Raw genomic sequence first — 224,843 nt, forward strand, 5'->3', positions numbered from 1 at the left:
CATCGCGTTCATGGTGTCCCTGGCCTTCGCGATCGCGGCCTCGGCCAACTTCCCGGTGCTGTTCATGTCGGTGCTGTGGAAGGACTGCACGACGCGCGGTGCGACGATCGGCGGTTTCCTCGGCCTGATCACTGCGGTCGCGCTGACGGTCGTGTCGCCGTCGGTGTGGGAAGCGACGCTCGGCAACCCGAAGGGCTCGGCGCTGTTCCCCTACACGTCGCCGGCGCTGTTCTCGATGGCGGCGGGTTTCATCGGCATCTGGCTGTTCTCGATCCTCGACAACAGCGCGCGGGCGAAGGAAGACCGCGCGGGGTACCTCGCGCAGAAAGTGCGCTCCGAAACGGGTATCGGCGCTGCCGGCGCCTCCGGCCACTGAGCCGGGTCCGCACAAGCCGCTGCCCGTCGCCGTGACGGGTAGGGGTGAACGGCAAAACGGCGACGACCTTCCGGTCGTCGCCGTTTTGCTTTTGCACTGCGCCGTGGCGCAGCGCTTCTTCAAACGTTCCCCTGTTCGACCGCCGCATGCACCGCGAGCCACACCGCGTCAGCGCCGGTCGACGCGACGCGGTGACGACAACGTGCCGGAATCGTCACCCAGTCGCCGGCCCGCATCGCGAGCTGCCGGCCATCGGCGAATTCGAGCACTGCGTCGCCGCGCACCAGCATCCCACTCGTCGTCGGGCTGGTCGTACCAGCAGCTTTCCGCGCTCGCCGCCGCGTTCGATACGATGCGCTCGATGCGTACCCGCGCGTTGGCGAACAGCGGGTCGAAAAGCTCGGTGCCGCGTGCGGGCGGCGGCACGTCGAACAGGTTGCCGTGGTCGGGCATCGTCGGTCAGTTGCCCCGCTTCAGGTCGACGAGCGGCACGATGCCCGGCGGCAGGTCGAATTTCGGGCGGTTCGCTTCGGGCTCGGCCAGCGGCAGGCACGGTTTGAGCGTCGCGAGGCTGCGCACGGTCAGCTCGTGGTAGCAGCGCGTGCCGTCGATTTTCCAGTCCATTTCCTGCGCGGTGAGTTCGCGGACCACCTTGGCCGGAATGCCCGCGGCGAGCATGCGCGGCGGGACCACCATGTCGGCCTTGACGAACGCGCACGCGGCGACGACCGCCGAATCGCCGACGACTGCGTTGTCCATGACGACCGCGTTCATGCCGACGAGCGCATTGCGGCCGATGCGACAACCGTGCAGCACTGCCGCGTGGCCGATGTGGCCGTCTTCCTCGACGATCGTGTCGAGGTTCGGAAAGCCGTGCATCACGCAGTTGTCCTGCAGGTTCGAGCCCGGTTCGAGGATGATCCGGCCGAAATCGCCGCGCAGGCTCGCGAGCGGCGCGACGTAGCAGCGTGCGCCGACGATGACGTCGCCGATCAGCACTGCGTCGGGGTGGACGAAGGCGCTCGGGTGGACGACCGGACGCAGGCCGTCGATTTCGTAGCAGGGCATCGTTTGAATCTCCCGGATTCGAAAAGGGGACAAGACGCCGGAAGACGACGCCCGGAGCGCGGCGTGCTTCCGACGCCGGGTGCGCGGTTTTTGCACGGCGCTGACCGGGCTCGTGCAGCGTCGGGACGCGCACACACCCGGGGCGATGCAAACGGGGCGCCGCAGCGCCCCGTTTTGCCCGGCGGGCGTTACGTCATTCGACGTGATAGCGCCGCTGCACGACGCGGAAGCGGTTCGCGACGAAGGCGCTGTCGGCGTAGCTCGCATTGGCCGCCGGGTTCATGCCGACTCCATGATAGTCGGAGAACGCCGCCGACTGATTGACGAACACCCCGCCGGTCAGGTTGATCGATAGCGCCGCCCCGGCATGCATCGTCGCCGCGGTCATCGCGTCGAGCACCTGCGGCTTCGTCGAGTACACGCCGACCGTCAGCGCGCCGTGCTCGCGTACGATGCGCTCGGACAGCGCCACCGCGGCGTCGGCATCGGCCACGCGGACGACGAACGAGATTGGGCCGAAACGCTCGACCAGGTAGCTTTTCTCGTCGCTCGCGTCGCAGCTCAGCAGCACCGGCGTGCGTACTTCGGCGTTCGGGAACTCGGGGTGTTCGAGCTTGCGCGACGCGAGCACGACCTGGCCGTATTCGCCGGCTTCGTCGATGCGGCGCAGCGTGTCCGCGGACTGGATCGCCCCGAGCACTGCGGTCGCGACCGCCGGGTCCGCGAGCGTCTTGTCGATCGCGGCGGCGAGGTCGGCAGCGAACTCGTCGAAGCTCTTGTGCCCCTGATCGGTATCGATCCCGTCCGCCGGCACGAGGATCGCCTGCGTCGTCGTGCACATCTGCCCCGAATACAGGCACAGCGTGAACGCGAGGTTGCGCAGCATCGCCTTGTACGCATCGGTCGACTCGACGACGACGTTATTGACGCCGGCCAGTTCCGCATACACCTGCGCCTGCCGCGCGTTGTCGATGAGCCACTCGCCGAACAGGTTGCCGCCGGTGAAGTCGATCGATTTGACCGCCGGGTGGGTCGCGAGCGCCTGCGTGTCTTCACGTTTCGTGACGACCGCGAGGCTGACGACGTTCGGGTCGAGGCCCTGCTCGGCGAGCACTTCGCGAGCGATGCGCACGGTGATCGCCGCGGGCAGGATCGCGTGCTCGTGCGGCTTGACGATAACCGGATTGCCGGTCGCGAGCGCGGCGAAGAAGCCCGGATACGTGTTCCACGTCGGGAACGTGCCGCAGCCGATCACCAGCGCGACGCCGCGGCCGACGATCTCGAAGTGTTTCTTCATCCGCAGCGGCGGATTCTTGCCCTGCGGCTTCTCCCACACCGCTTCAGCCGGAATGCGGCTCATCTCGTCCCACGCATAGGCGACCGCTTCGAGGCCGCGGTCCTGCGCGTGCGGACCGCCGGCCTGGAAAGCCATCATCCAGCCCTGGCCACTGGTCAGCATCACCGCGTGCGCGATCTCGAAGCTGCGCTTGTTGAGGCGCTCGAGGATCTCGAGGCAGACGCCGACGCGCCCTTCCGCGCCGAGGCGCTGCCAGCCGTCCTGCGCCGCCTGCGCCGCCTCGACGAGCGCTGCCGGCGAGCACACCGGATAGCGCACGCCGAGGTCGAGGCCGTAAGGCGAGCGTTCCGGCGCGAGCCGGCCGGTTTCGCCCGCCTGCTCGAGCGGGAAATCCTGGCCGAAGCAGGCTTCGACTGCGCGCTGGCCGTCTTCATTGGCCGTTTCGCCATAAACCTTCGGACTTGGCATTTCGGGATACGGCGTCCAGAAGCCGCGCGTACGGGTTGCCTGGACGGCGGCGTCGAGCGTCGCGCGGTGCTTTTCGAACAGCGGATGGGTCATGGAACTCTCCTCTCGTCGGGTGGGATGCCGCCGCGCAGGGCTCTGCGTTCTGGAGTGCGCCGATGTTGCAGCGCGGCAAACTTGTCAAGCAAAAAACAGTTGTCTTTTGATCTGGGTCAAGATTACTATTGATTGACCGGTCGGTCAAACAACGCCAGCCCCCCAATTCGACGCTGGCACAACGCGACCAGGACGCCGACAGGGTGCCACGCCGCACCCGGGCAAACAATCAGGAGACCTGAATGAGCAACGAGTTTGACATGCAGGGAGAAACGATCCGCATGGAAGTCGTCGGCGGCGTCGCGACGCTGACGTTGAACCGGCCTGACCGGCTCAACAGCTTCACGAACCGCATGCACGAGGAAGTGCGCGAAGCGCTTGCCGCGGTGAAGGCCGGGCGCGACCGAGGCATCGTCCGCGTCCTAGTCATCACCGGCGCCGGGCGCGGCTTCTGCGCCGGGCAGGATCTCGCCGACCGCGCCGTCGCCCCGGGCGAAGCGCCGGTCGATCTCGGCGCCTCGGTCGAGAAGAACTACAAGCCTTTGGCGATGGCGCTGCGCAACCTCGATCTGCCGGTCATCGCCGCAGTCAATGGCGTCGCGGCCGGGGCCGGGGCGAGCATCGCGCTGGCGTGCGACCTCGTGTTCGCGGCGCGTTCGGCGAGCTTCATCCAGTCGTTCAGCAAGCTCGGCGTCGTGCCGGACACCGGCGGCAGCTGGATCCTGCCGCGCCTCGTCGGCCCGGCGCGCGCGCTCGGGCTCGCGCTGCTCGGCGAGAAGCTCGGCGCCGAACAGGCCGAACAGTGGGGCCTGATCTGGAAATGCGTCGACGACGACGCGCTGATGCCGACCGTGCAGCAAGTCGCGGCGAGCCTCGCGCAGGGACCGACTTTCGGCTACGCGCAGACGAAGAAGGCGATCTGGGCAAGTTCGACGAACGACTTCGAAACCCAGCTCGACCTCGAGCGCAACATGATGACGGTGTGCGGCCAGTCGAACGACTATCGCGAAGGGGTCGCTGCGTTCATCGAAAAGCGCGCGCCGCGCTTCAAGGGGGACTAGGACAATGAAATCCTCGCCATGCGCTGCAAAGGACGTCAAATGAAGGCGCTGAACAAGAACGTGAAAGTGCTCGTGATCGGCGCCGGCGCGATGGGCAGCGGCATCGCCCACGTCGCCGCACGTGCCGGCCACGCAGTGTATCTGTACGACGGCCGCCCGGAAGCGGTGCAGTCGGGGTGTGCAGGCATCGACAAGGACTTGCGCTATCTCGTCGCGAAGGGGCGGCTGCCTGAAGCCGAGGCGCAAGCGATCCGGGCGCGCGTGCTGCCGGTCGCGGCGCTTGCCGACGCGCGCGACGCCGGGCTCGCGATCGAGGCGATCGTCGAGAACCTCGACGTCAAGCAGGCGTTGTTCAGGGAGCTCGAAGCGTTGCTCGGCGAAGACGCGATCCTCGCGAGCAACACGTCGTCGCTGTCGATCACGGCGATGGCCGCCGGGCTCGCGCGCCCGGGGCGCTTTGCCGGGCTGCATTTCTTCAACCCGGCGCCGCGCATGGCGCTCGTCGAAGTCGTCTCGGGCCTCGCGACCGAGCGCGCGATCGCCGACACCCTGCACGCGACGGCGCGGGCGTGGGGCAAGATTCCGGTGCATGCGAAATCGACGCCGGGCTTCATCGTCAACCGCGTCGCCCGCCCGTACTACGCCGAAGCGCTGCGCGTGCTCGCCGAGAAAGCTGCGGAGCCTCAGACGCTCGACGCGATCCTGCGCGAAGGCTGCGGTTTCGCGATGGGGCCGTTCGAACTGATGGACCTGATCGGGCACGACGTGAACTTCGCCGTCACGCGCTCGGTGTTCGAAGCGTATTTCAACGATCGCCGCTTCGCTCCGAGCCTGATCCAGCAGGAGCTCGTGTTTGCCGGCCGGCTCGGGCGCAAGAGCGGGCGCGGCTTCTACGACTACGCTGAAGGCGCGGTCAGGCCGCCGGCGCGCAGCGAACCGGTGCGCAATGCCGAGGCGAAGATCGCCGTGGTGGGCGACATCGGCGCCGCGGCGCCGCTGATCGCACGGCTCGAAGCGGGCGGCGTCGAGGTGCGGCGCGAAGCGGGCAAGGGCGGGCGCGGCTGGATGAAGATCGGCGCGGCGTGCGTCGCGCTGTCCGACGGACGCACCGCGACCCGCCGTGCGGTCGAGGAAGAGTGCCCGAACCTGGTGCTGCTCGACCTGTGCCTCGACTTTGCCGCGACCGGGCGCATCACCGTCGCGCGCGCCGACCAGTGCGGCCTCGGCGCGTTTCGCGCGGTCGTCGGCACGCTGCAGAAAGCCGGCGTCAATGTGAGCGTCATCGACGACGTGGCCGGCCTGCTGTCGCTGCGCGTCGTCGCGATGCTCGCGAACGAGGCCGCCGACGCGGTGCTGTACGGCGTCGCCAGTGCCGCCGACGTCGACACCGCGATGTGTCACGGCACGAACTACCCGAAAGGCGGGCCGCTCGCGTGGGCCGACCAGCTCGGCGCGGCGTTCATCGCCGAAGTGATCGCGAACCTCGCCGCGCATTACGGCGAAGAACGCTATCGCGTGTCGCCGTTCCTGCAGCGCAAGGCGTTCAAGGGAGAGCTGGTGCATGACTGAGGCGGGTTTCAGGGACCTCGCGAACGGACTCGAGCCGCAGATGCTGGCCGAACGAGTGCGCGACGGCATGTCGGAGAAGGACCCGACGCTGAAGGGTTACGGCATCGGCGTCGAAGCGATCGGACCCGGCTACGCGAAGATGACGATGACGGTGCGCAAGGACATGCTGAACGGTTTCGGCATCTGCCACGGCGGCTTCATCACGCTGCTCGCCGACGCGGCGTTCGCGTATTCGTGCAACAGCCACAACGAAATGACGGTCGCGTCCGGCATCAGCCTCGACTTCATGGCGCCGGGCCGCCCGGGCGACGTGCTCATCGCGGAAGCGAAAGAGCTTTTCGTCGCCGGGCGTACCGGAGTCTATGACGTCACCGTGGTCAATCAGAAAGGCGAGCTGCTGGCGATGATGCGCGGCAAGTCGTACCGCCTGAAAGGCCGGGCGGTCGTGGATTTGTGAACAACTTTTGACGTGGATCGGAGCGCGCGAGGTCCGGTGGTGGCAACAATCGCGCTTCAACATGAAATCCACGCAGCCGAAACCTTTGGAGGAGAGAACCATGCCAGTGAAGACGCCGTCGCCCGGTGATCTGGAGCCGATCGAGACCGCCAGCCGGGACGAACTGCGCGCGTTGCAGCTCGAGCGGCTGAAGTGGAGCGTGCGCCACGCGTATGAAAACGTGCCGCATTACCGCAAGAGCTTCGAGGCGAAAGGCGTTCATCCCGACGACCTGAATACGCTCGAGGACCTCGCCCGCTTTCCGTTCACCGCGAAAGCCGACCTGCGCGACAACTACCCGTTCGGGATGTTCGCGGTGCCGCGCGGCAAGCTCGCCCGAGTCCATGCGTCGTCGGGCACGACCGGCAAGCCGACCGTCGTCGGCTACACGCTGAAGGACATCGACACCTGGGCCAATGTCGTCGCGCGCTCGATCCGGGCCGCCGGCGGGCGGGCCGGCGACATGGTGCATGTGTCCTACGGCTACGGTCTGTTCACCGGCGGTCTCGGCGCGCACTACGGCGCCGAGCGGCTCGGCTGTGCGGTGGTGCCGATGTCCGGCGGGCAGACCGAGAAGCAGATCCAGGTGATCCAGGACTTCAAGCCCGACATCATCATGGTGACGCCGTCGTACATGCTGACGATCCTCGACGAGATGGAGCGCATGGGCATCGACCCGAAGTCGACTTCGCTGAAAGTCGGCATATTCGGCGCCGAGCCCTGGACGCAGGGGATGCGCGAGGCGATGGAGGCGCATTCCGGCCTCGATGCGGTGGACATCTACGGCCTGTCCGAAGTGATGGGGCCGGGCGTCGCCAGCGAATGCATCGAGTCGAAGGACGGTCCGGTCGTCTGGGAAGACCACTTCTACCCGGAGATCATCGATCCGCACACCGGCGAAGTGCTGCCCGACGGCGAGGAAGGCGAGCTCGTCTTCACGACGCTGACGAAGGAGGCGATGCCGGTGATCCGCTATCGCACGCGCGACCTGACGCGGCTGCTGCCGCCGACTTCGCGCAGCATGCGGCGCATGGCGAAGATCACCGGGCGTTCCGACGACATGCTGATCATCCGCGGCGTGAATCTCTTCCCGACGCAGATCGAGGAGCTGATCTGCCACATGCCTCAGCTCGCCCCGCAATACCTGCTCGAGGTCGACAAGAAAGGCCACATGGACACGCTGACCGTGAAAGTCGAGCTGGACCCGGAGGCGGTCGTCGGCCGGCATCCGGAGCAGAAGGAAGCGCTCGGCGAGGAGCTCGCGCATCGCATCAAGACCCTTGTCGGCGTCTCGGCGAACGTGCAGGTCGGCGAGCCGTTCTCGATCGAGCGCGTGACGATCGGCAAAGCCAAGCGCGTCATCGACCGCCGGCCGAAGGAATGAGTAGTACGGCAGCACCCGTCACGGAACTTGAATTTCCCGGCAGCGCGATCCGACGTCGCCGGACATGAAGAAGGAGCATATTCGATGTACACACAAGCTCTGGATATTCCCCAGCAGAACACCGAGGCGAAAGGTCCGCGGACGATCGAGAACCCCGCGTACCAGGCCGAATTCGACGCGAAGATCGACGCCGGCGGCTATATCGAGGCGAAGGACTGGATGCCCGAGTCGTACCGCAAGACGCTGGTGCGGCAGATCAGCCAGCACGCGCATTCCGAGATCGTCGGCATGCTGCCCGAAGGCAACTGGATCACGCGCGCGCCGACGTTGAAGAGGAAGGCGATCCTGCTCGCCAAAGTGCAGGACGAAGGCGGCCATGGGCTGTATCTGTACGCGGCGGCCGAGACGCTCGGCGTGTCGCGCGACGAACTGCTCGACGCGCTGCACTCGGGCCGTGCGAAGTACAGCTCGATCTTCAACTACCCGACCTTGACGTGGGCGGACATCGGCGTCGTCGGCTGGCTCGTCGACGGCGCGGCGATCATGAACCAGATCCCGCTGTGCAAGTGCAGCTACGGGCCGTATGCGCGTGCGATGGTGCGCATCTGCAAGGAAGAATCGTTCCACCAGCGCCAGGGCTACGACCTGCTGCTGACGATGATGAAAGGCACCCAAGAACAGCGCGACATGGTTCAGGACGCGGTGAACCGCTGGTGGTGGCCGTCGATCATGATGTTCGGCCCGCACGACAAGGATTCGACGCACTCCGCACAGAGCGCGCGCTGGGGCATCAAGCGCATCTCGAACGACGACCTGCGGCAGAAGTTCGTCGATGCGACGGTCGAGCAGGCCAAAGTGCTCGGCGTGACGATGCCGGACCCCGCGCTGAAATGGAACGAGGCGCGCGGCCATTACGACTTCGGCGCGATCGACTGGGACGAGTTCTGGAACGTCGTCAACGGCCACGGCCAGGGCAATGTCGACCGGCTCGCAGCGCGCGTCAAGGCCTGGGACGACGGCGCGTGGGTGCGCGAAGCGGCGCTCGAATATGCACGCAAGCACGACGCCCGCGACAGCCGCGCCGCCTGAATCCCGCTAACTATTCAGGGGGCAATCGAATACAACCGTTCGCCCTGAGCTTGTCGAAGGGCGCTGCCAAGGCTTCGACAAGCTCAGCCCGAACGGTATTGCCGGGTTGATAACCGACCGAAGAGCGGGCTGAGCCGCTCTCGACAGAGGAGATAGACATGGAACGCAAGGAATGGCCGCTGTGGGAAGTTTTCGTCCGCAGCCGTAACGGACTCGACCACAAACACTGCGGCAGCGTGCATGCGCCGGATGCGAAGCTCGCGCTGCAGGTCGCGCGCGACGTCTATACGCGCCGCCAGGAAGGCGTGAGCCTGTGGGTCGTGCAGGCCGACCACATCGTCGCTTCCGACCCCGACGCGAAGCCGGAGCTGTTCGACCCGGCCGAAGACAAGATCTACCGGCACCCGACGTTCTACCAGCTGCCGGACGAAGTGAACCACATGTAAGAGGGCGATGACGATGACCCAACAGATGACCAGCCCCGAACATGTCGAATACGTGCTGCGCCTCGGCGACAACGCGCTGATCCTCGGCCAGCGCCTGTCCGAGTGGTGCGGCCACGCGCCGGTGCTCGAGGAGGACATGGCGCTCGCGAACATGTCGCTCGACCTGATCGGCCAGGCGCGCATGCTGCTCACGCACGCCGGCCGGCTCGAAGGGCGCGGCCGCGACGAGGATCAGCTCGCGTTCCTGCGCACCGAGCCGAACTACCGCAACCTGACCCTGTGCGAGCTGCCGAACCAGGACTTCGCCCGCACGATGGTGCGCAACTTCCTCTACAGCAGCTTGCAGAAGCTGCTGTGGGAACGCCTGATGACGTCGAGCGATGCCGAGCTCGCCGCGATCGCCGCGAAAAGCATCAAGGAAGCACGCTACCACGCGCAGCACGCCGGCGACTGGGTGATCCGCCTCGGCGACGGCACGGCCGAATCGCACGCTCGCGCGCAAGGGGCGCTCGACTATCTGTGGCCCTACACGGCCGAGTTCTTCGCCACGACGCCGGTCGACGACGCGGTCGCGGCGGCCGGCGTCGGTCCGGCGTGGAGCGAACTGGAAGCGGCGTGGGAAGCGCTGGTGATGCCGGTGCTGGCCGAGGCGACGCTGACCGTGCCGGCGCGCACGCCGTTCCGTTCGTATGGCAAGTTCGGCCGCCACAGCGAGCACATGGGGCACCTGCTCGCCGAGATGCAGATCATGCAGCGCACCTACCCCGGCGCGCAGTGGTGAGCGGGGCGACGGCCGCCATGCTGACCGAAGCCCGCGCCTGGGAGGTGCTCGAAGCGGTGCCGGACCCCGAGATCCCGGTGATCTCGGTGACTGAGCTCGGTATCGTGCGCGAAGTCGTCGCGACAGCGACCGGCCTGCGCGTCGTCGTCACGCCGACATACTCCGGCTGCCCGGCGACCGAAGTCATCGCGCAGAGCATCCGCGACGCGCTGGTGGCCGCGGGCGGCGGGGAGGTGACGGTCGAGACGCGTCTGGCTCCGGCCTGGACGACCGACTGGATCACCGAGCCGGCGAAGGAAAAACTGCGCGCCTACGGCATCGCGCCGCCCGGAGGCGACGCGCCGGTCGGCCCGCAGCCGCTCCGCTTCGTGCCGAAGAAGCTCGCGTGTCCGCGCTGCGGCTCGACCGATTCGGTGCGCCTGTCCGAATTCGGCTCGACCGCGTGCAAGGCGCTGTACCGCTGCCGCTCGTGCCTCGAACCGTTCGAATATTTCAAACCGATCTAAGTCGCCCGAGAGCGGCCACGGAGACCCCTGATGACCCCCAGAACGCCGAAATTCCATCCCCTGAAAGTCACCGAAGTGCGGCGCGAGACGCCTGAAGCGATAAGCCTGCGCTTCGAGGTGCCGGCCGAGCTCGCCGACGACTACCGCTTCGTGCAGGGCCAGCACCTGAACCTGAAAGTGCGGGTCGGCGACGAGGAGATGCGTCGCTCGTATTCCATCTGCGCCGGTGTCGATGACGACGAATTGCGTGTCGCGATCAAGAAGATCGCCGGCGGCGCGTTCTCGACGTGGGTCAACGACAACGGCATCAAGGTCGGCGACGTGCTCGACGTGATGACGCCCGAAGGCCGCTTCCACACGCCGCTCGACCCGTCGCACGCGAAGCACTACGTCGCGTTCGCCGCCGGCAGCGGCATCACGCCGATCCTGTCGCTGATCAAGACGACGCTGCGCGCCGAGCCGAAGAGCCGCTTCACGCTCGTGTATGGCAACCGCCGCCAGGGCAGCGTGATGTTCGCCGAGGCGCTCGAGGACCTGAAGAACCGCTATCTGTCGCGCTTCACGCTGTACAACCTGTTCTCGCGCGAGGAGCAGGAAGTGCCGCTGTTCAACGGCCGGCTCGATGCCGCGCGCGTCGCCGCGTTCCTCGACACGCTGATCCCGGTCGACACCATCGACGAAGCGTTCATCTGCGGCCCCGGCGGCATGATCGACGAAGTGGAGGCGGCGCTGCACAAAGGCGGCGTCGCGCCCGAGCACATCCATCTCGAGCGCTTCGGCGTGCCGGCTTCCGCGCCCGAACATCATGTCGAGCCGGGTGATGCGGCGCAGGCGAAAGTCACCGTGATCGCCGACGGTCTCAAGCGCGAGATGGAGTTCCGCGCCGAGGATCCGTCGATCCTCGACGTCGCGCTGCGTGCCGGCATGGACCTGCCGTATTCGTGCAAGGGCGGCGTGTGCTGCACCTGCCGGGCGAAAGTCATCGAAGGCAAAGTGCGCATGGACAAGAACTTCACGCTCGAGCAGCCCGACATCGATGCCGGCTACATCCTCACCTGCCAGGCGCATCCGCTGACCGAGCGGGTCGTGATCACGTTCGACGAGCGCTGAGCGCTGCGGCCCGCAAACGGACGAAACGGAAAAACAGCGCATGGCTCGAGGCAAGGCACCCACATTCGAACTGCAGCGCGCGGCGATCCTCGACGCGGCAGCTGCGCTGTTCGCGCAGAAAGGCTTCCACAACGCGTCGATGTCGGCGCTTGCGGAAGCCTGTGGCGTGTCGAAGCCGCTGCTGTACCACTACTACCGCGACAAGGAACACATCCTCTTCGACATCGCGGACAGCTACATCGACCGCCTGCTGGCGATCATCGACGGCGTCGTCGCGCGCGGCCTCGACGACGACGCGCATTTCGCCGAGCTCGTCACCCGCTTCATGGAGGAATACGAGCATGCGCACGACCAGCACATCGTGATCGTGCAGGACGTGAAATTCCTGCAGCAGGAGCAGGCGGCGAAGATCGCCCAGAAGCAGCGCAGGGTGGTTTCGGCGTTTGCCGACGCGATCGTGCGGATCGAGCCGGGCCTGAAGGGGCGCAAGCTCGAACGCCCGGTCGCGATGATCCTGTTCGGCATGATCAACTGGACTTTCACGTGGATGCGGACCGATGGGCGGCTCACGTTCCGCGACATGGCTCCGGTCGTGACCGGGATTTTCCTCAACGGCGTCAAGGGTTTCGTCGAACAGAGCGGCAGGGTCATGGCATGAGCGGCGAGCCTCGCGGGCTCGCTGCCCCTGCCTTTCGGGCTGCGCTGTGCGACATCGGGGGAGCAGCGCGCCCCAAGGTCCATGTACGATGAGCGGCGGCGGTTTTCCGCGGGACGCCTCGGCCGCCGGGTCAATTCGACCGAGATGAGGAATTTTTGCTCGTCGACCAGCGATTTGATACACAATAATCAGCCTGAGCAACAAAAAGTGTTGCACGTGGCCAAAACCCTGTCCGGGGTCGGCCGCTTATAAACCGAAGAGGAGGAGACACACATGAAGCTACGCACTTCAGTAATCGCGGTTCTCGGCATGGCTTTCGCGGCAGGTGCCGCTCACGCCGACATCAATGTCGGCGTTACCGTTTCTGCGACCGGTCCGGCCGCCTCGCTCGGCATCCCGGAAAAGAACACCATCGCGCTGATGCCGACGACGATCGGCGGCGAGAAAGTCAATTACATCGTGCTCGACGACGCTTCGGACACCACCGCGGCAGTGAAGAACACGCGCAAGCTGATCTCCGAAGACAAGGTCGATATCGTGCTCGGCTCGACGGTGTCGCCGAACTCGCTGGCGATGATCGACGTCGTCGCCGAATCCGGCACGCCGATGATCTCGATGGCCGCTTCGGCGCGCATCGTCGAGCCGGTCGACGACAAGAAGCGCTGGGTGTTCAAGACGCCGCAGAACGACGCGCAGATGTCGACCGCGATCGTCGAGCACATGACGAACAGCGGCGTGAAGACGGTCGCCTTCATCGGCTTCGCCGACGCCTACGGCGAAGGCTGGTACGAGCAGTTCTCGAGCGTTGCGGATGCCCGCAAGCTCAAGATGGTCGCCAACGAGCGCTTCAACCGCAACGACACTTCGGTGACCGGCCAGGTGCTGAAGCTGATGGCCGCGCGCCCCGACGCGATCCTCATCGCCGGTTCGGGCACGCCGGCAGCGTTGCCGCAGAAAGCGCTGAAGGAGCGCGGCTACACCGGCAAGATCTACCAGACCCACGGCGTCGCGAACAACGACTTCCTGCGCGTCTGTGGCAAGGATTGCGAAGGCACTTTCCTGCCGGCCGGCCCGGTGCTCGTCGCGAGCCAGCTCGACGACAGCAACCCGGTCAAGAAAAGCGCGACCGAGTACATCACGAAGTACGAGGCGGCGCATGGCAAGGGCAGCGTGTCGACGTTCGGCGCGCACGCGTGGGATGCCGGCGTGCTCCTCGCCGCGGCGGCGCCGGAAGCGCTGAAGAAGGCGAAGCCGGGCACCGCGGAGTTCCGCACCGCGCTGCGTGACGCACTCGAGAACCTGAAGGAAGTGCCGGCTGCCCACGGCATCTTCACGATGAGCCCGACCGACCACCTCGGTCTGGACCAGCGTTCGCGCGTGATGGTGCAGATCCAGAACGGGACCTGGAAGCTCGTCAAGTAATCGGTCGGAAACACGCTGAAGCAGACCGGTTCGGCGGCGTCGTCGGGCGCCGCCGGACCCGCTTTCGATGCATCGGAGACAGACCGGGTCCCGCCTTGGCAGGTTCTGGTCCGGTAACGAGGTTTGTCCATGGATTTCCAGATAGCTCTGCTGCTCGGGCAGGACGGCATCACCAACGGGGCGATCTATGCGCTGCTCGCGCTCGCGCTCGTGTTGGTGTTCGCGGTCACTCGGGTGATTTTCATTCCACAGGGTGAGTTCGTGTCGTACGGCGCGCTCACGCTCGTCATGATCCAGGCCGGTGCGATTCCCGCGACCGTATGGCTGCTGCTCGGTGCCGGGCTGATCGCGGCGGGGCTCGATGCGCGGCTCGCGCTGCGCGCCGGCCAGCCCGGACGGCTCGTGCGGCTACTCGGCTGGTACGTCGCTTATCCGCTCGTCCTCGTCGCGCTGCTGTACACGCTGCCGATCAAGGACTTCCCGATGGCGGCGCAGATCCTCTTCGCGCTGGCCGTGGTCGTGCCGATGGGGCCGCTGATGTACCGGCTCATCTACCAGCCGATCGCCGCCGCGCCGGTGCTGATCCTGCTGATCGTGTCGGTCGCGGTGCACGTCGCAATGGTGGGCCTGGGGCTGCTGTTCTTCGGCGCCGAAGGCTCGCGCACGCCGCCGTTCTCCGATGCGCGCTTCGAAATGGGCCCGGTCATGGTTTCCGGTCAGACGATCTGGGTCGTGGTCTCGTCGCTCGTGCTGATCGTCGCGCTCTACCAGTTCTTCGAGCGCACGCTCTACGGCAAGGCGTTGCGGGCGACTGCGATCAACCGGGTCGGCGCACGCCTGATGGGCATTTCGCCGGCGCTCGCGGGGCGGCTCACGTTCTTCCTCGCCGCGCTGATCGGAGCGTTGTCCGGCGTGCTGATCGCGCCGATCACGACGATCTATTACGACACCGGCTTCCTGATCGGCCTGAAAGGCTTCGTCGCGGCAATCGTCGGCGGGCTCGGGAGTTATCCGGTGGCCGCCGCCGGCGCATTGCTGGTCGGACTGCTCGAAGCGTTCAGCTCGTTCTGGGCAAGCGCACACAAGGAAGTGATCGTGTTCACGTTGATCATCCCGGTTCTGTTGTGGCGTTCGCTCAGAGGCCGCCACGTGGAGGAGGAGGAATGAAACCGATGTTCTCCCCGCGCCTGATTCTCGGCGTCTTTCTCGCGGTGCTGGCGGTGGCCCCGCTGGTGCTGTCTCCGTTCTACGTCACGCTCTTGAACTACATCGGCCTGTACGCGCTCGTCGCGCTCGGTCTCGTGCTGCTGACCGGCGTCGGCGGCCTGACGAGCTTCGGCCAGGCGGCTTTCGTCGGCCTCGGCGCCTACACCACCGCGGTGCTCACGACCGCGACCGAACTGCCGGGCTGGCTCGCGTGGGCGGGCGGGTCGCCGTGGCTCGCGCTCGTCGTCGGCCTGGTATTCACCGCAGTCGTCGCGCTGGTGCTCGGGTCGCTGACGCTCAGGCTGTCCGGGCACTACCTGCCGCTCGGGACGATCGCCTGGGGCATCAGCCTGTATTTCCTGTTCGGCACGCTCGACACGCTCGGCGGCCACACGGGTCTTACCGGCGTGCCGCCGATCACGGTGTTCGGTTTCGAACTCGACCGCGGCGAAGAGCTGTTCTACCTGATCTGGCTGTTCCTGCTGTCGGCGGTGTTCACGACCCAGAACCTTCTCGATTCGCGTGAAGGGCGGGCGATCCGCGCACTCAAAGGCGGCATGGTGATGGCCGAGGCGATGGGCGTGAACACCGCGCGCTCGCGCATGATCATCTTCATCATCGCTGCGCTGCACGCCTGTGCGTCGGGCTGGCTGTACGCACACCTGCAGCGCTTCGTGAACCCGACGCCGTTCGGCCTGCACATCGGCATCGAGTACCTGTTCATGGCGGTCGTCGGCGGGGCGGGCCAGGTGTGGGGCGCGCTCGTCGGCGCCGGCGTGATCACGATCGCCAAGCAGTGGCTGCAGGACGTGCTGCCGAGAATTTTCGGCCAGAGCGGCAACTTCGAAGTGATCTTCTTCGGCCTGATGATGGTCATCGTGCTGCAGCGTGCGCGCGACGGCCTGTGGCCGATGCTGGCGCGGCTCGTGCCGGTGCGCGCGACGCGCCGCGAACTCGACGCCGCCGCCGAGGCGCTGCCGAGAAAGCCTTTGCCGGCCAAGGGCGAAGTGATCCTCGAGGCCAAGGAGGTGACGCGCCGCTTCGGCGGCCTCGTCGCCAACAACAACATGAGCCTGTCGGTGCGCGCCGGCGAGATCCTCGCGCTGATCGGTCCGAACGGTGCGGGCAAGAGCACGATGTTCAACCAGATCTCGGGCGTCGATACACCGACGTCGGGCGAAGTGCTGTTCCTCGGCCGCGCGGTGGCCGGGCGCGACTCGCGCGAGATCGCACGCATGGGCATGAGCCGCACGTTCCAGCACGTGAAGCTGCTGCCGACGATGACGGTGCTGGAGAACGTCGCAATCGGCGCCCACCTGCGCGGCGACAAGGGCGTGCTGTCGTCGGCATGGCGGCTCGACCGCAACCAGGAAGCGCGGCTGCTCAACGAAGCCGCGCGCCAGATCGAGCGGGTCGGACTGGCCGAGCACATGTTCGATGCGGCCGGCAGCCTCGCGCTCGGGCAGCAGCGCATTCTCGAGATCGCCCGCGCGCTCGCCGCCGACCCCTGTCTGCTGCTGCTCGACGAGCCGGCCGCGGGCCTGCGCTTCAAGGAAAAGCAGGCGCTCGCGGAGCTGCTGAAGAAGCTGCGCGGGGAAGGGATCGGCATCCTGCTTGTCGAACACGACATGGACTTCGTGATGGGCCTCGTCGATCGCGTCGTCGTCATGGAATTCGGCGAGAAAATCGCCGAGGGCCTGCCGGAAGACGTGCAGCGCAATCCGGCGGTGCTCGAAGCCTATCTCGGAGGCGTCGAATGAACGCGAACATCCACGGCAGCAACCTGATCCTGAAAACGGTGCTGGAAGTGCGCGACCTGACCGTGTCGTACGGCAAGGTCGAAGCGCTGTCGAACGCCAACATCAAGGTCGGCGAAGGGCAGATCGTCACCGTCATCGGCCCCAACGGCGCGGGCAAGACGACGATGCTGTCGGCGATCATGGGATTGCTCGAATCGCGCGGCAAGGTCGACTTCGACGGCACGATCGAAGGCGTGCCGGTCGTCGAGCGCATGGTGGCGCGCGGCATGAACCTGGTGCCGGAAAAGCGCGAGCTGTTCGGCGAGATGACCGTCGAGGACAACCTCGTCCTCGGCGCGTTCCAGCGCCATCGGTCGGGTCACCGCGACCACGCCCAGACGATGGAAGAGGTCTACCAGCTGTTCCCGCGCCTGCGCGAGCGGCGCACCCAGCTCGCCGGCACGCTGTCCGGCGGCGAGCGCCAGATGCTCGCGGTCGGCCGTGCGCTGATGGCCAAGCCGAAGCTCCTGATGCTCGACGAGCCGAGCCTGGGCTTGGCGCCGCTGATTGTGCGCGAGATCTTCCGCATCATCGGCGAGTTGCGCCGCCGCGGCGTGTCGATCCTGCTCGTCGAGCAGAACGCGCGCGCCGCGCTGCAGGTCGCCGACTACGCCTATGTGCTCGAGACCGGCGAGATCGCGATGGAAGGCCCGGCACGCCAGCTCGCCGACGACCCGCGCGTCATCGAGGCGTATCTCGGCCTCGGCGGCAAGCATCAGGAAATGCTGTCGACCTGAGTGCGGGAAGTGCGACGGCGCGGCGAGGCCCCGTCCGTCGCACCCGTTGCCCGGCAGTCATGCGCCCACTCTCCCGATCGGAATGCGCTCCTGGCCGCGCCTGCGCAGTGGCGCATACTCGGTGAATGCTGGCAGAATGATCGCGGTTCGAATTTTCGATTCCTGACCGAGGAGGCACCGTGAATTCCCGTCTGCTCCAACCCGTTCGCCTCGGCGCGCTGGAATTGCCGAACCGTGTCGTGATGGCGCCCCTGACGCGCTGCCGCGCCGACAACCCCGAATTTGCCCCGACCGATTCGACGGCGCGCTATTACGCCCAACGCGCGAGCGCCGGCCTGATCGTGTCGGAGGCGACGATCGTCTCGGCACAGGGGCGCGGCTACCCCTATACGCCCGGCATCTGGTCCGACGCGCAGGTCGATGGCTGGCGGCGCGTGACCGACGCCGTCCATGCCGCGGGCGGGCGCATCGTGTGCCAGTTGTGGCATTGCGGCCGTCTGTCGCTGACCGAATTCCACGACGGCGAACTGCCGGTCGCGCCGTCCGCGATCAATGCCGACTGGAAGATGTTCGCGGCCGACGGGCTGAAGACCACGCCGACGCCGCATGCGCTGAGCCGCGACGAGATCGCCGCGATCGTCGCCGACTTCGGGCAGGCGGCGCGCAACGCGGCGCTGGCGGGCTTCGACGGCGTCGAGATCCATTCGTCGAACGGCTACCTGATCCACCAGTTCTTTTCGCCGCTCGCGAACCGGCGCGACGACGAATACGGCGGCAGCCACGCGAACCGCGCGCGCTTCTTCTTCGAAGTGCTCGACGCGGTGGCTGCCGAGTGGTCGCCGTCGCGCATCGGCTTCCGGCTCAATCCGATGATGAACCGCTTCCATGGCATGCGCGTCGATGAGGATACGCTGCCGATGTTCGAGTACGTCGTGCGTCGTGCCAATGCCCATGAGCTGGCCTATCTGCACCTGACCGAGCCGTATCTGCCGAACCAGCTCGACGGGGCGGTCGGCGCGATCGACGAAGTGGCACGCCATTTTCGCGACATCGCGACGATGGCGATCGTGACGAACGGCGGCTTCGACCAGGCGCGCGCGGAAGCTGCGCTCGCCGCGGGAATTTGCGATGCGGTCGCGTTCGGCCGCCCGTACATCTCGAACCCGGACCTCGTCGAACGCTTCCGCGCGGGCGCGCCGCTGAACGAGTGGGATGCCGATACCTTCTATCAGGGAGGCGACCGCGGGTATATCGACTATCCTACGCTCGGTGGATGACGAGTTTATGGCGATGAAATCGCTGTTTTTCGTGTTGTATCCACGTTCCGGGCAAATCCCCGGCGACCGCGACGGTGCTAGAATCCGCGCGGTAAAGCTGCAACTCTGTACCACACACACACCAATCGAGGATAAGCATGAACAAAGGTGAATTCGTCGAGGCCCTGGCCGACCGTCTGGATGTTTCCCGTGCGCAGGCCGACCGGGCCCTGTCGACCGTGCTGGATATCATCGTCGAGCGCATGGCTGCCGGCGAAAAAGTTGCCTTCACAGGCTTCGGCTCTTTCGAAGTGTCCGAGCGGGCGGCGCGTACCGGGCGGAATCCGCAGACCGGTGCCTCGATCAAGATCGCCGCGTCGCGCGTGCCGAAATTCTCGGCCGGCGCCACGTTGAAGACCGCCATCAACAGCAAGTAAGAACCGGCTTTTTCACGCCGAAACAGGACCCGGCGCCTTCTGGCCTCGGGTCCTCCGTTTTTCGTTCGTCGTTTTTCCCTTTCGCGAACACGGAAAATCGGGTACCATTCGCGTCGTTGTGCAATGCAGCAGTCGGCCTTTTTCCAGGTCTATCTCGCGGGATCAGGATTCCGCGGACCCAGCCGAGGGACTGTATCCACAGCCCCATCGCCTCCGACCCTCCCGTCGAACTCCATTCGTTCTTCTGATCGTATGGCATCGCGAATGCCGGTTGGTGCCGATGCGCGGTCGATTTTTCGCCTGTTTTCCCGGCGGAATCCGACCGGCCCAAGCCCATCGCGCGCTTGCCGCCACCGCGTCCCCTGTGGGACGGTGCGATGCTTTTTCATTTGCCCGTTCACCCGGGCAGCGATTCGGCACGACCATCCGTCGTGCCGGACATACAAGGAAGAATTCATGACGTTCCAGGAACTCGGCCTCCACGAAGCGCTGCTTCAAGCCATTGCAACCACCGGTTACACGGTCCCGACGTCGGTGCAGGAGCAGGCGATTCCCGCCGCGCTGGCCGGCGCCGACCTGATGGTGTCGTCGCATACCGGCAGCGGCAAGACCGCCGCGTTCACGCTTCCGAGCCTGCACCGCCTGATCGATCGCAAGCCCGCGCCCGGCGCCGGTCCGCGCGTGCTGGTGCTGACGCCGACGCGCGAGCTCGCGCAGCAGGTTGAAAAAGCGGTCAAGACTTACGCGCGCAACCTGCGTTATCTGAACACCGCGTGCCTCGTCGGCGGTGCGCCGTTCTTCGCCCAGGCGAAGCTGCTGTCGCGCCCCGTCGACGTCGTCGTCGCGACTCCGGGCCGCCTCATCGATCACCTCAACCGTCGCAAGCTCAAGCTGTCGGACATCGAAGTGCTGGTGCTCGACGAAGCTGATCGCATGCTCGACATGGGCTTCGTCGAGGACATCGAGACGATCGTCGCCGCGACGCCGGCGAGCCGCCAGACGCTGCTGTTCTCGGCAACGCTCGACGGCGTCGTCGGCAACCTCGCGCGCAAGATGACGCGCAATCCGCAGCGCATCGAGATCGCCGCGACGGTCGAGAACCGCGCGAACATCGAGCAGCGCCTGCTGATGGCCGACAACATCGTGCACAAGAACCGCTTGCTCGAATCGCTGCTCGGCGGCGACGACCTGCAGCAGGCCGTCGTCTTCACGGCGACCAAGCGCGGGGCCGAGGAAGTGTCGCTGAATCTGCAGGAAAAAGGCTTCTCGGCCGCTGCATTGCATGGCGACATGCACCAGACCGCGCGTAACCGCACGCTGGACAAGCTGCGTCAGGGCCGCATCGGCGTGCTCGTCGCGACCGACGTCGCGGCGCGCGGCATCGACGTCGCCGGCATCAGCCATGTGATCAACTTCGACGCGCCCCGCCAGGTCGAGGACTACGTGCACCGCATCGGCCGTACCGGTCGCGCCGGCCGCGACGGCATCGCGATCACGTTCTCGGGACCGCGCGAGATGGGCATCATCCGCGCGATCGAGCGCTTCACCGGCAAACCGCTCGCGGTGCACGTCATCGAAGGCCTCGAGCCGACGCAGCGCCCGTCGTCGCCGCGCCGTGCGCCGGGCGGTGGCAAGCCGGGTTTCGGCGGTCGTCCGGGCGGGTCGTCGTACGGCCGTGAAAGCCGCGACAGCCGTCCGGGCGCCGGCAAAGGCTGGTCGTCGGAGTCGCCGTCCGGAAACCGCGGCGGCTACGGTCGTGACGGGGGCGCCGGCCGCAGCGAAGGCAGCCGCTTCGGCGGCGACCGTCCGGACGGCGCGCGCCGTCCGCGTCCGGCGGCGCGCGGCTGAACGGCCGAGCGGGACGGCCAGCGGAGCCGTCCTTGGAGTGAAGGCGCGTCGCGGGCGAACTGCTCGCGCACCTCGGCGGGCGGCGGGCCGCTCGCTCGAGTGGTAGGCCGGAATGAAAAAAAAGCGCGGCACCGCGACAATGCGGTTCCGCGCTTTTTGCTTTTTTTGGTACCGCGCCGCGTCGGGTTCCCCGATTGCAGCGGTGTGCGTCGCGGCGGCGCCGGACCCCTGCTGCCGGGCGTCCGGCGCCGCCGGCTTCAGCTGCGGCCGGCGCTGACTTCGGTTGCGCGCAGCTGCGCCGCGAGCTTGTCGAGGACGCCGTTGACGAAACGGTGGCCGTCCGTGCCGCCGTAGCCTTTCGCCAGCTCGATCGCCTCGTTGATGATGACGCGATAGGGCGTGTCGAGATTGTGCTTGAGTTCGTGCGTCGCGAGCAGCAGGATGGCGCGCTCGACCGGCGACAGTTCATGCACGGCGCGATGGATGAATGGCGCGAACTCGGCCTGCAGGTCGTCGACGTTGTTCAGCGTGCCGCGCAGCAGGCTGATGAAGAGCTCGCGGTCGGCCTTGTCGAAGCCCGAGACCTGGCTGACATGCTCCTCGATGAGCGACATCGAGTTGGCCGAAAGCAGCCACTGGTAAATCCCCTGCAGCGCGAATTCGCGCGCCCGGCGACGGGCAGCCTTGCCGCTCATTGGAGCTGCTTCAGCAGCTTGGCCATCTCGATCGCGGTGCGGGCGCAGTCGGCGCCTTTTTCCTGCATCCGCGCGAGCGCCTGGTCGTCGTCTTCGGTCGTCAGCACGCCGTTGGCGATCGGCAGGCCGGTGTCGAGCCCGACCCGGTTGATGCCGCTGCCCATTTCGTTCGACACCAGCTCGAAGTGGTAAGTCTCGCCGCGGATCACCGCGCCGAGTGCGATCAGCGCGTCGAAGCGGTCGCTGCGCGCCATCGTCTGCAGCGTCAGCGGGATTTCCAATGCCCCCGGAACGGTGGCGATGCGCACCAGGTCCGGCGACACGTTCAGGCGCAGCAGCTCGGCCGTGCACGCCGACAGCAGGCCTTCACAGACGTCCTGGTTGAAGCGGCTCATGACGATGCCGACGCGCAAGCCGCGGCCGTCGAGGTCGGTTTCGAATTCGGGGATGTTGTCGTAACGGGCCATGTTCGATTCTTCAAAGACAAAAAAGCCGGCAGCACGGTCGCGATCGGCGACGGCTCCCGGCGGGGAGGCTCAGGGTAACACCGTCAGGGGCGCTCGACGAAGCCGGTGATCTCGAGGCCGAAGCCGGCCATGCTCGGGATCTTGCGCGGGCTGGCGAGAAGCCGCATCTTGCCGACTTTCAGGTCGCGCAGGATCTGCGCACCGACGCCGAAGAGGCGCGCGTCCCACTTCGCCGCGAGCGAGGTGTCGCCACGCAGGCCGGCGAGCAGCTCGCTGCCCGACTGCGGCCGATAGAGCAGCACGATGACGCCTTGTTCGGCTTCGGCCACGCTCGCCATCGCCTGATTGACCGGGAACGTGTGGCGGCCGCTTTCGGGATCGATGAAATCGACGACCGAGATCGGCTCATGCACGCGCACCAGGGTTTCGCGCTCGGGGCGGATTTCGCCGTGCGAGAGCGCGAAATGCACTTCGCCGGTCGTCTTGTCTTCGAACGCGGCGAGCCGGAAGCGGCCGTACGGCGTCTCGACGTCCTTCTCGGCGACGCGCTCGACCAGGTGCTCGTTCGCCGAGCGGTATTCGATCAGGTCGCGGATCGCGCCGATCTTCAGCCCGTGCTCTTTCGCGAATTCGACGAGATCCGGCAGCCGCGCCATCGTGCCGTCGTCCTTGAGGATCTCGCAGATCACCGACGCCGCTTCGAGCCCGGCCAGCGCGGCGAGATCGCAACCCGCTTCAGTGTGGCCGGCGCGGATCAGCACGCCGCCTTTCTGTGCCATCAGCGGGAAGATGTGGCCGGGCTGCACGATGTCGGCCGGCTTCGCATGGCGCGCGACGGCCGCCTGCACCGTGCGCGAGCGGTCGTGCGCGGAAATGCCGGTCGTGACGCCTTCGGCCGCCTCGATCGAAGTCGTGAACGCGGTGCCGTGCGGCGAACGGTTGTCACGCACCATCAGCTGCAGGTCGAGCTGGCGGCAGCGCGCTTCGGTCAGCGTCAGGCAGATCAGCCCGCGGCCGAATTTCGCCATGAAGTTGATCGCTTCCGGCGTCACGTGCTCGGCGGCGAGCACGAGGTCGCCTTCGTTCTCGCGGTCTTCCTCGTCGACGAGCACGACCATGCGGCCGGCGCGGATGTCCTCGATGATCTCGGTGATCGGGGCGAGCGCGCTCATTGGGCGGACTCCTCGCGCCACGCGAGCATGCGTTCGACGTAACGGGCGATGAGGTCGATTTCGAGATTGACGCGGCTGCCGGCGGCGAGCTGCTTGAGATTGGTCACGGCGACGGTGTGCGGGATCAGGTTGATCGAGAATTCGCGGCTTTCGACGCGATTCACCGTCAGGCTCACGCCGTTGACGGTGACCGAACCTTTCTTCGCGATGTAGCCGGCGAGCGCCGCGGGCGCCCGGATCACGAGGTCGTGGCTCTCGCCGACCGGCGTGAAGCTCACGACTTCACCGACGCCATCGACGTGGCCGGTGACCAGATGGCCGCCGAGCCGGTCCGCGAGGCACAGCGCCTTCTCGAGATTGACTTCGTTGCCGACCGTATCGAGGCCGGTCGTGCAGTTCAGCGTTTCACGCGACACGTCGAACTGCACGCGGCTGCCGTCGAGCGCGACGACGGTCAGGCAGACGCCGCTGTTCGCGATGCTGTCGCCGATCTGCACGTCGGCAAGGTCCAGCCCGTCGGCATCCACGGTCAGGCGCACGCCGTCCTGGAGAGGTTCGATACGTTCGATTCGGCCGCAGGCGGCCACGATTCCGGAAAACATGATGGAAGGACGGGCAAGTGGGGAAGCAGCGATTGTAGGCGAAAGTGGGCGAAAAACGGTGGATTGCCCATCGCTTCCCGCCGCGGCCTTCGCGCGCCGGGTTCAGCGCAGGGCGCGGTCGAGCAATTCGCCGAACGGTTCCGCCGCCATGAATCCGACGACGCGCAGGCCATCGCGCTCCTTGCCGTCGCGATCGAAGAAGATCGTTCCGGGCGGCCCGAACAGCGTGAAACGCTTCAGCAGCGCCTTGTCGTCGGCGCTGTTCGCGGTGACGTCGGCCTTCAGCAGCAGCATGCGCTCCATGCGCGCCTGCACCGCGCCGTCGCTGAACGTGAAGCGCTCCATCTCCTTGCACGACACGCACCAGTCGGCGTAGAAGTCGAGCATCACCGGCCGGTCGGCGGCCGCGAGGCGTGCGTCGAGCTCGGCGATGGAGGCGACTTTCTCGAAACGCGGCGCAGTCGCGACAGGCGCCGACGCTTGCGCCCGCAGGACCGCGAGCGGCTGCAGCGGGTCGCGCGAGCCCGCCAGCGCGCCGACGAACATCGCCGCCCCGGCGATCAGCATGATGACGCCGGTGCCTTTCCAGAAGCGCGCCCAGCCTTTCGCGTGCGCCGGCAGCGGGTCGATCGCGTGCAGGAAGATGCCCGAGAACAGCAGCAGCGCCGCCCACGCGAGCATCGTCACGAGCGCCGGGACGACCGGCGTCAGCAGCCACACCGCGACGCCCAGCAGCATCACGCCGAACGCTTTCCTGACGCCTTCCATCCACGGGCCGACTTTCGGCAGCACCGAGCGCGCGGCGACGCCGACTGCGATCAGCGGCGCGCCCATGCCGAGCGCCATGACGAACAGCGCGACGCCGCCGAGCGTCGCGTTGCCGGTCTGCGCGATGTAGAGCAGCGCCCCGGCGAGCGGCGCGGCGACGCACGGCCCGACGATCAGCGCCGACAGCACGCCCATGATTGCGACGCCGCCGAGACTGCCGCTTTTCTGGTGGTTCGCGGTCGAGCTCAGGCGGCTTTGCAGCGCGCTCGGCAGTTGCAGCTCGTAGAAGCCGAACATCGACAGCGACAGCAGCACGAACACCAGCGCGAAGGTGCCGAGCACCCACGCGTTCTGCAGCGCCGCCGACAGCAGCGTGCCGGAGATGCCCGCCGCGACGCCGGCCGCCGCATAGGCCGCCGCCATGCCGAGCACGTACACGAGCGACAGCGCGAAAGCGCGTCGGCGCGAGATGTGATGGCCGTGGCCGACGATGACGCCCGAGATGATCGGGATCATCGGAAACGTGCAGGGCGTGAACGCGAGCAGCAGGCCGAAGCCGAAGAAGCTCAGCAGGATCAGCGGTACGCTCGCGTCGCGCAGCAGGCCGGCGATGCGCCCGCTTTCGTCGCCGCTCGGCGCTGTGCCGGAGCCTGCGCCGACGGCGTTGCCGGGCGACAGGAAGCGGTCGATGAGGCTGCCGCCGGCCGCGACCGGCGTCGCGGTCAGATCGATGTCGGTGCTCTGCTGCAGCGGCGGGTAGCAGATGCCGCCGTCCCAGCAGCCCTGGCTCGTCGCGGTCAGGCGGAACGCGGTGACGCCGTCGGCGGCGGTGACCGGCAGCAGGATGCGGATCCTGTCGCGGTACGTTTCGACATCGCCGAAGAATTCGTCGTGCCTGATCTTGCCCGGCGCGCGCTCCGGCGTGCCCAGCTGAACGGTCGGCGGGTCGGCGGTGAACTTGAACTTGTCGCCGTAAAGGTAGTAGTCGCCGGCGATGTCGAAGGTGATCTCGACGGTTGCGGGATCGAGCGCGCGGGCGGCGAAGCGGAAAGCTTTTTCGGGTTCGATCGGGCTGCCTTGCGCGAACGTCGGCGGGAGCAGGGCCAGCAGGCTGGCCAGGGCGGCCAGCAGTAACAGGAGACGGCGCATCGGTTCGGAAAAGGTGTCGGAATTAGTCGGATTCTGGGGCATGGCCGGCTGCGGCGCCTGAACCGGGATCAAGCCGTCCGAAGATGACGCGCTGCGCGGTCACGGGGCCGGTCTGCGTCCGGTGGGTGCCAGAGCCGTCTCTGCGGCCACCCAGTCGAGATAAGCAGGCAGGCCCCGCACAACAGGGACCGCGATGATCTCCGGAAGTTCGTACGGATGCGCGGCGCGCACCGCGGCTTCGAGCGCCGCGTAGCGGTCCGCGCTCGTCTTGATGAGCAACGGAACTTCGGCCGCCTCTTCGATCGCGTCGTGCCAGCGATAAACGGACCGGCACGGCGCAAGCAGGTTCACGCACGCGGCAAGCCGGTTTTCGACGAGATGCGAGGCGAGCGCACGCGCACTCGCCTCGTCGGGAAGATTCGTCAGGACGACCAGCACGTCGTTCATCCGCGGTTCCACTCCGGTCAACTTTCGGCAGCCGGCTTGACCAGCGTCACCGGGATCGCGGAACGCTTCAGCACCTCGTGGGCGACCGAGCCGAGCACCATCTGCAGCAGCGCGGTACGCCCGTGCGAGCCCATGACGATCTTGTCGAAGCCGTGTTCCTGCGCGTAGCGGATGACCGTGTCGGCGACATGGCCGACCGCGATGTGATGAGTGTAGGGAACGCCGGCTTCGTCGAGGAGGCGGCGTGCGGGCGCGAGCGCCACGAGCCCTTCGTCGCGATGGTAATCCTCGAGTTCCTCGGGGCTGACGAACAGGCGCGCATGGCCCGAATCGATCGGAATCTGCACGTTGAGGAGGTGGATGTCGAGCTGCGCGTCGCTGCGATAGAGCGCCAGCACGTGCGCCACGGCGCGGTTCGCGTTGTCCGATCCATCCACGGGTACGAGCACTTTCATCATCGCCATCGCAATCTCTCCTTCACTTGGCGCCCGGGCGCCCGGCGTGCGGGTCGTCGACGGGCAGTTCGACCAGCGGCGGCGGTGCCGCGCCGCGCCGGGCGAGCCAGCTGCCGAGCACGACGACGAACCCGGCGGCAAACGCCGACGTCGCATAGTGCAGCCACGACGGCATCTTTTCCACCCACGGCCTCACCGTCACGTCTCCAACCAGCATGCCGCCGGCGATCCAGCCGAGCAGCGCCGCGCCGAGCGTGATGACGGCCGGGAAGCGATCCATCAGCTTCAGCACGAACTTGCTGCCCCAGACGATGATCGGGATGCTGACGACGATGCCGAACACCACCAGCCCGAGATCGCCTTTCGCCGCGCCGGCCACCGCGATGACGTTGTCGATGCTCATGACCGCATCGGCGATGACGATCGTGCGGATCGCGCCGAGCAGGTGCGGCGCGCCTTCGACGCCGGCGTGGCTGTCGCCTTCCTCGGGCTGCATCAGCTTGACGCCGATCCACAGCAAGAGCAGCGCGCCGACGATCTTCAGGAACGGCAGTTCGAGCAGCTGCAGCGCGAAGAAGATCAGCACGATGCGCAGCCCGATCGCGCCGATGACGCCCCACGCGATGCCCTGGTTGCGCTGGTGCTCGGGCAGCTTGCGGCACGCGAGCGCGATGACCACCGCGTTGTCGCCGCCGAGCAGGATGTCGATCGCGATGATCTGCAGCACCGACACCCAGAATGCGCCGTCGGTCATGAATTCGAACACGTAGGAACTCCTTGCTGATGGGGTCGGTCGGCGTCGCCTGCCGCTCCGTGGCCGCTATGTTCCGCACGCTTCCCGCGCTTGGCAAGCCGTATATGCCGCAACAGTGCGCTGCGAAGGCGCGCGGAACTTCGGCGCGGCCCGCCGTTCAGACGGTGCGGCGCTGCCGCGCGTTGCACGGGTCCGAGGCTACGAAGCGCCGCACTTTCCGATGCCGCCATCCGTTTTCGACATCCTCGCCGAACAGCGGATCGCCGAAGCGATCCGGCGCGGCGAATTCGACAACCTGCCCGGCGCGGGACGCCCCCTTCACCTCGACGACGAACCGCTGGTGTCGCCGGAACAGCGGATGGCGAACCGGATACTGAAGAATGCCGGCTTCGCGCCGGCCGAAATCATGCTACGCCGCGAGATCGCGGCGCTGCGCGGGCAACTGGCCGACAGCGACGGCAGCGAGCGTGACGACATCCAGCCGCGCCTCGCCCGGCTGGTCGCGGCGCTCGGCATGATGACGCGTCGGTGACCGGCGCCGTTGCGGCGATCCGGGAGCCGGAAAGTCAGGGCAGCTTGACCGCCTCGATGTTCGCCTTCGCGCCGATCCCCAACGTTGTCGGCAGCGACACGTAATGGGCGCGGCTCGTGACGTTGTCGTCGTGGACCGCGAAGCCGACGTTATACACGCCGCCTTCGGCCAGCGCCTTGTCGTCGCTGTTCGCGAGGCCGAGCGGGCGGACGATGACGACGGTCCAGACGCCGTCCTGCCAGCTGCCCGAAGCCTTGTTGTCGGCCGCCGAACCGCTCGCCTGCGCCGCGCTGACGACATACTGCGGCAGCATGTCGCCTTCCTTCCAGCCGGCGCCGGCGTCGAACGGCACGGCGTTGCCGCCTTGGACGAGGATGTGTTCCTTTTTGGACAGCTGCTCGGCGGTGACGGCCTTGTCACCGGCTTTCGCCGCGTCGAACATGAACTTCGGCTGCTTGGTTTCCTTGTCGAGGTTCGACGCGAACGGATTCTTGCCGGCGTCGAAATTGCGGTATTCGAGGACGTAGCCGTCGTCGGCCATGCCGACCGGATTGCTGCGGTGCGCGCGCCACTGGATCAAATCAACGAAGCTGCCGGCGGCCTTGAGGCGCTCGATCTCGGCGAGCGGCTTGCCGGTCTTCCAGTCGGACGGGTCGGTGCGCGTGGCCGGCAGGTATTTGCGCACGTCGGTTTTCCCGATCGCCGTCAGCAGCGGGTTGGCCGCCACTTCGTCGCTGCTCGCCTGCCCGCGCGTGTCGCGCTCGCCATCGTGGCACGTCAGCCAGCACCCCTGCTCGGCGAACAGCGGCACCTTGCCGTCGTCGAGCATGACCGACACGCGGTCTTCGTAGATCGCCGGCTGCTTGCCGTCGCGGACGTCCTGCTTCAGGCGCGGGCCGCCGTACGCTTTCCACTCCTTGCCGTCGAAACGGTAATACGGGTATTCGACGCCGGGGCCCGCACCTTGCGTTTTCCACTGCAGGCGAAGGTACGCGTTTCGCGTATCGTAAGCGGCCTGGACGGTCAAGTCGACGTGTCCTTTCTTGCCCTCGATCGCCGCGGGCTCGAGCGGGCCGCTCTTCACCAGCTTGGCGCCGAACTGCTCTTCCTCGTTCTCGTGGCAGTCGATGCAGCTCTGGCCCTTTTTGATCCCCGTCTTGCCTTTGTGCGCGGTCTGCATCCACCCGTACGTCGTCAGTCCCGGGTAGAACAGCGTGATCTCTTCGGCCGGAACTTTCGACCAGTCGATCGTCGCCGGATCGGCGGCGCTCGAAGGCCCGGCGGTAAGAGCGGCGCAGATCGCAGTCAGTGCCAGCTTGTTCATGGCGTTTCCTGTTCGTGAGGGCGGTTCGGGCGCCCGGCTGTGCGTGCGGCTGCCGGAATATGCCGAGCAGCATAATACCGATCCTGCCGGGGCGACAGATTGATGACGACTGCGTTGGTCCAGGGCAGCCGGCGCGGTGTCAACGAGCTGCGTCAGCGCTACTTGAGAAGCCGCCGCCGCGTCAGCGCAAGCGCCAGCCAGAAGGCTGCGGCGCCGTAGCCGGCGATGACCGACAGATGCAGGGCGACGTTCTCCGGCAGCCGTCCGAGCAGCAGCGGGCGCGCGAGTTCGATCGCGTGCGTCAGCGGCAGCAGCGTCGCGGCGGCACGCAGCGCGGCGGGGAGCTGTTCGATCGGGAAGAACACCCCCGACACCAATGTCATCGGCGTGATGAACAGCGTGAAGTAATACATGAAGAAGTCGTAGCTCGGCGCGAGCGCCGTCATCACCAGGCCGAGCGCGGCGAACGCGAGGCCGACGAGGAAGATCAGCGGCAGCAGCCACAGCACGTAACGGGTGTCGACGAGCGCGAAGGCCGAGATCACGAGCAGGATCGCGGCGCCCGACAGCAGCGCTTTCGACGCCGCCCACACCAGCTCCGCGAACACGACGTCGTCGAGGTCGATCGGCGCGTTCATGATCGCTTCCCAGGTCTTCTGCACGTGCATGCGCGAGAAGCCGGAATACAGCACTTCGAACGACGCCGCGTTCATCGTCGAATAGCACACCATGCCCGCGGCGAGAAAGCTGATGTAGCGTACGCCGCCGACTTCCGGCACCAGCATGCCGATGCCGAAGCCGAGGCCGAACAGGTAGATCACCGGATCGGCGAGGTTGCCGAGCACCGACGGCAGCGCGAGCTTGCGCCAGACGAGGAAGTTGCGCCGCCATACCGGGATGAAGCGGGGCGACAGCTGCGGCGCGCGCCAGGGATTCGCTGAAGTCGGCATCGATTGCGCTCCGCTCAGTCCCTGAGCTCGCGCCCGGTGAGCTTGAGGAACACGTCTTCGAGGTTCGCCGGGCGGTGCAGGTAACGCAGGCCGGTCTGCGCGGACAGGTGCGCGAGCAGCGGCGTCGCGTCCTCGACGTAGCAGAAGGCGGTCTCGCCGCTGACTTCGAAGCGCTCGGCGAACGCTGCCGCGTGGCGTGCGGCCCACGCTTCGGCGCCGCCCGCGCCGCCGCCATTCCAGTCGCCATAGACCTCGACGACCTGCGGCTCGATCTGCGCGGCGATGACATCGCGCGGGCTGCCTTCGGTCAGCAGGCGTCCGGCGTCGAGAATCGCGAGGCGGTCGGCGAGGCGCTCGGCCTCGTCCATGAAATGGGTCGTCAGCAGGATCGTCGTGCCGGCGCGGATCAGGTGCTTGAGCCGCTCCCAGATCAGGTGCCGCGCCTGCGGGTCGAGACCGGTCGTCGGCTCGTCGAGGATCAGCAGGTCGGGGCGGTTGACGAGCGCGCGCGCGAGCGTCAGGCGCCGCTTCATGCCGCCCGACAGCGCCTGGATGCGCGCGTCGCGCTTGCCTTCGAGGCCCGCGAACGCGAGCAGCTCCGGGATGCGCGCGCGGATCGCCGCTTCGTCGAGGCCGAAATAGCGGCCATAGACGATCAGGTTCTCGGCGCACGTGAAATCGGGGTCGAGGCTGTCTTGCTGCGGCACGATGCCGACGCGCATGCGCGCTTCGCGTGCGCGCGCCGGCACGGGCAGGCCGGCGAGGCGGATCTCGCCGGCGGACGGCGCGGTGAGGCCGAGCGCGCAGCGCAGCGTCGTCGTCTTGCCCGCGCCATTCGGGCCGAGCAGCGTGAAGCATTCGCCGCGTCGCAACTCGAGGTCGATGCCGGCGACGACTTCGGTGGCGCCGTAGCGCTTGCGCAGGCCGCGGATCGACAGCGGCGAAGCCGGCGAGCGGCTCGCGAGCGTCACGGGACGATCCGCCTGCATCGGCGCTCCGCAGAAGTCCGTTGTCGCAAAACGCCCTAGATCCTCACCCCACCGGGGGCTTGGTGTCGGCGAAACTCGAGCGGTCGAACAGGCGTTCGGCGAGCGCCGTCAGTGCGGGGTGGGCGGTGCGCCAGTCGTAGTCCGGATGGCGCAAGTCGAGATAGGCCAGCGCCGCGCCGACCGCGATGTCGCCGAGCGTCAGGCTGTCGCCGTGCAGCCAGTGGCGCCCGCTCGCGCGCCGCTCGAGCTCGTCGAGCGACCGGCCGATCTTGCCCGTCTGGTGCGCGATCTCGTCGTCGCTGCGCTTCGCCTCGGGACGGCGCGATTCGAGCACCATCGCGACGGCCGCATCGGTGATGCCGTCGGCGAGCGCCTCGATCTGCCGCACCCGCACCGCCGCGATCGGTTCGCGCGGCAGCAGGTGCGGCGCGACGTTGAGGGTTTCGAGGTAGCCGGCGATGACCGGCGAATCGAAGAACACTTCGCCGCCGTCGGTGAGCAGCGCCGGTACTTTGCCGAGCGGATTGACGGAAGGGATGCGCGTGTTGACTTCCCACGGTGAATCGACGACGAGCTCGAACGGCAGCCCTTTTTCGGCGAGGATGATGCGGATCTTGCGCGCGTACGGGCTGGTCAGCGAGGCGAAAAGCTTCATGAGGTCGATCTCCTTGATAGCGGGTGCGCGGCCACCGGTCAGCGCGGCGCCCACGCGCGCGCGATGATGTCGCGGATCAGATGCAGCTTGCCGTGGAAGAAATGGTCGGCACCGGGGACGACGACGATCGGCAGTTCCTGCGGTCGCGCCCAGTCGAGCACGTTCGCCAGCGCGACGTTCTCGTCCTCGGCGCCGTGGATCACCAGCGTGTCTTTCGGCACCGCTTCGGTCGTGTAGCTGCGCGCACCGTGCACTTTGCCGGTCGCCGTGCCGACGAGCACGATGCGCTCGGCCGGCGTCATGCTGTCGGCGAGCCGCTTCGCGACCCGTGTCTGGACGAAGGCGCCGAACGAGAACCCGCCCAGCGCGATCGGCAGGCTGCCCCAGCGCGACTGCGCCCACGCGATCACCGCCAGCATGTCCTCGGTCTCGGCGTCGCCATGATCGTGCGCGCCTTCGCTCTTGCCGACGCCGCGGAAGTTCGGCCGGACCGTCGCGTAGCCGAGCTCGCGCAGGCTGCGCGCGAGCGTGTGGGCGATCTTGTTCGTGTTCGCGCCGCCGAACAGCGGGTGCGGATGGCACACCAGCGCGAGGCCGCGGATTTTTTCGGGGACGTCGATCAGCGCCTCGATCGCGCCGTCCGGGCCGCGCAGCAGCGCGCTTTCGCTCGCGTGCGCCCGGGTCATGCGGCGTCCGGCAGGCGCAGGCGCGTTACGATGCGTCCATGGACGAGATGCTCGTCGATGATCTCGTCGATGTCTTCCTTGTCGATGTACGTGTACCAGACGTTGTCGGGGTACACGACGAGCACCGGGCCTTCGTCGCAGCGGTCGAGACAGCCCGCCTTGTTGATGCGGATCTTGCCGCGGCCCTTGAGGCCGAGCGCTGCGATGCGGTCCTTCGCATACGTCTGCATCCCGGTCGCGTTGTGGTTGTTGCAGCAGGTGTCGCCGGGTTCGCGCTGGTTGCAGCAGAAGAAAACGTGGTGCTTGAAGTAGCTCATCGACGGTCTCCGGTCGGGGAAAGTGGCCGGCGCCGCATCGCCGGACCGACTTCGGGCCGATTATAGCTGCGTGACAATCATCCCCGCGCGGTTCAGCGTCCGGCCAGGTGTTCGCCGCGCCACAGGCCGATCGCGGACAGGTAGGACAGCGCGAGAAACGGCCACAGGTTCGCGGTGAGCCGCGTCAGACCGTGGAAGTTGAGGAAATTTCCGTGCTGCAGCGACGCCAGCCCGAGCGTGAAATACGGGTTGTCGGGGAGCAGGTTCGTCAGCGTCGTCGCCGCGAGCATCGTCACGCCCGCGAGCGCGTGCTGGTGCAGGCGCGGCAGCATCAGCGCTGTGGCGAGCAGCGGCACGCCGTACAGCAGCCCGCGCGTGGTGCCGGGAGTGAGCCACACCAGCGCCGCGTCGTGAGCGAAGAACGACGCGGTCGCGACGGCTTTCGCGGCGAGCCCGAGCAGCAACAGCAGCGCGATCGGCAGCGGGCCGGCCCCCTGCATCATGCAGCGGCCGAAGAGGCCGACCGCGACGAGGCTCACGGCGACGACGACCGATTCGAGCAGGATGAAGCGTTCCGGGTCGAAATGCAGCGGCGTCGGCAGGCCGAGCAGCTGGCGCAGGTCGCCGCTGCCGAACAGCAGGCTGTCGGGCACGAGCTGCGCGAGCAGCCACAGGCCCAGCAGCATCAGGCCGAGGTCGCCCGAGTGGCCGGGAATGATGCGTTCGGAGCGCCAGCGGTGCAGCCAGCCGCGCTCGTCGAACAGCGCATGGCCCCAGCGCACGCCGGCGAGCGCGCCGATCAGGCCGCCGAGCACATTGAAGCCGAAGTCGATGTTCGACGACACGCGGGTCGGCAGGAAATTCTGCGTGACTTCCATCGACAAGCTCAGCGCGCCGGCGATCAGCGTCGCGACGACGACCGCGCCCGCGCGCCCGAGGCGCTCGGGCAGCGCCGGCGCGAGCACGAAGCCGAACGGCACGAAGCCGAGCAGGTTGAGCGCGAGATCGGCAAAGCGGAAATATTTCGGCCACGGCGCGAACAGGAAGTCCAGGGGTGGCAGCCCCGTCGGCTTCCACCCGGCGAGCGGGTGCAGACAGGCGTAGACGATCAGCAGTGCGTACGCGAAAGCGAGGTGGCGCGGCAGAGCGGGGACGGCGCGCGCGGCGGGCATCGGCAGGTCCGGGCGAAGAATCTGGGAAGTCGATTCTAGCCCGGACGCGGGGGCGGGGAGTTTGCCCCGCGGCAGCGGATCAAACGATGGGCGTCAGGCGGCTGTCCGCACCGCGGTGGCGCGTCAGCGGATTGAGCCGGCGCAGCACGCTCGCCGGCGCATATTCTTTCTGCAGCGCGTCCCAGTCCACCGCATCGAGCGTGTTCTTCACCAGCAGGCCGAGGTCGGTGTCGCCTTCGGTCAGCAGCCGCCGGCCGAAGAACAGCGTATCGGCATCTTCCTCGCGCAGCGCGAGCGCAAGGTAGTCGCGGACGTTCGCGGTCAGCGTCAGGTCGGGCGTGGCGCGCCCGGACAGCGGACGAAAGCCGCGCGCGTCGAGCGTGAAGTCGAGCGTCAGCCCGGCGTCGCGGACCTTGATGCGCAGGTGCCGGCCGGTCAGCGGTTCGAGGTTCTCGCGCGGCAGGATGCGCCCGAGCGCGAGGTTCAGCGCGGTCGTCAGGGCGAACGTCGGCGGGCGCTGCGGCAGGCGGGCGGCAAGGCGCGCGAGCGGCGCGGGCAGCGTGAAGGCCGGGAGGCGAAGCGTGGTCATCGGGAGGGGCTCCAGGAAAGCGGATTCAGGATGGCACGTATTGTTCCACACCCGGGCGGCCGTGCCAGAAACCGTTGCATGGCGCTTCGACCATCCATTCGGCGCTGCGACGGAACGCTTCGTGCGGGTCGAGCTGCCCGTCGGCCGATTCGCGGAACAGTTCCAGCACCCGGATCGTATGCTCGCCCTGCGGACTCACGCGCACGACCTGCGCCGAATGCCGCACCGACGCGAGGTCGGCGAGCAGGTTATGCACGCGCGCCGATTGCGTCTGCACGCCGTTGAGCGTCAGGAACGGTTCGCCTTCGCGCGTGCGCAGCACCAGGCCGTCGCTCATGCCGAGGCAGCGGAATTCGCAGGTGTCCTTCTGCAGGTTGAAGTGGCGCGCGGTGAAGCAGCGCGCCGAATGCGCGAGCGGCAGGCGGCCCCACGCGAGCACTTCGGTCTCGATCTGCGGCGCGTCCGAAGCGAGCAGCTCGGCGAGCACCGCGCCGGACATTTCGGGCGGCGCGACCCAGCGCGTCGCGCCCGAGTCGGCCAGCAGGCCGAGCGTCGGCGGGTTGAAGATGTTCAGCGTCGGCCCGGCGATCCAGTCACGCCGGCCGGCACCGGCCAGCAGGTGCACCGCCGACATGTCGTTCGCCTCGACACGGAAATCGGCTTCGGCGACGATGCGGCGCAACGCCTTCAGGTCGGATTCCGATTCGATCAGCGACTGCGACGACAGCACGACTTCCTTGCCGGCCGCTCGCAGCATCGCGGCGACTTCGAACCAGTCGTCGAGGCGCAGCTCGTGGCGGCGCGAGCACACGGTCTCGCCGACATAGACGACGTCGGCCGGACTGTCGGCGACCTGCGCATAGAAGTCGAGCGTCGCCTGGCGCGACCAGTAATAAAGCAGAGGTCCGAGAGCGAGTTTCAGCGGGTTCATCGCGTTCATTTCCATGGCCGGTAGTACGCGCCGAGCGTATGGCTGCGGCCTTCGGAGACTTTGTCGAGCTCGGCGATCCACGCCGGCTGGACGCGGAAGCTGTCCGCGTCGCGCATCACGCGGTCGAGCGCTTCGCGCCACACGCGCGTGACCTGCGCGACGTAGGCGGGGCTTCGCTGGCGGCCTTCGATCTTGATCGCGCGAATGCCGGCGCGCGCGAGGTCGGGGAGCAGCTCGAGCGTGTTGAGGCTGGTCGGTTCCTCGATCGCGTAGTAGGTCTCGCCGTTCACGTCGAAGCGGCCTTTGCACAGCGTCGGGTAGCCGGCGCGTTCGCCGTCGTCGAAGCGGTCGATGAGAATGCCGTTGAGCCGCGTTTCCATCCCTTTCGGGGTCTGTTCCCAGCGCACGTGCTTGCCCGGCGAGCATGCGCCGTTGCAGTTCGGCGATTCGCCCGTCGCATACGCGGACAGCGCGCAGCGCCCTTCGACCATCACGCACAGCCCGCCGAAGCCGAACACTTCGATCTCGACGCCGGTATGCGCGATGACCTGCTCGACCTGCGCCAGCGACAGCACCCGCGGCAGCACTGCGCGCTGGATGCCGAAGCGTTCGGCGTAGAAGTTGACCGCTTCGTAGCTCGTCGCGGAACCCTGCACCGACAGGTGCAGGCGCAGCTGCGGATGGGTTTTCTGCGCATACGCCATCAGCCCCGGGTCGGCGAGGATCACCGCGTCGATGCCCAGGTCGGCGGCGCGGTCGATCGCCGCAGTCCACGCCGCCCAGTTGCTCGCCTGCGGATAGGTATTGAGCGCGAGCAGCACTTTGCGCCGGCGGTCGTGCGCGTAGCGCACGCCTTCGCGCATCGCGTTGGCGTCGAAATTGAGCCCCGTGAAGTTGCGCGCGTTGGTCGCGTCCTTGAAGCCGAGATAGACGCAATCGGCGCCGTGGTCGACGGCCGTCTTCAGCGCCGGCAGGCTTCCTGCCGGGCAGACGAGTTCTATTCTGGAATTGGAGGTCATGGAGGGGGCTGGGGAAAAAAGCCTCGCAACCATAGTGCGACTCGCCCCGCACCGCGTTGACCGGGGTCAAGGGCGCGGCCGGCTGGCCGGCTATAAATCCGGCGATCAAATAGAGCCGTTCGCCCGGAGCTTGTCGAAGGGCGATAGCGGGGCTTCGACACGCCTGTCCTGAGCTTGTCGAAGGGCTCAGCCCGAACGGTATCTGGCTGCCGGTTCAATAAAGCTGCCGGGAAGGGGCGCCGGGGCCCGCGGTGCCCGTCGCCCCGCGAGGATCACTTCGCGGCGTTCGGGAAGAACAGCTGCTCGCCGTCGATCTTGTACGCGGCGATCGCCTGCTGGCCGGCCGGCGAGACGATCCAGTCGATGAACTGCTGGCCGAGCTCGCGCTTGACGTGCGGGTGCTTCGCCGGATTCACGAGCATCACGCCGTACTGGTTGAAGAGGCGCTGGTCGCCTTCGACGGCGATCGCGAGATCCTGGCGGTTCCTGAACGACAGCCACGTGCCGCGGTCGGCGAGGAGGTACGCGCCGAGCGACGCCGCCATGTTCAGCGCCGGCCCCATCCCCGAGCCCGAGTCGCGGTACCACGGCCCTTTCGCCTGCTCGAGGTCGATGCCGGCGAGCTTCCACAGTCGCAGTTCGGCCGCGTGCGTGCCGCTCTTGTCGCCGCGCGACACGAACGGCGCCTGCGCGGTCTCGATCTTCTTCAGCGCGGCGACGATGTCGTGCGCGCCGGCGACCTGCGCCGGATCGCTTTTCGGCCCGACGAGGACGAAGTCGTTGTACATGACGTCGTGGCGCCCGATGCCGTGGCCTTCGGCGACGAATTTCTCCTCGGCGGCGCGGTCATGCACGAACACGACGTCCGCATCGCCGCGCCGCGCCGTGTCGAGCGCCTGCCCGGTGCCGAGCGCGACGACGCGCACCTCGATGCCCGACTGCTGCTCGAACGCCGGCAGGATATGGCCGAACAGGCCCGACTGCTCGGTCGAGGTCGTCGACGCGACGATGATGAACCGGTCGCCGGCGTGCGCGGCGAGGCCGAGCATGCAGGCGAAAGCGGCCAGCAGGAAGCGAAACAGAGCTGCCATGAAGAATCTCCGTGAAAAGAAATGCCGGTCAAAGCCCGAAATCGCGCGCCAAACAGCGCGCATCTGCACGGTGTTGTACCAAAGCTGCAGCGAGCCGGCCAGCGCGATGCGAAGGTGCGCACTGCCACTTCGGCAAATTCATGCATAAGTACAACGGCATCGCCGGCGCGATTTCTCGCTGCATTTCGCCGGCCTGGCGGCGGCCTCCGGTTGCGGCCCGGTAACGGATTCTCCGCTCTGGCAAAAATGACTGTTGCTTCTTGTCGGGGGTGAAAGTGTTGACCCGGCGAGCACGGCCTTTGCGCGGGCGCGGCGTGAAAGTCGCCGCAGCGTTTTCGGGTAAGCTTTTCCGATGAGCGTGAAACTCGAATACCGTTTCGTCGCCGGCGTGGCCGCGGCGCCGGACGTCGTCCTGCAGCTGCAGAATCCGCTGCTGGCGATGCTCGACGCGATCCGCGTGCAAGGATCGATCGGCAAGGCGGCGACGCAGCTCGGGCTGTCATACCGTCACCTGTGGGGCGAGCTGAAGAAGCACGAGGGGATTTTCGGCCAGGCGCTGCTCGCCAGCGGCCAGGGCCGGGCGGCGCGCCTGTCGGCGTTCGGCGAACGCCTGCTGTGGGCGGAAAAGCGCATCCTCGCGCGCCTGCTGCCGCAGGCCGAGAGCCTCGCCGGCCAGCTCGACCGCGAACTGTTGCTGGCCGTCGATCCGGGGCTGGCGCTGCTGCCGGCCTGCGCGAGCCACGACCTGCTGTTCGGCGTGCTGCGGGAGTCGCTGCTGCGCGGCGCGCGCGTGCTGCTCGATGTCGAATATGTCGGCAGCACGCGCGCGCTCGAACGCCTCAATGCCGGTCTGTGCACCGTCGCAGGGATCCACCTGCCGCTCGATGACGAGCGGCTGTGCCGACGCGGCTCGCGGATCCACCTCGCCCTCGGGCGCGAACTGCGGCTCGGCACGCACAAGATGATCCGCTTCGCCCGCCGCGAACAGGGGCTGATCGTCGCGCCCGGCAACCCGCTCGGGCTGATTTCGCTGAACGACCTCGCCAGAGCCGGCGTGGTGTTCGTCAATCGCCTGCAGGGGTGCGGCACGCGGCTGATGTTCGACGAACTGCTCGCACGCGCCAACGTGTCACCGACGGCAGTCGCCGGCTACGACACCGAGGAGCCGACCCATCTGTCGGTCGCGGCGAACGTCGCAGCTGGCCGCGCGAGCTGCGGCTTCGGTCTGCGCGCCGCGGCCGCGCGCTTCGGCCTCGATTTCGTGCCGCTCGCGCACGAACAGTATTTCCTCGTATGCCTCAAGGACGCGCTCGACACGACGGCAATGGAGGCGGTCATCGGCGTGTTGCGCAGCGCGGATTTTCGGCAGCTGGCCGGGACGGTGCCCGGTTATGACGCCGAAGCCGCGGGCGAGATCGTGTCGCTGCGGCGTACGCTGCCCTGGTACAAGTAGCGCGGCAGGCGCGGCCCGTGCCGCATCGCGGCCGCGCCGATGCCCGCCGCTCCCCGCGGGGCTACGCCGGCGGGCAGCTCGTCCGCCTTGCCGCGACGATTTCGCCGCGAGTCGTCAGCGTTGCGTCGCTTCGTGCCACAGCCTGCCCACGAGCCGCTTCGCGAGCACCGGTGTTGCGCGGCGGCGGTACGGCACGCTGACCGTCGTCGTTTCCATCGGCTGGATCGTGCGCTTGAGCTGGCGTTCGATCGTCGCGAGCGCGGCGTCGTCGAGCGGTTGCCCGGCGAGCGCGTCGAGGCCGCCGACGAGTTCGGGCCGTGACGACACGCCGGTGCAGGCGAGGCGCAGCTCGCCGATCGCGTCGCCGTCGCGGCGCAGCGCCACCGCGACGCCCGCGAGCGGGAAGTCGATCGCGCCGCGCACGCGCAGCTTTTCGTAGCCGCTGAGCCGGCCGGCGACGAGCGGCACCGTGACGGCGAACAGCAGCTCGTCGGCTCCCAGCGCGAGCCAGCGCATGCCGTCATCGACGTAGAGTTCGGCGAGCGGCAGGCGCCGGATCCCGTGCGGGCCGAGGAGCTCGACTTCGGCGGCGAGCGCGAGCAGCGCCGGCGCGATATCGCCACTGAAAGCGGCGTAGCAGCGGCTCGACTTCGGCGCGACGCGGCAAGTGTCGCCGGCGAGCTTCATGCAGTAGTCGTTGCCCTGGCGCCAGCTCTCGCTCTGGTTGAAGTACTGACAGCGCGTTTCGAGGCACAGGTTGCCGCCGAGCGTCGCCGCGGTGCGGTGCGTCGGTCCGGCGACGCCGAGCGCCGCCTGTGCGAGGGCCGGCAGACTCGCGCGTACCGTCGGGTCGGCGGCGAGCGCCGCGAGCGTAACGCCGGCGCCGATGCGCAGCGCTTCGCCCTGCTGCTGCAGCGCGCGCATCTCCCCGACGTTGCCGAGGTCGATGACGACATCGGCACTGACGAGGCCGCGCCGCATGTTCGGCACCAGGTCGGTGCCGCCGGCGATGAAGCGGCTCGCCGGATGTTCGCCGCGCAGGCGAACTGCGTCGGCGGCGCTCGCCGGACGCAATACACTGAAATCGGACAGGGCGCCCATCATGCTTCTCCTTTTGCAGCGGCCGGCGCGTGGGCGCCGGGGCGGGGTTTCCGGTGGAGCGCGTCGAACACGCGGTCCGGCGTGAAGGGCGTCGCGCGCAGGCGGCTGCCGGTTGCATCCTCGATCGCGGCGGCGATCGCGGACATCACGCCGGCGAGCGGACCTTCGCTCGCTTCCTTCGCGCCGAACGGGCCGTTCGGGTCGAGGCTCTCGACGATATGCACTTCGATGTCCGGCGATTCGATGATCGTCGGCACGCGATAATCGAGCAGGCTGACCGCCTTGTGGCGACCGTTCTCGTAGACGGTTTCCTCGGAGATCGCCTGTCCCATGCCCATCCAGATCGCGCCCTGGACCTGTCCTTCGACCGACATCGGGTTGATCGCGAAGCCGCAGTCGATCGCCGACCAGACCTTGTCCACGGTCACCGTGCCGAGGTCGGTGTCGACGCTGACTTCGACGGCCTGCGCCGCGTACGAGAAACCCATCGTCGAACCGACCGCGCCGCCGCGCTGCTTGCCGCCCTGGAACTCGGGCGGGCACGTGAACGTGCCTTTGACGGTCAGCATGCCGACCTCGACGAGCGCTTCCTCGACGACGTCGTGGAACGCGATGTGGCGCGACGCATCGCCGACGACTGCGGCCGCTTCGCCGAGCCAGTCGACGTGGGCTTCGGCAACCTGCAGGCGCTTCGCCGCCGCGGCGACGAGCACGCGCTTGAGATTGCGCGCCGCGTCCGCTGCAGCGTTGCCGACCATGAAAGTCACGCGCGACGAATACGAGCCGTTGTCCTTCGGCGTCAGCGCCGAGTCGGTCGCGATGAGACGCAGGCGGCGGTATTCGACGCCGAGGATTTCGGCGACGACCTGAGTGATGATCGTCGACGAGCCTTGCCCGATGTCGGATGCGCCGGTCAGGATCGTGATGCCGGCGTCGAAATCGACGCGCAGCGCGATCGTCGCGTGCGGCTGGCCGGTGAAATGCACCGGCTTGGCTGAGCCGCTGACGAAGTGCGAGCAGGCGATGCCGATGCCGCGCTTGATCGGTCCGTCGCTGTCGGCTTTGAGCCGCGCTGCGCGCTCGCGCCAGCCGCTTGCCTGCTCGACCCAGTCGAGGCATTCGGGCAGGCCATAGCTCATCACTTTCAGCCCGTTGATCGTGTCGGTCGGCGCTTTCAGCAGGTTCTTGCGGCGCACCGCGAACGCGTCGAGGCCGAGTTCGGCCGCCATCATGTCGAGCAGCGATTCGAACGCGAAACGGATGTTGACCGTGCCGTGGCCGCGCATCGCGCCGCATGGCGGGGTGTTCGTATAGACGCGATAGCCGTCGTACTTGACCGCACGAAGATCGTAGAGGCCGTTCAGCAATGCGCCGGCGTACAGGATCGTCACCAGCCCGTAGCCGCCATACGCGCCACCGCGCTGCACGACTTCCGCCGCGCACGCGGTCATGCGCCCGTCGCGCGTGAGGCCGAGCTTCATGCGGACGTGCGTCTGCGGCCGACCGCGGTGCGTCAGGAACGCTTCCTCGCGCGTCTGCAGCAGGCGCACGGTGCCGTGCGCTGCGCGCGCGAGCAGCCCGGCGATGATCTCGAAGTTCAGCGTCTCGACGCGGTGGCCGAAGCCGCCGCCGACGAACGGCTTGATGACGCGGATATAGGCCGCGTCGAGCTTCATGCAGCGCGCGAGCGATTCATGCACGTAGTACGGCACCTGCGTGACTGACCACAGCGTCAGGTGCCCGCGCTCGTTGTCCCACGCTGCGAGCGCGGCATTCGGCTCCATCATCGCGTGGTGGATTTCGGCGCACTCGAAGACTTCCTCGCGGATCAGGTCGGCCGTCGCGAAACCGGCGGCAGTGTCGCCGAACTCGTTATGCACTTCGCGCTCGATGTTGCCTTTCTTGTTGTCGTGCAGCAGCACCGCATCGGCCTCGCGCGCATCAGCCGCGGCGAAATACGCCGGCAGCTCGCGCACTTTCAGCCGGATCAGCGCGAGCGCGGCGTCGGTGGTCGCCTCGTCGACCGCGGCGACCGCGGCGAGCGGCTCGCCGACATAGCGGATGCGCCCGCGTGCGAGCGGGAATTCGTTCTGCGCGATCGGGATCACGCCGTAAGGCGTGTCGCAGTCGTCACCGGTGACGATGCCGCGCACGCCAGGCAGCTTCAGCGCTTCGCTGATGTCGACTTCGAGCAGCTCGGCATGCGCGTACGGGCTGCGCAGGATCTTGCCGACCAGCGCGCCCTGGGCCGGCAGATCGGCCGTGTAACGTGCCGTGCCGGTGACTTTCTCGATGCCGTCGATGAGCGGCAGGCGGGCGCCGACGCCGCGCGGCGCCCCGTTGGCCGCGCCGAGCTTGCGCAGTTCGCGGTCGGGCGCGTTCATGCCGGCACCTCGCTGGCGCAGGCGGCCGCTTCGACCGAATCGATGATCTTCACGTAGCCGGTGCAGCGGCACAGGTTGCCGGCGAGCGCCGCGCGGATCGCGTCGCGCGACGGCTGCGGAGTACGGCGCAACAGTGCTTCGGCCGCCATGATCATGCCCGGCGTGCAAAAGCCGCACTGGCTGCCGAGGTGCTCGTGGAACGCGCGCTGCAGGCGCGACAGCTTGCCTTCGTGGCTGAGCCCTTCGATCGTCTCGATCGAGCGCCCGGCCACAGAGTGCGCGAGCGTGCAGCACGCAAGCCGCGGCTCGCCGTCGATGAGCACCGTACACGCGCCGCACTCGCCGCCGTCGCAGCCTTGCTTCGTGCCGGTCAGGCCGAGCGTGTCGCGCAGATAATCGATCAGCAACGCATTCCCGGCCACTGCGTCCTCGCGCGGCCGGCCATTCACCGAAAGTATCAGCAGAGTCTTCATGTCGCCTCCTTGGGCGAACCGTCGCGAGCGCAGGTGCGATTCTCGCCGGTCCGGCATCAATGTTTGATATCAAACAATTTAACGTGAAGCGATGCTAGCACCGTTGGAGGCGACCGAAAATATGAAGCGCAAAGCAGCGGTCGGTCGCGAAGCAGGCAACGAAATCCCATGATTTTCAAGGGATTCGACGCGCGGAGACGAACGTTCGGCGTGCTCGGGCTGCAACCGACAGGCGGAGTTTGTGCGCTCGCCTGAAAGGCGCGCTGCAACTGGCGCAACTTTTTTGCAGGCATCTTGCCCGACTGGTCGGGACGCGCGTGCAGTCAGGGGACGGGCGCGATTTGACCTCGCCCAAGCCGGCGTCAACAATGGCCGGCATCGAAACCCGGAGAGCCCGTGCGATGAATTCCGGCAACACCGCTGGTGCAGCGGAACACAGGTCGCGCGCGCCGAAGGCCGAACGGCAGCAGGGCCTGCCGCGCATCGTGCTGCTCGGCACCGGCGGCACGATCGCGGCGGCGGCGGGCGATGCGACGCAGCTCCACGACTACACCGTCGGCGCGACCACCGACGAACTGCTCGCCGCGGTGCCGCAGCTGCACGCGCTCGCCGAGGTGCGCGGCGAACAGCTCGCGAATGTCGACAGCCGCGACATCGACAATGCGCTGCTGCTGAAGATCGCCCGCCGCGTCGACGCGCTGCTCGGCCGGCCCGATGTCGACGGCATCGTCCTCACGCACGGCACCGACACGCTCGAGGAGACGGCGTATTTCCTCAACCTCGTGCTGAAGAGCGCGAAGCCGGTCGTGCTCGCCGGCGCGATGCGGCCGGCGACCGCGCTGAGCGCCGACGGGCCGCTGAACCTGTACAACGCTTTTCTCGTCGCCACGTGCACGGCGGCGCACGGCAAAGGCGTGCTGGTGATGATGAACGACCGCATCGGCGCCGCGCGCTTCGTCACCAAGGCGGCGACGACCGTGCCGGACGCGTTTCGCGCGTTCGAGCAGGGCAACCTCGGCGAAGTCGCTGCAGGCAAAGTGCATTTCTTCACCGCGCCGTTATGCCGGCATACGGTCGACAGCGAGTTCTCGCTCGCCGCAATCGATGAGCTGGCGCACGTCGACATCCTCTACGACCATCAGGGCGCGGGGCTGCATCATTACCGCGCCGCGATTTCGGCCGGGGCGCGCGGCATCGTCATCGCCGGCTCCGGCAACGGCAGCCTGTCGCCCGCGGCGCGCGCCGGCGCCGAAGAGGCGGCACGGCACGGCGTTGCGGTCGTGCGCTCGAGCCGCGTCGGACAGGGCGTCGTCACGGCGTCGGCCGACGACGCGCGGCTCGGCACGGTCGCGGCGAACTCGCTGAATCCGCAAAAGGCCCGCATCCTGCTGATGCTCGCGCTCGGGCGCTCGCGCGACGCCGGCGAGCTGCAGCGCTGCTTCGACGAGTACTGAAGCGGGCGCGCGGCGGGGCTCAGCGCCCGGCGTGCGGCTGGTGTCGAGTCTGCAGGTGCGCGGCGACGTGGCCGTGCCCGGGCTTGACCAGCGTCTGCGGCAGCAGCGAGCCGGCGATCATGCCGACGATGCTCGCGAGCATGCCGGCGAAATGCGGCGGGACGTCGGCGTCGGGGGCGGCGATCTCGAGCAGCACCCACACGACGAGGCCGGCCAGGATCGCCCCGAGCGCCCCTTGCGTGCTGGCGCGCTTCCAGTACAGGCCGAACGCGAGCGGCACGAAAGCGGTCGCGAGCGTGACTTTGTACGCGTTCTCGACCATGCCGTGGATCGTCTCCTCGGTGTGCGTCGCGTACCACGTGATCAGCAGCGCGAACGCGACGACGACGATCCGTGTGAGCAGCAGGAACTGGCGATCGTCGAGGCGGCCGAACGTGCCGCGCAGGATGTTCTCGGAGAAAGTCACCGCAGGCGCGAGCAGCGTCCCCGACGCGGTGCTCATGATCGCCGACAGCAGCGCGCCGAAGAACATCACCTGCGCGAACAGCGGCGTGTGCGCGAGGATCAACTGCGGCAGGACGTGCTGGCTGTCGCTTTCCTGGTAGCGGGCGACCAGTTCGGGGTCGATCAGCGTCGCCGAGTACGCGATGAACAGCGGCACGAACGCGAAGAGGAAGTAGCCGGAGCCGCCGAGCAGCGTGCCGCGCACCGCGGTCTTCTCGTCGCGCGCCGAATTGAGCCGCTGGAACACGTCCTGCTGCGGGATCGAGCCGAACCCCATCGTCAGGATGCCGGCGAGGAAGGCGACGATGTCGCGGGCGTCCAAAGCCGGCATGAAGTTGAGCTTGCCGGCGGCGCTCGCGTGGCCGACGACGGTGCCGACGCCGCCCGCCATGTCGCCGACCAGCCACGCGATGTAGCACAGCCCGGCGATGATGACGATCATCTGCATGAAGTCGGTCAGCGCGACCGACCACATGCCGCCGAACAGCGTATACACCAGCACCACCGTGGCGCCGATCATCATGCCGGCCTCGTTCGTGATCGCGCCGTCGGACAGGATGTTGAACACCAGGCCGAGCGCGGTGATCTGCGCCGCGACCCAGCCGAGGTAGGAGACGACGATCGCGATCGAACACAGCACTTCGACGGTGCGCCCGTAGCGCAGGCGGTAGTAGTCGCCGAGCGTCAGCAGGTTCATGCGGTACAGCGGGCGCGCGAAGAACAGGCCGACGAGGATCAGGCACAGCGACGCGCCGAACGGGTCGGACCACAGCCCGCGCAGCCCTTCGTCAATGAACGTCGCGGAAATGCCGAGCACGGTCTCCGAGCCGAACCACGTCGCGAACACCGTCGCGGTGACGATGTACAGCGGCAGGTGGCGCCCGGCGGCGACGTAGTCGGTCGTGTTCCTGACGCGCGTCGCCGCGTACAGCCCGACGCCGATCGAAACCAGCAGGTAAGCGATGACGAAGCCGATCAGCATGGGCGGGGTCTTCCGGGAACGTGAATTGAGCGGGCCGAAGTTTAGCAACGAATTTCGTCGCGGGGGCCGCCCGAATCGCTCCGGATTCGCAGCCGATCGGGCCGACGAACGGATCGACGAACACGAACGGGCGACGACCGTGTCGGACTTCGTCGTCCCGTCCCGCCGGGTGCGAGCGCGCTGCGCTCAGCCGTGCAACGGCTCGTGCTCGCGGCGACGACGTGCAGTCGCGAGCGTCTCGAGGATCACGTCGATGCCGCCGTCGAGCACGGCGTCGTCGATGACCAGCGGCGGCGCGAAGCGCAGCACGGTGTGGTGCGTGTCCTTCGTCGCGATGCCGCGCGCGAGCAGCAACTCGGCACCGGTTGCGGCGTCGAGGAGGCGCGGGTCGAGCTCGATGCCGACCAGCAGGCCGCGGCCGCGCACCGCCTTCACGCACGCGGGCGCGGCGTCGGCGAGCCGCCGCATCAGGTGTTCGCCGAGCCGCGCGGCGTTTTCCCACGGGCGCGTTTCCTCGAGCAGATCGAGGACTTCGAGCGCGACCGCCGCGCCGAGCGGATTGCCGCCGAACGTCGAGCCGTGGTCGCCGGGGTGGAGCACGTCCATGACGGCCGCGTCGGCCAGGAACGCCGACACCGGCAGCAGGCCGCCGCCGAGCGCCTTGCCAAGGATCAACCCGTCCGGATGCACGCCTTCGTGTTCGCACGCGAGCAGTCGGCCGGTGCGCCCGAGCCCGGTCTGCACTTCGTCGACGATCAGCAGCACGTTGTGGCGGCGGCAGATCTCGGCGCAGCGCGCCAGATACCCGTCCGGCGGCACGATGATGCCGCCTTCGCCCTGGACCGCCTCGACGAGGAACGCTGCGGTGTCCGGCGTGATCGCCGCTTCGAGCGCGTCGGCGTCGGCGTACGGGATCAGCGTGAAGCCGGGCGGGAACGGGCCGAAGCCGTCGCGGTACTGCGCTTCCGACGACATGCCGACGATCGCGATCGAACGGCCGTGGAAGTTGCCTTCGCAGGCGATGATCCCGGCACGGTCGGTCGCGACGCCCTTGACCTTGTACGCCCACTTGCGCACCGTCTTGAGCGCGGTTTCGACCGCTTCGAGGCCGGTGTTGACCGGCAGCGCCCGCTCGAAGCCGAACATCGCGCACAGCCGCTCGAGCAGCAGCGGCAGGCGGTCGTTCGAATACGCGCGCGACGTCAGCGCGAGGCGCTGCGCCTGGTCGTTGAGCGCGCGCAGCAGGCGCGGGTGGCTGTGGCCGAAGCTCACCGCCGAATACGCGCTCATCATGTCGAGGTAGCGTCGCCCTTCGACGTCCCACAGCCACACGCCTTCGCCACGGTGGAACACCACCGGCAGCGGCGCGTAGTTGTGCGCGCCGAAATGCTGTTCCTGGGCACGCAGCCGCGCAGTGCCCCGGCCGAGCGCGGCGCCGGCGAATTCGGCAATCCAGCCGGCGCCTGCGCCGAGCGGATCGAGTTCGGGCACGTATTCGACGATCTCGAGCGCCGCGAAGTCGGGGCACGCGCGCAGCGCGAGCAGCGCATTGGAAAGCTCGTCCGCGGCGAGGCCGCCGCTTTCGAGGCACGTCACTGCCGGGAAAATCGCCGGATCGAGTGCGTCGAGATCGAGCGTGACGCCGAACGCCGCGGTGTTGCGTCGCACGACGCCGAGCGCGTCGCAGAACACTGCCGACAGCCCCCGTTCGCGGATCGTCGTCATGTCGAAGATCGTCACGCCGAGCCGCTGCAGGCGCTCGAACTCTTCCGGTTCCCAGGAGCGCGCGCCGATGATGCAGACGTTGTGCGGGTCGAGGCGCGGGCCGGGGATGCCGGTCAGCAGCGCATGGCCTTCGCCGAGCACTGCCGCGAGCGGCATGCCGTGGATGTTGCCGGACTGCGTGCTCGCGCTGGTGTGGCTGTCGAGGTGGGCGTCGATCCAGATCAGCCCGAGCGTGCCGCGCGCCGCGACGCGGCTGGCGATCGCCGGCCAGGTGCCGATCGCGATCGCATGGTCGCCGCCGAGGATCAGCGGGAAGCGCGCCGGGTCGAGCGCGACGAGCTGGTCGGCGACGCTGCGCGCGAGGTCGGCGACGCTCTTCAGGCGTTCCTCCATCGACGCGCCCGGCGCGGCCGAGTCGTGCGGCAGCAGCGTCTGCTCCCAGGTCGCCGTGATGCCGAGGCCGCGCAGCCGCGCGACGAGGCCGGACGCCTGCAGCGCCGCCGGGCCCGCGTCGGGGCCGCTTGCGGGCGCGCCGAGCGCCGACGCGACGCCGAGGATGCTGACAGCGGCATGCGCCGCGGAATCGTTCGAGATATGAAGCGGGGCTGAATGCGTCATGACATCCTCCCATACCGCAGCTGCGGACGAACAAGTCGAAATGCCTGACGGTTCGACGGGGGCGGCAGGGATTCGTTCAGCTGCTGCAGGGCGCGGCGCCGCGTCGCGGGGGCCGCGGCTCGCCTCGGAGGCGCTCAGGTGACGCCGCGGTACAGCTCGATCGTGACGATCGCCGCGAGCAGCAGCGCGACGACGGCGAGCAGGCGTCCCTGGAAGCGCTGCGCCGCGGTGAGGCGCTCGAGCTGCTCGCGCTGGACCGCGTGGTGCAGCGTCGGCTCGACGAGCGCCTGGTGCATCAGGCGCGGCAGCTGCGGCAGCGTGCCGGCCCACGTCGGCGCCTCGTTGCGCACGCCGTGCAGCAGCGCGCGCCAGCCCATGCGCTCGTCCATCCAGCGCTCGAGGAACGGCTTCGCGGTCTTCCACAGATCGAGGTCCGGGTCGAGCTGGCGGCCGAGGCCTTCGATGTTCAGCAACGTCTTCTGCAGCAGCACGAGCTGCGGCTGCACTTCCATCTCGAAACGGCGCGCGGTCTGGAACAGGCGCAGCAAAGTCTTGCCGAACGAGATGTCCTTCAGCGGGCGGTCGAAGATCGGCTCGCAGACCGCGCGGATCGCCCCTTCGAACTCGTCGACGCGGGTGTGCGCAGGCACCCAGCCGGCTTCGATGTGCGCGCGCGCGACGCGGTTGTAGTCGCGCTTGAAGAACGCGAGGAAGTTCTGCGCGAGGTAGTTCTTGTCGACTTCGGTCAGCGTGCCGACGATGCCGAAGTCGAGCGCGATGTAGCGCCCGTCGGCATGCACGAAGATGTTGCCGGGATGCATGTCGGCATGGAAGAAGCCGTCGCGGAACACCTGCGTGAAGAAGATCTCGACGCCGGCGCGCGACAGCCGCGACAGGTCCGTGCCCTGCGCGCGCAGCGTCGCGAGCTGCGAGATCGGCACACCATGCATGCGCTCCATGACCATCACCGACTTGCCGCACCAGTCCCAATAGACTTCCGGCACGACGAGGAGCAGCGAGTCCTTGAAGTTGCGCCGCAGCTGCGAGCAGTTGGCCGCTTCGCGCATCAGGTCGAGTTCGTCGTGCAGGTACTTGCTGAACTCGGCGACCACTTCGCGCGGCTTGAGCCGCCGGCCTTCGATCCACAGCCGGTCGAGCAGCATCGCCGCGGTTTCGAGCAGTGCGAGGTCGTGCGCGATGACGCGCTCGATGCCGGGACGCAGGATCTTGACGGCGACTTCGGTGCCGTCGGGCAACCGGGCGAAATGCACCTGCGCGACCGAGGCGGACGCGACCGGGGTGCGCGCGAACTCGACGAAGACGTCGTCGACCGGCCGGCCGTAGAAGTCCTCGAGGACTTTCAGCGCCTGCTCGGTCGGGAACGGCGGCACGCGGTCCTGCAGCAGCGCGAGCTCGTCGGCGAGGTCGGTCGGCAAGAGGTCGCGGCGCGTCGACAGCATCTGGCCGAACTTGACGAAAATCGGACCGAGCGACTCGAGCGCCTGGCGCAGCCGCACGCCGCGCGGCGCGGACGGCTGGCGCCAGAAAAACACGACGTGCCACAGCCGCAGCAGCCGGCCGCTCGGATCGGCGTCGAGCACCATCTGGTCGAGGCCGAAACGCAGGCCCACGGTGACGATCTTGGCGAGGCGGAACAGGCGCACGTTGGGAAGCCGGCTGCGGGAAAGGCCGGACTGTAGCCGGAAAGGTGGGACGAGGAAAGGCCGCGAACACGCCGCGGCGCCGGACCGCGCGGCGCGTCGCGAACGTTTTCGCCGGCCATGCCCGGCGGGTCGCGTCAGAACGGCACGCGCACTCGGACCGTGACGTTGCGTCCGCTCAGCGGCGCCGCGTTCTTGATGAACGACGTGTGGCTGAAGGCGAGCTCGTCGGTGAGATTGTTCGCCTTGACATAGAGCTGGTAGGCGAGCGCATCGAAGCGCCCGTTGTAGCGGACGGCGAGGTTCGCCATGTGGTAGCCGGACGTGCTGCGCTCGAATTCGGCGACGTCGTTCTGCCGGCCGACGCGATACCACTCGAGCTCGCCTTCCCAGCCGCGCCAGTGCGCGTCGAGACGGACCCCGGCGCGGCGGGCCGGAATGCGCGGCAGGTCACGGTCGCCGTCGCCGCCGGCGAAGCGGGCGCGCACGTAGTCGCCGAACAGCGTGACGCCGAGCATCGTGCCGAGCCGCTGGCGGATCTGCCCTTCGAGACCGGTGAAGTTGACGTCGCGCTGCGCGTATTCGACGAGCTGCAGGCCGTCCCGTTCGTCGATCGTGCGCGCGAAGATGAAGTCCGAGACGCGGTTGCGGAACACGCTGAGCGAGAAAGTCGTGTCGCCGCCGAGCTTGCGCAGGCTGACGTCGAGGTTGTGCGAGGTTTCGGCGTCGAGGTCCGCGTTACCGCGCTCGAACGTCGCGGTCGCCAGATGCAGGCCTTCGGCATACAGCTCCTCCGCGCTCGGCAGGCGCTGCGCGCGCGACAGCGACGCCCCCAGCGCATACTGCGGGGCGAAGTTCCATACCGTGCCGACGGACGCGGAGTTGCCGCGGTGGCGGCGGTCGGGCGCCGCGGCATCGACGTCGATGTCCTGCCATTCGTGGCGCAGCCCGGCGTCGAAGCGCCAGTCGCCGGCCGTGAACTCCTCGATGACGAACGCCGCGTGCCTGCGCGTCAGCGTCGGCGGTACGTACGCCTCTTCGCCGAGCGCACGGAAGTCGCGCCGGGTCGTCTGCAGCCCGACGAGGCCCCGCCAGCCGCCGAGGGGATCGTGTTCGAACTCGACACGCCCGTCGTGTGCCTGGTTGCGGAAGCGCGTCGCGACGGCGCCGTCCTCGATCTCGTCGTGACGATAGTCGGTGCGGCTCGCGCGCACGCGCACTTTCGCGAAGCCGGTGAACGGTTCGAGGTATTCGCCGCGCAGGTCCCAGCGCGCACTGTCGAGCTCGACGAACGGGGCGTCTTCGCCCGCTTCGCCGGGTTCGTCCTCTCCATGGGCGCCGCATTCGAGGAGGTTCCCGACCGCCTCGCATTCCTCGATGCCGTGATTGTGGCCGGGCAGGCCGTATTCGTTCGATTGCTGCGTGTAGGCGAGCCCGACAAAGCCGCGCGTGTCGATCCACGACAGGCCGATGCTGCCGGTGTGCGTGTCGTTGAAGCTGCCATCGACGCGCGAGCCGCCGGACCAGCCGCTGCCGACGCGGTAGTCGCGGGCGTCGCGCTCGAGGCCTTCGGCGTGAATCGCGACTTTTCCGGCGCCGGCCGTCACTTCGAACGCACCGGCCGCTTCGCTCGCCGCGGTGTTGCCGCGAACTTCGACGCTGCCTTCGACGCTGCCGTCGGGGATCGCGATGGGAACCCGGCGGTCGAGCACGTTGACGACGCCGCCGATCGCGCCTCCGCCGTAGGCGAGCGCCGCCGGGCCGCGCAGCACTTCGATCTGTTCGCTGAGCATCGGCTCGACTGCGACGGCGTGGTCGGGGCTGATCGTCGAGGCGTCCATGACTTCCGCGCCGTCGGTCAGCACCTTGACGCGCGCGCCGTCCATGCCGCGAATGATCGGGCGGCTCGCGCCGGCGCCGAAGTGCGTCGAAGTGATGCCGGGTTCGCGGGCGAGCGTCTCGCCGAGCGAGGCTTCGCGGCGCTGGACGAGCGCGTCGCCGGCGAGGACGCTGACCGGGACGCTCATGTCGTCACTGCCGAGCGACAGCGCGCTCGCCGAGACGGTGACGGTTTCGAGTTCGGTTTCGCCGCCGGCCTCGACGCCCGGCGTGGTCGAGAGCTGCGGCGGCCGGTCTTCGGCGGCGGCAGGGGCGGCCGATCCGCCGGCAAGCACGACGACGAGTGCAAGGGTCAAGCGAGGGATCTTTATCGACATCGGGTTTTTCCTGAATTCCGGTGGAGCGAGCAGCGGCTCCGGCGGGCGCGAGGTCGCGTCCTGCGCGGCGGAGCCTACATGGGCGTGGACAAGGGGTGGCGCGGCTGGCACGCGCCGTCCGAATGCGAAGCGAATTGAATGGGGAAACGGCCGGGGCGCATCCCGGGAAGGCTTGCGCCGCTGCGATTGCGATGCAGCGTGGGGGGTGATCCGGCCTCAGGCCGTTCGCGGCGGTGCGCGACAGCGTGGCGGAAGCCGATCGCTGCGGATGGTGATGGCGTTCCCGCCGTCAGGCGGGGAACAGGCCGCGCCGGCGTCGCCGCTCGGACCGGCGCTGGAAGCGAGGGAGAGGTCGATGCCACCGAGCGCCAAACAGTCGTGGCAGAACGGGGCCCGCTCGCTGTCGTCGCCGTCGCCCGCTGCCAGCGTCGTTCCGCCGGTCGCGGCAGTGCCTGCATGTCCGATCACATGCATCAGCGCCCCGGTCTGCACGAGGGCGAGCGCGAGGATCAGCAGCATGCGCAGTGCGAGCGCTCGCGGCAGGTCGCGCCGCAGACGACGGACGAAGCCGGGCTGGGCGCTCACGCAGGACGGAAAAGCGCGCTGCACGTCGGGAAGCCGGTGCCGGCGCCGGTTCCACCCCGTCAGTTGTGGCAGGACGAATGGGGCTGGCATCGGCGCATTCTAGTGGGGGGGTTGCGACAAATGCAACCGTGTTGCAGTGGCCGCATTCGGAGTCGTTGCGACTCGCGCCCGGGAGCACCGCGGCGAGCGGGCGTGGATGCGAGGCGGGAATGGCGGGTCGATCCGCTATAATTCCGCGTTTTACGATTTCCCGAGTGCCATGAGCGCCGATCCGAAAGCCCAACTCGCCGACCTGCTGCGTACCGCGCTCAAGAGCGTGGCGCCGGAACTTGCCGACACCGCCATCCATCTCGAGCGGCCGAAACAGGCCGGACACGGCGACTTCGCGACCAACCTCGCGCTGCAGCTGGCGAAGCCGCTGCGCCGCAGTCCGCGCGATCTGGCGGCGATGCTGCTCGACGAGCTGCCTGCCTCGCCGCTCGTCGCGGCGACCGAAATCGCCGGCGCCGGCTTCATCAACTTCACGCTCGCGTCCGCGGCGAAGACCTCGGTCGTGAACCAGGTGCTCACGCAGGGTGCCGCGTTCGGGCGCGGCACGCGCAGCGGCGTCACGGTGCAGCTCGAATTCGTTTCCGCGAACCCGACCGGGCCGCTGCACGTCGGCCACGGTCGCGGCGCCGCGTACGGCGCGTCGCTCGCGTCGGTGCTCGATTTTGCCGGTTGCAACGTTACCCGCGAGTACTACATCAACGACGCCGGCCGCCAGATGGACATCCTCGCGCTGTCGACGTGGCTGCGCTACCTCGCGCTGTACGGCGTCGATATCCCGTTCCCGCCGAACGCGTACCAGGGCGACTACGTCGTCGAGATGGCGCGCGCGATGCGCGAAGGGCACCAGGACCGCTTCGCCCGCGTCAGCGCCGAACAGGTGCTCGACGGGGCGCCGGGGCTGCCGATTGCCGAGCGCAAGGACAACGAGGCGAAGACGCAGCGCGAAGACCATCTCGACACGCTGATCGCCAACGCGAAGCGGCTGCTCGGCGAGGACTATCACTTCGTGCATGGCTTCGCGCTCAACGAGCAGCTCGGCGACGGGCGCGATGATCTCGAAGAGTTCGGCGTGCATTTCGACAAGTGGTTCTCGGAGAAAAGCCTGTTCGACACCGGGCTCGTCGACCGCGCGGTCGCCGAGCTCGAAAAGCGCGGCCACGTCTATCTGCAGGACGGCGCGAAGTGGTTCCGCTCGACCGCGTTCGGCGACGAGAAGGATCGCGTCGTGCAGCGCGAAAACGGCCTGTACACGTATTTCGCGTCCGACATCGCGTACCACCTGAACAAGTACGAGCGCGGCTACGACCGCATCATCGACATCTGGGGCGCCGATCACCACGGCTACATTCCGCGCGTCAAGGGCGCGATCGCGGCGCTCGGCCTGCCGCCGGAAAAGCTCGAAGTGACGCTGGTGCAGTTCGCGGTGCTGTATCGCAACGGGCAGAAGGCGTCGATGTCGACGCGCTCGGGCGAGTTCGTCACGCTGCGCGAGCTGCGCCGCGAAGTCGGCAACGACGCATGCCGCTTCTTCTACGTGCTGAGAAAGAGCGACCAGCACCTCGATTTCGACCTCGACCTGGCGAAAAGCCAGAGCAACGAGAACCCGGTGTATTACGTGCAGTACGCGCATGCGCGCGTCTGCTCGGTGCTCGAGCAGTGGGGCGGCGACGCAGCCGAGCTGCGGGCCGCGCAGCTCGATCTGCTCGGCAACGAGCGCGAGCTCGCGCTGTGCGCGCGCCTCGGCAGCTTCCCCGAGCTGATCCAGAACGCCGCCGCGGATTACGCGCCGCACCAGCTCGCGTTCTACCTGAAGGACCTCGCCGCGGAGTTCCACAGCTGGTACAACGCCGAGCGCATGCTCGTCGACGATCCCGCGCTGCGTCTGGCGCGGCTCGCGCTGGCAGCAGCGGTGCGACAGGTGCTGGCGACCGCGCTGGCGCTGCTCGGCGTGTCCGCGCCGCAGTCGATGTAACGTCCCAACGTCCGGAGAAGCTCGTGAGCCGCGCCCCCAAGTCCCGGCCGACCACCCGCCGCCCGCCCGCCAAAAGCGGCGGCGGGGTGATCGTCGGCATCTTCATCGGCCTGATCCTCGGTGCGCTGTTCGCGGCCGGCGCAGCGTGGTGGTTCACCCGCTCGTCACCGTTCCAGGCGCCGCAAGGCAGCGGCAGCGTGCCGAGCCGCGTGCCGTCGGCGCCGGATCAGCCGCCGCTGTCGTTGCCCGGCAAGCCGGGCGATCGCCCGGTCGTCAAGCCCGACTTCGAGTTCTACAAGATCCTGCCGCAGGGCAACGTCGCGCCGGCCGAAGTCGCGCCCGCTGCGCCGCCTGCGCCGCCGGTCGCCGAGCGGCTGTATCTGCAGATCGGCGCTTTCGAGAATCCCGCCGAAGCCGACAACCTCAAGGCGAGGCTCGCGCTCGCCGGCATCGAGGCGAGCGCGCAGCGCGCGCAACTGCCCGACGGGCGAACGATGCACCGCGTGCGCATCGGCCCGTTCGCCAAGCCGGAAGACATGAATCCGGTGCGCACACGGCTTGCCGACGCCGGCTTCACCGGCACCGTCGTGAAAGCCACCCCCTGATTCGCGTTTCGATGCCGCCGGCAGCGACGTTCGCGGGAACGTCCGCGCGCGGTGGCCGTCCGAGACATTGTCATCAACACGGGAGCAATGCATGAATCGTCGTCTCGCCCTCAAGCAACTCGCCGCGCTCGGCGCGCTGTCCACGCTGGGCGCCTCCGCCTCCGTTTTCGCCCAGCGGCAGGCTTTCCAGACGCTCGGCACGAAAGTGCCGACCGAAGTCGCAGGCAAGGTCGAAGTGATCGAGTTCTTTTCCTACGGCTGCCCGCACTGCCACGACTTCGAACCGCTGCTCAACGGCTGGGCGAAGAAGCTGCAGGGCGACGTGAACTTCGTCAAGGTGCCGATCACGTTCAACCGTCCCGAATGGACGGCGCTGGCGCGGCTCTACTACACGCTCGAAGCGATGGGCCAGGCCGAAGAGAAAGGGCCGGCAGTGTTTGCCGCGATTCACGACCAGCGGCAGCCGCTGTACCGGGAGGACGCGCTGATGCAGTGGGTCGCCGGTTCGGGCCTCGACAGCAAGCGCTTCAGCGACATCTACAAGTCGTTCGGCGTGCAGTCGAAAGTGCAGCGCTCGAACCAGATCGCCGCGGCCTACAAGGTCAGCGGCGTGCCGATGATGGCCGTCGACGGCCGCTACACCGTTTCGGCGAGCTCGGCGGGCGGCTTCGAGCAGATGCTCAAGGAAGTCGATCAGCTGATCGCGCGCTCGCGCAGCGAGCAGAAAAAAAGCTGAATTTCGTCACCACCCGCAGCCCCGGCCGACGCGCGCGGCCGGATAACCCTACGGCGTAAAAGCTTCTTTCGCCTCGCGCCTGATCCGGGTATCGTTTTCGACGGAAGCGGGGCGGCGCCCGTATGACGCCGCGTTGCACAGCCCGTCTTCGACAAACGGAGGCAGCGATGCAGGCACTTCACGCGGACGTCGATGCCGCGCGATTCGACGCGGTTCTGGAACAGATCGCGAACAAGTTGCCGGCCCACCAGGCGGTGCTGATCGAGCCGTTCGCGCGGCGCTGGTTCGGCCAGGTCGCGCCGGAAGATCTCGCCGACCGCTCGGTCGACGACCTGTACGGCGCGGTCGTCAGCCACTGGCAGTTCGTGCGCAAGCATCGCGGCGGCACGCGCTTGCGCGTGTACAACCCGAAGCTCGAAGAGCACGGCTGGGAATCCACGCACACTGTCGTCGAGATCGTCAATGACGACATGCCGTTCCTCGTCGATTCGATCACGATGGAAGTCAATCGGCAGGGGCTGACGCTGCACCTGATCATCCATCCGGTGATGCGGGTCGTGCGCGATGAAGCGGGCCAGTACCTCGGCATCGCCGAAGACGGCGACACGCGCGGGCATTACGAATCGATCATCCACGTCGAAGTCGACCGCCGCACCGAGGCGCACGACGTCGAGGCGCTGCGCAACGGGCTCGAGCGCGTGCTCGCCGACGTGCGCGCAGCCGTCACTGACTGGCCGGCGATGCAGCAGCGCGTCGTCGAGATCATCGAGGGCATCGAGCAGAACCCGCCGCCCGTCCCGCCGGAAGAGACCGCCGAGACGGTGGCTTTCCTGAAGTGGCTGCTCGACGAGAACATCGTGCTGCTCGGCTGTCGCGACTACGAGCTGGTCGCTGCCGACGGCGACAGCGAACTGCATATCCGGCCCGGCTCCGGGCTCGGTCTGCTGCGGGAGCGTCCGGGAGAGAACGTGTCGCGCTCGTTCGCCGCGCTGCCGATGAACCTCAAGGCGACGCTGCCGAATCTGCCTGTGCTGCTGACCGTGACCAAGTCGAACACGCGCTCGACGGTGCATCGGCCGGGGTTCATCGACCGTTTCAGCGTCAAGGTGTTCGACGAGAACGGCCGCGCGCGCGCCGAGCGCCGCGTCATCGGGCTGCTCGCGTCGACCGCGTACAGCACCAGCCCGAGGCTGATCCCGTTCCTGCGCCGCAAGGTCGACGCGGTCGTCGAGCAGGCCGGCCTGCTGCCGAAAAGCCATGCCGCTAAAGCGTTGCTGACGATCCTCGAGCGCTACCCGCGCGACGAGCTGTTCCAGATCTCGACCGAGGATCTGTACCACCAGGCGATGGGCATCCTGCGGCTCGGCGAGCGTCAGCGCACGCGCCTTTTCGTCCGCACCGACCCGTTCGCGCGCTTCGTCTCGTGCCTGATCTACGTGCCGCGCGAGCACTACAACACCGACCAGCGGCTGCGCATGCAGGCGGTGCTGATGGAAGCGTTCAACGGCAGCAGTGCCGAGTTCGACGTGCAGTTCTCCGAATCGGCGCTGGCGCGCGTGCTGATCATCGTGCGCACGCGCGACTCGACGATTCCGCCGTTCGACGTGCACGAGCTCGAGCAGCGCCTGGTGCGGGCGACGCGGCGCTGGGAGGACGAACTGCAGCGCGCGGTCCTCGAACACTGCGGCGAGGAGCGCGGCATGGCGCTGCTGCGCCGCTACGCCGACGGTTTTCCGGCCGGCTACCGCGAGGAATACGCGCCGCGCGTCGCGGTGTTCGACATCGAGCAGATGGAAGCGCTCGCCGATGACCGCGACCTCGGCATGAGCCTCTACATCCCGCTCGAAGCGCCGCCGGGGCGGCTGAATTTCAAGATGTACCGCGTCGGCGCGCCGGTGCCGCTGTCGCAGAGCCTGCCGATGCTCGAACGCATGGGGGTGCGCGTCATCGACGAGAAACCGTCCGAGATCGAGCGCCAGGACGGGCGCTGTGTATGGATCCACGACTTCGGGCTGTCGTACGCGGGCGCCGAGGAGCTCAACCTGGACCAGCTGCGGGCGCTGTTTCACGACGCGTTCCTGCACGCGTGGCGCGGCGACATCGAGAGCGACGACTTCAACCGCCTGACGCTGCTCGCCGGGCTGACGTGGCGCGAAATCGTCGTGCTCCGCGCTTACGCGAAGCACATGCGTCAGGCGGCTTTCACGTTCAGCCAGGCGTACATGGAGCAGACGCTTGCCGCCCACCCGAAGCTCGCGCGGCAGCTGATCGACCTGTTCGCGCTGCGTTTCGACCCGGTGCTCGGCGGCGCGCGCGACGCACAGGCGGCAGCGCTCGTCGCGAGCATCGAGGAGGCACTGAACACCGTCGCCAACCTCGACGAAGACCGCATCCTGCGCCAGTTCCTCGCGATGGTGCTGGCGACGCTGCGCACCAACTACTACCAGCGCGCCGCCGGCGGCGGGCCGAAGCCGTACCTGTCGCTGAAGCTCGATCCGCGCCGCATCCCGAACCTGCCGCAGCCGCTGCCGATGTTCGAGATTTCGGTCTATTCGCCGCGCTTCGAAGGCGTGCATCTGCGCGGCGGGCGCGTCGCGCGCGGCGGCCTGCGCTGGTCCGACCGCATGGAGGACTTCCGCACCGAAGTGCTCGGCCTAGTGAAGGCGCAGATCGTCAAGAACGCCGTCATCGTGCCGGTCGGCTCGAAAGGCGGCTTCGTCGTCAAGAACCCGCCCGCCGGCGACCGCGAGGCGCTGCTCGCCGAAGGTGTCGAGTGCTACCGCACGTACCTGCGCGGCCTGCTCGACGTGACCGACAACCTCGTGCAGGGCGAGGTCGTGCCGCCGGTCGATGTGCTGCGCCACGACGACGACGACCCTTACCTCGTCGTCGCCGCGGACAAGGGAACGGCGACGTTCTCCGATCATGCGAACGCGGTGGCCGCCGAATACGGCTTCTGGCTCGGCGACGCGTTCGCGTCCGGCGGCTCGGCGGGCTACGACCACAAGAAAATGGGCATCACCGCGCGCGGCGCGTGGGAGTCGGTCAAGCGCCACTTCCGCGAACTCGGGCTGAACACGCAGGAACAACCATTCACCGTCGTCGGCATCGGCGACATGTCCGGCGACGTGTTCGGCAACGGCATGCTGCGCTCGCGCACGATCCGGCTCGTCGCCGCGTTCGACCACCGCCACATTTTCATCGACCCGACTCCGGACGCCGAAAGCTCGTTCGCCGAACGCGAGCGCCTGTTCGCGTTGCCGCGCTCGTCGTGGGACGACTACGACAAGGCGCTGATCTCGACCGGCGGCGGCGTATGGTCGCGCCACGCGAAATCGGTCCCGCTGTCGCCGCAGCTGCGCGAGGCGCTCGACATCGAAGCCGAGATCCTGTCGCCGGCCGAGCTGATCCGCGCGATCCTCACCGCGCCGGTCGATCTGCTCTACAACGGCGGCATCGGGACGTATGTCAAGGCGACGAGCGAGACCGACGCCGCGGTCGGCGACCGGGCGAACGACGCGGTGCGCGTCAATGGCGCGGCGCTGCGCTGCCGCGTCGTCGCCGAAGGCGGCAACCTCGGCGTCACGCAACTCGGACGCATCGAATACGCGCTGCGCGGCGGCAAGATCAACACCGACGCGATCGACAACTCCGGCGGCGTCGACTGCTCGGATCACGAAGTGAACATCAAGATCCTGCTCGACAGCGTCGTCGATGAAGGCGACCTGACCGACAAGCAGCGCAACGTACTGCTCGTCGAGATGACCGACGAAGTCGCCGGCCTCGTGCTGCGCGACAACTACGGCCAGACGCAGGTGCTGTCGGTGACGCGCTCACGAGGTGTCGCGCTGCTCGGCGAGCAGGCCGAATTCATCCGCCGCCTCGGCCATGCGGGGCGCCTGAATCGCAAGCTCGAGTTCCTGCCGATGGACGAGGAGATCGCCGAGCGGGCGCTCAAGCAGGTCGGCCTCGTCACGCCCGAGCTCGCGGTGCTGCTCGCATACAGCAAGATCGAGCTGTTCGACGAAGTCATCGCCTCCGACGTGCCGGAGGACCCGTACATCTCGGCTGCGCTGAAGAACTATTTTCCGCAGCCGCTGCGCGAACGCTATGCGGCGCAGATCGAGCGCCATCCGCTGCGCCGCGAGATCATCGCCACGCATGTCGTCAACAGCATGATCAACCGCGTCGGGCCGACTTTCGTCAGCCGGCTGCACGGCGAACTCGGCGCGACGCCTGCCGAAGTCGTCCGGGCGTACATGGCGAGCCGCGAAGTGTATGGCCTCGTTCCGACGTGGCGCGACATCGAGTCGCTCGACAACGTCGTCGCCGACGCGGTGCAGACCGAGATGATCATCGAGTCGGTTCGGCTGATCGAGCGCGGCGCGGTGTGGTTCCTGCGCCACCGCGACTGGATCGCCGACCTGCGGGCGACACTCGACTATTTCTCCGCAGGAGCGGCCGAGCTGTCGGCCGGGCTGCGCGACTTCGTCCAGCCGGCGTATCGCGAAGTCCTCGACATCGTCGCCGCGGGTTTCATCGAGAAAGGCGTGCCGGCACCCCTCGCGCAGCGCATCGCGTCGCTCGACGAGCTGTATTCGGCGCTCGATCTCGTCGAAGTCGCGGCGGAAACCGGACGGCCGGAAGCGACGGTCGCGCGCGTGTATTACGCGCTCGGCGACCAGCTCGACCTGTACTGGCTCGGACTGCAGATTTCCGCGTTGCCGGCCGAATCGCGCTGGCAAGGGCTCGCGCGCAGCGCGCTGCGCAGCGAGTTGTCGAACCAGGCGCGCATCCTCGCGGCCGAAGCGCTCCGGCATTGTCCGGGCGTCGAACAGCCCGAAGTGGTGATTGCCGCGTGGGAAGCACGCAACCGCAGCACCGTCGAGCGTTACCGGCATCTGCTCGCGGACGTGAAGACCGCCGCGCAGACCGACATGCCGATGCTGTCGGTGCTGCTGCGCGAGCTGCGCAACATGAGCTGAAAAGCGCCGGGCCGGCGCCGCAGGGCTACAGCTCGACCTGCGTGCCGAGCTCGACGACGCGGTTCGGCGGGATGTGGAAGTAGTCGGCCGCACTGCCGGCGTTGCGGAACATGACGATGAAGAGCTTTTCGCGCCAGCGCGGCATGCCCGAACCGACGCGCGACACGAGGGTTTCGCGGCCAAGGAAGAACGATGTCTCCATCATGTCGAATTTCAATCCGAAATCTGCGCACTGCATGAGCGCCGCCGGCAGGTTGGGGTCGTCCTTGAAGCCGTAGTTCACGCGCACGCGGTAAAAGCCGTAGTCGAGTTCCTCTACGACGACGCGCTCGCTGTCTGGAACGTGCGGTACGTCGGCGGTTTCGACCGTCAGCAGCACGACCCGGCGGTGCAGCACCTTGTTATGCACGAGGTTGTGCAGCAGTGCGCGCGGCACGCCTTCGAGCCAAGTCGTCATGAATACCGCGGTGCCGTCAACGCGCGGCGAAGGGTTGTTGAACATCGACCGGATGAAGCTGTCGAGCGGCATCGTGTCGGTGCGGATGCGGCTGTTGAGCAGTTCGCGGCCGCGCTTCCAAGTCGTCAGCAGCGTGAAGATCAGTGCCCCGATCAGTAGCGGGAACCAGCCGCCGGCGAGAATCTTCACGGTGGTCGCGGAGAAGAACGCGACGTCGACCGCGAGGAACACGCCGAGGAAGAGTCCGGCCTGCAGCCTGCCCCAGCCCCACAGCGCGCGGACGACGACGAACGCGAGCAGGGTGTCGATCATCATCGTCAGCGTGACTGCGATGCCGTACGCCGACGCGAGCGCGCTCGACGAGCGGAAGCCGACGACCAGCGCGATCACCGCGCCGAGCAGCATCCAGTTGATGCTCGGCACGTAGATCTGGCCCATCTCGCGTTCCGACGTGAAGATCGTGCGCATGCGCGGCGCGTAACCGAGCTGCATCGCCTGGCGGGTCAGCGAGTAGGCTCCGGAGATCACCGCCTGGCTGGCGATGATCGTCGCCAGCGTCGCCATCGCGACCATCGGGTACACCAGCGCGTCGGGCACCAGCAGGTAAAACGGATTGCGCACGTTGTCGGGGTGATCGAGGATCAGCGCGCCCTGGCCGAGGTAGTTCAGGTACAGCGACGGAAACACGATGAGGAACCACGCGAACTTGATCGGCCGGCGGCCGAAGTGGCCCATGTCCGCATACAGCGCCTCGCCGCCGGTGATCGCGAGCACGACCGCGCCGAGCGACAGCCAGCCGACCAGCGGCATATCGGCAAAGAAGCGCAGCGCCCAGCGCGGGTCGAGCGCGCCGAGGATTTCAGGATGCAGCGTTATGCCCAGGATGCCCAGCACCGCGAGCAGGGCGAACCACACCAGCATCACCGGGCCGAAGATCCTGCCGACACTGCCGGTGCCGTGGCGCTGCATCAGGAACAGTGCCAACAGCACGACGAGCGCGGCCGGCAGCACATACGGGCGGAAAGCCGGCGTCGCGACCTCGAGGCCTTCGACCGCCGACAGCACCGAAATCGCCGGCGTGATCATGCCGTCGCCATAGAACAGCGCGGCCCCGAACACTCCCAGCGCCGACAGCACCCAAGCCTTGCGGCCGGGCGGCACCGCGTGCAGCACGAGCGAGGTCAGCGCCATGATGCCGCCTTCGCCGCGGTTGTCGGCGCGCGTGATGAAAACGACGTATTTCGCCGATACCACGAGCACCAGCGCCCAGAACACCAACGACAGGATGCCGTAGACATTCTGGGGCGTCACCGGCACCGCATGCGGGCCGTTGAAGACTTCCTTCAGCGTGTAGAGCGGGCTTGTGCCGATGTCGCCATACACGACGCCGATCGCGGCGACCGCGAGTCCGGTCGGGCCCTGGCGCGGACCGGGAGCCTCGGCAGCTGCGGCGGCGGAAGTATTCACACGGTCGAGTGCCTGCATGAATACTCCCGGGGGACTTTGCGCGAGGCGTGTAGATTAGCGCAGCGCACCATCACGGACGAGCAGATTTTCACGCTCCGGGAAATGAATCCGGAGCGCTCACGGCGTCGCCGTGGAGGCAGCCGCGAGGTCGCGCCCGTCGCCGGGCTCGACGCCCAATGCCGCGGCGACGCCGGGATGCATGACGCGCCCGTCCCAGATGTTCAGCCCCCGCGCCAGATAGGGATCGTCGCGCAGCGCCTCGCGCCAGCCCTGGTCGGCGAGCGCGAGCACGCAGGGCAGCGTCGCGGCGTTCAGCGCGAGCGTCGAAGTTCGCGCGACTGCGCCCGGCATGTTCGCGACGCAGTAATGCACGACTTCGTCGACGACGAAAGTCGGATCGGCATGAGTCGTCGGGCGGGAAGTCTCGAAACAGCCGCCCTGGTCGATCGCGACGTCGACGACCACGGTGCCCGCGCGCATCCTGCGCACGATGTCGCGCGTGACGAGCTTCGGCGCCGCGGCACCGGGCACCAGCACCGCGCCGATCACGAGATCGGCGTCGAGCACTGCCGCTTCGATCGCGTCGGCGCTCGCGTGCAGCGTGTGCAGCTGCGTGCCGAAGCGCTCGCCGAGACGGCGCAGGACGGCCACCGACCGGTCGACGATCGTCACTGCGGCGCCCATGCCGAGCGCGATCAGCGCGGCATTGCTGCCGACGACGCCGCCGCCGAGGATCACGACGCGCGCCGGCTCGACGCCCGGCACGCCGCCGAGCAGCAGCCCGCGCCCGCCGGCTGCTTTCTCGAGACAGTGCGCGCCGGCCTGCACGCTCATCCGCCCGGCGACTTCCGACATCGGCGCGAGCAGCGGCAGCCCGCCGTCGGCGTCACCGACCGTCTCGTACGCGATCGCGGTGACGCCGCTCGCGAGCAGGTCGTTCGCCTGTTGCGGGTCCGGCGCGAGATGGAGGTAGGTGAACAGCACCTGGCCGGCGTTAAGGCGCATGCGCTCGGCGGGCTGGGGCTCCTTGACCTTGACGATCAGTTCGGCTGCGGCATACAGCGCCGCGGCGTCGTCCTCGATGCGGGCGCCGGCGTGCCGGTAGTCGTCGTCGCTCGCGCCGATGCCGCGCCCCGCATCGCGCTCGACGATCACTTCGTGGCCGTGCGCGACGACTTCGCGGACGCTCGCCGGCGTGAGCCCGACGCGATACTCATGGACCTTGATTTCCCTCGGTACGCCGACAAGCATGTTGAACCTCCCGGGCAGGTGGCCGCACGCCGGCGGGCGCGACTCGGGCAGCGGCGCGCTTGCCGCATCGCCTACAATCGCAGTCTTCGCCGACGACCGCACATCGAAATGCAAGTATCCACGATCCCGCCCGAATCCGCCGCCCTCGAAGACGCCGCCGGCGTCGTGCACCGCCGTGCCGAAGGGCCGGTACGCATCGTGTCGCTGGTGCCGTCGCTGACCGAACTGGTATGTGAGCTCGGTCTCGCCGACCAGCTCGTCGGGCGCACCGGCTTCTGCATTCATCCGCGCGATATCGTCAGGAAGGTGGCGAAAGTCGGTGGCACGAAAGACGTCAGGATCGACGCCGTGCGCGCCCTCGAAGCCACGCACCTGATCGTGAATATCGACGAGAACCGGCGTGAGACGGTCGACCGGCTCGCGGCGTTCATCCCGAACGTCATCGTCACCCACCCGTGCGCGCCGGAGGACAATTTCGGGCTGTACCGGCTTTTCGGCCGGATCTTCGATCGCGACGCCGAAGCGGGCCGGCTGGCCGCGGATCTTGCCGGCGCGCTCGACGCGGCGCGCGCCGTGGCCGCGTCGCTGCCGCCGGAGCGGGTGCTGTACCTGATCTGGCGCGAGCCGTGGATGAGCGTGTCGCGCGACACCTATATCTCGGCGACGCTGCGTGCGGTCGGTTGGGAAACGCTGCCGGACGAGACCTCGAGCCGTTATCCCGAAATCGCCTGGCAGGCGTCGGCGGTCGTGCAGGCGCAGCGGGTGCTGCTGTCGTCCGAACCCTACCGTTTCCGCGCGTTGCATCTGGACGAGGTCGCGCGCCTGTCCGACCGGCCCGCGGCGCTGATCGACGGCACAATGACGTCCTGGTACGGCAGCCGCGCCGCGGCCGGCTTGCGCTATCTCGCGCGGCTGCGGGAGCGGCTCGCCGCTGGGTAGGGAAGTTCGCGAGGTGCTCGGACGCCGGCAGCCGCCTCAGCGCGACGCGAACGCCTGCGCGAAGTTTTCCGGCGTCAGGACCGCGAACAGCGGCCGCAGCAGGCGGTGGCGGTTGAGCTTCAGCAACGCCTTGTCGCGGCTGACGAGATGGCTCGCTTGGCCGTCGCGCGCGATCTCGAGAAACTTCTGGTCGTCGCGGTCGCGACACAGCGGCAGTGCCGGCAGCGCTTGCGCCGGTCCGTCGACCCCGACGGGAGCGTCGCGGTCGGGGAGGAGCGTGACGCGAGCGGCGTAGCCGGCGAGGATCGCCGCCTGACGTTCGGCGGCGACGCCGAACTGGCGGTACGCGAGAACGTGGCGCAATTCGTCGAGCGCGTCGCCGCGCGTGACGAGGGCGAAATCGCAGCCCTCGATCGCATCTCGCAAGCGCCTCAGCGCCGGGTCTTCGAAAAGCCACAGCGCCATGACGGTGTTCGTGTCGAGGACGATGCGCGGGCAGGGCAAGTCGGGCATCGCGTCTTCCGGAGGCAGCGGTCGAGATCAGCGGGTCGACGACAGCGGGTCGACGACAGCGAGGGGGCCGCAGCCCCCTCGTGACGTGCGACCGGCGATTCGCGTCAGGCCGCCTGGTTTGCGTCGAGGCGGACTTTGACGAAGGAGCCGGGCGCGTCCTCGATCGCCTTGAGCTTGCCTTTCGCCGGGTCGCGCGCGTCGACCTGTTCGGGATCCTGCGGCACGACCCAGCCCTGCCAGTCGGTCCACCACGAGCCTTGCTGGTGCTGCGCGCCTTCGAACCACGCGTCGGCGTCCTGCGGCAGCTTTGCCGACGGATTCAGCCAGTAGCCGTACTTGTTCGACGCCGGCGGGTTGACGATGCCGGCGATGTGGCCGGAGCCGCCGAGCACGAAGCGCACCGCACCGCCAAGCGCCTGCGCGCCGGTGTAGGTGCTTTTCCACGGCGCAATATGGTCTTCGAGCGTCGAGATGAAGTAGCACGGAATCTTGATCTTCGACAGATCGATCGGCACGCCGTCGATGACGATGCCGCCCGGCTCGACAAGCCGGTTTTCCATGTACATCGTGCGCAGGTAGTAGCTGTGCATCTTCGCCGGCATGCGCGTCGAGTCGGAGTTCCAGTACAGCAGGTCGAACGGGAACGGGTCCTTGCCCATCAGGTAGTTGTTCACGACGAAGGACCAGATCAGGTCGTTCGCCCGCATCATGTTGAACGTGCCGGCCATCTCGGAACCTTCGAGGTAGCCGCGCTCGAACATTTTCTTCTCGAGGCTCGATACCTGGCCTTCGTCGATGAACACGCCCAGTTCGCCGGGCTCCGAAAAGTCGATCATCGTCGTGAAGAACGTCGCCGAAGCGATACGTTTGTCCTTCTTGCCGGCAAGGTACGCGAGCGTCGTCGCCAGCAGCGTGCCGCCGAGGCAGTAGCCGCAGACGTTCACTTCCTTCTCGCCGGTCTGCTTCTCGATCGCGTCGAGCGCCGCGACGATGCCTTCGTGCACGTAGGACTCGAACGTCTTCTCGGCGAGGCGCTCGTCGGGGTTCACCCACGACACGACGAACACCGTGTGGCCCTGGTCGACGCACCACTTGATGTACGAATTCTTCTCGCGCAGGTCGAGGATGTAGAACTTGTTGATCCACGGCGGCACGATCAGCAGCGGGCGCTTGAGCACTTTGTCGGTGCGCGGCGTGTACTGGATCAGCTGCATCATGTCGGTCTGGAACACGACTTTGCCGGGCGTCGTCGCGACGTTGCGGCCGAGTTCGAACGCGGTCGTGTCGGTCATCTTGACGCGCAGCTGGCCGCCGCCGTCTTCCATGTCGCGCAGCAGGTTGTTCAGGCCCTTGATGAGGTTCTGGCCGTTGTTCTTGACTGTCTCGCGGAACACTTCGGGATTCGTCAGCGCGAAATTCGACGGCGACAGCGCGTCGATGTACTGGCGCGTGAAGAAGTTCACCTTCTTCTGCGAGTGCTCGTCGAGCCCTTCGACGCAGCACACCGTGTCATGCACGTGGCGCGCGGTGATCAGGTACGACTGCTTGATGAAGTCGAACAGGAAATGCTCTTCCCACTGCTCGTCCTTGAAGCGCTTGTCGGTCTTCTCCGGCTGCGCGATCGGCGCGCCGTGCATGCCCATGACGCGCAGCATCGAATGCTGCCACAGCGAGAAGTAGTCCCACACCAGGTTCATCTGCGACTGCGCGAGCTTGTAGGGATTGGCCAGCAGCTTGGCCATCATGTCCATGAACGCCTGCGCGATGCCCAGCTCGTCGCTGGGCGTGGAGACGCCTTTCTTGAGCTGGCGCTGGACGTGCTCGCTGATCAGGTGCGAAGCGCGCTGTGCGACTTCGGCGTAGGTCTTGGCGACCTCCTTCGGATCCGGCAGCTCGGCAAATACGTTCTCGGGGGTGGGTGCAGCCATCTCTCTATTGCTCCTGTTTTTTCATGCAATGCGTTCGAATCGGGTCGTGCCGTCGTCGCTGGCCAGTCTGCGAGCCTCGTTTCTATTGACGAGGTAGTTGAGGTGGGCGATCGCTTCTCCCATCGCGAACATGACCTGGTGCGTGTCCAGTTCGCGGGGAAACAGTGTCGAAAGGACGTCCGCGGCGCTGCCGGGCGTTACGAGCGCGCCGAGCAGTTCGTCGCAGCGTTCACGGTGGTGCGTTTCGAGCTGTGCGATTCTCGCCCTGATGCCGCGGAATGGTCGACCATGCGATGGTAGCACGAGCGTATCGTCGGGCAAGTCCTTGAAGCGATTCAGCGAATCGAGGAACCAGCCGAGCGGATCGTCATTCGGCGTCGCCGCATAAACGCTGACGTTCGTCGAAATGCGCGGCAGCAGCATGTCACCCGAAATGAGTATCCCGAGCTGCGCGCAGTACAGGCTGGCGTGCTCGGGCGCATGACCATATCCTACGATGACGTGCCACTCGTGGGCGCTGATCGTCACGACATCGCCGTCGAACAGGCGGTGATAGGCCGTGGGGAGCGTTGGCACGCCGCGGCGATAACCGTTGCCGCGGTCGACGAGGGCGGCCTGGCGCGCGTCGTCGAGTCCGTGGCTGCGGAATTGCGCGACCATGTCGGTGACCGAGTATCCGGGCAGCTGGTTCCAGATCGCGTGGCCATACAGGAGCTCGCCCTGCGTCATCCACACCGGCGCGCCGTCGCGCGCGGCGAGCCAGGTCGCCAGGCCAAGATGGTCGGGATGGTGGTGGGTGACGAGGACACGCCCGACCGGGCGCCCGTCGTTCGCGAGGATCGTGCTCCAGTGCTCGCGCACTTCGTCGAGGCTGAAGCCGGTGTCGATCACGGCGAGCGTTTCGCCGTCGTCGAGCAGCCACAGGTTGATGTGGTCGAGGGCGAATGGCAGCGGCATCCGCACCCAGCTCACCCCCTTCGCCACGGCGAGCGTCTCGCCGCCGGCAGGGGTCTCGCTGAACGGGTACTGCAGTTCGGTAAGACGGGTCATCGAGTTCTCTCCGTTGGACGGGGCAAGCAATCGCCGATTGCTCAAACCCCTCAATTCTGATTAACTTTTCTGCTCTTTCAGCGCGGCTGCTTGCGCGCGACGCAATCGACCAGGCCGTTTTACTTCGGGCACCGATCAATGGCAAGCGAACAAACCTACACCATTACCGAACTCGCGCGCGACTTCGACGTCACGCCTCGGGCGATCCGCTTCTACGAGGACCAGGGGCTGCTGAAGCCGTCCCGGGCCGGGCGCACGCGCATCTATTCCAAGTCCGACCGTACCCGCCTCAAGCTCACGCTGCGCGGCAAGCGCCTCGGCCTGTCGCTCGCCGAAATCAAGGAATTGCTCGAGATGCACGGTGGCGTGCGCAATCCCGCGGCGCAGCTGGTGCGTTTCCTCGTCGTGCTCGCCGACCGCCGTGAAGCGCTCGAACAGCAGCGCGAGGACATCGAAGCGGTGCTCGGCGAGATCGCGATGCTCGAAAAACAGTGCTCCGATCTGCTCGGCCACGATCCCGGCGGCGCGGCGGCGGCACGTGCCGAAATCGTGCGCCGCATGCGGAGCGGGGCTTGATTTTTTTCGCCGTTAGTTTACGTTGACGTAAACGTAATAACAACTGGAAATTCTACAATCCAGACGAGGAGACCGGATGAGATACGAGCTGCCGATTTTCCAGCCCAAAGACCCCGGGTATGCAGATCGCGTCCGTGAAAGTTTCCGCCTGCAGCAGGCGATGGCGCTGATCGGCGCGCAGTTGCCCGTCGTCGAGCCGGGCCATGTCGAGATCCACCTGCCGTTCAAGCCGGAAATCACGCAGCAGCATGGCTTCATCCATGGCGGCGTCGTCGGGATGATCGCGGATTCCGCGGCCGGCTACGCGGCGAACACGTTGACGCCCGCCGGCACCAGCGTGCTGACCGTCGAATACAAGTTGAACCTGCTTGCGCCGGCCGACGGCGAACGGCTCGTCGCGCGCGGCGAAGTCATCAAGCCCGGACGCACGCTGCTGATCACGCGCGCGGAAGTGTTCGCGATCAGGCGCGAGCAATGGACGTTGTGCGCGGTGATGCAGCAGACGATCATGGCGATGCATGGCAGGAAGGAAGGGGTCGAGTGATTTCAGCTGCCGCGGCGCGGTCGCGGTGTTACAGACAAAACTGAAGGAAATTTTCTGTGCCAGTCGAACTTCGCGTGTTGGGCGCCGATGACGGAGTCTACCTCGACCACGTCCGCCAGTTCTTCCGCAACTATGCCGCTTCGATCGGCGTCGACTTGTGTTTCCAGGGTTTCGGCGACGAGATGGCGTCGTTGCCGGGAGCGTACGGGGCGCCGCAGGGCCGGCTTTTCTACGCCGAACTCGACCGGCAGCCCGCGGGCTGCGTTGGCATCCGCCCGTTCTCCGACGGCATCTGCGAAATGAAGCGGCTGTACGTCGAGCCGACGCTGCGCGGGCTGGGCGTCGGTCGCGAACTGGTCCTCGCGGCGATCCGCGCGGCGAAGGACATCGGGTACCGCCGCATCCTGCTCGACACGCTGCCGACGATGCGCATCGCCGTGAAGCTGTATCGCGAACTCGGCTTCACCGAAGTGCCGGCTTACTACCCGACGCCGGTCGAAGGGACGCTTTTCCTCGCGCTGGACCTCGAAAACTGGTCCGAGGAAGAAGTGGCGAACGAAAACCTGTTCCACCTCTTCGATTACAACCGCGCCTGGGCGAGGCAGATGCAGCACATCGACCCCGGTTTCTTCGAGAAACTGTCGAAGCTGCAGGCGCCCGAATACCTGTGGATCGGCTGCTCGGATTCGCGCGTGCCGGCGAACCAGATCGTCGGTCTGCTGCCGGGCGAAGTGTTCGTGCATCGCAACGTCGCGAATGTCGTCGTGCATACCGACCTGAACTGCCTGTCGGTGATCCAGTTCGCCGTCGACGTGCTGAAAGTCAAGCACATCATGGTCGTCGGCCACTACGGTTGCGGCGGCGTGAAGGCGGCGCTCGGGCGCGAGCGGGTCGGCCTCGTCGACCTGTGGCTGCGCCACGTGCAGGACGTGCACGTCAAGCACCGCCAGGCGGTCGATCGGCTACCGCCGGAGCTCGCGCACGACCGGCTGTGCGAGCTGAACGTGCTCGAACAGGTCGTCAATGTGGCCCAGACTGTGGTCGTGCAGGACGCGTGGAAACGCGGCCAGCCGCTCGCGGTGCATGCCTGGATCTACGGGCTGAAGAACGGCCTGGTGCGTGACCTGGGCCTCAACGTGACGCGCCCCGAAGACCTGCTGCCGCGCTATGTCGCGGCGCTCGAAACGCTGGCCTGAGAGCCGGTGATCCCCATAAGCCGTACAGGAGAGAAAGCATGAATGATCCCGTTGTCATCGTTTCCGCCGCCCGCACGCCGATGGGCGGCTTCCAGGGCGATTTGTCGGCGCTGAGCGGCCCGCAGCTGGGCGCGGTCGCGATCCGGGCCGCCGTCGAACGCGCCGGGCTGAGCCCCGAAGCGGTGCAGGAAGTGCTGATGGGCTGCGTGCTGCCGGCGGGTGTCGGGCAAGCGCCGGCGCGCCAGGCTGCGCTCGGCGCCGGCCTGCCGCTGTCGGCCGGCTGCACGACGGTCAGCAAGGTGTGCGGCTCCGGCATGAAGTCGGTGATGCTCGCGCACGACCTGCTGGTCGCCGGCACGAACGACGTGATGGTCGCCGGCGGCATGGAGTCGATGTCGAACGCGCCGTATCTGCTGCCGAAGGCGCGCGGCGGCTACCGCCTCGGCCATGGCCAGGTGCTCGACCACATGTTCCTCGACGGCCTCGAGGACAGCTACTCGAAAGAGAACAAAGGTCGCCTGATGGGCACTTTCGCCGAAGACTGCGCGCGCCACTTCGACTTCAGCCGCGCTGCGCAGGACGAGTTCGCAATCGCCTCGACGATGCGCGCGCAGAACGCGATCCAGGACGGCAGCTTTGCCTGGGAAGTCGCGCCGGTGACGGTCCCGGGGCGCAAGGGCGACGTCGTCGTCGACCGCGATGAGCAGCCGCCGAAAGCGCAGATCGACAAGATCGCCGGCCTGAAGCCCGCGTTCAAGAAGGACGGCACCGTCACGGCCGCGAATTCGAGCTCGATCTCCGACGGCGCCGCGGCACTCGTGCTGATGCGCCGCTCGACCGCCGACAAGCTCGGCCTCGCGCCGCTCGCGACCGTTCAAGGGCACGCGACGCACGCGCAGGAGCCGCAGTGGTTCACGACCGCTCCGGTCGGTGCGGTGCAGAAAGTGCTCGCGAAGGCCGGCTGGAACGTCGGCGACGTCGATCTGTGGGAAATTAACGAAGCGTTCGCGGTCGTCACGATGGCAGCGATGAAGGAACTCGACCTGCCGCACGACCGCGTCAACGTGCATGGCGGCGCGTGCGCGCTCGGCCACCCGATCGGCGCGTCCGGCGCCCGGATCATCGTCACGCTGCTCGGTGCGCTGAAGAAATACGGCAAGAAGCGCGGCGTCGCGAGCCTGTGCATCGGCGGCGGCGAAGCGACCGCGGTGGCGGTGGAGCTCGTCTAAATGATCCTCACGCAAGAGCAGGAAATGATCCGCGACTCGCTCCACGCGTTCGCGCAGGAGCGCCTCGCGCCGTTCGCCGCCGAATGGGATCGCAACCACACTTTTCCGCGCGAAGCGCTCAAGGAGCTTGCCGAGCTCGGCGCGCTCGGCATGGTCGTGCCCGAGCAGTGGGGCGGCGCGGGGATGGACTACGTGAGCCTCGTGCTCGCGCTCGAGGAAATCGCGGCCGGCGACGGCGCGACCTCGACGATCGTCAGCGTGCAGAACTCGCTCGCGTGCGGCATTCCGAACCGCTACGGCTCCGACGCGCAGAAGGAAAAGTGGCTGAAGCCGCTCGCGAGCGGCCGGATGCTCGGCTGCTTCTGCCTCACCGAGCCGCACGTCGGCTCGGACGCTTCGGCGCTGAAGACCACCGCCGTGCGAGTGAACGACAATGACGGAGACGGCTGGGTCATCAACGGCGTCAAGCAGTTCATCACCACCGGCCGCGAGGCGGACGTCGCGATCGTGTTCGCGGTGACCGACAAGTCGGCCGGCAAGAAAGGCATTTCGTGCTTCCTCGTGCCGACTGCCACCCCGGGCTACAGCGTCGCGCGCATCGAGGAGAAGATGGGGCAGAAAGCGTCCGACACCGCGCAGATCCTGTTCGAGAACTGCCGCGTGCCGGCGGATGCGCTGCTCGGTGCCGAAGGCGAGGGCTACCGGATCGCGCTGTCGAACCTCGAAGCGGGGCGCATCGGCATCGCCGCGCAGTGCCTCGGCATGGCGCGCGCGGCGCTCGACGCAGCGGTGAAATACGCGCACGAGCGCGAGACGTTCGGCAAGCCGATTTTCGAGCATCAGGCGGTGAACTTCCGCCTCGCCGACATGGCGACGCAACTGGAAGCCGCGAGGCAGCTCGTGTGGCACGCGGCCAGCCTCAAGGATGCCGGCCGGCCGTGCCTCAAGGAAGCGTCGATGGCGAAGCTTTTCGCGTCCGAGATGGCCGAGAAAGTGTGTTCGGATGCGATCCAGGTCCATGGTGGCTACGGCTACGTGACCGACTTCCCGGTCGAGCGCATTTATCGCGACGTGCGCGTATGCCAGATTTACGAAGGCGCAAGCGACATTCAGCGCCTCGTGATCGGGCGCGCGCTGGAGGCGTGATCGACGGGCGCGGGCGCAGGGATCCGTCGCGTCACCAAACGGAGACAGGAATGCACTACGACACTCTCGAAATCGGCATCCAGGACGGCGTCGCGACCATATGGATGAACCGTCCCGACGTGCATAACGCGTTCAATGCGCAGCTGATCGCGGACCTGACCGCGTCGTGCCGCGAACTCGACGCCGACGACACGGTGCGCGTCGTCGTGCTCGCCGGACGCGGCAAGAGTTTCTCCGCGGGCGCGGACCTGAACTGGATGAAGGCGGCCGCCGCAGCCAGCGTCGAGGACAACCTCGACGACGCTCGCCGGCTCGCCGCCATGTTGCGCACGATCGCCGAAATGGGCAAGCCGACGATCGCGCGCGTGCAGGGTGCGGCGCTCGGCGGAGGCATGGGGCTCGCAGCGGCGTGCGACATCTGCGTCGCCGCCGAACCGGCAGTGTTCGCGACTTCCGAAGTCAAGTTCGGCATCATCCCGGCGGCGATCAGCCCTTACGTGATCCGGGCGATCGGCGAGCGCCAGGCGTATCGCTACTTCCAGACCGCGGAGCGGATCACCGCCGCGCGCGCCGCGGAGATCGGCCTCGCGCACGAAGTCGTCGCGGCCGCAGCGCTCGACGCGAAAGTCGCGGAGATCGTCGCGGCGCTGCTGCAGGGTGGGCCGAAAGCGCAGGCCGCGGCAAAGGATCTGATCCGCAACGTCGCGAACCGGCCGGTCGGCGACGCAGTCGTCGAAGACACTGCGCGCCGCATCTCCAGGCTGCGCGCGACGCCGGAAGCGCAGGAAGGTCTCGACGCTTTCCTGTCGAAGCGCCCGGCCGCCTGGGTGGCGCAGGGCTGAACACTGCCGCGCCGAGCGCGAGATGGATGACTTGGCCGGCTGGAGCACCGCGCTGCAGGGGCTGACGCCGCTGCTCGACTGGCGTGACGTTCCGCTCGATCTGGCGTCGCTCGCCGCGCTCGCTGCCGGCCTCGGCTGGGCGAGCGGGCTGCGGCTCTACGCGCTCGTCTTCGCGCTCGGCGCGCTCGAGCGCTTCGGCGGCGTGCAGTTGCCCGGCGGCCTCGAAGTGCTCGCGCACCCGGTCGTGCTCGGGCTGTCCGGTTTCATGCTCGTCACGGAGTTCTTCGCCGACAAGCTGCCGTGGCTCGACTCGGCGTGGGATGCGGTGCATACCTTCATCCGCATTCCCGCCGGCGCAGCGCTCGCCGCGGCAGTGATGGGCGACCAGAGCGGCGCGATGCAGGTCGCGGCAGGGCTCGCCGGCGGCACCCTCGCTGCCGGCACGCATTTCGCGAAGGCGGGCGCGCGAGCGGCGATCAACACGTCGCCCGAGCCGCTCAGCAACGTCACGACTTCGCTCGGCGAGGACGCGATGTTCGCCGGCGGGCTGTGGATGCTGCTGCAGCATCCTTTGTGGTTCCTCGTCGCGCTCGTCGTGTTCGTCCTGCTCGCCGGCGTGCTGATCGTGCTGCTGTGGCGCTTCATCGGCAAGCTGTTCCGGCCGCGCCCGCGACCGGGGGTTCCGTAAGTGCGACCACAGGGCGACTGACGCGAACCGAACCGGCCCGCAGCGGACCAAAGGCAACAACACCGCAACAAACGACACCCACACGACAACGACTCGCCCGACTCCGACGACACGATGAATATCGCTTCCCCCTGCATCAACATCTGCCGCATGAATGCGGCCACTGGCCTGTGCGAAGGCTGCTTCCGCTCGCTCGACGAGATCGCCGGCTGGAGCCGCCAGGCCGACGCGGAGAAACGCCGCATTCTCGACGCGATCGACCGGCGCCGCGCGCAGGCCCTCGCCGCGGCGAGCGCAGCGCGCGCGGAGGCGGCCCGATGAGCGATGCATTGTGCGTCGGCGTGTGCATGATCGACTGGGATAGCGGCGTGTGTCTCGGTTGCGGTCGCACGCCCGAGGAGATCGACGGCGTGCCGGTCGCGCCCGCCCCCGCGCAGACGCCGGCGAAAGTGCCGCTGCCGGCAAACGTCGCGGCACAGGTCGGCGAAGGGTCGCAATGAGCACGGCGCCGCAGCTTCCGGCGACGATCGCCGTGCTCGAGCGCGGCTGGCTTTCGTCGAACAACGTCGTGCTGTTCGACGGCGACGAAGCGACGCTGGTCGACAGTGGCTACGTCAGCCATGCCGCGCAGACGGTCGCGCTGCTGCACCGCACGCTCGACGGCCGGCGCCTCGCTCGGCTGATCAACACGCACTCGCATTCCGACCACATCGGCGGCAACGCCGCGGTGCAGCGGGCGTTCGGCTGCGCGATCACGGTGCCTGCCGGGATGGCGGGCGCCGTGGCCGAGTGGGACGAGGCAGCGCTGCTGCTCAGCACGGCCGAGCAGGCCGGCGAGCGTTTCCAGGCCGACGAGGTGCTGCGCGCAGGCGAGAGCGTCGCGATGGGGGGGCTGACCTGGCAGGCGCTCGAAGCGCCGGGGCACGACATGGACGCCCTGGTGTTCCACAACGCCGACCGCCGCATCCTGATTTCCGGCGACGCGCTGTGGCGCGACGGCTTCGGCATCCTGTTCGCGGACGTGCTCGGCACCGGCGACGGCATCGGCGCGGCGCGGCGCACGTTGGAGGCGATCGCGCGCCTGCCGGTCGATGTCGTCATTCCGGGGCATGGCGCACCGTTCGTCGAGTTCGACGATGCACTGGCGCGGGCGTTTGCCCGCCTGAAGGCGTTCGAGGACGACGGCGCGCGCATCGCGCGCAACGCGATCCGTGCGTGCATGACGTTCTCGCTGCTCGATCTGGGCTCGATCGCGCTCGATGAATTGCCCGAACATCTCGCGCGCGTGCCACTCTACCGCGAAGCCAACGCGCGTTTCCTCGGCCAGGCGCCGGAGGCGCTCGCCGACTGGCTCGTCGCGGAACTGTCGCGCGCCGGGGTCGCGCGCTGTGAAGCAGGGCGGCTGGTCGCGGCCTGAATGCTGTTTGCATTGGCGCGAGTGTTCGCCGCTGGCCTGCCTCTACGACTTTTGCCATAATCCCCGCGATAGGGGGAGTGTCCGGTCATGCAGATCGTGCTGATTAGCGGGTTGTCGGGTTCCGGCAAGAGCATCGCGCTGAAAGTGCTCGAAGACGTCGGTTATTACGCGGTCGATAACCTGCCCGCGACGCTGCTGCCCGAACTGGTGACCGAACTGCACGGCGCCGGCCACGAGCGTGTCGCGATCGCCGTCGACGTGCGCTCGGGCGCAAGCCTTTTGGCGCTGCCGCAGCAGGTCGAATACCTGCGCGGCATCGCCTCGGATCTGCGCGTGATCTTTCTCGATGCGCGCGACGACACGCTGATCGCGCGTTTTTCGGAAACCCGTCGCCGCCATCCGCTCGCCAGCGAAGGCGTGTCGCTCGCCGAAGCGATCCAGAACGAGCGCGACGCGCTCGCGAGCATCGCCGAACTCGGCCACCGCATCGACACCAGCGAACTGCAGGCGAACACGCTGCGCGCCTGGATCAAGGACTTTCTTGCGATCGAGGCGACCGAAGGGCTGACGCTGATGTTCCAGTCGTTCGGTTTCAAGTACGGCATTCCGCTCGACGCGGACCTCGTCTTCGACGTGCGCTGCCTGCCGAACCCGCATTACGATCTGCGCCTGCGCCCGTTCACCGGCAAGGACCAGCCGGTCATCGAGTTTCTCGACAGCTTCCCCGAAGTCGCGCGCATGTGCGAGGACATCCGCCGCTTCGTCGCGACCTGGCTGCCCAGCTACGCGCGCGACAATCGCAGCTACCTCACCGTCGCGATCGGCTGCACCGGCGGGCAGCACCGCTCAGTGTATATCGCCGAATGGCTCGGCCGCCAGTTCAGCGACACGCTGCGCGTGCTCGTGCGCCACCGTTCCGCGGCGCGCCGTATCGTCGACCACGGCGCCGACATGGCAGGCAAGTGAATCCGCGCCTCGCGGACTGGCTGGCGCTGCTGCGGCCGGGCGATTTCGCGACGCTCGCGGGCGCGCTCGCGGTATGCGTCGTGTCGGCGCTGCTGCTGTGGCGCGGCGGCGCCCCGGACAAGGCGATCGTGCGCGCCGGCGGCGCAGTGTTCGCCGAACTGAGCCTCGCGCAGCCGCAGCGCGTCGACGTCCCCGGGCCGCTCGGGATCACGCGCATCGAAGTCCAGCCCGGCCGCGCGCGCGTCCTCTCCGATCCCGGGCCGCGCCAGTATTGCGTTCGCCAGGGCTGGCTGAGCCGCGCCGGCGCGGTCGCGATCTGCGCGCCGAACGAAGTCAGCCTGAGCCTTTCCGGCGGCGCAACGGACTATGACACGCTCAACTATTGAGATTCATCCGAGCGCGGACGACCGGCGCATCGCGCGGCTGGCGACCGCGGCGATCGTGCTGACGGTGGCCGAAGCGGCGATTCCGCTGCCGCTGCCCGGAGTCAAGCCGGGGCTCGGGAACATCGTGATCCTGATCGTGCTGCTGCGCTGGGGCTGGCGCGATGCGGTATGGGTCGGGCTGCTGCGCGTGTTCGCGAGCAGCCTGCTGCTCGGGCAGCTGTTCGCGCCGGGATTTTTCCTCAGCCTCGCCGGCTCGCTGACGAGCCTCGCGACGCTGGGCGTCGCGAAGCACCTGCCGCGGCCCTGGTTCGGCGCGGTGAGCCTCAGCGTGTTCGCCGCGTTCGCGCACATCGGCGGGCAGCTCGTGCTCGCGCGCGCGTGGCTGGTGCCGCACGACGGCGTGTTCTATCTCGTACCGGTGTTTGCCGCGGCGGCGACGCTGTTCGGCGTCATCAACGGATTGGTCGCGGCGCGCCTGCTGCGGGACCGCATTGCCGTAGCGGCATGCGCAAGCAAGCGGTAGGGGAGAGGGGCTGGCAGCAATTTTGCTCGCTCGGGAAAACACCGGGACGCGCCAGATTTTGTTGTGCCGCTCAGGAGGCGAAACAGCCAGACCGTTTCCCCGGGCAGTTTCCGGGCGGATTTCCATCGAGAGGAGGCATCATGTTCAAGGCGGTACTGATCGAGAAGGACGACGCCGGCTACCGGGCGACGCTGACTGACGTCGATGACGCGCGGCTGCCCGATGGCGACGTCACGGTGCGGGTCGCGTATTCGACGCTGAACTACAAGGATGCGCTCGCGATCACCGGCAAGGGGCCGGTCGTGCGGCAGTTCCCGATGGTTCCCGGCATCGACCTCGCCGGCACTGTCGAGCACAGCTCGCACCCGGAGTACCGGGCCGGTGATCTGGTCGTGCTCAACGGCTGGGGCGTCGGCGAAGGACACTGGGGCGGGCTCGCGGAGAAGGCGCGGCTTGCCGGCGACTGGCTGGTGCCGCTGCCGGCGGCGTTCTCGCCGAAGCAGGCGATGGCGATCGGCACCGCCGGCTATACCGCGATGCTGTGCGTGATGGCGCTCGAACGGCACGGCGTGACGCCCGAAAACGGTGAAGTGCTCGTCACCGGCGCGAACGGCGGCGTCGGCAGCATCGCAGTGTCGCTGCTCGCAAAACTTGGTTACCGCGTCGTCGCCTCGACCGGCCGGCCGAACGAAGTCGAGTACCTGAAGGGGCTCGGCGCGGCGGAAATCATCGACCGGGTCCAGTTCTCGATGCCCGGCAAGCCGCTGGCGAAGGAGCGCTGGGCCGGCGCCGTCGACACGGTCGGCAGCCACACGCTCGCGAACGTCTGCGCGAGCATGAAGTACCGCGGTGTCGTCGCCGCGTGCGGCCTCGCGCAGGGCATGGACTTTCCGGCGACGGTCGCGCCGTTCATCCTGCGCGGCGTCACGCTCGCCGGTGTCGACAGCGTCTATTGTCCGCGGCCGGAACGCCTCGAAGCGTGGCAGCGGCTCGCGCGCGATCTCGATCCGGCCCATCTCGACCTGATCTCGCACGAAGTCGGCCTTGCCGACGTGATCCGCCTCTCCGGCGAGTTGCTTGCCGGAGAGGTGCGCGGGCGGCTGATCGTCGACGTCAACCGTTGAGCTTGCCGCCCCCCTGGCGTCAGCCCAGCTCCGGCGCGACGAGGATGCGCCCGGCGCGGCGCCTCCCGGCGAATGCGCCCGGCGTGCCTTGGCCACCGTGCGCGTGGCAGATCGCGCACGCGAGCGCGTCAGCCGCGTCCGCGCTCGGGCAGCCGTCGAGCGCGAGCAGCCGCTGCACCATGTGCTGGACCTGCTCCTTCGTGGCCTTGCCGTAGCCGACGACCGCCTGCTTGACCTGCAGCGCGGTGTATTCATGCACCGGCAGGTCGCACGACACGGCGCCGCAGATCACCGCGCCGCGCGCTTGCCCGAGCAGCAGCGTCGATTGCGGATTGACGTTGACGAACACTTTCTCGACCGCGACCTGGTCGGGCGTGTAGGCCGCGACGACTTCGCGCACGCCATCGAGCAGCGTCTTCAGCCGTCCGGGCAGTTCGCCGTCGCGGGTCCGGATGCAGCCGCTCGCGACGTAGCGCAGCTGGTTGCCGAGCTTGTCGATGACGCCGAAGCCGGTGATGCGCAGCCCCGGATCGAGTCCGAGAATGCGCGTGGCAACGACGGTGGAAGCGCTTTTCATGCCGCGCATTCTACGGGCCCTCGGGCAGCGGCGGGCGAATCGCGGCGGCACGACGTGGCATTCGTCGTACCGGCAGCGCGGTGCGCGCGAACGGTCAAGAACTCGCCGGTCGGGCGGCGGTCATGCACGATGAGGAACGAGCGACGATGACTCCGCAACCGGATCGGGTATATGTGGTCGAGCTGTGCAGCGGCGAGCTGCGGCACTGGCGTTTTCTCGGGGTGGACCGTCGCGAATCGGCGTGGTGGCGCGACGAGGAAACCGGGCGCACGTTCTCCGAAGCGAGCCTGATGTACGTCTGGGAGATCGTTGCGGAGGCGTGAACCGGTCCGAAGCGCCGCACGCGCTTTTTCAGATTCGCCCGGCCTGCCGCCCGGCGTCCGGTGTCCTTCATGAGCCCGCACGCGGCGCGGTGGCCGCCGCTCAGCTCCGGTTGAGCCGCTTCCACAAGGTCGTGCGCGACATTCCCAGGCGGCGTGCGGCTTCGGCGCGGTTGCCGCCGCACTGCTCGAGCATGCGCTGGATCTGCGCCTGCTCTTCGTCCGGCGTCACGTGCGTCGCGTAGTAGCGCGTCAGCGGCAGTGGCAGCAGCACTTCGTGGGTCGCCTCGACGGGCGCGACGACTTCGGGCAGCAGGTGCTGCGGCAGGATCGTCGCGCCGTCTGAATTGACCACTGCGTATTCGAGCGCGTTGAACAGCTGTCGCACGTTGCCTGGCCAGTGGTAGGACTCCATCGCGACGATCGCTTCCGGCGACAGCCGCAGGTCGGTGCGGCGGTAGCGTTCGCCGAGCTCGCCGAGCAGGCGGCTCGCGAGCAGCGCGATGTCCTCGCGCCGCTCGCGCAGCGCCGGCACGTGCAGCGGCAGCACGTGCAGGCGGTAATACAGATCCTCGCGGAACTCGCCGCGGCCGACCATCGCCGCGAGGTCGCGGTGGGTCGCGGCGACGACACGCACATCGACTTTGCGCGGGTGGTTCTCGCCGACGCGCACGATCTCGCGCTCCTGCAGCACGCGCAGCAACCGCGTCTGCGTCGCCGCGGAGATCTCGCCGATCTCGTCGAGCAGCAGCGTGCCGCCGTTGGCCGCTTCGAAGCGGCCCAGGCGAGCTCCGGTTGCGCCGGAAAACGAGCCTTTGGCGTGGCCGAAAAGTTCCGATTCCTCGAGGTTGTCGGGCAGCGAAGCGCAATGCACCGCGACGTAAGGGCCTTTCGCGCGCGCCGAATTGTCGTGCAGCGCGCGTGCTACCAGTTCCTTGCCGACGCCGCTTTCGCCGGTGATCAGCACGTTGGCTTCACTCGCCGCGACGCGCAGCACTTTCTGGTAGAGGTCCTGCATCGCGCGGCTGCGCCCGGTCAGCCCGCCGAGCTGCCAGCGGTCGCGCACTTCGGCTTCAAGTTCGAGTTCGCGCGAGCGGTCGCGCAGCACGATCGCGCAATACAGCCCCGAATCGTTCGGCGGCAGCAGCATCGCCCACATGCGCAGCGGAATGTCGGCGCCGGTCGGCGAGCGCACGACGATGTCCTGGACCTTGTCGTCCTCGCCTTTCGCCGGGGTCAGCGAACATTCGCCGCGCGCTTCGCAGGCCCGCGCGCACTCGGTGCCGCGGAACAGCGTCGGGCACAGTTCGTCGACGAGGCGCCGGTTGTCGTGTCCGATCATCCGCGCGGCGGCGCTGTTCATCTCGAGGACGCGGCGCGCCGGGTCGAGAAACAATACGCCTTCTTCGAGGCTGTCGAGAAATACTCGCAAGGTTGCCAGGCTCGGCATCTGAATCCTCCTTTTTGTTCAGACTGAACGTCCAGAGCGAACGTTCAGTTTCTCCTCGACGACATTCCAGCAGCTAAGCGCCAGGCGAAAAATGATTGTGATCAATGCTTTGCCGGATGTGGCACAGTGCTGGCTAAGAGAATGCAAGGGGGACGGCTTGTCCCGAAGACGATCGCATGACAGGAGAATTCACCGTGCAACCAATCGCTTGGCAAATATCGCTGGTGCTGATGGCGCTCGTCGCGTTCGGCTTTGCCTTTGTCGCCATCAATTCCGGGCGGCGCCAGGAAGACTATTCGCCCCTGCAAAAAAGTGCTTATCGCCTGCGCACGCGCCTTTTCTGGGGCCTCGTGCTGGTGTTCGGCCCGGCGATGATCTACACGCTGCTCGAGCTGCCGTACGACGCGGCGCGCGCGAACACCGGGGCGGGGCCGGTACAGGTCGTCGAGGCGACAGGTTACCAGTGGCGCTGGGAACTCAGTCAGGATCACGTCGCTGTCGGCCAGCCGGTCGAGTTCCGTATCACGAGCGCTGATGTCAATCACGGCTTCGGCATCTACGACGCGAACCTGCATCTGGTCGCGCAGACGCAGGCGATGCCCGGCTACACGAACACGCTGCGCCACACCTTCAGCGAGGAAGGGACGTACAAGATCCTGTGCATGGAGTACTGCGGCCTCGCGCACCACAACATGTTGACCGAAATCCGGGTCGGCGCTCAGTAACGGAGGAGACGAACGTGGCGACCTACACTTACGAACATATTCCCGACCAGGGCGCGAAAGCCGGCGTGCTGGCCTATCTCGCGACCTCGGCGGTCGTGCTGCTGCTGATGATGGTCTTCGGCCTGCTGATGCGGCTCGAGCAGGCGCAGTGGATCTCGCTCGGCGCGATCCGCTTCTACGAACTGATGACCTTGCACGGCGCGGGCATGGTCGGCATCGCGGCGATCGCCGGCGCGTCGATCATGTGGCACTTCCTGCGCCAGTACGTCGATCTGTCGGCGCGCATCTTCGTCGCGAACCTCGTTTTGTTCCTCGGCGGCGTCGTGATGATCCTCGGCAGCGTGCTGCTCGGGCATTTCCATGGCGCGTGGACGTTCCTCTACCCGCTGCCGGGCAAGTCGATGGGCTTGTGGAGCCCGGGCGCCGCAGCGCTCTTCATGAGCGGGCTGCTCGTCATCGGCGTCGGCTTCCTGCTGCTGCACCTCGACGTCGCACGCGCGCTCGTCGCACGCTACGGGAACTTCTCGCGCGCGCTCGGCTGGCCGCAGCTCTTCGGCCACGACGACGGCAAGGCTCCGCCCCCGACCATCGTCGCGAGCGCGATGGTCACCATCGTCAATGTCATCGGCCTGGTCGTCGGCGCGAGCATCCTGGCGATGATGCTGGTGAACCTCTACGTGCCCGAGTTCGACATCGATCCGCTTCTTGCGAAAGGCATGATCTACTTCTTCGGCCACATCTTCATCAACGCGACGATCTACATGGCGGTGATCGGCGTCTATGAGATCCTGCCGCGCTACACGCAGCGGCCGTGGAAGTCGAACAAGGTGTTCCTCGCGTCGTGGACCGCATCGACGCTGATGGTGATGTTCATCTTCCCGCACCATCTGCTGATGGACTTCGCGTTCCCGAAGTGGATGCTGATCATGGGCCACATCATCGGCTACCTGAACACCGTGCCGATCCTCGTCGTCACCGGCTACGGCGCGCTGATGATCGTGTATCGCTCGGGGATCCGCTGGGACATGGCGTCGAAGCTGCTGTTCCTGTCGCTGTTCGGCTGGGCGGCGGGCGCGATGCCGGCGTTCATCGACGGCACGATCACGGTCAACTACGTGATGCACAACACGCTGTGGGTGCCCGGCCATTTCCACACCTACCTGCTGCTCGGCATGGTGACGATGGTGTTCGGCTTCATGTACTACCTCGGCAAGCCGAGCGACGAGCACGACGATCATCTGGTCGACCGCATCGCGTTCTGGCTCTTCACGTCGTCGGTGCTCGGCTTCACGATGAGCTTCCTGTATTCCGGCAAGGAAAGCGTCGCGCGCCGCTACGCTGCCCACTTGCCCGAATGGGTGCCGTACGACCGCATCGCGTCGGTGTTTGCGGTGCTCGTGATCGCGTCGTCGCTGGTGTTCATCGTGCGCTTCTTCTCCCGCATCGGGCTCGCGCGCCACGACTACCAGCGTGCGCCGGTTGCGCGCAGCGCCCCCGCATGAGTCCGGGTCGATGAGTACGGCCGCGCGCAGCGTCGTCCTGACGGTGCTGGTGAGCGTTCTCGGCACCGGCGCGTTCTGGTGGGGGACTGACGGTTTCAGCGCATTCACCGCTGAAACCGCCCGCCGGGCGGACATCCTGCGCGCGCCGCGCCCGCTGCCCGCGGCGGTCCTCGAAGACCAGGACGGCCGCGTCTTCGGCCTCGACGACTACCGCGGGCGCTTGCTCGCGGTCGAATTCATCTACACGCGCTGCACGACGATCTGCCGCAGCCTCGGCATGGCATTCAAACAGATCCGCGACCGCGTGCCCGCCGACGCCCTCGGGCGGGACGTCGCATTGCTGAGCATCAGCTTCGACCCCGAGCGCGATGATTCGGCGAGTCTCAAGCTCTACGGCAGCAGTCACGGCGCCGATGGCGAGCACTGGCGCATCGCGCGAGTGCGGGACGCGGCGCAGCTGCAGGCGCTTCTCGAGGCGTTCGGCGTCGTCGTGATCCCGGACCGCTTTGGCGGGTTCGAGCACAACGCCGCGATCCACCTCGTCGACCGCGACGGGCGCCTCGTCGAAATCAGCGATCTCGAGGCGCCGCTGCAGTTTGCCGAGAAGCTCGCGGAGGCGCTGTGATCGCCGCGCTCGCCCGTCCGCAACTGGGTTTTCGCGTGCTCGGCGCGCTGTATCTGCTGCTCGCGGCGCCGCCGCTGCGCACAGCGCTCGAAGCGACGATGAGCGGCCACATGCTGGTGCAGATTCCGCTGCTCGCCGCGATCGGCTTCGTCGCGTGCCGCCTGCTGCCGGTAGCGTGGCAGGAGCGCCTGCTCGACGCGGGCGGCGGTGCGGTGCCGTATGTCGTGGTGGCGATCTTCGCGTCGAGCTGGTGGATGCTGCCGCGTGCGCTCGACGACGCGCTCGCGAGCCCGCTCGTCGAAGCGGTGAAGTTCATCAGCCTGCCCGGGCTCGTCGGGCTGCCGCTCGCGCTGGCGTGGCGCCGGCTCGGGCCGATCGGGCGCGGCTTCGTCTGGACCAACTTCATCAGCATGCTCGCGGTGCTCGGCTGGCTGTACATCGCCGCGCCGGTGCGCGTATGCAACAGCTACCTCGTCGACCAGCAGGAGAGTGCCGGCTGGCTGATGGTGAAGCTCGCGCTGCTGCTGTTCGCCGGCTGGCTCGGCAGTCTGTTCGTCGGCGGCGGGGGAAGTCCTGCGCTGTCGGCCGCGGAGCAGGCGGCCCCCCGGCGGGCGCCGAGCGGCGACGGTGGCCCGGAGCGCAACTGAACGGGCTTCAGACTTTGCGCGCGAGCCACACGCCGGACACGGCGATCACCATTCCGGCGAGCGCGAACCCGGTGAGCGTCTCGCCGAACAGCAGCCACGCCATCAGCGCCGTCGTCGGCGGCGTGAGATAGAACAGGCTCGCGACGTTGACCGCGCTGCCGCTGCGGATCAGCAGGTTCAGCAGGCTGATCGCGCCGAGCGACAGCACCAGCACCAGCCACATTATCGCGAACACGAACTCGCCGCTCCAGTCGATCTGCATCGTCTCGGTGCGGCTCGCGAAAAACGCGGTGACGAGCAGGCACGGCACGAACTGGATGACCGAGCCGGTGCGCAGGTCGAAGGACGGGCAGAAGCGCTTCTGGTACAGCGTCCCGGCGGTAATCCCGGCGAGCGCCGCGAGCGCCGGCGCGAGCATCCAGCCGAGCTGGGCGGACGATCCGTTGCCGAACGCGACCTTGTTGCTGACGACCAGCGTCACGCCGATGAAACCGAGCGCGAGCCCGGCCCATTGCCGCGCGGTGACGCGTTCGCCGAGCAGCCAGCCGGCGCCGAGCGCGGTGAGCAGCGGCTGCATGCCGACGACGAGCGCCGCGACGCCGGTCGGCAGGCCGCGGTGCAGCGTCATGAAGACGCCGCCGAGATAGGTCGCGTGCACGAGCAGGCCGGCGACGCCGATATGCGCCGCCTGGCGCCAGTCGTTCGGCCAGCGCGCGCGGGTCGCGAGCGCCAGCACGGCCATCAGCGCGATCACCAGCACATAGCGCGTCGAAAGAAAGGTCAGGGGCTCGGCGTAGGGCAGGCCGAACTTCGCGCCGATGAAGCCGGTGCTCCACAGAAGCACGAACAGCAGCGGGGCGGCGGCGGTGAGGGAAGGCGGCAGGGTCGGCATCGGTCAGCGGGCGGCTCGCGCGGAATGGAAAATGGCGGAACCACGCAATCTTACCGTTCATCAATTTGTTTGAGTTCAAACATTGACGAAAAAAACCGCCCGGTGGGCGGTTCGTTGCGGGGGTGCGGCGCCTTATTCGTCGATCACGGCCGACGTATATACGTCCTGGACGTCGTCGAGCGATTCGAGCGCATCGAGCAGCTTCTGCATCCGCTCGGCATCGCCGCCGGAGAGTTCGGTCTCGTTCTGCGGCTTCATCGTGACTTCGCCGAACTCGGCCCTGAAGCCGGCCTTCTCGAGCGCATCCTTGACGTTCGTGTACTCGTACGGCGCCGTGAGGACTTCGATCGAGCCGTCGTCGTTCGTCACGACGTCTTCGGCCCCGGCCTCGAGCGCGGCTTCCATCAGCGCGTCCTCGCTCGTGCCCGGGGCGAACATCAGCTGGCCGCAGTGCTTGAACTGGAACGCGACGCAGCCGTCGGTGCCCATGTTGCCGCCGTATTTCGAGAACGCGTGGCGCACGTCGGCGACGGTGCGCGTTTTGTTGTCAGTGAGGCAATCGACCATCACGGCCGCGCCGCCGATGCCGTAACCCTCGTAACGGGCTTCCTCGTAGCTGACGCCGTCGAGTTCCCCGGTGCCGCGTTTGATCGCGCGGTCGATGTTCTCGCCGGGCATGTTCTCGGCCTTCGCCTTGTCCACCGCCAGGCGCAGGCGCGGATTGAAGTTCGGATCGCCGCCGCCCATGCGCGCGGCGACGGTGATCTCCTTGATCAGCTTGGTGAATACCTTGCCCCGCTTGGCGTCCTGACGACCCTTGCGGTGCTGGATGTTGGCCCACTTGGAATGACCCGCCATAAAATCCCCGATACTGCCGATTGCGATTGAAAATGGCGGCCATTATACAGGCGCGCGCCGGCCGTGCCCCGGCAGCGCTCGTTCGCGAGGTCTGGTAGAGTGGCGCCGCGCGGTCGGCGCGCTCGCTCCCGATAACCGGTTTGCATTGTCGGCCGGTGCTGCACGGATTTCGACGGAAGCTGCAGCACCGGGCGGGGGCGGGGGTTTTTTGCGCCGCCCGCGCGACGCTCGGCTCTCTTGCTCATGAATGCCATATCCGCTCCGTGATCTGCGGATTTCACGGGGCTTCGAAAACCGACGCCCGAGGAAATTGAAGTGACGGCCAGTTCTTCCCTTGCGCTGCCCTTTGTGCCGCGTCGGGTTTTTTTGTTCAGCGGCCACCGCATCGACGCGCCCGACCGGCGTACGCCACGTTTCCCGGCCGCCCGGGAAGCTGTCGCGGCACGCGGCATCGCAGAGGCCCTCGACGCATGGGAAGCCGGCGCCGGCGATCTGGCGCTCGCGCAGGGCGCGAGCGGCGGCGACATCCTGTTTCTGGAAGCGTGCCGCGCCCGCGGCGTGCACCTGCAGATGCTGCTGCCGTTCGACGAAGCGCAGTTCATCGAATGCAAGATCCTGCCGTCGCTCGACGGCGAACGCTGGCGGGAGCGCTACCTTGCGTTGAAAGGTAGCCTCGCGTCGCCGCCGCTGGTCATGCCGGCGCGGCCGATCACGCTTGCGCACCTCGCGGTTCCCGAAAACGCCGCCCCCTGCGAGCGCTGCAATCTGTGGTCGCTCGACATCGCCCTCCGCTGGGGCGCGGACAGGCTGCGCTTCCTGTGCCTGTGGAACGGCGGCGGGGCGGACGGCGCCGGCGGCACTGCGCACCTGTACCGTGAAACCCGGCGCCGCGGCGCGCAAGTGGTGTGGCTCGACACGCGCTCGTTGTGGTGAGCGCGGCGCGTTTCGGCAACGCGCGCCCGCTGCGCCGCTGAACGGCCGGCGGCGTCGGAAGCCGCCGGTCGAATGCGGGAAAACTATTTCGACTTCGCGACCTGCTTTTTCGCGCCGCTTACGGTGAGCTGCTCGCGCAGCTGGGCGACCGATTTATCCCCGATTCCGGGCACTTTCGTCAGATCGTCGACGCTCGCGAAAGCACCGTTCACCTTGCGGTATTCGACGATCGCCTTGGCTTTCGCCGGCCCGATTCCCTTGACCGTTTCGAGTGCGGCGGCGTCCGCGGTATTGACGTCGACCGGCCCCTCAGCGAGCGCCGCAAGTGGCGACAGGGCGAGGGCGAAGAGCAGCGAACGAAGCAGTTTGTTCACGTGAGTACCTCCAGGCGGGTTCATGCCATATGGCAAATGCAATTTACGAGCCGCCACGGAAGATGTCAATGGTATTTAATCTGGGTCGCAAGGCTTGCGGCAGCAGCGACTTTGCTGCACCGAGCAGCGGGTGCGGCACGCGGCCTGCGTGTCTCGAGGATTTTCGGCACCGTCATCGAGTCGCGCTCGGCGCGCTCGACCGGCTGCGAATGGACAAAGACCACCTGCTTCGGTGGTCTTTGTCAAAAGCTCGTCGGCACGCAGCGAGGCTGAGCCCCGTGCGCTGCCCAGCGCGGCGTTCAGCGGTTGCGATCGTCCGTCTTGGCGTTGAAGAGGGCCGGACGCGGTTGCGCGCGACGGGTGCCGTCGGGTCGCGGCGCCGGCCGTGCGCTGTCGCTGCGCGGCGTGCCGTTCGGCCCGGCGTTACGCGGTGCCCGGTTGCCGTCTGCGTCGGGACGTGCGCGCTTGGCTTCGATTTCGCTGCGCGGAGCGCGATTGCCGAAATTGTCGGCGTCGCGTGATCGGGCGGGAGCCCGGGCCGGCGACGTCGGCGCCGCCTGCCGGCCGGCGGGGCGGTCGGTGCGGGCCTGGCGCGGCGCGTTCGCGTTGTTGTGGCGCGACGGCTGACGCGGCTGGGGCCGCGGAGGCCGGGCGTCGCTCTCGTTCGGGTCGACCGGCGCGATCGCGAAAGCCGGCAGCGCTTCGCGGTCGATCGTGCGCTTGATCAGCCGCTCGATGGCCGTCAGGTGCTGGCGCTCTTCCGAGTCGACGAAGGACACTGCGGCGCCGCTCGAACCTGCGCGGCCGGTGCGGCCGATGCGGTGGACGTAGTCTTCGGGAACGTTCGGCAGTTCGAAGTTCACGACGTGCGGCAACTGGTCGATGTCGAGTCCGCGCGCGGCGATGTCGGTCGCGACCAGCACCGGCAGCGAGCCGTCCTTGAACTCGGCCAGCGCGCGCGTGCGCGCCGACTGGCTCTTGTTGCCGTGGATCGCCGCCGACGGGATGCCGTGCTTGGCGAGGTATTCGGCGAGCTTGTTGGCGCCGTGCTTGGTGCGGGTGAACACCAGCACCTGATGCCAGTCGTTTTCCTTGACCAGATGCACGAGCAGGTCGCGCTTCTGCTTCTGCGCGACCGAATAGACCGACTGCTCCACGAGTTCGGACGCAGTGTTGCGTCGCGCGACTTCGACGCAGCCCGGATTGTGCAGCAGGCCGTTCGCGAGGCTGCGGATCTCGTCCGAGAAAGTCGCCGAGAACAGCAGGTTCTGGCGCTGCTTCGGCAGCAGCGCGAGGATCTTGCGGATGTCGCGGATGAAGCCCATGTCGAGCATGCGGTCGGCTTCGTCGAGGATCAGGATCTCGACGCCCGACAGGTCGAGCGTCTTCTGGCCGACGTGGTCGAGCAGCCGGCCCGGAGTCGCGACGAGGATGTCGACGCGTTTTTTCAGCGCCTGGATCTGCGGGTTGATGCCGACGCCACCGAACATCACCATCGATGTCATCGGCAGGTGCTTGCCGTAGGTCTGCACCGACTCTTCGACCTGCGCCGCGAGTTCGCGCGTCGGCGTCAGGATCAGGCAGCGCGGGCGGCCGGCTTTCGGGTTCGCCGCCGGCGCGGCGGACAGGCGGTGCAGCACCGGCAGCGTGAAACCGGCAGTCTTGCCGGTGCCGGTCTGCGCGGCGGCGAGCAGGTCGCCGCCGGCGAGCACCAGCGGGATCGCCTGGGCCTGGATCGGCGTCGGCGTCGTGTAGCCGGATTCGGAAATTGCGCGCAGCAGCGGTTCGGCCAGTCCGAGACCGGCAAAGTTTGCTTCTGATGTCATCGAGAAAATTGCTCCAGCGACGGCCTGTCGCTCAAGCTGAGTGACACCAATCGAGGCGGGCGGGGAAATGAGACCGGAAAAGGTCGTTGGGGACGAGCGTCGCCGATTGGCTGGGCGCACGCAAGAGATGGATTGTACGGGCTTTTGCGGCAGTGCAGAGGAATTCTTGCGCAAAGTGTGGGCGACGCGCCACGCTACTCCTTACGGACAATGTTTCGGCAGCCGATTGGCGGTTATAGTCCTCGTTCTGTCCATGGCTACAGGTGCCGCTCAATGCAAGCTTCCTGTCCGCGTTTGTCACGCCTTCGGTCGCGTCTCGCGCGGCGACTCGGCCTGAAAGCGCTGGCCGGCCTGGTGCTGGTCGCCTGCATGATTCTCGCGTTCGGCGCGATCGCCGGCCGTGTCGCGTTCGCGACGTGGAGTTTTCTCGTCGAAGGCAAAGTCGCGGTGGCAACGACTTCCGCGGCCGCGTCGATGCTCGCGTTCGCGCTCGCGTGGCGCGGCCTCGGGTGGTTGCTCGCGCCGGCGGCCTGCCCCGCCGGTGTTCGCCTGCCGCGCGACGCGGCCCGCTCCCTCCATGCGATGATCGACCAGATGAGCCAGCGCTTCGGCGGGATTCCCGTCGACGCGGTGTGGATCGGGGGCGACATGAACGCGGCGATCCTGCAACGGCCGCGCTGGGGCTGGATCGGCCCGATCGAGACGCATCTGATCATCGGTCTGCCGCTTGCCCACAGCGTGTCGCGGCGGCAGTTCTGCGCGATCCTCGCTCACGAATTCGCCCATCTGGCGTGCCAGCGGCAGCGGCTCGACGCGTGGTGGGGGCACTTGCGCGCGTGGTGGTTTCGCGTGCTGGACCGCTGCATCGACGGCATTCCGCTGCTCGGGCGCGGCTTCGAATGGGGGTTCGCGGGCGATCTGCGCGAGGCGCTGCGCCTCGCGCGCCTCGAAGAGTTCGAAGCCGATGCGGTCGCCGCGCGCGTCGTCGGCGCGCAACTGGTCGGCGAAGCGCTCGTCGAAGTCGCGCTGAAAGAGCGTTTTCTCAGCGAGGATTACTGGCGCAAAGTCATGGCGCAGAGCCGGCTGCAGCCGGAACCGTCGATCCGCCCGTACCGCGACATGGGGCTGGGGATGATGGCGGGTTTCAGGCGGCCGATGCCGGGACTGCTCGATCTGCGGCGCTGGATGGCGGGCGACGAAGAGCAGGCGCAAGGCGCCAATTTTCACCCGACGGTCGCCGAGCGCTTGCGGGCGCTGCGCGTGCGCCCGGCGGTGTCGCACGGCGCGCGCAAGTCGGTCGCGGACGCCTGCCTCGCGCCGCTGCTGCCGACGCTGGCATGGGTCTTCGATCGCGCGTGGTGGGAGGACTCGCGCCTCGCGTGGCGGGGCTGTTACCAGCTGTCGCACCCGCGCTGAAGGGCGATCGTCAGCGCACGCCGCGTTTCGCGCGCGCCGCGTCGAGAAATTCGCACAGCTGCGCGGCGCCGTCGAGAATCCGCGGCGTGTGGCGCTGGATGAGTTCGGGCGGCACGAAATAGAGATTCCCGGCGCGGCTCGCCGCGAGCCCCGGCCAGCGTTTCCACCGATCGAGCCATTCCGGGCGCGCGTCGCCCATGCCGCTGGCGACGATCACTTCCGGATCGGCCGCGAGCACGCTTTCGACGCCGATCGCCGGCGCAAGCTGCGCCAGCGCGCCGAACACGTTCCTGCCGCCGCACAAGCGTATGACGTCCGAAATCAGGTGCTCGTCGTTGATCGTCATCAGCGGATCGTCCCAGATCTGGTAGAACAGCGGCACCGCTGGCAGCTTGCCGTAACGCCGTGCGAGCGCCGTCCTGCGCGCGCGAAACGACTCGGCCGCGGCGTGGCCGGCCGGTTCGCTGCCGGCGAGGCGGCCGAACGTCTCGAGGCTGTGCGCGACGTCGTCGAGACTGCGCGGTTCGTTGAGGAACACCGGGATCCCGAGCGCGGCGAGCTTGTCGAGATGCGCGTTGCGATTGCCGCTGCGCCACGCGATGACGAGGTCCGGCCGCAATGCCGCGACCGCCTCCATATCGACGTTGCTGTAGCCGCCGACGCGCGGCAGCGCCTTAGCCGCCTCCGGGAAGTCGCTGTACTCGACGGCGCCGACGATTCGCGCTCCCGCGCCCGCGGCGAACAGCAACTCGGTGACGTGCGGCGCGAGGCTGACGATGCGACGTGCCGGCTGCGCGAGCTGCACGCGGCGTCCGGTGTCGTCCTCGACGACGAGTTCCGCGCGCAGCGGAGCGGCGAGCAGGAGGCAAAGGCAGAGGGTCGCGGCGATACGAAGCGGGGTCATCGGAGGTACCGTGAAGCCGGCGCCAGGCCCGATCAGCCTGGAAATCGTCGGCGAAGCTTATCTAATCGGCGATAATCCGCCGCTTTCAACGAAGCGGGATTTTACGCGATGCCACATGCCGTTGCGCTGATGGTTCAGGGAACGACGTCGGACGCCGGGAAAAGCACGCTCGTCGCCGGCCTCGCCCGGGTGCTGTTTCGCCGCGGCGTGCGCATCGCGCCGTTCAAGCCGCAGAACATGGCGTTGAATTCCGCCGTGACCGTCGACGGCGGCGAGATCGGCCGTGCGCAGGCACTGCAGGCGCTCGCCGCAGGGCTCGCGCCGCACAGCGATTTCAATCCGGTGCTGCTGAAGCCGTCGACCGACGTCGGCGCGCAAGTCATCATCCACGGCCGCGTCGCGCTGAGCCTGTCGGCGCGCGATTACCATGCGTACAAGCCGACCGCGATGGCGGCGGTGATGGCGTCGTGGGATCGCCTCGTCACCGCGTACGAGTGCGTGCTCGTCGAAGGCGCGGGCAGTCCCGCGGAAATCAATCTGCGCGACCGCGACATCGCGAACATGGGGTTCGCCGAAGCCGCCGACGTGCCGGTGATCCTTGTCGCCGACATCGACCGCGGCGGAGTGTTCGCGCATCTGGTCGGCACGCTGGAACTGCTGTCGCCGTCCGAGCAGGCGCGCGTCAAGGGCTTCGTCATCAACCGCTTTCGCGGCGACCTCGCGCTGCTGCAGCCCGGGCTCGACTGGCTCGAAGCGCGCACCGGGCGGCCGGTGCTCGGCGTGCTGCCGTACCTGCACGGGCTGTTCCTCGACGCCGAGGACGGCCTCGCCGATGCCCGCGCCGACAAGGGCGAAGCGCGCGTCACGGTGGTCGCGCCGGTCTATCCGCGCATCTCGAACCACACCGACCTCGACGCGCTGCGCCTGCACCCGCAAGTCGATTTCCGCTGGGTCGGCCCCGGCCAGGCGCTGCCGGCGGCGGACCTGATCGTGCTGCCCGGTTCGAAGAGCGTGCAGGCGGACCTCGCGTGGCTGCGCGCGCAGGGCTGGGACGCCGCGATCCTGCGGCACCTGCGCTACGGCGGCAAGCTCGCCGGCATCTGCGGCGGCTTCCAGATGCTCGGTCGGTGGCTGCACGATCCGCTCGGCCTCGAAGGCGGCGCCGGCAGCACCGCCGGGCTGGGCCTGCTCGACATGGAAACGACGCTCGCCGCCGAAAAGCGCCTCGAGAACGTGTGCGCGACGCTGAACCTTCCCGGCTCGCCCGCAGCGGCAGGCTACGAGATCCACATGGGGGTGAGCCGCGGCGCGGCGCTCGAGCGGCCGGCGCTGCAGTTCGGGCCTGGACGCGGCGACGGCGCGCTGTCGGCGGACGGCCAGATCCTCGGCACGTATCTCCACGGGCTCTTCGACACGCCCGGCGCGCTGTCGGCGCTGCTCGCGTGGGCGGGCGCCGGGGACGTCGAAAGCGTCGATCTCGCCGCGCGGCGCGAAGCCGACCTCGACCGGCTGGCCGACGCGATCGAGCGCCACCTCGACCTCGGCCGGCTGTTTCCGGAGGCATGGGTCGGGAGGTAACGCCTCCCGCAATCTTTACGACTTCTTTACCCGGCCGCGCCTACGATGCGGCCGCTATGGACCTCTACCACCGCGTGGCGCGCGGGCGCAGGCTTCTGGCCGGCGCGCGCCTTGCGCCCGGCGCGCTGCGCACCTATGTCCTGAACACCCTCGGCGTGGTCGTGATGATCTTCGGCCTGCTGATGGGCTTTCCGCTCGCGGTGTCGTGGTTGCTGGACGACACCGCGACAGTGGCTTACGACGAGGCGATCCTGATCACGTTCGGCGCCGGCCTCGTGCTATGGGCGACGACGCGCGGAACGCGGCGCGACTTGCGCCCGCGCGACGGCTTCCTGCTGGTCGCGGCCACCTGGGCCGTGATGCCGGTATTCGGCAGCCTGCCGCTGATCTTCTACCTGCCCGAACTCTCGTTCACCGACGCCTATTTCGAAGCCGCGTCCGGGTTGTCGACGACGGGCGCGACGGTGCTCACCGGGCTCGACAAGCTGCCGATTTCGATCAACCTGTGGCGGACTTTCCTGCACTGGGTCGGCGGCATGGGCGTGATCGTGCTGATGGTTGCGATCCTGCCGCTGCTCGGCATCGGCGGCCGCGAGGTGTTCAAGGCGGAGGCGCCGGGGCCGATGAAGGAATCGAGCCTGACGCCGCGCATTGCCGAGACCGCGAAAGGCCTATGGACCGTGTATACGCTGATCACCGTCGCATGTGGGCTCAGCCTGTGGGCAGCCGGCATGGCGCCGTGGGAGTCCCTGATCCACGCGTTTTCGATCGTCGGTCTGGGCGGGTTTTCGAGCAAGGACGCGTCGCTCGGCCACTTCGACAGCGTGCCGATCGAGCTCGTCACGATCGCTTTCGCGCTGCTCGCCGCCTGCAACTACGGCACGCATTATCTTGCGCTGGCGCGCCGAAGCTTCGGCCCCTACGCCGAGGATCCGGAGATCCGCTGGTTTTTCGCTGTACAGATCATCGCGATCCTGTTCCTGACTGCGTACCTGACGTACTTCGGCGCGCACGAAGACCTGTGGGCGACGCTGCGCTACGTCGCGTTCCATGTCGTCTCGATATCGACCTCGCTCGGCCTCGCGAGCTACGATTACACGCTGTGGCCGATGTTCGCGCAGCTGCTGATCCTCTTTCTCGGCAGTTTCGCCCCGTGCTCGGGCTCGACCGGCGGCGGCATCAAGATGATCCGCGCGATCATTCTGTACCAGCAGGTTTTCCGCGAAGTCGTGCGCTCGCTGCATCCGGCCGCGGTAAGGCCGGTGCGCATCGGCAACGCGCTGGTGTCGGATCAGGTGTTGCATGCCGTGCTCGGTTTCAGCTTCATGTACATGGTCAGCATCGTGGCGCTGACGCTGGTGCTGTCGGCGGCCGGGCTCGAGATCATCACCGCGTTCTCCGCCGTCGTCGCCTGCATCAACAACACCGGCCCGGGGCTCGGTGCGGTCGGCCCGGCGTCGAATTACCAGGCGCTCACCGACGCCCAGACGTGGGTGCTGTCGTTCACGATGATTCTCGGCCGCCTGGAAATCTTCACGCTGCTCGTCGTGCTGACGCCGACGTTCTGGCGCCGCTGAAGGGCGCGCCTACAGCGCCAGCCGGTAGCCGACGCCCGGCACGGTGAGGATGTGCGACGGGAAAGCCGGGTTCGGTTCGAGCTTGCGGCGCAGACCGGCCATGTACACGCGCAGGTAATGCGTGTGTTCGACGTGGGCCGGACCCCAGATCTGCGCGAGCAGCTGGCGGTGCGTCAGCACGCGGCCGGCGTTCGCGATCAGATGACCGAGCAGCTTGTATTCGATCGGGGTCAGATGGACCGGCTCGCCGGCCCGGGTCACGGTGCGCCGCGTCGGGTCGACGACGATGTCGCCGAAGCTCACGACGGCCGGCCCGTCCGACTGCGGCCGCAGCGCGCGGCGCAGCAGCGCGCGCACGCGGGCAAGCAGCTCGGCGACGCCAAAAGGCTTGGTCAGGTAATCGTCGGCGCCGGCATCGAGTGCCGCGACCTTGTCGGCTTCGTCGTCGCGCGCGGACAGCACGAGGACCGGCACGGCTGACCAGGCGCGCAGCTGCGCGATCAGTTCGCCGCCGTCGCCGTCGGGCAGGCCGAGATCGACGATCAGCAGGTCCGCCTTGCGCGAACCTGCTTCGATCAGGCCGCGTGCCGCAGTCGCGGCTTCGACGACCTGACAGTGCTCGGATTCGAGCGCGGCGCGCAAGAAGCGCCGGATGTGGGGTTCGTCCTCGATGATGACGACAACCGGAGCAGGGCTGCGCGGCGCGCTCATGAGTCGGCCTGCGGCAACGCCGGCGGCTCGCCGCGCGGGAGTTCGACGACGAAGCGCGCGCCGCCGGCGGCCGCGTTTTCCGCGCGCACGGTGCCGCCATGGGCGTGGACGATCGCCTCGACGATCGCGAGCCCGAGGCCGATGCCCGGTCTCGCCGATTCGGTCTGGCCGCGGCTGAACTTCGCGAACAGCTCCTGCGCGCGTCCGGGCGGCAGTCCCGGGCCGTCGTCGGCGACGACGATCTCGATTGCTTCGTCGAGCGCTCGTGCGCGGATTTCGATGCAGCCGCCTGCCGGCGTGTACTTCGCGGCATTTTCCAGCAGATTGCAGAACACCCGGTCCATCAGCACCGCGTCGATCTGCACCAGCGGCAGGTCGGCCGGCAGATCGAGCCGCAGGCGGTGACCGGCGAGCTGGCGTGCGCGCGCCTGCAGACTCGCACCGACAACGTCCTCGAGCGGCTGCCATTCACGTTGCAGCCGGACTTTGCCGGACTGCAGCCGCGCCATGTCGAGCAGGTTTCCGACGAGCGCACTGGTGCGCAGTGCTTCTTCGCGAATCCCCTGGGCGAGTTCGGCCTGCGCAGCCGGCAGCGGCGGCCCGGCGAGCGGCAGCGCGTCCGCGAGCCCTGCCAGCGCGGTCAGCGGTGTGCGCAAGTCGTGCGACAAGGCGCCGAGCAGCGAATTGCGCAGCCGCTCGGACGCCATCTCGACCTGCGCTGCCTGCGCCACGGCGATGTAATGGACGCGTTCGAGCGCGATCGCGATCAGCGCGGCGAAAGTCTCGAGCAACGGAAGCTGGCCGGCGGACCACGCGCCTCGTCTGTCGCCGGCTTCGACCGCCATGACGCCGCGCACCTGCATCGGTCCGCGAAGCGGAACCAGCACGATGCCGTCCGATTCGGCAGCAGGGGGATGGGGGCCATGCGGGTCGGCAATCACCCGGCGCGCGCGTTCGACCAGCGCGGCGTCGCACGGCGTGTCGTCGGCCGCCGCGATCCGTCCGTCGCCTTGCGGCAGAAGCAGCCTTGCACGGGCCCCGAAGCCGTCGCGCAGATAGCGTGCGGTGATGTCGGCGATCTGCGCCGCGGTCAGCGCGGCCGACAGCTCGCCGCCCATTTCGCAAAGGGCGTGCGTGTGCCGTTCGCGAAGCTGCGCGGCGTCACGCTGCAGCTTCAGCTTCGCCGCGAGCTCGGCGGTGATCAGCGCCACCGCGAGCAGCACTGCGAAAGTCAGCAGGTACTGCAGATCGCCGACCGCGAACGTGAGATGCGGGGCGACGAAGAAGAAGTCGAACAGCGCGACGGACAGGAATGCAGCGAAAACCGCCGGCCCGCGGCCGAAGCGTGCCGCGGAGAACAGCACCGCGAGCGGGAACAGCATGACGATGTTGACCGGATCGAGATGGTGGCCGAGCGCCGCGCTGCTGAACAGGGCGACCGCACCGACTGCGAAGCCCGCCATTGCATACATCTGCCAATCGGGCCGGAGCCGGGGCGGCGTGAACTTGTTCTGGACGGAATCGGTCATCGGTGGACTTTAACCCGGCTTGCCGCGCTTGCTGCCGGACCCAGCTGACGTCCGGCAGGGTCAGCGGCCGGTGAAGCGCGGCGGGCGCTTGGCGAAGAACGCGTCGAGCCCTTCGCGGTAGTCCGCGGTGTCGAGGAACGCGAACGCGGCGCGCTTCTCGTCCGCGCCGAGCGGCTCGTTCCGCATCAGCCGGTGCACCCATTGCTTGTGCCAGCGCGCGACGAGCGGCGCGCCGGCGGCGATGCGGGCGGCGCTCGCCTGCGCTTCGTCGATGACTTTCTCGTCATCGACGATCCGCGTCAGCAGGCCTTTCTGCAGCGCTTCACGCGCGGTCAGGATGCGGCCTTCGAGCAGGATCTCGAGCAGCACTGCCGGGCCGACGAGGTCGAGCAGCCCGGCCATCTCGCCCGGGTACATCGAGAAGCCGAGGCGGTTGATCGGGGCGCCGAAGCGCGCGGATTCACCGGCGATGCGCAGGTCGCAGCAGCCTGCGATCTCGAGGCCGCCGCCGACGCACGCGCCCTGGATCGCCGCAACGGTCGGAACCGGACTCGCACGGACCGCGTCGAGCGCGGCCGCGACGAGTCCGTCATGGTAGTGCAGCGCGTCCTCGACGGTCGCGCGCACGGTGAGGAATTCCTCGATGTCGCCGCCTGCGGCGAACGCCTTGTCGCCGTCGCCGCGCAGGATCACGCAGCGCAGCCCGTCGTCGGCCGCGATCCGTTCGAACGTTTCGCGCAGCGCGATCCACATCGCCGAGTCGATCGCGTTGAGCTTGCCGGGGTTCGACAAGACGAGGGTCGCGATCCCGTCACCGGACGAAAAAACGATCCGGCCTTTCATGGCGCGTTGCCGTGTGTAGTCTTCAACATGCTGTTTTCGCTTGTATTTTCTGCAATCAAAAATTCTTTTATGCGTTACAAAAAAACTTCCATACCCAACGGTATGGAGTCATTTAGATGATATATCATCCGCCCAGCCACGACTGCGTCAGACGGTCGGGCGGAAAAATGAAGGCGAAGGTGGAGGCAGTCGTGTTTTCGTTGCTTTCTTACTTTGGGAGAGGTGAAAGTGTCCAGTTCCATGTATGCGCATATCAGGCGCAATCCGCGTTTTGCGGAACTCGTTTCGAAGCGCACCCGCTTCGCGACGATCCTGTCGGCGATCGTGCTGACGATCTTCTACGGCTTCGTGCTGCTCGTGGCGTTCGCGCCCGATCTGATCGGCTCGCGCCTGTCCGGCACCAGCAACCTCACGTTCGGCGTCGCCGCCGGTCTGTTCCAGTTCATCTTCTTCTGGGTGCTGACCTTCGTCTACGTGCGCCGCGCGAACGGCGAGTTCGACGACATCAACAATGAAATCGTGCGTGCCGCATGGAAGGACGAAAAATGAGGAAATCATCCTTCCTGTCGCGTCTCGCGGGCGGTCTGCTGCCGCTGGGATTCGCCGCCTCGGCCCTCGCCGGTGACGCGATCGAGGCCACCGAGAAGCAGGGCCTCAATCTCACCGCGATCGGCATGTTCTTCGTCTTCGTGTTGTTGACGCTCGGCATCACCTACTGGGCGGCGAGCCGCACCAAGTCGACCGCCGACTTCTACACCGCCGGCGGCGGCATCACCGGCTGGCAGAACGGGCTGGCGATCGCCGGCGACTACATGTCGGCGGCGACGCTGCTCGGCCTGACCGCGATGATGTACACGCAGGGCGTCGATGCGTACATCTACATGATCGCGTTCTTCGTCGGCTGGCCGATCATCCTGTTCCTGATGGCCGAGCGCCTGCGCAACCTCGGCAAGTTCACGTTCGCCGACATCACGTCGTACCGCCTCGACCAGGGCAAGGTGCGCACGATGGCAGCGGTCAGCTCGCTGACGGTCGTGTGCTTCTACCTCGTCGCGCAGATGGTCGGCGCCGGTCAGCTGATCAAGCTGCTGTTCGGCCTCGACTACGTCTATGCGCTGTTCGTCGTCGGCGCGCTGATGATGGTGTACGTGACGTTCGGCGGCATGGTCGCGACGACCTGGGTGCAGATCATCAAGGCGTGCATGCTGCTGATCGGCGGCACGACGGTGATGCTGCTCGCATTCAGCCAGTTCGGTTTCAGCTTCGATGAGCTGACGACGCGCGCGATGGAAGTGCACAAGCTCGGCGACAAGCTGCTCGCGCCGGGGAGCCTGCTCGCCGATCCGGTCACCGCGATCTCGCTCGGCCTCGGTCTGATGTTCGGTACCGCCGGGCTGCCGCACATCCTGATGCGCTTTTTCACCGTCACCGACGCGAAGGAAGCGCGCAAGTCGGTGCTCTACGCTTCGGGCATCGTCGCGTACTTTTTCAACGTCATCGCGATCATGGGCCTGTGCGCGATGCTGATCGTCGGCACGAACCCGGCGTTCTTCGAAGGCGGCGAGCTCGGCGGCAAAGTCATCGGTGGCGGCAACATGATCGCGATGCACCTCGCGAGCGCCGTCGGCGGCAACCTGCTGCTCGGCTTCCTGTCGGCAGTCGCGTTCGCGACGATCCTCGCGGTCGTCGCCGGTCTCGCGCTCGCCGGCGCGTCGGCGATCTCGCACGACATCTACTCGCGCGTCATCATGAAGGGCAAGGCGTCCGAAACCACCGAGCTGAAAGTGTCGAAGTTCGCGACGATCGGCCTCGGGATCGTCGCCGTGCTGCTCGGCATCGCGTTCGAGAAGATGAACATCGCGTTCATGGTCGCGCTCGCGTTCGGCGTCGCGGCCTCGGCCAACTTCCCGGTGCTGATCCTGTCGATGTACTGGAAGGGCCTGACGACCCGCGGCGCGTTGTGGGGCGGCTACTCCGGCCTCGTCAGCGCGGTGATGTTCGTCGTGCTGTCGAAGTCGGTGTGGGTGGACGTGCTCGGCAATGCGTCGGCGATCTTCCCCTACACGCAGCCGGCGCTGTTCTCGATGCCGATCGCGTTCCTGCTGACGTTCATCGTGTCGAAGCTCGACATGAGCGCGCGGGCGAAGCGCGAGATCGAAGCTTTCGAGGATCAGTACGTGCGTGCTCAGACCGGGGTCGGAGCAGCGACCGCATCGAGCCACTGAGTCCGGTTAAAGAAGATACTGTCGCGCTTCGGCGCGGCAGCACGACCCCCGCCAGGCATCGCTTGGCGGGGGTCGTTTTTTGTGCGCGGCGAAACCCGCGTCACTCGGCGGAAGCGGCAGCAGTCCCCAGCGCTGCAAGCTGTCCGGCGGGATCGCGGGCGAGCCGGGAGCACAGGCCCAATACGGCGCAAGCGTCGCTTCTGGTGAGGTCGTGACCCAGCATCAGCCGCACGTCGACGGCGAGATCGTTCGATGCCGTGGCTCGGATGGCCGGCCGGAACGGCAGCCGGGCGGCGAAAGCGCTCGCCGCATCGCGGTAGCCGTCGCGATATTCGACGAAGGACGCGGCCTGGTCGAACGGGCGGCTGTTCGTCAATCGCGGGCGCGCCATCCCCTGCTGTTCGAGCAATCCGGCGAGCCGCCGAGCGAGGCCTTCGCCGCCATGACCGTTCGAGATCTCGTAGCGCGGCCGCGATGCCGACGGAAGAGGCGCAGGCGCCGCGCCCAGGCTCTCGGCGCGGCTCGGGGCGGCGGTGCGAACGGCAAGCGGCTCGGCGGCCCGGGCGAGGGCAGGGGGCGCGCGGCGGCCGTGATGATCGCGGCCGCCTCGGCGACCGCCGTTTCACGCCTTGTCGGCCCGTTGAGCAGTTCGAAGACGTTTTCAGCGACTTTCACGAGCCTTGCGCGTGGAGTCGTGCTGACCGTAGCTGCGGCAACCGCCTCCGCCTGCGAGCCCGCCGCTGTCGCGGATGCTGGCGCGGCGACTTGCGCCAGCGCGGGGATCGGCGTGGCTGCGGCCGGCAGATCGGCAGCAATCGTGCCGACCGTGACTCGTGAACCTGCTGCAGGGGTCGCGGGCGCGGTCGCGGCCATCGCCGGGATCGGCTGCGCGGCATTCAGGACTGGGTCGGCCGCCGCAAGTGCCCGTGGTGTGGCAGGTGAGGCGCCACTTGCCCGCGCGTCGGCGAACTCCGCTTTGTCCTGCACGCCGAGGCGCCGGTAAACCGTCGCCAGATTGGTCCATGCGCGACGGTTGTTGCCGTCGAGTTCGACGGCCCGGCGCAGCGACGCCGCGGCAGCTTCGTGCCGTCCCGCGAGCAGCAGCGCGTAGCCGAGATTGTTGTACAGGTGACTTGCCGCCGGGGCGAGACTCACCGCCCGTTCGAGCGCCTGCAGACCGTCATCGAAGCGGCCGAGCGCGGCCTGCAGCGAGCCGAGCGCGTTCCACGCCGCAGCGTGCTCCGGGTCGGCGTCGAGGGCTTCACGGTACGCGGCGATCGCTTCTTCATCGGCGCCCCGCCTCTCCTTGTAACGCCCGAGCGCGAAATAACCCGCCGCGTCGTTTGTGGCGCCATGGTGCACGGTTTGCACCGGCGCGATCTTCCACGCGTTTTCCGGCATCGTCGGGCTCGTGCTGCATGCGCCGAGCACGAGCGCGGCGAGCAGCGGGTTCAACGCGAGTACGCGCTTTTTCATCATGTTTCTCCTCGCGTCAGCCGCCGCTGGTTCCCGCCATCGTCGGCAGCAGGATGCGGTACACCTGGATCATCGCCGGCCCGAGCAGCACGAGCATCAGCGACGGGAAGATGAAGAAGATCAGCGGAAACAGCAGCTTCAGCGCGATCTTCGCCGCGGCTTCCTCGGCGCGCTGGCGCCGGCGCGTGCGCAGCATGTCCGAGTGGATGCGCAAGGAGGCGGCGATGCTCGTGCCGAAGCGCTCGGCCTGGATCACCATCGCGACGAAACCTTCGACTTCCTCGACGCCGGTCCGGGCGGCGAGGTTGCGCAGCGCCCGCGCGCGCTCGAGGCCGGCGCGCAGTTCCAGCGTCACGAGATGCAGTTCCTCGGCGAGGGCTTCGCTCTTGTGCTGCATTTCGTCGGCGACGCGCACGAGCGCCGCCTCGACGCCGAGGCCGGCTTCGACGCACACCGTCATCAGGTCGAGCGCGTCGGGGAAAGTCTCGAAAATCTCTCGCTGGCGCACGAAGATCAGCCGGTTCAGGATGAGGTTCGGCACGTAGTAGCCGATCGCCGCGGCGAGCAGCACGACGAGCAGCGTGCCCTGGAACTGCAGCGACGGCGTCGACACCAGCACCGTGAAATACGCGAGCAGCGGCAGCCCGAGCGCGAGGACGGTCTTGACGCCGAAGAACGCGAGCGACGCGGCGGCGTGGCGGATGCCGGCGTGCATGAAGCGCGCGCGCAGCGCCGACATGTCCTCGCTGTCTTCCGGCGTCGACAGCTTCGCGAACGGTTTCGTCAGCTTGACGGTGCGCTCGATCCACGCGTCCGCACCCGGCCCGACGCTCGCCTTGCCGCCGCCGAGCGCCTGCAGCCGGTCGGCGGTCGGCGAGCGCGAGAACAGGCTCAAGACGAAGAACGCGCCTGCCGTCACCGCGACGAACAGCAGCCCGAGAAATCCAATCTGCGTGTAGTCCATGTCTTGTCTCCCGCCGCTACACGCGGATGCGGATGATCTTGCGCATCCACACCACGCCCAGCACCATCATCCCGATGGCGCCGTAGATGAAGTTGATGCCTGCCGGGTCTTCCCACAGCACTTTCATGAAGCCCGGATTGACGATGTTGATCAGCGCCGCGGTCGCGAACGGCAGGCAGCCGAGGATCCACGCCGAGAGCTTCCCTTCGGCCGACAGCGTGCGGATCTCGCCGTACAGCTTCAGCCGCGCGCGCACGATCTTGCTGATGTTGTCGAGCAGCTCCGCGAGGTTGCCGCCCGAGTCGCGCTGGATCAGCACCGCGATGACGAAGTAGCTGAGATCGGTGCTGTCGGTGCGCGACGCGAGGTTCAGCATCGCGGTCTGCTGCGGTACGCCGTAGTTCATCTCGTCGAACAGGATGCGAAACTCGCCGCCGATCGGGTCCTTCATCTCCTCGGCGACCATCTTGATTGCGGTCGGGAACGCATGGCCGGCGCGCAACGCCCGGCCCATCAGGTCGAGCGCTTCCGGCAACTGCAGCTCGAAACGCTGCAGGTGCTGGGTGCGCGCGCGCATCACATACAGCGTCGGCAGCATGCCGAGCACTGCGGCAAACCCGAGGCCGAGGAACAGCGGCCGGTTCAGCAGCAGCGGCAGCGTGAAGCCGAGCGCCGCGAGCGCGACCGTCCAGCCGGCGAACTGCGCGAGCGTCAGCTGCAGGCGCGACTGCACGATCAGCCGGTTGATGCCGTGAAGATGCGGCACGGCCGCGAGCAACCGGTCGCCGGCCGCCGAGCCCGCGGCGTTCTGCTCCTTGTACAGCGACGCCGGCCGCGCGCTGCGCACGCCGCTCGCGACTTCGTCGAGGCGGCGGTTGAGGCGCTTCGCGTCGGCGCTGTGGCTCGACGCCCACCACAGGTAGGCGCCTTCGAGGAACAGCACGACCGCGATGAAGGTCGCGAGGGCGAAGAGCAGCGTCAGGATGTCCATCTCAGGCCTCCTGCTGGGCCGCCCCAAGGGAGGCCTGCGCCCCCTTGGGGGGGTGAGGCAGGGGTTTCGCGGCGCAATGCGCCATGCCTGCCGAACGGGTCGGCTGTGCAAAGCCGACCCTCCTCGAACAAAGTGAGCGTGGGGGTAGTTTCATCTCAACCTCACTCGAAGCGTCGCCCGGGGTTGAACATGTCTTCGGGCAGGCGGATGCCGAACGAGCGCAGGCGCTCGGCGAAATGCGGGCGCACGCCGGTCGCGGTGAAGTAGCCTTGCACTTCGCCGGTCTCCGAAATGCCCGTCTGGCGGAACGCGAAGATCTCCTGCATCGTGATCATCTCGCCTTCCATCCCGGTGATCTCCTGGATGCTGATGACCTTGCGCTTGCCGTCGGTCAGCCGGCTCGCCTGCACGATCAGGCCGATCGCGCTGGCGATCTGCGCGCGCGCGACTTTCGGCGGCAGGTTCGCGTCGGACATGCCGATCATGTTTTCCATGCGGCCGAGCGCGTCACGCGGCGTGTTCGCATGCACCGTCGTCATCGACCCTTCGTGGCCGGTGTTCATCGCCTGCAGCACGTCGAACGCTTCGGCGCCGCGCGTCTCGCCGAGGATGATGCGGTCCGGACGCATGCGCAGCGCGTTGCGCACCAGCGCGCGCTGCGACACTTCGCCTTTGCCTTCGATGTTCGGCGGCCGCGTCTCGAGCCGCACGACGTGCGGCTGCTGCAGCTGCAGCTCCGCCGCGTCCTCGATCGTGACGATGCGCTCGTCGGCCGGGATGTTCGCGGTGAGGATGTTCAGCAGTGTCGTCTTGCCGCTGCCGGTGCCGCCCGAGATCAGGATGTTCACCTTCGCGCGCGCGAGGCCCGCGAGGAGTTCGCCCATCTCCGGCGTCAGCGCCTTGAAACCGATCAGCTTCTCCATCGTCAGCGGCACTGCGGCGAAGCGGCGGATCGACACGACGGGGCCGTCGAGCGCGAGCGGCGGGATGATCGCGTTCACGCGCGAACCGTCCGGCAGGCGCGCATCGACCATCGGGCTCGACTCGTCGACGCGCCGCCCGACCCGCGACACGATCTTGTCGATGATCTTCATCAGGTGCGCGTCGTCGCTGAAAGTGACGTGGGTCAGCTCGATCTTGCCGTGCCGCTCGACGTAGATCTGCTGCGAGCCGTTGATCAGGATGTCCGACACCGTGGGGTCGGCGAGCAGCGGCTCGATCGGCCCGAGCCCGAGCATCTCGTACTGGATGTCGCGCACGAGGTCGCGCCGCTCGTTCGTGTTGATGACGACGTTCTCTTCGGCGAGCAGGCGCTCGACCATCAGCCGCAATTCGTCACGCAGCTGCTCGGGAGCGAGGTTCTCCATCGCCTCGAGGTCGATGCGCGACAGCAGCAGCTGGTGGATGCGCATCTTCAGCGTCTGATACGCCTTGTTCGCGCGGGGGTCGGACACCGCGGCCGGACGCATCACGGTGTCGGTCGGGACTGATTCGAGGCGCTGTCGCAAGCTCATTTCACGTTCCTTTCAATCCGGCAATCAAATACAACCGTTCGCCCCGAGTCCGTCGAAGGGCGGTAGCACAACAACCGTTCGCCCTGAGCCTGTCGAAGGGCGGTGGCTGAACGGTATCTGGTGGCCGCATCAATAATCATTCGGGCGCGGCTCAATGCGTCGCGAACAGGCGCGACAGCCAGCCTTTGCTCGCTTTTTCCGGGTCGTCGACGAGCGACTCCGCGATCTCGCGCAGTGCTTTCGTTACCGGGCTGTTCTTCGCCAGCCGCCCGATGGGCTCGCCCTGGTTCACCGACGCGGCGACCGTGTCGTAGCTGTTCGGCACCGTCTTGAACAGCTTCGCCTTCACCGTGCGCTCGACGTCCTGCAGGCTGATGTCGCTGTTCTTGTGGTGGCGATTGACGACCAGCCCGACTTTCGACGTCGGGTAGCCGAGCGACACGAACACCTCGACGAGCCGCTTCGCCTCGCGGATGAACGGCAACGTCAGCTGCACCACCGGAAAAATCATGTCGGCCATGTCGAACGGCTTGAGGCTCACCGCATCGAGCGAGCGGCCGACATCGACGATGACGAAGTCGTAATTCGCCCGCGCGACCTTGAGGATCGCCTCGACGTGCTCGGCCCGCACGTCGATCGAGTGCGCCGGGTCATCCGGGGCCGCGAGCAGGTGAAAGCCGGGCGCGACTTCGATCATCGCCGACTGCAGGAACGCCGCATCGAGCCGGTGGATCTGCTGGCACACCAGCGCCAGGTTGCTCGCCGGTTTCTGGTCGGTCACGTACATCGCCGCATCGCCGAACTGCAGGTTCAGGTCGATCAGCGCGACGCGCTTGCCGTGCACCGCCGCGAGGACCCACGCGAGGTTCGTCGCGAGGAAAGTCGCGCCGCTGCCGCCTTTGCAGGAGGTCAGGGCGAGGATCTTGCCGTCGGCAGCCGCGCTGCCGCCGCGTTTGCGCGTGATGCGCGCGAGCGCCGCGTGCAGCGCCTCGGGCGACGGCGAAGTCGGCAGCACTTCGCGCACCCCGGCACGGAACGCCTGCAGCAGAAAATCCGACGAGGTGTCGGCAGTGATGACGATCGGATCGATCTGCGGGTAGCGCAGCGTCAGTTGTTCGAGCGCACTGAGGTTCGCCGGACGGAAGGCGTCGAGCACGACGATGTCGGGCACTGTGCCGTTGACTGCGCCGAGCGGTTCGCTCGACGTCGCGTGACCGACGGCGACGTCCATCGACTTGCCCGCCTGCGCGAGCGTTGCCCGCAGGCGCTCGGCGCTGTCGGGGTTGTCGGAAAGAATTCTGATTTTCATGTCGACATCCTCTGTTGCATCCGTTCACTCGTCAGAGACACACCGGGTTGGCGACGTCATCGATCGAGCTTGCGAGGCTTTCGCGCGGGAGCGTGGTCGCGAATGCCGGCAGGCTCAGGCTGAGTGGCACGAGCGGGATATAAGTGGCGATGGGGACGGGTTCGATCCGGACCGTTATCTCGTCGCAGGTCTCTGGGCCGCAGCCCGTGGGCGTATACAAGATCGTGATCTTGTCGCTCGGAACAGTCGGAAACAGGCTCGTCATTTTCGCCTTGATCGCCGAGTCGGCTACATCACAGACAACGGCGATACGTGCACCGAGGCGCGTTGCTTCCGTCGCTGTATTCCAGTAAAAGAAGACGCGGCCCATTTCCATTACGCCGATCAGCAGGGTGAAGAAAAGCGCCGCGACCAGCGCAAACTCAATGGCGGCCACACCCCGCTGTGCGCGCTTTCCAGTTTCTTCAGCAAAACCCCGCTTCATCACAGCACCTGTCTCATGGTTACGCTGATGTCGCCGAAAGTCATGTTGGGCGCGACGAAAGGCACCAGCGAGACGAACTGATATCCGGCGATCGTCACGCTTACCAGGTTGATCACCCCGCTTCCCGTCGCCTGGTTCTGATGAGTCGTCGGATTGCTGATCTGGTCATGGACCTGAATGTGATCAGTTGTCAGACCGGGAGCGAGAGGGCTTCCGCTGCACGTGCGATTGCCATATACCGCGAGGCATTTGGCGGTGCCCGATCCCTCCCCGGGGCCTTTTTGCGTCAAATAGCGGGCGGCATCGCGAGCCGATTTGGCGAGCGTGTTGTACTGGTACATTGCCCGACCGAATTCGGTGATGCCGAACGCCATCAACAAGAGCGGGATCATTACGAGAGCAAGTTCGACAGCTACCGCGCCACGCTGTCTATGTCGCGTTCTCATCGTCGTGCCCTATTGGACAAGTGATGGTACAAGCGGCCCGATGCTGCCCGGGCCCCCCACTGAGCCGGACGTGGCGCACGGACTCGATGGATCGGTCGCGCTGCCGCGGTATTCCAGCCAGACCTCTTCCCCTGAAGCAGGACCGTTGTCATTGGTCAGGGGATGGAGCATCAGTACACAGGCATAGCCGAGAATCGGAACCGTCTGCGGATTCGAGGTTTTCCAACTCTCGCAGTCGACGACCGGCACCACTACGGTTCGGCGATCTGCACCGAAACTCCGGTGCTCCGCCTGCCCAAGCGGCCGATAACCGCCTGTCAGATCGGGCCCTTGATAGGGGCTGTATTGCGACCGCGCAGTGCGATAGTTCGAAATGCCGCCGGCGCCTGCGTAGGCGTTGAACTTCGCGGGCCACGACGCGGCGGTGTAGCTCATTCCGGTCCAGTCGGGCGGCGCGGAACTGAACGAATCGCTGCCTTTGTAAAGACCGAAACGTGTGTTCCACGCTTTGCCGAGCGACGCGATATTGCCCTGTTGCCCGACTTGCGTTCCCGTGCCTGCAGGCGGAAGGGCGCATTGCCCCGAACCTTTCAGGATATCGGCGAGTTCACTCGCGCCTCCGCCGTCGTTCGGACTGAAGTCGATCCAGTCGAAACTCCCCGTTGCCGATTCGGTCAGCTTGCTCGTTACCCATTGGCCGACTTGAAGACCGTCGAGCGGAGAACTGACGGGTGCCGCAGGCGGCTTGCACAGACCAATCGGAATTGCACAACTAGTCTGAGCATTGCGCAAAGTGGCAACCGCATAGGCCGAAACATCCTTCGGGCCTTGCCCCAGGACTTGCATGAACCAGGGAGGAATGTCCTCGGCGCGGGCGATGCACATGACGAACCGGGAGTTCACGTCGGCGCTTCCGCTTGGCTGATAGGCCGAGTTGGGCGCGAGCGCGGTGTAGAACCGGATGTCCCCGGGAGCAATCGAAATTGCAGTGTCCTGGAAGTCGTGTGAATTCCGCGCTGCGACCGCAGTTCCGGCGGCGACCGCGTTATCCAGATAGCTTGCAGAGCAGGTCCCGGCAGAAGGATCGCACGTGAGTTCGCGCGAGGCGGCCAGCGCGCAGGCATCGGCTGCGTTCTGCAGCTCTGTCTTATTCACGTAGAGGTGGCTGAGGTCGAGCGCGAGGCCCGCGAAGCCGACTAGCGCCACGAGTGAAAGGGCCGTGATGATCGCGACCACCCCGCGCTGTGAGCGTGGGGAGGCGATTCGATTCCGCATGGCAATGGTCCTCCGCCGCCGTTTGCTCAACGGCCGATGCTGATGTTGTTCTGGACTTGTGGGGCGGGCGCCTGGTCCGCCTGGGTAAAGCTCTTGGCATATTCGCCCATCGCACCCTGCGCCGCCTTGCCGTCGATACCAGCGACGGGATCGGCGTTTTTTGACGCGTCAGGGGAGATGATTTGCTGCGCCGCGGCCACGCGTGCGGCTTCACCGAAGCGCGAATCCCAGTTCGGCGAGGTCGCGACACAGCCCGTAAGGGCGAGCGCTGCGAGGGGAACAGCCAGTCTTAAGAATGTGTTCATGGTTGGCTCCTCATTTCGGCTCAAAGCCGCCACCGGCGGAATTTTCCGCGCCGGGCAAGAGATCAGGATGGTCTGCCGGAGCGCGCCCCTCGCCTTCGAGCTTCCCGCGCCAGATCACATCGCTGCGGCTCGGCTCGACGTAGTTGTCGGTCGGCAGCACATAGTTGTCCGGCAGCGGCTTGACCAGGCGCGGGGTGATGACGAATACGAGTTCCGAGCGGTCGGTCTGGAACTCGGTGCTGCGGAACAGCGCGCCGATCACGGGCAGCTCGCCGAGGAACGGGAAGGCCTTGATGTTCGTCGTCGCGTTGTTCTTGATCAGCCCGCCGATCGCGAAACTCTGGCCGTCCTTGAGCTGAACCGTCGTGAAGGCGCGACGCGTCGTGAAGGACGGCAGGATTGCGATACCGCTGACGCCCGGTGCGCTGAGGCCGACGCCTTCGCGGTTCAATTCGGACACCTCCGGCCGCACTTCGAGATTGATGCGCCCGCCGTCAAGCACGGTCGGCGTGAATTTCACCGAAACGCCGAATTCCTTCTCTTCCAGCGTGACGCTGCGTCCGCCATCGCTCCCCGATTGTTCCACCGGAATGAAGATCTTGCCGCCGGCGAGGAAGCTGCCTTCCTGCCCGCTGATCGCCATGACCGTCGGTTCGGCGAGAATCTTGACGAGACCGTCGGTCTTTTGCATGTCGAGGCCGTAATTCGTGACGGCTTTGCCCGGCACCGTTCCAAATTCGGTCGTGTATTTCACGAGACCGTCGGGAGTCACCTCACTGGTGATGTTTCCGGCGGCGCCGATAGCGGACGGAACCGTTCCGCCAACGACAGTGCCGACCGAGCTGAGAGGAACGCCGTTCGGACCCGCCCCGGTGATCTGTCCGAGCGATCCCGCTCCGCCGCCGAAGATCCCGGCGAGGAAGCGGATCATCGATCCGTCGGTATAGGCGCGCGAGAAGTCGATGCCGAAGCGATCGAGCACCGCTTTCGAAATCTCTGCGACCTTGACTTCGAGCATCACCTGCTGCGGAGCGCCGACGTTGAGCATGTTCAGGACCCGGGCATTGCGTCCGTTCTCGCTGCCGCCCACGTATGCCGAAGCGATTTCGACCGCGCGACTCACCTTCGTCGCGTCGCTGACCATGCCGGTGAGCACCAGCGAGTCGTACGCCGAACTCACTTTAATGTCCTTCTCGTCGGGCAGCAGCGTCGCGAGCACGCCCTGCACCGAAGTCACATCCATTGCAACCGTCACGTCGAGCGCGGTGCAGCCGCCCGAGCGGTCGACGAGCACGACGTTCGTCGAGCCGACGCTCTTGCCGAGCAGATAGATCTCGTTCGGGCTCAACAGCAGCACGTCGACCTGCGCGACGCCGGGCCGGCCGTCGCTCTGCTTCGCCGCCTGTCCGCCTTTGTCGTCCTTTACCGGTTCCGTCGTCGGGCGCGCGGCCTGCGCGTTGTCGGGATTACCGAGCAGGATGCGGGTCACCGGGACTTCGGGCCGGATCACCGACGACTTGCCGACCGGGATCGTGACCATCGGGGCGATTTCGACGCGTCCGCAAGGCGAACCGTTGGTCGCCGCGACGCTGACCCTCGACGCCGCGGGCGACGAGCCGATCGCGGCCTGCGTCGAGACCGGCAGCATCAGCGCCAGCGCGACGGCAGCGCCGGCCCGTATCGAGCGATGACGTATGTATAGGTTGTTCGTGCTCATGATGTTCCCTGCGCTCGGCAATCGGTTGGAAGCGATTAGAAGCATTCGTTGACCTTGGAGACGCCGCGGATCACCTCGACGCAGACCTGCTGCGGCGGGGGGGCAGGGGGTTTGGCAGCAACCCGGCGTGGGGCAGCACGCTTGGCTGGCGGTGCTGCGGGAGGCTCTTCCGGCGTGCGCAGCAGCATCGCTTTCGTGATGCCCGCAGTGTCCGTCGGGTTCGAGTCGATCTGGTTGCGCAGCACCAGCGACAGGTTGCCGACGCTGCGCGCGAGGTCGAGCCGCTCGGCCTGTTCGGGAGTGACTTCGAGCGTCACCGCGTTGACGACTTTCGGCTTCGTCTCGTCGCGGTTCGCTTCCTGCGCGACGGCGAGCACGAGGATGCGTTCGAGGACGATCTTCGAGATCATCTGGTCCGCGTTGTTGCGGTTCGCACCGGTGTTCTCGGTGTTGACCATGATGTCGACGTAGTTGCCGGGAAGCGTGAAGCCGGCGACGCCGATGACGTCATTGACGCGCACCGTGATCGCGCGCTTGCCTTCGGGCACGACCGCGGACAGGCCGCCTTTCGTGCCTTCGGGGGCGAGGCGTGATTCGAGCACCGGCTCGCCGGGCTGAATGCCGGTGATCGCGACGCGGCCATCGAGCTGCGCGACATCGTTGAATGCGCCGGCCGGGATGCTGCCCGACGGCCATTCGACGAGGCGGATCGCCTCGGGCGCGATGCGGCTGCCGAGCTGCAGCTCGACTGCCGCGACGGCGATGCGATTGCCGTCGCCGGCGGACTTCGCCTGCAGCCAGCGCGTGCCGAGCACGACCGCCGCAAGGCCGGCGAGCATCGCGACCAGAAGAAAGCCCATCCCTTTTGCCTTCATGTGCATCCCCTTGTTTCATGTCGCGGCGCACGCCCGGCGACCGGGCAAAGCCCACGGTGCTGCTCCGGTGAAACCGGCGACCGCCACTGCGGCCGCCGGCCCCCCCTCCCCCGGTTCGCGCCCTATCGGGTGGCGAAGTAGTTATGCCACGCCCAGTCCAGCGCTTCCGGCGTCAGGCGCGCCGGTTCGCCGAGGTAGCGGGCGAGATCGGCGATCTGATTCACCAGGTCGCGCGGGTAGCACGCGAGCAACGGCTGCCCGTGCGCCTTGTGGTAATCGTTCAACAGCATCCGGAACGCGGCCTCGTCGAACGGCACGCCGCGCACGTCGCAGACTCGCGTGAAAATCTCCCGGTATTCGTGCTCGTCCATCGGCCCGATGTGGATCTTGTAGCCGAGCCGGCGCAGGAAAGCCGGATCGGCGACGTCCGCCGGCATCAGGTTCGTCGAGAACACCAGCACGACGTCGAACGGGAGCGCGAACTTCGTGCCGCTGTGCAGCGCGAGGTAGTCGTGATGCCGGTCCATCGGCACGATCCAGCGGTTCATCAGCTGTTCGGGCGTGACGATCTGGCGGCCGAGGTCGTCGACGACGAACAGCCCGTTGTTCGCCTTCACGTGCGGCGGCGCCTGGTAGAAGCCGCTGCTCGCGTCGTAGTCGAGGTCGAGCATGCGCAGCGTCAGCTCGCCCCCGGTAATCGCGACCGGCCGCTTGCAGCGCACCCAGCGCAGGTCCGGCCGCATCAGGTTGTCGAGCGCGGCAGGGCGGCAGTCGTCCTCGACCGGCGTGTGGATCAGCGGGTCGAACACTTGGATGATCTCGCCATCGACGAGGATCGCGTGCGGCACGGCGATGTCGCCGTCGAGCAGCAGCGCGAGCCGCTCGGCGAGATATGTCTTGCCGGCGCCGGCCGGGCCGTACAGGAACAGCGCGCGGCCGGAACCCATCGCCGCGCCGAGCTGGTCGCGCACGTCCGGCTTGATGATCAGGCCGCGGAACGCTTCGTTCACGCCGTCGCGCGTCACCCGCATCTTCGTCACCGACTGCCGCTCGACCTGCGCGACATAGGCGGCGAGGCCGACCGGTGCGGCGCCGGCGTATTTGCAGCGGCCGAGGTATTCGACCGCGCGGGCGCGACCGGCGTCGGTCAGTTCATACAGGATGTCGCCGTCCGTCTCGCCGCGGCGCAGCACTTCGCACAGCCGCTCCGCGCGCATGAACGCGAGCAGGCTTTCGAGCACCGTCGCCGGCAGGCGCATCTGCTGCGACAGCTCGGTCAGGCGCAGCTGGCCGCGCACGAACAGCAGCTTCGCCGCGAGCTCGACGAGGAACAGCAGCGGCAGGCCGGTCTCTTCGAGCGTGCGCGGCGCGCGCGGGAACGCGGCGGCTTCGTCGAGGGGAATCACGCGGGCGGAGGACGGTGCGTTCATGACGAGTTCCGACAAAGTTCGATTCAGCTCAACGCCCAACCGCCGGAGCGCACGAGGATCAGTTGCAGCACGACGCCGGCGGCGATTGCGACCGCGTACGGCATGCGCCCCGCCGTCTGCGCGAGCGGTTCGAAGCGTGGGCTCTCGCCGCCGGCGGCGCGGACCGCGCTCGTCGTCAGCATGAAGCGCAGGTTCGCCGCGAGCTGCCGGAACGAGCGCTGCCACAGCGCCATGCCGATCGCGAGCACGCCGCCAGCGAGGAATGTCAGCACGACGACACCGAATGTCTGGTGGGGGCCGAGAAACGCGCCAACCATCATCATCAGCTTGACGTCGCCGGCTCCCATCGCGCGCAGCGCGTAGAGGGGAAACAGCGCTGCGAAGCCGACGGCGATTCCGGCGAGGCCGGACGCCAAGCCGATTTCGCTAGTTTCCTGTGCCAGCGCATAACTGCCGGGCCGCACAGTTAATTGAAGTAGAAGTCCTACGCAAAGGCCCAGCAGCACTAGATGGTTCGGTATCCGGCGCGTACTGAGATCGTGCGCAACCGCGAGACCCAGTAGGACGATAAGCGCTGAAAAAAGCATGAGTCTGCTTCCGAGAAATGGACTACTTGTGACGGATAATGTTCGCGGGGAAGTACTTGCCCGGAAGGCGAGTACTTCCGAAGGTAGACTTTGCGTGGAGCCTCAAGTAGCAGCAGGCTTATTCAGCTTGGTCGCGATGTATTGAAAGATTTCATCAAGTTTCACGCCGATTTGAGTTGCACCGATGATGATCATTACGGCGATCAAGGAAGCAATTAGTCCATATTCAATCGCCGTCACACCTTCCTCATCGCGAACAAACCGCTTCATCATTTCCAGCATGGTCATCTCCTTCATCAAGTAAACGCCGGACCTCCCGGCAACCAACCGGAGCGGGAGGCCCGTTCCGGGAAAATGCTGCGAGGTTTTCGCCCCGCAGTGAAACCGTCGCTTCATCACGCGATTGCGGCTGTAACCTTCGCCGCGACGCCGTCATAGAGCGTTTTTACGTTGCCGCCGAGCAGGCCGACCGAACCCACGATCGCCCCGAAGATCAGCGCCGCGAGCAGCGCGTATTCGATCGATGTGACGCCGCCCTGGTCTTCGATGAATCCTTTCAGCAGTCTGGCAATTCGCTTGGTTTTCATCGCTTTTGTCCTGTCCTGCGGCTTGACTTCAGATTAGGCGCCGGCCGGTTCGGCAACATCGGCAATTGCGCCCATTTTCAGTAGTCATATGCGCCGCAGGTGCTTGTGACATTTGTCATGGCTTGGGAGCCTGCTGCGGGGCGGCGGCCGGAATGACGATCGACGCTGGCTTCAGTTCTTTCTCGGTGAAATCCGTGAATGTCCGCTGCCGACGTCACGGAAGCGTTCGCGCCAAGCGCCTCCGAATCGAACGCCGCCGCTTCGTCTCGGTTTTCATGCATCGGCATCCGCAGCAGAACCAGCACCGCGATGACGCTTTCGGCGACGCTGAACAGCAGCTTGCTCGTCATGCCGGTTTCGGCGAACGCGCCGAGGTGCGAGATTGCGAACAGCAGCAGCAGCGCCGAGAAAATCGCGCCGATCGTGGACTGGGTTTGCGGCGACAAGCTGTTTTTCTGCGTGTGGGTCACGGTCTGTCTCCTGAAGCCGGGCGGGAATGACGGGCAAATGCGGCCGTTGATGCTCCTTCGGGGGCCGTGGCTGCGAGTCCGGGTGAGGATGCCGGTTACCGCCCGTCCGCGGCCCGTTTGGCATTTTCTCCATGTTCGCCCGAGGTTCCGGATTCGGCATCGGCTGATGCGACCAATCGGCGTGGCCGCGTTCGACCGGTTGCACCCATGACAATTGTCACGGGCTCCGGCGGTTCAGACGGCGGCCAGGCGGATCGCGGCGATCAGTTCATCGCCCGGCGCGGTTTTCGAAACGAAGCCGGCAGCGCCAAGGCGCTGCGCGCGCAGACGCGCGCGCGGCTCGCCGAGGCACGTGAAGACGACGACGGCGGCATTGCAGCAAATGCGGAACAGCGGGATCAGCACGAGGCCGTCCTCGCCGCCCAGGTCGGCATCGAGGACGATGATGTGCGGGCGAACGGTTCGCGCGAGTTCGAGCGCCTGCCGGGCGGAGCGGGCCTGGCCGGTCACGCGCATCCGCGGGGCTTCGCTCTCGATCAGCGCCGTCACCCCCGAAAGGATCACGCGCTGATCGTCGACGAGCAGGATTTCGATCGGCGGAGCCAAAGCGCTCGACAAGGTGACGTGCTCCACGCGTGCGGCGACGGCCGCGAGGATTCAACGATACCGGCGGGCTTGCAAGCTGCGCATGGGAGAACTCGACTGCACGGGGCATGACAACGCGACCGGGGAGCGCAGCTCTGGAGGCCGGGAATCGGAGTGTCGGAGCCCGGTAACCCAAGCGTCGGACGCCGGACAGCGCAGGTCGGGCGGCGCTTTGCTTATCCCGACATGCGGCGATCGCGGCGGGGAGCAGGTCGAGCAGGAAGTGCCGGCGGCGTGCCCGTAGGGGCACGCGCCGGGTCAGGAGGCAGCGAAGACTTCGTCGAGGCTCGCGGCGTCGATCACCCGGTCGGCCCAGGTTTCGAGTTGCGCGGAGTCGGCGCGGGCGAGGCGGTCGAGCACGTCCTGCGGAAGAGGGCCGAAGCGGCGGGTGAGCTGGCGGCGCAGAATGGTGCCTTCGCCTTCGATACGGCCTTTCTCCATGCCTTGCTCGATGCCCTTTTCCAAGCCTTTTTGCATGCCCTGTTGCATGCCCTGTTGCATGCCGCGCTCGATTGCGAGCCGTTCGACGCTGGTCACGTATCGCACTTTCCGTTCTCCTTCAATGTCTTCGATATCCTGCCACAGTTTGGCTTCGAGAGCTTTCGGCAGCCGCATCATCCAGTCGAGTACCGCGAACAGGCGCAGAATGCGGCGCGTGTTCCAGTCACGTTCGTAGAGCAGCCGGACGAGCCGGCGTTTGGCCTGGAAGCGGGTGGCGGGATCGTGGCGGGTCTGGCGGGTCAGCAGGTGGGCCGCCGTGACCAGCGCGAACGGGTTCGGATCCGCGAGCAGGGCGTCTAGCCGCTCGGCGTGGTCCGTGAGTTTGGCGACCGGGAAGCGGATGCCGGTCTTGCAGCCGAAGGCTTCGACGTGGAAGTGATCAGGTCGCCACCCGGCCTCTTCGTCCGCGAGCACGGCGAGGCTCGCCACCGGGCGGTCGTAGCGGTCGAAGAGGCGGTAGTTGTAGACGAACATGCGCCTGGCAAAGTCCGCTTCGCGGCTGCCCTGCACCTCGACGTGGACGTACACCCATCCTTCGCCGCCGCCGAGGCGAGTGACCCGCACCAGCTTATCGACGAAGCGCCGGCCGAGCTCGGCATCGCGCACGACCTGGCGAAGTTCCTGATCGAGGAAGACGTGCTCGCAACTCCAGTCGATTTGACGGTCGGCGTCCGGAAAGTAGAACGCGACGAATTCGGGGAAGGCTTCCTCGAGCGCTTCCTTCCACGGACTGTCGTATTGCTCCGCTTCTGCGGTGACCGTCATCGTTCAATACTCATCAAGACGAGGGTGTGAATGATATAGACATATTCCGGATGGCGTCCATTTCGCTCCGGTACAGGCATTTCCGGCGCCCTGCGCGCAAAACGGCGGAAAACTTTTCGTCGAGCGCCGTAGCGGGGCTTGTCCACCATGACGAATGTCACATGGCGTTCTCGCGCTTTTGACCATGGCATGAACCGCCGCGGGGCGGTACGTTCTCTCCTGTCATTTTCTACGCGCCCGCGCCCTCCCGCCGCGTTTCCCGCTTCCAGACACGGAGAACAATAATGAAAAGGGTTTTCGTCCTCCTGATACCGGCGGCACTGACCGTCGTCGGCTGTGCGTCGCCGGTCCCCGTTGCGGAGAATTTTCCGCTTTCGTATCAAAAGGTCGCGCGCACTGCGCAGCACTGGGACGTTGTTGCCGACGATGTCGTGGAGCAGACGATGAATGCGATCGAGGACAACGAGAGCCTCCAGAACAGGCCGCTGCACGTGGCGGCCTCGGAGCGGCGTTCGGCTTTCAATCGCGCCTTCCGAGAATTCCTCATCACCCGGCTCGTGGACAGCGGAGCGGACGTCGATGTCTGCAAGGCCGAGCCGTCGAAGGAGGGTTTTGCTGCGGACGGAGCGCAGATCGAAGTCACCTACGACACCCAGGTGGTGAACCACGGCTTGAACTTCCCGGACTACGAGCCGCGACGGTACACATGGCTTGCCGCCGGCGTCGCGGTGATTCACCGGCTCTCGGAGCTGCACCTCAATTCGGCTGAATCGGTTGGCGCCGGGCTCGCGGGAGGCGCGTTCGCGGACTGGTGGCTGGGGCGTGACGCGAAACCTACGCGCACCGAAATTCTCGTCACGACGACGATCGCCGAGAACAACCGCTTCGTGATGCGTCGAAACGACATCTACTACGTGCCTGATGCGGATGCGGATTTGTTCGTACGCTGGGGCGGGAAACGGAAAACGGAATGCCCCGAACAGTCGCAGATTGCGGCTTCAGATGCGGTGGCGACGGGTGCGCCTGATGAGGCGGAAGTCGAGAATAGCCGCCGGGAACTGGTTGCGCGGGGAATGCGGCGCATCAACCCGGAGTGGCGAAAGTCGGCCTTCTCTTACTGAACCCCGCTTACCGACGCTGCCCCAGGATGCCCGAGGTTCACGAATGCGCCGGCCCGATCCCGTGTTCCTTCGCGTACACGTACAGCTCGAGCCGGCCGCGCAGTTCGAGCTTGTGGTAGATCACGGTGAGGTGATTGCGCAGCGTGTGCTCGCTGATGCCGAGGTCCTCGGCGAGGACCAGGCTCTTGGCGCCCTTGTGGCGGACCACAGCGGCGATGACTTCGAGTTCCTTGGGCGTCAGGCTCGAAATCTTCGCGTTGTGCTCGTCGGGCGCCGGCTGTTGCCCGCCTTTGAGCATGTCCATGATGTCGCCGATCAAGGCGCGATTGACCCACACGTCGCCTTCGTGGACTTTCTCGATCGCGCGCAGCAACACGTCGACCGGCTCTTCCTTCCGCACGACGCCGCGGGCGCCGGCCATGACGACGCGGCGATGCGAGTCGGCGTCGCGCGCGCCGGTCAGTACCAGCACGCGGGCGCTGAGGGACTGCTGCAGTTCGGCGAGCGCCGCGGCCGAATCGACGCCACCCAGATCGAGGTCGAGCACGATGACGTCGGCGTTGCGGCTGTCGGGGTCGGCGAGCAGCTCCGCGATGCTTGTCGCGCTGCCGGCCAGTTGCATGCGCTCGGCCCCTTCGATCAGGCGCTCGAGCCCCCACAGGGTCGTGCGGTGATCGTCGACGAGGAAGACCCGGATGGCACTTTCGGTGGTGATTATCATGGTTGGCCGTGCTCGCGAGGTGCTGGGATGGAGATGATTAGATCAGTCAGGCCGGGCCGCTGTCGCTCGACGACTGCACGGCCGTGGAGCGATTCGGCGCGTTCGACGATCGAGCGCGGGATGAACGGCGGGGGAGGGTCGTGCGGGTCGTGCGCGTTCGTGATGCGCAGCGAACAGGCGCCGGCGTGTGCTGAGACGGTGATTTCGGCACGGCTCGCATCGGTATGCCGGCGGATGTTCGTCAGCGCTTCGCCGACCATCGGGAAAATCGCTGCGGCAAGACTGCGGCGCACCGGCAGTTCGCCTTCGCAATACACCGCCACTTCGATCCCGAACAGTTCGGAGAACCGCTTGGCCTGCCGCCGCAGCGCCGGAGCGAGCGCATCGTCGGCGCCACATGCGCCCGCCCGCATGTCCGTCACGAGCTCGCGCAAATTGTGCAGCTCGCTGATCGCGACGTCCTTCAGCGCGTGGATGTCGCGGTGCAGCGGGTTGTCGGCGGCGGCCTTGCGCGCGAGCGCTTCGATGCCGTATTTCAGGCCGAGGTAGGGCTGGATCGCGGTGTCATGGAGATCGCGGCCGATGCGCGCGCGTTCGGTCGCCATCGCGGCTTCGGTGAGCCGCTCCAGCAGGCCGGCGTTTTCGATGACTGGCGCGAGCTGCTCCATCACTCCGTACAGCAGCTCGGCGTCGCGCGCGCGGTAGCGCCGGCGCCGCGACTCGAGCAGCAGCCGGCACGGGTGCGGCGCACGGCGACAAATCGGCGTCGCGATCATCGAGTTCGCGTCAAGGAGTGCGGCGAGCTGTTCGGCCGCGGGCCGCGCAGCGCTGCTCGACACTCTGCTTTCGACGTCGAAGCCGCTGTGATGACGCAGCGGGAGGCGTCCGAACAGATGGCCGAGATGATGCACGGCCGCGACGTCGGACGGCAGGCCGCCGAGCGCCTCGACGAAGCTCGCATGCAGCTCGCCCGACCGCTCGTTCACGTTGCCGCTGGCGTCGCAATCGAACAGGCGCGGCTCGCTGTCCGGGAGCCACAGCAGAATCAGCCCCCGATCGGCCGCGAAATGGTGCGTGAGCGTGCGCAGCGTCGTCTCCGCGACGCGCCGGACGCCGAGGCGCGGGTCCACCTGCCCGAGCAGGCGGTCAGCGATCGTCAGCTGCTCGTTCATCTGCACGCCGGCTCGCGCGAGACCGGCCACGAGAGGGCCGAGAACGAGAAGCGACAGCGGCTGCAGCATCGCGCCCTGCCACGGAATGGCACCATGACCGCTGTGGAGGATCAACTGGGTTGCGGCGACTGCGGCGGCGAACAGCGAAACCAGCAGGCCGGAGACGAAGCCGAAGCTCAGCGACGCGAACAGGACCGGAAAGAGCAGCAGCAGGATGAACAGGCTGCTTTGCGCCTCGGCGAGCCACGCGAAAAGCAGGATCCACGCCGCATCGACCCACGGCGTGACGCGCGGCAGAACCGGACGATTGCCGCTGGTTTCCACCCAGCACAGCCAAGCTGCATAGGCGGCGTAGCCCGAGGCCGCGAGCGCGGCGGGCGTGCGTCCCGCGCCCGACAGCGAGAGGGCTTGCGTTGCGGCGACGATCGCGACAATGACGCGGATGTTCGCAAGAATCCGTCGCAGTTCCGGGTTCAGGTTCAGTCCGGCGTTTGCGACGCGAGGCGGGCGCACCGCCGGGATGGCGTTGCTGAGGTCCATCGTTGGCGTTCTCCGTTCGGTCGGCGCGCTTTCCGCGCGTCGGTCAGGAGCCACTGCTCCGTCGGCCGAATGCCAGAATATTAAGGCATTCGGCCGTTGCATATCTTTACAAATATCACAATCGGGAAATGGTCCTGCTGTTGGGGAATCCCTGCCGGCGGTGCGCGTCCAACCGCGCGAGGCCGGGAAGCGGCGGGAGACGATGATGAACACACGTACCGAAACCGATTCGATGGGGCCGGTCGAAGTCGCGGCGGACCGTTACTGGGGCGCCCAGACTGAACGCTCGGTCGCGCATTTCCCGATCGGCACCGAGCGCTTTCGCTGGGGGCGCGCGATGATCCGCGCGCTGGGGGTCCTGAAGAAAGCGGCGGCGCGGGCAAATGCGGAACTCGGCGAATTGCCCGCCGACGTCGCGGCGCTAATCGAGCGCGCCGCCGACGAAGTCATCGACGGCACGCTCGACGCGCACTTTCCGCTCGTCGTGTTCCAGACGGGCTCCGGCACGCAGTCGAACATGAACGCGAACGAGGTCATCGCGAACCGGGCGATCGAACTCGCCGGGGGCGAGCTCGGTTCGAAGCGTCCGGTGCATCCGAACGACCACGTGAACCGCGGCCAGTCGTCGAACGACACGTTCCCCACTGCGATGCACATCGCGACGGTCGAACAGCTGCACGACCGCCTGCTGCCGGCGGTGGGACGGCTGCGCGGCACGCTCGCCGACAAGGCGAAGGAATTCAGCGACGTCGTCAAGACCGGACGCACGCATCTGCAGGATGCGACGCCGGTCACGCTCGGGCAGGAGATCGGCGCGTGGGTCGCACAGATCGATTTCGGCCTCGCCGCGGTCGAAAGCACGCTGCCGGGACTGTACGACTTGGCGATCGGCGGCACCGCGGTCGGCACCGGGCTCAACGCGCATCCGCGCTTCGGCGACCGCGCCGCCGCCGAGATCGCCGCGCTGACCGGACGCCCGTTCCGCAGCGCGCCGGACCGCTTCTTCGCCCTGGCCGCGCACGACGCGCTGGTGCAGGCGTCGGCGGCGCTGCGCACGCTCGCCGGCGGCCTGATGAAGATGGCGAACGACGTGCGCTGGCTCGCGAGCGGGCCGCGCTGCGGCATCGGCGAACTGACGATTCCCGAGAACGAGCCGGGGTCGTCGATCATGCCGGGGAAAGTCAACCCGACGCAGTGCGAAGCGCTGACGATGGTGTGCGTGCAGGTGTTCGGCAACGACGCGGCCGTCGCGCTCGCCGGCACGCAGGGGAATTTCCAGCTGAATGTCTACAAGCCGGTGATGGCGCACAACGTGCTGGAGAGCATCGCGCTGCTCGCCGACAGCTGCGACGCGTTCGACGCGCACTGCGCGCGCGGCCTGCTGCCGAACCTGCCGCGCATCCGCGAGAATCTCGAAAAGAACCTGATGCTCGTGACCGCGCTGAACCGCCAGATCGGCTACGACCGCGCCGCCGAGATCGCAAAAAAGGCGCATCAGGAAGGCCTGTCGCTGCGCGACGCGGCGCTCGCGTCGGGCTACGTCCGCGCCGAGGAGTTCGATCTGTGGGTCGACGCGGAGGCGATGACGCGTCCCGGCGGGTAGTAACCGGAAGTTTAATTACAACCGTTCGTCCTGAGCCCTTCGACTTCGCTCAGGACAGGCTTGTCGAAGGGCGCTGCCCGGGCTTCGACAGGCTCGGCCCGAACCGGATTTGCGTGCCGGGCGGGTGTAATGCGGCGAACGCAATGACGGGGAAGCGTGTCGCTCAAGCGACCTTGTTTTTCGCCTTCGCGATCCGCGCGAGGGCGGCGCGTCCGCTGTCGATATGGGTGCGCATCAGCAACTCGGCCCGCTCCGCATCGCGTTCGGCGAGTGCGGCGAGGATGTCGCGGTGCTCGGCGAGCGACTGTTCGAGCCGCCCTTCGCTGAACAGCGAGTGGTGGCGCGACAGCTTGATGACTTTGCGCAGGTCCTCGATGACCTGCAGCAGCCAGCGGTTGTCGGTGATTTTCTGCAGCGCCTGGTGGAACGCCTGGTTCGCTTCGAAATAGCCGTCGATGTCGCCGCCGCCGGCGGCTTTTTCCAGTTTTTCGTGGATTTTCCGCAGCCGGTCGAGATCGGCGTCGGTCGCCTTGCGCGCGGAGATATGCGCGCACTGGCCTTCGAGGAGCGCCATGACGGTGAAAATCTCGTCGAGATCGCGCTCCGAGATTTCGGTCACGTAGCAGCCGCGGCGCGGCTTGAGCGTGACGAGCCCTTCCGACGCGAGCACTTTCAGCGCTTCGCGCAACGGCGTGCGGGAGATGCCGTAGTCGTCGGCCAGCGCCTGCTCGTCCACCCACGTGCCGGGGGCGAGATCGTGCGAATAGATGCGCTGGCGAAGCCGCTCGGCGACCTCCTGGTAGAGGGCGAGCGGAGCGATGCGGGAGGCGGTCATAAGCGGTTCATTGCAGAGGTGGGGGCGCTTCCGGCAGCCGCGGCATGCGGAAGTTGCATTCATAATTATGGATAAAGTATTATTCGCTGGTCGGCACAAGTCAACTTCCGGCGCGCGACCTGGCATGGGAGTGCCAAGGGTTCAGGAATGGGCTGAACCTGCGGCAAGGGAAGGGAGAGCGCTACGTCGCAGCGCCGGAGCGTCGGCGGCCGCCCGCGGGTCCGTTCCGCGGGCGGTCTCGTCGCCGCCAGCTATTAAGGCAAGGCGGCAATCAAATTCAACCGTTCGCCCTGAGCTTGGCGCAGGGCGTTGCCCGAACGGTATTTGGTTGCCGGTAAATATCGTTGTGGGCGCGGTTCTGGTTTTCATCGGGTTTCGACCCGGTTCGCGTTTTACCGAATATCGCACGGCCGCTTTTCGCGGCTCTGAACAGAGAGGGTTTGTCATGTCGAACGCCAAAATGCCGGCGTACCCGCAGCCGGATATGGATGCCTGGAAGAAGGCCGCGGCGAAGCACGCGCCCGACGGCGACATCGAGAAGCTGAACTGGATCACCCCCGAGGGGATCGCGGTGAAGCCGCTGTATACGAAGGCGGATACTGCCAAGTTGCTGCACACCGACACGCTGCCCGGTTTCGAGCCTTTCCTGCGCGGGCCGCAGCCGACGATGTACGCGGTCAAGCCGTGGACGATCCGCCAGTACGCGGGCTTCTCGACGGCCGAGGAATCCAACGCGTTCTACCGCAAGGCGCTCGCTGCCGGCGGGCAAGGCGTGTCGGTCGCGTTCGATCTCGCGACGCACCGCGGCTACGACTCGGATCATCCGCGCGTCACCGGCGACGTCGGCAAGGCCGGGGTCGCGATCGACTCGGTCGAAGACATGAAAATCCTCTTCGACAGCATTCCGCTCGACAAGGTGTCGGTGTCGATGACGATGAACGGCGCGGTGCTGCCGATCCTCGCCGGCTACATCGTCGCCGCCGAAGAGCAGGGCGTTTCGCAGGACAAGCTCTCCGGGACCATCCAGAACGACATCCTCAAGGAGTTCATGGTCCGCAATACCTATATCTATCCGCCGACGCCGTCGATGAAGATCATCGCCGACATTTTCGGCTACACCGCGCAGCACATGCCGAAGTTCAACTCGATCTCGATCTCCGGCTATCACATCCAGGAAGCGGGCGCGAACCAGGCGATCGAGCTCGCATTCACGCTCGCTGACGGTCTGGAATACGTGCGCACCGGCATCGCGAGCGGCATGGACGTCGATGCGTTCGCCGGCCGGCTGTCGTTCTTCTGGGCGGTCGGGATGAACTTCTATCTCGAAGTCGCGAAGATGCGCGCCGCGCGCCTGTTGTGGTGGCGGATCATGAAAGGCTTCAACCCCAAGAGCGCGAAATCGATGATGCTGCGCACGCACTCGCAGACGTCGGGCTGGTCGCTGACCGAGCAGGATCCGTACAACAACGTCGTGCGCACGACGATCGAGGCGATGGCGGCGGTGTTCGGCGGCACGCAGTCGCTGCACACGAATGCGCTCGACGAAGCGATCGCGCTGCCGACCGAGTTCTCGGCTCGGATCGCGCGCAACACGCAGATCATCATCCAGGAAGAGACGCACATCTGTAACGTCGTCGATCCGTGGGCAGGCTCCTACATGATGGAGAAGCTCACGCAGGACATGGCCGACAGCGCGTGGAGCCTGATCGAGGAAATCGAGGCGATGGGCGGCATGACGAAAGCGGTCGAGTCGGGCTGGGCGAAGATGAAAGTCGAGGAATGCGCCGCCGAGAAGCAGGCGCGCATCGACTCCGGCAAGGACGTCATCGTCGGCGTGAACAAGTACAAGCTCGCGAAAGAAGACCCGATCGAGATCCTCGACATCGACAACCATGCGGTGCGCGATTCGCAGATCGCGCGGCTGAAGAGAATCCGCGCGACGCGCGACGCGGCGGCGGTGCAGGCGGCGCTCGACGCGCTGACCGCGTGCGCCGAAGCCGGCCAGAACGGCAGCCGCGAAGGCAACCTGCTCGACCTCGCGGTGAAGGCGATGCGCGTGCGCGCGACCGTCGGCGAAGTGTCGGACGCGCTCGAGAAAGTGTTCGGCCGCTACCGCGCGAACCCGCAGGCGGTGTCCGGCGTGTATGGCGCCGTCGTCGAGAACGATGCCGACTGGCAGGCGCTGAAAGCCGACATCGAAGCGTTCGTCGCCGAGGAAGGTCGGCGTCCGCGCATCATGATCGCGAAGCTCGGCCAGGACGGCCACGACCGCGGCGCGAAAGTCGTCGCGTCGGCGTTCGCCGACCTCGGCTTCGACATCGACATCGGCCCGCTTTTCCAGACGCCGGAAGAAGCTGCGCGCCACGCGGTCGAGAACGACGTCCACGCCATCGGCTGCTCGAGCCTCGCCGCCGGCCACAAGACCCTCGTGCCGGAAATCATCAACGGGCTGAAGCAGCTCGGCGCCGACGACATCGTCGTCTTCGTCGGCGGCGTGATTCCGGCGCAGGACTACGACGGGCTGTACGCCGCCGGCGCGAAAGGCATTTTCGGCCCGGGCACGCCGATCCAGACCGCGGCGCGCGAAGTGCTGAAGCAGATCCGCGCCGCGCGCGCCACCACGTGATTGCGGGCGAGAGCGGCTGCTCCGGCGGAACCCTGGCGCGAAGCGCGGCAGCCGACGTATCGATGCCGATGAACAAATCCGAACGCCTGGCGGAATCCAGGGCCGATTTCGTGTCCGAGCTCGCCGACCGGGCGCTCGTCGACGGCGTGCTCGCCGGACAGCTGCGCCCGCTGGCGAAGACGATCACGCTGATCGAGTCGTCGCGCGAGGACCACCAGGCGCGCGCGCACCAGGTAATGGAGGCGCTGCTGCCGGCGAGCGGGCGCGCGCTGCGCGTCGGCATCTCCGGCGTGCCGGGCGTCGGCAAGTCGACGTTCATCGAGGCGCTCGGCCTGTACCTGATCGAACAGGGGCATCGCGTCGCAGTGCTCGCGGTCGATCCGTCGTCGTCGGTGACCGGCGGCTCGATCCTCGGCGACAAGACGCGCATGGAACTACTGTCGCAGCGCACTGAAGCGTATATCCGGCCCAGTCCGTCAGCCGGTTCGCTCGGCGGCGTGGCCGCGAAGACGCGCGAGACGATGCTCGTGTGCGAAGCGGCGGGCTTCGACGTGATCATCGTCGAGACGGTCGGCGTCGGCCAGTCGGAGACTGCGGTCGCCGGCATGACCGACATTTTCTGCCTGCTGCAGCTGCCGAATGCCGGCGACGACCTGCAGGCGATCAAGAAAGGGATCATGGAGATCGCCGATCTCATCGTCATCAACAAGGCCGACATCGACGCGCGCGCGGCGCAGCTCGCGAAATCCCAGATGAAGAGCGCGTTGATGATGTTCCGCCACGCGTCGCCGAACTGGACGCCGCCGGTGCTGACGCTGTCGGCGCTGCAGAAGGACAGCGTCGCCGGGTTCTGGGATGAAGTGAAGCGCTACCGGGAGATGCTGACGCCGACCGGAGAGTTCGACGCGAAGCGCCGCCATCAGGCGCTCGCGTGGATGTGGGAAATGATCGACAGCGGGCTGCGCAGCCGTTTTCGCAGCCACCCGCAGGTGCAGCACGAATTGCCCGGGCTTGCCCGCGCGGTGGAAGAGGGCGCGACGACGCCGTCGGCCGCCGCGATGCGCCTGCTCGGCTACTTGGAAAAACCGTCACAGTAGGCGGATAACGCCTTCGGCTCATCGGCCCAACGAGCGCCAGCGGGCAGTTTCGAGCAGGATTCGGAATTGAACGCCTGGACGTCGGAACGGCGGGGAGCGCTGAAAAATCAAGGAGGTTTCAATGCACGACATCATCCGCCAGCTGCGGGAAAAACGGGAGGCAGCCCGTCTCGGCGGGGGCCAGCGGCGCATCGACGCGCAGCATGCGAAAGGCAAGCTCACCGCGCGCGAGCGCATCGAACTGCTGCTCGACGAGGACAGCTTCGAAGAGTGGGACATGTACAAGGAGCACCGCTGCACCGACTTCGGCATGGCCGAGGAGACGGTGCCGGGCGACGGCGTCGTGACCGGCTACGGCACGGTCAATGGCCGGCTGGTGTTCGTGTTCTCGCAGGACTTCACGGTGTTCGGCGGGTCGCTGTCCGAGACGCACGCGCAGAAGATCTGCAAGATCATGGATCACGCGATGAAAGTCGGCGCGCCGGTGATCGGGCTCAACGACTCGGGCGGGGCGCGCATCCAGGAAGGCGTCGATTCGCTCGGCGGCTACGCGGATGTCTTTCAACGCAACGTCATGGCGTCGGGCGTCGTGCCGCAGATCTCGCTGATCATGGGTCCGTGCGCGGGCGGCGCGGTGTATTCGCCGTCGATGACCGACTTCATCTTCATGGTCAAGGACTCGTCGTACATGTTCGTGACCGGACCGGAAGTCGTGAAGACCGTCACGCACGAGGAAGTCACGGCCGAGGAGCTTGGCGGCGCGGTGACGCACACGACGAAGTCGGGCGTCGCCGACCTCGCGTTCGAGGACGACGTCGAGGCGCTCGCCGGCTTGCGTCGCTTCATCGATTTCCTGCCGCTGTCGAACCGCGAGAAGCCGCCGGTCAAGCCGACCGCCGACCCGGCCGACCGCCTCGACGAGTCGCTCGACACGCTCGTGCCGGCGAACGCGAACCAGCCGTACGACATGAAGGAGCTGATCGCGAAGATCGTCGATGAAGGCGACTTCTTCGAGCTGCAGCCGGACTACGCGAAGAACATCCTGATCGGCTTCGGCCGCATGGAAGGCCAGACCGTCGGCATCGTCGCGAACCAGCCGCTGGTGCTCGCCGGCTGCCTCGACATCAAGAGCTCGATCAAGGCGGCGCGCTTCGTGCGCTTTTGCGACGCGTTCAACATCCCGGTCGTGACCTTCGTCGATGTCCCCGGCTTCATGCCCGGCACCAGCCAGGAATACGGCGGAATCATCAAGCACGGCGCGAAGCTCTTGTATGCGTACGCCGAATGCACCGTGCCGAAGATCACCGTGATCACGCGCAAGGCGTACGGCGGCGCTTACGACGTCATGAGCTCGAAGCACCTGCGCGGCGACGTGAATCTCGCGTGGCCGACTGCCGAGATCGCGGTGATGGGGCCGAAAGGCGCGGTCGAGATCATTTTCCGCGAGGAAAAGAACGACCCGGCGAAAATCTCCGCGCGTGAAGCCGAATACAAGGAAAAGTTCGCGAACCCGTTCGTCGCGGCCCATCGTGGCTTCATCGACGACGTGATCATGCCGCACAACACGCGCAAGCGCATCTGCCGCTCGCTGGCGATGCTGCGCGACAAGCAACTCGACAATCCGTGGCGCAAGCACGGCAACATCCCGCTCTGAGCGCCGGGGAGGACGAAATATGTTCAAGAAGATCCTGATCGCAAACCGCGGTGACCAGCCGCGCAGCGGCGCAGCGACGAAGTCACATTGCCTTGCGCGCGAAGCGTGCGGCGATTTCACCGCGGAGACGATGCATGTTTAAGAAGATCCTGATCGCGAACCGCGGAGAAATCGCCTGCCGCGTCATCAAGACTGCCCACAGGATGGGCATCAGGACGGTTGCGGTGTATTCCGAAGCCGACCGCGAATCGCTGTTCGTCGACATGGCCGACGAAGGCGTCTGCATCGGGCCGGCTGCATCGAAAGAGTCGTATCTGGTGATGGACAAGATCATCGCCGCGTGCAAGCAGACCGGCGCCGAAGCGGTGCATCCGGGTTACGGCTTCCTGTCCGAGAACGCCGAGTTTTCGCGCCGGCTCGAGGAAGAAGGCATCGTCTTCATCGGTCCGAAGCATTACTCGGTCGGCCAGATGGGCGACAAGATCGCGTCGAAGAAGCTGGCGAAGGAAGCGAAGGTCAACACGATTCCGGGCTACGCCGACGCGATCGACACCGCCGAGCAGGCGGTCGAGATCGCCAAGGGCATCGGCTACCCGGTGATGATCAAGGCTTCGGCCGGCGGCGGCGGCAAAGGGCTGCGCGTCGCCTTCAACGACCAGGAGTGCTTTGAAGGCTTCACGTCGTGCCGCAACGAAGCGAGGACGGCGTTTGGCGACGACCGCATCCTGATCGAGAAATACGTGCTCGAGCCGCGCCACATCGAGATCCAGGTGTTGGGCGACGCGCACGGCAACGTCGTGTACCTGCACGAGCGCGAATGCTCGATCCAGCGCCGTCACCAGAAAGTCATCGAAGAGGCGCCGAGCCCGTTCCTCGACCCGGCGACGCGCAAGGCGATGGGCGAGCAGGCGGTTGCGCTCGCGAAGGCGGTGAACTACCAGTCGGCCGGCACGGTGGAATTCGTCGTCGGCGCCGACAAGTCGTTCTACTTCCTCGAGATGAACACCCGGCTGCAGGTCGAGCACCCGGTCACCGAGATGATCACCGGGCTCGATCTCGTCGAGCAGATGATCCGCGTCGCCGCCGGCGAGAAGCTCGCGTTCCGCCAGGAAGACATCGCGCTGAATGGCTGGGCGATGGAGTGCCGCATCAACGCCGAAGACCCGTTCCGCGGCTTCCTGCCGTCGACCGGGCGGCTCGTCAAGTTCCAGCCGCCGGCTGCAGCCGACGGCCAGGTGCGGGTCGATACCGGCGTCTACGAAGGCGGCGAGATCTCGATGTTCTACGACTCGATGATCGCGAAGCTCATCACGCACGGCGCGAACCGCGACCAGGCGATCGAGCGCATGCGTGACGCGCTCAACGCGTTCGTGATTCGCGGCATCAGTTCGAACATCCCGTTCCAGGCCGCGCTGATGCAGCATCCGCGCTTCGTCTCGGGCCACTTCAACACCGGCTTCATCGCCGAGGAATACCCCAAAGGCTTCGACGCGTCGATGGTGCCGCACGACGACCCGACGCTGTTCATCGCGGCCGCTGCCGCGCTGCACCGCCGCTTTGAAGACCGGGACGCGCAGATTTCCGGGCAGATGCCCGGCCACGAGCGCGTCGTCAGCGACAAATACACGGTGATGCGCGGCGACGAACGCAGCCTCGTGACCGTCGTGCCGGCCGCCGGGGGCTACGACGTGGAACTCGGCGGCGAGACGTTCGCGGTGCGCACCGACTGGAAGTTCGGCGAGGCGCTGATGAACGGCACGCTCAACGGCAAGCCGTTCACGATCCAGGTCGCCCGCACCGGGCTGCGCTATCGTCTGTCGCACAACGGCACGCAGGCGGTGCTGCTGGTGATGAGCGCGCGGTGGGCCGAGCTGCAGGCGCTGATGCCGACCAAAGTGCCGCCCGATCTGTCGCGCTTCCTGCTGTCGCCGATGCCGGGCCTGCTGCGCGAGATCGCGGTGTCGGTCGGGCAGGAAGTCAAGGCGGGCGAGAAGCTTGCGGTCATCGAGGCGATGAAGATGGAGAACGTCCTCAAGGCCGAGCAGGACGGCAAGGTGAAGAAGATCGTCGCGACCGCTGGCGCCAGCCTCGCCGTGGACGAGGTGATCGTCGAGTTCGAGTAACGGCAGTTCGCTGCGACAACCCGGCCGCGCGCTGATCGTGCGCTGCCGGTCCGGCAAAAGGGCTCACCTTGGTGAGCCCTTTTGCTTTCTCCTTTGTCTTTTCTCCGGCTTCCGCGGCCCGGCCACGTCCCTCTCGCGGGCGCGGTCAGGGTCGCTGCGGCCGCAGAAGTGATTCGCGGGGCGATTCCTTGCGGCACCGGTGAAGCGTCGAGGCGCTCAGGGCAGGTTCTCGATGTACCATCTCAACATTTGCACAAATATAAATTGTGAGATAGTATGGCTGCGCTTCACGAACGCCTGCTGCGTGCCGGCGTTCGTTCCTGAACGGCAGCGGGTCGCTCACTTCTTCGCGACGTCCTGTACCGCCGCCACAAGACCAACGTTCGACGGACCGTGCATCACCCTCAATCGCCTTCGCGCGGGGGCTGCGCGTGCCGATCCGGAACGAGATCAGGAGACATCCATGACGGCCCAAGTCCAGTCCCTTACCCGCCCGATCACTTTCAACACCGCGCGTTTCGACCCGGTGCCGTTCAAGGTCTACACGCAGCGCGACCTCGACCAGATTGCGCCGCTGGCGAAGCTGTCGGAAGCGCAGCGCTTCGAAATGAAAGTCGTGTCGTCGGTACTGCCGTTTCGCGTCAACCAGTACGTCATCGACGAACTGATCGACTGGGACAACATTCCCGCCGATCCGATGTTCCAGTTGACGTTCCCGCAGCGCGGCATGCTCGCGCCGGAACATTTCGACCGCATCGCGACGTTACTCAGGTACGGCGCGGACAAGAAGGATGTCGAGGCGGCGATCGACGCGGTGCGCCACGAGCTGAACCCGCATCCGGCCGACCAGATGGAAATGAACATGCCGCGCGACGAGCACGGCAACCGCCTCGAGGGCATTCAGCACAAGTACCGCGAGACCGTGCTGTTCTTTCCGAGCCAGGGCCAGACCTGCCACAGCTATTGCACGTTCTGCTTCCGCTGGGCGCAGTTCGTCGGCGACAAGGAGCTGCGCATCGCGTCGTCCGAAGCCGACACGCTGCACGCCTATCTGCGCCAGCATCGCGAAGTCACCGATCTGTTGTTCACCGGCGGCGACCCGATGGTGATGAAAACGCGCCACCTGCGCGACTACCTCGAGCCGCTGCTCGAGCCCGAGTTCGACCACATCCAGACGATCCGCGTCGGCACGAAGGCGCTGACGTTCTGGCCGCACCGCTTCCTCGGCGCCGATGACGCCGACGAGCTGATCGCGCTGCTCGAACGCCTCACGGAGGCGGGCAAGCACGTCGCATTGATGACGCATTTCAACCACTGGAAGGAACTTGACACCGAGGCGACGCAGGCCGCAGTGCGGCGGCTGCGCAAGGCCGGCGTCGTGATCCGCGGGCAAGGGCCGCTGATCGCCCACATCAACGACGATCCCGACGTGTGGGCGCGGATGTGGAAGACGCAGGTGCGGCTCGGCATCGTGCCGTACTACATGTTCGTCGAGCGCGACACCGGCGCGCGCAACTACTTCGAAGTGCCGCTCGTGCGCGCGTGGGAAATTTACCGCGACGCGATGCAGCAGGTATCGGGCTTGGGCCGCACGGCACGCGGCCCGAGCATGAGCGCGAGCCCCGGCAAAGTCGAGGTCCAGGGGGTGACGGAAGTCGCCGGCGAGAAAGTCTTCGTGCTGCGCTTCATCCAGGGACGCAACCCCGACTGGGTGCAGCGGCCGTTCTTCGCGAAGTTCGACGCGCAGGCGACGTGGTTCGACCACCTGAAGCCGGCGTTCGGCGACGAAAAATGGTTCTGGGAAGACGAGTACGAAGCGATCCGCGAGGATAAGCTGTCGATCGAAAGCTGAACAACGCGCGTGCGCCGTCGGGGCGTTCCGGACGCGGCTCCTGCGGGAGCCGCAATTGCTCCATTGTGACGAGCCAGCGTTTCGGCACGGCCCGCGTGTCGGCAAGCCGCCGTTCGCCGGCGTGTAATATCCGCAGCGGACGTCCACACATGGAGGCGGATCATGCGTATCGGCGGTCGTCGGGAAAGCGAGAACGTCGAGGATCGGCGCGGCTCGCACTTCAGGGTCGGGAGCGGTGGCAAGATCGGCATCGGCACGATCCTGCTCGCGCTCGTCGCGATGTATTTCGGCATCGACCCGAGCGTCGTGCTCGACACCGCGAGCGTCCAGTCACCCTCGCCGGCCACGCCGCCCACGTCGCCGCGCTCCGCCGCGGAAGATGAACTCGCCCGCTTCGCCTCCCAGGTGCTCGCCGATACCGAGGACACGTGGGGGCCGATTTTCGCGTCCGCCGGCAGCCAGTACCGGGAGCCGCGGATGGTGCTGTTCACCGGCGCAACGCGCAGCGCGTGCGGTGTCGGGCAGGCCGAGATGGGACCGTTCTACTGTCCGGCCGACGAGAAAGTCTACCTCGACCTTTCGTTCTTCGACGACTTGCACAACCGCTTCCGCGCGCCCGGTGATTTTGCCCAGGCGTACGTGATCGCCCACGAAGTCGGCCACCACGTGCAGAACCTGCTCGGGATTTCCGAAAAAGTCCAGCAGGCGCGCGAGCGGCTGCCGCCACGCGAAGCGAACGCGCTGTCGGTCCGCGTCGAGCTGCAGGCCGACTGCCTCGCGGGGGTGTGGGGCCATCATGCCGAGCGTACGCGCCAGTTGCTCGAAGCAGGCGATGTCGAAGAGGCGCTCGGCGCGGCGTCCGCGATCGGCGACGACCGGCTGCAGAAACAGGTGCAGGGCCAGGTCGTGCCGGACAGCTTCACGCACGGCAGCTCGGCCCAGCGCGCGCGCTGGTTCCGCCTCGGCCTCGAGCGCGGTGACTTGAGGGCGTGTGACACGTTCAGTCCGGGCGCGCTCTGAGCTCCCTCCTTGGCGGCTGTCGGTAGCGGCCGCTCACGCGGCGAGGCGCGCGAACGCCTCGACGACTTCCGGCGGCGCCTGCACCAGTTCGACGAGGACGCCTTCGCCGCCGATCGGGAATTCGTGGTTGCCTTTCGGATGCAGGAAGGTGATGTCGAAGCCGGCCGCGCCGCGGCGGATGCCACCGGGCGCGAAGCGCACGCCCTGAGCGCTCAGCCACTCGACCGCGACCGGCAGGTCGTCGACCCACAGCCCGACGTGGTTCAGCGGCGTCGCGTGCACGGCAGGCTTCTTTTCGGCGTCGAGCGGCTGCATCAGGTCGACTTCGACCTTGAACGGCCCTTTGCCCATCGCGCAGATGTCCTCGTCGACGTTCTCGCGCTCGCTGACGAAGTTGCCGGTGACTTCGAGTCCCAGCATGTCCACCCACAGCATCTTGAGCCGCTCCTTGCTCGGGCCGCCGATGGCGATCTGCTGGATGCCGAGGATTTTGAACGGACGGTGGGACATCGGGGGAATCTCCTGAATTCGGGCGTGGGAAAGGAAACCAAGGGCGGAATTGTAGCGAACGGACGCGCGCGGTGCATGAGCCTCCCGCACTGCTGTCCGGCTTTCGATGTCACGCCGGTGGCTCGTTCGCTGCGCGGCGCAGCCGCAGCGACTCCCCGCGTTCGACGAGATAGCGCGCCGGCGGCTTGCCGAGCACTTTCTTGAACATCGTGATGAACGCGCTGACGGATTCGTAGCCGAGATCCTGCGCGACCACCTGCACCGTCATTCCTGCCGACAGGCGCTGCAGCGCGATGACGATGTGCAGCTGCTGGCGCCAGCGGCCGAAAGTCATGCCGGTCTCGCCGACGATCAGGCGCGCCAGCGTGCGCTCGCCGATCGACACGCGCCGTGCCCATTCGGCCATCGTGCTGCGGTCGGACGGATCGTTCATCAGCGCGTCGGCGATGCGGCGCAGGCGCGGCTCGGCAGTGATCGGCAGATGGAGCCGCTCGGCCGGCATCTGCACGAGCTCGTCGAGCAGCACCGCGACGAGGCGCCCGGTCGGCCCGTCGATGGAATAGCTCTGCGGCAGCTCGACGAGGCGCAGGATCAGCTCGCGCAGCAGCGGGCTCACCGACAGTGTGCAGCAGCTCGCGGGCAACGCTGCCGCATCGGGCTCGACGAACAGCAGGCAGATGCGGCCATTCAGCGACACCCGGTTGGTGTGCGGCATGCCGCCCGGGATCCACACCGCGCCGTGCGGCGGCACGATCCACAAGCCGGAAGGCACTTCGCACGTCACCGAGCCGCGCGCCGCCAGGACGAGCTGCCCTTTGCGGTGGCGGTGCACCGGCAGCTCGCGGCTGTTGTCGCGGATGTCGACGGTCAGTGCCACGGCCGGACTGTACAGCTCGTCCGGATCGAAACGCGCCAGGCTGTCAAGAAGGTCGGACATGAACGGAATGCTCGAGTGCAGGCAGAATCAAGATATTAACCGTCAAGATATCGAGATTCAGATAAGCGCCCACCCTCTAGAATCGAATCCATCTCCCTTTCTGCCACGGTGGATTCGCATGAAGCCGCACGTCTCCGTCACGCCGCCTGCCGCCCAGGGCCTCCTCATCGTCGGCATCCTGCTGATCGCCGCGAACCTGCGCGCCCCGGTCACCGGCGTCGGCCCGGTGCTCGCCGACATCCAGTCCAGCTTCGGCTTCAACGCCACGCAGGCCGGCGTGCTGGCGACGCTGCCGCTGCTCGCGTTCGCGCTCGTCTCGCCGCTCGCCGCCGGCCTCGCGCGCCGGCACGGGCTCGAACGCACGCTGTTCGCGGCGCTGCTGCTGCTGACGACCGGCATCCTCGTGCGCTCGTCGGGCGCCGCGTGGGGGCTGTTTGGCGGCACGGTGATTCTCGGTAGCGCGATCGCGGTCTGCAATGTCCTGTTGCCGAGCCTCCTGAAACGGGACTTCGCCGCGAAAGTCTCGACGATGACGTCGCTCTACGCGGTGACGATGAGCGTGACTGCCGCGTTGTGTTCGGCGGTGATGATTCCGCTGACCGCGATGTCGTCGTACGGATGGACTTTCGCGCTCGGGATCTGGGCCGTCCTCGCGGCATTCAGCGCAGTGGTGTGGCTGCCGCAGCTGCGCAACGCGCCGCGCCCGACGCAGCAGGCCGCCACGACTCCAGCGATCCCGATCTGGCGCTCGCCGCTCGCGTGGCAGGTGACCGCTTTCATGGGGCTCAATTCGTTCGTCTACTACGTCGTCATCAGCTGGCTTCCGGCGATCCTGCAGCAAAACGGCTATTCTGCGGCGTCCGCCGGCTCGCTGCACGGGCTGCTGCAGCTCGCGACGGTCGTCCCCGGCGTGCTCGCGGTACCGCTGATCCATCGCCTGACCGATCAGCGCGCCGCCGCGTTCCTGAGTGCAACCCTCGCCCTGGTCGGCCTCGCCGGCTTCATCGCGCTGCCGGGCTGGAGCGTCGTGTGGTGCATCGCCTATGGCTTCGGCAGCAGCGCCTGCTTGATCCTCGCGCTGACTTTCATGAGCCTGCGCGCCGGCAGCGTGCATCAGGCGGCAGCGCTGTCGGGCATGGCGCAGGCGGTGGGCTACCTGCTCGCCGCCATCGGCCCGACCCTCGTCGGCGCGCTCCACGACACGTTCGGCGGCTGGTCCGCCGCGCTGCTGCTGTGCGCGGCGGTATCGGTGATCCAGGCGGTGTGCGGGCTGTACGCCGGCCGCCCGACGCAGATCGGCGCGCTGTCACCGCTGCCGGTAGCCGCCGTGCCGGAGATGGCGGCGAGGCGGCGCTGAAAGGCACGCTTCGCGTGCGATGCGGAAGGTGACGCGGTAGCGGGCGAAGGGGAAGGTTGCGTGCGCCCTCGTCGGGCCGTCATTCCCATCGCACCTGCGCCGAGAAGAGATACCCGGCGCCATACACCGTCTTGATCAGCTTCGGCTGCTGCGGGTCGTCGTCGAGTTTGCGGCGCAGGCGCGAGATGCGCACGTCGATGCTGCGGTCGAACGGGTCGACGTCGCGCTCGCCGAGCAGCTGTTCGCGGCTCAGGATCTTGTTCGGCCGGCGCAGCAGCGCGAGCAGCAGCGCCGCCTCGGCTGCCGAAACGCTGACGTCAGGTGCGCCCGGCCGCGACAGCGCGAGCCGTCCGGTGTCGAAGCGCCAGTTTGCGAAGACCGCGACACTGCGTTCGTCCGCGCCCGCGTCGGTCGACGCGGCGCGCTGGTAGCGGCGCAGGATCGAGCGCACGCGGGCGACGAGCTCGCGCGGTTCGAACGGCTTGACGAGATAGTCGTCGGCGCCGAGCTCGAGGCCGAGGACGCGGTCGGTGACGTCGTTGCGGCCGGTCAGGATCAGCACTGCGCACGGGCTGCCGTCCTGCAGTTCGCGCACGACCTGCATGCCGTCCATGTCCGGCAGACCGAGGTCGACGATCACCAGGTCGGGGGAAGCTTTTCGCGCGCGCGCGAGCAGTTCGCGACCGGTCGTGACGTGTTCGCTGCGGAAGCCGTAGTCGGCGAGCGCGCCGCAGATCAGGCGGGCGATGTCCGCTTCGTCCTCGAGAACCAGGATAAGCGGGGACACAGACGCGTTGTCGGTCATTGGCGGGGCAGGTCCTCGGGGGTTGCCGGAACATCCAGGATCGCGGCGAGGCTCGTCGCGAGCGTGTCCTGGTCGAAAGGCTTGCGCAGCACCGGCACGTCGAGCTGCGCGGTGTCTGCGAGCGCGTTGTCGCTGGCATAGCCGGTGATCATCAGGATCGGCAGCCGCGGGCGCAGCGCGCGGGTGCGTGCGACCAGTTCGCGGCCGCCGATCGCGCCGGGCATCACGGTGTCGGTGACGAGGATCGCAATCTCCGGGACCGACTCGATCAGGCTCCACGCTTCGACGCCATCGGCGGCCTCGATGACGGAGTGGCCGAGCGCGGTCAGTTGCAGGCGGATGACGCGGCGCACCTCCGGTTCGTCCTCGACGAGCAGCACTGGCCCGGCCGCCTTGCGCTCGCGCTGCACCGCAGCCGGCGGTTTGGCCGTCGTCGCCGGCGTCGCGGCGGCGGCGCGCGGCAACACGAACGTCACCGTCGTTCCCGAGCCCGGCGTGCTGCGGATGCGGATGTTGCCGCCTGACTGGCGCACGAAGCCATAGACCATCGCCAGCCCGAGACCGCTGCCCTGGCCGAACGGCTTCGTCGTGAAGAATGGCTCGAACAGGCGGGGCAGAAGTTTCGCGTCGATGCCGCTGCCGGTGTCGGTGACATCGATCTGCACGTAGTTGCCGGCGGGCAGCTCGACGAGCACCGCGAGGCTCTCGGGGATGTGGCGCTCGCCGATCGCGATCGTCAGCGAGCCGCCGTCCGGCATTGCGTCGCGCGCGTTGAGCGCGAGGTTCAGCAGCGCGTTCTCGAGCTGGTGCGGGTCGACAAACGCGTGCAGCGGCGCCGGCGGCAGGCGCGTCTGCAGGCGGATGTTTTCGGTCAGCGAGCGCGACAGCAGCTGCGCCATGTTCAGCACCAGCGCACCGACCTCGACCGCGATCGGTTCGAGTCCCTGGCCGCGCGAGAACGTCAGCAGCCGCTTGATCAGTTCGGCGCCGCGCTGCGCCGCGTGCAGAGCCGGATCGAGGTGCTCGACGGCATGGCCGCCCGGCGGCAGCTTCGACTTGAGCTCCGACAGGTTGCCGATGATGATCGTCAGGAGGTTGTTGAAGTCGTGCGCGAGACCGCCGGTGAGCTGGCCGACGGCTTCCATCTTCTGCGCCTGCACGAGCGCCGCCTGACTCGCCTTCTGTTCGGTGATGTCGGTCGATAGCACGAAATAGCCGACCACCTCGCCGTGTGCCGACACTTCGGGCACGACGATGCTTTTGGCATGGACGGTGCGGCCGTTGTCGAGCTTGCGCGAATATTCGTAGCTGACGCGCTCGCCGGCCGCGGCGATCTTCAGCTGTTCGACGACCAACGGATACAGCTCGGCGCCGAGCACGCTCTCGATACTGCGCCCGACGATCGCGTCCTTGCTCACGCCGAACCACTCAGCGTAGCCGCGGTTCGCGAACTGATAGGTTTCGCCGCGATCGACGTACGCAATCAGCGCCGGGATCGAATCGATGATCAGCTTCAGCCGCTCCTCGGAGCGCCGCAGCGCGCCGGCGATCTCGTCGACTTCGGCGTGCGCCTGTGCGAGCCGCGCGTTCGCGTTCTCGAGCTCCGCGGTGCGCGCCTTGACGCGCGCCTCGAGTTCGGCGTTCTGCCGCTGGATGACGTCCTCGTAGCGGCGCTGCTCGGTGATGTCGGTCCACAGCGAGACGAAGCCGAGATTCGGGATCGGCACGCCGCGGATCGCGAGAATCTTGCCGTTGGGCCGCGCGCGCTCCGCGTAGTGCGGCAGGAACGCGCGCGCGGCGGCCATGCGTTCGGCGACGAGCTGGTCGACGTCGCCTTCGCCATATTCGCCGCGTTCGGCATTGAAGCGCGCGAACTCCTCGAACGGCGTGCCGACGTGGACCATCTTCTCGGGAAAGTCGAGCAGCCGCAGCATCGCCTTGTTCCACGTCACGAGCTTCGGCGTCGCGTCGAAGACGGCGATCGCCTGGTCGAGCAGGTCGAGGCCGGCGAGCAGCAGGTCGTAGCGGCGCAGCTCCTGCGACGACAGCTTCGGCGGCGGAGTCGGCGTGTTGCGCAACATCAGACGTGCATCCTCCGGGAGCGGGTTGGGCGCTCGCCCATTCTAGTCATGTCCGCTGCGCGCACGCGCCGATTACCTCACAGAACGCGCCGCAGGGCGCGGCGTTGCCGAGGCCGGCAAGTCCGCGCCCGCGACCTGATTCAGCAACTGCTTGCGAAACCGCTCCGGCGACGTCCCGGTCCAGGCGACCACGGCACGATAGAACGCCGAGGGGTCGGCGTACCCGAGTTCGGCACCGATCTGCGCGACCGGCTGCGCCGTTTTCGTCAGTCGGGCGAGCGCGATGTCACGACGCAGCGCATCCTTGATGGTGCGAAAGCTCGAGCCTTCCTCTTCGAGCCGGCGGTGCAGCGTGCGCGCCGACAGGTGTAGCCGGCCGGCGACGCTCTCGAGCGGCAGGTTCTCGGGCAGCGCGTCGCGCAGCAGGTCGCGCACGCGATACACCATGTCGCGGTCGCGCCGGTACAGCATCGTGATCTTGCCGGGCGCGCCGTCAAGGAAGGTGGCGAGCGCGGCATCGTCGCGGCGCACCGGCAGGTCGAGCAGGTTGTCGCGCAGGCGCGCGACGAGCGTGCCGGCATCGAAGAACGAATGCTCCGTATAGACCAGCGCGTAGTCGTCGGCGTGCGGCGGGCGAGGGTAGGGGAAATGCACCGAGTCGAGCGCGAGCTCGCGGCTGACGAGCCAGCACGATACCGCGTGGATCAGGCGCAGCAGCCACTCGAATGCGAACACGCGCGCGGGGTCGCCGCGGCGGTCGGCGAGTCGGCGCGTCTCGGTGATGCGCAGTTCGGCGCGCTCGTCGCCGTCGCCGCGCCGCACGCTCACCGCGAGATCGGGCAGCACGATGCGCAGGAAGCGCGCGGCGCGGTCGAGCGCGTCGCCGAGCGTCGCGGCGCCGAGCATGCCGCGGCACAGGAACTCGAAGCTGCCCGAGCGCATCGGCTGCGCGAACAGGCCGAAGCCTTCGTCGTCCATCTCGCGCCCGATCAGGTTGTACAGCGCCGCGTAGCGATCGATCGGGATACGGTTGGCAGCGTCTGCAAGGTCGACTCCCGCCGCGGCGAGCAACGGTGTGGGGTCACGGCCCTGTCCGACCATTCCGGAGATCATGCCGGTAACGAAGCCCCGCGCTACTGTCGCGCGGCGGCTGCGGGCGGGGCGCGAAGGGGCGGCGGCAGAGGTGTCGCCCGGGGAAGGCAAGGGCATGTTCGGACTCGTGCGGCGCGAGGCACGCGGTTGATCGGAAGGTTGGCGGATTCTGCACGATGGACGGCCGGCCGAGCAATGGCAATCGGTCGGTCGGCCTCCTAAGATGCAGGGCATCATCGGACATCACGTGGAAAACGACATGACCAACCTCAGCGAAGCCAAGAAGCTCGTCAACTACAAGCCGAAGAACAAGGTCCGCTTCGTGACCGCGGCGGCGCTGTTCGACGGCCACGACGCGTCGATCAACATCATGCGCCGGATCCTCCAGTCGACCGGCGCCGAAGTGATCCACCTCGGCCACAACCGCTCGGTCGGCGAGATCGTCAACGCCGCGCTGCAGGAAGACGTGCAGGGCATCGCGATCACCAGTTACCAGGGCGGCCACGTCGAGTTCTTCAAGTACATGATCGATCTCCTGAAGGCCAACGGCGGCGAGAACATCAAGGTGTTCGGCGGCGGCGGCGGCGTCATCGTGCCCTCCGAGATCCGCGAGCTGCACGACTATGGCGTCACGCGCGTGTATTCGCCTGAAGACGGCGCGATGATGGGGCTGCAGGGCATGATCAACGACCTCGTCGAGAAGTCGGACTTCGACCTCACCGCGGTCGCGCCGCAGTCGGCCGACGACCTCGTCAAGCAGCTGACGACCGGCGAGCGTGCCGGGCGCCAGCGCGCCCTGTCGCGCATCATCACCGCGCTCGAGAACGGCGCGTATGGCGACGACGTCAGGAAGGCGATCCTCGACGCGGCCGCGAAAGTCAAAACGCCGACGCTGGGGATTACCGGCACCGGCGGCGCCGGCAAGAGCTCGCTGACCGACGAGCTCGTGCGCCGCTTCCGGCTCGACCAGAACGACAAGCTGAAGCTCGCGATCGTGTCGATCGACCCGTCGCGCAAGCGCACCGGCGGCGCGCTGCTCGGCGATCGCATCCGCATGAACGCGATCGAGCACGACAACATCTTCATGCGCTCGCTCGCGACGCGCGACACCGGCTCCGAGATCTCCGCGGCGCTGCCCGAAGTCATCGCCGCGACGAAGCTCGTCGGCTTCGACCTCGTCGTCGTCGAGACCTCGGGCATCGGCCAGGGCAACGCCGCGATCGTGCCGTTCGTCGATTTGTCGCTGTACGTGATGACGCCGGAATTCGGCGCGGCGAGCCAGCTCGAAAAGATCGACATGCTCGACTTCGCCGACTTCGTCGCGATCAACAAGTTCGACCGCAAGGGCGCCGACGACGCGCTGCGCGACGTCAGGAAGCAGTACCAGCGCAACCGCGAGCTGTTCAGCCAGCCGACCGACGCGATGCCGGTGTTCGGCACGATGGCCGCGCGCTTCAACGACGACGGCGTCACCGCGCTGTACCAGGCGATGTTCCCGAAGCTCGTCGAGAAGGGCTTGAAGGCCTCATTTGCCAACACTCCGGGCCGGCTGCCGGTCGTCACGACGAAAGCGTCGTCCCACGGCCGCGCGATCGTCCCGGCCGAGCGCACGCGCTACCTCGCCGAGATCGCCGACACCGTTCGCGATTATCACAAGCACATCGAGCAGCAGGCCAAGGTCGCGCGCGAGCGCCAGTCGCTGAAGATTGCGAAGGCGCTGTTCGAGCAGTGCGGCAAGGAGGCCGGCTCGTTCGCCGAAATGATCGACTGGAAGGACGGCGAACTGACGGCGACGGCGAAGAAGCTGCTCGAAATGTGGCCGAAGACGAAGGAGCTGTACGCCGCCGACGAGTACGTCGTGAAGATCCGCGACAAGGAGATCCGCACGAAACTGACGACCGAATCGCTGTCCGGTTCGAAGATCCGCAAAGTCGCGCTGCCGAACTTCGACGACGACGGCGAGTCGCTGCGCTTCCTGATGAAGGAGAACGTGCCGGGTTCGTTCCCCTACACCGCCGGCGTGTTCGCGTTCAAGCGCGAAGGCGAGGACCCGACGCGGATGTTCGCCGGCGAAGGCGACGCGTTCCGCACGAACCGCCGCTTCAAGAAAGTCTCCGAAGGCATGCCGGCGCACCGGCTGTCGACCGCGTTCGACTCGGTGACGCTGTACGGCTGCGACCCGGACGTGCGCCCGGATATCTACGGCAAGATCGGCAATTCGGGCGTGTCGATCGCGACGCTCGACGACATGAAAGTGCTGTACGACGGCTTCGACCTGTGCGCGCCGACGACCTCGGTGTCGATGACGATCAACGGTCCGGCGCCGATCATCCTCGCGTTCTTCTTCAACACCGCGATGGACCAGCAGGTCGCGAAGTTCCGCGCGGACAACGGCCGCGAGCCGACCGAGACCGAGTTCCAGAAGATCCGCGAATGGACGCTGTCGTCGGTGCGCGGCACGGTGCAGGCCGACATCCTGAAGGAAGACCAGGGCCAGAACACCTGCATCTTCTCGACCGAGTTCGCGCTGAAGATGATGGGCGACATCCAGGAGTACTTCGTCCATCACAAGGTGCAGAACTTCTACTCGGTGTCGATCTCCGGCTACCACATCGCCGAAGCCGGCGCGAACCCGATCTCGCAGCTCGCCTTCACGCTGTCGAACGGCTTCACGTACGTCGAGTCGTATCTCGCGCGCGGCATGCACATCGACGACTTCGCGCCCAACCTGTCGTTCTTCTTCTCGAACGGCATGGACCCGGAATACTCGGTGATCGGCCGCGTCGCGCGCCGCATCTGGGCCGTCGCGATGAAGAACAGGTACGGCGCGAACGAGCGCAGCCAGAAGCTGAAGTACCACGTGCAGACCTCGGGGCGCTCGCTGCACGCGCAGGAGATGGACTTCAACGACATCCGCACGACGCTGCAGGCGCTGATCGCGATCTACGACAACTGCAACTCGCTGCACACCAACGCTTTTGATGAGGCGATCACGACGCCGACCGAGGAATCGGTGCGGCGCGCGATGGCGATCCAGCTGATCATCAACCGCGAATGGGGCCTCGCGAAAAACGAGAACCCGAACCAGGGCAGCTTCATCATCGACGAGCTCACCGACCTCGTCGAGGAAGCGGTGCTGCAGGAGTTCGAGGCGATCGCGTCGCGCGGCGGCGTGCTCGGCGCGATGGAGACCGGCTACCAGCGCGGCAAAATCCAGGAGGAGTCGCTGTACTACGAGCACAAGAAGCACGATGGCTCGTACCCTATCATCGGCGTCAACACCTTCCTGAACCCGAAGGGCAGTGCGCAGCCGGAAATCGAACTCGCACGCTCGACCGAGGAAGAGAAGCAGGGGCAGCTGAAGCGCCTCGCCGACTTCCAGGCACGCAACGCCGCGGAAGCGCCGAAGTGGCTCGCGAAACTGCGCCAAGCGGTCATCGACAACGGCAACGTGTTCGAAGTGCTCGTCGACGCGGTGCGCTACTGCTCGCTCGGCCAGATCACGTCGGCGCTGTATGAAGTCGGCGGGCAGTACCGGCGCAGCATGTAAGCGCGCGCGAGAAAGTCCTGAAAACGGCGCGCAAAGCGCCGTTTTTTTCGTCCGTTTCGGACCGTCAGTGAGTCGTCGTCGGCGTCGGGTCTCCGGCCGTGGGGCGGTGCCTCCACTGGCAATGCGCCTCCCAGTCGACGAACTGTTCGGTCGGAATCGGGAAGCCGACGAAATGGCCTTGCGCGGTGTCGCAGCCGAGCGCCCGCAGGCCGTCCCACTGCGCCTCGCTTTCGACCCCTTCGGCGACGACGCCGAGCCCGAGGTTGTGGCCGAGTTCGACGGTCGAGCGCACGATGACTGCGGAGCCGGGGTTCGTCAGCATGCTGGCGACGAACGACTGGTCGATCTTCAGCGAGTCGACGGGCAGCTTCTGCAGGTAGCTCAGGCTCGAGTAGCCGGTGCCGAAATCGTCGATGAAAAGCTCGACGCCGAGCGCTTTCAGGCGCTGGAGCGTCTTCAGTGCGCCGGCCGGGTCTTCCATTAGGGCGCTTTCGGTCAGTTCGAACTGGATCATCTCGGGCGGCATCGCCCACGTGGCGAACAGGCTCGAGATACGGTCGACGAGGCGCGGGTCGCGCAGGTCCTGCGCCGACAGGTTCACCGACAGCGGCTGGCGGATGCCCTGTTCGAACCAGGTATGGCTCTGGCGGAACGCGGTTTCGAGCACCCAGCGCGTCAGCGGCATGATCAGGCCGGCACGTTCGGCGAGCGCGATGAATTCGCCGGTCGCGACCATACCGTGCTGCGCGTGCTGCCAGCGCACCAGCGCTTCCGCGCCGCATACTTCGCCGGACGAGATCGACACTTTCGGCTGGCAGTACAGCAGCAGCTCGTTCTTGTCGATCGCGCTGCGCAGGTCGCTCATCAGCGCGAGGCGGCGCGTGCATTCCTGATCGGCAGTGCCTTGGTACAGGGCGAATTTCGCGGCGGTGCGCTTTGCCTGGACGGCGGCGATCTTCGCGCGGCGCAGGATCGCGTCGGCCGTGTTGCCATGGCCGGGAAACATCGCGACGCCGATGTAAGCATGCGGATCGACGGTCAGCGCACCGAGCGGCACCGGGTCGCAGACTTCGCGCATGATCCGCTGCGCGAGCCGGATCGCGACTTCGGCGCTGGTGTTCGGCAAGGCGAGCGCGAATTCGTCTTCACCGACGCGTGCGACCGACCGTCCTTCGCCGGCGAGCTGCGACAGGCGCTTCGCCATTTCCTGCACCAGCAGGTCCGCCTCTTCGTAGCCGAGCGTGTCGCTGATCTCCTGGAAGTGCCCGATCTTGATGATCAGCAGCGCGAGCGGATTGTGCGCGGCATGCACCGCCTCGATCGCGCCCGTGAGCTCCTCGTGCAGCGACGTGCGGTTCGGCAGGCCGGTGAGCGTATCGAAATAGGCCATGTGGCGGATCGTTTCTTCCGCCTCGCGGTGGCGCGCACGCATGCGCAACATGCCGATGCCGAAGCCGAGGTCGTCGGCCATCTCGCCGAGCAGCGTGCATTCCTGTTCGTTGAAGGCATCCGGCTCGGCAGCGAAGATCGTCAGGTTGCCGACCACCCGGCCTTCGACGAACAGCGGAAAGGCCGCGACCGAACCATAGCCGCGCTCGATGGCTTCAGTGATCGGGATCGGCAAGTGGGGCGCGACGACCGTCTTGATGTCCTGCACGACAACCGGTTTGCCGGTTCGCACCGCCTCTGCGGTCGGGCCGCCTTCCCCTTCGGCCCAAGTGAAATGCGCAATGTCGAAAAAACCCTCTTCGAATCCGCGATGAGCGACCGGCCGCAAGGTCTTCCCTTCATCCTGCTCGGCGAAGCCGACCCATGCCATGCGGTAGCGGCCGAGTTCGACGATGACCCGGCACATCTCCTGCAGCAGGCTCGGTTCGTCCTCGGCCCGCAGCAGCGTCCGGTTTCCGGCGCTCAACGTGCGCAATGCACGTTCGGCATAGTTCATGATCTTCCTTTTGTGCCTCGCGCCCCGGGGGCGCGGTCTCGCTGGATTCGATCGTGGCTGTCCGGCACGATTTTGCGATGGTTTGCCGGCGCGTCGCCCGATCGACAATAAGACCGGAGCGCTTGCAGATCGTGCCCCCCTCCTGCCTTCAGGGTAGTGCCCGGAATGTCCTGGCGCAACGACGGTAGATTGCCGTGCAGACGGCGGCGCCGGAAGGCTGCGCGACCGTGAACCGCAGGCTCGCCGGCCCCGTCTTACGCCGCCGAGCGTGATTTCCACGCTCCGATCGCGACCGGCACGAGCGACAGCACGATGATCGCGACGATGACGAGGGTGAGGTTCTGCTTGATCCACGGCATGTTGCCGAACCAGTAGCCGGCGAACGTCAGCGACACCACCCAGGCCACTGCGCCGATGACGTTGAACAGCGTGAAGCGTGCATACGTCATGCTGCCGACGCCGGCGACGAACGGCGCGAAGGTGCGGAACAGCGGCAGAAAACGCGAGATCACGAGCGTCTTGCCGCCGTGCTTCTCGTAGAAAAGGTGCGTCTTCAACAGCGCCGCCTTGTTGAAGAGGCGCGAGTTTTCCCACTGGAACACTTTGGGCCCGAAGTAGCGGCCGATTGTGTAGTTGACGGTGTTGCCGAGCACTGCGGCGATCGTCAGCGTGGCGATCAAAAGGCCGATGTCCATGCCGCCCACTGCCGCGAGCGCGCCGGCGACGAACAGCAGCGAGTCGCCGGGCAGGAACGGCGTGACGACGAAACCCGTCTCGCTGAAGATCACCGCGAACAGGATCGCGTAGATCCATGTTCCGTAAGCCTGGACGAGCGCTTCGAGGTGCTTGTCGAGGTGCATCACGATGTCGATGAGGAAGTTGATGATTTCCATGGGCGGGGGCGCGTGCGCCGGTCGGCGAAGGTGGGGATTTTACCCGACCGCGTCTGCTCCGCCACGGCGTTTCACCGCAGTCGCTCGGCGCGCCGGCACTCGAAAAACTCGCGCTCCGACAGCTTTTCCGCAGCCTCTTTTTCGCGGCGCGCGTGGTCCGGGTGCCGCAGCGTCTTCGCCAGGCGCTGCGCCCTCGTCCGCGCTTCGCCGATCTGCACGCAGCGTTCCGATTCGATTTTCCGCCGCGCTGCGTTCTCGACCGCGGCCTCGTGGCGCCGAGCCGCGCGCTCGTCGTCGATGCGCTTCAGTTCGACCCGGCCGCTCTCGGTTCGCAAGCGCGCGCGCACATCGTCGAGCCGGTTGTAGTCGCCCGCCGCCGGCTTCACTTCGAGCGGCGTCGAATCGGCGTCGCAGGGGGTGCCGGAAAACACGCTCTTGGCGCCTTCCCGGCATTCGTAGACCTGCCCGTGCGCGAGGGGATGGAGCACCAGCACAGCGGCGCCGAAGCATAGCGAAACGAAGGGGAGGGTGAATGGACGTGCCGGCACGGTTGCTCCGTTCGAGGGGATGCGTTCCGCCGGCCTCGTTGTTCGCCTGAGGCGGAGCTCCTTTGCGAGGCCGATTCTAGCGAATCTGAAAACCATCATGGTTATTCCAAATGGTTTTATTTTCAGTTGCTGTGGCGTGGTGCGGTGCCGGCGGCGCCATTGCAATAATTGACTACATTTCCCAAACAGTTGCGCAAACATCGCTTGCGACACTAGCCATCAACCCGTTCCGTCCCGGTCTGCCGGCCGGCTCGGGACTCCGGCGCCAGCGCTGCGCCATCCCGCCGCCCCGCAGCGAACAGCAGGGTTCGGGCACATAAGCGAAAGGAATCGAACCGAAGGAGGAGGTGGGTATGTCCGAATCGACCGGGCAAGCCGTGCACCTGGCCGCGCTGGACACGTTCCCGCGGTTGCTGATGCACCACGCGAGCGTGCGGCCGAACCGGCCGGCGATGCGCGAGAAGGAATACGGCATCTGGCAGACTCACAGCTGGGCGGCGGTCGCGCAGAACGTCCGCGCGATCGCGTGCGGGCTCGCCGAACTGGGCTTCAGGCGCGGCGACCGCCTCGCGATCATCGGCGACAACCGCCCGCGCCTGTACTGGTCGGTCGCGGCGTGCCAGTGCCTCGGCGGCATTCCGGTGATGCTGTACCAGGACGCGGTCGCGCAGGAGATGATCTACGTGCTGCAGGATGCCGAGATCCAGTTCGCCGTCGTCGAGGACCAGGAGCAGGTCGACAAGATGCTCGAGATCCACGCGGAAGTGCCGCTGCTGCGCCATGTCATCTACGACGATGCGCGCGGGCTTCGGCATTACACGCAGACGCTGTTGATGGGGCTCGACGCGCTGCAGGAGAGGGGGCGCATCCACGACCGCGACCACCCGGACTTTCTCGATGCCGAGATCGACAAGGGCGCGTCCGACGACATCTCGGTGATGCTGTACACGTCGGGCACGACCGGCAAGCCGAAAGGCGTGTGCCAGACGCATGGCGCGTTCATCGCTGCCGCGACCGGCGGCATGGAGTTCGACCGGCTCACCGAGCGGGAGGACATCCTGTCGTACCTGCCGATGGCGTGGGTCGGCGACCACCTGTTCTCGTTCGCGCAGGCGATGGTCGCGGGCTTCACGATCAACTGCCCGGAGTCGGGCGACACCGTCATGACCGACCTGCGCGAGATCGGCCCGACCTACTATTTCGCCCCGCCGCGCGTGTTCGAGAACCTGCTCACCCAGGTGATGATCCGCATGGAGGACGCGGGGGCGCTGAAGCGCAAGCTCTTCCACCACTTCATGGACGTCGCGCGCCGCTGCGGCGCCGACATCCTCGACGGCAAGCCGGTGTCGGCCAGTGACCGCATGCAGTACGCGCTCGGCGACTTCCTCGTGTACGGGCCGCTGAAGAATGTTCTCGGCGTGAGCCGCATCCGCGTCGCCTACACGGCCGGTGCGGCGATCGGGCCCGATCTGTTCCGCTTCTACCGCTCGATCGGCGTGAACCTGAAGCAGCTCTATGGCCAGACCGAGACCTGCGCGTACGTGTGCCTGCAGCCCGACGGCCAGATCAAGCTCGATTCGGTCGGCAAGCCGGCGCCGTTCGTCGAAGTCAGGCTCGACGACAAAGGCGAGATCCTGGTCAAGGGGCCGATGCTGCTGAAAGCCTACTACAAGCGCCCGGACGCGACTGCCGAATCGATCAACGCCGACGGCTACTTCATGACCGGCGACGCCGGCTTCTTCGACGAGGACGGCCACCTGAAAATCATCGACCGCGCCAAGGATGTCGGCAAGCTCAACGACGGGTCGATGTTCGCGCCGAACTACATCGAGAACAAGGTGAAGTTCTTCCCGTACGTGAAGGAAGCGGTCACGTTCGGCAACGCCCGCGACTGCGTCACCGCGTTCATCAACATCGACCTCGAGGCGGTCGGCAACTGGGCCGAGAGGAAGGGCATGGCGTATTCGGGCTACACCGACCTCGCGTCGCAGCCGGCAGTGTATGAGCTGATCCGCGACTGCATCGAGAAAGTCAATGCCGACCTCGCCGCCGATCCGAAGATGAGCGGCTCGCAGATCCGCCGCTTCCTGATCCTGCACAAGGAGCTCGACGCCGACGACGGCGAGCTGACGCGCACGCGCAAGGTCCGCCGCAACTTCATCGCCGAACGCTACGGCGTACTGATCGAGGCACTGTTCGAAGGGCGGAAGAGCCAGTACATCGAGACGCTGGTGAAATACGAGGATGGTCGCGAGGGCCGCATCAGCGCCGACTTGCGCATCGAGGAAACGAAGACTTTCGCGCCGCACGCCGCGACCCGGGCCGCGTGAGGAGAGGAGCGATGATGATGAACGACCTGATTCACGTGGCTCCCGATGCACAGCCGGCGGTGGCCGAGCGGCGCATCGGCGGGGTGATCCTCGACCTGCAGAACATCTCGCTGTCGTTCGGCGGCGTCAAGGCGCTGACGAACATCAGCTTCGACGTGCGCGAGCACGAGATCCGCTCGATCATCGGCCCGAACGGCGCGGGCAAGAGCTCGATGCTGAACGTCATCAACGGCGTCTATCACCCGCAGGAAGGCCGCATCATGTTCCGCGGCGAGCTGCGCCAGAAGATGGAGCCGCACGTCGCCGCCGCCCAGGGCATCGCGCGCACGTTCCAGAACATCGCGCTGTTCAAGGGCATGAGCGTGCTCGACAACATCATGACCGGGCGCAACCTGAAGATGAAATGCAACCTTTTCCAGCACGCGCTGTACTGGGGCCGCGCGCAGCAGGAGGAGATCGAGCACCGTCTGAAAGTCGAGGAAGTCATCGATTTCCTCGAGATCCAGAGCATCCGCAAGACCCCGGTCGGGCGCCTGCCGTACGGGCTGCAAAAGCGCGTCGAGCTCGGCCGCGCGCTCGCCGCCGAGCCGAGCCTGCTGCTGCTCGATGAGCCGATGGCCGGCATGAACGTCGAGGAGAAACAGGACATGTGCCGCTTCATCCTCGACGTCAATGACCAGTTCGGCACGACGATCGTGCTCATCGAGCATGACATGGGGGTCGTCATGGACATCTCGGACCGCGTCGTCGTGCTCGACTACGGCAAGAAGATCGGCGACGGCGCGCCCGACGAGGTGAAGAACAATCCGGAAGTGATCGCCGCCTACCTCGGCACGTCGCACTGAGCACCGACCAGAAAGAGAGCGGGAGACAAGGATGGGATTCTTTTTCGAAGTGCTGATCGGCGGCCTGCTGTCAGGCGTGCTGTACGCGCTGGTCGCGCTCGGTTTCGTGCTGATCTACAAGGCGTCAGGCGTGTTCAACTTCGCGCAGGGCGCGATGGTGTTCTTCGCCGCGCTGACGTTCGTCGGCTTCCAGGAAGTGCTGCCGGGCTGGACCGGGCTCGACGCGGACAGCAACGTCGTGTTCTGGCTCGCGTTCGTGCTCGCGCTCGCGGCGATGATCGTGCTCGGCATCCTGACCGAGAAAGTCGTGCTGCGTCCGCTCGTGAACCAGCCGCACATCACGCTGTTCATGGCGACGATCGGCCTGACTTTCCTCATCGAGGGGATCGCGCAGGCCTTGTGGGGCGCGAACGTGCGCGGCTTGAGCCTCGGCATCGCCGACGAGCCGGTCGAATGGATCATGGAGAGCGCCGACATCCTGGTGTCGAAGTTCGATCTCTTCGCCGCGACGCTCGCCGGTGCGCTCGTCGCGTCGCTCGCGCTGTTCTTCCAATACACGAAAGTCGGTCGCGCGCTGCGCGCGGTCGCCGACGACCATCAGGCGGCGCTGTCGATCGGCATCCCGCTGCAGCACATCTGGGCGATCGTCTGGGCGGTCGCCGGTTTCGTCGCGCTCGTCGCCGGGCTGATCTGGGGCGCGCGCAGCGGCGTGCAGTTCGCGCTGACCTTCACTGCGCTGAAAGCGCTGCCGGTGCTGATCCTCGGCGGCTTCACGTCGGTGCCCGGGGCGATCGTCGGCGGGCTGATCATCGGCGCGTCGGAGAAGCTTGCCGAAGTCTATATCGGCCCGTTCGTCGGCGGCGGCATCGAAGGCTGGTTCCCGTACGTGCTCGCGCTCGGCTTCCTGCTGATCCGCCCGGAAGGGCTGTTCGGCGAGCGGCACATCGACCGGGTCTGAAGCGGCTCGCAAGCGCGATGACACATCTACCAAACCGGCCATCGAATACGACCGTTCGGCCTGAGCCCGTCGAAGGGCGGTGGCAGGGCTTCGACAAGCCTGTCCTGAGCTTGCCGAAGGGCTCAGCCCGAACGGTATCTGGTTGCCGCGTTAACAAAAGAAAGACGGAGACAATGCATGCTTTATCGTGAAGCGGGCCAGTTCAAGGTCAGTTACCGGGAGGATCAGCAGATCTTCCCGATCCGCCAAGACCGGATCGGGTTCATCGCGATCCTCGGTTTCTTCTTCGTCGTCCTGCCGTTTCTCGCCAGCGAATACTGGCTGCAGGCGATCCTCATCCCGGTGCTGATCTTCTCGCTCGCCGCGATCGGCCTGAACATCCTCACCGGCTACGCCGGCCAGCTGTCGCTCGGCTCGGCGGCGTTCATGGCGGTCGGCGCGTTCGGTGCATACAACTTCATGCTGCGCGTCGACGGCATGCCGTTCCTCGTCGCGCTGGCGATCGGCGGGCTGTGCGCGGCGGCAGTCGGCGTCGCGTTCGGCCTGCCGAGCCTGCGCATCAAGGGTTTCTACCTCGCGGTGGCCACACTCGCGGCGCAGTTCTTCATCGTCTGGGCGCTGGTCAAGTTCCCGTGGTTCTCGAACAACTCGTCCTCGGGCGTGATTTCCGCTCAGCCGATCGAGATTCTCGGCTTCGCATTCGACACGCCGGTGTCGAAATACCTGCTGACGCTCGGCATCGTCGCGGTGCTCGCGCTCGCGGCGAAGAACCTCGTGCGCAGCACGACCGGACGCGCGTGGATGGCGGTGCGCGACATGGACGTCGCGGCCGAAGTCATCGGCATCCGGCCGATGTTCGCGAAGCTGTCGGCGTTCGCGGTGTCGTCGTTCTATTGCGGCGTCGCCGGCGCGCTGTACGCGTACGCGTACCTCGGCACGGTCGAGCCGGAAGGTTTCAACCTCGACCTGTCGTTCAAGATCCTGTTCATGATCATCATCGGCGGGGTCGGCTCGATCATGGGGTCGTTTCTCGGCGCGGCGTTCATCGTGCTGCTGCCGATCTTCCTGAACGTCGCGATGCACGCGCTGTTTGCCGGCTCGATGCCGGCGGGGCTCGGCTCGAACCTTGAACTGATCATCTTTGGCGGCCTGATCATCTTTTTCCTCATCGTCGAGCCGCACGGGCTCGCGCGGCTGTGGCAGATCGGCAAGGAAAAGCTGCGGCTGTGGCCATTCCCGCACTGAGCATCGAACCTTCGAAGCCGGCACCCGCGGGGGGTGCTGGCCGGCGGTCCAGGTAGAACGCAGCACCATTACATAAAAAGAGGAGGCAACATGAAACTGAAGCACACCGCACTGATCGGCGCCCTCGTCGCCGGACTGCTCGTCACCGGCCATGCCGCCGCCCAGGAGCAGTTCATCGGCCTGCCGAGCTACCGCGTCGGCCCATTCGGCGCGAACGGCGCGTCGCTGTATGGCGGCTGGATCGACTACATGGCGATGATCAACGCGCGCGACGGCGGCATCAACGGCGTCAAGCTGACGTGGGAAGAGTGCGAAACCGAATATAACAACGCGCGCGGCGTCGAATGCTACGAGCGGCTGAAGACGAAGGGCGCGACCGGCAACACCGTGTTCCAGCCGCTGTCGACGGGCATCACGTATTCAGTGCTCGAGAAAGTCGCGCAGGACAAGATCCCGATGGTGACGATCGGCTACGGCCGCACCGATGCCGCCGACGGGCGCGTCTTCCCGTGGGTCTTCCCGATGATCTCGACGTACTGGACGCAGGCGTCCGCGATCATCAACTACCTCGGCACGCGGGAAGGCGGCATCGACAAGCTCAAGGGCAAGAAAATCGGCCTGCTGTACCACGACTCCGCGTATGGCAAGGAGTCGCACGCGATCCTCGACAAGCTCGCGGCGAAACACGGCTTCACGGTCGAGAAGATCGCAGTGGCGAACCCCGGCAACGAGCAGCAGGCGCAGTGGCTGCAGATCCGCCAGATGAAACCGGACTACGTAATCCTGTGGGGCTGGGGCGTGATGAACCCGACCGCGCTGCGCACCGCGGCGAAAACCGGCTATTCGCGCGACAAGATCGTCGGCGTGTGGTGGTCCGGCTCCGAAGAGGACACGATCCCGGCCGGCGACGCGGCAAAAGGCTACACCGCGGCCGGCTTCAACGTCGCCGGGACGAACTATCCGGTCGTGCAGGAGATCCAGAAGCACGTCTATGCGAAGAACGCCGGCAACATGGCCGACAAGGCCCGCATCGGCTCGGTGCTCTACAACCGCGGCGTCGTGCATGGAATCATCACCGTCGAAGCGATCCGCAAGGCGCAGGAAAAATACGGCAAAGGCAAGCCGGTGACCGGCGAGCAGGCGCGCTGGGGGTTCGAGAATCTCGACATCGACAACGCGCGGCTGACCGAGCTCGGCGCTGCCGGGTTCATGCCGGACCTGAAGATCACCTGCGCCGATCATGAGGGTGCGGGAAAAGTGAAGTTCCAGCAGTGGGACGGCACGCAATGGAAAGTCGTCACCGACTGGATCCAGGGCGATCAGTCCGTCGTGCGCCCGATGATCGAAGAGTCCGCTGCGGCCTACGCGAAGGAAAAAGGCATCACGCCGCGCGACTGCTCGAAAGAGAGCTGAGCACGGCGAACGGCGGCGGGTGAAACCGTCCGCCGTTCAGGCTTTCCCGTCCCGCGAGGCGCTGTGCCAAGGCATCGACGATGCGGCGGCACGACAGCCTGCGGCGTTCGGGGGACAGGGACGCAGACAACAGGCGAAGACACAGCATGCAGACGAATACAGCCGCGACTCCTGCCGCGCCGGCAGCAGCGCCGTACCTCAGCATCAACAACGTCGAGGTCATCTACGACCACGTGATTCTCGTGCTCAAGGGCGTGTCGCTCGACGTGCCGAAAGGCCGCATCGTCGCGCTGCTCGGCGCGAACGGCGCGGGCAAGTCGACGACGCTGAAGTCGATCTCGAACCTGCTCGGCGCCGAGCGCGGCGACGTGACGAAAGGCAGCATCGAATTCAAGGGCGCACGCATCGACCGGATGACGCCGAACGATCTCGTGCGACGCGGCGTGATCCAGGTCATGGAAGGGCGCCACTGCTTCGGCCACCTGACGATCGAGGAGAACCTGCTGACCGGGGCCTACACGCGCTCGATCTCGCGCGCGGAACTCAAGGACAGCCTCGAGAAGGTCTACCACTACTTTCCGCGCCTCAAGCAGCGGCGCACGTCGCAGGCCGGCTACACGTCGGGCGGCGAGCAGCAGATGTGCGCGATCGGCCGCGCGCTGATGGCCAAACCCGAGATGATCCTGCTCGACGAGCCGTCGATGGGCTTGGCGCCGCAGATCGTCGAGGAGATCTTCGAAATCGTCAAAGACCTGAACGCGAAGGAGCAGGTCAGCTTCCTGCTCGCCGAGCAGAACACGATGGTCGCGCTGCGCTACGCGGACTACGGCTACATCATGGAAAACGGCCGCATCGTCATGGAAGGCGAAGCGAAAGGGCTCGCGGACAACGAGGACGTCAAGGAGTTCTACCTCGGCCTGTCGGGCGAAGGGCGCAAGAGCTTTCGCGACGTCAAGCATTACCGCCGGCGCAAGCGCTGGCTTTCCTGATCGTGGGCGATCGCGGCGCGATGCGGCGTTGCTCGGAAACTTGCGTGCAGCAGCACGCGGCCTCCCTTCGCGCCTTGCCTCGCACCACGCTTGCCCACGATCGGCGTGCCTTCGGTTTGTCGCGCCGAATTCCACTTCGGGCGAAGAGCGCCCGGCATCAGCATCGAGGACTGTGAGATGAGCTTCTACGAAGACCGCGAAACCCGCGCTCCGGCCGAGCGCGAGCGCGAACTGATGGCGCGGCTGCCGGCGCAGATCACGCATGCGAAGGCGCAGGCGCCGGCGTTCGCGACCTCGCTTGCGGACGTCGATGCGTCGGCGGTGACGAGCCGCGACGCGCTCGCGAAGCTGCCGGTGACGCGCAAGTCCGCGCTGCTCGAACGCCAGAAAGCGGCGCGCCCGTTCGGCGGCTTCGCGACGACGCGCTGGGGCGCCGGCTGTCGTCGCGTGTTCGCGTCGCCCGGTCCGCTGTACGAGCCGGAAGGCGCCCGCCCGGACTATTACCGCATCGCGCGGGCGTTGTTCGCAGCCGGTTTCCGCGAAGGCGATCTCGTGCACAACACGTTCTCGTACCATTTCACGCCGGCCGGCTCGATGATGGAAACGGCCGCGCACGCGCTCGGCTGCACGGTGTTCCCGGCCGGCACCGGCCAGACCGAGCAGCAGGTCGCGGCGCTCGCGGACCTGCGGCCGAACGCGTACGTCGGCACGCCGTCGTTCCTGCGCATCGTCCTCGAGCGCGCCGCTGAACTCGGCGTCGCCCACAGCTTCACGAAAGCTTTCGTCTCCGGCGAGGCTTTTCCGCCGAGTCTGCAAGAGGCGTTCGCGGTGCGCGGCATTCCGGCATTCCAGGGCTACGCGACGGCCGACGTCGGGCTGATCGCATATGAAACCTCGGCGCGCGAAGGCCTGGTCGTCGACGAGGACGTCGTGCTCGAAATCGTTCGCCCCGGCACGGGCGACCCGGTCGCGCCCGGCGAAGTCGGCGAAGTCGTCGTCACGACTTTCAACCCGGACTATCCGCTGATCCGGTTCGGCACCGGCGACCTCTCCGCACTATGGCCGGGAACGTCGCCGTGCGGACGCACGAACGTGCGGATCTGCGGCTGGATGGGGCGCGCCGACCAGACGACCAAAGTGAAGGGCATGTTCGTGCATCCGGGCCAGATCGCCGACGTCGTGCGGCGCCATCGCGAAGTCAGGCGTGCGCGCCTCGTCGTCGACAACCCGGGTCTGAACGACCGCATGACGTTGCATTGCGAGGTCGAGCAGGTCCCGGCGGGTCTCGACGCGGCGCTTGCGGCGAGCCTTCGCGAGCTGACGAAGCTGCGCAGTGAAGTGAGCTTCTGCGCGCCCGGCAGCCTCGCCAACGACGGCAAGGTCATCGACGACGTGCGCACGTATGAGTGAGCGTCATCGTGCGGGACGCGCGCCGCGGCCGGCTAGAATGACGCTTCCGATCCCTCTCCGGTAATCCGCAAAGCATGCGACCGAAACCGCTGCACGGCCTGCGCGTCCTCGACCTCACGCGCCTTCTGCCCGGCCCGCTCGCGACCCAGCACCTGGCCGATTACGGCGCCGAAGTCATCAAGATCGAGGACACCGGCGCCGGTGACTATGCGCGCACGATGGGCGCGATGAACGGCGCGACGAGCTATTTCTACCAGGTCGTCAATCGCGGCAAGAAAAGCCTGCGCCTCGACCTCAAGAACGACGCGGGGCGCGCGCTGTTCCTGCGCCTCGTCGCGACTGCGGACGTCGTCGTCGAAGGCTTCCGCCCCGGCGTCATGGACAAGCTCGGCCTCGGCTACGCGACGCTCGCTGGAGCGAAACCGGCGATCGTCTACTGCAGCATCTCCGGCTACGGCCAGACCGGCCCGTACGCGCAGCGCGCGGGCCACGACATCAACTATCTCGGCTACTCCGGCGTGCTCGACCAGATCGGTGCGGCCGGAGGGCCGCCGGCGATCCCGAACCTGCAGATCGGCGACCTGCTCGGCGGCAGCCTGTCCGCGCTGCTCGGCCTGCTCGTCGCGGTCATCGACGCGAAGGCGAGCGGCCGCGGCCGCCATGTGGACGTCGCGATGACCGACGCGGCGCTCGCGCACGCGATCTTTCCGCTCGTCGAAGTGCTCGCGCATGGCGGCGTGCGCCCGCGCGGCGAAGACCTGCTGACTGGCGGCGTGCCGTGCTACGGCGTGTACGAGACTGCCGACGGGCGCCACATGGCGGTCGGCGCGCTCGAGGAGAAGTTCTGGCTGCTGGTGTGCGACACGCTCGGCCGGCCGGACCTCAAAGCCGCGCACCTGGCGACAGGCGCGGACGGGGCGCGTGCGCGCAACGAGGTCGCGGCGATTTTTCGCGGACGCACGCAGGCCGAATGGGTGGCGATCTTCGATGCCGTCGACTGCTGCGTGACGCCGGTGCTGCGACTCGAGGAGAGCCTCGCGAACGCCCAGATCGCGGCGCGCGGCATGGTCGTCGAAGTCGGCGGCGTGCGCCAGTTCGCCGCGCCGGTGCGCCTGTCGGAGTTCGAGCCGGGGGCGGTGACGGCAGCGCCCGAGGCGGGCGGCAACAGCGACGAAATCCTTGCCGGACTCGGGCTCGATGCGGCGCAGATTGCGCGACTGCGGGACGATGGGGTGATCTGACGCGGCTCGCCGTGCCGATCGGGTAAGCTCGGGGCATGCAAAGCCTGCTCCTGCTCCTGCCCGATTTCTCGCTGATTCTCCTCGGCGCGGGCCTGCGCCGGAGCCTGGTCCCCGACGGCGCGTTCTGGGCGGGCGTCGAGCGACTCGTCTATTTCATCCTGTTCCCGGCGCTGCTCTTCAATGCGATGGCGGCGGCCGACATCGATCCCGGCAAGACGCTGCCGCTGTTTCTCGCCGGGCTGGGCGTGATGGTCGCGGGTTTCGTGCTCGGCTGGCTCGGGCGCCCGCTGATGGGCCTGGACGCGATCGGCTTCGCGTCGCGGCTGCAGTGTGCGTATCGCTTCAACACCTATATCGGCATCGCCGTCGCGGGGAAGCTCCATGGCGCCGCCGGCGTGGCGATGATGGGCGCGCTGTGCGGCGCGATGGTGCCGTTCGCGAACATCATGGCGGTCGGCATGCTCGCGCGGCACGGCCACGGCGGCCTGTTGCGCGAGCTGACGCGCAATCCGCTGGTGCTCGCGACCCTCGCCGGCCTGGCCGTGAACCTGTCCGGCGCTGCGCTCGCCGAGCCGTTTCAGTTCTTCCTCAAGCGCCTCGGTGACGCGGCCGTCGCGCTCGGCCTGCTCGCGGTCGGGTCGGCGCTGCGCTGGGGCGAAGCGGGCGGGCGGTGGGGCGGGTCGGCATGGCTCGTCAGCGTCAAACTGCTGCTGCTGCCTGCGCTCGCGTGGGCGCTCGGGCGCCAGCTCGGGCTCGACGGCATCGCGTTCGACACGCTGGTGATGTTTGCGGCGCTGCCGTCGGCGAGTTCGGCGTACATCCTCGCGATGCGGATGGGCGGCGATGGGCCGGGCGTCGCGTGGCTGATCTCCGCGACGACGCTGCTCGCGGTCGCGTCGCTGACCTTCTGGCTGCAGCTGCTCTAGTCGCAGCCGCCGCGCGCGCCGGCGCTTACTTCGGCGGCGGCGTCGACTTGGCCGCCGCACCGCCCGAAGGTTTCGGTTCGGTCTTCTTCTGGTCGGACGTCGGCGACGGCGCGTCGGCCGCAGGCGGCGCCCCGCTCATCAGGTTCCAGGGCCACATCGCTGCGGCGGCGAACGGGTTGTCCCCCTGCTGGGCGGGATTTTCGGTGGCTTCGCGCGCCTGCTGCGTCATCGCCTGCATCGTCGCGATCGCGACGCGCTGCATCTCCAGCCCCTGGATCGTCATCTGCAGCATGTTCAGGTTCATCTTCAGCCAGTTCTCGACCGCTTTCAGATCGGCGATCCGCTTGTCGAGTTCATCGACGTCGAGCGTCGGCGTGACCATCCCGGGCAGCGAAAACCCCATGCTGCTCCACATGCCGCGCACGAACTCGAGCGGATCCTTGGCTGACGTTTCTTTCGACACGGGAGTCTCCTGCGACGGATCGACAAGCGCCGATCTTACCCTACTCCGTGCGCAGCGCGCGGCGTCAGAAGTCCTGCTCCGGGTGGGACAGGCGGTTGAGCAGCGCCCGCAGACGCGCCGGGCGGACCGGCTTGTGGAGCAGCGCCAGGCCTTCGGCCTGCGCCAGGCGCAGCGTTTCGGGGGCGGTGTCGCCGCTGATCAACGCGGCCGGGAGGTGTTTGCCGTATCGTGCCCGCATAATGCGGATCGCATCTATGCCGTTCGCGTTGCGGTGCAGGCGGTAGTCGCTGATGATCAGCTGAGGTTCGTCGCCGGATCGCCGGAACGCCGCCAGCACGCTGTCGATGTCGCTGCCCGCGCTGACTTCGCACCCCCACGATGTCAGCAGGCCACGCATGCTCGCTTGTGCGAGCGGCTCGTCATCGACGAGCGCGACGCGCACGCCGGCCAAGTCTCCGGGCTGGCGGCGGGTCTCGCCGGGCTCGGCGTATTCGACCGGTTGCGCGACCGGCACTTCGATCGCGAACACCGATCCCCGGCCCGGACGGGAGCGGACCGCGAGGTGATGGCCGAGCAGGTCGGTGAGGCGCCGCACGATCGCGAGCCCGAGCCCGAGCCCCTTGTCGCGTGAGCGCGCCGGATTGTCGAGCTGGATGAACTCCTGGAAGATGATTTCCTGCGCCTCGGCGGCAATGCCGACGCCGCTGTCGCGCACTTCGATCCGCACCCGCTCGCCGCGCCGGCGGCATGCGATCAGGATGCGGCCCTTGCGCGTGTAGCGCACCGCGTTGCTGACGAGGTTGCCGATGATCCGCTCGAACAGCACTGGGTCGCTATCGACCCACAGCGACGTCGGCCGGGTCCTGAGCAGCAGGTCGTGCGTGTCGGCGCGCGGACGCTGCTCGGCGGCGATGCGGTCGAGGACCGGTTGCAGCGGAAAACTGCTGATGTGCGGCTCCAGCACGCCGGCATCGAGTTTGGAGATGTCGAGCAGGCTGTCGAGCAGATTCTCCATCGCTTCGGCCGAGGCCGCGATGCGCTCGACGAGGCGACGCGACGCCGGCGCATGCGTGTGTTGCGACAGCTCGGCGATGAACAGGCCCAGCGCATGCATCGGTTGACGCAGGTCGTGGCTGGCGGCGGCGAGGAAGCGCGACTGCGACAAGGTCGCGCGCTCGGCTTCATCCTTGCGTGCCCGCAGCTCGGCGGTCGCGTCCGCGATCTGGCGGCTCATGTCCTCGTGCGCACTCGCGAGCTTCGCCGCCATCTGGTTGACGCCTTCGGCGAGCGTGCGCAGGCTGCCGCCGCCGATGCCGGACAGCCGCGCGGAAAACTGGCCCCGCCCGATGCGCTCGACGGCCGACGCGACGCGCCGGATCGGCCCGGTGACGCCGCGGCTCATGTAGTGCGCGAGCACGAGGCTGCCGATCAGCACCAGCAGGATGGCGGTGCTTCCGGTGATCAACAGTTCGCTCTGCCGCGCGTTGAGCTGCGCGCGCGAGAGGTCGACGACGACCGTGCCGAGCGCCGGTGGAGTCTTCGCGCCGGACAGCGGCTCGAGGGCCACTCCGTCGAAACCGTCGTCGAGCTCGAGCGACGTCGGCAGTACCGGCTCGATGACCCGCAGCGTCCCGCTCGCGGTGACGAGGCCCGGCGTCCACGCCGCGCGCGGCGGCAGCGGCAGCGGCAGCGTCACGTCGAGCCGTCCGCTTTGCGCGAGCGCATCCCCGTTGCGGTCGATGATCATCACGCCGAGGACGTCGGTCTCCGCGAGCATCGCGCCGGCGAGACGCCGCAACGATTCCCGATTGCCGGAGAACACTGCATATTCGCTCGCCGCGGCGAGTTGCCGCGCAAACGCTTGGCCTCGCGCAACATGGGCTTCGCGGTGATCGGTGACGCGCGAGCCGGTGTAGAACGCGGTGAGCACGATTGCCAGCACGAGGGTCGGCAGCACCGCGACCAGCATCACGCGCGACCGGATGCCCCAGTTCCTGATCATGGCCTGGCGCTCCGGCGGATCATCCGTGCGGCGATGTCCTGCGCCGGTTCGAGCGTGATGCCGAGCGCGCGCGCAACGTTCTGATTGATGCCGACTTCGAACTGTCGTGGCGGCTGTGGCGGCGGCAGCCCTCCGCCGTCGAGCACGGCTCGGATCGCCTCCGCGGCCTGTTCGCTGATTTGCGCCGGTGTCGAAAACAGGCCGAGCAGCGCGCCCGCCCGAACATAGGCCGGCGAAAAGCCGATCAGCGGGGAGCGGTGGCGGTAGCTCGTGAGCAGGATGTTCTGGATCGTGTAGCTGTTGAACACGATGCGATCGGGCAGCGCCAGCAGGATCGCGCGTTCGGCGAGCAGACGCTCGAGCGCCGGATAGATTTCGCGGTCGGTGGCAACGTTCTCGATCGTCACGACCATCTGCTGCTCGCGCGCGGCCGCGGCGAGCCGGGCGGCGAGATGCTGGCTGCGCGGCCCGGCGAGCAGCGCGAGCTGCCGCCATTCGGGAAGCGCTTCGACAAGCAGCGCGATCTGCCGCTGCACCGGCTGATCGAGGAATACCGCGGAGCGTCGGCCGGCCCCCGGCGGGGCAGGCAGGTTGTCGAAGCTCTCGCGCGGCAACAGCGTGTGCAGTACCGGCTGGCGCGGCGCGTGTTCGGCCACTGCCCGGGCCGCTTCGGCCCCGACTGTGACAATGATCCGGCTGCCGGCGAGCGCGCCGGGGCTCACCTGGCGCGTCTCCACGACCGCGATGTCGGCAGCGGCGACGCGCGGGGCGAGCGCTGTGCTGATCGCCGCGATCGTCTCTTCGTATGCTCCGCTGCGTTCGCTGCTCACGAACAGCACGTCCACTGCCGCGACGGCTTCCCCCCGGCCGAGCGTGGCGGCGAGGAAAAGCAGGGTGGCAAGAAAAACGCGGCAGCCGTGGAGCATGATCGGTATCGGGTCGAGACTCAGGTGCGCCGCCAGCGGGACGCGGTCGAGTGGCTGAAGCAAGGGGCTGCCCGGCGCCGGGTTCCGGATGGAGACGCCGATATCGACGGCTGCATCCGGACGGAGAACGGGAGCGGGGCGAGATGGTGCCCGAAAAATCCTCTCGTGGCTGCCTCGCAGGGCATGCGGGCCGGATTTTTGTTACCGCCGGGAGGCTCGGTGGATTTCGCTGCAGGATGCATCTTATGCATGAGGAATCACTCGCGCCGGGTCTTTGCGGATCGTCATAGCATGCCGCGGCCCGTGACGCCATGCCTCGAGTCTTGAGGGACCGGGGCCTACCGTCGCGGTTTCCCCGTGCCGGCGGGGGCGATACGATGACGCGGCCGGCGGCGATCGTGCGGTAAACCGCCGTTCCCGCGGCCCGCAGGGCTGCGGCCCGTGGTCGTCCCGAGCTAGGTCGTGCAAAACCTTTCGTTACATCTGTGCGTGCTATGCTTTCCGCCTATCGCCGCCGCCTCCGGAGCAAGCAGTGACCCGAATACTCATCGTCGAAGATCATGCGCTCGTGCGCGAGGCGCTGGCGCAGACTCTCGCCCGACTGGGCGAAGGCGTGGAATGCGTCGAGGCGAAAGGTTCGGAAGAGGCGCTGGCCCGACTCGAGGAGAGTGCGGACTGGGATCTCGCGGTGATCGACCTGATGCTGCCCGATCTCAACGGCTTCGGTCTGCTTGCGGTGCTTGCGCGGCGTTTCCCCGACGTTCCGGCAATCGTCGTGTCGGCGCTCGACGATTCGGCGACGATCCGGCGCGCGATGAGAGGCGGAGCTTCGGGCTTCGTGTCGAAGGCGAGTTCGGGCGAAGTGCTCAGAAGTGCGGTCAGATGCGTGCTCGAAGGCGGCATCTATGCGCCCAGTGAGCCGGAGGGCGGCGCAAAGCGCTCCGGTGCGCCGGCCAGCGAGCGTTTCGGGCTCACCGCCGGGCAGACGCGAGTCATGGAACTGCTGGCGCAAGGAAAATCGAACCGCGAGATTGCCGATCTGCTCGGGTTGTCGGAAGGCACCGTCAAGGTGCATATGTCGGCGATTTTCCGCGCCTTGAACGTCAGCAGCCGGGCGCAGGCGCTGATCGTGATCGCCCGCCACGGGCCGCGGCTGTAGCCCGCGCGATCGATCCGTCGTCAGTACGGACGGCGGCTCGCCTGCGCCAGGCGCATCGGCATTTCGGCGGGCGAGAGCCGGTCGCCCATCTGATCGGTGTCGCGGCACGCGGCTTCGGCCGGTTCTGCGCCGTCGATCTCCATGATCTCGAGCACCTGCCGAGCGAACGAGCGGCAGGCGTTGGCGAGCGGAGTCGGCAATTGTTCCGGCACTTTCTTGTGCACCAGCAGCTTGGATGCGGAAAGGGCACCGACGGGATTCAGAATGCGCTCGCGATACGCTCCCATCAGCTGCGAGACGCTGCGGTCCGCGGCGTCACGCTGCCACGCGTTCGTCGGCCACTGCGCCGGCACCGCGTAGGCGCGCGGGAACATCTCGAGGTCGCGCAGCACGGTGCGGATGTCTTCATGGGATTCGCGGAACGGCAGCAGCACGATGTCCGAAAGCGCGTACAGATGGCGATCCATTTCGGTGCGGTTGCCGCCGCCGTCGATGATGCCGATCCATTCGTCGAGGGCGCGCAGCTTGTCCACGACTTTGGTCAGCGCGTCACGGGTGCGGGCGTCGGCGGTGATGTAGCGCCGCCCTTCCGGGCTCAGCGGCTCGCGCGTGGTGTCGGTCAGTACGCACGCCGAACGATGGCCGAGCAAGCCTAGGCCTTGCGAAAGCATGTGGGAAAGCGTCGTCTTGCCGGTTCCGCCCTTGTTGCCGATGACGCAGATGATTTCAGCCATTGCGGTGTTCCTCGTTCGCGGCCCTTTTGCCGCCCTGCCATTATCGGGGCCGGGTTCGGCTGCCGAGCGGGAAAAAGGATGGGGAATCGGCCGCTATTCCCCTTGGGGCGTGGCCGGTGCGAAGCGGTAGACGTAGAGGACGGTCGCACGCGCGTCCGGGACCTGGATGATCCGCTCAGGGGCCTCGCCGGGCACCGGAAAGCTGTTGCTGATCAGCAGTCCGTCGTGCAATTCCCGGCGTGCCTTGGCCCACACTTCGGCCATCGGGACCGGCGACAGAAAAGCGTAGATGATGTCGAACCCGGACCAGGAACTGGAGAAGAAATCCCCCCGTTCGAAGCGCACATTGGGCGGATTCCCTGTCCACAACCGGCTCGTCAGCCACGGCCCGGGTGCGGCCTCGATTCCCTTGAAGCTGCAGTCCGGCCGCAGTCGCGCGAGGGGGCGCAGCAGCGAACCGGTGCCGCTGCCGAGGTCGAGCAGCCGTGAGCGTCGGCCGGGCGCCAGCAGGTCGGCGACCGCGGCGACCGTTCGCCGATTCGTCGGATACAGCGGCACTTGGGTGCGGAAGCTCGTCCAATACACTGCGAGCAGCAGCCCGAACGCTGCGAGATACCAGCCCGGCGCGACCTCGAGCCGCCCGGCGAGCACCAGCAGCGGAACGAAGCCCAGATGGATCGGCAACCACCACCGGGCACTGTGAAGAAGCGTTCCGATCGCCGCGGCGCTGAGGGCCTGCACAGCGACGAGCGGCCAGATGCCACCCAGCGGGGTGCTGCGCACGACAGTGGCGGCGATGACGCAGCCGGCCAGCTGGGCAAGCAGGGCTTTCAGGGCAGGAGGCATGAGTTGGCGGGCATGACGGAGCCGCCGATGATAACCGGGTGGCCGCCCCCCATCACCGTGCCCGCCCCGGCGGCTTTATCCGGCCGGCACGATTTTCCCTGGGTTCAGCAGGCCGTCCGGGTCGAAGGCCCGCTTGACTGCGCGCATCGCCTCGACCGCGTCGGCGCCGTGTTCGGCGACGAGGAAATCCTGCTTGCCGAAGCCGATGCCGTGCTCGCCGGTGCACGTGCCGCCCATCGCCAGCGCGCGCTCGACGATCCTGCGGTTGAGCCCCTCGGCGCGCAGGATCTCCGCGGCGTCGTTGGGGTCGACGAGGACGACGGTATGAAAGTTGCCGTCCCCGACGTGGCCGACGATCGGCGCGATCAGGCCGCTCGCGGCGATATCCGCGCGCGCCCCGGCGATGCAGTCGGCGAGCCGCGAGATCGGCACGCACACGTCGGTCGTCAGTCCGCGGCAGCCCGGGCGCAGCGCGATGCACGAGAAATAGACGTCATGGCGCGCTGCCCACAGCCGCGTACGGTCCTCCGGATGCGTCGCCCATTCGAAATCCTGGCCGCCGTTGTCGCGGGCGAGTTCCTGGACCGTCTGCGCCTGCTCCTCGACGCTCGCCTTTGATCCATGGAACTCGAAGAACAGCATCGGCGACTCGCGAAGCGTCGTCTTGCTGTAGCGGTTGATCGCCTGCACCGTCAGTTCGTCGAGCAGCTCGATGCGTGCGACCGGCACGCCGAGCTGGATCGTCTCGATCACGGTGCGCACCGCGCTCGCGACGTCCGGAAACGCGCACACCGCCGCGGACACCGCTTCGGGCAGCGGATGCAGCCGCACGATCAGTTCGGTGATCAGCCCGAGCGTGCCTTCGGAGCCGATCATCAGGCGCGTCAGGTCGTAGCCCGACGACGATTTCCGCGCCCGCCCGCCGGTGCGTATCACGCGCCCGTCGGCAAGCGCCACCTCCATGCCGAGCACGTTGTCGCGCATCGTCCCGTAGCGCACCGCGTTGGTTCCCGACGCGCGCGTCGCGGCCATCCCGCCGAGGCTCGCGTCCGCCCCCGGATCGACCGGAAAGAAAAGTCCGCTGCCGTGCAGTGCCGCGTTGAGCTGCTTGCGCGTGATCCCCGGCTGCACGACGGCGTCCATGTCTTCACCATGCACCGCGAGCACCTTGTTCATCTCGGAGAAGTCGACGCTGATGCCGCCCTGCAGCGGCAGGATGTGTCCTTCGAGCGAACTGCCCGCGCCGAATGGAACGATCGGCACGTGGTGCGCGCGGCAGGCCTCGACGATCGCGACGACTTCGGCGGTGTCATGGGGCCAGACGACCGCGTCGGGCAGCATGTCCGGAAAATGCGACTCGTCGTGGCCGTGATGCGCGCGCACCGCCTCGGCGGTCGAAAAACGCGGGCCGAAGCGCGCGCCGAGCGCGTCGGCGAATGCGGCGGGCAATGGCCGGCGGGCCGCAGCGGGGGGCAGGGTCATGCAGGTCTCCTCGTGATCGGGCGGCTCGTGCCGCACGCGATTATTGCTCCGGTGACGGATCTGTCCAATTTGCGCGATCATTCGCTCCCTTTCAGAGCCGGCGCGGCGCGGAGCAGTCATGAACGAATCGATCGACCGGACCGACCTGCGCATCCTCGAGCTGCTGCAGCGCGACGGCCGCCTTTCCAATGCCGACCTCGCGCAACAGGTCGCGCTGTCGCCGTCGCCGTGCCTGCGGCGGGTGCGCCAGCTCGAGCAGTCGGGAGTGATCCGCGGCTACGCCGCGCTGCTCGAGCCGCGGCGCCTCGGGCTGGGCCTGCAGGCCTTCGTCACGGTGACGCTCGAGAAGCGGCGCGACACGCCGATGCATGCGTTTCACGCCGCGGTGCAGTCCGCGCCCGAAGTGCTGTCGTGCTTCGCGCTGACCGGCGAGATGGACTACCTGCTGCACGTCGTCGCCGAGGATCTGGAGCATTTTTCGCGTTTTCTGATGGATCGGCTGCTCAAGCTCGATGGCATCGCGAACGTCAAATCGTCGTTCGTGCTCCAGTCGGTCAAGAATACGACCGAGCTGCCGCTCGCGCAGATCGCACGTTGAACGAATTTTCGGAAAAAGATTTGACAGGGGCGGTTTGGTCCTCTATAGTCCAGCGCTTCGCTTGGAGGGGTTCCCGAGCGGTCAAAGGGATCAGACTGTAAATCTGACGGCACTGCCTTCGAAGGTTCGAATCCTTCCCCCTCCACCAGCAAGTTTTGTTGCCGGCTTCAGTTCGGTCTGATGACTGGCATCGGGTGTAATGCGGTTCGTCTGCGTTGTATGCGGGTGTAGCTCAATGGTAGAGCAGAAGCCTTCCAAGCTTATGACGAGGGTTCGATTCCCTTCACCCGCTCCAGGTTCGGCGGTTGGTTGTTTCGGAGCCCATGTAGCTCAGTGGTAGAGCACTCCCTTGGTAAGGGAGAGGCCACGTGTTCAATCCACGTCATGGGCACCACAGCTTTTCTGCCGGTCTGGCGTAGCAGTCGATCGGTCCGGTTTTCTGATTCTGAATATGAGGTGGCGGCATGGCGAAAGGCAAGTTTGAGCGGACGAAACCGCACGTAAACGTCGGGACGATCGGTCACGTCGACCACGGCAAGACCACCCTGACGGCGGCGATCACGACGATCCTGTCGAAGAAGTTCGGCGGCGAGGCGAAAGCCTACGACCAGATCGACGCGGCGCCCGAAGAGAAAGCGCGCGGCATCACGATCAACACCGCTCACGTCGAGTACGAGACGGCCAACCGTCACTACGCGCATGTCGACTGCCCGGGTCACGCCGACTACGTCAAGAACATGATCACCGGTGCGGCGCAGATGGACGGTGCGATCCTGGTGTGCTCGGCCGCGGACGGCCCGATGCCGCAGACGCGCGAGCACATCCTGCTCGCCCGCCAGGTCGGCGTGCCGTACATCATCGTGTTCCTCAACAAGTGCGACATGGTCGATGACGAGGAGCTCTTGGAGCTCGTCGAGATGGAAGTGCGCGAGCTGCTGTCGAAGTACGACTTCCCGGGCGACGACGTGCCGATCGTCAAGGGCTCGGCGCTGAAAGCGCTCGAAGGCGACCAGAGCGACATCGGCGAGCCGGCGATCTTCCGCCTGGCCGACGCGCTCGACAGCTACATCCCGACCCCGGAGCGCGCGATCGACCGCCCGTTCCTGCTGCCGATCGAAGACGTGTTCTCGATCTCGGGGCGCGGCACCGTCGTCACCGGCCGCGTCGAGCGCGGCATCGTCAAGGTCGGCGAGGAAGTCGAGATCGTCGGCATCAAGCCGACCGTCAAGACCACCTGCACCGGCGTCGAGATGTTCCGCAAGCTGCTCGACCAGGGCCAGGCGGGCGACAACGTCGGCGTGCTGCTGCGCGGCACCAAGCGCGAGGACGTCGAGCGCGGCCAGGTGCTGTGCAAGCCCGGTTCGATCAAGCCGCACACCCACTTCACCGGTGAAGTGTATGTGCTGTCGAAGGAAGAAGGCGGTCGCCACACGCCGTTCTTCAACAACTATCGTCCGCAGTTCTACTTCCGCACGACCGACGTGACCGGCTCGATCGAGCTGCCCGAAGGCACCGAGATGGTGATGCCGGGCGACAACGTGTCGATCACCGTCAAGCTGATGGCGCCGATCGCGATGGAAGAAGGTCTGCGCTTCGCGATCCGCGAAGGCGGTCGTACCGTCGGCGCCGGCGTCGTCGCCAAGATCATCGAGTAATTGCGTATTGTCCTCATAGCGATTGCTTGATCGGAAGGCGTCTCGGAAGCGGGACGCCTCGTAGTCTCTGCTGCAGGGGCATAGCTCAATTGGCAGAGCGTCGGTCTCCAAAACCGAAGGTTGGGGGTTCGATTCCCTCTGCCCCTGCCACTCCTTTCCGGGTATTCATATTTCGATGGCCGATAAGTTCAAGGTTGCGCTGGCTCTCGCGCTGATTGCGGCCGGTGTGGTCGGCTTTTACCTGCTTTCCGAGCAGGCGCTGGTTCTGCGCGTGCTGTCGGTTCTCGCCGGCGTCGCCGCCGGCGTCGCCGTCGCCTGGCAGTCGGAGCCGGGCCGGCGTTTCGTCGCGTTCGCGCGCGAGTCGATCACCGAAACCAAGAAAGTCGTCTGGCCGTCGCGCAAGGAAACGGTGCAGACCACGGGTCTGGTGTTCGCCTTCGTTGTCGTGATGGCGGTTTTTTTGTGGGTCACGGATAAGAGTCTGGAATGGGTCCTGTACGACCTGATCCTGGGGTGGAAGTAATCATGACGAAGCGCTGGTACGTGGTACATGCCTATTCGGGCTTCGAGAAGTCTGTCCAACGCGCCTTGGTGGATCGGATCAATCGCTCCGGAATGCAGGATTTTTTCGGCCAGATTCTGGTGCCGGTCGAGGAAGTCGTCGAAATGAAGAGCGGCCAGAAGAGCATTTCCGAGCGGAAATTCTTCCCCGGCTACGTCCTCGTCGAGATGGAAATGAACGACGAGAGCTGGCACCTCGTGAAGTCGACGCCGAAGGTCACCGGTTTCGTCGGCGGCACGGCAAACAAGCCTTCCCCGATTTCCGAAAAGGAAGTCGAGAAAATCATGCAGCAGATGCAAGAAGGCGTGGAGAAGCCGCGCCCGAAAGTGCTGTGGGAGCTGGGCGAAGTCGTGCGCGTCAAGGAAGGCCCGTTCACCGATTTCCACGGTGCGGTGGAAGACGTCAATTACGACAAGAGCAAGCTGCGGGTGTCCGTGACGATTTTCGGTCGCGCGACGCCGGTGGAGCTGGATTTCAGTCAGGTCGAAAAGACCTGACGCAGGCGGGCCTTCGGGCCCGAACGTGCCCGATGAACCGGGCGTAGCGAGGAGCACCGGCCGCGGCCGGTGCGTTTGCACTCAAGACAGGAGCTAGCCGCAATGGCGAAGAAAATCACCGGCTATATCAAGCTGCAGGTGCCAGCTGGTAAAGCCAACCCGAGCCCCCCGATCGGTCCCGCACTCGGTCAGCGCGGCCTGAACATCATGGAATTCTGCAAGGCGTTCAACGCCCGGACCCAGGGCCTCGAGCCCGGTCTGCCGATTCCGGTGGTGATCACGGCGTTCGCCGACAAGAGTTTCACCTTCATCATGAAGACGCCGCCGGCGACGATCCTGATCAAGAAGGCGGCGAAGATCACGAAGGGTTCGCCGAAGCCGCACACCGACAAGGTCGGTTCGATCACGCGTGCCCAGGTCGAGGAAATCGCCAAGACCAAAATGGCCGATCTGACTGCTGCCGACATGGAAGCCGCGGTGCGCACCATCGCCGGTTCCGCCCGCAGCATGGGCATCACCGTGGAGGGGCTGTAATCATGGCGAAGCTTTCCAAGCGTGTTCAGGCGCTGCGCACCAAAGTTGACCGCAATCGCACCTATCCCGTGACCGAAGCGCTGGCGCTGGTCAAGGAATGCGCGACGGCGAAGTTCGACGAGTCGATCGACATCGCCGTGAACCTCGGCGTCGATGCACGCAAGTCGGACCAGCTCGTGCGCGGTTCGGTCGTGCTGCCTGCCGGTACCGGCAAGAGCGTGCGCGTCGCGGTCTTCGCCCAGGGGGACAAGGCCGAAGCGGCGCGTGCCGCGGGCGCCGACGTGGTTGGCTTCGAAGATCTCGCCGAGCAGGTCAAGGCCGGCAACATCGATTTCGATCTGTGCATCGCCACGCCCGACGCAATGCGCGTCGTCGGCCAGCTGGGCCAGATCCTCGGTCCGCGCGGCCTGATGCCGAACCCGAAAGTGGGTACCGTGACGATGGACGTGACGACCGCTGTGAAGAATGCGAAGGCCGGTCAGGTGCAGTACCGCACCGACAAGGGCGGCATCATCCACGCGACGATCGGCCGGGCCTCGTTCAGCACCGAAGCCCTGCAGCAGAACCTCGGCGCGCTGATCGATGCGCTCGTGAAGGCCAAGCCGGCCGCGTCGAAAGGCATCTATCTGCGTCGCGTCGCGCTGTCGAGCACGATGGGTTCGGGTGTTCGCGTCGAGCCGTCCAGCATCAACGCTGCCTGACAAGGCTGAAACTAGAACTTTGGGTCGCCCCGGCGCTGCGGTGCCGGGTCGAATCGTCAAAGACCGCAGGTGCGGTCGCTCCGGCGACCGCTTAAGCATTCGACAATGGCCTGCGCAGACGGTGTGCCCAGAACAGGATTCTGGCTGATTCTTCAGCCGCGCTCCTGATCCAGGTCGCCGTGGGTGCGAATCGCAGTTTTGCGGTTCGCGTGTGGACTTGAAAGGAGGAAAGGCCTGTGGGTCTCAATCTCGATGACAAGAAAGCCGTAGTGGCAGAGGTGTCGGCACAAGTGGCCAACGCACAGACCATCGCGGTGGCCGAGTATCGCGGCATAGCGGTGGGCGATCTCACCGGGCTGCGTGCCAAGGCCCGCGAATCTGGCGTTTACCTGCGTGTGCTGAAAAACACCCTGGTGCGCCGCGCGATCGCCGAAACGCCGTTTGCCGGGCTGTCCGACCAGCTGGTCGGTCCGCTGATCTATGGCATCTCGGAAGATCCGGTCGCTGCAGCCAAGGTGCTCAACGACTTTGCGAAAGGTAACGACAAGCTGGTGCTCAAGGCCGGTTCCTATGCGGGCAATACGCTCGACAAGGCCGGCGTGCAGGCACTCGCGTCGATCCCGAGCCGCGAAGAGTTGCTCGCCAGGCTGCTGGGCGTGATGCAGGCGCCGGTGACCGGTTTCGCTTGCACGCTGGCTGCCCTCGCGAAGAAGCGCGAGGAAGAAGTGGCTGCCTGAGCGTTTTCCGAATAGTTTTCGATTTAGGAGTGTTTTGAAATGGCAATCAGCAAAGATGACATCCTCGAAGCCGTCGGCTCGATGACGGTGATGGAACTGAACGACCTGGTCAAGGCGTTCGAAGAGAAGTTCGGCGTTTCCGCCGCCTCGATGGCCGTGGCCGCTCCGGGTGCCGGCGCTGCCGCTGCGCCGGTCGAGGAAAAGACCGAGTTCGACGTGATCCTGCTGGCCGCGGGCGAGAAGAAGGTCGAGGCGATCAAGGTCGTCCGTGCCGCCACCGGCCTGGGTCTGAAGGAAGCGAAGGATCTCGTCGACGGCGCACCGAAGGCCGTCAAGGAAGGCATCTCGAAGGCCGACGCCGAAGCGATCAAGAAGCAGCTCGAAGACGCCGGCGCCAAGGTCGAGATCAAGTAATACCCGTTTGTTCATCGGGGCTGGCGCTCTCCGGAGCGCCAGCCCTTTCGTGCTTTGTAACGCCAAGAAGCCAGAACCCAGTGCGAGCGCAGGTGTCTACACGCCTCCCGCCCGGTCCGCATCCCACGGGGCGCTGCGTTCTGTCTCTTTGACGTCCGACCTCTACCCGGAGCATCCATGGCGTATTCCTACACCGAAAAGAAACGTATCCGCAAGAGCTTCGCCAAACGCGCGGCAGTGTTGAACGTACCTTTCCTGCTCGCAACCCAGATCGAATCGTTCGCCTCTTTCCTGCAGGCCGATACGCCTCCTCCGTCGCGCCTGAACCATGGTCTGCAGGCCGCGTTCACGTCGATCTTTCCGATTTCCAGCCACAGCGGCAACGCGCGGCTCGAATTCGTTCAGTACATGCTCGGCGAACCTGCTTTCGACGTCAAGGAGTGCCAGCAGCGCGGACTGACTTTTGCGTCGCCGTTGCGCGCGCGCGTGCGGCTGGTGATTCTCGATCGCGATGCGCCGAAGGAGACGGTCAAGGAGGTCAAGGAGCAGGAAGTGTACATGGGCGAGATCCCGCTCATGACCACCACCGGGTCGTTCGTCATCAACGGGACCGAGCGTGTCATCGTCTCGCAGCTGCACCGCTCGCCCGGCGTGTTCTTCGAGCACGACCGCGGCAAGACGCACTCGTCGGGCAAGCTGCTGTTCTCGGCGCGCATCATCCCGTATCGCGGTTCGTGGCTCGATTTCGAGTTCGATCCGAAGGATGCGCTGTACTTCCGCGTCGACCGCCGCCGCAAGATGCCCGCGACGATCCTGCTGCGCGCGATCGGCATGGGGCCGGAGGAAATCCTCGCGACTTTCCATGACTTCGACGCGTTCCACCTCAAGGGCAACGAGGCGGCGTTCGAACTCGTGCCCGATCGCCTGCGCGGCGATGTCGCGAAGTTCGACATCACCGACGGCGCCGGCAACGTGATCGTCGCGCGCGACAAGCGCATCACCGCCAAGCACATCCGCGAGCTCGACCAGGCGGGCGTGAAGATGATTTCGGTTCCCGACGAGTTCCTGCTCGGGCGCATCATCGCGCGCAATATCGTCGACGCGGAAACCGGCGAGATCGTCGCGCGGGCGAACGACGAGATCACCGAAGACTTGCTCGACAAGCTGCGCGACGCAGGCGTCAAGGACATCGAGACGCTCTACGTCAACGATCTCGACCGCGGGGCGTACATCTCGCAGACGCTGCGCATCGACGAGACCGCCGACCAGTGGGCGGCGCGCGTCGCGATCTACCGCATGATGCGCCCGGGCGAGCCGCCGACCGAAGACGCCGTCGAAGCGCTGTTCCAGGGTCTGTTCTATTCCGAGGAACGCTACGACCTGTCGTCCGTGGGCCGCATGAAGTTCAATCGCCGCGCCTATCCCGAGAAGATCGAGGACAAGGCCCCGGGCTGGCTGAAGCGCTTCTACGAGACCGTCGGTCCGCGTGGCGAGGAAGGGCCGGCGACGCTGTCGAACGAAGACATTCTCGCCGTCATCGGCGTGCTCGTCGAACTGCGCAACGGCCGCGGCGAGATCGACGACATCGATCACCTCGGCAACCGTCGCGTGCGTTCGGTCGGCGAACTTGCGGAGAACCAGTTCCGCGCCGGTCTGGTGCGCGTCGAGCGCGCCGTCAAGGAGCGGCTGTCCCAGGCCGAGTCCGACAACCTGATGCCGCACGACCTGATCAACGCGAAGCCGATTTCGGCCGCGATCAAGGAGTTCTTCGGCTCGAGCCAGTTGTCGCAGTTCATGGACCAGACCAATCCGCTGTCCGAGATCACGCACAAGCGCCGCGTCTCGGCACTCGGCCCGGGCGGCCTGACGCGCGAGCGCGCCGGTTTCGAAGTCCGCGACGTGCATCCGACGCACTACGGCCGCGTGTGCCCGATCGAGACGCCGGAAGGTCCGAACATCGGCCTGATCAACTCGCTCGCCGTGTATGCGCAGACGAACCGCCACGGTTTCCTCGAGACGCCGTACCGCAAGGTCGTCGATAGCAAAGTCACCGACCAGATCGACTTCCTGTCGGCGATCGAGGAAGGCCAGTACGTGATCGCGCAGGCGAACGCCGAGATCGGCGCCGACGGCATGCTGGAAGGCGACCTCGTGTCGTGCCGTCACAAAGGTGAGTTCGCGCTGTCGACGGCCGACCAGGTGCAGTACATGGACGTGGCTCCCGGCCAGATCGTCTCGGTCGCGGCGTCGCTGATCCCGTTCCTCGAGCACGACGACGCGAACCGCGCGCTGATGGGCGCGAACATGCAGCGCCAGGCCGTGCCTTGCCTGCGCCCCGAGAAGCCGCTCGTCGGCACCGGCATCGAGCGCACCGTCGCGGTCGACTCCGGCACCGCAGTGCAGGCGATGCGCGGCGGCATCGTCGACTATGTCGACGCGAACCGCATCGTGGTGCGGGTCAACGACGACGAAACCCTCGCGGGCGAAGTCGGCGTCGACATCTACAACATGATCAAGTACACGCGCTCGAACCAGAACACCAACATCAACCAGCGTCCGGTCGTGAAGGTCGGCGATCACATCGGCAAGGGCGACGTCATCGCCGACGGCGCGTCGACCGACCTCGGCGAGCTCGCGCTCGGCCAGAACATGCTGGTCGCGTTCATGCCGTGGAACGGCTACAACTTCGAGGACTCGATCCTGATCTCGGAGCGCGTCGTCGCCGAAGACCGCTTCACGTCGATCCACATCGAGGAGCTCACGGTCGTCGCACGCGACACCAAGCTCGGCCCCGAGGAAATCACGCGCGACATCGCGTCGCTCGGCGAGGCGCAGCTGTCGCGCCTCGACGAGTCGGGCATCGTCTATATCGGCGCTGAAGTCGACGCCGGCGACGTGCTCGTCGGCAAGGTCACGCCGAAGGGCGAAACCCAGCTGACGCCGGAAGAAAAACTGCTGCGCGCGATCTTCGGCGAGAAGGCGTCCGACGTGAAGGACACGTCGCTGCGCGTGTCGTCCGGCATGAACGGCACGGTCATCGACGTGCAGGTGTTCACGCGCGAAGGGATCGAGCGCGACAAGCGCGCGCAGAGCATCATCGACGACATGCTGCGCAGCTTCAAGACCGATCTCGCCGACCAGATGCGCATCGTCGAGCGCGACGCGTTCGCGCGGATCCGCCGCCTGATCGTCGGCCAGAAAGCCAACGGCGGGCCGAAGAAGCTCGCCAAGGGGACGGCGATCACCGGCGAGTATCTCGATTCGCTCGAGTTCTACCACTGGTTCGACATCCGCATGGCCGACGAGGAACTCGCGGCGCAGCTCGAAGCGATCCGCGAAGGTCTGGAGAAGACGCGCAAGGACTTCGACCAGGCTTTCGAGATCAAGAAGAAGAAGCTCACGCAGGGCGACGAACTGCCGCCGGGCGTGCAGAAGATGGTCAAGGTCTATCTCGCGGTCAAGCGCCGCCTGCAGCCCGGCGACAAGATGGCCGGCCGCCACGGGAACAAGGGCGTGGTGTCGCGGATCGTACCGGTCGAGGACATGCCGCACATGGCGGACGGCACGCCGGTCGACATCGTGCTCAACCCGCTCGGCGTGCCGTCGCGGATGAACATCGGCCAGATCCTCGAAACGCACTTGGGCTGGGCGGCGAAGGCGCTCGGCAACAAGATCGGCGCGATGCTGCGCGCGAACGCTGCCGCCACGGAAGTGCGAGAGCTGCTCGAGCATATCTACAACGACAACGGTCGCCCGGAAGACATGGCGTCGCTGAAGGACGACGAAGTCATCGAGCTGGCGTCGAACCTTTCGAAAGGCGTGCCGTTCGCGACGCCGGTGTTCGACGGCGCGAAGGAAGAAGAGATCGAGGCGATGTTCGAGCTCGCCGGGCTCGCTCCCGGCGGGCAGGTGACCCTGTACGACGGGCGCACCGGCGAAGCATTCGATCGCCAGGTGACGGTCGGCTACAAGCACGTGCTGAAGCTGCATCACCTCGTCGATGACAAGATGCACGCCCGTTCGACCGGACCGTACTCGCTCGTCACCCAGCAGCCGCTCGGCGGCAAGGCGCAGTTCGGCGGCCAGCGGTTCGGGGAAATGGAAGTGTGGGCGCTCGAAGCGTACGGCGCGGCCTACACGCTGCAGGAAATGCTGACCGTGAAGTCCGACGACGTCACCGGCCGGACGAAGGTGTACGAAAGCATCGTCAAGGGCGAACACAAGATCGATGCGGGCATGCCCGAATCCTTCAACGTGCTGGTGAAGGAAATCCGCTCGCTCGCGATCGACATCGATCTGGACACGTACTGAACCGGGCGCTCTCCAGCCCCGGACGGAGTGATATATGAAAAGCCTGCTCGCTGACCTGTTCAAGCAAACCCTGCCGAATGAAGACCAGTTCGACGCGATCACGATCGGCCTCGCGTCGCCGGACAAGATCCGCTCGTGGTCGTACGGCGAAGTCAAGAAGCCCGAGACGATCAACTACCGCACGTTCAAGCCCGAGCGCGACGGGCTGTTCTGCGCGAAGATCTTCGGGCCGGTCAAGGACTACGAGTGCCTGTGCGGCAAGTACAAGCGCCTCAAGCACCGTGGCGTGATCTGCGAGAAGTGCGGCGTCGAGGTGACGCTGTCGAAAGTGCGCCGCGAGCGCATGGCGCACATCGAGCTCGCGAGCCCGACGGCGCACATCTGGTTCCTGAAGAGCCTGCCGAGCCGTCTCGGCATGGTGCTCGACATGACGCTGCGCGACATCGAGCGCGTGCTGTATTTCGAAGCTTTCGTCGTCGTCGAGCCGGGCATGACGCCGCTGAACCGCGGCCAGCTGCTGACCGAGGACGACTACCTCGCGAAAGTCGAGGAGTACGGTGACGACTTCGACGCGCTGATGGGCGCCGAAGGCATCCGCGGCCTGCTGCGCACGCTCGACGTCAAGCTCGAGATCGAGAAGCTGCGCGGCGACCTCGAGACGACCGGCTCCGAAGCGAAGATCAAGAAGTTCTCGAAGCGCCTGAAAGTGCTCGAGGCGTTCATGCAGTCGGGCATCAAGCCGGAGTGGATGATCCTCGAAGTGCTGCCGGTGCTGCCGCCGGACCTGCGTCCGCTGGTGCCGCTCGACGGCGGCCGCTTCGCGACCTCGGACCTCAACGACCTGTATCGCCGCGTCATCAACCGCAACAACCGCCTGAAGCGCCTGCTCGAGCTGAAAGCGCCCGAGATCATCGTGCGCAACGAGAAGCGCATGCTGCAGGAGTCGGTTGATTCGCTGCTCGACAACGGCCGTCGCGGCAAGGCAATGACTGGCGCGAACAAGCGTCCGCTCAAGTCGCTCGCCGACATGATCAAGGGCAAGGGCGGCCGCTTCCGCCAGAACCTGCTCGGCAAGCGGGTGGACTACTCGGGCCGTTCGGTCATCGTCGTCGGCCCGCAGCTCAAGTTGCACCAGTGCGGCCTGCCGAAGCTGATGGCGCTCGAGCTCTTCAAGCCGTTCATCTTCAACAAGCTCGAGCTGATGGGCCTGGCGACGACGATCAAGCAGGCGAAGAAGATGGTCGAGAGCCAGGAGCCGGTCGTCTGGGACATCCTGGAAGAAGTCATCCGCGAACATCCGGTAATGCTGAACCGCGCGCCGACGCTGCACCGCCTCGGCATCCAGGCGTTCGAGCCGGTGCTGATCGAAGGCAAGGCGATCCAGCTGCACCCGCTCGTCTGCGTCGCGTTCAACGCCGACTTCGACGGCGACCAGATGGCCGTCCACGTGCCGCTGTCGCTCGAAGCGCAGATGGAAGCGCGCACGCTGATGCTCGCGTCGAACAACGTGCTGTCGCCGGCCAACGGCGAGCCGATCATCGTGCCCTCGCAGGACATCGTGCTCGGCCTGTACTACGCGACGCGCGAAGGCGTGAACGTCGCGGGCGAAGGCATGGCGTTCTCGGACGTCGGCGAGCTCAAGCGCGCCTATGAATCGAAGCAGCTGTCGCTGCACGCCCGTGTGTCGGTGCGCCTGAAGGAAGTCGAAGTGTCGGCCGACGGCGAGCGGCGCGAGAAGATCACCCGCTACAACACGACTGCAGGTCGCGCGATGCTGTCGGAAATCCTGCCGCCCGGACTGCCGTTCAGCGTGCTCGACAAGCCGATGAAGAAGAAGGAGATCTCGAAGCTCATCAACGCCTCCTTCCGCCGCTGCGGGCTGAAGGAAACGGTCGTGTTCGCCGACAAGCTGATGCAGTTCGGCTTCCGTCTGGCGACGCGCGCCGGCATCTCGATCGCGGTCAAGGACATGCTCGTGCCGCGGCAAAAGGACGTGCTGATCCATGCCGCCGAGCAGGAAGTGAAGGAAATCGCGCGTCAATACACGTCGGGTCTGGTGACCGACGGCGAGCGCTACAACAAGGTCGTCGATATCTGGGGTCGCGCCGGTGACCAGGTCGCGAAGGCGATGATGGACCAGCTCGGCCAGGAAGACGTCGTCGATCGTCACGGCGACAACGTGAAGCAGGAGTCCTTCAACTCGATCTACATGATGGCGGACTCGGGCGCGCGCGGTTCGGCCGCGCAGATCCGTCAGCTCGCCGGCATGCGCGGCCTGATGGCGAAGCCGGACGGCTCGATCATCGAGACGCCGATCACGACGAACTTCCGCGAAGGCCTGAACGTCCTGCAGTACTTCATCTCGACGCACGGCGCGCGCAAAGGCCTGGCCGACACCGCGCTGAAGACCGCAAACTCGGGTTACCTGACGCGCCGCCTCGTCGACGTGACGCAGGATCTGGTCGTCACCGAGGACGATTGCGGCACGCGTGACGGTTTCGTGATGAAAGCGCTGATCGAAGGCGGCGAAGTCATCGAGCCGCTGCGCGACCGCATCCTCGGCCGCGTCTGCGCCGAGGACGTCGTCAATCCGGAGTCCCAGGAGACGGTCATCGAAGCCGGTTCGCTGCTCGGCGAGGATGCGGTCGACCTGATCGAGAGCCTCGGCATCGACGAAGTCAAAGTGCGCACCGCGCTGACGTGCGAAACGCGTTACGGCCTGTGCGGCAAGTGCTACGGCCGCGACCTCGGCCGCGGCTCGCAGGTGAACGTCGGCGAAGCGGTCGGGGTCATCGCCGCGCAGTCGATCGGCGAACCGGGCACGCAGCTGACGATGCGCACCTTCCACGTCGGCGGCGCGGCGTCGCGCGCGGCCGCCGCGAGCGGCGTCGAATCGAAGTCGGCCGGTACGGTGCGCTTTGCCGGCAACATGCGCTACGTGTCGAATGCGAAGGGCGAGAAAGTCATCATCGCGCGCTCGGCCGAGATCGTCGTCGCCGACGACATGGGCCGCGAGCGCGAGCGCCACAAGCTGCCGTACGGCGCGACGCTGCTCGTCGATGACGGCGCAGCGGTCAAGGCCGGCGTGATGCTCGCGACGTGGGATCCGCACACCCGCCCGATCGTCACCGAATATTCCGGCACCGTGAAGTTCGAGAACGTCGAAGAAGGCGCGACCGTCGCGAAGCAGATCGACGAAGTGACCGGTCTGTCGACGCTGGTCGTCATCGACGGCAAGCGGCGCACGAGCGGCGCGTCGTCGAAAGGCGTGCGCCCGCAGGTCAAGCTGCTGGACGAGCGGGGCGAGGAAGTCAAGATCGCCGGCACCGACCATTCGGTGGCGATCACCTTCCAGGTCGGTTCGCTGATCACCGTCAAGGACGGCCAGGAAGTGAGCGTCGGCGACGTCCTCGCGCGGATTCCGCAGGAATCGGCGAAGACCCGCGACATCACCGGCGGTCTGCCGCGCGTCGCCGAGCTCTTCGAAGCGCGTCCGCCGAAGGACGCCGGCGTGCTCGCCGAATACACCGGCACGGTGTCGTTCGGCAAGGACACGAAGGGTAAGCAGCGCCTCGTGATCACCGAAGCCGACGGCACGGCGCACGAATTCCTGATCCCGAAGGACAAGCACGTCATGGTCCATGACGGGCAGGTCGTCAATAAGGGCGAGCTGATCGTCGACGGACCGGCCGACCCGCACGACATCCTGCGCCTGCAGGGAATCGAGGCGCTGGCGCGCTACATCATCGACGAGGTGCAGGACGTCTATCGCCTGCAGGGTGTGAAGATCAACGACAAGCACATCGAAGTGATCGTTCGCCAGATGCTGCGCCGCGTGGTCATCAACGACGCGGGCAACTCGCGCTTCATCCGCGAGGAGCAGGTCGAGCGTTCGGAAGTGCTCGACGAGAACGACCGCATCGAGGCCGAAGGCAAGCTGCCGGCGCAGTACCAGAACGTGCTGCTGGGTATCACGAAAGCGTCGCTGTCCACCGATTCGTTCATCTCGGCGGCCTCGTTCCAGGAAACGACGCGTGTTCTGACCGAAGCGGCAATCATGGGCAAACGCGACGATCTGCGCGGATTGAAGGAAAACGTCATCGTCGGCCGCCTGATTCCCGCAGGCACCGGCATGGCGTATCACCGCAACCGCAAGGCGCAGAACGCCGGGGAGGATCTGGGCCCCGAACATGCATGGGCGGAAATGCAGGAAGTGCCGCCGGAGGTGCCGGCCGACGTCTCGCAGGACGTGCAGGCCGGTTGACGCAGAGCCCTGTTTCAGGATAACATCCGGCCTCTTTTTGTGGGCTGACCAATCGTAGTCAGTCGCAGCCGGAATCAACCGCCCGAGGCGGCCCGTGGGGGCGCCTCGGTATAATGGAAAATTCTCAAGCTATGCCAACAATTAATCAGCTCGTCCGCAAGCCGCGGCAACTGGCCGTCATCAAAAGCAAGGTGCCGGCACTCGATGCATGCCCGCAAAAACGCGGCGTATGCACGCGGGTCTATACGACCACGCCGAAGAAGCCGAACTCCGCGCTGCGGAAAGTCGCCAAGGTGCGCCTGACCAACGGTTTCGAGGTCATCTCGTACATCGGCGGTGAAGGCCACAACCTGCAGGAACACTCCGTGGTCCTGATTCGTGGTGGCCGGGTCAAGGACTTGCCGGGTGTGCGTTACCACATCGTGCGCGGTTCGCTTGACCTGCAGGGCGTCAAGGATCGTAAGCAGTCCCGCTCGAAGTACGGCGCGAAGCGCCCGAAGAAAGCCTAATTGTCGGCATTCAGAAATAGCTAGAGGTTGTCATGCCCCGTCGTCGCGAAGTACCGAAGCGTGAAATCCTGCCCGATCCGAAATTCGGCTCGCAGGACGTATCCAAGTTCATCAATGTGATCATGCAGGCCGGCAAGAAGTCCGTTGCCGAGCGTATCGTCTATGGCGCGTTTGCGCAGATTTCCGGCAAGGCCGGCAAGGATCCGCTCGAGGTGTTCTCGTCGGCAGTTGCCAACGTCAAGCCGGTTGTCGAAGTCAAGAGCCGCCGCGTCGGCGGTGCGAACTATCAGGTGCCGGTGGAAGTGCGTCCGTCGCGCCGCATGGCGCTGTCGATGCGCTGGCTGCGTGAAGCTGCCCGCAAGCGCGCCGAGAAGTCGATGGCCCAGCGTCTTGCCGGCGAGCTGCTCGAAGCCGCCGAAGGGCGCGGCTCGGCAATGAAGAAGCGCGAGGAAGTGCACCGCATGGCCGAGGCCAACAAGGCATTCTCTCACTACCGCTTCTGAGGTTCCGAAACGGTGGTTAATCGGGCCCTGGCAAGGGCTCGATTGTTTTGTGACAACACAATTGGATTTTCGCGCAGCGCGCGAATTCTCGAAGGCAGGGTAGACCGTGGCTCGCAAGACTCCCATTGAGCGTTACCGCAACATCGGTATTTCGGCTCACATTGACGCCGGCAAGACAACGACGACCGAGCGCATCCTTTTTTACACTGGCGTGAACCACAAGATTGGTGAAGTTCACGACGGCGCCGCGACGATGGACTGGATGGAGCAGGAGCAGGAGCGGGGGATCACGATCACCTCGGCTGCGACGACCTGCTTCTGGAAAGGCATGGAAATGTCCTTCCCCGAGCACCGCTTCAACATCATCGATACGCCGGGACACGTCGATTTCACGATCGAAGTCGAGCGCTCGATGCGCGTTCTCGATGGCGCCTGCATGGTCTACTGCGCGGTCGGCGGGGTCCAGCCGCAGTCCGAAACCGTGTGGCGGCAGGCGACGAAGTACAAGGTTCCGCGGCTCGCATTCGTCAATAAGATGGACCGTCAGGGAGCGAACTTCTTCAAGGTCGTCGACCAGATGAAGTTGCGCCTCAAGGCCAATCCGGTGCCGATCGTGATTCCGATTGGGGCGGAGGAGAATTTCGTCGGCGTCGTCGATCTGGTCCGCATGAAGGCCATCTATTGGGATGAGGCCTCCCAGGGCATGAAGTTCGACTACCGCGAGATTCCCGGCGAGCTTCTGGCGACGGCCGAGGAATGGCGCGAGAAGATGCTCGAGGCCGCTGCCGAAGCCAGCGAAGAGCTGATGAACGAATATCTCGAGAATGGCGATCTGTCGCACGAGAAGATCGTTGCCGGCCTGCGTCAGCGCACGATCGCCTGCGAAATCCAGCCGATGCTGTGCGGCACGGCATTCAAGAACAAGGGCGTGCAGCGCATGCTCGACGCCGTCATCGAACTGCTTCCGTCACCGGTCGATATCCCGCCGGTTGCCGGCGTCGATGACGATGAAAAACCCGTCGAGCGGCGCGCGGACGATTCCGAGAAGTTCGCGGCGCTCGCGTTCAAGCTGATGACCGACCCGTTCGTCGGCCAGCTGACGTTCGTGCGCGTGTATTCGGGAGTGCTCAAGTCGGGCGAGACGGTGCTGAACTCGGTCAAGGGCAAGAAGGAGCGCATCGGCCGGATCCTGCAGATGCACGCGAACGAACGCGCCGAAATCAAGGAAGTGCTGGCCGGCGACATCGCGGCGTGTGTCGGCCTGAAGGAAGTGACCACGGGCGAGACGCTGTGCGATCCGTCGGCACCGATCATCCTCGAGCGCATGGTTTTCCCGGAGCCGGTGATCCACGTCGCCGTCGAGCCGAAGACCAAGGCCGACCAGGAAAAAATGGGCATCGCGCTCGGCCGCCTCGCAGCGGAAGATCCGTCGTTCCGTGTCCGCACCGACGAGGAGTCCGGTCAGACGATCATCTCCGGCATGGGCGAACTGCACCTCGAAATTCTCGTTGACCGCATGAAGCGCGAGTTCAACGTCGAAGCGACGGTCGGCGCGCCGCAAGTGGCGTACCGCGAAGCGATCCGCAAGCCGGTCGAGCAGGAAGGCAAGTTCGTCAAGCAGTCCGGCGGTCGCGGCCAGTTCGGCCACGTGTGGATCAAGCTCGAGCCGAACGAAACCGGCAAGGGCTACGAGTTCATCGACGCGATCAAGGGCGGCGTCGTCCCGCGCGAGTACATCCCGGCCGTCGACAAGGGCCTGCAGGAGACGCTGCCGAACGGCGTGCTGGCCGGCTTCCCGGTCGTCGATGTCAAGGTCACGCTGTTCGACGGTTCGTACCACGACGTCGATTCGAACGAAAACGCGTTCAAGATGGCCGCTTCGATGGCGTTCAAGGACGCGATGCGCAAGGCGAGCCCGGTGCTGCTCGAGCCGATGATGGCGGTGGTCGTCGAGACCCCCGAGGACTACATGGGCAACGTCATGGGTGACCTTTCCGGTCGTCGCGGCATCGTCCAGGGTATGGACGACCTGCCCGGGGGCATGAAAGAGGTCAAGGCCGAAGTGCCGCTCGCCGAGATGTTCGGCTACGCGACGCAGCTGCGGTCGTTGACGCAGGGTCGCGCGACGTACTCGATGGAATTCAAGCACTATTCCGAGGCGCCGAAGAGCGTGGCGGAAGCGGTGATCAACAATCGCAAGTAATCAACGAACCGAAGCGAGGAATTGAGCAATGGCGAAAGGCAAGTTTGAGCGGACGAAACCGCACGTAAACGTCGGGACGATCGGTCACGTCGACCACGGCAAGACCACCCTGACGGCGGCGATCACGACGATCCTGTCGAAGAAGTTCGGCGGCGAGGCGAAAGCCTACGACCAGATCGACGCGGCGCCCGAAGAGAAAGCGCGCGGCATCACGATCAACACCGCTCACGTCGAGTACGAGACGGCCAACCGTCACTACGCGCATGTCGACTGCCCGGGTCACGCCGACTACGTCAAGAACATGATCACCGGTGCGGCGCAGATGGACGGTGCGATCCTGGTGTGCTCGGCCGCGGACGGCCCGATGCCGCAGACGCGCGAGCACATCCTGCTCGCCCGCCAGGTCGGCGTGCCGTACATCATCGTGTTCCTCAACAAGTGCGACATGGTCGATGACGAGGAGCTCTTGGAGCTCGTCGAGATGGAAGTGCGCGAGCTGCTGTCGAAGTACGACTTCCCGGGCGACGACGTGCCGATCGTCAAGGGCTCGGCGCTGAAAGCGCTCGAAGGCGACCAGAGCGACATCGGCGAGCCGGCGATCTTCCGCCTGGCCGACGCGCTCGACAGCTACATCCCGACCCCGGAGCGCGCGATCGACCGCCCGTTCCTGCTGCCGATCGAAGACGTGTTCTCGATCTCGGGGCGCGGCACCGTCGTCACCGGCCGCGTCGAGCGCGGCATCGTCAAGGTCGGCGAGGAAGTCGAGATCGTCGGCATCAAGCCGACCGTCAAGACCACCTGCACCGGCGTCGAGATGTTCCGCAAGCTGCTCGACCAGGGCCAGGCGGGCGACAACGTCGGCGTGCTGCTGCGCGGCACCAAGCGCGAGGACGTCGAGCGCGGCCAGGTGCTGTGCAAGCCCGGTTCGATCAAGCCGCACACCCACTTCACCGGTGAAGTGTATGTGCTGTCGAAGGAAGAAGGCGGTCGCCACACGCCGTTCTTCAACAACTATCGTCCGCAGTTCTACTTCCGCACGACCGACGTGACCGGCTCGATCGAGCTGCCCGAAGGCACCGAGATGGTGATGCCGGGCGACAACGTGTCGATCACCGTCAAGCTGATGGCGCCGATCGCGATGGAAGAAGGTCTGCGCTTCGCGATCCGCGAAGGCGGTCGTACCGTCGGCGCCGGCGTCGTCGCCAAGATCATCGAGTAATTGCTCGTCTCCGCCCGGGGCTCATTGCCCCGGGTTTTCGCTCTTTCAGGATTTCATCCATGCAAAACCAGAAGATTCGCATCCGTTTGAAGGCGTTCGATTACCGGCTGATCGACCAGTCCGCCCTCGAGATCGTCGATACCGCCAAGCGCACGGGTGCGGTGGTCCGCGGCCCGGTGCCGCTGCCGACCCGTATCGAGCGTTTCGACCTGCTGCGTTCGCCGCACGTCAACAAGGCGTCGCGCGACCAGTTCGAGATCCGCACTCACCAGCGCCTGATGGACATCATCGATCCGACCGACAAGACGGTCGATGCGCTGATGAAGCTGGATCTCCCCGCCGGGGTTGATGTCGAGATCAAGTTGCAGTAAGCCGCTCTAGTTGCGGAGCTTTGCGAAAGGCCGGTATAATCCGGCCTTTGCGCCTTTGGGCGCAATTTACGTGATAGGGCCCGGTCAATCGTAACCGGGGACAGGAGAAGAAGATGAGTCTAGGCCTTGTGGGACGCAAGGTTGGCATGACTCGCATCTTCGCCGAGGACGGCAGGAGTGTCCCGGTGACGGTGCTTGACGTGTCCAACAATCGTGTGACCCAAATCAAGACGCCTGAAAACGACGGTTACGCCGCCGTGCAGGTGACTTTCGGCAAACGCCGCGCAAGTCGGGTTGGAAAGCCCCTTGCCGGACACCTTGCCAAGGCCGGCGTCGAAGCCGGTCACATGCTCAAGGAATTCCGTATCGAAACCGAGCAGGTCGCTGGCTTCAAGGCCGGGGATGTCGTCGGGGTCGATCTCTTTGCGGTCGGGCAGAAGGTGGATGTCACCGGCACGTCGATCGGCAAGGGTTTTTCCGGGGTGATCAAGCGGCACAACTTCTCGTCGAACCGCGCGTCGCACGGCAACTCCGTGTCGCACAACGCGCCGGGCTCGATCGGCATGGCTCAGGATCCGGGTCGGGTTTTCCCCGGCAAGCGGATGGCCGGACAGTACGGCAACACCACGTGCACCACCCAGAGTCTCGAAGTGGTCCGTGTCGATGTCGAGCGTCAGTTGCTCCTGGTGAAGGGGGCTGTACCCGGTTCGAAGGGCGGCGACGTGATCGTCCGTCCGGCGGTCAAGGCCCGTGGCTGAGCGAGGGCGTAATGGAACTTAAATTATTGAATGATCAGGGCGGGCAAGCGGCAACGCTGCAGGCCTCTGATGCGCTGTTCGGGCGCGACTACAACGAAGCCCTGATCCATCAGGTCGTCGTCGCGTACATGGCCAACGCGCGCTCGGGCAACCGCGCGCAGAAAGGTCGCGCGGAAGTCTCCAAGTCGACGCGCAAGCCGTGGCGCCAGAAAGGCACCGGCCGCGCGCGTGCCGGTATGGCGTCGAGCCCCCTGTGGCGCGGAGGCGGCCGGATTTTCCCGAATTCGCCTGAAGACAACTTCTCGCAGAAGCTGAACCGCAAGATGTATCGCGCCGGTGTCGCGTCGATTCTTTCGCAACTTGCGCGCGAAGACCGCCTCGCGGTCGTCGAGAATTTCAGCGTCGAGGCGCCGAAGACGCGCCTGCTGTCGCAGAAGCTCAAAGGCATGGGACTCGACTCGGTGCTGGTCATTACCGACGAGTTCGATGAAAACCTGTTCCTGTCGTCACGGAACCTGCACAAGGTGCTGGTTCTCGAGGTCAGCGAGACGGATCCGGTGTCGCTGGTGCACTACGACCGGGTCATCGTGACCAAGGGTGCGCTGGCCAAGATGGAGGAGGCCTGGCAATGAGCGGATTTAGCCAAGAGCGTCTGATGCAGGTGCTGCTCGCGCCCCAGATCTCCGAAAAGGCGACGTATGTCGCCGACAAGAACGAGCAGGTTGTGTTCAAGGTCGCGTCGACCGCGACCAAGCCCGAAGTCAAGGCGGCTGTCGAATTGCTCTTCAAGGTTGAAGTGAAGTCGGTGCAGATTGCGAACGTGAAAGGCAAGGTCAAGCGTTTCGGCAAGATGACCGGCCGCCGCAAGGACTGGAAGAAGGCGTTCGTTTGCCTCAAGCCGGGCCAGGAAATCAATTTCGCGGCCGGGGAGTGAGGAATCATGGCACTGGTAAAACTTAAGCCTACGTCTGCCGGCCGTCGCGCGATGGTCAAGGTCGTCAATGCGGATCTCTACAAGGGACGTCCGCATGCCGCGCTGGTCGAGAAGCAGTCGAAGAACGCCGGCCGCAACAACAGCGGTCGCATCACCGTCCGTCACCAGGGCGGTGGGCACAAGCAGCACTACCGTCTGGTGGATTTTCGTCGCAACAAGGACGGCATCGCCGCCCGCGTCGAGCGCGTCGAGTACGACCCGAACCGTTCCGCGAACATTGCGCTGATCTGCTACGCCGACGGCGAACGCGCCTACATCATCGCGCCGAAAGGGCTCGAAGTGGGACAGACGGTCCTCAGCGGGCCGGAAGCGCCGATCAAGGCGGGCAACGTGCTGCCGATCCGGAATATTCCGGTCGGTTCGACGATTCACTGCGTCGAACTGATGCCGGGCAAGGGGGCGCAGATCGCGCGTGCCGCCGGTACTTCGGTGCAGCTGCTCGCCCGCGAAGGCGCATATGCCCAGCTGCGGCTGCGCTCCGGCGAAGTCCGTCGGGTGCACGTCGAGTGCCGTGCCGCCATCGGCGTGGTCGGCAACGAAGAGCACGGCTTGCGCAAGATCGGCAAGGCGGGTGCGAACCGCTGGCGCGGTATTCGTCCGACCGTGCGCGGCGTGGCGATGAACCCGGTCGATCACCCGCACGGCGGCGGTGAAGGCCGCACCGGCGAAGGTGGTGTGCCGCGCAGCCCGTGGGGACAGCCGGCCAAGGGCTACCGCACGCGCAGCAACAAGCGCACCGACACGATGATCGTGCAGCGTCGTCACAAGCGTTAAGGGGTAACAAATGGCACGTTCTATTAAAAAAGGCCCGTTTGTCGACGCGCACCTGCTCAAGAAGGTCGACGCCGTGCGGGCGAGCAACGACAAGCGTCCGATCAAGACCTGGTCCCGTCGCTCGACGGTGTTGCCGGACTTCGTCGGCCTGACGATTGCGGTCCATAACGGCCGCCAGCATGTTCCGGTCTTCGTGTCGGAAAACATGGTTGGCCACAAGCTCGGCGAGTTTGCCCTGACCCGTACGTTCAAGGGTCATGCGGCGAGCAAGAAGGCGAAGAGGTAAGGAGTCATCATGGAAACCAGAGCAATTCTCCGCGGCGTTCGCCTGTCTGCCCAGAAGGGGCGGCTGGTGGCGGACCAGGTGCGGGGCAGGCCGGTTGATCAGGCGCTCAACATCCTCGCCTTCTCGCCGAAAAAGGGCGCGCAGATCATCCGCAAAGTGGTGGAGTCGGCGATTGCCAACGCAGAACACAACGATGGCGCAGATATCGACACCCTCAAGGTCAAGACGATCTACGTCGAGGAAGGCACGTCGCTGAAGCGCTTCGCGGCGCGGGCAAAAGGACGCGGGGCCCGCATTCTCAAGCCGACCTGCCACATCTACGTGACCGTCGGGGAATAAGGGGTACATATGGGTCAGAAAATTCATCCGACCGGGTTCCGCCTTGCGGTCACTCGCGACTGGAGTTCCCGTTGGTTCGCCTCGAGCGGCGATTACTCGAGAATGTTGCACGAGGATCTGAAGGTCCGCGATTTTCTCAAGAAGCGTCTTGCTCACGCATCGGTGGGGCGCATCGTCATCGAGCGCCCGGCGAAGAACGCACGGATCACCCTTTTCAGCGCGCGTCCTGGCGTCGTCATCGGCAAGAAGGGCGAGGACATCGAGCTGCTCAAGCGCGAGCTTCAGAAGATCATGGGCGTGCCGGTGCACGTCAATATCGAAGAAGTGCGCAAGCCGGAAATCGATGCCAAGCTGATCGCCGATTCGATCGCCCAGCAGCTCGAAAAGCGAATCATGTTCCGCCGCGCGATGAAGCGCGCGATGCAAAACGCGATGCGCCTCGGGGCGCAGGGCATCAAGATCATGAGCGCGGGACGACTGAACGGCGCGGAGATCGCGCGCACCGAGTGGTACCGCGAAGGGCGCGTGCCGCTGCACACGCTGCGTGCCGATATCGACTACGGCGTATCCGAAGCGAAGACCACGTACGGCATCATCGGTATCAAGGTGTGGGTGTACAAGGGTGAGATGCTCGGGCGCAACGAGCGGCCTGCGGTCGTCGAGAACGAGAACGAGGCTCGTCGCGGTCGCCGCGCGCCTCGCAATGATGCCGGTGACAACCGCGGCGCGAAGCGCCCCGCACGTCGCACCGGTGCCGAACAAGCGGGAGCTGGCGACAAGGCCGGCACCCGGACCAGGAAAGCGGGAGTAGACGATGCTGCAGCCGTCGAGAAGGAAGTATCGTAAGGAGCAGAAGGGCCGGAACACCGGGGTCGCGACGCGCGGCGCCAAGGTCAGCTTCGGCGAGTTCGGGCTCAAGGCGATCGGCCGCGGTCGTCTGACCGCCCGTCAGATCGAGTCCGCACGGCGGGCAATGACCCGGCACATCAAGCGGGGCGGGCGCATCTGGATCCGGATTTTCCCGGACAAGCCGATTTCGAAGAAGCCGGCTGAGGTGCGGATGGGTAACGGCAAGGGGAACCCGGAATACTGGGTCGCCGAGATTCAGCCCGGCAAGGTGTTGTATGAGATGGACGGTGTCGACGAGACGCTCGCCCGCGAAGCGTTCCGGCTCGCCGCCGCGAAGCTTCCGCTCGAGACCGTCTTTGTTCATCGTCAGATGGGGTGAGCATGAAAGCGAGTGAACTCCGCGCGAAAAGCGCCGGTGAATTGAATCAAGAATTGCTCGAACTGCTGAAAGCGCAGTTTTCGTTGCGCATGCAACTTGCGACTCAGCAGCTCGGCAATACGAGCCAACTCGGGAAAGTGCGCCGCGACATCGCGCGCGTGCGTACGCTCCTGCGGGAAAAGGCGGTGCAGAAATGACCGAGCAAGTCGAAAAAGTCAGGCGCGCGCTTGTCGGACGGGTGGTCAGCGACAAGATGCAGAACACGGTGACCGTTCTCGTCGAGCGCCGCGTGAAGCACGAGCTCTACGGCAAGGTGATCACGCGGTCCGCGAAATACCACGCGCATGTAGAAGACGGCGGCGCTGCGGCGGGCGATCTGGTCGAGATCGAGGAATGCCGTCCGATTTCAAAGACCAAGTCGTGGCGTGTGGCGAAGGTGCTCGAGAAGGCTCGGGTCATCTGACGGTAAGGTAGGTCTTCGGACAGCTTGGCAATACAACGCCAAGCTGTTATAGTTTTTATCTTTGCTTTTCGCTCTTCGGGGCTTTCTACCCGTACGGGTTCCAAGACTGACCGCTGTAGCGGGGCAAGTTGGAGATAAATTCATGATTCAAATGCAGTCCAGGCTGGACGTCGCCGACAATACCGGCGCGCGCTCAGTGATGTGCATCAAGGTCCTTGGTGGTTCCAAGCGCCGCTACGCGAGTATCGGCGACATCATCAAGGTCACCATCAAGGATGCCGCGCCGCGCGGGCGCGTGAAAAAAGGCGACATCTACAGCGCCGTCGTCGTGCGTACCGCAAAGGGCGTGCGTCGTCCCGACGGTTCGCTCGTCAAGTTCGATGGCAATGCGGCAGTGCTGCTCAACAACAAGCTCGAGCCGATCGGCACGCGCATCTTCGGGCCGGTGACGCGCGAGCTGCGCACCGAGCGGTTCATGAAGATTGTTTCGCTCGCGCCTGAAGTGCTCTAAGGAGGGCGTGAGATGAACAAGATCCGCAAGGGTGATGAAGTGGTGGTTCTGACCGGCAAGGATCGCGGTCGTCGCGGTGTCGTGTTGAGTCGCGTCGATGACGAGCGGCTGGTCGTCGAAGGCGTGAATCGGGTCAAGAAGCACGTGCGTCCGAACCCGCTCAAGGGTGAAGTGGGCGGCATCGTCGAGAAAGAGATGCCTCTGCATATTTCCAACGTCGCATTGTTCAATCCCGCGGCCCAGAAGGGCGATCGCGTGGGAATCCGGGTGCTTGAAGATGGGCGCAAGGTGCGCTTCTTCAAGTCGAATGGCGAACTGGTGGACGCGTAAGGAGTGGCAATGGCGCGCTTGCAGGAATTCTACAAAGAAACGGTGGCTCCGGAGCTGCTCAAGCAGTTCGGCTACAAGTCCGTGATGGAAGTGCCGCGCATCACCAAGATCACCCTGAACATGGGTGTCGGTGAGGCTGTCGGCGACAAGAAGATTCTCGAACACGCGGTCGGCGACATGGTCAAGATCGCCGGACAGAAGCCGGTGGTGACGAAAGCTCGCAAATCGATTGCAGGGTTCAAGATTCGCGACGGTTACCCGATCGGCTGCATGGTGACGTTGCGTGGCGCGAAGATGTTCGAGTTCCTCGATCGCCTGGTCACGGTGGCGATGCCGCGGATTCGCGACTTTCGCGGCATCGGCGGCAAGGGTTTCGACGGTCGTGGCAACTACAACCTCGGCGTCAAGGAACAGATCATTTTCCCCGAAATCGAGTACGACAAGATCGATGCCCTTCGGGGGATGAACATCAGCATCACGACGACCGCCAAGAGCGATCAGGAAGCTCGGGCCCTGCTCGTCGCGTTCAAGTTCCCGTTCAAGAATTGAGGAAGTTATGGCGAAACTGTCCCTGATCAATCGAGAAGAGAAGCGCCGCAAGACGGTCGAGAAATTCGCCGCCAAGCGCACCGCGCTGATCGCTCAGATCAACGATTTCAAGCTGCCGGAAGAGGAGCGCATGGCCGCTCGTCTGAAGCTGCAGCAGTTGCCGCGCAATGCAAGTCCGGTTCGGGAGCGTAATCGCTGTGCCTTGACCGGGCGTCCGCGCGGTGTGTTCCGCAAGTTCGGATTGTGCCGTAACAAGCTGCGCGACCTGGCGTTCCGCGGCGAGGTGCCCGGCATGACCAAGGCGAGCTGGTAAGGAGATTATCGTATGAGTATGTCCGATCCTATCGCCGACATGCTGACCCGTATCCGTAACGGTCAGCAGGCTCAGAAAGTGAGCGTGTCGATGCCTTGCTCGAAGCTGAAGGTCGCGATCGCGAAAGTCCTGCAGGACGAAGGCTATATCGACGGCTATTCCATTCGCGAAGCGGGCGGCAAGCCGGAACTCGATGTTTCCCTCAAGTACTACGCCGGCCGTCCGGTCATCGAGCGGATCGAGCGCGTCAGCCGCCCCGGTCTGCGCGTGTACAAGGGCAGCGGCGATCTTCCCCGTGTCATGAACGGGCTGGGAGTCGCGATCGTGTCGACGCCTCGCGGCGTCATGACGGACCGTGCGGCGCGAGCCGGTCGGGTCGGCGGCGAAGTCATTTGTTACGTCGCATAAGGGGGGATCATGTCTCGTGTAGCTAAGAATCCGGTGGCAATCCCCCAGGGCGTCGAGATCACGATCGGAGCCGATGAAGTTTCCGTCAAGGGGCCGCTGGGCGCCATGAAACAGTACATCGGCAACGCAGTGACGCTCGAGCGCGACGGTGATGCGGTGGTGTGCAAGGCGCGCGAAGGTGTCGCAAACGGCCGGGCGATGTCCGGCACGGTGCGCGCCCTCGTCAACAACATGGTTACCGGTGTGACGAAAGGCTTCGAGCGCAAGCTCACGCTGGTCGGCGTCGGTTATCGCGCCCAGGCGCAGGGCGACAAGCTCAATCTGACGCTCGGCTTCTCCCACCCGGTGGTGCATCAGATGCCGGCCGGCGTGAAAGTGGAAACTCCGACTCAGACCGAGATCGTCCTCAAGGGCATCGACAAGCAGCAAGTCGGTCAGGTCGCAGCCGAGGTGCGTGCATACCGCGAACCCGAGCCGTACAAGGGCAAGGGCGTCCGTTATTCGGACGAAGTGGTTGTGCTTAAGGAAACCAAGAAGAAGTAAGGGCGGTTCGTCATGAACAAGAAAGAAGTTCGTCTGCGTCGTGCTCGTAAAACCCGAGCCAAAATCGCGGAGCTGAAGTCGGTGCGCCTAACCGTGTTCCGTACCAACTCCCATATCTACGCCCAAGTCATCGACGGTAGCGGTTCGCGGGTGTTGGCGGCGGCGTCGACCGTCGAAGCCGACGTGCGCTCGCAACTGCCGAACGGCGGCAACAAGCAGGCCGCGCAGGTTGTCGGCAAGCTCATCGCCGAGCGGGCGAAGGCCGCCGGGATCGAAGCGGTGGCGTTCGACCGTGCCGGCTTCCAGTATCACGGTCGCGTCAAGGCGCTGGCCGAGGCCGCCCGCGAAGGCGGACTCAAGTTCTAAGCGAGGTTTCGAATGGCTAAGCAACAAAGCAAGCGACCGCAAGCGGCGGATGAGCGCGACGACGGCCTGCGGGAGAAAATGGTTGCGATCAATCGCGTGACCAAGGTCGTCAAGGGCGGCCGCATCCTCGGTTTTGCGGCGCTTACGGTCGTCGGTGACGGCGACGGCGGCGTCGGAATGGGCAAGGGCAAGTCGCGCGAAGTGCCGGTGGCGGTGCAGAAGGCGATGGACGAAGCGCGTCGCAAGCTCAAGAAGATTTCGCTCAAGAACGGCACGTTGCAGCACTCGGTCGTCGGCAAGCACGGCGCGGCCTCCGTGCTGATGCAGCCGGCGCCGAGCGGCACCGGCATCATCGCGGGCGGCCCGATGCGCGCGGTGTTCGAAGTGATGGGCGTCACCGACGTGACCTGCAAGTGCCTCGGCTCCGCCAATCCTTACAACGTCGTGCGTGCGACGCTCAACGGTCTGCTGGCGATCAATACGCCGGCCGAGATCGCTGCCAAGCGTGGCAAGTCGGTCGAAGAGATCCTGGGGTAAGCGATGTCCGAGAAAACGATCAAGGTCACGCTCGTGAAGAGCGTGATCGGCACCAAGCAGTCGCACCGTGCAACCGTCCGCGGTCTCGGCCTGCGACGCATGAACCACTGTGTCGAACTGCAGGACACGCCTGAAGTTCGCGGCATGGTGAACAAGGTGTCGTATCTGCTGAAGTGTGAGGGTTGATATGCGACTCAATACGATAAAGCCCGGCGCCGGTTCGAAATCGGCGGCGAAGCGCGTCGGCCGCGGCATCGGCAGCGGCCTGGGCAAGACCTGCGGACGCGGCCACAAGGGGCAGAAGTCCCGCGCCGGCGGCTTCCACAAAGTCGGTTTCGAAGGCGGTCAGATGCCGCTGCAGCGCCGGCTTCCGAAGCGTGGCTTCGTGTCGCTGACGGCCGCGCGCAAAGTCGAAGTGCGCCTGTCGGAACTCGACAAGCTGCCCGTCGACGACATCGATCTGCTGGTGCTGATGCAGGCCGGTATTGTTCCGGGCGATGCGCTGTCCGCAAAAGTCGTGCTGTCGGGGACGATCGGACGCAAGATCACGCTGCGCGGCATCGGCGCGACCAAAGGCGCGCTGGCGGCGATCGAAGCTGCCGGCGGGTCGGTGGCGACCGCCTAAACCAAGGGAAAGCGAAGTGGCCAATCCTGCTGCCACGCTGGGGGCGTCCGGGCGTTTCGGGGATCTGAAACGCCGTGTCCTGTTCCTGCTCGGTGCACTCCTCGTGTACCGGCTCGGCGCGCACATCCCCGTTCCCGGCATCGATCCGGCGCGACTGTCCGAGCTTTTCCAGTCGCAGGCGGGCGGGATCCTCGGCGTGTTCAACCTGTTTTCCGGCGGGGCGCTGTCGCGGTTCACGATTTTCGCGCTCGGCATCATGCCGTACATCTCGGCGTCGATCATCATGCAGCTGATGACGGTCGCGGTGCCGCAGCTCGAGGCGCTGAAGAAAGAGGGCGAGGCAGGGCGGCGCAAGATCACGCAATACACGCGCTACGGCACGGTTGCGCTGTCCCTCGCGCAGTCGCTGGGCATTGCGATCGCGCTCGAGAGCCAGCCCGGGCTGGTACTCGATCCGGGGCTCATGTTCCGTTTCGTGACCGTCGCGACGCTGGTTACGGGCACGATGTTCCTGATGTGGCTGGGCGAGCAGATCACCGAGCGTGGCATCGGCAACGGCATTTCGCTGATCATTTTCGCCGGTATCGCAGCAGGTTTGCCGAGCGCCATCGGCGGGCTGTTCGAACTGGTGCGCACCGGCGCGATGCATCCTTTCACGGCATTGCTGATCTGTGTGCTCGTAGTGCTGGTGACCGGCTTCGTCGTGTTCGTCGAACGCGGTCAGCGCAAGATCCTGGTGAATTACGCAAAGCGCCAGGTCGGGAACAAGATCTATGGCGGGCAGAGTTCGCATTTGCCGCTGAAGCTCAACATGGCAGGGGTGATCCCGCCGATTTTTGCTTCGAGCATCATCCTGTTTCCGGCGACGCTGGGGCAATGGTTCGGCGCCAGCGAAGGCATGACCTGGCTTCGTGATATCTCCTCGACGCTCGCGCCGGGGCAGCCGATCTACGTCATGCTTTATGCAGCGGCGATCATGTTTTTCTGCTTCTTCTACACGGCGCTGGTGTTCAATGCCCGGGAGACGGCAGACAACCTGAAGAAGAGCGGTGCATTCGTTCCCGGGATTCGGCCCGGCGACCAGACTTCGCGTTATATCGACAAGATCCTTACGCGGCTGACCCTCGTGGGTGCAGTGTACATCACTCTGGTGTGCCTGCTGCCCGAGTTCCTGATCCTTCGCTGGAACGTTCCGTTCTACTTCGGCGGGACCTCGTTGCTGATCATCGTCGTCGTGACGATGGATTTCATGACGCAGGTACAGGCTTACGTGATGTCCCATCAATATGAGAGTTTGCTGAAGAAGGCGAACTTCAAGGGTGCGGGGCTTCCCACCCGGTAACTCATGCGAGGGGCGTAATCGAGATGCAGGGCGAGGTGCCCGAGAATCTGCCCGGCCCACTGTTCCGCGTTCGGATCGAGAACGGACGGGCGATTCTCGGATACATCTAGGGAAGAAGGTGGAGGCGCTGCCTCCGCGTTCTTCCCGGCGACAAGGTCACTGTGCAACTGACGCCCTACGACCTGACGAAGGCCCGGATCGTTTTCCGGACCAGGTAATCAAGAAACTGGAGTAACAAAATGAGAGTTCAGGCTTCGGTAAAGCGGCTTTGCCGCAACTGCAAAATCGTTCGTCGTAAAGGCGTGGTTCGCGTGATCTGCACCGACCCGCGTCACAAGCAGCGCCAGGGTTGATTCTCTAGCGCTCACGTATTATTATTTAATGTTTCGCTTTTTGGGGTAATCGAATGGCCCGTATTGCTGGGGTAAACATTCCCAACCACAAGCATGCCGAGATCGCGCTGACCGCCATCTATGGAATTGGCCGTTCGCGTGCTCAGAAGATTTGCGATGCTGCCAACGTCGTGCGTTCCGTCAAGATGAAGGATCTCACCGAGTCCGACATGGAACGGTTGCGTGACGAAGTGGCGAAATTCATTGTCGAGGGTGATCTTCGTCGCGAGACGACGATGAACATCAAGCGACTGATGGATCTTGGTTGCTATCGTGGTGTTCGTCATCGTCGCGGTCTGCCGCTTCGTGGCCAGCGCACCCGCACCAATGCGCGTACCCGGAAAGGGCCGCGCAAGGCAATCGCCGGCAAGAAGTGACAGGAATAGAAAATGGCTAAAACTGCTGCGAAAGTTCGCAAGAAGGTCAAGAAGAACGTCGCCGAGGGTATCGCCCACGTGCACGCGAGCTTCAACAACACGATCATCACTATCACCGACCGTCAGGGCAATGCGCTGTCCTGGGCGACCTCGGGTGGTGCCGGCTTCAAGGGCTCGCGGAAGAGCACGCCGTTTGCCGCCCAGGTCGCGGCCGAAGCTGCCGGCAAAGCTGCCCAGGAATGTGGCGTCAAGAACCTGGAAGTTCGCATCAAGGGCCCCGGCCCCGGGCGCGAATCTGCTGTCCGCGCGCTCAATGCGCTGGGCATGAAGATCTCCAGCATTACCGACATCACGCCGATCCCGCATAACGGCTGCCGTCCGCCGAAAAAGCGCCGCATCTGACAAGGAGTTTAACGTGGCTCGTAATCTGGATCCCAAGTGCCGTCAGTGCCGCCGCGAGGGCGAAAAGCTGTTTCTGAAGGCCGAGAAGTGCTTCACCGATAAATGTGCCATCGAGCGCCGCGCGTATGCGCCCGGCCAGCATGGCCAGCGTTCCGGTCAACGGATGTCCGGCTACGGCGTGCAGTTGCGCGAAAAGCAGAAGATCCGTCGCCTGTACGGCGTGCTCGAAGCGCAGTTCCGCAAAGTCTATGCCGAGGCCGAGCGCCGTCGCGGCCAGACCGGCGAGAACCTGCTGCAGCTGCTCGAAGGGCGCCTCGACTCGGTCGTCTATCGCATGGGTTTTGGCGGTTCGCGTGCCGAATCGCGTCAGCTGGTGCGGCACAACGGCATCCTCGTCAATGGCAAGCGGGTGAATATCCCGTCGTATGTCGTTCGCCCGGGCGAAGTCGTCGAGCTCACCGAAGCGTCGCGCGGTCAGCTGCGCGTCAAGGCCGCGCTCGAAGCAGCTGCTTCCCGTGGTTTCCCGGAATGGCTGGACGTCGACGCGAAGGCTGGCAAGGGCACCTTCAAGGCATATCCGCAGCGCGCTGAACTGCCGCCGACGATCAATGAAGGCCTGGTCGTCGAACTGTATTCCCGCTAACGGGTTCGCCTGAAGAATCAAAGATCCGAGGAACTGCTGATGCAAAGCAATTCGCTGCTGAAACCCCGCATCATCGACGTCCAGAGTGTGTCGCCGGTCCAGGCCCGCGTCACGATGGAGCCGTTCGAACGCGGTTTCGGCCATACCCTGGGGAACGCGCTGCGGCGCATTCTCCTGTCCTCGTTGCCGGGCTATGCGCCGACCGAAGTGTCCATCGAAGGCGTGCTGCATGAGTATTCCACTCTTGACGGCGTGCGCGAGGATATCGTCGATCTGCTGTTGAACCTCAAGGGCGTGGTGCTCAAGCTCCATAGCCGCAGCGAGGCGACGCTGCGCCTGGCGAAGTCGGGCGATGGGGTGGTCACGGCGCGCGACATCGAGGTTGGGCACGACGTGGAAATCATCAACCCGGATCATGTGATTGCGCACCTCGCGCCGGGCGGAAAGCTCGACATGCAGATCAAGGTCGAGGAAGGCCGCGGTTACGTGCCGGGCAACGTCCGTCCGGCTGCGGGCGACACCAAGACCATCGGCCGCGTCGTGCTCGACGCGTCCTTCAGCCCGGTGCGGCGCGTGAGTTACCTGGTCGAGAGCGCCCGGGTGGAGCAGCGCACCGACCTCGACCGGCTGGTGATCGACATCGAAACGAACGGCGCAGTCGACCCCGAGGAGGCCATCCGCTACGCGGCACGCGTTCTCATGGATCAGCTGTCGGTGTTTGCCGATCTCGAAGGCACGGCGCCGGTCGTCGAGCAGTCCGCGGCGCAGACGATCGACCCGGTGCTGCTGCGCCCGGTGGATGATCTGGAGTTGACGGTTCGGTCGGCCAACTGCCTGAAGGCGGAGAACATTTACTACATCGGCGACCTGATCCAGCGCACCGAGACGGAGTTGCTGAAGACGCCGAATCTGGGCCGCAAGTCGCTGAACGAAATCAAGGAAGTGTTGGCCTCCCGCGGGCTGACTCTCGGGATGAAACTGGAAAACTGGCCGCCGGCCGGGCTCGAAAAGCTCGGTTGAGGCGCGTCAGTGGAGTGAGGAAGAAAAATGCGTCACCGCAACGGTCTTCGCAAACTTAATCGTACCAGCAGCCACCGCCAGGCGATGTTTCGCAACATGGCCAACGCGCTGCTGCGTCACGAAGTCATCAAGACGACTCTGCCCAAGGCCAAGGAATTGCGCCGCGTGGTCGAGCCGCTGATCACCCTCGGCAAGAAGCCGAGCCTGTCGAATCGGCGTCTGGCATTCAACCGGATGCGCGACCGCGAGATGGTGGTCAAACTGTTCGACGTGCTGGGTCCGCGTTTTGCCGAGCGTAACGGCGGCTATCTGCGCATCCTGAAGTTCGGTTTCCGCGACGGCGACAACGCGCCGATGGCGTTGATCGAGCTGCTCGACCGGCCGGCTGAAGGCGAGGAAGAAGCGAATGTGAGCGAGGCGGCTGCGGCCTGAGTCCGGTCGCGTAACGTTTCGCAGCGGAATGGGCCGGGAAACCGGCCCATTTTTTTGGCTCGGCGCCGTTTCGCGGCTCGGCCAGCGGTCAGCGTTGTCTGACTCCCGGTGCGTCGGGCTGCGAAGGTGTCGCGGTCGGAACCGGATCGGTCGGGAACCGTGCGGCAACGGCTCGTCTCGCGAACGCGGAAGACAAGACAGGAGAGGGCGATGAGGGTGGTGCTGGTAACCGGCGGAGCGGGATATATCGGCTCCCATACTTGCGTGGAACTGCTGCAGAGCGGCCACGACGTCGTGGTCGTCGACAACCTGTGCAACAGCAAGTCCGAGGCGCTCGCGAGGGTCGAGCAGATCGCCGGGCGCAGGCTGGCGGGCTTCCACGAGCTCGACATCCGCGAACCCGGCGGTCTGCAAGCCGTTTTCGGCGCTTATCCGGTTGATGCGGTGATCCATTTCGCCGCGCTGAAAGCGGTCGGCGAATCGGTCCGCGAGCCGCTCGAGTACTACGACAACAACATCGGCGGGACGATCGCGCTGACGCGGGCGATGGCCGAAGCCGGCGTGCGCCGGCTCGTGTTCAGCTCCTCGGCGACGGTGTATGGCGATCCGCACAGCGTGCCGATCGCGGAAAGCGCCCCTGCGGCGCCGACCAACCCGTACGGCCGGACAAAGTGGATGACCGAGCAGGTGCTGTCGGACGTCGCCGCGTCCGATCCGCGCTGGCAAGTGGTGTTGCTGCGCTACTTCAATCCGGTTGGCGCGCACCATAGCGGGCGCATCGGGGAAGATCCCCATGGAATCCCGAACAACCTGATGCCGTACATCAGCCAGGTTGCGGTGGGACGCCTGCCGCAGCTGCAGGTGTTCGGCGGCGACTACGCGACGCCGGACGGGACCGGTGTTCGCGACTACATCCACGTCGTGGATCTCGCGCGCGGCCACGTGCAGGCGGTCGAACGCATCGAAGGGCTGCCCGGTGTGACGTGCCTGAATCTCGGCACCGGACGCGGATACAGCGTGCTCGACGTCATTCGCAGCTTCGAGGCGGCGTCCGGCCGCCCGGTCCCGTACCGCATCGTCGACCGCCGCCCTGGCGACATCGCCGCGTGCTGGGCGGATGCCGGCCGGGCGGAAAAAGTGCTGGGCTGGCGGCCGGAGCACGACCTCGATGCGATGTGCCGGGACGCCTGGCACTGGCAGACGAGCAATCCGGACGGCTATCCGGGCTGACGACGAAGAGGCGGGGGCGATGCGCAACACGCGCCCTGGTCGCGGCTCCGCACGACCGGTCGGCGGTGGACACCGGCCCGGTCACGAACTGGATTGTGCGGCAATCCCCGCGACGGCCGGGCGCGCATCGTCCCGCGCCATCGCGTTCTTCAGGTAGCGGCCGGTGTGGCTTGCGGGGTGGGCAGCGAGGGTTTCGGGAGGGGCGCTGCAAAGGATTTTCCCGCCCCGCCCGCCCCCTTCGGGGCCGAGGTCGATCAGCCAGTCGGCAGTCTTGATGACGTCGAGGTTGTGCTCGATGACGACGACAGTGTTGCCGTGGTCGCGCAGGCGGTGCAGCACGCCGAGCAGCAGCTCGATGTCGCGAAAGTGCAGGCCGGTCGTCGGCTCGTCGAGGATGTACAGCGTGCGGCCGGTGTCGCGTTTCGACAGCTCGAGCGCGAGCTTGACCCGCTGTGCTTCCCCGCCGGAAAGCGTCGTCGCGCTCTGGCCCAGGCGAATGTAGCCGAGGCCGACGTCCACGAGCGTTTCGAGTTTGCGCGCGACCGCCGGAACGGCGCGGAAGAACTCCAGCGCGTTTTCCACCGTCATGTCGAGCACTTCGAAGACCGTCTTGCCCTTGTAGCGGATTTCCAGCGTTTCACGGTTGTAGCGCTTGCCGTGGCAGACGTCGCACGGCACGTACATGTCGGGCAGGAAGTGCATCTCGACCTTGATCATCCCGTCGCCCTGGCAGGCTTCGCAGCGTCCGCCCTTGACGTTGAACGAGAAGCGCCCCGGGCCATAGCCGCGCGCGCGCGCTTCGGGCACGCCCGCAAAAAGCTCGCGCACCGGAGTCAGCAGGCCCGTGTAGGTTGCCGGGTTCGAGCGCGGCGTGCGGCCGATCGGCGACTGGTCGACGTTGATGACCTTGTCGAAGAACTCGAGCCCCTCAACTGACGTGTAGGGCGCCGGCTCGGTGTTCGATCCGTAAAGGTGCTTCGCTGCGATCGCATACAGCGTGTCGTTGATCAGCGTCGATTTGCCCGAGCCTGACACGCCGGTCACGCACGTGAGCAGGCCGACCGGCAGTTCCAGGACGACGTCCTTGAGGTTGTTCCCGCTGCAGCCGCGAAGCGTGAGCAGGCGTTGCGGATCGGGAGCGGTGCGCCGCCGCGGGCTCGGGATCGCAAGGCGTCCCGCGAGGTACGCGCCGGTCAGCGACGTCTCGCTGGCGATGATTTCCGCGGGCGTGCCGCGGGCGACGATCTCGCCGCCATGCACCCCGGCGCCCGGGCCCATGTCGACGACGTAGTCCGCCGAGCGGATCGCGTCCTCGTCATGCTCGACGACGATCACCGTGTTGCCGAGGTCGCGAAGCTGGCGCAGCGTGCCGAGCAACCGGTCGTTGTCGCGCTGGTGCAGGCCGATCGACGGCTCGTCGAGGACGTACATGACGCCCGTCAGGCCCGAGCCGATCTGGCTCGCGAGGCGGATGCGCTGGGCTTCGCCGCCCGACAGCGTGTCGGCCGAGCGGTCGAGCGACAGGTAGTCGAGCCCGACGTTGATCAGGAAGCTCAGGCGGTCCGAGATTTCCTTGACGATCTTGCCGGCGACGAGGCCGCGGTGGCCGCTCAGCGACAGCCCGTCGAAAAAGTGTTTGCAGTCGCCGAGCGGCATCCGCCCCACGGCGTGGATCGGCTGGCCGCCGATCAGCACGTGACGGGCTTCGCTGCGCAGCCGCGTACCGCCGCAGCCCGGGCACGGGTGCGTCGCGCGGTACTTGGCGAGCTCCTCGCGCACTGCCGTCGAGTCGGTTTCGCGATAGCGCCGCTCCAGGTTCGGGATGATGCCTTCGAACGGATGTTCCTTCGCGACCGTGCGGCCGTTGTCGGCGAGATAGCGGAACGGGATTTTCCGGCGCCCGGAACCGTGCAGCACGACTTCGCGCACTTCTTCGGGCAGCTCACTGAACGGCGTATCGACGTCGAAACCGTAATGCGCCGCGAGGCTCGCGAGCATCTGGAAGTAGAACTGGTTGCGCCGGTCCCAGCCGCGGATCGCCCCGGCCGACAGCGACAGATCGGGATGCACGACGACGCGCGCGGGATCGAAGAAATCGACCTGACCCAGACCGTCGCACTTCGGGCATGCGCCGGCGGGGTTGTTGAACGAAAACAGGCGGGGTTCAAGTTCGGCGAGCGCGTAGCTGCACACCGGGCACGCGAAGCGGGCGGAGAACAGGTGCTCGGCGCCGCTGTCGATCTCGACCGCGATCGCGCGGCCGTCGGCGTGGGTCAGCGCCGTCTCGAACGATTCGGCGATGCGCCCGCGCTGGTCGGCGCGCACCTTGAGCCGGTCGATGACCACTTCGACCGTATGCCGCCGGCCTTTCTCGAGCGCCGGCAGGGCGTCGAGTTCGCTGACGACGCCATCGACGCGCACGCGCACGAAGCCCTGCGCGCGCAGTTCGGCGAACAGGTCGTGCTGCTCGCCCTTGCGGTACGCGACGACCGGCGCGAGGATCATCAGCCGCGTGTCCTGCGGCAGCGCCAGCACGTGATCGACCATCTGCGAGACCGTCTGCGCTTCGAGCGCCTGGTCCGGGTGGTCCGGGCAGTGCGGCGTGCCGGCGCGCGCGTACAGCAGGCGCAGGTAGTCGTGGATCTCGGTGACCGTGCCGACCGTCGAACGCGGATTGTGGCTGGTCGCTTTCTGCTCGATCGCGATCGCCGGCGAAAGCCCCTCGATCAGGTCGACGTCGGGCTTCTCCATCAGCTGCAGGAACTGCCGCGCGTACGCGGAAAGCGACTCGACGTAGCGGCGCTGGCCTTCGGCGTACAGCGTGTCGAACGCGAGCGAGGACTTGCCCGACCCCGACAGGCCGGTGATCACCGTCAGCCGGTTGCGCGGCAGGTCGAGGCTGATGTTCTTCAGGTTATGGGTGCGGGCGCCGCGGATGCGGATTTCGTCCATGGGGCGGGGGAATTGCCGGAGGGGGAACGCGCCACTATACGAGAGAACACCGGTCGATCCAAACCGGATGAACCGCGAATGCTAGAATCGCCGCTTTGGTCCGCCGCGTCTCCCTAATGTCCCGATTCGAGCACGATTCCATGACCCCCGCGGAGAAGCGGGCCGGCATGAGCCTCGCGGCGATCTTCGCGCTGCGCATGCTCGGCCTGTTCCTGATCCTGCCGGTGTTCGCGGTTCATGCCCATGAGATTCCCGGCGGCGACGACCTGACGCTCGTCGGCCTGGCGATCGGCGCATACGGGCTGACGCAGGCGTTCCTGCAGATCGCCTACGGCGCCGCGTCCGACCGTTTCGGCCGCAAGCCGGTGATCGTGTTCGGCCTGCTGCTGTTCGTCATCGGCAGTGCCGTCGCCGCGCTGGCCGACAGCATCTACATCGTCATCGTCGGCCGGGTCCTGCAGGGCGCCGGTGCGATTTCCGCCGCGGTGACCGCGCTCGCCGCCGACCTCACGCGCGACCAGCATCGCACCAAGGTGATGGCGATGATCGGCTCGAGCATCGGTCTGGTGTTCGCGATTTCGATGGTCGCGGCGCCGCTGCTCTATACGCTGGTCGGCATGAGCGGGATTTTCTGGCTGACCGCAGCGCTGGCCTTTCTTGCGATCGGCGTCGTCGTCTACGTCGTGCCGACGGTGCCGGTGATTCCGCGCGCCGCCGGCGGCAGGCTCGTCGACGTCCTGCGCAACGGACAGCTGATGCGGCTGAACCTCGGCGTGTTCGCGCTGCACCTGATCCAGACCGCGATGTGGGTGCTCGTGCCGGCCGCGATCGTCGCCGGCGGCGCATTGCCGCTGCCCGAGCACTGGAAGGTGTATCTTCCCGCAGTGCTGCTGTCGTTCGCGTTGATGGTGCCGGCGGTGATCGTCGCCGAGCGCCGCGGCATGATGAAGGTGATCTTCAATGCGGCGATCGCGCTGCTCGTCGTCGTGCAGCTCGGCCTGTATGCGCTCGGCGACAGCCTGCTGGCGCTCGGCGTGTGGCTGACGCTGTTTTTCGTCGCCTTCAACGTGCTCGAAGCGGTCCTGCCGTCGTGGATATCGAAGATCGCGCCGCCCCACGCACGAGGCACTGCGCTTGGCGTCTACAACACGCTGCAATCGGTCGGTCTCTTTCTCGGTGGAATGGTCGGCGGCTGGATCGCGCAGCAGTACGGACCGTCAGCCGTCAACCTCGCCTGCGGCTTGCTCGCGCTGGTCTGGCTGATGGTCGCGGCGACAATGAACTCGCCTCCGCGCCGGGTCGTGGCGGCACCGGCGGCACGTTAATCCCTACATGAGGAGAATCGCATGGCATCCCTGAACAAAGTGATCCTGATCGGCAATCTCGGCAAGGATCCCGAAACGCGCTATGCCCCCAGCGGCGATGCGATCTGCAACATCACGGTGGCGACGAGCGAAACCTGGAAGGACAAGGCGACGGGCGAAAAGAAGGAGCAGACCGAATGGCACCGCGTCGTGTTTTTCGGCCGGCTCGCCGAAATCGCGGCGCAGTACCTGCGCAAGGGCAGCCAGATCTACGTCGAAGGCCGGCTGCAGACGCGCAAGTGGCAGGACAAGGAAGGGCAGGACCGCTACACGACCGAGATCCGCGGCGACGAGATGAAGATGCTCGGGTCGCGCCAGGGCGCGGGTGAGGCATCCTCCGGCCGCCAGTACGACGCCGGCGGCTACGACGCGTCCGCAGCGTCGCGCCCGAGCGCGCAGCCGGCCGCGCCGGCGAAGGCGCCGACGAAGAGCAGCGGCGGGGGCGCCGGTTTCGGCGATTTCGACGACGACATTCCGTTCTGACCGGGCTTCGGCCGGAGACGTCGTTCCAGGCTGCCGACAAGTTCCTTCGCGATGCATTTTTTCGCGGCGATGTGCGGCTTTACGCCCACCGTTCGAGCCCCTGCCGTCGTCGGCGGCGGTGCAGGCTCCGGAGAAGCGGTGTGGCGCCGCTTGCGGCACGGGGAATGGAAATTGCAAAAGTCATGCTCCGTGAATCGCACCGGCTCGGTGCGGCTCGATGACCCACTTGTCGAAGGAGCGTCCCATGACATCCACGTTTCGCAGCAAAAGCCTTTGTATCGCCGCGGCAATCGGACTGATGGCACCGTCGGTGTTGTTTGCGCAAGCCAGCGGGTCGGCCCCGGCTGCGACGCAGGGCTCGCCTTCAGGCACTTCGAGCGCCGCGACCACGACACCGCAGTTGTCGGAGGACGATCGGGAGTTCGTCGAGAAAGCGGCTTCGTCGGGTCTTGCCGAAGTGCAGATGGGGCAACTCGCCAGCAAGAGTACGGCGTCGTCGCAGGTCAAGCTGTTCGCCGAGCGGATGGTGAAAGACCATGGCACCGCGAACAGCGAGCTGCAGCAGATCGTCTCGGACACCGGCATGCAGCTGCCCAAGCAGCCCGAGGACAAGCATCAGGACAAGCTCAAGGACCTGCAGAAGCATTCGGGCCAGAAGTTCGACCGCGAATACATGGAGCTGATGGTCAAGGAGCACGAGAAGGACATCGAAACCTTCGAGAAATACGCGAAGGATTCGAAGCACGCCGGACTCAAAGCCTTCGCCGCGAAAAACCTGCCGATCCTGCGCGAGCACTTGGAACTCGCGAAGAAAAACGAGCGCGCCCTCAAGGATTAGAGCCGCGACGGTGACGGTGACGCCGTGGCCCGCGGCACGGCTTGTGCGCTGGGCCGGCCGCGTGCCGCGTTTTTCCGGCTACCTTTCACGCAGCGCGCGCTGCATCCGTCCGAGCGCTTCGGCGAGCAGCGCTCGGGTGCAGCCGAAATTCAGCCGCACGAAGCCGGGCATCCCGAACGGCGCGCCGTCGGACAGGCCGACGCCGGCGGCTTCGAAGAACTTTGCCGGGTCTTCGAGCCCGGCCGCGCGGCAGTCGATCCACGCAAGGTAAGTCGCCTGCGGGCGCGCGGTCTCGATGCCCGGCATCGTGTCGATCGCGGCCATCACGAGGTCGCGGTTGCCGCGCAGGTAGTCGAGCAGCGCGGCGCGCCACGGGCTGCCGTCGCGGTAGGCCGCTTCGGCAGCGACCATTCCGAGCACGTTCGGATGCGGCACGATGCCATGCATCGCGTGACGAAAGCGCCGCCGCAGGCTGCTGTCGGAAATCACGGCGAAAGCACAGTACAGCGCCGGAATGTTCCACGTCTTCGACGGCGCCATCAGCGTGATCGTGCGTTGCGCGACCGACGCATCGAGCGCGGCGATCGGGACGTGCGGGGCGTCGTCGTCGAGCACCAGGCCGCAGTGGATTTCGTCGGAACAGATCGTCAGGTCGTGCCGCTCGGCGAGGTCCGCGAGCCAGCGCAATTCGTCGCGGTCGAACACGCGGCCGACCGGATTGTGCGGGTTGCACAGCATCAACAGGCGGCTGCGCGGGGTCAGCGCGGCTTCGAACACATCGCGATCCCAGTTCCACCGGCCGTCGGCAAAGACGAGCGGACGCGTCACGAGGCGACGATCGCTGTTGCCCGGCGCAGCGAGGAACGGTGGGTAGACCGGCGTCGCGGTCAGCACTTCGTCGCCAGCTTCGCCCGTGATGCGGCACGCGAGATTGAAGCCGGTCACGACGCCGGGTAGCCACACCAGCCAGTCCGCTTCGATCCGCCACGCGTGGTCGCGCGCGAGGCCTTCGATCACCGCTTCAGTCAGGCCGGGCCAGGCGTCGGTGTAGCCGAAGACGCGGTGGTCGAGACGGCGCTGCAGCGCTTCGACGACCGGCGGCGGCGCGGCGAAATCCATGTCGGCGACCCACAGCGGAAGGACGTCGCGCCCTGCATAGCGTCCCCATTTTTCGCCGGGAACGTGCCGGCGGTCTATCTCGGTGTCGAAGTCGAAAATCGGATTCATCGTCGTCAGCCCTGTTGCAAGGCAATGAAAAGCTCGCGGTGCGATGCCGGGTCTTTGTCCCGTGCAGCGGATACAATTGAGGAAAACTAACCGAATGTGCAGGAGGAAGACAACGTGCAGCACGTCACCGCCCACCCCGACGGCATTCTTGCGGTCGATGCCGGCTATGGCCGGCCCGGCGTCGCGGCGATCCACCTGGTCATCCATCAGGGGCACGCCGCGGTCGTCGACACCGGCACGAACGCGTCCGTCCCGCGCGTGCTGGGCGCCCTCGTCGCTGCCGGCATCGCGCCCGAGAACGTCGACTGGGTCATCCTCACCCACATTCACCTCGATCACGCGGGCGGCGCCGGCAGCCTGATGTGCGCGTTGCCGAACGCGAAGCTCGTCGTCCATCCGCGCGGCGTGCGCCACCTCGTCGACCCGGCGAAACTGTGGGAAGGCACTTCGGCCGTGTATGGCGCGGAGCGGGCTTTCGCGCTATACGGGCGGCTCGCGCCGGTGCCGCCGGAGCGCATCGTGCCTGCCGCCGAAGGCACGGAAGTCGATCTCGCCGGGCGCCGCTTCCTCGTCCTCGAGACGCCGGGACATTCGCGGCATCATATCTGCGTGTGGGACGAGACGGCCCGCGCCTTTTTCACCGGCGACACGTTCGGACTTTCCTACCGCGAACTCGACGTCGACGGCCGCGCGTCGATTTTCCCGACCACGACCCCGACGCAGTTCGATCCCGACGCGCTGCATGCGTCGATCGACCGCCTGCTGAGTTTCTTCCCCGAGGCGATGTATCTGACCCATTACAGCCGCGTGACCGACGTCGAACGTCTCGCCGCGGACCTGCACCGCCTGGTCGGCGCCCATGTCGCGGTCGCGCAGGCGGCGCGAGGCGAGGGCGTCGCGCGCCACGTCGAGATCCTTGCCGGACTGGAGCAGATCGTGCGCGAGGAAGCCGAGCGCCAGGGCTGGACGCCCCCCGAAGCGGAAGTGCTCGACCTGTTCCGGCAGGATCTGGAGCTCAATGCGCAAGGGCTCGGAATCTGGCTCGATTCCACTGCCGGGAAGGAGCCGGGGCCGACGCAGTAGCGTCGCCTGCGCCGGACGTGCTCACGGCGTCGTCGCCTCGATCTGCGACATCAGCGCGGTGTGCTTCTCGCGCGCGAGCGCGTCGCCCTGCTGCGCCGCCTGCAGGTACCAGTGCGCTGCCAGCCGCCGGTCCCGCGCGACGCCGCGGCCGGTCTCGTACAGGCTCGCGATGAGGTGTTGCGCGGCGACGTCGCCGGCGCGCGCGGCGGCAAGATACCAGCGGGCTGCGGTCGCCGCGTCCTGCGCAACACCGTCGCCGGCCAGATGCATCGACGCGAGGCTCACCTGCGCCTCGACGTGTCCCTGCGCGGCAGCACGCCGATACCACTCGGCCGCGGTCGGCAGCGACTGCGGTACGCCGTCGCCGTGTTCGTACAGCCGCGCGAGCGTGAACTGCGCCTGCGGCAGACCGGCACCCGCGGCACGACGCAGCCAGCGCCACGCCGAGTTCGCGTCGCGTGACTGCGCTTCGTTGCGGTACAGCATCATCGCGTAATTGAACTGGGCGAGGCGGTTGCCGGCGCGCGCAGCCTGCTCGAACAGCCGGGCCGCTTCGTCGTGGCGCCCCGCCTCGTAAGCGCCGCTCGCGGTCTGCGCGAGCGCTGCTGCCGGAGTACCCGCGTCCGCGTGTGCGCAGCCGAACGCCAGCGTGACGCAGAACAATACCCGGCATAGCGGTCGATGCATGGTCGTTCCCCCTGTGGCCGGTTGGAGCAAGGCAGGCGCGATTCGGTTCAGACGCGTGCCCGCTGAGGTAACATCGGCGCTCTCCCCTCGCTTGCAGGTTTCATGTCGGCACCGATCACTTCCACCGTTCCGGACGTCGACCGGGAACGACGCTTCGGCGGCATCGCCCGCCTTTACGGCAACGAGGCGCTGGCGCGGCTCGATCACGCGCGCGTCTGCGTCGTCGGCATCGGCGGAGTCGGTTCGTGGGCGGCCGAGGCGCTCGCCCGCAGCGGCGTCGGCCACGTCACGCTGATCGACCTCGACCACGTCGCCGAATCGAACATCAACCGGCAAAGCCACGCGCTCGACGCGACGCTCGGGCAGGCGAAAGTCGTCGCGATGGCCGAGCGGCTGCGCGCGATCAATCCGCTCGTGAACGTCGCGGTCGTCGAGGACTTCATCGGCGAGGACAACGCCGCGGCGCTGCTGCGCGATGTCGACGTCGTCATCGACGCGATCGACAACGTGCGGGCCAAGGTCGCGATCGTGCTGGCGTGCCGCGCGCGCCGCATTCCGCTGATCGTCGCCGGCGGAGCGGGGGGCAAGACCGACCCGGCGAGGATTCGCGTCGACGACCTGTCGCGCACCGAACAGGACCCGCTGCTCGCAAAAGTGCGCAAGCGGCTGCGCAGCGAGCACGGTTTTCCGCGCAACCCGAAGCGGCCGTTCGGCATCGAAGCGGTGTATTCGAGCGAAGCGCTGCGCCTCGACGGGGCGGCGTGCGACCTGCCGCACGGGCCGCAGGGGCTCGCCTGCGCCGGTTATGGTTCGAGCATGATGATGACCGCCAGCGTCGGCCTGTTCGCCGCAGCGCGCGCGCTCGAACGACTGCTCGCGCGCCCGGCCGGCGACGCGCCCGACAGGCAGGAGGATCAGGCATGACTCATGACAGGGCAGTAGTGCTGTTCGGCCACGGCGCACGCGATCCGGCGTGGGCGCAGCCGATGGAGCGGGTTCGCGACACGCTGCGCACGCGGGCGCCGGAGCTCGGGGTCGAGCTCGCATTCCTCGAGTTCCTCGCGCCGACGTTGGACGAGGCGATCGATGCCCTGGTCGCGCGCGGCGCGCGGCGCATCGTCATCGTGCCGATGTTCATCGCCCGTGGCGGCCACCTGAAAAACGATCTGCCGAAACTCGTCGCCGCGGCGTGCGAGCGCCATCCCGGGTGCGAGATCATCCAGACGCTCGCCGTCGGCGAGGCGGAACCGGTCGTCGCGGCGATGGCGAGCTACGCGCGGCAATGTGCGATCGAAGACGACTGACCGCTGACCGTACGTTTGCCGCCCCTGCACGCGGAGTTTGCGCCAAGGCGGCAGCGGCGAACCGTTGACTTGGATGAATATTAGAATAAACTGATATTCATGATCGATCAGCTCTTCGCCCGCTTCCTGCTGATTCCGCTGGCGCTCGCCGCGGCCGGAATCGCGCATGCCGAATTGGCCACCGTCCGGGTCGAAGCTCGCGTCGTGGCGCGCTCCCACCCGGCCGAAGCGACGCTCGAAGCGGTGCATCAGGTTGCGCTCGCCGCGCAGGTGCCGGGCCGCATCGTCGCGTTGAACGTCGATGCCGGCGACCGGGTCGCGAAAGGCGAAGTGCTGTTGCGCATCGATGCCGTCGAGGCGGCGCAGGCGGTCGCCGGCGCGGAAGCCGGCATCGCCGCGGCGCAGGCGAACCTGATCAATGCCAAAGCGGCTTTCGAGCGCACCGCGCGGCTGCTCGAGCGCAAGTTCGTCAGCTCGTCGGCGCTCGACCAGGCGAAGGCGGCATACGAGTCGGCCGAAGCGCAGTTGCGCGCGGCACGCGCCGGGCGCGGTCAGGCGGGTGCGGTGCAGGGCTACACGACGATCGTCTCGCCCTTGACCGGGGTGGTTGCGGCACGCCACGTCGAGCCGGGCGACATGGCGCAGCCCGGGCGCGTGCTGCTGACCGTCTATGATCCGGCAGCGATGCGGGCGATCGTAGACGTGCCGCAATACCGCATGGCCGGTGTCACCGCAGAGCAGCTGACGGCGCGCATCGAACTGCCGGAGTCGGGGCGCTGGTTCGACGCGGCCGGCGTCATCGTGCTGCCCGCAGCCGACCCGCGCACGCATACCGTCCGGGTGCGGGTCGATGTGCCGCAACAGGCGACCGGGCTGGTGCCGGGAATGTTCGCGCGCGTCCATTTCACGAGCGGCGAGGACCGGCGTATCACGGTGCCGGCCGAGGCGATTCTGCGGCGCGGCGAGATCACCGGCGTATATGTTCCGGACGGCAAGGGCGGCTTCCGCCTGCGGCAGATTCGCGCCGGCGAAGCGCTCGCGGACGGCAGCGTCGAAGTGCTCGCCGGCCTCGCCGGCGGCGAGGAGGTCGCGCTCGATCCGGTACAGGCTAGCATCGCCGGTCGCGCCACGCGCGCGGCGAGCCGCTGACGGGGGCGGGACGATGACCGCTCCGCTCGGCATCTCCGGTCGCATCGCCGGCGCGTTCCAGCGCAACGCACTGACGCCGCTGCTCGCGCTGATCCTGTTGCTGATGGGCGTGTTCGCGACGCTCGTCACGCCGAAGGAAGAAGAACCGCAGATCGACGTGACGATGGCGAACGTCCTCGTGCCGTTCCCGGGCGCGTCCGCGCGCGACGTCGAAGCGCTCGTCGCGCGTCCGGCCGAGCAGGTGCTGTCGCGCATCGCCGGCGTCGAGCACGTGTATTCGGTGTCGCGCCCCGGCATCGCAGTCATTACCGTGCAGTTTGAAGTCGGCGTGCCGAACCAGGACGCGCTCGTCAAGCTCTACGACACGATCCATTCGAACCGCGACTGGCTCAGCCCGCAGCTCGGCGTCGGCGAGCCGATCGTCAAGCCGAAAGGCATCGATGACGTGCCGATCGTCGCGCTGACTTTCTGGACCGCCGATCCGGCCCGCGCCGGCTTCGACGTGCAGCAGGTGTCGCGCGCGGTCGAGCTCGAATTGAAGCGCGTTCCCGGCACGCGCGACGTCGCGACGATCGGCGGCCCCGGCCACGTCGTGCGCGTGCTGATGGACGCCGAGCGGATGAATGCGCACGCGGTCACGGCGCAGGACGTGCGCGCCGCGCTGCAGCTCGCGAACGCGTCGCAGCCGGCCGGCAACCTCGTCGCCGCGAACCGCGAAGTGCTGGTGCAGACCGGCACGTATCTCGAATCCGCCGACGACGTGCGCAGTCTCGTCGTCGGCGTCGCCGCCAACCGGCCCGTGTTCATGAGGGATGTCGCGAGGGTCGAGGACGGCCCGGACCAGGCGACGCAATACGTGTGGTTCGGCACCGGCGCGGCGGCGCAAGCGGGCGCTCGCGACGCTGGCGTGTTCCCTGCGGTGACGCTCGCGGTGTCGAAGAAGCCCGGCGCGAACGCCGCCGACGTCGCCGAGGACGTCATCGCGCGCGCCGAATCGCTGCGCGGCGAGATCATCCCGGAAGGTGTCGAATTCACCGTCACGCGCAACTACGGCCAGACCGCGAACGACAAGGCGAACACGCTGATCGGCAAGCTCGTGTTCGCGACCGCCGCGGTCGTGCTGCTGGTGTTCTTCGCGCTGGGGCTGCGCGAGGCGCTGATCGTCGGCGTCGCGGTCGGCCTGACGCTCGCGGCGACGCTGTTCGCGTCGTGGGCGTGGGGGTTCACGCTGAACCGGGTGAGCCTGTTCGCGCTGATCTTCTCGATCGGCATCCTCGTCGATGACGCGATCGTCGTCGTCGAGAACATCCACCGCTGGCACACGCTCGAGCCCGACACGCCGCTGTGGCAGCTGATCCCGCGCGCCGTCGACGAAGTCGGGGGCCCGACGATCCTCGCGACTTTCACGGTGATCGCGGCGCTGTTGCCGATGGCGTTCGTCACCGGGCTGATGGGGCCGTACATGAGCCCGATCCCGATCAACGCGTCGATGGGCATGTTCATCTCGCTCGCGGTCGCGTTCGTCGTCACGCCGTGGCTCGCGCAGCGGCTGCTGAAAACGGTCGACGCGCACCATCACGAAGGCGAGGACAAGCTCACCGCGCGGCTCGACCGCTTCTTCCGCCGCGTGATGACGCCGATGCTCGAGCCCGTCAAGGGCGGGCGGGCACGGCTCAGGCTGTGGCTCATCGTCGGCGCGCTGATCGTCGCGTCGGTCGCGCTGCCCGCAGTGCAGCTCGTCGTCATGAAGATGCTGCCGTTCGACAACAAGAGCGAGTTCCAGGTCGTGCTCGACATGCCGGTCGGCACGCCGGTCGAGGAGACCGCGCGCGTGCTGCGCGAGATCGGCGAGCACGTCGGCGCCGTCGCGGAAGTCAGCGACTGGCAGGCGTACGCGGGCACGGCAAGCCCGATCAACTTCAACGGCCTGGTGCGCCAGTATTACCTCCGCAGCGCGCCGGAGATGGGCGACGTACAGGTCAATCTCGTCGACAAGGCGCAGCGCTCGCGCAAGAGCCACGAGATCGCCGTGGCGGTGCGCGACGAAGTGAGCGCAATCGCGCGCGCAGCCGGCGGCAACGCGAAAGTCGTCGAAGTGCCGCCGGGCCCGCCGGTGCTGTCGCCGATCGTCGCTGAAGTGTATGGGCCCGACTACGCCGGCCAGGTCGCGGTCGCCGGCAAAGTGCGTGCGGCGTTCGAAGGCGCGTCGGATGTCGTCGGCGTCGACGACACCGTCGACGAGGTGGCGCCGAAGCTCGTGCTGCGCGTCGATCAGGCGAAAGCGGCGCGCATGGGCGTCGCGCAAGCCGACATCGTCGAAGTCGTGCGCCTCGGGCTCGCCGGCGAGGACGTCACGCCGATCCACGGCGGCGACAACAAGTACGAGATTCCGGTGCGCATCCAGTTGCCGTCCGAACGGCAGTCGAGCGTCGATCCGCTGCTGGCGATGAAGGTGCGGGCGCGCGACGGCACGCTGGTGTCGGTGTCCGAACTCGTCCGGGCGCAGGAGACGGTCCGCGAGCAGGTGATCCACCGCAAGGACCTGCTGCCGGTCGTGTATGTCACCGGCGACATGGGCGGACGGCTCGACTCCCCGTTGTACGGCATGTTCGACATCCGCTCGAACGTGAAGGATCTCGCGCTCGACGGAGCGCCGGGGCTCGGCGGCACGCTCGGCGAATGGTTCATCCGCGCGCCGGCCGACCCGTATGCGGGCTACAGCCTGAAGTGGGACGGCGAATGGCAGGTCACGTACGAGACGTTCCGCGACATGGGCGCGGCCTACGCGGTCGGCCTGATCCTGATCTACCTGCTCGTCGTCGCGCAGTTCCGCAGCTATCTCGTGCCGCTCGTCATCATGGCGCCGATCCCGCTGACGATCATCGGCGTGATGCCCGGCCACGCGCTGCTCGGCGCGCAATTCACCGCGACGTCGATGATCGGCATGATCGCGCTCGCCGGCATCATCGTGCGCAACTCGATCCTGCTCGTCGATTTCGTCAATCAGCAGGTGCGTGCGGGCATGGAACTGGGCGAAGCGGTGGTCCGCGCCGCGGCGGTGCGCGCGAAACCGATCGGGCTGACCGCGCTCGCGGCGATGATCGGCGCGCTGTTCATCCTCGACGACCCGATTTTCAACGGCCTGGCGATCAGCCTGATCTTCGGCATCTTCGTCTCCACCGTGCTGACGCTGGTCGTCATCCCGGTGCTGTATTTCGCCGCGATGCGCAGCCGCGTCGCCCAACTGCAAGGAGAAACGCCATGAACCTGACCGTCAACCAGTTCGTCCGCATTTTCGCCGGCGCCTTCGTGCTGATCTCGCTCGCGCTCGGCGCCGAAGCGTCGCCGCTGTTCGTCAACGCGAATTTCCTGTGGTTCACGGCCTTCGTCGGGGCGAACCTGTTCCAGAGCGGCTTCACCGGCATCTGCCCGCTGGAGACGATCCTTCGCAAGTTCGGCGTCAGGGACGCCGTCGCGTGCCGCTGAGCGGTCGGGCAGCAGCGCGTTTCAGCCGCGGCGTTTGCGCGCGATCATCATGATCGCGAATATCGCGACGAGCGTCAGGCAGACGAGCGACCAGTTCGCGATCGACAGGCCGAGGAACGCCCAGTCGACTTTCGAGCAGTCGCCCGCGCCCTGGAAGATCATCGGCAGCGCGTCAGCCAGCGGAAAGCTGCCGAGCATGAATTCGAGGTCGGGTCCGCATTCGGCGAACTCCGGCGGGTAGAGCTGCATCCACGTCTGGCGCAGCGCAACGCCCCCTCCGGCGAGCGCCAGCAGCAGGATCACGGCAGCGTAGATGCGCGTGCCGCGGGGTCCCGGCGCATGCAGCCCGGCGACCAGCGCCGTCAGCGCGATCGCGACGAAGGCATAGCGCTGCATGATGCACATTGGGCACGGTTCGAGCCCGACCGCGTGCTGCAGGTACAGGGCGAAGCCGAGCAGCCCGGCGCATACTGCGAACAGGCCGAGGAACAGCGCGCGGGAGGAAAAGGCGAAAGCTTGCATGGGCGGCACGCGAGGGACTAGGCAGGGCCGGATTGTAGGCCAGGACCGGCTTTCGTGGCCGCATCGCACGAAAAGTTCGTCGACCGCGGCGCTCAGACCGTGAAGCGCCCGACGGCCCCTTCCAGCGCCCGCGACAGTTCCGCGAGCTCCCGCGCGTGGCCGGCGGATTCGGCCGCCGCGGCGTGGTTGCGCGAGGCCATGTCCGCGACCTGCTCGACGTTGCGCGCGATGTCCTGACTTGCGGTGTTCTGCTCGTCGAGCGCGTGCGTGATCTCGCCGACCGCCCGGGCAGCATTGCCGGCGACGTCGGCGACCTGACGGATCGCTTCGCCCGCCGCCTCGGCCAGCGTGACGCCGCTCTTCACCTGCCGGACGCCGTCTTCGACGTTGCTGACGGTGCTTCGCGTGCCGTTCTGGATCTGCGTGACGATGCCGATGATCTCCTGCGTCGAGTGGGTCGTGCGTTCGGCGAGCTTGCGCACCTCGTCGGCCACGACTGCGAAGCCTCGGCCCTGTTCGCCGGCGCGCGCCGCCTCGATCGCGGCATTGAGGGCGAGGAGGTTGGTCTGCTCGGCGATGTCCTTGATCGCCTGCACGATGCTCGAGATCGCTTCCGCATCCTTGCCGAGCGCGCTGATCGATGCCGCAGCACTGCCGACGCCGGCGGCGATGCGCTGGATCGCTGCGGAAGCATCGCCCGCGACCGCCACGCCGTCGCGCGACAGGCGACCGGACTCGGCGGACGCGCTCGCCACTTCGCGCGCATGTTCGGCGATCTGGCGAATGCTCGCGGTAAGCTCTTCGATCGTCGCGGCCATCGTGCCGGCCGCTTCGTTCTGGCTGGAACTCGTGTCGAGCGCAATGCCTGAAACGTCGACGAGGCGCGCGCTGCGCTCGGCGATGCGGCTGCCGCTCGCGCGCACTTCGCGAACGATGCCCTGGAGGTTTTCGAGCAGGTCATTGAAGGCGGCCACCGCATGCCCGATTTCGTTGTCGCCGGTCGGGGGCGCGCGCCGCGTCAGGTCGCCGCTCGCCCGGATGCCGTTTGCGGTGCGCGCGAGGGCGCTCAGCGGCGGGACGATGCGGCGGTAAGTCAGCATGCACAGCGTCGCGGTCAAAAGCGCCGCGAGGAGCACGGCAGCGGCGATCGCCCACTGGCTGAAGCGCATCGTCTCGTGCGCGGATGCGCGCGTGCGGGCGGCTTCGGCTTCGATGTGCGCGGCGAGCCCGTTCATTTCCGTTTCGAGCGCGCTGAAGTCCTTCATGAAATCGATCAGCAGGACAGCGGTGTCGTCGTAGCCGCCGACCAGCTTGCCGACGATGCGCTTGGCGTTCGCCGCGTAGCGCTCGAGCGCCGGACGCATCGACTCGACCGCCGCCCCGACTGCCGGGCCGAGCGCTTGCCCGGCGGTGCCGGCGAACGCTTCCTCGAGCGCGCCCACGTCGGCGTGCAGCCGGCGGCCGGCCTCCTCGACTGCCGCGTAATCGTCCTGTTCGGCGGCGAGCAGCGCGGCGAGGACGTCGCTGCGGACCGTGCCGCGCAGCACGTCGGCTTCGACCTGCCGCAGCGCGGCCGCCGCGGCTTCGTGGCTGCGCCCGACCGATCCTTCCAGGCTCGTGACGCTGCGCAATCCGATCCCACCTACTGCGAGCAGCATCGCCAGCACCACCAGCGACAGCGCAATCAACGCCGCCCTTATCGATAGAGCTTTCGCTTTCATGTCTCCTCCAGGTGGTTCCGCTCGTCGTGACACATTTTTTCGACCGTTTTTCCCGGTCCTGTAATGATTGATTAGCGTCCCGACGGCGACGAACTTGAGGAAAATCTTGCAGGGCGGCGGCGGGCGCAGCGGGCGCCGCGCAATTCTTGCAATAACAGGAACAGTGTTGTCAGCTTTCGTGGCTTTTCAGGCAACAGTTGATCCAATAAAGTAGAACCCGCAAAACACTCACACGGAGAACGCAATGAACATCCTGCAAATCAATTCCAGCGCCCGTAGCGACGCTTCCAACTCCACCCGCGTCGCGAACAGCATCGTCGAACGGCTGCGCGCATCGCACCCGGGCGCCGCACTCGTCGTGCGCAGCCTCGCGCAAAACCCGCACCCGGTGCTCGACGAAGCGGCGCTCGGCGCACTGTTCACGCCGGCCGACAAGCGCTCGCCCGAGCAGGCGGCTCGCGTCGCGCTCGACGACGCGCTGATCGCCGAAATCCAGGCCGCTGACGCCCTCGTCATCGGCGTGCCGATGTACAACTTCGGCGTGCCGGTGCAGCTGAAGAACTGGATCGACGCGATCACGCGCGTCAAAGTCACGTTCCGCTACACGGCGAACGGTCCCGAAGGCCTGCTGAAGGACAAGAAGGTGTACGTCGCCTTCGCCCGCGGCGGCCGCTATCGCGACACGCCGGCCGACACTCAGGTCCCGTACCTCAAGACGATCTTCGGTTTCCTCGGCATGACCGACGTGCGTTTCGTCTTTGCCGAAGGCCTCGCGATGGGCGCCGACGCCACAGAGCAGGCTTTCGCCGAAGCCGAGCGCGATATCGAGGCGGCGCTCGCCTGACGTTTCCGCGCAGCGCCGGTCCGAACCGGCGGCTGCGCCGTCGCGCCGCCCCTCCACCGAGCGCTTCCGCGAAGACGGATGCCGCCTGCCCGGGCAGGCGGCACGAGCGAACCCCCGACCCCATCAGGAGAACCGCGATGCCCACCGAACTCCCCGAAGCAAGCATCGAACGCGTCACGCAGAGCCGCGCTGTCGAGCGCCTCGTTGCCGGGCAGGCGACCTCCGACGGGGCGGGCGTGAAGCTCACGCGCGTGCTGGCACAGCCGCTGCAGCGCCGCCTCGATCCGTTCCTGATGCTCGATGCGTTCGGCAACGAGAACCCCGACGATCATCTCGCCGGTTTTCCCGACCATCCGCATCGCGGCTTCGAGACGGTGACGTACATGATCGCCGGACGCATGCGCCACCGCGACAGCGCCGGCCACGAAGGGCTGCTGGAGAACGGCAGCGTGCAGTGGATGACTGCCGGCCGCGGCGTGATCCACTCCGAAATGCCGGAGCAGGAAGAGGGCGTCATGGAAGGTTTCCAGCTGTGGCTGAACCTGCCGGCGCGTGACAAGCTCTGTGAGCCGTGGTACCGCGACTTCGCGGCCGCCGAACTGCCGCGGTTCACGACGCCGGCGGGTGTCGAAGTCCGCGTCATCGCCGGCGCGAGCCACGGAGTCGCCGGTGCGGTGACGCGCGACGCGACGGCGCCGCTGTATCTCGACGTCCACCTGCCGGCCGGCGCGCGCTTCGCCCAGACGCTGCCGCCGGCGCACAACGCGTTCCTGTACGTCTATCGCGGCGAAGTCGCGGTCGGCGGCGCGACGGTCGCCGAACAGCGCATGGCGATCCTGGCGAACGCGCCGCAAGCCGACGGCGTCGTCGTCGAGGCCGGCGCGGCGCCGGCGCGGTTGCTGCTGATCGCCGGTCGGCCGCTGAACCAGCCGATCGCGCAGTACGGCCCGTTCGTCATGAATACGCAGTCCGAGATCCACGCCGCGCTCGCCGACTACCGCGACGGGCGCTTCGCGCACGCTGACGACGCGGGTCAGTCTTCGCGCGCGAGTTGCACGAGCGCCGCGACCTGGTCGAGGATTGGCTGCGGCGTCGCGACGTTGCCGGCGAGCATCGCGCGGATCAGCACCGCGTTGGCGACGACGCCGGGCGCGTCGGCGACGCCTTCGAGCGGCGGCGCGCCGCCGCCTTCGGCCGGCCACGCGACGCTCGCGACGCCGTCCCGGAACGCTTCCATTGCCGGACGCCGGCGCGGATTCGCGTAGGCTTCGCCTTCGGTGCCGCGCAGCAGCATTGCCCGCCCGCCATCGACGAGGAGGAATTCGTGCATTCGTTCGAGATATTCGGGGTGCGTGACCGCAACGACGCGCACGCTGCGGCCGACGCACGGGTCGATCAGCTTCGCCATCGTGTGGCCGCTGCCGCGCACGCCGAGCCGTAGCCGCAGGCCGAGCAGGCGGTCGAGGCCCGGCAGCAGCTGCGGCAGCGTCAGGCACGCGACGCGGCGCTCGGCGAGCGCGCGTGCCGCGTCGTCGCTGTTCGCCGCCGGGACGATGTCGAGCTTGGCGAGCAATTCGAACGGGCTCGCGCGCGACTCGAAGTCGTGTCGTCCCTGGATCAGCACCGGCACGCCTTCGCGCGCGACGAGCAGCGCGACGAGCGGCATCAGGTTCGCCTGGCGGCGCGCGCCGTTGTAAGTCGGCAGCACGACGCAGCGCGGTCCCGGCGGCACCGCCACGGCTTCGGTGCGGGCGTCGATTGCGCGCTTGAAGCCGACGAGCTCGTCGAGCGTCTCGCTCTTGATGCGCAGCGCGATCAGCATCGCGCCGAGCTCGAGGTCCGGCACTTTGCCGTCGAGAATGTCGCCGAACAGCGCTTCGGCGCTGGCCGTGTCGAGGGAGCGCGCGCCCTTGGCGCCGCGTCCGATTTCCTTGATGATCGAGGCGTAGGTCATGGCGCGATTATCCGTCGCCGTGCGCATTCCAGCCAGCCAGGAGCACAACAATGGAAGTCGGATTTATCGGACTCGGCCTGATGGGTCGTCCCATGGCGCTGAACCTGATGCGCGCCGGTCACCGCGTGCACGTCTGGAGCCGGCGCCGCGAGTCGATGCAGCCGCTGCTCGACGCCGGAGCAGGTGACTGCGCGAGCGCGGCGGATGTCGCGTCGCGCGCCGAAGTCGTCTTCAGCATCGTCGCCGACGGGCCCGACGTCGAAGAGGTCGCGCTCGGCCCGCAAGGGGTCGCCGACGGGGCACGGCCCGGCCTCGTGTTCGTCGATATGAGCACGATCGCGCCGGTTGCGGCGCAACGAATCGCGGCGCGGCTCGCCGAGCGCGGCATCGCGATGCTCGACGCACCGGTGTCCGGCGGCGAAGTCGGCGCGATCGGCGCGACGCTGACGATCATGGTCGGTGGCGACGCCGCGACGTTCGAGCGGGTGAAGCCGCTGTTCGACGCGATGGGCCGCACGGTGTCGCGGATCGGCGCGAGCGGCGCCGGGCAGGTCGCGAAAGCGTGCAACCAGATCCTCACCGGCGTCGGCGTCGCCGCGGTCGCCGAAGCGATGAATTTCGCGAAGAAGAGCGGCGTCGACGCGGCGAAAGTGCGCGAGGCGCTGCTCGGCGGCTTCGCGTATTCGCGCATCCTCGAAAACCACGGCCAGCGGATGCTCGAGCGCAACTTCAAGCCCGGCTTCAAGGCGTGGATGCACCACAAGGACATGCGCATCGTCATGGAAGAGGCGCACCGCCTCGGCCTAGCGCTGCCGTCGGCGGCGGCGACCGCGCAGATGTTCAACGCGATGGTCGGCAGCGGGCTCGGCGACGACGACTCGGTCGCGATGCTGAAGCTCCTCGAACGCATGAGCGGCGGCGAGCGCGGGCAGGAGGGCGAATGATGGAAGTCGGTTTCGTCGGCCTCGGCGTCATGGGCCTGCCGATCGCGCGGCACCTGCAGCGTGCCGGCCACCGTCTGCACCTGTGGGCGCGGCGTGCGCAGAGCGTCGCGCCGTTCGCGGACAGCGATGCGGTCGTGCACGCCAGCCCGGCCGCGCTCGCCGCCGCGACGGACGTCACGTTCACGGTCGTCACCGCAAGCGCCGACGTCGAGCAGCTCGCGCTCGGCGCACAAGGGTTGATCCACGGCGCGCGGCCCGGCTGGGTACAGGTCGACATGAGCACAATCGCTCCGGCGAGCGCGCGCCGCATCGCCGCAGCTTTGGAAGCGCGCGGCGCCGCAATGCTCGATGCGCCGGTGTCCGGCGGCGCGCAGGGGGCGCAGGACGCGACGCTCGCGATCATGGTCGGTGGGCGCGCCGACGTCCTCGAACGGCTGCGTCCGCTGCTCGCGTGTGTCGGGCGGACGATCGTGCATGTCGGCGACAGCGGCGCCGGACAGGTCGCGAAAGCGTGCAACCAGATGATCATGGTCGCGGCGATCGAAGCCTGTGCCGAAGCGATGCACCTGGCGAACGCGCACGGCGTCGACCTCGCCGCAGTTCGCAGCGCGCTGCTCGGCGGTTCGGCGGCCTCCCGGGTGCTCGAAGTGATGGGTGAGCGGATGGTGCGGCGCGACTTCGCTGCCGGCATCGAGTCGCGCCTGCATCACAAGGATTTCGGCATCATCATGGACGAAGCGGCGAGGCTCGGCGCGCCGTCGCCGATCGCCGCGCAGGTGTGGCAGCAGTTGAACGCCCTGATGGCCGGCGGCGGCGGGCAGGACGACACGTCCGCGCTGCTGCGGGTGCTCGAAGCGGCGTCGCGAGCGTGACGCGAGGCGACGGCGCCTTCGACCGAGCGCAGACGAGGCGGGCGCTATACGGGTTCTTGCGCCTGCTCGCGATCAACCCGCCAAGCGAATACCGTTCGGGCTGAGCTTGTCGAAGCCCTGGCAGCGCCCTTCGACAAGCCTGTCCTGAGCGAAGTCGAAGGGCTCAGGGCGAACGGGGTGCATCCAATCGCCGAAGCCCTGCCGATGCTCTCCGACAGGTTCAGGGCGAACGGCGGCATCCGAATTGCCGCCTTAACGGCCGAACCGGCCGAAAATGCGCGCTTTCGGCGAGGCGAAACGTCGTTTTTCCGCGCTACGGCTGCTGCTCTGCCGGCTTGCCGTACCAGCGGAAGCGCTCGACGACCTCATGCATCTCGTCGTCCGACAGCAGCACCGGTTCGCCGAGCTGCCGCGTGCGCCAGTATTGCTCGCACAGGCTCTCGAACTCGAGCGCGAGCGCGAGCGCGTTGGCGAGGTTGCGGCCGAACACGAGCATGCCGTGGTTCGCCATCAGGCACGCGCTGCGTCCTTCCATCGCAACGGAGATATGGTCCGACAGCGCCTGCGTGCCGAACGTCGCGTACGCGGCGCAGCGCACGGTGGAGCCGCCGAAGCGCGCGATCATGTAGTGGAACGGCGGGATCTCGAGCCGCTGGCACGCCAGCGCGGTCGCAAACGGCGCGTGCGCGTGGATGATCGCGCCGGCTTCCGGCCGCAGCGCGTAGAGGTCGTGGTGCAGGCGCCATTCGCTCGACGGCACGAGGCGGCCGGCCGGCGTGCCATCGGCCGCGACGACGACCATGTCGTCGGCCGCGCAGGCTTCGGGGGCGAGCCCGCTCGGCGTGATCAGCATGCCGCCGCGCGTGCGCACGCTGACGTTGCCCGAGCTGCCGGTGTTCAGGCGCGCGGCACTCGTCGCCAGCGCGGTCGCGAGGAGTTCCACGCGCAGCTCGGCGTCCTGGGCGTCCGGCGGACTCATGGTGTCTCCGGGAACAGGTCGCGCAGCCGGCCCGGGGGGCTCGTTCCGCGCTCGGTGATGATGCTCGTGATCAGGCGGGCAGGCGTCACGTCGAACGCCGGGTTCGCGGCGCCGGTGGTGTCCGGCACGAGCGCGACGTTCTGCACGCTGCCGTCGGCTGCGACGCCCTGCACACTGCGCACTTCGACCGGGCCGCGATCTTCGATCGGGATCGCGGCGCCGTCCGGGCACGCGAAATCGATCGTCGACAGCGGCGCCGCGATATGGAACGGCACGCCGTGTTCGCGCGCCGCGAGCGCTTTCAGGTACGTCCCGACCTTGTTCGCCGAGTCGCCGTTCGCCGCGACGCGGTCGGCGCCGGTGATCACGAGGTCGACTTCACCGCGCGCGAGCAGGATTCCGGCCGCATTGTCCGCGATGACGCTGTGCGGCACGCCCGCTTCGCGCAGTTCCCACGCAGTCAGCAGCCCCTGGTTGCGCGGCCGCGTCTCGCTGACCCACACATGCACCGCGATGCCGCATGCATGGGCGGCATAGACCGGCGCGAGCGCGGTGCCGGCGCCGCAGGTCGCGAGCCAGCCGGCGTTGCAGTGGGTCATGACGCGCACCGGTCCGTTGCGCCGCGCCGCGACCGCTTCGAGCAGCGCGACGCCGTGGGCCCCGATCGCGGCACAGGTCTCGGCGTCGCCGGCGCGGATCGTCTCGGCTTCGGCCCACGCCGCGTCGAGCCGCGCCGAAGCAGGCAGCGGGCGCAACCGCGCGTCCATGCGGGCGAGCGCCCAGTGCAGGTTGACCGCGGTCGGGCGCGTCGCGGCGAGCGTCTTCAGCGCAATGTCGAGCTGCGCGTCGCTGGCGTCGGCGGTCAGCGCGATCGCAACGCCGAACGCGGCGGTCGCACCGATCAGCGGCGCGCCGCGCACTTCCATCGAATGGATCGCGGTCGCGACCGCGGCAAGCGTGGCCAGCCGGCGCTGCTCGCTGCGGAACGGCAGCCGCGTCTGGTCGAGGACCACGATCGCGTCGCCGTCGCGGGCCAGCGTCGGCACCGGTTGAGTGAAGAGTGGAAGGGTGGACATGGCGGGCATTTTATTAAGGCGGCAATTAAATACAACCCGTTCGCACTGAGCCTGTCGAAGGGCATCGGCAGGGCTTCGGCGATTGGATGCAACCGTTCGCCCTGAGCCCTTCGACTTCGCTCAGGACAGGCTTGTCGAAGGGCGCTGCCAGGGCTTCGACAAGCTCAGCCCGAACCTGATTTGTCTGCCGCGTTAATAGCGCTTCGCGGCGCCCTGCCTGGGAGCGGGGCGGCATTGACTCTGCATTGGCCCTTCGGGCGCACTCTGCGAGAATGCCGCAGTCCCGTTCTCGCGCGCCCCACCATGCCCACTTTCCCCGCCCGCATCGACTCCCGCCTGCCGGAGGTCGGCACGACGATCTTCACGGTGATGTCCCGTCTCGCGCAGGAATGCGGTGCGATCAACCTGTCGCAGGGCTTCCCCGACTTCAACGCCGAAGACGTGCTGTTCGAGCGCGTCGCGCACTGGATGCGCGCCGGATTCAACCAGTACGCGCCGCTGGCGGGCGTGGCGCCGCTGCGCGAAGCGATCGCGCACAAGGTCGCGGCGCTGTATGGCACCGCGTACGACGCGGAAACCGAGATCACGGTCACGGCCGGCGCGACGCAGGCGCTCTTCACCGCGGTCGCCGCGTTCGTGCATCCGGGCGACGAAGTCATCGTGTTCGAGCCGGTGTACGACTCGTACGCGCCGGCGATCGAACTGCAGGGCGGGCGCGTCGTGCGGCTGCAGCTCGCCGCCCCCGACTACCGGCCCGACTGGGACGCGGTCGCCGCCGCGATCACGCCGCACACGCGCATGATCATGATCAACAGCCCGCACAACCCGACCGCGACGGTGTGGTCGGCCGACGACCTGGCGCGGCTCGCGTCGGCTACTCGCGGCACCGGCATCGT

Annotated in this window: 216 protein-coding genes, 4 tRNA genes and 4 pseudogenes (2 of these 224 running past the window's edge); 134 read left to right on the forward strand and 90 right to left on the reverse strand. The window is 66.7% G+C overall.

The window, feature by feature from the left end:
- Nucleotides 1-376 carry the end of a cation acetate symporter gene (locus PA01_09425; GenBank protein KON81780.1) on the forward strand. 1,343 nt of this gene lie to the left of the window's left edge, so 376 of the gene's 1,719 nt are visible here — the last part of the coding sequence; its start codon lies off the left edge, out of view; it ends in the stop codon at nt 374-376.
- 119 nt (nt 377-495) lie between these two features.
- Here the strand turns inward: PA01_09425 and PA01_09430 are convergent.
- The 3 genes and pseudogenes from PA01_09430 to paaN all read right to left on the reverse strand — a co-directional run bounded on the left by PA01_09430 (nt 496) and on the right by paaN (nt 3,302).
- Nucleotides 496-829: pseudogene (locus tag PA01_09430) on the reverse strand (cupin domain-containing protein).
- A gap of 6 nt (nt 830-835) precedes the next feature.
- Nucleotides 836-1,444: a phenylacetic acid degradation protein PaaY gene (paaY, locus tag PA01_09435; protein ID KON81781.1), complete on the reverse strand. Its 609-nt coding sequence runs from the start codon at nt 1,442-1,444 to the stop codon at nt 836-838.
- Between the two features lie 193 nt (nt 1,445-1,637).
- Nucleotides 1,638-3,302 carry a phenylacetic acid degradation protein PaaN gene (gene paaN, locus PA01_09440; GenBank protein ID KON81782.1) on the reverse strand — a complete coding sequence of 555 codons (1,665 nt, stop codon included), beginning with the start codon at nt 3,300-3,302 and terminating at the stop codon, nt 1,638-1,640.
- Between the two features lie 242 nt (nt 3,303-3,544).
- Between paaN and paaG the strand changes: the two genes are divergently transcribed.
- From paaG to PA01_09525, 17 genes are all read left to right on the forward strand, one after another.
- The gene (paaG, locus tag PA01_09445; GenBank protein KON82421.2) at nt 3,545-4,363 is read left to right on the forward strand and encodes a 2-(1,2-epoxy-1,2-dihydrophenyl)acetyl-CoA isomerase PaaG; all 819 of its coding nucleotides are present in this window, start codon (nt 3,545-3,547) and stop codon (nt 4,361-4,363) included.
- 39 nt (nt 4,364-4,402) lie between these two features.
- On the forward strand, nt 4,403-5,932 hold the full coding sequence (gene paaC / locus PA01_09450) for a 3-hydroxyacyl-CoA dehydrogenase PaaC (GenBank protein ID KON81783.1): 1,530 nt from the start codon (nt 4,403-4,405) through the stop codon (nt 5,930-5,932).
- Nucleotides 5,925-6,389 (forward strand): hydroxyphenylacetyl-CoA thioesterase PaaI, encoded by a 465-nt coding sequence (paaI, locus tag PA01_09455; GenBank protein KON81784.1) that lies wholly within the window; start codon nt 5,925-5,927, stop codon nt 6,387-6,389. Before paaC (PA01_09450) ends, paaI begins: the two co-directional genes overlap by 8 nt.
- A gap of 100 nt (nt 6,390-6,489) precedes the next feature.
- Nucleotides 6,490-7,812 carry a phenylacetate--CoA ligase gene (gene paaF, locus PA01_09460; protein ID KON81785.1) on the forward strand — a complete coding sequence of 441 codons (1,323 nt, stop codon included), beginning with the start codon at nt 6,490-6,492 and terminating at the stop codon, nt 7,810-7,812.
- An 84-nt stretch (nt 7,813-7,896) separates the two neighbouring features.
- Complete coding sequence (gene paaA / locus PA01_09465; GenBank protein KON81786.1) at nt 7,897-8,901, forward strand: 1,2-phenylacetyl-CoA epoxidase subunit A; 1,005 nt, start codon at nt 7,897-7,899, stop codon at nt 8,899-8,901.
- A 158-nt stretch (nt 8,902-9,059) separates the two neighbouring features.
- On the forward strand, nt 9,060-9,347 hold the full coding sequence (paaB, locus tag PA01_09470) for a 1,2-phenylacetyl-CoA epoxidase subunit B (GenBank protein ID KON81787.1): 288 nt from the start codon (nt 9,060-9,062) through the stop codon (nt 9,345-9,347).
- A 13-nt stretch (nt 9,348-9,360) separates the two neighbouring features.
- Nucleotides 9,361-10,128 (forward strand): phenylacetate-CoA oxygenase subunit PaaC, encoded by a 768-nt coding sequence (gene paaC / locus PA01_09475; GenBank protein KON81788.2) that lies wholly within the window; start codon nt 9,361-9,363, stop codon nt 10,126-10,128.
- Nucleotides 10,129-10,145: 17 nt separating this feature from the next.
- Nucleotides 10,146-10,634, forward strand: coding sequence for a phenylacetate-CoA oxygenase subunit PaaJ (gene paaJ / locus PA01_09480; GenBank protein KON82422.1), 489 nt, complete (start codon nt 10,146-10,148; stop codon nt 10,632-10,634).
- A 30-nt stretch (nt 10,635-10,664) separates the two neighbouring features.
- On the forward strand, nt 10,665-11,744 hold the full coding sequence (gene paaK, locus PA01_09485) for a phenylacetate-CoA oxygenase/reductase subunit PaaK (protein ID KON81789.1): 1,080 nt from the start codon (nt 10,665-10,667) through the stop codon (nt 11,742-11,744).
- A gap of 40 nt (nt 11,745-11,784) precedes the next feature.
- Entirely contained in the window at nt 11,785-12,402 is a 618-nt protein-coding gene (locus tag PA01_09490; GenBank protein KON81790.1) for a TetR/AcrR family transcriptional regulator, read from the forward strand.
- 273 nt (nt 12,403-12,675) lie between these two features.
- Nucleotides 12,676-13,824 (forward strand): ABC transporter substrate-binding protein, encoded by a 1,149-nt coding sequence (locus PA01_09495; protein ID KON81791.1) that lies wholly within the window; start codon nt 12,676-12,678, stop codon nt 13,822-13,824.
- Nucleotides 13,825-13,953: 129 nt separating this feature from the next.
- Nucleotides 13,954-14,991, forward strand: a complete 1,038-nt coding sequence (locus PA01_09500) for a branched-chain amino acid ABC transporter permease (GenBank protein ID KON81792.1) — start codon at nt 13,954-13,956, stop codon at nt 14,989-14,991.
- Nucleotides 14,992-14,996: 5 nt separating this feature from the next.
- Nucleotides 14,997-16,790, forward strand: coding sequence for a branched-chain amino acid ABC transporter ATP-binding protein/permease (locus tag PA01_09505; protein ID KON81793.2), 1,794 nt, complete (start codon nt 14,997-14,999; stop codon nt 16,788-16,790).
- Nucleotides 16,787-17,566: an ABC transporter ATP-binding protein gene (locus tag PA01_09510; protein ID KON81794.1), complete on the forward strand. Its 780-nt coding sequence runs from the start codon at nt 16,787-16,789 to the stop codon at nt 17,564-17,566. Before PA01_09505 ends, PA01_09510 begins: the two co-directional genes overlap by 4 nt.
- A gap of 179 nt (nt 17,567-17,745) precedes the next feature.
- Nucleotides 17,746-18,843 carry an alkene reductase gene (locus tag PA01_09515; protein ID KON81795.1) on the forward strand — a complete coding sequence of 366 codons (1,098 nt, stop codon included), beginning with the start codon at nt 17,746-17,748 and terminating at the stop codon, nt 18,841-18,843.
- Between the two features lie 137 nt (nt 18,844-18,980).
- Nucleotides 18,981-19,259 (forward strand): HU family DNA-binding protein, encoded by a 279-nt coding sequence (locus PA01_09520; GenBank protein ID KON81796.1) that lies wholly within the window; start codon nt 18,981-18,983, stop codon nt 19,257-19,259.
- A gap of 456 nt (nt 19,260-19,715) precedes the next feature.
- Entirely contained in the window at nt 19,716-21,107 is a 1,392-nt protein-coding gene (locus PA01_09525; GenBank protein KON81797.1) for a DEAD/DEAH box helicase, read from the forward strand.
- 257 nt (nt 21,108-21,364) lie between these two features.
- Here the strand turns inward: PA01_09525 and nusB are convergent, their stop codons facing one another.
- The 8 genes from nusB to PA01_09565 form a co-directional block, all read right to left on the reverse strand.
- Nucleotides 21,365-21,802, reverse strand: a complete 438-nt coding sequence (gene nusB, locus PA01_09530; protein ID KON81798.1) for a transcription antitermination factor NusB — start codon at nt 21,800-21,802, stop codon at nt 21,365-21,367.
- Nucleotides 21,799-22,269 (reverse strand): 6,7-dimethyl-8-ribityllumazine synthase, encoded by a 471-nt coding sequence (gene ribH, locus PA01_09535; GenBank protein KON81799.1) that lies wholly within the window; start codon nt 22,267-22,269, stop codon nt 21,799-21,801. The genes nusB and ribH overlap by 4 nt, the downstream gene beginning before the upstream one ends.
- An 83-nt stretch (nt 22,270-22,352) precedes the next feature.
- On the reverse strand, nt 22,353-23,441 hold the full coding sequence (gene ribBA, locus PA01_09540; protein ID KON81800.1) for a bifunctional 3,4-dihydroxy-2-butanone-4-phosphate synthase/GTP cyclohydrolase II: 1,089 nt from the start codon (nt 23,439-23,441) through the stop codon (nt 22,353-22,355).
- Nucleotides 23,438-24,043, reverse strand: a complete 606-nt coding sequence (locus PA01_09545) for a riboflavin synthase (GenBank protein KON81801.1) — start codon at nt 24,041-24,043, stop codon at nt 23,438-23,440. Before PA01_09545 ends, ribBA begins: the two co-directional genes overlap by 4 nt.
- A 102-nt stretch (nt 24,044-24,145) precedes the next feature.
- Entirely contained in the window at nt 24,146-25,960 is a 1,815-nt protein-coding gene (dsbD, locus tag PA01_09550) for a protein-disulfide reductase DsbD (GenBank protein KON81802.2), read from the reverse strand.
- A gap of 99 nt (nt 25,961-26,059) precedes the next feature.
- Entirely contained in the window at nt 26,060-26,407 is a 348-nt protein-coding gene (locus PA01_09555; GenBank protein KON81803.1) for a divalent-cation tolerance protein CutA, read from the reverse strand.
- A 17-nt stretch (nt 26,408-26,424) separates the two neighbouring features.
- Nucleotides 26,425-26,871: a universal stress protein gene (locus PA01_09560; GenBank protein ID KON82423.2), complete on the reverse strand. Its 447-nt coding sequence runs from the start codon at nt 26,869-26,871 to the stop codon at nt 26,425-26,427.
- Between the two features lie 13 nt (nt 26,872-26,884).
- The gene (locus PA01_09565) at nt 26,885-27,616 is read right to left on the reverse strand and encodes a TerC family protein (protein KON81804.2); all 732 of its coding nucleotides are present in this window, start codon (nt 27,614-27,616) and stop codon (nt 26,885-26,887) included.
- Between the two features lie 220 nt (nt 27,617-27,836).
- Between PA01_09565 and PA01_09570 the strand changes: the two genes are divergently transcribed.
- Nucleotides 27,837-28,148 (forward strand): DUF1992 domain-containing protein, encoded by a 312-nt coding sequence (locus PA01_09570; GenBank protein ID KON81805.1) that lies wholly within the window; start codon nt 27,837-27,839, stop codon nt 28,146-28,148.
- A gap of 34 nt (nt 28,149-28,182) precedes the next feature.
- Here the strand turns inward: PA01_09570 and PA01_09575 are convergent, their stop codons facing one another.
- The 11 genes from PA01_09575 to PA01_09625 all read right to left on the reverse strand — a co-directional run bounded on the left by PA01_09575 (nt 28,183) and on the right by PA01_09625 (nt 37,871).
- Nucleotides 28,183-29,472, reverse strand: a complete 1,290-nt coding sequence (locus PA01_09575; GenBank protein KON81806.1) for an ethylbenzene dehydrogenase-related protein — start codon at nt 29,470-29,472, stop codon at nt 28,183-28,185.
- A gap of 158 nt (nt 29,473-29,630) precedes the next feature.
- Nucleotides 29,631-30,422, reverse strand: a complete 792-nt coding sequence (locus PA01_09580) for an ABC transporter permease (GenBank protein ID KON81807.1) — start codon at nt 30,420-30,422, stop codon at nt 29,631-29,633.
- Nucleotides 30,423-30,436: 14 nt separating this feature from the next.
- On the reverse strand, nt 30,437-31,411 hold the full coding sequence (locus tag PA01_09585; GenBank protein KON81808.1) for an ATP-binding cassette domain-containing protein: 975 nt from the start codon (nt 31,409-31,411) through the stop codon (nt 30,437-30,439).
- 43 nt (nt 31,412-31,454) lie between these two features.
- Nucleotides 31,455-32,066, reverse strand: coding sequence for a glutathione S-transferase (locus PA01_09590; GenBank protein ID KON82424.1), 612 nt, complete (start codon nt 32,064-32,066; stop codon nt 31,455-31,457).
- A 38-nt stretch (nt 32,067-32,104) separates the two neighbouring features.
- The gene (locus tag PA01_09595; GenBank protein ID KON81809.1) at nt 32,105-32,752 is read right to left on the reverse strand and encodes an alpha/beta fold hydrolase; all 648 of its coding nucleotides are present in this window, start codon (nt 32,750-32,752) and stop codon (nt 32,105-32,107) included.
- Nucleotides 32,749-33,069: a (2Fe-2S) ferredoxin domain-containing protein gene (locus PA01_09600; protein ID KON81810.1), complete on the reverse strand. Its 321-nt coding sequence runs from the start codon at nt 33,067-33,069 to the stop codon at nt 32,749-32,751. The genes PA01_09595 and PA01_09600 overlap by 4 nt, the downstream gene beginning before the upstream one ends.
- 92 nt (nt 33,070-33,161) lie before the next feature.
- Entirely contained in the window at nt 33,162-34,241 is a 1,080-nt protein-coding gene (locus PA01_09605; GenBank protein KON81811.1) for a VanZ family protein, read from the reverse strand.
- A 79-nt stretch (nt 34,242-34,320) separates the two neighbouring features.
- On the reverse strand, nt 34,321-34,830 hold the full coding sequence (locus PA01_09610) for an SCP2 sterol-binding domain-containing protein (GenBank protein KON81812.2): 510 nt from the start codon (nt 34,828-34,830) through the stop codon (nt 34,321-34,323).
- Nucleotides 34,831-34,855: 25 nt separating this feature from the next.
- Nucleotides 34,856-35,752, reverse strand: a complete 897-nt coding sequence (locus PA01_09615; GenBank protein ID KON82425.1) for a U32 family peptidase — start codon at nt 35,750-35,752, stop codon at nt 34,856-34,858.
- 14 nt (nt 35,753-35,766) lie between these two features.
- Nucleotides 35,767-36,780, reverse strand: coding sequence for a U32 family peptidase (locus tag PA01_09620; GenBank protein ID KON81813.1), 1,014 nt, complete (start codon nt 36,778-36,780; stop codon nt 35,767-35,769).
- 272 nt (nt 36,781-37,052) lie between these two features.
- The gene (locus tag PA01_09625) at nt 37,053-37,871 is read right to left on the reverse strand and encodes a substrate-binding domain-containing protein (protein ID KON81814.1); all 819 of its coding nucleotides are present in this window, start codon (nt 37,869-37,871) and stop codon (nt 37,053-37,055) included.
- Nucleotides 37,872-38,223: 352 nt separating this feature from the next.
- Here PA01_09625 and PA01_09630 point away from each other — a divergent pair, with 352 nt between their 5' ends.
- Nucleotides 38,224-39,324, forward strand: a complete 1,101-nt coding sequence (locus tag PA01_09630; protein ID KON81815.1) for a helix-turn-helix transcriptional regulator — start codon at nt 38,224-38,226, stop codon at nt 39,322-39,324.
- Between the two features lie 114 nt (nt 39,325-39,438).
- Here PA01_09630 and hcrB read toward each other — a convergent pair whose 3' ends face one another.
- Genes hcrB through hcrC form a run of 3 tightly spaced genes read right to left on the reverse strand, consistent with a single transcriptional unit; the run spans nt 39,439 to nt 43,282 of the window.
- Nucleotides 39,439-40,428 carry a 4-hydroxybenzoyl-CoA reductase subunit beta gene (gene hcrB / locus PA01_09635; protein KON81816.2) on the reverse strand — a complete coding sequence of 330 codons (990 nt, stop codon included), beginning with the start codon at nt 40,426-40,428 and terminating at the stop codon, nt 39,439-39,441.
- Nucleotides 40,425-42,809, reverse strand: coding sequence for a 4-hydroxybenzoyl-CoA reductase subunit alpha (hcrA, locus tag PA01_09640; GenBank protein KON82426.2), 2,385 nt, complete (start codon nt 42,807-42,809; stop codon nt 40,425-40,427). The genes hcrB and hcrA overlap by 4 nt, the downstream gene beginning before the upstream one ends.
- Nucleotides 42,806-43,282 carry a 4-hydroxybenzoyl-CoA reductase subunit gamma gene (hcrC, locus tag PA01_09645; protein KON81817.1) on the reverse strand — a complete coding sequence of 159 codons (477 nt, stop codon included), beginning with the start codon at nt 43,280-43,282 and terminating at the stop codon, nt 42,806-42,808. The genes hcrA and hcrC overlap by 4 nt, the downstream gene beginning before the upstream one ends.
- A 401-nt stretch (nt 43,283-43,683) precedes the next feature.
- Here hcrC and PA01_09650 point away from each other — a divergent pair, with 401 nt between their 5' ends.
- On the forward strand, nt 43,684-44,736 hold the full coding sequence (locus PA01_09650) for a type II asparaginase (protein ID KON81818.2): 1,053 nt from the start codon (nt 43,684-43,686) through the stop codon (nt 44,734-44,736).
- Between the two features lie 19 nt (nt 44,737-44,755).
- Here the strand turns inward: PA01_09650 and PA01_09655 are convergent, their stop codons facing one another.
- From PA01_09655 to PA01_09675, 6 genes and pseudogenes are all read right to left on the reverse strand, one after another.
- Nucleotides 44,756-46,222, reverse strand: a complete 1,467-nt coding sequence (locus PA01_09655) for a sodium:solute symporter family protein (GenBank protein ID KON81819.1) — start codon at nt 46,220-46,222, stop codon at nt 44,756-44,758.
- A gap of 186 nt (nt 46,223-46,408) precedes the next feature.
- Nucleotides 46,409-47,713 carry an ornithine--oxo-acid transaminase gene (gene rocD, locus PA01_09660; GenBank protein ID KON82427.2) on the reverse strand — a complete coding sequence of 435 codons (1,305 nt, stop codon included), beginning with the start codon at nt 47,711-47,713 and terminating at the stop codon, nt 46,409-46,411.
- Nucleotides 47,705-48,565, reverse strand: a pseudogene (locus PA01_18790) (arginase). Before PA01_18790 ends, rocD begins: the two are co-directional and overlap by 9 nt.
- 134 nt (nt 48,566-48,699) lie before the next feature.
- Nucleotides 48,700-50,229, reverse strand: a complete 1,530-nt coding sequence (gene ubiB / locus PA01_09665) for a ubiquinone biosynthesis regulatory protein kinase UbiB (GenBank protein KON81820.1) — start codon at nt 50,227-50,229, stop codon at nt 48,700-48,702.
- Nucleotides 50,230-50,363: 134 nt separating this feature from the next.
- Nucleotides 50,364-52,442 carry a TonB-dependent receptor gene (locus tag PA01_09670; GenBank protein KON81821.1) on the reverse strand — a complete coding sequence of 693 codons (2,079 nt, stop codon included), beginning with the start codon at nt 52,440-52,442 and terminating at the stop codon, nt 50,364-50,366.
- A 216-nt stretch (nt 52,443-52,658) separates the two neighbouring features.
- Nucleotides 52,659-53,117, reverse strand: coding sequence for a hypothetical protein (locus PA01_09675; GenBank protein ID KON81822.2), 459 nt, complete (start codon nt 53,115-53,117; stop codon nt 52,659-52,661).
- A 169-nt stretch (nt 53,118-53,286) separates the two neighbouring features.
- On the opposite strand from PA01_09675, the gene argS reads away from it, so the two are divergent.
- From argS to PA01_09695, 4 genes are all read left to right on the forward strand, one after another.
- On the forward strand, nt 53,287-55,050 hold the full coding sequence (gene argS, locus PA01_09680) for an arginine--tRNA ligase (GenBank protein ID KON81823.1): 1,764 nt from the start codon (nt 53,287-53,289) through the stop codon (nt 55,048-55,050).
- Nucleotides 55,051-55,073: 23 nt separating this feature from the next.
- Nucleotides 55,074-55,655, forward strand: coding sequence for an SPOR domain-containing protein (locus PA01_09685; GenBank protein ID KON81824.1), 582 nt, complete (start codon nt 55,074-55,076; stop codon nt 55,653-55,655).
- Between the two features lie 91 nt (nt 55,656-55,746).
- Entirely contained in the window at nt 55,747-56,391 is a 645-nt protein-coding gene (locus PA01_09690) for a thiol:disulfide interchange protein DsbA/DsbL (GenBank protein ID KON81825.1), read from the forward strand.
- 167 nt (nt 56,392-56,558) lie between these two features.
- Nucleotides 56,559-61,376 carry an NAD-glutamate dehydrogenase gene (locus PA01_09695; protein ID KON81826.1) on the forward strand — a complete coding sequence of 1,606 codons (4,818 nt, stop codon included), beginning with the start codon at nt 56,559-56,561 and terminating at the stop codon, nt 61,374-61,376.
- Between the two features lie 25 nt (nt 61,377-61,401).
- On the opposite strand, the gene PA01_09700 is transcribed toward PA01_09695, so the two are convergent.
- Entirely contained in the window at nt 61,402-63,318 is a 1,917-nt protein-coding gene (locus tag PA01_09700; GenBank protein KON81827.1) for a potassium transporter Kup, read from the reverse strand.
- A gap of 99 nt (nt 63,319-63,417) precedes the next feature.
- Nucleotides 63,418-64,551, reverse strand: coding sequence for an alanine dehydrogenase (gene ald / locus PA01_09705; protein ID KON82428.1), 1,134 nt, complete (start codon nt 64,549-64,551; stop codon nt 63,418-63,420).
- Nucleotides 64,552-64,659: 108 nt separating this feature from the next.
- Between ald and PA01_09710 the strand changes: the two genes are divergently transcribed.
- Nucleotides 64,660-65,490, forward strand: a complete 831-nt coding sequence (locus tag PA01_09710) for a helical backbone metal receptor (GenBank protein KON81828.1) — start codon at nt 64,660-64,662, stop codon at nt 65,488-65,490.
- Nucleotides 65,491-65,526: 36 nt separating this feature from the next.
- Here the strand turns inward: PA01_09710 and PA01_09715 are convergent, their stop codons facing one another.
- The 3 genes from PA01_09715 to PA01_09725 form a co-directional block, all read right to left on the reverse strand.
- Entirely contained in the window at nt 65,527-66,003 is a 477-nt protein-coding gene (locus PA01_09715) for a putative toxin-antitoxin system toxin component, PIN family (GenBank protein KON81829.1), read from the reverse strand.
- A gap of 104 nt (nt 66,004-66,107) precedes the next feature.
- Nucleotides 66,108-67,931, reverse strand: a complete 1,824-nt coding sequence (gene phaC / locus PA01_09720; GenBank protein ID KON81830.1) for a class I poly(R)-hydroxyalkanoic acid synthase — start codon at nt 67,929-67,931, stop codon at nt 66,108-66,110.
- Between the two features lie 21 nt (nt 67,932-67,952).
- Nucleotides 67,953-68,981 (reverse strand): MBL fold metallo-hydrolase, encoded by a 1,029-nt coding sequence (locus PA01_09725; GenBank protein KON81831.1) that lies wholly within the window; start codon nt 68,979-68,981, stop codon nt 67,953-67,955.
- A gap of 138 nt (nt 68,982-69,119) precedes the next feature.
- Here PA01_09725 and PA01_09730 point away from each other — a divergent pair, with 138 nt between their 5' ends.
- The 14 genes from PA01_09730 (at nt 69,120) to PA01_09795 (ending at nt 79,618) form a co-directional block, all read left to right on the forward strand.
- Entirely contained in the window at nt 69,120-69,557 is a 438-nt protein-coding gene (locus PA01_09730; protein ID KON81832.1) for a MerR family DNA-binding transcriptional regulator, read from the forward strand.
- A gap of 76 nt (nt 69,558-69,633) precedes the next feature.
- Entirely contained in the window at nt 69,634-70,101 is a 468-nt protein-coding gene (locus tag PA01_09735) for a PaaI family thioesterase (protein KON81833.1), read from the forward strand.
- A 56-nt stretch (nt 70,102-70,157) separates the two neighbouring features.
- Complete coding sequence (gene can / locus PA01_09740) at nt 70,158-71,297, forward strand: carbonate dehydratase (GenBank protein ID KON81834.1); 1,140 nt, start codon at nt 70,158-70,160, stop codon at nt 71,295-71,297.
- Between the two features lie 38 nt (nt 71,298-71,335).
- Nucleotides 71,336-72,526 carry an acetyl-CoA C-acetyltransferase gene (locus PA01_09745; GenBank protein KON81835.1) on the forward strand — a complete coding sequence of 397 codons (1,191 nt, stop codon included), beginning with the start codon at nt 71,336-71,338 and terminating at the stop codon, nt 72,524-72,526.
- Entirely contained in the window at nt 72,527-73,672 is a 1,146-nt protein-coding gene (locus tag PA01_09750; GenBank protein KON81836.1) for an acyl-CoA dehydrogenase, read from the forward strand.
- A 50-nt stretch (nt 73,673-73,722) separates the two neighbouring features.
- Complete coding sequence (locus PA01_09755; GenBank protein KON81837.1) at nt 73,723-74,514, forward strand: enoyl-CoA hydratase/isomerase family protein; 792 nt, start codon at nt 73,723-73,725, stop codon at nt 74,512-74,514.
- Nucleotides 74,515-74,536: 22 nt separating this feature from the next.
- Nucleotides 74,537-75,202, forward strand: a complete 666-nt coding sequence (locus tag PA01_09760) for a DUF4126 domain-containing protein (GenBank protein KON82429.2) — start codon at nt 74,537-74,539, stop codon at nt 75,200-75,202.
- Between the two features lie 114 nt (nt 75,203-75,316).
- Nucleotides 75,317-75,523, forward strand: a complete 207-nt coding sequence (locus PA01_09765) for a DUF1289 domain-containing protein (protein ID KON81838.1) — start codon at nt 75,317-75,319, stop codon at nt 75,521-75,523.
- Nucleotides 75,520-75,702 (forward strand): DUF1289 domain-containing protein, encoded by a 183-nt coding sequence (locus PA01_09770; protein KON81839.1) that lies wholly within the window; start codon nt 75,520-75,522, stop codon nt 75,700-75,702. Before PA01_09765 ends, PA01_09770 begins: the two co-directional genes overlap by 4 nt.
- A complete protein-coding gene (locus tag PA01_09775) occupies nt 75,699-76,619 on the forward strand; it encodes an MBL fold metallo-hydrolase (protein KON81840.1) in 921 nt (306 codons plus the stop codon). Before PA01_09770 ends, PA01_09775 begins: the two co-directional genes overlap by 4 nt.
- An 87-nt stretch (nt 76,620-76,706) precedes the next feature.
- Nucleotides 76,707-77,585, forward strand: coding sequence for an RNase adapter RapZ (rapZ, locus tag PA01_09780; GenBank protein ID KON81841.1), 879 nt, complete (start codon nt 76,707-76,709; stop codon nt 77,583-77,585).
- Nucleotides 77,582-77,971 carry a NusG domain II-containing protein gene (locus PA01_09785; GenBank protein ID KON81842.1) on the forward strand — a complete coding sequence of 130 codons (390 nt, stop codon included), beginning with the start codon at nt 77,582-77,584 and terminating at the stop codon, nt 77,969-77,971. The genes rapZ and PA01_09785 overlap by 4 nt, the downstream gene beginning before the upstream one ends.
- Nucleotides 77,952-78,494: a Gx transporter family protein gene (locus PA01_09790; GenBank protein KON82430.2), complete on the forward strand. Its 543-nt coding sequence runs from the start codon at nt 77,952-77,954 to the stop codon at nt 78,492-78,494. The genes PA01_09785 and PA01_09790 overlap by 20 nt, the downstream gene beginning before the upstream one ends.
- 140 nt (nt 78,495-78,634) lie before the next feature.
- The gene (locus PA01_09795; protein ID KON81843.1) at nt 78,635-79,618 is read left to right on the forward strand and encodes an oxidoreductase; all 984 of its coding nucleotides are present in this window, start codon (nt 78,635-78,637) and stop codon (nt 79,616-79,618) included.
- A 19-nt stretch (nt 79,619-79,637) separates the two neighbouring features.
- Here PA01_09795 and ruvC read toward each other — a convergent pair whose 3' ends face one another.
- A complete protein-coding gene (ruvC, locus tag PA01_09800; protein KON82431.1) occupies nt 79,638-80,195 on the reverse strand; it encodes a crossover junction endodeoxyribonuclease RuvC in 558 nt (185 codons plus the stop codon).
- A 146-nt stretch (nt 80,196-80,341) separates the two neighbouring features.
- Between ruvC and PA01_09805 the strand changes: the two genes are divergently transcribed.
- Nucleotides 80,342-80,518 carry a hypothetical protein gene (locus PA01_09805; protein KON81844.2) on the forward strand — a complete coding sequence of 59 codons (177 nt, stop codon included), beginning with the start codon at nt 80,342-80,344 and terminating at the stop codon, nt 80,516-80,518.
- A 100-nt stretch (nt 80,519-80,618) separates the two neighbouring features.
- Here PA01_09805 and PA01_09810 read toward each other — a convergent pair whose 3' ends face one another.
- The gene (locus PA01_09810) at nt 80,619-81,965 is read right to left on the reverse strand and encodes a sigma-54-dependent Fis family transcriptional regulator (protein ID KON81845.1); all 1,347 of its coding nucleotides are present in this window, start codon (nt 81,963-81,965) and stop codon (nt 80,619-80,621) included.
- Nucleotides 81,966-82,159: 194 nt separating this feature from the next.
- On the opposite strand from PA01_09810, the gene PA01_09815 reads away from it, so the two are divergent.
- Genes PA01_09815 through PA01_09830 form a run of 4 tightly spaced genes read left to right on the forward strand, consistent with a single transcriptional unit; the run spans nt 82,160 to nt 85,464 of the window.
- On the forward strand, nt 82,160-82,690 hold the full coding sequence (locus tag PA01_09815; GenBank protein ID KON81846.2) for a cytochrome C oxidase subunit II: 531 nt from the start codon (nt 82,160-82,162) through the stop codon (nt 82,688-82,690).
- A 14-nt stretch (nt 82,691-82,704) separates the two neighbouring features.
- Nucleotides 82,705-84,192, forward strand: a complete 1,488-nt coding sequence (locus PA01_09820) for a cbb3-type cytochrome c oxidase subunit I (GenBank protein KON81847.1) — start codon at nt 82,705-82,707, stop codon at nt 84,190-84,192.
- 10 nt (nt 84,193-84,202) lie between these two features.
- Entirely contained in the window at nt 84,203-84,817 is a 615-nt protein-coding gene (locus PA01_09825; protein ID KON81848.1) for an SCO family protein, read from the forward strand.
- The gene (locus tag PA01_09830) at nt 84,814-85,464 is read left to right on the forward strand and encodes a hypothetical protein (GenBank protein ID KON82432.2); all 651 of its coding nucleotides are present in this window, start codon (nt 84,814-84,816) and stop codon (nt 85,462-85,464) included. Before PA01_09825 ends, PA01_09830 begins: the two co-directional genes overlap by 4 nt.
- A 7-nt stretch (nt 85,465-85,471) precedes the next feature.
- On the opposite strand, the gene PA01_09835 is transcribed toward PA01_09830, so the two are convergent.
- Nucleotides 85,472-86,356 carry a DMT family transporter gene (locus PA01_09835; protein ID KON81849.1) on the reverse strand — a complete coding sequence of 295 codons (885 nt, stop codon included), beginning with the start codon at nt 86,354-86,356 and terminating at the stop codon, nt 85,472-85,474.
- A 132-nt stretch (nt 86,357-86,488) separates the two neighbouring features.
- The gene (locus PA01_09840; protein ID KON81850.1) at nt 86,489-87,214 is read right to left on the reverse strand and encodes a YebC/PmpR family DNA-binding transcriptional regulator; all 726 of its coding nucleotides are present in this window, start codon (nt 87,212-87,214) and stop codon (nt 86,489-86,491) included.
- A gap of 315 nt (nt 87,215-87,529) precedes the next feature.
- On the opposite strand from PA01_09840, the gene PA01_09845 reads away from it, so the two are divergent.
- Nucleotides 87,530-88,147, forward strand: a complete 618-nt coding sequence (locus PA01_09845; GenBank protein ID KON81851.1) for a hypothetical protein — start codon at nt 87,530-87,532, stop codon at nt 88,145-88,147.
- 83 nt (nt 88,148-88,230) lie between these two features.
- Here PA01_09845 and PA01_09850 read toward each other — a convergent pair whose 3' ends face one another.
- The gene (locus PA01_09850) at nt 88,231-88,521 is read right to left on the reverse strand and encodes a helix-hairpin-helix domain-containing protein (protein ID KON81852.2); all 291 of its coding nucleotides are present in this window, start codon (nt 88,519-88,521) and stop codon (nt 88,231-88,233) included.
- 299 nt (nt 88,522-88,820) lie between these two features.
- Nucleotides 88,821-90,347: a DEAD/DEAH box helicase gene (locus PA01_09855; protein ID KON81853.1), complete on the reverse strand. Its 1,527-nt coding sequence runs from the start codon at nt 90,345-90,347 to the stop codon at nt 88,821-88,823.
- A 273-nt stretch (nt 90,348-90,620) separates the two neighbouring features.
- Between PA01_09855 and PA01_09860 the strand changes: the two genes are divergently transcribed.
- A complete protein-coding gene (locus PA01_09860; GenBank protein KON81854.1) occupies nt 90,621-91,763 on the forward strand; it encodes a M48 family metallopeptidase in 1,143 nt (380 codons plus the stop codon).
- Between the two features lie 10 nt (nt 91,764-91,773).
- On the opposite strand, the gene PA01_09865 is transcribed toward PA01_09860, so the two are convergent.
- A complete protein-coding gene (locus PA01_09865) occupies nt 91,774-92,667 on the reverse strand; it encodes a cobalamin-binding protein (GenBank protein ID KON81855.1) in 894 nt (297 codons plus the stop codon).
- 108 nt (nt 92,668-92,775) lie between these two features.
- Here PA01_09865 and PA01_09870 point away from each other — a divergent pair, with 108 nt between their 5' ends.
- Together PA01_09870 and PA01_09875 are read left to right on the forward strand one after the other, a co-directional pair.
- On the forward strand, nt 92,776-94,245 hold the full coding sequence (locus PA01_09870; protein KON81856.1) for a cobyric acid synthase: 1,470 nt from the start codon (nt 92,776-92,778) through the stop codon (nt 94,243-94,245).
- Between the two features lie 164 nt (nt 94,246-94,409).
- The gene (locus PA01_09875; GenBank protein ID KON82433.2) at nt 94,410-95,822 is read left to right on the forward strand and encodes a TrkH family potassium uptake protein; all 1,413 of its coding nucleotides are present in this window, start codon (nt 94,410-94,412) and stop codon (nt 95,820-95,822) included.
- 9 nt (nt 95,823-95,831) lie between these two features.
- Here the strand turns inward: PA01_09875 and PA01_09880 are convergent, their stop codons facing one another.
- The 3 genes from PA01_09880 to PA01_09890 are packed head-to-tail and all read right to left on the reverse strand — an operon-like array spanning nt 95,832 to nt 98,905.
- Nucleotides 95,832-96,533: a response regulator gene (locus tag PA01_09880; protein ID KON81857.1), complete on the reverse strand. Its 702-nt coding sequence runs from the start codon at nt 96,531-96,533 to the stop codon at nt 95,832-95,834.
- A complete protein-coding gene (locus PA01_09885; protein ID KAI5913095.1) occupies nt 96,530-98,062 on the reverse strand; it encodes a DUF4118 domain-containing protein in 1,533 nt (510 codons plus the stop codon). Before PA01_09885 ends, PA01_09880 begins: the two co-directional genes overlap by 4 nt.
- 60 nt (nt 98,063-98,122) lie before the next feature.
- Nucleotides 98,123-98,905 carry an enoyl-CoA hydratase-related protein gene (locus tag PA01_09890; protein ID KON81858.1) on the reverse strand — a complete coding sequence of 261 codons (783 nt, stop codon included), beginning with the start codon at nt 98,903-98,905 and terminating at the stop codon, nt 98,123-98,125.
- A gap of 240 nt (nt 98,906-99,145) precedes the next feature.
- Between PA01_09890 and PA01_09895 the strand changes: the two genes are divergently transcribed.
- Both PA01_09895 and PA01_09900 read left to right on the forward strand, forming a co-directional pair.
- Complete coding sequence (locus PA01_09895) at nt 99,146-99,454, forward strand: DUF485 domain-containing protein (GenBank protein ID KON81859.1); 309 nt, start codon at nt 99,146-99,148, stop codon at nt 99,452-99,454.
- Nucleotides 99,451-101,130, forward strand: coding sequence for a cation acetate symporter (locus tag PA01_09900; GenBank protein KON81860.1), 1,680 nt, complete (start codon nt 99,451-99,453; stop codon nt 101,128-101,130). Before PA01_09895 ends, PA01_09900 begins: the two co-directional genes overlap by 4 nt.
- Before the next feature lie 100 nt (nt 101,131-101,230).
- Here the strand turns inward: PA01_09900 and PA01_09905 are convergent, their stop codons facing one another.
- The 19 genes from PA01_09905 to PA01_09995 all read right to left on the reverse strand — a co-directional run bounded on the left by PA01_09905 (nt 101,231) and on the right by PA01_09995 (nt 117,471).
- Nucleotides 101,231-101,539 (reverse strand): LytR C-terminal domain-containing protein, encoded by a 309-nt coding sequence (locus tag PA01_09905; protein ID KON81861.2) that lies wholly within the window; start codon nt 101,537-101,539, stop codon nt 101,231-101,233.
- Nucleotides 101,503-102,606 (reverse strand): tetratricopeptide repeat protein, encoded by a 1,104-nt coding sequence (locus PA01_18795; GenBank protein KAI5913096.1) that lies wholly within the window; start codon nt 102,604-102,606, stop codon nt 101,503-101,505. Before PA01_18795 ends, PA01_09905 begins: the two co-directional genes overlap by 37 nt.
- Before the next feature lie 16 nt (nt 102,607-102,622).
- Nucleotides 102,623-103,570, reverse strand: coding sequence for a type II secretion system F family protein (locus PA01_09915; GenBank protein ID KON81862.1), 948 nt, complete (start codon nt 103,568-103,570; stop codon nt 102,623-102,625).
- Nucleotides 103,571-103,586: 16 nt separating this feature from the next.
- Nucleotides 103,587-104,561, reverse strand: a complete 975-nt coding sequence (locus PA01_09920; GenBank protein KON81863.1) for a type II secretion system F family protein — start codon at nt 104,559-104,561, stop codon at nt 103,587-103,589.
- Between the two features lie 161 nt (nt 104,562-104,722).
- On the reverse strand, nt 104,723-106,075 hold the full coding sequence (locus tag PA01_09925; protein KON81864.1) for a CpaF family protein: 1,353 nt from the start codon (nt 106,073-106,075) through the stop codon (nt 104,723-104,725).
- Between the two features lie 151 nt (nt 106,076-106,226).
- On the reverse strand, nt 106,227-107,384 hold the full coding sequence (locus PA01_09930; protein ID KON81865.1) for an AAA family ATPase: 1,158 nt from the start codon (nt 107,382-107,384) through the stop codon (nt 106,227-106,229).
- 31 nt (nt 107,385-107,415) lie between these two features.
- Nucleotides 107,416-107,868 (reverse strand): pilus assembly protein, encoded by a 453-nt coding sequence (locus PA01_09935; GenBank protein ID KON81866.1) that lies wholly within the window; start codon nt 107,866-107,868, stop codon nt 107,416-107,418.
- Nucleotides 107,868-108,314 carry a pilus assembly protein gene (locus PA01_09940; GenBank protein ID KON81867.1) on the reverse strand — a complete coding sequence of 149 codons (447 nt, stop codon included), beginning with the start codon at nt 108,312-108,314 and terminating at the stop codon, nt 107,868-107,870. Before PA01_09940 ends, PA01_09935 begins: the two co-directional genes overlap by 1 nt.
- Nucleotides 108,315-108,323: 9 nt before the next feature.
- Nucleotides 108,324-109,589 (reverse strand): pilus assembly protein TadG-related protein, encoded by a 1,266-nt coding sequence (locus tag PA01_09945; protein ID KON81868.1) that lies wholly within the window; start codon nt 109,587-109,589, stop codon nt 108,324-108,326.
- A 26-nt stretch (nt 109,590-109,615) separates the two neighbouring features.
- Nucleotides 109,616-109,894 carry a pilus assembly protein gene (locus PA01_09950; GenBank protein KON81869.1) on the reverse strand — a complete coding sequence of 93 codons (279 nt, stop codon included), beginning with the start codon at nt 109,892-109,894 and terminating at the stop codon, nt 109,616-109,618.
- Nucleotides 109,895-109,904: 10 nt separating this feature from the next.
- Nucleotides 109,905-111,611: a type II and III secretion system protein family protein gene (locus PA01_09955; GenBank protein KON81870.1), complete on the reverse strand. Its 1,707-nt coding sequence runs from the start codon at nt 111,609-111,611 to the stop codon at nt 109,905-109,907.
- A gap of 35 nt (nt 111,612-111,646) precedes the next feature.
- On the reverse strand, nt 111,647-112,486 hold the full coding sequence (gene cpaB, locus PA01_09960; GenBank protein ID KON82434.1) for a Flp pilus assembly protein CpaB: 840 nt from the start codon (nt 112,484-112,486) through the stop codon (nt 111,647-111,649).
- Between the two features lie 122 nt (nt 112,487-112,608).
- Nucleotides 112,609-113,916: an ATP-binding protein gene (locus PA01_09965; protein ID KON82435.1), complete on the reverse strand. Its 1,308-nt coding sequence runs from the start codon at nt 113,914-113,916 to the stop codon at nt 112,609-112,611.
- Between the two features lie 23 nt (nt 113,917-113,939).
- The gene (locus tag PA01_09970; protein KON81871.1) at nt 113,940-114,503 is read right to left on the reverse strand and encodes a prepilin peptidase; all 564 of its coding nucleotides are present in this window, start codon (nt 114,501-114,503) and stop codon (nt 113,940-113,942) included.
- A 102-nt stretch (nt 114,504-114,605) separates the two neighbouring features.
- Nucleotides 114,606-114,785, reverse strand: a complete 180-nt coding sequence (locus PA01_09975; GenBank protein KON82436.1) for a Flp family type IVb pilin — start codon at nt 114,783-114,785, stop codon at nt 114,606-114,608.
- Between the two features lie 113 nt (nt 114,786-114,898).
- The gene (locus PA01_09980; GenBank protein KON81872.1) at nt 114,899-115,090 is read right to left on the reverse strand and encodes a Flp family type IVb pilin; all 192 of its coding nucleotides are present in this window, start codon (nt 115,088-115,090) and stop codon (nt 114,899-114,901) included.
- A 77-nt stretch (nt 115,091-115,167) separates the two neighbouring features.
- On the reverse strand, nt 115,168-115,560 hold the full coding sequence (locus PA01_09985) for a hypothetical protein (protein ID KON81873.1): 393 nt from the start codon (nt 115,558-115,560) through the stop codon (nt 115,168-115,170).
- 234 nt (nt 115,561-115,794) lie between these two features.
- Nucleotides 115,795-116,178: a response regulator transcription factor gene (locus tag PA01_09990; GenBank protein ID KON81874.2), complete on the reverse strand. Its 384-nt coding sequence runs from the start codon at nt 116,176-116,178 to the stop codon at nt 115,795-115,797.
- Between the two features lie 285 nt (nt 116,179-116,463).
- Complete coding sequence (locus PA01_09995; protein ID KON81875.1) at nt 116,464-117,471, reverse strand: DUF4351 domain-containing protein; 1,008 nt, start codon at nt 117,469-117,471, stop codon at nt 116,464-116,466.
- A gap of 443 nt (nt 117,472-117,914) precedes the next feature.
- Between PA01_09995 and PA01_10000 the strand changes: the two genes are divergently transcribed.
- A complete protein-coding gene (locus PA01_10000) occupies nt 117,915-118,592 on the forward strand; it encodes a hypothetical protein (protein ID KON81876.2) in 678 nt (225 codons plus the stop codon).
- A gap of 37 nt (nt 118,593-118,629) precedes the next feature.
- Here PA01_10000 and PA01_10005 read toward each other — a convergent pair whose 3' ends face one another.
- Together PA01_10005 and PA01_10010 are read right to left on the reverse strand one after the other, a co-directional pair.
- Complete coding sequence (locus PA01_10005; GenBank protein KON81877.1) at nt 118,630-119,313, reverse strand: response regulator transcription factor; 684 nt, start codon at nt 119,311-119,313, stop codon at nt 118,630-118,632.
- Nucleotides 119,310-121,025 (reverse strand): histidine kinase, encoded by a 1,716-nt coding sequence (locus PA01_10010; protein ID KON81878.1) that lies wholly within the window; start codon nt 121,023-121,025, stop codon nt 119,310-119,312. Before PA01_10010 ends, PA01_10005 begins: the two co-directional genes overlap by 4 nt.
- Nucleotides 121,026-121,227: 202 nt before the next feature.
- Between PA01_10010 and fumC the strand changes: the two genes are divergently transcribed.
- Entirely contained in the window at nt 121,228-122,628 is a 1,401-nt protein-coding gene (gene fumC, locus PA01_10015) for a class II fumarate hydratase (protein ID KON82437.1), read from the forward strand.
- Between the two features lie 163 nt (nt 122,629-122,791).
- Here the strand turns inward: fumC and PA01_10020 are convergent, their stop codons facing one another.
- Entirely contained in the window at nt 122,792-123,463 is a 672-nt protein-coding gene (locus PA01_10020; protein ID KON81879.1) for a GntR family transcriptional regulator, read from the reverse strand.
- Between the two features lie 445 nt (nt 123,464-123,908).
- On the opposite strand from PA01_10020, the gene scpA reads away from it, so the two are divergent.
- The 7 genes from scpA to PA01_10050 all read left to right on the forward strand — a co-directional run bounded on the left by scpA (nt 123,909) and on the right by PA01_10050 (nt 133,835).
- On the forward strand, nt 123,909-126,089 hold the full coding sequence (scpA, locus tag PA01_10025) for a methylmalonyl-CoA mutase (protein KON81880.1): 2,181 nt from the start codon (nt 123,909-123,911) through the stop codon (nt 126,087-126,089).
- Nucleotides 126,090-126,151: 62 nt separating this feature from the next.
- Nucleotides 126,152-127,186: a methylmalonyl Co-A mutase-associated GTPase MeaB gene (gene meaB, locus PA01_10030; GenBank protein ID KON82438.1), complete on the forward strand. Its 1,035-nt coding sequence runs from the start codon at nt 126,152-126,154 to the stop codon at nt 127,184-127,186.
- A 121-nt stretch (nt 127,187-127,307) separates the two neighbouring features.
- Nucleotides 127,308-128,840: an acyl-CoA carboxylase subunit beta gene (locus PA01_10035; protein ID KON81881.1), complete on the forward strand. Its 1,533-nt coding sequence runs from the start codon at nt 127,308-127,310 to the stop codon at nt 128,838-128,840.
- A gap of 19 nt (nt 128,841-128,859) precedes the next feature.
- A complete protein-coding gene (locus tag PA01_18800; protein KAI5913097.1) occupies nt 128,860-128,982 on the forward strand; it encodes a hypothetical protein in 123 nt (40 codons plus the stop codon).
- Nucleotides 128,975-130,963, forward strand: a complete 1,989-nt coding sequence (gene accC, locus PA01_10040) for an acetyl-CoA carboxylase biotin carboxylase subunit (GenBank protein ID KON81882.1) — start codon at nt 128,975-128,977, stop codon at nt 130,961-130,963. The genes PA01_18800 and accC overlap by 8 nt, the downstream gene beginning before the upstream one ends.
- A gap of 463 nt (nt 130,964-131,426) precedes the next feature.
- Nucleotides 131,427-132,815: a lysine 2,3-aminomutase gene (locus PA01_10045; GenBank protein ID KON81883.1), complete on the forward strand. Its 1,389-nt coding sequence runs from the start codon at nt 131,427-131,429 to the stop codon at nt 132,813-132,815.
- Nucleotides 132,816-132,977: 162 nt separating this feature from the next.
- Entirely contained in the window at nt 132,978-133,835 is an 858-nt protein-coding gene (locus tag PA01_10050) for a zinc metallopeptidase (protein ID KON81884.1), read from the forward strand.
- A 33-nt stretch (nt 133,836-133,868) separates the two neighbouring features.
- Here PA01_10050 and PA01_10055 read toward each other — a convergent pair whose 3' ends face one another.
- Nucleotides 133,869-134,345: a VOC family protein gene (locus PA01_10055; GenBank protein ID KON81885.1), complete on the reverse strand. Its 477-nt coding sequence runs from the start codon at nt 134,343-134,345 to the stop codon at nt 133,869-133,871.
- Between the two features lie 109 nt (nt 134,346-134,454).
- Entirely contained in the window at nt 134,455-135,282 is an 828-nt protein-coding gene (locus PA01_10060) for a helix-turn-helix transcriptional regulator (GenBank protein KON81886.1), read from the reverse strand.
- A gap of 118 nt (nt 135,283-135,400) precedes the next feature.
- Here PA01_10060 and PA01_10065 point away from each other — a divergent pair, with 118 nt between their 5' ends.
- Nucleotides 135,401-136,639, forward strand: a complete 1,239-nt coding sequence (locus PA01_10065; GenBank protein KON81887.1) for a CynX/NimT family MFS transporter — start codon at nt 135,401-135,403, stop codon at nt 136,637-136,639.
- Nucleotides 136,640-136,718: 79 nt separating this feature from the next.
- Here the strand turns inward: PA01_10065 and PA01_10070 are convergent, their stop codons facing one another.
- From PA01_10070 to PA01_10080, 3 genes are all read right to left on the reverse strand, one after another.
- Nucleotides 136,719-137,444 (reverse strand): response regulator transcription factor, encoded by a 726-nt coding sequence (locus tag PA01_10070; GenBank protein ID KON81888.1) that lies wholly within the window; start codon nt 137,442-137,444, stop codon nt 136,719-136,721.
- Entirely contained in the window at nt 137,441-139,525 is a 2,085-nt protein-coding gene (locus tag PA01_10075) for a PAS-domain containing protein (GenBank protein KON81889.1), read from the reverse strand. The genes PA01_10070 and PA01_10075 overlap by 4 nt, the downstream gene beginning before the upstream one ends.
- A 72-nt stretch (nt 139,526-139,597) precedes the next feature.
- A complete protein-coding gene (locus tag PA01_10080; protein KON81890.1) occupies nt 139,598-140,734 on the reverse strand; it encodes an AraC family transcriptional regulator in 1,137 nt (378 codons plus the stop codon).
- Between the two features lie 142 nt (nt 140,735-140,876).
- Between PA01_10080 and PA01_10085 the strand changes: the two genes are divergently transcribed.
- The gene (locus PA01_10085) at nt 140,877-144,167 is read left to right on the forward strand and encodes a methylmalonyl-CoA mutase family protein (GenBank protein KON82439.1); all 3,291 of its coding nucleotides are present in this window, start codon (nt 140,877-140,879) and stop codon (nt 144,165-144,167) included.
- A 64-nt stretch (nt 144,168-144,231) separates the two neighbouring features.
- Here the strand turns inward: PA01_10085 and PA01_10090 are convergent, their stop codons facing one another.
- The 3 genes from PA01_10090 to PA01_10100 form a co-directional block, all read right to left on the reverse strand.
- Nucleotides 144,232-146,112, reverse strand: a complete 1,881-nt coding sequence (locus tag PA01_10090) for an EAL domain-containing protein (protein ID KON81891.1) — start codon at nt 146,110-146,112, stop codon at nt 144,232-144,234.
- A 254-nt stretch (nt 146,113-146,366) separates the two neighbouring features.
- Nucleotides 146,367-147,005, reverse strand: a complete 639-nt coding sequence (locus tag PA01_10095; GenBank protein ID KON81892.1) for a DedA family protein — start codon at nt 147,003-147,005, stop codon at nt 146,367-146,369.
- A gap of 71 nt (nt 147,006-147,076) precedes the next feature.
- On the reverse strand, nt 147,077-147,754 hold the full coding sequence (locus tag PA01_10100; protein ID KON81893.2) for a hypothetical protein: 678 nt from the start codon (nt 147,752-147,754) through the stop codon (nt 147,077-147,079).
- A gap of 152 nt (nt 147,755-147,906) precedes the next feature.
- On the opposite strand from PA01_10100, the gene PA01_10105 reads away from it, so the two are divergent.
- From PA01_10105 to PA01_10145, 9 genes are all read left to right on the forward strand, one after another.
- Complete coding sequence (locus PA01_10105; GenBank protein ID KON81894.1) at nt 147,907-149,883, forward strand: AMP-binding protein; 1,977 nt, start codon at nt 147,907-147,909, stop codon at nt 149,881-149,883.
- An 11-nt stretch (nt 149,884-149,894) separates the two neighbouring features.
- A complete protein-coding gene (locus PA01_10110; protein ID KON81895.1) occupies nt 149,895-150,728 on the forward strand; it encodes an ABC transporter ATP-binding protein in 834 nt (277 codons plus the stop codon).
- 31 nt (nt 150,729-150,759) lie between these two features.
- The gene (locus PA01_10115; protein KON81896.1) at nt 150,760-151,686 is read left to right on the forward strand and encodes a branched-chain amino acid ABC transporter permease; all 927 of its coding nucleotides are present in this window, start codon (nt 150,760-150,762) and stop codon (nt 151,684-151,686) included.
- Between the two features lie 177 nt (nt 151,687-151,863).
- Nucleotides 151,864-152,931, forward strand: coding sequence for a branched-chain amino acid ABC transporter permease (locus PA01_10120; protein ID KON81897.1), 1,068 nt, complete (start codon nt 151,864-151,866; stop codon nt 152,929-152,931).
- A gap of 90 nt (nt 152,932-153,021) precedes the next feature.
- Entirely contained in the window at nt 153,022-154,344 is a 1,323-nt protein-coding gene (locus PA01_10125) for an ABC transporter substrate-binding protein (protein KON81898.1), read from the forward strand.
- A gap of 146 nt (nt 154,345-154,490) precedes the next feature.
- Nucleotides 154,491-155,333 (forward strand): ABC transporter ATP-binding protein, encoded by an 843-nt coding sequence (locus tag PA01_10130; protein KON81899.1) that lies wholly within the window; start codon nt 154,491-154,493, stop codon nt 155,331-155,333.
- A gap of 177 nt (nt 155,334-155,510) precedes the next feature.
- Nucleotides 155,511-156,743: an AMP-binding protein gene (locus tag PA01_10135; protein ID KON81900.1), complete on the forward strand. Its 1,233-nt coding sequence runs from the start codon at nt 155,511-155,513 to the stop codon at nt 156,741-156,743.
- Nucleotides 156,744-156,817: 74 nt separating this feature from the next.
- A complete protein-coding gene (locus tag PA01_10140; protein KON81901.1) occupies nt 156,818-157,984 on the forward strand; it encodes a CoA transferase in 1,167 nt (388 codons plus the stop codon).
- Nucleotides 157,985-158,019: 35 nt separating this feature from the next.
- Nucleotides 158,020-158,910, forward strand: coding sequence for an AEC family transporter (locus tag PA01_10145; GenBank protein ID KON81902.1), 891 nt, complete (start codon nt 158,020-158,022; stop codon nt 158,908-158,910).
- Nucleotides 158,911-158,935: 25 nt separating this feature from the next.
- On the opposite strand, the gene PA01_10150 is transcribed toward PA01_10145, so the two are convergent.
- From PA01_10150 to PA01_10160, 3 genes are all read right to left on the reverse strand, one after another.
- On the reverse strand, nt 158,936-159,373 hold the full coding sequence (locus tag PA01_10150) for a hypothetical protein (GenBank protein KON81903.1): 438 nt from the start codon (nt 159,371-159,373) through the stop codon (nt 158,936-158,938).
- A 64-nt stretch (nt 159,374-159,437) separates the two neighbouring features.
- On the reverse strand, nt 159,438-161,375 hold the full coding sequence (locus PA01_10155) for an ATP-binding protein (GenBank protein ID KON82440.2): 1,938 nt from the start codon (nt 161,373-161,375) through the stop codon (nt 159,438-159,440).
- Complete coding sequence (locus PA01_10160; protein KON82441.2) at nt 161,372-162,364, reverse strand: hypothetical protein; 993 nt, start codon at nt 162,362-162,364, stop codon at nt 161,372-161,374. Before PA01_10160 ends, PA01_10155 begins: the two co-directional genes overlap by 4 nt.
- A 469-nt stretch (nt 162,365-162,833) precedes the next feature.
- Here PA01_10160 and PA01_10165 point away from each other — a divergent pair, with 469 nt between their 5' ends.
- A complete protein-coding gene (locus tag PA01_10165; protein ID KON81904.1) occupies nt 162,834-163,460 on the forward strand; it encodes a response regulator transcription factor in 627 nt (208 codons plus the stop codon).
- A 20-nt stretch (nt 163,461-163,480) separates the two neighbouring features.
- Here PA01_10165 and PA01_10170 read toward each other — a convergent pair whose 3' ends face one another.
- From PA01_10170 to PA01_10180, 3 genes are all read right to left on the reverse strand, one after another.
- Nucleotides 163,481-164,194, reverse strand: coding sequence for a ParA family protein (locus PA01_10170; protein KON81905.1), 714 nt, complete (start codon nt 164,192-164,194; stop codon nt 163,481-163,483).
- A gap of 93 nt (nt 164,195-164,287) precedes the next feature.
- A complete protein-coding gene (locus PA01_10175; GenBank protein ID KON81906.1) occupies nt 164,288-165,040 on the reverse strand; it encodes a class I SAM-dependent methyltransferase in 753 nt (250 codons plus the stop codon).
- Nucleotides 165,041-165,115: 75 nt separating this feature from the next.
- Complete coding sequence (locus PA01_10180; GenBank protein ID KON81907.1) at nt 165,116-166,522, reverse strand: FAD-binding protein; 1,407 nt, start codon at nt 166,520-166,522, stop codon at nt 165,116-165,118.
- Between the two features lie 118 nt (nt 166,523-166,640).
- Here PA01_10180 and PA01_10185 point away from each other — a divergent pair, with 118 nt between their 5' ends.
- The 48 genes and pseudogenes from PA01_10185 to galE all read left to right on the forward strand — a co-directional run bounded on the left by PA01_10185 (nt 166,641) and on the right by galE (nt 200,462).
- The gene (locus tag PA01_10185; protein KON81908.1) at nt 166,641-167,120 is read left to right on the forward strand and encodes an Lrp/AsnC family transcriptional regulator; all 480 of its coding nucleotides are present in this window, start codon (nt 166,641-166,643) and stop codon (nt 167,118-167,120) included.
- A gap of 63 nt (nt 167,121-167,183) precedes the next feature.
- Nucleotides 167,184-167,268: transfer RNA gene (locus tag PA01_10190), tRNA-Tyr, on the forward strand.
- A 73-nt stretch (nt 167,269-167,341) separates the two neighbouring features.
- Nucleotides 167,342-167,415, forward strand: a tRNA-Gly gene (locus PA01_10195).
- 24 nt (nt 167,416-167,439) lie between these two features.
- Nucleotides 167,440-167,514, forward strand: a tRNA-Thr gene (locus PA01_10200).
- A gap of 70 nt (nt 167,515-167,584) precedes the next feature.
- Nucleotides 167,585-168,775, forward strand: coding sequence for an elongation factor Tu (gene tuf, locus PA01_10205; GenBank protein ID KON81909.1), 1,191 nt, complete (start codon nt 167,585-167,587; stop codon nt 168,773-168,775).
- Between the two features lie 74 nt (nt 168,776-168,849).
- Nucleotides 168,850-168,925 (forward strand) — tRNA-Trp (locus PA01_10210).
- 25 nt (nt 168,926-168,950) lie between these two features.
- On the forward strand, nt 168,951-169,298 hold the full coding sequence (gene secE, locus PA01_10215; GenBank protein KON81910.1) for a preprotein translocase subunit SecE: 348 nt from the start codon (nt 168,951-168,953) through the stop codon (nt 169,296-169,298).
- A 2-nt stretch (nt 169,299-169,300) separates the two neighbouring features.
- A complete protein-coding gene (nusG, locus tag PA01_10220) occupies nt 169,301-169,834 on the forward strand; it encodes a transcription termination/antitermination protein NusG (protein KON81911.1) in 534 nt (177 codons plus the stop codon).
- A gap of 102 nt (nt 169,835-169,936) precedes the next feature.
- Complete coding sequence (gene rplK, locus PA01_10225) at nt 169,937-170,368, forward strand: 50S ribosomal protein L11 (GenBank protein ID KON81912.1); 432 nt, start codon at nt 169,937-169,939, stop codon at nt 170,366-170,368.
- 2 nt (nt 170,369-170,370) lie between these two features.
- Nucleotides 170,371-171,069, forward strand: a complete 699-nt coding sequence (rplA, locus tag PA01_10230) for a 50S ribosomal protein L1 (GenBank protein KON81913.1) — start codon at nt 170,371-170,373, stop codon at nt 171,067-171,069.
- Between the two features lie 236 nt (nt 171,070-171,305).
- A complete protein-coding gene (gene rplJ, locus PA01_10235) occupies nt 171,306-171,806 on the forward strand; it encodes a 50S ribosomal protein L10 (GenBank protein KON81914.1) in 501 nt (166 codons plus the stop codon).
- Between the two features lie 39 nt (nt 171,807-171,845).
- Nucleotides 171,846-172,220, forward strand: coding sequence for a 50S ribosomal protein L7/L12 (rplL, locus tag PA01_10240; GenBank protein ID KON81915.1), 375 nt, complete (start codon nt 171,846-171,848; stop codon nt 172,218-172,220).
- A gap of 177 nt (nt 172,221-172,397) precedes the next feature.
- Entirely contained in the window at nt 172,398-176,531 is a 4,134-nt protein-coding gene (gene rpoB / locus PA01_10245) for a DNA-directed RNA polymerase subunit beta (GenBank protein ID KON81916.1), read from the forward strand.
- 34 nt (nt 176,532-176,565) lie between these two features.
- The gene (gene rpoC, locus PA01_10250) at nt 176,566-180,795 is read left to right on the forward strand and encodes a DNA-directed RNA polymerase subunit beta' (GenBank protein ID KON81917.1); all 4,230 of its coding nucleotides are present in this window, start codon (nt 176,566-176,568) and stop codon (nt 180,793-180,795) included.
- A gap of 131 nt (nt 180,796-180,926) precedes the next feature.
- A complete protein-coding gene (gene rpsL, locus PA01_10255; GenBank protein KON81918.1) occupies nt 180,927-181,304 on the forward strand; it encodes a 30S ribosomal protein S12 in 378 nt (125 codons plus the stop codon).
- Nucleotides 181,305-181,336: 32 nt separating this feature from the next.
- Nucleotides 181,337-181,807, forward strand: coding sequence for a 30S ribosomal protein S7 (gene rpsG / locus PA01_10260; GenBank protein KON81919.1), 471 nt, complete (start codon nt 181,337-181,339; stop codon nt 181,805-181,807).
- Between the two features lie 106 nt (nt 181,808-181,913).
- Nucleotides 181,914-184,010, forward strand: coding sequence for an elongation factor G (gene fusA, locus PA01_10265; protein KON81920.1), 2,097 nt, complete (start codon nt 181,914-181,916; stop codon nt 184,008-184,010).
- A gap of 28 nt (nt 184,011-184,038) precedes the next feature.
- Nucleotides 184,039-185,229, forward strand: coding sequence for an elongation factor Tu (gene tuf, locus PA01_10270; protein KON81921.1), 1,191 nt, complete (start codon nt 184,039-184,041; stop codon nt 185,227-185,229).
- Between the two features lie 59 nt (nt 185,230-185,288).
- Nucleotides 185,289-185,600, forward strand: a complete 312-nt coding sequence (rpsJ, locus tag PA01_10275) for a 30S ribosomal protein S10 (protein KON81922.1) — start codon at nt 185,289-185,291, stop codon at nt 185,598-185,600.
- A 113-nt stretch (nt 185,601-185,713) separates the two neighbouring features.
- Nucleotides 185,714-186,358, forward strand: a complete 645-nt coding sequence (gene rplC / locus PA01_10280; GenBank protein ID KON81923.1) for a 50S ribosomal protein L3 — start codon at nt 185,714-185,716, stop codon at nt 186,356-186,358.
- An 11-nt stretch (nt 186,359-186,369) separates the two neighbouring features.
- Complete coding sequence (rplD, locus tag PA01_10285) at nt 186,370-186,990, forward strand: 50S ribosomal protein L4 (GenBank protein ID KON81924.1); 621 nt, start codon at nt 186,370-186,372, stop codon at nt 186,988-186,990.
- Complete coding sequence (rplW, locus tag PA01_10290) at nt 186,987-187,292, forward strand: 50S ribosomal protein L23 (protein ID KON81925.1); 306 nt, start codon at nt 186,987-186,989, stop codon at nt 187,290-187,292. The genes rplD and rplW overlap by 4 nt, the downstream gene beginning before the upstream one ends.
- A 6-nt stretch (nt 187,293-187,298) precedes the next feature.
- Nucleotides 187,299-188,126, forward strand: a complete 828-nt coding sequence (gene rplB, locus PA01_10295) for a 50S ribosomal protein L2 (GenBank protein KON81926.1) — start codon at nt 187,299-187,301, stop codon at nt 188,124-188,126.
- A gap of 10 nt (nt 188,127-188,136) precedes the next feature.
- The gene (gene rpsS / locus PA01_10300; protein KON81927.1) at nt 188,137-188,412 is read left to right on the forward strand and encodes a 30S ribosomal protein S19; all 276 of its coding nucleotides are present in this window, start codon (nt 188,137-188,139) and stop codon (nt 188,410-188,412) included.
- Between the two features lie 9 nt (nt 188,413-188,421).
- Nucleotides 188,422-188,751, forward strand: a complete 330-nt coding sequence (gene rplV, locus PA01_10305; GenBank protein KON81928.1) for a 50S ribosomal protein L22 — start codon at nt 188,422-188,424, stop codon at nt 188,749-188,751.
- A 9-nt stretch (nt 188,752-188,760) separates the two neighbouring features.
- Nucleotides 188,761-189,597 (forward strand): 30S ribosomal protein S3, encoded by an 837-nt coding sequence (gene rpsC, locus PA01_10310; protein KON81929.1) that lies wholly within the window; start codon nt 188,761-188,763, stop codon nt 189,595-189,597.
- Nucleotides 189,566-189,979 carry a 50S ribosomal protein L16 gene (rplP, locus tag PA01_10315; GenBank protein KON81930.1) on the forward strand — a complete coding sequence of 138 codons (414 nt, stop codon included), beginning with the start codon at nt 189,566-189,568 and terminating at the stop codon, nt 189,977-189,979. The genes rpsC and rplP overlap by 32 nt, the downstream gene beginning before the upstream one ends.
- A gap of 2 nt (nt 189,980-189,981) precedes the next feature.
- The gene (rpmC, locus tag PA01_10320) at nt 189,982-190,176 is read left to right on the forward strand and encodes a 50S ribosomal protein L29 (GenBank protein ID KON81931.1); all 195 of its coding nucleotides are present in this window, start codon (nt 189,982-189,984) and stop codon (nt 190,174-190,176) included.
- Entirely contained in the window at nt 190,173-190,442 is a 270-nt protein-coding gene (gene rpsQ / locus PA01_10325; GenBank protein KON81932.1) for a 30S ribosomal protein S17, read from the forward strand. Before rpmC ends, rpsQ begins: the two co-directional genes overlap by 4 nt.
- 142 nt (nt 190,443-190,584) lie before the next feature.
- Entirely contained in the window at nt 190,585-190,953 is a 369-nt protein-coding gene (rplN, locus tag PA01_10330; protein ID KON81933.1) for a 50S ribosomal protein L14, read from the forward strand.
- Nucleotides 190,954-190,965: 12 nt separating this feature from the next.
- On the forward strand, nt 190,966-191,283 hold the full coding sequence (gene rplX, locus PA01_10335) for a 50S ribosomal protein L24 (GenBank protein ID KON81934.1): 318 nt from the start codon (nt 190,966-190,968) through the stop codon (nt 191,281-191,283).
- Between the two features lie 9 nt (nt 191,284-191,292).
- Nucleotides 191,293-191,832 carry a 50S ribosomal protein L5 gene (gene rplE / locus PA01_10340; GenBank protein ID KON81935.1) on the forward strand — a complete coding sequence of 180 codons (540 nt, stop codon included), beginning with the start codon at nt 191,293-191,295 and terminating at the stop codon, nt 191,830-191,832.
- A gap of 7 nt (nt 191,833-191,839) precedes the next feature.
- Nucleotides 191,840-192,145 (forward strand): 30S ribosomal protein S14, encoded by a 306-nt coding sequence (gene rpsN / locus PA01_10345; GenBank protein ID KON81936.1) that lies wholly within the window; start codon nt 191,840-191,842, stop codon nt 192,143-192,145.
- Between the two features lie 12 nt (nt 192,146-192,157).
- Nucleotides 192,158-192,553, forward strand: a complete 396-nt coding sequence (rpsH, locus tag PA01_10350) for a 30S ribosomal protein S8 (GenBank protein KON81937.1) — start codon at nt 192,158-192,160, stop codon at nt 192,551-192,553.
- A gap of 9 nt (nt 192,554-192,562) precedes the next feature.
- Nucleotides 192,563-193,096, forward strand: coding sequence for a 50S ribosomal protein L6 (gene rplF / locus PA01_10355; GenBank protein KON81938.1), 534 nt, complete (start codon nt 192,563-192,565; stop codon nt 193,094-193,096).
- A gap of 12 nt (nt 193,097-193,108) precedes the next feature.
- Nucleotides 193,109-193,462 (forward strand): 50S ribosomal protein L18, encoded by a 354-nt coding sequence (rplR, locus tag PA01_10360; protein ID KON81939.1) that lies wholly within the window; start codon nt 193,109-193,111, stop codon nt 193,460-193,462.
- A gap of 12 nt (nt 193,463-193,474) precedes the next feature.
- The gene (gene rpsE, locus PA01_10365) at nt 193,475-193,999 is read left to right on the forward strand and encodes a 30S ribosomal protein S5 (GenBank protein KON81940.1); all 525 of its coding nucleotides are present in this window, start codon (nt 193,475-193,477) and stop codon (nt 193,997-193,999) included.
- Between the two features lie 3 nt (nt 194,000-194,002).
- Nucleotides 194,003-194,185: a 50S ribosomal protein L30 gene (gene rpmD / locus PA01_10370; protein KON81941.1), complete on the forward strand. Its 183-nt coding sequence runs from the start codon at nt 194,003-194,005 to the stop codon at nt 194,183-194,185.
- Between the two features lies 1 nt (nt 194,186).
- A complete protein-coding gene (gene rplO / locus PA01_10375; protein ID KON81942.1) occupies nt 194,187-194,624 on the forward strand; it encodes a 50S ribosomal protein L15 in 438 nt (145 codons plus the stop codon).
- 16 nt (nt 194,625-194,640) lie between these two features.
- Nucleotides 194,641-195,966, forward strand: a complete 1,326-nt coding sequence (gene secY / locus PA01_10380; protein ID KON81943.1) for a preprotein translocase subunit SecY — start codon at nt 194,641-194,643, stop codon at nt 195,964-195,966.
- A gap of 23 nt (nt 195,967-195,989) precedes the next feature.
- Nucleotides 195,990-196,184, forward strand: a pseudogene (infA, locus tag PA01_10385) (translation initiation factor IF-1).
- 21 nt (nt 196,185-196,205) lie between these two features.
- Nucleotides 196,206-196,319 carry a 50S ribosomal protein L36 gene (rpmJ, locus tag PA01_18805; GenBank protein ID KAI5913098.1) on the forward strand — a complete coding sequence of 38 codons (114 nt, stop codon included), beginning with the start codon at nt 196,206-196,208 and terminating at the stop codon, nt 196,317-196,319.
- Between the two features lie 53 nt (nt 196,320-196,372).
- On the forward strand, nt 196,373-196,735 hold the full coding sequence (rpsM, locus tag PA01_10390; GenBank protein KON81944.1) for a 30S ribosomal protein S13: 363 nt from the start codon (nt 196,373-196,375) through the stop codon (nt 196,733-196,735).
- A gap of 12 nt (nt 196,736-196,747) precedes the next feature.
- Nucleotides 196,748-197,137 (forward strand): 30S ribosomal protein S11, encoded by a 390-nt coding sequence (gene rpsK, locus PA01_10395; protein KON81945.1) that lies wholly within the window; start codon nt 196,748-196,750, stop codon nt 197,135-197,137.
- Between the two features lie 13 nt (nt 197,138-197,150).
- On the forward strand, nt 197,151-197,780 hold the full coding sequence (rpsD, locus tag PA01_10400; protein ID KON81946.1) for a 30S ribosomal protein S4: 630 nt from the start codon (nt 197,151-197,153) through the stop codon (nt 197,778-197,780).
- Nucleotides 197,781-197,819: 39 nt separating this feature from the next.
- Nucleotides 197,820-198,800: a DNA-directed RNA polymerase subunit alpha gene (rpoA, locus tag PA01_10405; protein ID KON81947.1), complete on the forward strand. Its 981-nt coding sequence runs from the start codon at nt 197,820-197,822 to the stop codon at nt 198,798-198,800.
- 27 nt (nt 198,801-198,827) lie between these two features.
- A complete protein-coding gene (gene rplQ, locus PA01_10410; protein KON81948.1) occupies nt 198,828-199,232 on the forward strand; it encodes a 50S ribosomal protein L17 in 405 nt (134 codons plus the stop codon).
- Between the two features lie 210 nt (nt 199,233-199,442).
- Nucleotides 199,443-200,462: a UDP-glucose 4-epimerase GalE gene (gene galE, locus PA01_10415; GenBank protein ID KON81949.1), complete on the forward strand. Its 1,020-nt coding sequence runs from the start codon at nt 199,443-199,445 to the stop codon at nt 200,460-200,462.
- Between the two features lie 81 nt (nt 200,463-200,543).
- Here the strand turns inward: galE and uvrA are convergent, their stop codons facing one another.
- On the reverse strand, nt 200,544-203,414 hold the full coding sequence (gene uvrA / locus PA01_10420) for an excinuclease ABC subunit UvrA (GenBank protein KON81950.1): 2,871 nt from the start codon (nt 203,412-203,414) through the stop codon (nt 200,544-200,546).
- A 140-nt stretch (nt 203,415-203,554) separates the two neighbouring features.
- On the opposite strand from uvrA, the gene PA01_10425 reads away from it, so the two are divergent.
- From PA01_10425 to PA01_10435, 3 genes are all read left to right on the forward strand, one after another.
- Nucleotides 203,555-204,739: an MFS transporter gene (locus PA01_10425; protein KON81951.1), complete on the forward strand. Its 1,185-nt coding sequence runs from the start codon at nt 203,555-203,557 to the stop codon at nt 204,737-204,739.
- Between the two features lie 21 nt (nt 204,740-204,760).
- A complete protein-coding gene (gene ssb / locus PA01_10430; GenBank protein ID KON81952.1) occupies nt 204,761-205,261 on the forward strand; it encodes a single-stranded DNA-binding protein in 501 nt (166 codons plus the stop codon).
- 244 nt (nt 205,262-205,505) lie between these two features.
- Nucleotides 205,506-206,099 (forward strand): DUF4142 domain-containing protein, encoded by a 594-nt coding sequence (locus PA01_10435; GenBank protein KON82442.2) that lies wholly within the window; start codon nt 205,506-205,508, stop codon nt 206,097-206,099.
- Between the two features lie 78 nt (nt 206,100-206,177).
- Here PA01_10435 and PA01_10440 read toward each other — a convergent pair whose 3' ends face one another.
- Entirely contained in the window at nt 206,178-207,326 is a 1,149-nt protein-coding gene (locus tag PA01_10440) for a PatB family C-S lyase (GenBank protein KON81953.1), read from the reverse strand.
- A gap of 114 nt (nt 207,327-207,440) precedes the next feature.
- Between PA01_10440 and PA01_10445 the strand changes: the two genes are divergently transcribed.
- Nucleotides 207,441-208,409: an MBL fold metallo-hydrolase gene (locus PA01_10445; GenBank protein KON82443.1), complete on the forward strand. Its 969-nt coding sequence runs from the start codon at nt 207,441-207,443 to the stop codon at nt 208,407-208,409.
- Between the two features lie 21 nt (nt 208,410-208,430).
- On the opposite strand, the gene PA01_10450 is transcribed toward PA01_10445, so the two are convergent.
- Entirely contained in the window at nt 208,431-209,096 is a 666-nt protein-coding gene (locus PA01_10450; GenBank protein ID KON81954.2) for a sel1 repeat family protein, read from the reverse strand.
- A gap of 102 nt (nt 209,097-209,198) precedes the next feature.
- Here PA01_10450 and PA01_10455 point away from each other — a divergent pair, with 102 nt between their 5' ends.
- From PA01_10455 to PA01_10475, 5 genes are all read left to right on the forward strand, one after another.
- Nucleotides 209,199-210,020 carry a tRNA threonylcarbamoyladenosine dehydratase gene (locus PA01_10455; GenBank protein KON81955.1) on the forward strand — a complete coding sequence of 274 codons (822 nt, stop codon included), beginning with the start codon at nt 209,199-209,201 and terminating at the stop codon, nt 210,018-210,020.
- Nucleotides 210,017-210,400 carry a CbiX/SirB N-terminal domain-containing protein gene (locus PA01_10460; GenBank protein KON81956.1) on the forward strand — a complete coding sequence of 128 codons (384 nt, stop codon included), beginning with the start codon at nt 210,017-210,019 and terminating at the stop codon, nt 210,398-210,400. The genes PA01_10455 and PA01_10460 overlap by 4 nt, the downstream gene beginning before the upstream one ends.
- Before the next feature lie 99 nt (nt 210,401-210,499).
- Nucleotides 210,500-211,549: an efflux RND transporter periplasmic adaptor subunit gene (locus PA01_10465; GenBank protein ID KON81957.1), complete on the forward strand. Its 1,050-nt coding sequence runs from the start codon at nt 210,500-210,502 to the stop codon at nt 211,547-211,549.
- Between the two features lie 13 nt (nt 211,550-211,562).
- A complete protein-coding gene (locus PA01_10470) occupies nt 211,563-214,814 on the forward strand; it encodes an efflux RND transporter permease subunit (protein ID KON81958.1) in 3,252 nt (1,083 codons plus the stop codon).
- Nucleotides 214,811-215,035 (forward strand): DUF2892 domain-containing protein, encoded by a 225-nt coding sequence (locus PA01_10475; GenBank protein KON81959.1) that lies wholly within the window; start codon nt 214,811-214,813, stop codon nt 215,033-215,035. The genes PA01_10470 and PA01_10475 overlap by 4 nt, the downstream gene beginning before the upstream one ends.
- 21 nt (nt 215,036-215,056) lie before the next feature.
- Here PA01_10475 and PA01_10480 read toward each other — a convergent pair whose 3' ends face one another.
- Together PA01_10480 and PA01_10485 are read right to left on the reverse strand one after the other, a co-directional pair.
- Entirely contained in the window at nt 215,057-215,557 is a 501-nt protein-coding gene (locus PA01_10480) for a disulfide bond formation protein B (GenBank protein ID KON81960.1), read from the reverse strand.
- Nucleotides 215,558-215,649: 92 nt separating this feature from the next.
- On the reverse strand, nt 215,650-217,278 hold the full coding sequence (locus tag PA01_10485) for a methyl-accepting chemotaxis protein (GenBank protein ID KON81961.2): 1,629 nt from the start codon (nt 217,276-217,278) through the stop codon (nt 215,650-215,652).
- A gap of 244 nt (nt 217,279-217,522) precedes the next feature.
- Between PA01_10485 and PA01_10490 the strand changes: the two genes are divergently transcribed.
- Nucleotides 217,523-218,122 (forward strand): NAD(P)H-dependent oxidoreductase, encoded by a 600-nt coding sequence (locus PA01_10490; protein ID KON81962.1) that lies wholly within the window; start codon nt 217,523-217,525, stop codon nt 218,120-218,122.
- A gap of 137 nt (nt 218,123-218,259) precedes the next feature.
- Nucleotides 218,260-219,138: pseudogene (locus PA01_18810) on the forward strand (pirin family protein).
- A 17-nt stretch (nt 219,139-219,155) separates the two neighbouring features.
- On the opposite strand, the gene ybiB reads toward PA01_18810, so the two are convergent.
- A complete protein-coding gene (ybiB, locus tag PA01_10495) occupies nt 219,156-220,076 on the reverse strand; it encodes a DNA-binding protein YbiB (protein ID KON81963.1) in 921 nt (306 codons plus the stop codon).
- Between the two features lie 50 nt (nt 220,077-220,126).
- On the opposite strand from ybiB, the gene PA01_10500 reads away from it, so the two are divergent.
- Nucleotides 220,127-221,020 carry a 2-hydroxy-3-oxopropionate reductase gene (locus PA01_10500; GenBank protein ID KON81964.1) on the forward strand — a complete coding sequence of 298 codons (894 nt, stop codon included), beginning with the start codon at nt 220,127-220,129 and terminating at the stop codon, nt 221,018-221,020.
- A complete protein-coding gene (locus PA01_10505) occupies nt 221,020-221,892 on the forward strand; it encodes an NAD(P)-dependent oxidoreductase (GenBank protein KON81965.1) in 873 nt (290 codons plus the stop codon). Before PA01_10500 ends, PA01_10505 begins: the two co-directional genes overlap by 1 nt.
- Nucleotides 221,893-222,205: 313 nt before the next feature.
- Here PA01_10505 and PA01_10510 read toward each other — a convergent pair whose 3' ends face one another.
- The gene (locus PA01_10510; protein ID KON81966.1) at nt 222,206-222,871 is read right to left on the reverse strand and encodes a class II aldolase/adducin family protein; all 666 of its coding nucleotides are present in this window, start codon (nt 222,869-222,871) and stop codon (nt 222,206-222,208) included.
- Complete coding sequence (gene mtnA / locus PA01_10515) at nt 222,868-223,947, reverse strand: S-methyl-5-thioribose-1-phosphate isomerase (protein ID KON82444.1); 1,080 nt, start codon at nt 223,945-223,947, stop codon at nt 222,868-222,870. The genes PA01_10510 and mtnA overlap by 4 nt, the downstream gene beginning before the upstream one ends.
- A 303-nt stretch (nt 223,948-224,250) precedes the next feature.
- Between mtnA and PA01_10520 the strand changes: the two genes are divergently transcribed.
- Nucleotides 224,251-224,843, forward strand: partial view of a pyridoxal phosphate-dependent aminotransferase gene (locus PA01_10520; GenBank protein ID KON81967.1) — the 5' portion only. It continues 565 nt past the right edge of the window; the window shows 593 of its 1,158 coding nt (coding positions 1-593); it begins with the start codon at nt 224,251-224,253; the stop codon falls past the right edge of the window.

It is taken from the genome of Azoarcus sp. PA01 (genome assembly GCA_001274695.2).
Classification (GTDB): Bacteria; Pseudomonadota; Gammaproteobacteria; order Burkholderiales; family Rhodocyclaceae; genus Aromatoleum.

What these genes read in the sequence shown, in the direction of transcription:
- argS (KON81823.1), top strand. Translation starts at nt 53,287, where the DNA reads ATGAGCGCCGATCCGAAAGCCCAACTCGCCGACCTGCTGCGTACCGCG.
- PA01_09865 (KON81855.1), bottom strand. Translation starts at nt 92,667, where the DNA reads ATGACCCCGCTTCGTATCGCCGCGACCCTCTGCCTTTGCCTCCTGCTC.
- rplF (KON81938.1), top strand. Translation starts at nt 192,563, where the DNA reads ATGTCTCGTGTAGCTAAGAATCCGGTGGCAATCCCCCAGGGCGTCGAG.
- PA01_10080 (KON81890.1), bottom strand. Translation starts at nt 140,734, where the DNA reads ATGCCCTTGCCTTCCCCGGGCGACACCTCTGCCGCCGCCCCTTCGCGC.
- paaC (KON81788.2), top strand. Translation starts at nt 9,361, where the DNA reads ATGACCCAACAGATGACCAGCCCCGAACATGTCGAATACGTGCTGCGC.
- ybiB (KON81963.1), bottom strand. Translation starts at nt 220,076, where the DNA reads ATGACCTACGCCTCGATCATCAAGGAAATCGGACGCGGCGCCAAGGGC.
- rplB (KON81926.1), top strand. Translation starts at nt 187,299, where the DNA reads ATGGCACTGGTAAAACTTAAGCCTACGTCTGCCGGCCGTCGCGCGATG.
- PA01_09715 (KON81829.1), bottom strand. Translation starts at nt 66,003, where the DNA reads ATGCCCGACTTGCCCTGCCCGCGCATCGTCCTCGACACGAACACCGTC.
- PA01_10185 (KON81908.1), top strand. Translation starts at nt 166,641, where the DNA reads ATGAACGAATCGATCGACCGGACCGACCTGCGCATCCTCGAGCTGCTG.
- rapZ (KON81841.1), top strand. Translation starts at nt 76,707, where the DNA reads ATGCAGATCGTGCTGATTAGCGGGTTGTCGGGTTCCGGCAAGAGCATC.
- rplK (KON81912.1), top strand. Translation starts at nt 169,937, where the DNA reads ATGGCGAAGAAAATCACCGGCTATATCAAGCTGCAGGTGCCAGCTGGT.
- PA01_09860 (KON81854.1), top strand. Translation starts at nt 90,621, where the DNA reads ATGCAAGCTTCCTGTCCGCGTTTGTCACGCCTTCGGTCGCGTCTCGCG.
- PA01_10145 (KON81902.1), top strand. Translation starts at nt 158,020, where the DNA reads ATGCAAAGCCTGCTCCTGCTCCTGCCCGATTTCTCGCTGATTCTCCTC.
- PA01_09555 (KON81803.1), bottom strand. Translation starts at nt 26,407, where the DNA reads ATGAACGACGTGCTGGTCGTCCTGACGAATCTTCCCGACGAGGCGAGT.
- PA01_09900 (KON81860.1), top strand. Translation starts at nt 99,451, where the DNA reads ATGAGGAAATCATCCTTCCTGTCGCGTCTCGCGGGCGGTCTGCTGCCG.
- PA01_10155 (KON82440.2), bottom strand. Translation starts at nt 161,375, where the DNA reads ATGATCAGGAACTGGGGCATCCGGTCGCGCGTGATGCTGGTCGCGGTG.
- PA01_09895 (KON81859.1), top strand. Translation starts at nt 99,146, where the DNA reads ATGTATGCGCATATCAGGCGCAATCCGCGTTTTGCGGAACTCGTTTCG.
- PA01_09885 (KAI5913095.1), bottom strand. Translation starts at nt 98,062, where the DNA reads ATGACCGATTCCGTCCAGAACAAGTTCACGCCGCCCCGGCTCCGGCCC.
- PA01_10465 (KON81957.1), top strand. Translation starts at nt 210,500, where the DNA reads ATGATCGATCAGCTCTTCGCCCGCTTCCTGCTGATTCCGCTGGCGCTC.
- PA01_09585 (KON81808.1), bottom strand. Translation starts at nt 31,411, where the DNA reads ATGCAGGCGGATCGTCCCGTGACGCTCGCGAGCCGCTCGCCGGCTTCG.
- PA01_10045 (KON81883.1), top strand. Translation starts at nt 131,427, where the DNA reads ATGACGGCCCAAGTCCAGTCCCTTACCCGCCCGATCACTTTCAACACC.
- PA01_09870 (KON81856.1), top strand. Translation starts at nt 92,776, where the DNA reads ATGCCACATGCCGTTGCGCTGATGGTTCAGGGAACGACGTCGGACGCC.
- PA01_10450 (KON81954.2), bottom strand. Translation starts at nt 209,096, where the DNA reads ATGCATCGACCGCTATGCCGGGTATTGTTCTGCGTCACGCTGGCGTTC.
- PA01_09950 (KON81869.1), bottom strand. Translation starts at nt 109,894, where the DNA reads ATGAACACATTCTTAAGACTGGCTGTTCCCCTCGCAGCGCTCGCCCTT.
- paaK (KON81789.1), top strand. Translation starts at nt 10,665, where the DNA reads ATGACCCCCAGAACGCCGAAATTCCATCCCCTGAAAGTCACCGAAGTG.
- PA01_09495 (KON81791.1), top strand. Translation starts at nt 12,676, where the DNA reads ATGAAGCTACGCACTTCAGTAATCGCGGTTCTCGGCATGGCTTTCGCG.
- rpmJ (KAI5913098.1), top strand. Translation starts at nt 196,206, where the DNA reads ATGAGAGTTCAGGCTTCGGTAAAGCGGCTTTGCCGCAACTGCAAAATC.
- PA01_18800 (KAI5913097.1), top strand. Translation starts at nt 128,860, where the DNA reads ATGTTCAAGAAGATCCTGATCGCAAACCGCGGTGACCAGCCGCGCAGC.
- rplN (KON81933.1), top strand. Translation starts at nt 190,585, where the DNA reads ATGATTCAAATGCAGTCCAGGCTGGACGTCGCCGACAATACCGGCGCG.
- PA01_09590 (KON82424.1), bottom strand. Translation starts at nt 32,066, where the DNA reads ATGAAGCTTTTCGCCTCGCTGACCAGCCCGTACGCGCGCAAGATCCGC.
- PA01_10100 (KON81893.2), bottom strand. Translation starts at nt 147,754, where the DNA reads ATGTTTGCGCAACTGTTTGGGAAATGTAGTCAATTATTGCAATGGCGC.
- PA01_09965 (KON82435.1), bottom strand. Translation starts at nt 113,916, where the DNA reads ATGAACGCACCGTCCTCCGCCCGCGTGATTCCCCTCGACGAAGCCGCC.
- PA01_10075 (KON81889.1), bottom strand. Translation starts at nt 139,525, where the DNA reads ATGTTGCGCAACACGCCGACTCCGCCGCCGAAGCTGTCGTCGCAGGAG.
- PA01_10455 (KON81955.1), top strand. Translation starts at nt 209,199, where the DNA reads ATGTCGGCACCGATCACTTCCACCGTTCCGGACGTCGACCGGGAACGA.
- PA01_09750 (KON81836.1), top strand. Translation starts at nt 72,527, where the DNA reads ATGATCCTCACGCAAGAGCAGGAAATGATCCGCGACTCGCTCCACGCG.
- PA01_09925 (KON81864.1), bottom strand. Translation starts at nt 106,075, where the DNA reads ATGAGCTTGCGACAGCGCCTCGAATCAGTCCCGACCGACACCGTGATG.
- PA01_09955 (KON81870.1), bottom strand. Translation starts at nt 111,611, where the DNA reads ATGAGCACGAACAACCTATACATACGTCATCGCTCGATACGGGCCGGC.
- PA01_10090 (KON81891.1), bottom strand. Translation starts at nt 146,112, where the DNA reads ATGAACTATGCCGAACGTGCATTGCGCACGTTGAGCGCCGGAAACCGG.
- PA01_10010 (KON81878.1), bottom strand. Translation starts at nt 121,025, where the DNA reads ATGGACCTCAGCAACGCCATCCCGGCGGTGCGCCCGCCTCGCGTCGCA.
- rplE (KON81935.1), top strand. Translation starts at nt 191,293, where the DNA reads ATGGCGCGCTTGCAGGAATTCTACAAAGAAACGGTGGCTCCGGAGCTG.
- PA01_09650 (KON81818.2), top strand. Translation starts at nt 43,684, where the DNA reads ATGAATTCCGGCAACACCGCTGGTGCAGCGGAACACAGGTCGCGCGCG.
- PA01_09970 (KON81871.1), bottom strand. Translation starts at nt 114,503, where the DNA reads ATGCTTTTTTCAGCGCTTATCGTCCTACTGGGTCTCGCGGTTGCGCAC.
- PA01_18795 (KAI5913096.1), bottom strand. Translation starts at nt 102,606, where the DNA reads ATGAAAAAGCGCGTACTCGCGTTGAACCCGCTGCTCGCCGCGCTCGTG.
- PA01_09610 (KON81812.2), bottom strand. Translation starts at nt 34,830, where the DNA reads ATGACCACGCTTCGCCTCCCGGCCTTCACGCTGCCCGCGCCGCTCGCG.
- PA01_09655 (KON81819.1), bottom strand. Translation starts at nt 46,222, where the DNA reads ATGCTGATCGGCTTCGTCATCGCTTACCTGCTGGTTTCGATCGGCGTC.
- tuf (KON81921.1), top strand. Translation starts at nt 184,039, where the DNA reads ATGGCGAAAGGCAAGTTTGAGCGGACGAAACCGCACGTAAACGTCGGG.
- PA01_09670 (KON81821.1), bottom strand. Translation starts at nt 52,442, where the DNA reads ATGTCGATAAAGATCCCTCGCTTGACCCTTGCACTCGTCGTCGTGCTT.
- PA01_10070 (KON81888.1), bottom strand. Translation starts at nt 137,444, where the DNA reads ATGACCGACAACGCGTCTGTGTCCCCGCTTATCCTGGTTCTCGAGGAC.
- PA01_10425 (KON81951.1), top strand. Translation starts at nt 203,555, where the DNA reads ATGACCCCCGCGGAGAAGCGGGCCGGCATGAGCCTCGCGGCGATCTTC.
- PA01_09575 (KON81806.1), bottom strand. Translation starts at nt 29,472, where the DNA reads ATGAACAAGCTGGCACTGACTGCGATCTGCGCCGCTCTTACCGCCGGG.
- PA01_10505 (KON81965.1), top strand. Translation starts at nt 221,020, where the DNA reads ATGGAAGTCGGTTTCGTCGGCCTCGGCGTCATGGGCCTGCCGATCGCG.
- paaC (KON81783.1), top strand. Translation starts at nt 4,403, where the DNA reads ATGAAGGCGCTGAACAAGAACGTGAAAGTGCTCGTGATCGGCGCCGGC.
- paaF (KON81785.1), top strand. Translation starts at nt 6,490, where the DNA reads ATGCCAGTGAAGACGCCGTCGCCCGGTGATCTGGAGCCGATCGAGACC.
- PA01_09940 (KON81867.1), bottom strand. Translation starts at nt 108,314, where the DNA reads ATGAGAACGCGACATAGACAGCGTGGCGCGGTAGCTGTCGAACTTGCT.
- paaI (KON81784.1), top strand. Translation starts at nt 5,925, where the DNA reads ATGACTGAGGCGGGTTTCAGGGACCTCGCGAACGGACTCGAGCCGCAG.
- PA01_09595 (KON81809.1), bottom strand. Translation starts at nt 32,752, where the DNA reads ATGACCCGGGCGCACGCGAGCGAAAGCGCGCTGCTGCGCGGCCCGGAC.
- PA01_10060 (KON81886.1), bottom strand. Translation starts at nt 135,282, where the DNA reads ATGTCCGACCTTCTTGACAGCCTGGCGCGTTTCGATCCGGACGAGCTG.
- PA01_10105 (KON81894.1), top strand. Translation starts at nt 147,907, where the DNA reads ATGTCCGAATCGACCGGGCAAGCCGTGCACCTGGCCGCGCTGGACACG.
- PA01_10005 (KON81877.1), bottom strand. Translation starts at nt 119,313, where the DNA reads ATGATAATCACCACCGAAAGTGCCATCCGGGTCTTCCTCGTCGACGAT.
- rpmC (KON81931.1), top strand. Translation starts at nt 189,982, where the DNA reads ATGAAAGCGAGTGAACTCCGCGCGAAAAGCGCCGGTGAATTGAATCAA.
- PA01_09500 (KON81792.1), top strand. Translation starts at nt 13,954, where the DNA reads ATGGATTTCCAGATAGCTCTGCTGCTCGGGCAGGACGGCATCACCAAC.
- rpsK (KON81945.1), top strand. Translation starts at nt 196,748, where the DNA reads ATGGCTAAAACTGCTGCGAAAGTTCGCAAGAAGGTCAAGAAGAACGTC.
- PA01_09730 (KON81832.1), top strand. Translation starts at nt 69,120, where the DNA reads ATGGCAAGCGAACAAACCTACACCATTACCGAACTCGCGCGCGACTTC.
- rpmD (KON81941.1), top strand. Translation starts at nt 194,003, where the DNA reads ATGTCCGAGAAAACGATCAAGGTCACGCTCGTGAAGAGCGTGATCGGC.
- PA01_09700 (KON81827.1), bottom strand. Translation starts at nt 63,318, where the DNA reads ATGCAGGCACTCGACCGTGTGAATACTTCCGCCGCCGCAGCTGCCGAG.
- PA01_10095 (KON81892.1), bottom strand. Translation starts at nt 147,005, where the DNA reads ATGGAAATCATCAACTTCCTCATCGACATCGTGATGCACCTCGACAAG.
- PA01_10470 (KON81958.1), top strand. Translation starts at nt 211,563, where the DNA reads ATGACCGCTCCGCTCGGCATCTCCGGTCGCATCGCCGGCGCGTTCCAG.
- PA01_10140 (KON81901.1), top strand. Translation starts at nt 156,818, where the DNA reads ATGCGACCGAAACCGCTGCACGGCCTGCGCGTCCTCGACCTCACGCGC.
- PA01_09630 (KON81815.1), top strand. Translation starts at nt 38,224, where the DNA reads ATGAGCGTGAAACTCGAATACCGTTTCGTCGCCGGCGTGGCCGCGGCG.
- PA01_10170 (KON81905.1), bottom strand. Translation starts at nt 164,194, where the DNA reads ATGGCTGAAATCATCTGCGTCATCGGCAACAAGGGCGGAACCGGCAAG.
- PA01_10460 (KON81956.1), top strand. Translation starts at nt 210,017, where the DNA reads ATGACTCATGACAGGGCAGTAGTGCTGTTCGGCCACGGCGCACGCGAT.
- PA01_10050 (KON81884.1), top strand. Translation starts at nt 132,978, where the DNA reads ATGCGTATCGGCGGTCGTCGGGAAAGCGAGAACGTCGAGGATCGGCGC.
- PA01_09975 (KON82436.1), bottom strand. Translation starts at nt 114,785, where the DNA reads ATGCTGGAAATGATGAAGCGGTTTGTTCGCGATGAGGAAGGTGTGACG.
- rplO (KON81942.1), top strand. Translation starts at nt 194,187, where the DNA reads ATGCGACTCAATACGATAAAGCCCGGCGCCGGTTCGAAATCGGCGGCG.
- PA01_09510 (KON81794.1), top strand. Translation starts at nt 16,787, where the DNA reads ATGAACGCGAACATCCACGGCAGCAACCTGATCCTGAAAACGGTGCTG.
- scpA (KON81880.1), top strand. Translation starts at nt 123,909, where the DNA reads ATGTCGAACGCCAAAATGCCGGCGTACCCGCAGCCGGATATGGATGCC.
- rplL (KON81915.1), top strand. Translation starts at nt 171,846, where the DNA reads ATGGCAATCAGCAAAGATGACATCCTCGAAGCCGTCGGCTCGATGACG.
- PA01_09915 (KON81862.1), bottom strand. Translation starts at nt 103,570, where the DNA reads ATGGACTACACGCAGATTGGATTTCTCGGGCTGCTGTTCGTCGCGGTG.
- paaG (KON82421.2), top strand. Translation starts at nt 3,545, where the DNA reads ATGAGCAACGAGTTTGACATGCAGGGAGAAACGATCCGCATGGAAGTC.
- rplA (KON81913.1), top strand. Translation starts at nt 170,371, where the DNA reads ATGGCGAAGCTTTCCAAGCGTGTTCAGGCGCTGCGCACCAAAGTTGAC.
- galE (KON81949.1), top strand. Translation starts at nt 199,443, where the DNA reads ATGAGGGTGGTGCTGGTAACCGGCGGAGCGGGATATATCGGCTCCCAT.
- PA01_09580 (KON81807.1), bottom strand. Translation starts at nt 30,422, where the DNA reads ATGCCGACTTCAGCGAATCCCTGGCGCGCGCCGCAGCTGTCGCCCCGC.
- rpoA (KON81947.1), top strand. Translation starts at nt 197,820, where the DNA reads ATGCAAAGCAATTCGCTGCTGAAACCCCGCATCATCGACGTCCAGAGT.
- PA01_10435 (KON82442.2), top strand. Translation starts at nt 205,506, where the DNA reads ATGACATCCACGTTTCGCAGCAAAAGCCTTTGTATCGCCGCGGCAATC.
- rplX (KON81934.1), top strand. Translation starts at nt 190,966, where the DNA reads ATGAACAAGATCCGCAAGGGTGATGAAGTGGTGGTTCTGACCGGCAAG.
- hcrA (KON82426.2), bottom strand. Translation starts at nt 42,809, where the DNA reads ATGAACGCGCCCGACCGCGAACTGCGCAAGCTCGGCGCGGCCAACGGG.
- PA01_09520 (KON81796.1), top strand. Translation starts at nt 18,981, where the DNA reads ATGAACAAAGGTGAATTCGTCGAGGCCCTGGCCGACCGTCTGGATGTT.
- PA01_10020 (KON81879.1), bottom strand. Translation starts at nt 123,463, where the DNA reads ATGACCGCCTCCCGCATCGCTCCGCTCGCCCTCTACCAGGAGGTCGCC.
- PA01_09890 (KON81858.1), bottom strand. Translation starts at nt 98,905, where the DNA reads ATGAAAGGCCGGATCGTTTTTTCGTCCGGTGACGGGATCGCGACCCTC.
- PA01_09755 (KON81837.1), top strand. Translation starts at nt 73,723, where the DNA reads ATGCACTACGACACTCTCGAAATCGGCATCCAGGACGGCGTCGCGACC.
- PA01_10000 (KON81876.2), top strand. Translation starts at nt 117,915, where the DNA reads ATGAATGCGATCGAGGACAACGAGAGCCTCCAGAACAGGCCGCTGCAC.
- PA01_09560 (KON82423.2), bottom strand. Translation starts at nt 26,871, where the DNA reads ATGGCGATGATGAAAGTGCTCGTACCCGTGGATGGATCGGACAACGCG.
- PA01_09625 (KON81814.1), bottom strand. Translation starts at nt 37,871, where the DNA reads ATGGCAGCTCTGTTTCGCTTCCTGCTGGCCGCTTTCGCCTGCATGCTC.
- rplP (KON81930.1), top strand. Translation starts at nt 189,566, where the DNA reads ATGCTGCAGCCGTCGAGAAGGAAGTATCGTAAGGAGCAGAAGGGCCGG.
- PA01_09835 (KON81849.1), bottom strand. Translation starts at nt 86,356, where the DNA reads ATGCCGACCCTGCCGCCTTCCCTCACCGCCGCCGCCCCGCTGCTGTTC.
- PA01_10115 (KON81896.1), top strand. Translation starts at nt 150,760, where the DNA reads ATGGGATTCTTTTTCGAAGTGCTGATCGGCGGCCTGCTGTCAGGCGTG.
- PA01_09810 (KON81845.1), bottom strand. Translation starts at nt 81,965, where the DNA reads ATGCCGAGCCTGGCAACCTTGCGAGTATTTCTCGACAGCCTCGAAGAA.
- rpsJ (KON81922.1), top strand. Translation starts at nt 185,289, where the DNA reads ATGCAAAACCAGAAGATTCGCATCCGTTTGAAGGCGTTCGATTACCGG.
- PA01_09980 (KON81872.1), bottom strand. Translation starts at nt 115,090, where the DNA reads ATGAAAACCAAGCGAATTGCCAGACTGCTGAAAGGATTCATCGAAGAC.
- cpaB (KON82434.1), bottom strand. Translation starts at nt 112,486, where the DNA reads ATGAAGGCAAAAGGGATGGGCTTTCTTCTGGTCGCGATGCTCGCCGGC.
- PA01_10135 (KON81900.1), top strand. Translation starts at nt 155,511, where the DNA reads ATGAGCTTCTACGAAGACCGCGAAACCCGCGCTCCGGCCGAGCGCGAG.
- PA01_09855 (KON81853.1), bottom strand. Translation starts at nt 90,347, where the DNA reads ATGACATCAGAAGCAAACTTTGCCGGTCTCGGACTGGCCGAACCGCTG.
- rplD (KON81924.1), top strand. Translation starts at nt 186,370, where the DNA reads ATGGAACTTAAATTATTGAATGATCAGGGCGGGCAAGCGGCAACGCTG.
- hcrC (KON81817.1), bottom strand. Translation starts at nt 43,282, where the DNA reads ATGAAGACTCTGCTGATACTTTCGGTGAATGGCCGGCCGCGCGAGGAC.
- PA01_09795 (KON81843.1), top strand. Translation starts at nt 78,635, where the DNA reads ATGTTCAAGGCGGTACTGATCGAGAAGGACGACGCCGGCTACCGGGCG.
- rpoC (KON81917.1), top strand. Translation starts at nt 176,566, where the DNA reads ATGAAAAGCCTGCTCGCTGACCTGTTCAAGCAAACCCTGCCGAATGAA.
- PA01_09525 (KON81797.1), top strand. Translation starts at nt 19,716, where the DNA reads ATGACGTTCCAGGAACTCGGCCTCCACGAAGCGCTGCTTCAAGCCATT.
- PA01_09805 (KON81844.2), top strand. Translation starts at nt 80,342, where the DNA reads ATGACTCCGCAACCGGATCGGGTATATGTGGTCGAGCTGTGCAGCGGC.
- paaY (KON81781.1), bottom strand. Translation starts at nt 1,444, where the DNA reads ATGCCCTGCTACGAAATCGACGGCCTGCGTCCGGTCGTCCACCCGAGC.
- PA01_09490 (KON81790.1), top strand. Translation starts at nt 11,785, where the DNA reads ATGGCTCGAGGCAAGGCACCCACATTCGAACTGCAGCGCGCGGCGATC.
- rpsM (KON81944.1), top strand. Translation starts at nt 196,373, where the DNA reads ATGGCCCGTATTGCTGGGGTAAACATTCCCAACCACAAGCATGCCGAG.
- tuf (KON81909.1), top strand. Translation starts at nt 167,585, where the DNA reads ATGGCGAAAGGCAAGTTTGAGCGGACGAAACCGCACGTAAACGTCGGG.
- rpsG (KON81919.1), top strand. Translation starts at nt 181,337, where the DNA reads ATGCCCCGTCGTCGCGAAGTACCGAAGCGTGAAATCCTGCCCGATCCG.
- PA01_09675 (KON81822.2), bottom strand. Translation starts at nt 53,117, where the DNA reads ATGCCAGCCCCATTCGTCCTGCCACAACTGACGGGGTGGAACCGGCGC.
- PA01_09605 (KON81811.1), bottom strand. Translation starts at nt 34,241, where the DNA reads ATGCCCGCCGCGCGCGCCGTCCCCGCTCTGCCGCGCCACCTCGCTTTC.
- paaA (KON81786.1), top strand. Translation starts at nt 7,897, where the DNA reads ATGTACACACAAGCTCTGGATATTCCCCAGCAGAACACCGAGGCGAAA.
- PA01_09875 (KON82433.2), top strand. Translation starts at nt 94,410, where the DNA reads ATGATCTTCGGCCTGCTGATGGGCTTTCCGCTCGCGGTGTCGTGGTTG.
- rpsE (KON81940.1), top strand. Translation starts at nt 193,475, where the DNA reads ATGGCTAAGCAACAAAGCAAGCGACCGCAAGCGGCGGATGAGCGCGAC.
- PA01_09930 (KON81865.1), bottom strand. Translation starts at nt 107,384, where the DNA reads ATGAAAATCAGAATTCTTTCCGACAACCCCGACAGCGCCGAGCGCCTG.
- phaC (KON81830.1), bottom strand. Translation starts at nt 67,931, where the DNA reads ATGGCTGCACCCACCCCCGAGAACGTATTTGCCGAGCTGCCGGATCCG.
- rpsQ (KON81932.1), top strand. Translation starts at nt 190,173, where the DNA reads ATGACCGAGCAAGTCGAAAAAGTCAGGCGCGCGCTTGTCGGACGGGTG.
- paaN (KON81782.1), bottom strand. Translation starts at nt 3,302, where the DNA reads ATGACCCATCCGCTGTTCGAAAAGCACCGCGCGACGCTCGACGCCGCC.
- fumC (KON82437.1), top strand. Translation starts at nt 121,228, where the DNA reads ATGATGAACACACGTACCGAAACCGATTCGATGGGGCCGGTCGAAGTC.
- rplR (KON81939.1), top strand. Translation starts at nt 193,109, where the DNA reads ATGAACAAGAAAGAAGTTCGTCTGCGTCGTGCTCGTAAAACCCGAGCC.
- ribH (KON81799.1), bottom strand. Translation starts at nt 22,269, where the DNA reads ATGGCCCGTTACGACAACATCCCCGAATTCGAAACCGACCTCGACGGC.
- PA01_10120 (KON81897.1), top strand. Translation starts at nt 151,864, where the DNA reads ATGCTTTATCGTGAAGCGGGCCAGTTCAAGGTCAGTTACCGGGAGGAT.
- PA01_10510 (KON81966.1), bottom strand. Translation starts at nt 222,871, where the DNA reads ATGAGTCCGCCGGACGCCCAGGACGCCGAGCTGCGCGTGGAACTCCTC.
- nusG (KON81911.1), top strand. Translation starts at nt 169,301, where the DNA reads ATGACGAAGCGCTGGTACGTGGTACATGCCTATTCGGGCTTCGAGAAG.
- ald (KON82428.1), bottom strand. Translation starts at nt 64,551, where the DNA reads ATGCTTGTCGGCGTACCGAGGGAAATCAAGGTCCATGAGTATCGCGTC.
- paaJ (KON82422.1), top strand. Translation starts at nt 10,146, where the DNA reads ATGCTGACCGAAGCCCGCGCCTGGGAGGTGCTCGAAGCGGTGCCGGAC.
- PA01_10485 (KON81961.2), bottom strand. Translation starts at nt 217,278, where the DNA reads ATGAAAGCGAAAGCTCTATCGATAAGGGCGGCGTTGATTGCGCTGTCG.
- mtnA (KON82444.1), bottom strand. Translation starts at nt 223,947, where the DNA reads ATGTCCACCCTTCCACTCTTCACTCAACCGGTGCCGACGCTGGCCCGC.
- PA01_10500 (KON81964.1), top strand. Translation starts at nt 220,127, where the DNA reads ATGGAAGTCGGATTTATCGGACTCGGCCTGATGGGTCGTCCCATGGCG.
- PA01_09545 (KON81801.1), bottom strand. Translation starts at nt 24,043, where the DNA reads ATGTTTTCCGGAATCGTGGCCGCCTGCGGCCGAATCGAACGTATCGAA.
- PA01_10110 (KON81895.1), top strand. Translation starts at nt 149,895, where the DNA reads ATGATGATGAACGACCTGATTCACGTGGCTCCCGATGCACAGCCGGCG.
- PA01_10125 (KON81898.1), top strand. Translation starts at nt 153,022, where the DNA reads ATGAAACTGAAGCACACCGCACTGATCGGCGCCCTCGTCGCCGGACTG.
- ribBA (KON81800.1), bottom strand. Translation starts at nt 23,441, where the DNA reads ATGAGCGCGCTCGCCCCGATCACCGAGATCATCGAGGACATCCGCGCC.
- ruvC (KON82431.1), bottom strand. Translation starts at nt 80,195, where the DNA reads ATGAAAAGCGCTTCCACCGTCGTTGCCACGCGCATTCTCGGACTCGAT.
- PA01_09995 (KON81875.1), bottom strand. Translation starts at nt 117,471, where the DNA reads ATGACGGTCACCGCAGAAGCGGAGCAATACGACAGTCCGTGGAAGGAA.
- PA01_09945 (KON81868.1), bottom strand. Translation starts at nt 109,589, where the DNA reads ATGCGGAATCGAATCGCCTCCCCACGCTCACAGCGCGGGGTGGTCGCG.
- nusB (KON81798.1), bottom strand. Translation starts at nt 21,802, where the DNA reads ATGAGCGGCAAGGCTGCCCGTCGCCGGGCGCGCGAATTCGCGCTGCAG.
- PA01_10475 (KON81959.1), top strand. Translation starts at nt 214,811, where the DNA reads ATGAACCTGACCGTCAACCAGTTCGTCCGCATTTTCGCCGGCGCCTTC.
- rpsL (KON81918.1), top strand. Translation starts at nt 180,927, where the DNA reads ATGCCAACAATTAATCAGCTCGTCCGCAAGCCGCGGCAACTGGCCGTC.
- PA01_09600 (KON81810.1), bottom strand. Translation starts at nt 33,069, where the DNA reads ATGAGCTACTTCAAGCACCACGTTTTCTTCTGCTGCAACCAGCGCGAA.
- PA01_09775 (KON81840.1), top strand. Translation starts at nt 75,699, where the DNA reads ATGAGCACGGCGCCGCAGCTTCCGGCGACGATCGCCGTGCTCGAGCGC.
- PA01_09880 (KON81857.1), bottom strand. Translation starts at nt 96,533, where the DNA reads ATGAGCGCGCCGCGCAGCCCTGCTCCGGTTGTCGTCATCATCGAGGAC.
- ssb (KON81952.1), top strand. Translation starts at nt 204,761, where the DNA reads ATGGCATCCCTGAACAAAGTGATCCTGATCGGCAATCTCGGCAAGGAT.
- rplQ (KON81948.1), top strand. Translation starts at nt 198,828, where the DNA reads ATGCGTCACCGCAACGGTCTTCGCAAACTTAATCGTACCAGCAGCCAC.
- rpoB (KON81916.1), top strand. Translation starts at nt 172,398, where the DNA reads ATGGCGTATTCCTACACCGAAAAGAAACGTATCCGCAAGAGCTTCGCC.
- PA01_10180 (KON81907.1), bottom strand. Translation starts at nt 166,522, where the DNA reads ATGACCCTGCCCCCCGCTGCGGCCCGCCGGCCATTGCCCGCCGCATTC.
- PA01_09765 (KON81838.1), top strand. Translation starts at nt 75,317, where the DNA reads ATGAATATCGCTTCCCCCTGCATCAACATCTGCCGCATGAATGCGGCC.
- PA01_10065 (KON81887.1), top strand. Translation starts at nt 135,401, where the DNA reads ATGAAGCCGCACGTCTCCGTCACGCCGCCTGCCGCCCAGGGCCTCCTC.
- PA01_09760 (KON82429.2), top strand. Translation starts at nt 74,537, where the DNA reads ATGGATGACTTGGCCGGCTGGAGCACCGCGCTGCAGGGGCTGACGCCG.
- PA01_09920 (KON81863.1), bottom strand. Translation starts at nt 104,561, where the DNA reads ATGGACATCCTGACGCTGCTCTTCGCCCTCGCGACCTTCATCGCGGTC.
- rplW (KON81925.1), top strand. Translation starts at nt 186,987, where the DNA reads ATGAGCGGATTTAGCCAAGAGCGTCTGATGCAGGTGCTGCTCGCGCCC.
- PA01_09695 (KON81826.1), top strand. Translation starts at nt 56,559, where the DNA reads ATGCAGGCACTTCACGCGGACGTCGATGCCGCGCGATTCGACGCGGTT.
- PA01_09505 (KON81793.2), top strand. Translation starts at nt 14,997, where the DNA reads ATGTTCTCCCCGCGCCTGATTCTCGGCGTCTTTCTCGCGGTGCTGGCG.
- PA01_10130 (KON81899.1), top strand. Translation starts at nt 154,491, where the DNA reads ATGCAGACGAATACAGCCGCGACTCCTGCCGCGCCGGCAGCAGCGCCG.
- PA01_09690 (KON81825.1), top strand. Translation starts at nt 55,747, where the DNA reads ATGAATCGTCGTCTCGCCCTCAAGCAACTCGCCGCGCTCGGCGCGCTG.
- rpsS (KON81927.1), top strand. Translation starts at nt 188,137, where the DNA reads ATGGCACGTTCTATTAAAAAAGGCCCGTTTGTCGACGCGCACCTGCTC.
- PA01_10175 (KON81906.1), bottom strand. Translation starts at nt 165,040, where the DNA reads ATGCCTCCTGCCCTGAAAGCCCTGCTTGCCCAGCTGGCCGGCTGCGTC.
- PA01_10490 (KON81962.1), top strand. Translation starts at nt 217,523, where the DNA reads ATGAACATCCTGCAAATCAATTCCAGCGCCCGTAGCGACGCTTCCAAC.
- PA01_10055 (KON81885.1), bottom strand. Translation starts at nt 134,345, where the DNA reads ATGTCCCACCGTCCGTTCAAAATCCTCGGCATCCAGCAGATCGCCATC.
- PA01_10440 (KON81953.1), bottom strand. Translation starts at nt 207,326, where the DNA reads ATGAATCCGATTTTCGACTTCGACACCGAGATAGACCGCCGGCACGTT.
- PA01_09790 (KON82430.2), top strand. Translation starts at nt 77,952, where the DNA reads ATGACACGCTCAACTATTGAGATTCATCCGAGCGCGGACGACCGGCGC.
- rpsN (KON81936.1), top strand. Translation starts at nt 191,840, where the DNA reads ATGGCGAAACTGTCCCTGATCAATCGAGAAGAGAAGCGCCGCAAGACG.
- PA01_09935 (KON81866.1), bottom strand. Translation starts at nt 107,868, where the DNA reads ATGAAGCGGGGTTTTGCTGAAGAAACTGGAAAGCGCGCACAGCGGGGT.
- PA01_10480 (KON81960.1), bottom strand. Translation starts at nt 215,557, where the DNA reads ATGCAAGCTTTCGCCTTTTCCTCCCGCGCGCTGTTCCTCGGCCTGTTC.
- PA01_09825 (KON81848.1), top strand. Translation starts at nt 84,203, where the DNA reads ATGAGTACGGCCGCGCGCAGCGTCGTCCTGACGGTGCTGGTGAGCGTT.
- PA01_09735 (KON81833.1), top strand. Translation starts at nt 69,634, where the DNA reads ATGAGATACGAGCTGCCGATTTTCCAGCCCAAAGACCCCGGGTATGCA.
- secE (KON81910.1), top strand. Translation starts at nt 168,951, where the DNA reads ATGGCCGATAAGTTCAAGGTTGCGCTGGCTCTCGCGCTGATTGCGGCC.
- rplC (KON81923.1), top strand. Translation starts at nt 185,714, where the DNA reads ATGAGTCTAGGCCTTGTGGGACGCAAGGTTGGCATGACTCGCATCTTC.
- PA01_09725 (KON81831.1), bottom strand. Translation starts at nt 68,981, where the DNA reads ATGACCCGTCTTACCGAACTGCAGTACCCGTTCAGCGAGACCCCTGCC.
- PA01_09710 (KON81828.1), top strand. Translation starts at nt 64,660, where the DNA reads ATGCAAGTATCCACGATCCCGCCCGAATCCGCCGCCCTCGAAGACGCC.
- accC (KON81882.1), top strand. Translation starts at nt 128,975, where the DNA reads ATGTTTAAGAAGATCCTGATCGCGAACCGCGGAGAAATCGCCTGCCGC.
- PA01_09770 (KON81839.1), top strand. Translation starts at nt 75,520, where the DNA reads ATGAGCGATGCATTGTGCGTCGGCGTGTGCATGATCGACTGGGATAGC.
- rplV (KON81928.1), top strand. Translation starts at nt 188,422, where the DNA reads ATGGAAACCAGAGCAATTCTCCGCGGCGTTCGCCTGTCTGCCCAGAAG.
- PA01_09745 (KON81835.1), top strand. Translation starts at nt 71,336, where the DNA reads ATGAATGATCCCGTTGTCATCGTTTCCGCCGCCCGCACGCCGATGGGC.
- dsbD (KON81802.2), bottom strand. Translation starts at nt 25,960, where the DNA reads ATGCGCCGTCTCCTGTTACTGCTGGCCGCCCTGGCCAGCCTGCTGGCC.
- PA01_10035 (KON81881.1), top strand. Translation starts at nt 127,308, where the DNA reads ATGCACGACATCATCCGCCAGCTGCGGGAAAAACGGGAGGCAGCCCGT.
- PA01_10085 (KON82439.1), top strand. Translation starts at nt 140,877, where the DNA reads ATGACCAACCTCAGCGAAGCCAAGAAGCTCGTCAACTACAAGCCGAAG.
- paaB (KON81787.1), top strand. Translation starts at nt 9,060, where the DNA reads ATGGAACGCAAGGAATGGCCGCTGTGGGAAGTTTTCGTCCGCAGCCGT.
- rpsH (KON81937.1), top strand. Translation starts at nt 192,158, where the DNA reads ATGAGTATGTCCGATCCTATCGCCGACATGCTGACCCGTATCCGTAAC.
- rpsC (KON81929.1), top strand. Translation starts at nt 188,761, where the DNA reads ATGGGTCAGAAAATTCATCCGACCGGGTTCCGCCTTGCGGTCACTCGC.
- hcrB (KON81816.2), bottom strand. Translation starts at nt 40,428, where the DNA reads ATGATGGGCGCCCTGTCCGATTTCAGTGTATTGCGTCCGGCGAGCGCC.
- meaB (KON82438.1), top strand. Translation starts at nt 126,152, where the DNA reads ATGCCGATGAACAAATCCGAACGCCTGGCGGAATCCAGGGCCGATTTC.
- uvrA (KON81950.1), bottom strand. Translation starts at nt 203,414, where the DNA reads ATGGACGAAATCCGCATCCGCGGCGCCCGCACCCATAACCTGAAGAAC.
- PA01_09620 (KON81813.1), bottom strand. Translation starts at nt 36,780, where the DNA reads ATGACCTCCAATTCCAGAATAGAACTCGTCTGCCCGGCAGGAAGCCTG.
- PA01_09565 (KON81804.2), bottom strand. Translation starts at nt 27,616, where the DNA reads ATGACCGACGGCGCATTCTGGGTGTCGGTGCTGCAGATCATCGCGATC.
- PA01_09570 (KON81805.1), top strand. Translation starts at nt 27,837, where the DNA reads ATGCCGCCATCCGTTTTCGACATCCTCGCCGAACAGCGGATCGCCGAA.
- PA01_09840 (KON81850.1), bottom strand. Translation starts at nt 87,214, where the DNA reads ATGGCGGGTCATTCCAAGTGGGCCAACATCCAGCACCGCAAGGGTCGT.